Origin of the sequence: Caballeronia sp. INML2, from assembly GCF_023631365.1 — a bacterium.
Lineage (GTDB): Bacteria > Pseudomonadota > Gammaproteobacteria > Burkholderiales > Burkholderiaceae > Caballeronia > Caballeronia turbans.
On sequence record NZ_JALQDH010000046.1, the window covers coordinates 1 to 229,066 of the forward strand.

Annotated in this window: 202 protein-coding genes, 1 tRNA gene, 8 pseudogenes and 1 CRISPR repeat array (1 of these 212 cut by a window edge); of the genes and pseudogenes, 111 read left to right on the forward strand and 100 right to left on the reverse strand. The window is 64.0% G+C overall.

Annotation, left to right across the window (positions count from 1 at the left end; all coding sequences use genetic code 11):
• Nucleotides 1-97: 97 nt before the first annotated feature.
• From NCT32_RS14720 to NCT32_RS14765, 10 genes are all read right to left on the reverse strand, one after another.
• Nucleotides 98-1,453 (reverse strand): hypothetical protein, encoded by a 1,356-nt coding sequence (locus NCT32_RS14720; protein WP_250490425.1) that lies wholly within the window; start codon nt 1,451-1,453, stop codon nt 98-100.
• Between the two features lie 892 nt (nt 1,454-2,345).
• On the reverse strand, nt 2,346-5,288 hold the full coding sequence (treY, locus tag NCT32_RS14725) for a malto-oligosyltrehalose synthase (RefSeq protein WP_061118340.1): 2,943 nt from the start codon (nt 5,286-5,288) through the stop codon (nt 2,346-2,348).
• On the reverse strand, nt 5,285-7,501 hold the full coding sequence (gene malQ / locus NCT32_RS14730) for a 4-alpha-glucanotransferase (RefSeq protein ID WP_250490426.1): 2,217 nt from the start codon (nt 7,499-7,501) through the stop codon (nt 5,285-5,287). Before malQ ends, treY begins: the two co-directional genes overlap by 4 nt.
• On the reverse strand, nt 7,498-9,396 hold the full coding sequence (gene treZ / locus NCT32_RS14735) for a malto-oligosyltrehalose trehalohydrolase (protein ID WP_250477280.1): 1,899 nt from the start codon (nt 9,394-9,396) through the stop codon (nt 7,498-7,500). The genes malQ and treZ overlap by 4 nt, the downstream gene beginning before the upstream one ends.
• A gap of 65 nt (nt 9,397-9,461) precedes the next feature.
• Nucleotides 9,462-11,687 (reverse strand): glycogen debranching protein GlgX, encoded by a 2,226-nt coding sequence (gene glgX, locus NCT32_RS14740; RefSeq protein ID WP_061118337.1) that lies wholly within the window; start codon nt 11,685-11,687, stop codon nt 9,462-9,464.
• Between the two features lie 252 nt (nt 11,688-11,939).
• Nucleotides 11,940-14,165, reverse strand: a complete 2,226-nt coding sequence (gene glgB / locus NCT32_RS14745; RefSeq protein WP_061118336.1) for a 1,4-alpha-glucan branching protein GlgB — start codon at nt 14,163-14,165, stop codon at nt 11,940-11,942.
• Entirely contained in the window at nt 14,152-17,550 is a 3,399-nt protein-coding gene (treS, locus tag NCT32_RS14750; protein ID WP_409219287.1) for a maltose alpha-D-glucosyltransferase, read from the reverse strand. The genes glgB and treS overlap by 14 nt, the downstream gene beginning before the upstream one ends.
• Before the next feature lie 82 nt (nt 17,551-17,632).
• Nucleotides 17,633-21,037 carry a maltotransferase domain-containing protein gene (locus tag NCT32_RS14755; protein ID WP_086961058.1) on the reverse strand — a complete coding sequence of 1,135 codons (3,405 nt, stop codon included), beginning with the start codon at nt 21,035-21,037 and terminating at the stop codon, nt 17,633-17,635.
• A 347-nt stretch (nt 21,038-21,384) separates the two neighbouring features.
• A complete protein-coding gene (gene glgA / locus NCT32_RS14760; RefSeq protein WP_250490427.1) occupies nt 21,385-23,040 on the reverse strand; it encodes a glycogen synthase GlgA in 1,656 nt (551 codons plus the stop codon).
• Nucleotides 23,041-23,334: 294 nt separating this feature from the next.
• Nucleotides 23,335-23,991, reverse strand: a complete 657-nt coding sequence (locus NCT32_RS14765; RefSeq protein WP_061118334.1) for a DUF1345 domain-containing protein — start codon at nt 23,989-23,991, stop codon at nt 23,335-23,337.
• Between the two features lie 85 nt (nt 23,992-24,076).
• Here NCT32_RS14765 and NCT32_RS14770 point away from each other — a divergent pair, with 85 nt between their 5' ends.
• From NCT32_RS14770 to NCT32_RS14790, 5 genes are all read left to right on the forward strand, one after another.
• Nucleotides 24,077-24,577 (forward strand): sugar dehydrogenase complex small subunit, encoded by a 501-nt coding sequence (locus NCT32_RS14770; RefSeq protein ID WP_061118333.1) that lies wholly within the window; start codon nt 24,077-24,079, stop codon nt 24,575-24,577.
• Nucleotides 24,578-24,621: 44 nt separating this feature from the next.
• Complete coding sequence (locus NCT32_RS14775) at nt 24,622-26,217, forward strand: GMC family oxidoreductase (protein WP_061118332.1); 1,596 nt, start codon at nt 24,622-24,624, stop codon at nt 26,215-26,217.
• Entirely contained in the window at nt 26,214-27,443 is a 1,230-nt protein-coding gene (locus NCT32_RS14780) for a cytochrome c (RefSeq protein ID WP_061118331.1), read from the forward strand. Before NCT32_RS14775 ends, NCT32_RS14780 begins: the two co-directional genes overlap by 4 nt.
• A 153-nt stretch (nt 27,444-27,596) precedes the next feature.
• Nucleotides 27,597-28,334, forward strand: coding sequence for a metallophosphoesterase (locus tag NCT32_RS14785; protein ID WP_061118330.1), 738 nt, complete (start codon nt 27,597-27,599; stop codon nt 28,332-28,334).
• Nucleotides 28,335-28,417: 83 nt separating this feature from the next.
• Nucleotides 28,418-29,737 (forward strand): DNA topoisomerase IB, encoded by a 1,320-nt coding sequence (locus tag NCT32_RS14790; RefSeq protein WP_061118381.1) that lies wholly within the window; start codon nt 28,418-28,420, stop codon nt 29,735-29,737.
• A gap of 22 nt (nt 29,738-29,759) precedes the next feature.
• On the opposite strand, the gene NCT32_RS14795 is transcribed toward NCT32_RS14790, so the two are convergent.
• The 3 genes from NCT32_RS14795 to NCT32_RS14805 all read right to left on the reverse strand — a co-directional run bounded on the left by NCT32_RS14795 (nt 29,760) and on the right by NCT32_RS14805 (nt 31,294).
• A complete protein-coding gene (locus NCT32_RS14795) occupies nt 29,760-30,491 on the reverse strand; it encodes an RES family NAD+ phosphorylase (protein WP_061118329.1) in 732 nt (243 codons plus the stop codon).
• Nucleotides 30,491-30,928, reverse strand: a complete 438-nt coding sequence (locus tag NCT32_RS14800; RefSeq protein ID WP_061118328.1) for an MbcA/ParS/Xre antitoxin family protein — start codon at nt 30,926-30,928, stop codon at nt 30,491-30,493. The genes NCT32_RS14795 and NCT32_RS14800 overlap by 1 nt, the downstream gene beginning before the upstream one ends.
• Before the next feature lie 93 nt (nt 30,929-31,021).
• Complete coding sequence (locus NCT32_RS14805) at nt 31,022-31,294, reverse strand: DUF2866 domain-containing protein (protein ID WP_086961056.1); 273 nt, start codon at nt 31,292-31,294, stop codon at nt 31,022-31,024.
• Nucleotides 31,295-31,561: 267 nt separating this feature from the next.
• Here NCT32_RS14805 and NCT32_RS14810 point away from each other — a divergent pair, with 267 nt between their 5' ends.
• Together NCT32_RS14810 and NCT32_RS14815 are read left to right on the forward strand one after the other, a co-directional pair.
• Entirely contained in the window at nt 31,562-31,786 is a 225-nt protein-coding gene (locus NCT32_RS14810; protein WP_061118327.1) for a hypothetical protein, read from the forward strand.
• 17 nt (nt 31,787-31,803) lie between these two features.
• Nucleotides 31,804-32,112, forward strand: a complete 309-nt coding sequence (locus NCT32_RS14815) for a hypothetical protein (protein WP_061118326.1) — start codon at nt 31,804-31,806, stop codon at nt 32,110-32,112.
• An 83-nt stretch (nt 32,113-32,195) separates the two neighbouring features.
• Here the strand turns inward: NCT32_RS14815 and NCT32_RS14820 are convergent, their stop codons facing one another.
• A complete protein-coding gene (locus tag NCT32_RS14820; protein WP_040050372.1) occupies nt 32,196-32,354 on the reverse strand; it encodes a DUF3309 family protein in 159 nt (52 codons plus the stop codon).
• Between the two features lie 325 nt (nt 32,355-32,679).
• The gene (locus tag NCT32_RS14825; RefSeq protein ID WP_061118325.1) at nt 32,680-34,266 is read right to left on the reverse strand and encodes an inorganic phosphate transporter; all 1,587 of its coding nucleotides are present in this window, start codon (nt 34,264-34,266) and stop codon (nt 32,680-32,682) included.
• Nucleotides 34,267-34,439: 173 nt separating this feature from the next.
• Here NCT32_RS14825 and NCT32_RS14830 point away from each other — a divergent pair, with 173 nt between their 5' ends.
• Together NCT32_RS14830 and NCT32_RS14835 are read left to right on the forward strand one after the other, a co-directional pair.
• Nucleotides 34,440-35,945, forward strand: a complete 1,506-nt coding sequence (locus NCT32_RS14830) for a CHAD domain-containing protein (protein WP_061118324.1) — start codon at nt 34,440-34,442, stop codon at nt 35,943-35,945.
• 44 nt (nt 35,946-35,989) lie between these two features.
• On the forward strand, nt 35,990-36,814 hold the full coding sequence (locus tag NCT32_RS14835) for a TOBE domain-containing protein (protein ID WP_061118323.1): 825 nt from the start codon (nt 35,990-35,992) through the stop codon (nt 36,812-36,814).
• Between the two features lie 30 nt (nt 36,815-36,844).
• Here the strand turns inward: NCT32_RS14835 and NCT32_RS14840 are convergent, their stop codons facing one another.
• Nucleotides 36,845-37,531: a phosphatase PAP2 family protein gene (locus tag NCT32_RS14840; RefSeq protein WP_061118322.1), complete on the reverse strand. Its 687-nt coding sequence runs from the start codon at nt 37,529-37,531 to the stop codon at nt 36,845-36,847.
• A gap of 332 nt (nt 37,532-37,863) precedes the next feature.
• Between NCT32_RS14840 and NCT32_RS14845 the strand changes: the two genes are divergently transcribed.
• Nucleotides 37,864-39,024 carry a PHB depolymerase family esterase gene (locus tag NCT32_RS14845; RefSeq protein ID WP_061118321.1) on the forward strand — a complete coding sequence of 387 codons (1,161 nt, stop codon included), beginning with the start codon at nt 37,864-37,866 and terminating at the stop codon, nt 39,022-39,024.
• Nucleotides 39,025-39,163: 139 nt separating this feature from the next.
• On the forward strand, nt 39,164-39,337 hold the full coding sequence (locus NCT32_RS14850) for a DUF3563 family protein (protein ID WP_086961054.1): 174 nt from the start codon (nt 39,164-39,166) through the stop codon (nt 39,335-39,337).
• Between the two features lie 101 nt (nt 39,338-39,438).
• Here NCT32_RS14850 and NCT32_RS14855 read toward each other — a convergent pair whose 3' ends face one another.
• The 5 genes from NCT32_RS14855 to NCT32_RS14875 all read right to left on the reverse strand — a co-directional run bounded on the left by NCT32_RS14855 (nt 39,439) and on the right by NCT32_RS14875 (nt 42,884).
• Nucleotides 39,439-39,858, reverse strand: coding sequence for an organic hydroperoxide resistance protein (locus NCT32_RS14855; RefSeq protein WP_061118320.1), 420 nt, complete (start codon nt 39,856-39,858; stop codon nt 39,439-39,441).
• 132 nt (nt 39,859-39,990) lie between these two features.
• Nucleotides 39,991-40,452, reverse strand: a complete 462-nt coding sequence (locus NCT32_RS14860) for a MarR family winged helix-turn-helix transcriptional regulator (protein ID WP_061118319.1) — start codon at nt 40,450-40,452, stop codon at nt 39,991-39,993.
• A gap of 103 nt (nt 40,453-40,555) precedes the next feature.
• Nucleotides 40,556-41,377: a BPSS1780 family membrane protein gene (locus NCT32_RS14865; RefSeq protein WP_061118318.1), complete on the reverse strand. Its 822-nt coding sequence runs from the start codon at nt 41,375-41,377 to the stop codon at nt 40,556-40,558.
• 9 nt (nt 41,378-41,386) lie between these two features.
• Entirely contained in the window at nt 41,387-42,355 is a 969-nt protein-coding gene (locus NCT32_RS14870) for a homoserine kinase (RefSeq protein WP_061118317.1), read from the reverse strand.
• A gap of 118 nt (nt 42,356-42,473) precedes the next feature.
• Nucleotides 42,474-42,884, reverse strand: coding sequence for a hypothetical protein (locus NCT32_RS14875; RefSeq protein WP_061118316.1), 411 nt, complete (start codon nt 42,882-42,884; stop codon nt 42,474-42,476).
• A gap of 232 nt (nt 42,885-43,116) precedes the next feature.
• Between NCT32_RS14875 and NCT32_RS14880 the strand changes: the two genes are divergently transcribed.
• A complete protein-coding gene (locus NCT32_RS14880; protein WP_061118315.1) occupies nt 43,117-44,643 on the forward strand; it encodes an AMP nucleosidase in 1,527 nt (508 codons plus the stop codon).
• A gap of 48 nt (nt 44,644-44,691) precedes the next feature.
• Here NCT32_RS14880 and NCT32_RS14885 read toward each other — a convergent pair whose 3' ends face one another.
• On the reverse strand, nt 44,692-45,537 hold the full coding sequence (locus NCT32_RS14885) for a hypothetical protein (protein ID WP_143756333.1): 846 nt from the start codon (nt 45,535-45,537) through the stop codon (nt 44,692-44,694).
• 326 nt (nt 45,538-45,863) lie between these two features.
• Complete coding sequence (locus NCT32_RS14890; protein WP_061118313.1) at nt 45,864-46,613, reverse strand: TIGR00730 family Rossman fold protein; 750 nt, start codon at nt 46,611-46,613, stop codon at nt 45,864-45,866.
• Nucleotide 46,614: 1 nt separating this feature from the next.
• Between NCT32_RS14890 and polA the strand changes: the two genes are divergently transcribed.
• From polA to NCT32_RS14905, 3 genes are all read left to right on the forward strand, one after another.
• A complete protein-coding gene (gene polA, locus NCT32_RS14895; RefSeq protein ID WP_061118312.1) occupies nt 46,615-49,353 on the forward strand; it encodes a DNA polymerase I in 2,739 nt (912 codons plus the stop codon).
• A gap of 163 nt (nt 49,354-49,516) precedes the next feature.
• On the forward strand, nt 49,517-50,881 hold the full coding sequence (locus tag NCT32_RS14900) for an NAD(P)/FAD-dependent oxidoreductase (protein WP_061118311.1): 1,365 nt from the start codon (nt 49,517-49,519) through the stop codon (nt 50,879-50,881).
• Nucleotides 50,882-51,073: 192 nt separating this feature from the next.
• The gene (locus tag NCT32_RS14905; protein ID WP_061118310.1) at nt 51,074-51,949 is read left to right on the forward strand and encodes a dienelactone hydrolase family protein; all 876 of its coding nucleotides are present in this window, start codon (nt 51,074-51,076) and stop codon (nt 51,947-51,949) included.
• A gap of 6 nt (nt 51,950-51,955) precedes the next feature.
• Here NCT32_RS14905 and NCT32_RS14910 read toward each other — a convergent pair whose 3' ends face one another.
• Together NCT32_RS14910 and NCT32_RS14915 are read right to left on the reverse strand one after the other, a co-directional pair.
• Nucleotides 51,956-52,825: a sulfurtransferase gene (locus NCT32_RS14910; RefSeq protein ID WP_061118309.1), complete on the reverse strand. Its 870-nt coding sequence runs from the start codon at nt 52,823-52,825 to the stop codon at nt 51,956-51,958.
• Nucleotides 52,826-52,926: 101 nt separating this feature from the next.
• Entirely contained in the window at nt 52,927-54,033 is a 1,107-nt protein-coding gene (locus tag NCT32_RS14915; protein WP_061118308.1) for an aromatic ring-hydroxylating dioxygenase subunit alpha, read from the reverse strand.
• A 311-nt stretch (nt 54,034-54,344) separates the two neighbouring features.
• Here NCT32_RS14915 and NCT32_RS14920 point away from each other — a divergent pair, with 311 nt between their 5' ends.
• The 4 genes from NCT32_RS14920 to folE2 all read left to right on the forward strand — a co-directional run bounded on the left by NCT32_RS14920 (nt 54,345) and on the right by folE2 (nt 58,519).
• A complete protein-coding gene (locus tag NCT32_RS14920) occupies nt 54,345-54,680 on the forward strand; it encodes an exodeoxyribonuclease VII small subunit (protein WP_061118307.1) in 336 nt (111 codons plus the stop codon).
• Nucleotides 54,677-55,564 carry a polyprenyl synthetase family protein gene (locus NCT32_RS14925; protein WP_061118306.1) on the forward strand — a complete coding sequence of 296 codons (888 nt, stop codon included), beginning with the start codon at nt 54,677-54,679 and terminating at the stop codon, nt 55,562-55,564. Before NCT32_RS14920 ends, NCT32_RS14925 begins: the two co-directional genes overlap by 4 nt.
• Before the next feature lie 85 nt (nt 55,565-55,649).
• The gene (dxs, locus tag NCT32_RS14930; protein WP_061118305.1) at nt 55,650-57,566 is read left to right on the forward strand and encodes a 1-deoxy-D-xylulose-5-phosphate synthase; all 1,917 of its coding nucleotides are present in this window, start codon (nt 55,650-55,652) and stop codon (nt 57,564-57,566) included.
• A gap of 146 nt (nt 57,567-57,712) precedes the next feature.
• Complete coding sequence (gene folE2, locus NCT32_RS14935) at nt 57,713-58,519, forward strand: GTP cyclohydrolase FolE2 (protein ID WP_061118304.1); 807 nt, start codon at nt 57,713-57,715, stop codon at nt 58,517-58,519.
• 8 nt (nt 58,520-58,527) lie between these two features.
• On the opposite strand, the gene NCT32_RS14940 is transcribed toward folE2, so the two are convergent.
• On the reverse strand, nt 58,528-59,445 hold the full coding sequence (locus NCT32_RS14940) for a LysR substrate-binding domain-containing protein (RefSeq protein ID WP_061118303.1): 918 nt from the start codon (nt 59,443-59,445) through the stop codon (nt 58,528-58,530).
• Between the two features lie 102 nt (nt 59,446-59,547).
• Between NCT32_RS14940 and NCT32_RS14945 the strand changes: the two genes are divergently transcribed.
• Nucleotides 59,548-60,771 carry an MFS transporter gene (locus NCT32_RS14945; RefSeq protein ID WP_086961064.1) on the forward strand — a complete coding sequence of 408 codons (1,224 nt, stop codon included), beginning with the start codon at nt 59,548-59,550 and terminating at the stop codon, nt 60,769-60,771.
• Between the two features lie 35 nt (nt 60,772-60,806).
• The gene (locus NCT32_RS14950; RefSeq protein ID WP_061118301.1) at nt 60,807-61,430 is read left to right on the forward strand and encodes a glutathione S-transferase family protein; all 624 of its coding nucleotides are present in this window, start codon (nt 60,807-60,809) and stop codon (nt 61,428-61,430) included.
• A gap of 4 nt (nt 61,431-61,434) precedes the next feature.
• On the opposite strand, the gene tsaD is transcribed toward NCT32_RS14950, so the two are convergent.
• Complete coding sequence (gene tsaD / locus NCT32_RS14955) at nt 61,435-62,463, reverse strand: tRNA (adenosine(37)-N6)-threonylcarbamoyltransferase complex transferase subunit TsaD (RefSeq protein WP_061118300.1); 1,029 nt, start codon at nt 62,461-62,463, stop codon at nt 61,435-61,437.
• A 76-nt stretch (nt 62,464-62,539) separates the two neighbouring features.
• On the opposite strand from tsaD, the gene NCT32_RS14960 reads away from it, so the two are divergent.
• From NCT32_RS14960 to NCT32_RS14980, 5 genes are all read left to right on the forward strand, one after another.
• Nucleotides 62,540-63,766, forward strand: a complete 1,227-nt coding sequence (locus NCT32_RS14960) for an NAD(P)/FAD-dependent oxidoreductase (RefSeq protein ID WP_061118379.1) — start codon at nt 62,540-62,542, stop codon at nt 63,764-63,766.
• Between the two features lie 258 nt (nt 63,767-64,024).
• Nucleotides 64,025-64,471 carry a GatB/YqeY domain-containing protein gene (locus NCT32_RS14965; RefSeq protein ID WP_061118299.1) on the forward strand — a complete coding sequence of 149 codons (447 nt, stop codon included), beginning with the start codon at nt 64,025-64,027 and terminating at the stop codon, nt 64,469-64,471.
• 20 nt (nt 64,472-64,491) lie between these two features.
• Nucleotides 64,492-66,372, forward strand: coding sequence for a DNA primase (gene dnaG, locus NCT32_RS14970; protein ID WP_061118298.1), 1,881 nt, complete (start codon nt 64,492-64,494; stop codon nt 66,370-66,372).
• A gap of 450 nt (nt 66,373-66,822) precedes the next feature.
• Nucleotides 66,823-68,880 carry an RNA polymerase sigma factor RpoD gene (gene rpoD / locus NCT32_RS14975; protein WP_086961053.1) on the forward strand — a complete coding sequence of 686 codons (2,058 nt, stop codon included), beginning with the start codon at nt 66,823-66,825 and terminating at the stop codon, nt 68,878-68,880.
• A gap of 122 nt (nt 68,881-69,002) precedes the next feature.
• Nucleotides 69,003-69,079, forward strand: a tRNA-Ile gene (locus NCT32_RS14980).
• A 304-nt stretch (nt 69,080-69,383) separates the two neighbouring features.
• Here NCT32_RS14980 and NCT32_RS14985 read toward each other — a convergent pair.
• Together NCT32_RS14985 and NCT32_RS14990 are read right to left on the reverse strand one after the other, a co-directional pair.
• Nucleotides 69,384-69,861 (reverse strand): annotated as a pseudogene (locus NCT32_RS14985) (transposase); the annotation flags it as partial.
• 226 nt (nt 69,862-70,087) lie between these two features.
• The gene (locus tag NCT32_RS14990; RefSeq protein WP_061118297.1) at nt 70,088-70,363 is read right to left on the reverse strand and encodes a PAAR domain-containing protein; all 276 of its coding nucleotides are present in this window, start codon (nt 70,361-70,363) and stop codon (nt 70,088-70,090) included.
• 362 nt (nt 70,364-70,725) lie between these two features.
• Here NCT32_RS14990 and NCT32_RS14995 point away from each other — a divergent pair, with 362 nt between their 5' ends.
• A complete protein-coding gene (locus NCT32_RS14995; RefSeq protein WP_061118296.1) occupies nt 70,726-72,405 on the forward strand; it encodes a type VI secretion system Vgr family protein in 1,680 nt (559 codons plus the stop codon).
• Here the strand turns inward: NCT32_RS14995 and csy1 are convergent.
• The 5 genes and pseudogenes from csy1 to NCT32_RS15020 all read right to left on the reverse strand — a co-directional run.
• Nucleotides 72,349-73,551: pseudogene (gene csy1, locus NCT32_RS15000) on the reverse strand (type I-F CRISPR-associated protein Csy1); the annotation flags it as partial. The gene NCT32_RS14995 and the pseudogene csy1 sit on opposite strands and share 57 nt — an antisense overlap.
• 102 nt (nt 73,552-73,653) lie before the next feature.
• Nucleotides 73,654-74,096 (reverse strand): annotated as a pseudogene (locus tag NCT32_RS15005) (IS3 family transposase); the annotation flags it as partial.
• Nucleotides 74,095-75,204 carry a CRISPR-associated endonuclease Cas3'' gene (locus NCT32_RS15010; RefSeq protein WP_061118293.1) on the reverse strand — a complete coding sequence of 370 codons (1,110 nt, stop codon included), beginning with the start codon at nt 75,202-75,204 and terminating at the stop codon, nt 74,095-74,097. The gene NCT32_RS15010 and the pseudogene NCT32_RS15005, both read right to left, overlap by 2 nt.
• A pseudogene (gene cas1f, locus NCT32_RS15015) lies at nt 75,201-75,551 on the reverse strand (type I-F CRISPR-associated endonuclease Cas1f); the annotation flags it as partial. The gene NCT32_RS15010 and the pseudogene cas1f, both read right to left, overlap by 4 nt.
• Nucleotides 75,544-75,744: pseudogene (locus NCT32_RS15020) on the reverse strand (ShlB/FhaC/HecB family hemolysin secretion/activation protein); the annotation flags it as partial. The pseudogenes NCT32_RS15020 and cas1f, both read right to left, overlap by 8 nt.
• A gap of 30 nt (nt 75,745-75,774) precedes the next feature.
• Between NCT32_RS15020 and NCT32_RS15025 the strand changes: the two are divergent.
• The 14 genes and pseudogenes from NCT32_RS15025 (at nt 75,775) to tssF (ending at nt 89,149) form a co-directional block, all read left to right on the forward strand.
• Nucleotides 75,775-76,647, forward strand: coding sequence for a DUF2345 domain-containing protein (locus NCT32_RS15025; protein ID WP_061118292.1), 873 nt, complete (start codon nt 75,775-75,777; stop codon nt 76,645-76,647).
• On the forward strand, nt 76,644-78,065 hold the full coding sequence (locus NCT32_RS15030; RefSeq protein WP_061118291.1) for a hypothetical protein: 1,422 nt from the start codon (nt 76,644-76,646) through the stop codon (nt 78,063-78,065). Before NCT32_RS15025 ends, NCT32_RS15030 begins: the two co-directional genes overlap by 4 nt.
• Nucleotides 78,066-78,081: 16 nt before the next feature.
• On the forward strand, nt 78,082-79,074 hold the full coding sequence (locus NCT32_RS15035; protein WP_086961049.1) for a PoNi-like cognate immunity protein: 993 nt from the start codon (nt 78,082-78,084) through the stop codon (nt 79,072-79,074).
• Nucleotides 79,075-79,247: 173 nt separating this feature from the next.
• Nucleotides 79,248-79,544, forward strand: coding sequence for a hypothetical protein (locus tag NCT32_RS15040; protein ID WP_061118290.1), 297 nt, complete (start codon nt 79,248-79,250; stop codon nt 79,542-79,544).
• Between the two features lie 87 nt (nt 79,545-79,631).
• Complete coding sequence (locus NCT32_RS15045) at nt 79,632-79,832, forward strand: hypothetical protein (protein WP_061118289.1); 201 nt, start codon at nt 79,632-79,634, stop codon at nt 79,830-79,832.
• A 231-nt stretch (nt 79,833-80,063) separates the two neighbouring features.
• Nucleotides 80,064-80,357 carry a hypothetical protein gene (locus tag NCT32_RS15050; protein ID WP_143756332.1) on the forward strand — a complete coding sequence of 98 codons (294 nt, stop codon included), beginning with the start codon at nt 80,064-80,066 and terminating at the stop codon, nt 80,355-80,357.
• Complete coding sequence (gene tssJ / locus NCT32_RS15055; protein ID WP_061118288.1) at nt 80,309-81,031, forward strand: type VI secretion system lipoprotein TssJ; 723 nt, start codon at nt 80,309-80,311, stop codon at nt 81,029-81,031. The genes NCT32_RS15050 and tssJ overlap by 49 nt, the downstream gene beginning before the upstream one ends.
• A 100-nt stretch (nt 81,032-81,131) precedes the next feature.
• A pseudogene (gene yiaA, locus NCT32_RS15060) lies at nt 81,132-81,556 on the forward strand (inner membrane protein YiaA).
• A 488-nt stretch (nt 81,557-82,044) separates the two neighbouring features.
• On the forward strand, nt 82,045-82,254 hold the full coding sequence (locus tag NCT32_RS15065) for a hypothetical protein (RefSeq protein WP_143756331.1): 210 nt from the start codon (nt 82,045-82,047) through the stop codon (nt 82,252-82,254).
• 212 nt (nt 82,255-82,466) lie between these two features.
• The gene (locus tag NCT32_RS15070; RefSeq protein WP_143756330.1) at nt 82,467-82,982 is read left to right on the forward strand and encodes a hypothetical protein; all 516 of its coding nucleotides are present in this window, start codon (nt 82,467-82,469) and stop codon (nt 82,980-82,982) included.
• A gap of 768 nt (nt 82,983-83,750) precedes the next feature.
• Nucleotides 83,751-84,258: a CRISPR direct-repeat array (repeat unit 27 nt; unit sequence TTCTCAGCTGCCTACGCGGCAGCGAAC).
• A gap of 11 nt (nt 84,259-84,269) precedes the next feature.
• Nucleotides 84,270-84,698 carry a ShlB/FhaC/HecB family hemolysin secretion/activation protein gene (locus NCT32_RS15075; RefSeq protein ID WP_250490429.1) on the forward strand — a complete coding sequence of 143 codons (429 nt, stop codon included), beginning with the start codon at nt 84,270-84,272 and terminating at the stop codon, nt 84,696-84,698.
• Nucleotides 84,699-85,727: 1,029 nt separating this feature from the next.
• Entirely contained in the window at nt 85,728-86,381 is a 654-nt protein-coding gene (locus tag NCT32_RS15080; protein ID WP_250477306.1) for a M12 family metallopeptidase, read from the forward strand.
• A gap of 111 nt (nt 86,382-86,492) precedes the next feature.
• The gene (locus NCT32_RS15085) at nt 86,493-87,293 is read left to right on the forward strand and encodes a type VI secretion IcmF C-terminal domain-containing protein (protein WP_061118286.1); all 801 of its coding nucleotides are present in this window, start codon (nt 86,493-86,495) and stop codon (nt 87,291-87,293) included.
• Nucleotides 87,290-89,149 carry a type VI secretion system baseplate subunit TssF gene (gene tssF / locus NCT32_RS15090; RefSeq protein ID WP_086961047.1) on the forward strand — a complete coding sequence of 620 codons (1,860 nt, stop codon included), beginning with the start codon at nt 87,290-87,292 and terminating at the stop codon, nt 89,147-89,149. Before NCT32_RS15085 ends, tssF begins: the two co-directional genes overlap by 4 nt.
• A 76-nt stretch (nt 89,150-89,225) precedes the next feature.
• Here tssF and NCT32_RS15095 read toward each other — a convergent pair whose 3' ends face one another.
• The 14 genes from NCT32_RS15095 to napE are packed head-to-tail and all read right to left on the reverse strand — an operon-like array spanning nt 89,226 to nt 99,901.
• Entirely contained in the window at nt 89,226-90,251 is a 1,026-nt protein-coding gene (locus tag NCT32_RS15095) for a tetratricopeptide repeat protein (RefSeq protein ID WP_061118285.1), read from the reverse strand.
• Entirely contained in the window at nt 90,248-90,640 is a 393-nt protein-coding gene (locus NCT32_RS15100) for a cytochrome c-type biogenesis protein (RefSeq protein ID WP_061118284.1), read from the reverse strand. Before NCT32_RS15100 ends, NCT32_RS15095 begins: the two co-directional genes overlap by 4 nt.
• On the reverse strand, nt 90,633-91,172 hold the full coding sequence (locus NCT32_RS15105; protein ID WP_061118283.1) for a DsbE family thiol:disulfide interchange protein: 540 nt from the start codon (nt 91,170-91,172) through the stop codon (nt 90,633-90,635). Before NCT32_RS15105 ends, NCT32_RS15100 begins: the two co-directional genes overlap by 8 nt.
• Complete coding sequence (locus tag NCT32_RS15110) at nt 91,169-93,139, reverse strand: heme lyase CcmF/NrfE family subunit (RefSeq protein WP_061118282.1); 1,971 nt, start codon at nt 93,137-93,139, stop codon at nt 91,169-91,171. The genes NCT32_RS15105 and NCT32_RS15110 overlap by 4 nt, the downstream gene beginning before the upstream one ends.
• Entirely contained in the window at nt 93,136-93,591 is a 456-nt protein-coding gene (ccmE, locus tag NCT32_RS15115; RefSeq protein WP_061118281.1) for a cytochrome c maturation protein CcmE, read from the reverse strand. The genes NCT32_RS15110 and ccmE overlap by 4 nt, the downstream gene beginning before the upstream one ends.
• Entirely contained in the window at nt 93,588-93,728 is a 141-nt protein-coding gene (locus tag NCT32_RS15120; protein WP_250477308.1) for a hypothetical protein, read from the reverse strand. Before NCT32_RS15120 ends, ccmE begins: the two co-directional genes overlap by 4 nt.
• Nucleotides 93,725-94,468: a heme ABC transporter permease CcmC gene (ccmC, locus tag NCT32_RS15125; protein WP_061118280.1), complete on the reverse strand. Its 744-nt coding sequence runs from the start codon at nt 94,466-94,468 to the stop codon at nt 93,725-93,727. Before ccmC ends, NCT32_RS15120 begins: the two co-directional genes overlap by 4 nt.
• Nucleotides 94,469-94,473: 5 nt before the next feature.
• Nucleotides 94,474-95,142, reverse strand: a complete 669-nt coding sequence (ccmB, locus tag NCT32_RS15130; protein ID WP_061118279.1) for a heme exporter protein CcmB — start codon at nt 95,140-95,142, stop codon at nt 94,474-94,476.
• On the reverse strand, nt 95,139-95,762 hold the full coding sequence (gene ccmA / locus NCT32_RS15135; protein WP_061118278.1) for a cytochrome c biogenesis heme-transporting ATPase CcmA: 624 nt from the start codon (nt 95,760-95,762) through the stop codon (nt 95,139-95,141). The genes ccmB and ccmA overlap by 4 nt, the downstream gene beginning before the upstream one ends.
• A gap of 42 nt (nt 95,763-95,804) precedes the next feature.
• Nucleotides 95,805-96,410, reverse strand: a complete 606-nt coding sequence (locus NCT32_RS15140; RefSeq protein ID WP_061118277.1) for a NapC/NirT family cytochrome c — start codon at nt 96,408-96,410, stop codon at nt 95,805-95,807.
• Between the two features lie 9 nt (nt 96,411-96,419).
• Entirely contained in the window at nt 96,420-96,905 is a 486-nt protein-coding gene (locus tag NCT32_RS15145) for a nitrate reductase cytochrome c-type subunit (RefSeq protein WP_061118276.1), read from the reverse strand.
• Between the two features lie 9 nt (nt 96,906-96,914).
• Nucleotides 96,915-99,398: a periplasmic nitrate reductase subunit alpha gene (gene napA, locus NCT32_RS15150; protein WP_061118275.1), complete on the reverse strand. Its 2,484-nt coding sequence runs from the start codon at nt 99,396-99,398 to the stop codon at nt 96,915-96,917.
• The gene (locus NCT32_RS15155) at nt 99,370-99,717 is read right to left on the reverse strand and encodes a chaperone NapD (RefSeq protein WP_061118274.1); all 348 of its coding nucleotides are present in this window, start codon (nt 99,715-99,717) and stop codon (nt 99,370-99,372) included. The genes napA and NCT32_RS15155 overlap by 29 nt, the downstream gene beginning before the upstream one ends.
• A 25-nt stretch (nt 99,718-99,742) precedes the next feature.
• Complete coding sequence (napE, locus tag NCT32_RS15160) at nt 99,743-99,901, reverse strand: periplasmic nitrate reductase, NapE protein (RefSeq protein ID WP_061118273.1); 159 nt, start codon at nt 99,899-99,901, stop codon at nt 99,743-99,745.
• A 320-nt stretch (nt 99,902-100,221) separates the two neighbouring features.
• On the opposite strand from napE, the gene NCT32_RS15165 reads away from it, so the two are divergent.
• Nucleotides 100,222-100,653, forward strand: a complete 432-nt coding sequence (locus tag NCT32_RS15165) for a hypothetical protein (protein WP_061118375.1) — start codon at nt 100,222-100,224, stop codon at nt 100,651-100,653.
• A 46-nt stretch (nt 100,654-100,699) separates the two neighbouring features.
• Here NCT32_RS15165 and NCT32_RS15170 read toward each other — a convergent pair whose 3' ends face one another.
• Nucleotides 100,700-101,041 carry a zinc ribbon domain-containing protein YjdM gene (locus NCT32_RS15170; protein WP_061118272.1) on the reverse strand — a complete coding sequence of 114 codons (342 nt, stop codon included), beginning with the start codon at nt 101,039-101,041 and terminating at the stop codon, nt 100,700-100,702.
• Nucleotides 101,042-101,302: 261 nt separating this feature from the next.
• Here NCT32_RS15170 and NCT32_RS15175 point away from each other — a divergent pair, with 261 nt between their 5' ends.
• Entirely contained in the window at nt 101,303-102,754 is a 1,452-nt protein-coding gene (locus NCT32_RS15175; RefSeq protein WP_061118271.1) for an aldehyde dehydrogenase family protein, read from the forward strand.
• A 104-nt stretch (nt 102,755-102,858) separates the two neighbouring features.
• Here NCT32_RS15175 and NCT32_RS15180 read toward each other — a convergent pair whose 3' ends face one another.
• Together NCT32_RS15180 and NCT32_RS15185 are read right to left on the reverse strand one after the other, a co-directional pair.
• Nucleotides 102,859-103,197, reverse strand: coding sequence for a hypothetical protein (locus NCT32_RS15180; protein ID WP_061118270.1), 339 nt, complete (start codon nt 103,195-103,197; stop codon nt 102,859-102,861).
• A 97-nt stretch (nt 103,198-103,294) separates the two neighbouring features.
• Nucleotides 103,295-104,242, reverse strand: a complete 948-nt coding sequence (locus NCT32_RS15185; RefSeq protein ID WP_061118269.1) for a LysR family transcriptional regulator — start codon at nt 104,240-104,242, stop codon at nt 103,295-103,297.
• A 464-nt stretch (nt 104,243-104,706) separates the two neighbouring features.
• Here NCT32_RS15185 and oxlT point away from each other — a divergent pair, with 464 nt between their 5' ends.
• The 5 genes from oxlT (at nt 104,707) to NCT32_RS15210 (ending at nt 109,246) form a co-directional block, all read left to right on the forward strand.
• The gene (gene oxlT, locus NCT32_RS15190) at nt 104,707-106,053 is read left to right on the forward strand and encodes an oxalate/formate MFS antiporter (protein WP_061118268.1); all 1,347 of its coding nucleotides are present in this window, start codon (nt 104,707-104,709) and stop codon (nt 106,051-106,053) included.
• Between the two features lie 11 nt (nt 106,054-106,064).
• Complete coding sequence (locus tag NCT32_RS15195; protein WP_061118267.1) at nt 106,065-107,003, forward strand: LysR family transcriptional regulator; 939 nt, start codon at nt 106,065-106,067, stop codon at nt 107,001-107,003.
• Between the two features lie 159 nt (nt 107,004-107,162).
• A complete protein-coding gene (locus NCT32_RS15200) occupies nt 107,163-108,176 on the forward strand; it encodes a 2-dehydropantoate 2-reductase (protein ID WP_061118266.1) in 1,014 nt (337 codons plus the stop codon).
• A gap of 115 nt (nt 108,177-108,291) precedes the next feature.
• Nucleotides 108,292-108,513, forward strand: coding sequence for a hypothetical protein (locus NCT32_RS15205; RefSeq protein ID WP_061118265.1), 222 nt, complete (start codon nt 108,292-108,294; stop codon nt 108,511-108,513).
• Nucleotides 108,503-109,246: a GntR family transcriptional regulator gene (locus NCT32_RS15210; RefSeq protein WP_061118264.1), complete on the forward strand. Its 744-nt coding sequence runs from the start codon at nt 108,503-108,505 to the stop codon at nt 109,244-109,246. Before NCT32_RS15205 ends, NCT32_RS15210 begins: the two co-directional genes overlap by 11 nt.
• A 153-nt stretch (nt 109,247-109,399) precedes the next feature.
• Here the strand turns inward: NCT32_RS15210 and sucD are convergent, their stop codons facing one another.
• Entirely contained in the window at nt 109,400-110,272 is an 873-nt protein-coding gene (sucD, locus tag NCT32_RS15215; RefSeq protein ID WP_061118374.1) for a succinate--CoA ligase subunit alpha, read from the reverse strand.
• A gap of 13 nt (nt 110,273-110,285) precedes the next feature.
• Nucleotides 110,286-111,485 carry an ADP-forming succinate--CoA ligase subunit beta gene (gene sucC, locus NCT32_RS15220; protein ID WP_061118263.1) on the reverse strand — a complete coding sequence of 400 codons (1,200 nt, stop codon included), beginning with the start codon at nt 111,483-111,485 and terminating at the stop codon, nt 110,286-110,288.
• A 366-nt stretch (nt 111,486-111,851) separates the two neighbouring features.
• Here sucC and NCT32_RS15225 point away from each other — a divergent pair, with 366 nt between their 5' ends.
• The 5 genes from NCT32_RS15225 to NCT32_RS15245 all read left to right on the forward strand — a co-directional run bounded on the left by NCT32_RS15225 (nt 111,852) and on the right by NCT32_RS15245 (nt 118,779).
• Nucleotides 111,852-113,618, forward strand: a complete 1,767-nt coding sequence (locus NCT32_RS15225) for a thiamine pyrophosphate-binding protein (protein WP_250477310.1) — start codon at nt 111,852-111,854, stop codon at nt 113,616-113,618.
• A 44-nt stretch (nt 113,619-113,662) separates the two neighbouring features.
• Entirely contained in the window at nt 113,663-114,925 is a 1,263-nt protein-coding gene (gene frc, locus NCT32_RS15230) for a formyl-CoA transferase (protein WP_061118261.1), read from the forward strand.
• Between the two features lie 89 nt (nt 114,926-115,014).
• Nucleotides 115,015-117,222: an acetate--CoA ligase family protein gene (locus NCT32_RS15235; RefSeq protein ID WP_250477311.1), complete on the forward strand. Its 2,208-nt coding sequence runs from the start codon at nt 115,015-115,017 to the stop codon at nt 117,220-117,222.
• A gap of 64 nt (nt 117,223-117,286) precedes the next feature.
• Complete coding sequence (locus NCT32_RS15240; protein WP_061118260.1) at nt 117,287-118,075, forward strand: fumarylacetoacetate hydrolase family protein; 789 nt, start codon at nt 117,287-117,289, stop codon at nt 118,073-118,075.
• A gap of 11 nt (nt 118,076-118,086) precedes the next feature.
• On the forward strand, nt 118,087-118,779 hold the full coding sequence (locus NCT32_RS15245) for a hypothetical protein (RefSeq protein WP_061118259.1): 693 nt from the start codon (nt 118,087-118,089) through the stop codon (nt 118,777-118,779).
• 70 nt (nt 118,780-118,849) lie between these two features.
• On the opposite strand, the gene NCT32_RS15250 is transcribed toward NCT32_RS15245, so the two are convergent.
• The 3 genes from NCT32_RS15250 to NCT32_RS15260 all read right to left on the reverse strand — a co-directional run bounded on the left by NCT32_RS15250 (nt 118,850) and on the right by NCT32_RS15260 (nt 121,055).
• Nucleotides 118,850-119,104 carry a CsbD family protein gene (locus NCT32_RS15250; RefSeq protein WP_061118258.1) on the reverse strand — a complete coding sequence of 85 codons (255 nt, stop codon included), beginning with the start codon at nt 119,102-119,104 and terminating at the stop codon, nt 118,850-118,852.
• 86 nt (nt 119,105-119,190) lie between these two features.
• On the reverse strand, nt 119,191-119,547 hold the full coding sequence (locus NCT32_RS15255) for a response regulator (RefSeq protein WP_061118257.1): 357 nt from the start codon (nt 119,545-119,547) through the stop codon (nt 119,191-119,193).
• On the reverse strand, nt 119,544-121,055 hold the full coding sequence (locus NCT32_RS15260; protein WP_250477312.1) for an ATPase domain-containing protein: 1,512 nt from the start codon (nt 121,053-121,055) through the stop codon (nt 119,544-119,546). The genes NCT32_RS15255 and NCT32_RS15260 overlap by 4 nt, the downstream gene beginning before the upstream one ends.
• Nucleotides 121,056-121,837: 782 nt before the next feature.
• Here NCT32_RS15260 and NCT32_RS15265 point away from each other — a divergent pair.
• Entirely contained in the window at nt 121,838-122,221 is a 384-nt protein-coding gene (locus tag NCT32_RS15265) for a DUF2968 domain-containing protein (protein ID WP_086961044.1), read from the forward strand.
• Between the two features lie 16 nt (nt 122,222-122,237).
• Nucleotides 122,238-123,155, forward strand: a complete 918-nt coding sequence (locus NCT32_RS15270) for an OmpA family protein (RefSeq protein ID WP_250490430.1) — start codon at nt 122,238-122,240, stop codon at nt 123,153-123,155.
• Nucleotides 123,156-123,240: 85 nt separating this feature from the next.
• Here NCT32_RS15270 and NCT32_RS15275 read toward each other — a convergent pair whose 3' ends face one another.
• Genes NCT32_RS15275 through NCT32_RS15285 form a run of 3 tightly spaced genes read right to left on the reverse strand, consistent with a single transcriptional unit; the run spans nt 123,241 to nt 124,804 of the window.
• Entirely contained in the window at nt 123,241-123,756 is a 516-nt protein-coding gene (locus NCT32_RS15275; RefSeq protein WP_061118252.1) for a methylated-DNA--[protein]-cysteine S-methyltransferase, read from the reverse strand.
• A 36-nt stretch (nt 123,757-123,792) separates the two neighbouring features.
• Entirely contained in the window at nt 123,793-124,053 is a 261-nt protein-coding gene (locus NCT32_RS15280) for a hypothetical protein (protein WP_250477313.1), read from the reverse strand.
• Nucleotides 124,046-124,804, reverse strand: coding sequence for a DNA/RNA non-specific endonuclease (locus NCT32_RS15285; protein ID WP_061118250.1), 759 nt, complete (start codon nt 124,802-124,804; stop codon nt 124,046-124,048). The genes NCT32_RS15280 and NCT32_RS15285 overlap by 8 nt, the downstream gene beginning before the upstream one ends.
• 194 nt (nt 124,805-124,998) lie before the next feature.
• On the opposite strand from NCT32_RS15285, the gene NCT32_RS15290 reads away from it, so the two are divergent.
• Entirely contained in the window at nt 124,999-126,006 is a 1,008-nt protein-coding gene (locus NCT32_RS15290) for an alpha/beta fold hydrolase (RefSeq protein ID WP_250477326.1), read from the forward strand.
• Between the two features lies 1 nt (nt 126,007).
• On the opposite strand, the gene NCT32_RS15295 is transcribed toward NCT32_RS15290, so the two are convergent.
• Nucleotides 126,008-127,300 (reverse strand): MATE family efflux transporter, encoded by a 1,293-nt coding sequence (locus NCT32_RS15295; protein ID WP_250490435.1) that lies wholly within the window; start codon nt 127,298-127,300, stop codon nt 126,008-126,010.
• Between the two features lie 163 nt (nt 127,301-127,463).
• Here NCT32_RS15295 and NCT32_RS15300 point away from each other — a divergent pair, with 163 nt between their 5' ends.
• Nucleotides 127,464-127,784: a YnfA family protein gene (locus NCT32_RS15300; protein WP_061118370.1), complete on the forward strand. Its 321-nt coding sequence runs from the start codon at nt 127,464-127,466 to the stop codon at nt 127,782-127,784.
• A gap of 6 nt (nt 127,785-127,790) precedes the next feature.
• Here the strand turns inward: NCT32_RS15300 and NCT32_RS15305 are convergent, their stop codons facing one another.
• Entirely contained in the window at nt 127,791-128,813 is a 1,023-nt protein-coding gene (locus NCT32_RS15305) for a DUF2891 domain-containing protein (protein ID WP_061118249.1), read from the reverse strand.
• Between the two features lie 384 nt (nt 128,814-129,197).
• On the opposite strand from NCT32_RS15305, the gene NCT32_RS15310 reads away from it, so the two are divergent.
• Together NCT32_RS15310 and NCT32_RS15315 are read left to right on the forward strand one after the other, a co-directional pair.
• On the forward strand, nt 129,198-130,493 hold the full coding sequence (locus tag NCT32_RS15310; protein WP_061118248.1) for an MFS family transporter: 1,296 nt from the start codon (nt 129,198-129,200) through the stop codon (nt 130,491-130,493).
• Between the two features lie 240 nt (nt 130,494-130,733).
• Nucleotides 130,734-131,405 carry a hypothetical protein gene (locus NCT32_RS15315; RefSeq protein ID WP_061118369.1) on the forward strand — a complete coding sequence of 224 codons (672 nt, stop codon included), beginning with the start codon at nt 130,734-130,736 and terminating at the stop codon, nt 131,403-131,405.
• Here NCT32_RS15315 and NCT32_RS15320 read toward each other — a convergent pair whose 3' ends face one another.
• Both NCT32_RS15320 and NCT32_RS15325 read right to left on the reverse strand, forming a co-directional pair.
• Complete coding sequence (locus NCT32_RS15320; RefSeq protein WP_250477314.1) at nt 131,406-131,567, reverse strand: hypothetical protein; 162 nt, start codon at nt 131,565-131,567, stop codon at nt 131,406-131,408.
• 63 nt (nt 131,568-131,630) lie between these two features.
• The gene (locus NCT32_RS15325; protein WP_061118247.1) at nt 131,631-132,653 is read right to left on the reverse strand and encodes an AraC family transcriptional regulator; all 1,023 of its coding nucleotides are present in this window, start codon (nt 132,651-132,653) and stop codon (nt 131,631-131,633) included.
• Nucleotides 132,654-132,840: 187 nt separating this feature from the next.
• Between NCT32_RS15325 and NCT32_RS15330 the strand changes: the two genes are divergently transcribed.
• From NCT32_RS15330 to NCT32_RS15350, 5 genes are all read left to right on the forward strand, one after another.
• On the forward strand, nt 132,841-133,974 hold the full coding sequence (locus tag NCT32_RS15330) for an acyl-CoA dehydrogenase (protein ID WP_061118368.1): 1,134 nt from the start codon (nt 132,841-132,843) through the stop codon (nt 133,972-133,974).
• A gap of 42 nt (nt 133,975-134,016) precedes the next feature.
• Complete coding sequence (locus NCT32_RS15335) at nt 134,017-135,723, forward strand: AMP-binding protein (protein ID WP_061118246.1); 1,707 nt, start codon at nt 134,017-134,019, stop codon at nt 135,721-135,723.
• A gap of 12 nt (nt 135,724-135,735) precedes the next feature.
• Entirely contained in the window at nt 135,736-136,506 is a 771-nt protein-coding gene (locus NCT32_RS15340) for an enoyl-CoA hydratase (RefSeq protein ID WP_061118245.1), read from the forward strand.
• Nucleotides 136,503-137,621, forward strand: a complete 1,119-nt coding sequence (locus NCT32_RS15345) for an enoyl-CoA hydratase/isomerase family protein (RefSeq protein WP_061118244.1) — start codon at nt 136,503-136,505, stop codon at nt 137,619-137,621. The genes NCT32_RS15340 and NCT32_RS15345 overlap by 4 nt, the downstream gene beginning before the upstream one ends.
• A gap of 107 nt (nt 137,622-137,728) precedes the next feature.
• Nucleotides 137,729-138,439 (forward strand): hypothetical protein, encoded by a 711-nt coding sequence (locus tag NCT32_RS15350; RefSeq protein ID WP_061118243.1) that lies wholly within the window; start codon nt 137,729-137,731, stop codon nt 138,437-138,439.
• 105 nt (nt 138,440-138,544) lie between these two features.
• Here NCT32_RS15350 and NCT32_RS15355 read toward each other — a convergent pair whose 3' ends face one another.
• Nucleotides 138,545-139,087 carry a DUF6572 domain-containing protein gene (locus NCT32_RS15355; RefSeq protein WP_061118242.1) on the reverse strand — a complete coding sequence of 181 codons (543 nt, stop codon included), beginning with the start codon at nt 139,085-139,087 and terminating at the stop codon, nt 138,545-138,547.
• A gap of 190 nt (nt 139,088-139,277) precedes the next feature.
• A complete protein-coding gene (gene ydiK, locus NCT32_RS15360; RefSeq protein ID WP_250477318.1) occupies nt 139,278-140,450 on the reverse strand; it encodes an AI-2E family transporter YdiK in 1,173 nt (390 codons plus the stop codon).
• A gap of 340 nt (nt 140,451-140,790) precedes the next feature.
• On the opposite strand from ydiK, the pseudogene NCT32_RS37470 reads away from it, so the two are divergent.
• The 3 genes and pseudogenes from NCT32_RS37470 to NCT32_RS37260 form a co-directional block, all read left to right on the forward strand.
• Nucleotides 140,791-141,212: pseudogene (locus NCT32_RS37470) on the forward strand (quinonprotein alcohol dehydrogenase); the annotation flags it as partial.
• A gap of 242 nt (nt 141,213-141,454) precedes the next feature.
• Nucleotides 141,455-142,063: a cytochrome c gene (locus NCT32_RS15370; protein ID WP_061118367.1), complete on the forward strand. Its 609-nt coding sequence runs from the start codon at nt 141,455-141,457 to the stop codon at nt 142,061-142,063.
• Nucleotides 142,064-142,130: 67 nt separating this feature from the next.
• Nucleotides 142,131-142,259 (forward strand): hypothetical protein, encoded by a 129-nt coding sequence (locus tag NCT32_RS37260; protein ID WP_284502276.1) that lies wholly within the window; start codon nt 142,131-142,133, stop codon nt 142,257-142,259.
• Nucleotides 142,260-142,293: 34 nt separating this feature from the next.
• Here the strand turns inward: NCT32_RS37260 and NCT32_RS15375 are convergent, their stop codons facing one another.
• Both NCT32_RS15375 and NCT32_RS15380 read right to left on the reverse strand, forming a co-directional pair.
• Nucleotides 142,294-142,584: a hypothetical protein gene (locus NCT32_RS15375; RefSeq protein ID WP_409219288.1), complete on the reverse strand. Its 291-nt coding sequence runs from the start codon at nt 142,582-142,584 to the stop codon at nt 142,294-142,296.
• A 57-nt stretch (nt 142,585-142,641) separates the two neighbouring features.
• Nucleotides 142,642-143,556, reverse strand: a complete 915-nt coding sequence (locus NCT32_RS15380; RefSeq protein ID WP_061118366.1) for a LysR family transcriptional regulator — start codon at nt 143,554-143,556, stop codon at nt 142,642-142,644.
• A 107-nt stretch (nt 143,557-143,663) separates the two neighbouring features.
• Here NCT32_RS15380 and NCT32_RS15385 point away from each other — a divergent pair, with 107 nt between their 5' ends.
• Both NCT32_RS15385 and NCT32_RS15390 read left to right on the forward strand, forming a co-directional pair.
• Nucleotides 143,664-144,635 (forward strand): alpha/beta fold hydrolase, encoded by a 972-nt coding sequence (locus NCT32_RS15385; protein ID WP_061118239.1) that lies wholly within the window; start codon nt 143,664-143,666, stop codon nt 144,633-144,635.
• A gap of 55 nt (nt 144,636-144,690) precedes the next feature.
• A complete protein-coding gene (locus NCT32_RS15390) occupies nt 144,691-145,659 on the forward strand; it encodes a glutathione S-transferase family protein (protein ID WP_061118365.1) in 969 nt (322 codons plus the stop codon).
• Here the strand turns inward: NCT32_RS15390 and NCT32_RS15395 are convergent.
• Nucleotides 145,647-146,498 (reverse strand): 3-hydroxybutyryl-CoA dehydrogenase, encoded by an 852-nt coding sequence (locus tag NCT32_RS15395; protein WP_061118238.1) that lies wholly within the window; start codon nt 146,496-146,498, stop codon nt 145,647-145,649. The two genes, NCT32_RS15390 and NCT32_RS15395, sit on opposite strands and share 13 nt — an antisense overlap.
• A gap of 115 nt (nt 146,499-146,613) precedes the next feature.
• Entirely contained in the window at nt 146,614-147,093 is a 480-nt protein-coding gene (locus tag NCT32_RS15400) for a 2,4'-dihydroxyacetophenone dioxygenase family protein (RefSeq protein ID WP_061118237.1), read from the reverse strand.
• A 121-nt stretch (nt 147,094-147,214) separates the two neighbouring features.
• Between NCT32_RS15400 and NCT32_RS15405 the strand changes: the two genes are divergently transcribed.
• From NCT32_RS15405 to NCT32_RS15425, 5 genes are all read left to right on the forward strand, one after another.
• Nucleotides 147,215-148,141: an ABC transporter ATP-binding protein gene (locus NCT32_RS15405; protein ID WP_061118236.1), complete on the forward strand. Its 927-nt coding sequence runs from the start codon at nt 147,215-147,217 to the stop codon at nt 148,139-148,141.
• Complete coding sequence (locus NCT32_RS15410; RefSeq protein WP_061118235.1) at nt 148,138-148,899, forward strand: ABC transporter permease; 762 nt, start codon at nt 148,138-148,140, stop codon at nt 148,897-148,899. The genes NCT32_RS15405 and NCT32_RS15410 overlap by 4 nt, the downstream gene beginning before the upstream one ends.
• A gap of 43 nt (nt 148,900-148,942) precedes the next feature.
• On the forward strand, nt 148,943-149,425 hold the full coding sequence (gene msrB, locus NCT32_RS15415) for a peptide-methionine (R)-S-oxide reductase MsrB (protein ID WP_061118234.1): 483 nt from the start codon (nt 148,943-148,945) through the stop codon (nt 149,423-149,425).
• A gap of 31 nt (nt 149,426-149,456) precedes the next feature.
• Complete coding sequence (locus NCT32_RS15420) at nt 149,457-150,038, forward strand: hydrolase (protein ID WP_061118233.1); 582 nt, start codon at nt 149,457-149,459, stop codon at nt 150,036-150,038.
• 63 nt (nt 150,039-150,101) lie between these two features.
• Entirely contained in the window at nt 150,102-151,151 is a 1,050-nt protein-coding gene (locus NCT32_RS15425) for a patatin-like phospholipase family protein (protein WP_061118232.1), read from the forward strand.
• A 353-nt stretch (nt 151,152-151,504) separates the two neighbouring features.
• Here the strand turns inward: NCT32_RS15425 and NCT32_RS15430 are convergent, their stop codons facing one another.
• Nucleotides 151,505-152,668, reverse strand: coding sequence for a metallophosphoesterase (locus tag NCT32_RS15430; RefSeq protein WP_061118231.1), 1,164 nt, complete (start codon nt 152,666-152,668; stop codon nt 151,505-151,507).
• Nucleotides 152,669-152,923: 255 nt separating this feature from the next.
• Here NCT32_RS15430 and NCT32_RS15435 point away from each other — a divergent pair, with 255 nt between their 5' ends.
• On the forward strand, nt 152,924-153,523 hold the full coding sequence (locus NCT32_RS15435) for a hypothetical protein (protein ID WP_086961040.1): 600 nt from the start codon (nt 152,924-152,926) through the stop codon (nt 153,521-153,523).
• Nucleotides 153,524-153,604: 81 nt separating this feature from the next.
• Here NCT32_RS15435 and NCT32_RS15440 read toward each other — a convergent pair whose 3' ends face one another.
• Together NCT32_RS15440 and gabT are read right to left on the reverse strand one after the other, a co-directional pair.
• Nucleotides 153,605-155,065 (reverse strand): NAD-dependent succinate-semialdehyde dehydrogenase, encoded by a 1,461-nt coding sequence (locus NCT32_RS15440; RefSeq protein ID WP_061118230.1) that lies wholly within the window; start codon nt 155,063-155,065, stop codon nt 153,605-153,607.
• A 135-nt stretch (nt 155,066-155,200) separates the two neighbouring features.
• Complete coding sequence (gene gabT, locus NCT32_RS15445) at nt 155,201-156,496, reverse strand: 4-aminobutyrate--2-oxoglutarate transaminase (protein ID WP_086961038.1); 1,296 nt, start codon at nt 156,494-156,496, stop codon at nt 155,201-155,203.
• 132 nt (nt 156,497-156,628) lie between these two features.
• Between gabT and NCT32_RS15450 the strand changes: the two genes are divergently transcribed.
• Both NCT32_RS15450 and NCT32_RS15455 read left to right on the forward strand, forming a co-directional pair.
• Nucleotides 156,629-158,116 carry a PLP-dependent aminotransferase family protein gene (locus NCT32_RS15450; RefSeq protein ID WP_061118229.1) on the forward strand — a complete coding sequence of 496 codons (1,488 nt, stop codon included), beginning with the start codon at nt 156,629-156,631 and terminating at the stop codon, nt 158,114-158,116.
• Between the two features lie 163 nt (nt 158,117-158,279).
• The gene (locus NCT32_RS15455; protein ID WP_250477319.1) at nt 158,280-159,473 is read left to right on the forward strand and encodes a M20 aminoacylase family protein; all 1,194 of its coding nucleotides are present in this window, start codon (nt 158,280-158,282) and stop codon (nt 159,471-159,473) included.
• A gap of 9 nt (nt 159,474-159,482) precedes the next feature.
• Here NCT32_RS15455 and NCT32_RS15460 read toward each other — a convergent pair whose 3' ends face one another.
• From NCT32_RS15460 to NCT32_RS15480, 5 genes are all read right to left on the reverse strand, one after another.
• The gene (locus tag NCT32_RS15460; RefSeq protein WP_250490436.1) at nt 159,483-161,024 is read right to left on the reverse strand and encodes a methyl-accepting chemotaxis protein; all 1,542 of its coding nucleotides are present in this window, start codon (nt 161,022-161,024) and stop codon (nt 159,483-159,485) included.
• A gap of 127 nt (nt 161,025-161,151) precedes the next feature.
• The gene (locus NCT32_RS15465; protein ID WP_250477320.1) at nt 161,152-161,313 is read right to left on the reverse strand and encodes a hypothetical protein; all 162 of its coding nucleotides are present in this window, start codon (nt 161,311-161,313) and stop codon (nt 161,152-161,154) included.
• A gap of 26 nt (nt 161,314-161,339) precedes the next feature.
• Nucleotides 161,340-161,948 (reverse strand): glycosyltransferase family 9 protein, encoded by a 609-nt coding sequence (locus NCT32_RS15470; RefSeq protein ID WP_061118228.1) that lies wholly within the window; start codon nt 161,946-161,948, stop codon nt 161,340-161,342.
• Between the two features lie 314 nt (nt 161,949-162,262).
• Nucleotides 162,263-162,757, reverse strand: a complete 495-nt coding sequence (locus tag NCT32_RS15475) for a hypothetical protein (protein ID WP_061118227.1) — start codon at nt 162,755-162,757, stop codon at nt 162,263-162,265.
• 119 nt (nt 162,758-162,876) lie between these two features.
• A complete protein-coding gene (locus tag NCT32_RS15480) occupies nt 162,877-164,376 on the reverse strand; it encodes a UdgX family uracil-DNA binding protein (RefSeq protein WP_061118226.1) in 1,500 nt (499 codons plus the stop codon).
• Nucleotides 164,377-164,575: 199 nt separating this feature from the next.
• On the opposite strand from NCT32_RS15480, the gene NCT32_RS15485 reads away from it, so the two are divergent.
• Nucleotides 164,576-165,286, forward strand: coding sequence for a glycosyltransferase family 2 protein (locus tag NCT32_RS15485; protein WP_061118225.1), 711 nt, complete (start codon nt 164,576-164,578; stop codon nt 165,284-165,286).
• 76 nt (nt 165,287-165,362) lie between these two features.
• Here the strand turns inward: NCT32_RS15485 and NCT32_RS15490 are convergent, their stop codons facing one another.
• From NCT32_RS15490 to NCT32_RS15505, 4 genes are all read right to left on the reverse strand, one after another.
• On the reverse strand, nt 165,363-165,950 hold the full coding sequence (locus NCT32_RS15490) for an NTP transferase domain-containing protein (protein WP_061118224.1): 588 nt from the start codon (nt 165,948-165,950) through the stop codon (nt 165,363-165,365).
• 112 nt (nt 165,951-166,062) lie between these two features.
• A complete protein-coding gene (locus NCT32_RS15495) occupies nt 166,063-168,285 on the reverse strand; it encodes a xanthine dehydrogenase family protein molybdopterin-binding subunit (RefSeq protein ID WP_061118223.1) in 2,223 nt (740 codons plus the stop codon).
• Nucleotides 168,282-169,271: a xanthine dehydrogenase family protein subunit M gene (locus tag NCT32_RS15500; protein ID WP_061118222.1), complete on the reverse strand. Its 990-nt coding sequence runs from the start codon at nt 169,269-169,271 to the stop codon at nt 168,282-168,284. Before NCT32_RS15500 ends, NCT32_RS15495 begins: the two co-directional genes overlap by 4 nt.
• A gap of 11 nt (nt 169,272-169,282) precedes the next feature.
• A complete protein-coding gene (locus tag NCT32_RS15505) occupies nt 169,283-169,975 on the reverse strand; it encodes a (2Fe-2S)-binding protein (protein ID WP_061118360.1) in 693 nt (230 codons plus the stop codon).
• Nucleotides 169,976-170,400: 425 nt separating this feature from the next.
• Here NCT32_RS15505 and NCT32_RS15510 point away from each other — a divergent pair, with 425 nt between their 5' ends.
• Nucleotides 170,401-172,296 (forward strand): tetratricopeptide repeat protein, encoded by a 1,896-nt coding sequence (locus NCT32_RS15510; RefSeq protein WP_061118221.1) that lies wholly within the window; start codon nt 170,401-170,403, stop codon nt 172,294-172,296.
• Between the two features lie 15 nt (nt 172,297-172,311).
• Here NCT32_RS15510 and NCT32_RS15515 read toward each other — a convergent pair whose 3' ends face one another.
• Both NCT32_RS15515 and NCT32_RS15520 read right to left on the reverse strand, forming a co-directional pair.
• Complete coding sequence (locus NCT32_RS15515) at nt 172,312-172,827, reverse strand: isochorismatase family protein (RefSeq protein WP_061118220.1); 516 nt, start codon at nt 172,825-172,827, stop codon at nt 172,312-172,314.
• A gap of 5 nt (nt 172,828-172,832) precedes the next feature.
• Nucleotides 172,833-174,155 (reverse strand): hypothetical protein, encoded by a 1,323-nt coding sequence (locus NCT32_RS15520; RefSeq protein ID WP_061118359.1) that lies wholly within the window; start codon nt 174,153-174,155, stop codon nt 172,833-172,835.
• Nucleotides 174,156-174,217: 62 nt separating this feature from the next.
• Here NCT32_RS15520 and NCT32_RS15525 point away from each other — a divergent pair, with 62 nt between their 5' ends.
• The 9 genes from NCT32_RS15525 (at nt 174,218) to NCT32_RS15565 (ending at nt 187,932) form a co-directional block, all read left to right on the forward strand.
• Nucleotides 174,218-174,640, forward strand: a complete 423-nt coding sequence (locus NCT32_RS15525) for a GFA family protein (RefSeq protein ID WP_061118219.1) — start codon at nt 174,218-174,220, stop codon at nt 174,638-174,640.
• 8 nt (nt 174,641-174,648) lie between these two features.
• Complete coding sequence (locus tag NCT32_RS15530; protein WP_061118218.1) at nt 174,649-175,560, forward strand: DUF72 domain-containing protein; 912 nt, start codon at nt 174,649-174,651, stop codon at nt 175,558-175,560.
• Between the two features lie 187 nt (nt 175,561-175,747).
• A complete protein-coding gene (locus NCT32_RS15535) occupies nt 175,748-177,322 on the forward strand; it encodes a protease pro-enzyme activation domain-containing protein (RefSeq protein ID WP_061118217.1) in 1,575 nt (524 codons plus the stop codon).
• Nucleotides 177,323-177,387: 65 nt separating this feature from the next.
• On the forward strand, nt 177,388-179,085 hold the full coding sequence (locus NCT32_RS15540) for a S10 family peptidase (protein WP_061118216.1): 1,698 nt from the start codon (nt 177,388-177,390) through the stop codon (nt 179,083-179,085).
• A 745-nt stretch (nt 179,086-179,830) separates the two neighbouring features.
• Nucleotides 179,831-181,957, forward strand: a complete 2,127-nt coding sequence (gene katE / locus NCT32_RS15545) for a catalase HPII (RefSeq protein WP_061118215.1) — start codon at nt 179,831-179,833, stop codon at nt 181,955-181,957.
• Nucleotides 181,958-182,160: 203 nt separating this feature from the next.
• Nucleotides 182,161-185,391 carry an ATP-binding protein gene (locus NCT32_RS15550; protein WP_250477329.1) on the forward strand — a complete coding sequence of 1,077 codons (3,231 nt, stop codon included), beginning with the start codon at nt 182,161-182,163 and terminating at the stop codon, nt 185,389-185,391.
• A 122-nt stretch (nt 185,392-185,513) separates the two neighbouring features.
• Nucleotides 185,514-186,047 (forward strand): hypothetical protein, encoded by a 534-nt coding sequence (locus NCT32_RS15555; RefSeq protein ID WP_061118357.1) that lies wholly within the window; start codon nt 185,514-185,516, stop codon nt 186,045-186,047.
• Between the two features lie 227 nt (nt 186,048-186,274).
• Nucleotides 186,275-186,541, forward strand: coding sequence for a hypothetical protein (locus NCT32_RS15560; RefSeq protein WP_061118356.1), 267 nt, complete (start codon nt 186,275-186,277; stop codon nt 186,539-186,541).
• Nucleotides 186,542-186,717: 176 nt separating this feature from the next.
• Nucleotides 186,718-187,932 carry a L,D-transpeptidase gene (locus NCT32_RS15565; protein WP_061118355.1) on the forward strand — a complete coding sequence of 405 codons (1,215 nt, stop codon included), beginning with the start codon at nt 186,718-186,720 and terminating at the stop codon, nt 187,930-187,932.
• A 67-nt stretch (nt 187,933-187,999) separates the two neighbouring features.
• On the opposite strand, the gene NCT32_RS15570 is transcribed toward NCT32_RS15565, so the two are convergent.
• The gene (locus NCT32_RS15570; protein ID WP_061118214.1) at nt 188,000-188,884 is read right to left on the reverse strand and encodes a DMT family transporter; all 885 of its coding nucleotides are present in this window, start codon (nt 188,882-188,884) and stop codon (nt 188,000-188,002) included.
• Between the two features lie 90 nt (nt 188,885-188,974).
• Nucleotides 188,975-189,160, reverse strand: a complete 186-nt coding sequence (locus NCT32_RS15575) for a hypothetical protein (RefSeq protein WP_061118213.1) — start codon at nt 189,158-189,160, stop codon at nt 188,975-188,977.
• Between the two features lie 205 nt (nt 189,161-189,365).
• Between NCT32_RS15575 and phnS the strand changes: the two genes are divergently transcribed.
• The 5 genes from phnS (at nt 189,366) to NCT32_RS15600 (ending at nt 195,928) form a co-directional block, all read left to right on the forward strand.
• A complete protein-coding gene (gene phnS / locus NCT32_RS15580; protein WP_061118212.1) occupies nt 189,366-190,436 on the forward strand; it encodes a 2-aminoethylphosphonate ABC transporter substrate-binding protein in 1,071 nt (356 codons plus the stop codon).
• 1 nt (nt 190,437) lies between these two features.
• Complete coding sequence (phnT, locus tag NCT32_RS15585) at nt 190,438-191,499, forward strand: 2-aminoethylphosphonate ABC transport system ATP-binding subunit PhnT (protein WP_061118211.1); 1,062 nt, start codon at nt 190,438-190,440, stop codon at nt 191,497-191,499.
• Complete coding sequence (gene phnU, locus NCT32_RS15590) at nt 191,477-192,406, forward strand: 2-aminoethylphosphonate ABC transporter permease subunit (protein WP_061118210.1); 930 nt, start codon at nt 191,477-191,479, stop codon at nt 192,404-192,406. Before phnT ends, phnU begins: the two co-directional genes overlap by 23 nt.
• Nucleotide 192,407: 1 nt before the next feature.
• Nucleotides 192,408-193,220, forward strand: a complete 813-nt coding sequence (phnV, locus tag NCT32_RS15595; protein WP_061118354.1) for a 2-aminoethylphosphonate ABC transport system, membrane component PhnV — start codon at nt 192,408-192,410, stop codon at nt 193,218-193,220.
• Nucleotides 193,221-193,474: 254 nt separating this feature from the next.
• The gene (locus tag NCT32_RS15600) at nt 193,475-195,928 is read left to right on the forward strand and encodes a glycogen/starch/alpha-glucan phosphorylase (RefSeq protein WP_061118353.1); all 2,454 of its coding nucleotides are present in this window, start codon (nt 193,475-193,477) and stop codon (nt 195,926-195,928) included.
• Between the two features lie 8 nt (nt 195,929-195,936).
• On the opposite strand, the gene NCT32_RS15605 is transcribed toward NCT32_RS15600, so the two are convergent.
• Together NCT32_RS15605 and NCT32_RS15610 are read right to left on the reverse strand one after the other, a co-directional pair.
• On the reverse strand, nt 195,937-196,254 hold the full coding sequence (locus NCT32_RS15605; protein WP_250490431.1) for a hypothetical protein: 318 nt from the start codon (nt 196,252-196,254) through the stop codon (nt 195,937-195,939).
• A 110-nt stretch (nt 196,255-196,364) separates the two neighbouring features.
• The gene (locus NCT32_RS15610) at nt 196,365-196,769 is read right to left on the reverse strand and encodes a DUF6232 family protein (RefSeq protein WP_061118208.1); all 405 of its coding nucleotides are present in this window, start codon (nt 196,767-196,769) and stop codon (nt 196,365-196,367) included.
• 218 nt (nt 196,770-196,987) lie between these two features.
• Here NCT32_RS15610 and NCT32_RS15615 point away from each other — a divergent pair, with 218 nt between their 5' ends.
• Both NCT32_RS15615 and NCT32_RS15620 read left to right on the forward strand, forming a co-directional pair.
• On the forward strand, nt 196,988-197,281 hold the full coding sequence (locus NCT32_RS15615; protein WP_061118207.1) for a helix-turn-helix transcriptional regulator: 294 nt from the start codon (nt 196,988-196,990) through the stop codon (nt 197,279-197,281).
• Nucleotides 197,282-197,336: 55 nt separating this feature from the next.
• Entirely contained in the window at nt 197,337-198,398 is a 1,062-nt protein-coding gene (locus NCT32_RS15620) for an alkene reductase (RefSeq protein ID WP_061118206.1), read from the forward strand.
• Between the two features lie 355 nt (nt 198,399-198,753).
• On the opposite strand, the gene NCT32_RS15625 is transcribed toward NCT32_RS15620, so the two are convergent.
• The gene (locus tag NCT32_RS15625) at nt 198,754-199,950 is read right to left on the reverse strand and encodes a porin (RefSeq protein ID WP_061118352.1); all 1,197 of its coding nucleotides are present in this window, start codon (nt 199,948-199,950) and stop codon (nt 198,754-198,756) included.
• A gap of 239 nt (nt 199,951-200,189) precedes the next feature.
• Between NCT32_RS15625 and NCT32_RS15630 the strand changes: the two genes are divergently transcribed.
• Nucleotides 200,190-200,558, forward strand: a complete 369-nt coding sequence (locus NCT32_RS15630; RefSeq protein WP_061118205.1) for a nuclear transport factor 2 family protein — start codon at nt 200,190-200,192, stop codon at nt 200,556-200,558.
• 12 nt (nt 200,559-200,570) lie between these two features.
• Here the strand turns inward: NCT32_RS15630 and NCT32_RS15635 are convergent, their stop codons facing one another.
• The 3 genes and pseudogenes from NCT32_RS15635 to NCT32_RS15645 form a co-directional block, all read right to left on the reverse strand.
• On the reverse strand, nt 200,571-201,686 hold the full coding sequence (locus tag NCT32_RS15635; protein ID WP_061118351.1) for a succinylglutamate desuccinylase/aspartoacylase family protein: 1,116 nt from the start codon (nt 201,684-201,686) through the stop codon (nt 200,571-200,573).
• Between the two features lie 194 nt (nt 201,687-201,880).
• Nucleotides 201,881-202,675: an ABC transporter substrate-binding protein gene (locus tag NCT32_RS15640; RefSeq protein WP_061118204.1), complete on the reverse strand. Its 795-nt coding sequence runs from the start codon at nt 202,673-202,675 to the stop codon at nt 201,881-201,883.
• 202 nt (nt 202,676-202,877) lie between these two features.
• Nucleotides 202,878-203,371, reverse strand: a pseudogene (locus NCT32_RS15645) (EmrB/QacA family drug resistance transporter); the annotation flags it as partial.
• A gap of 217 nt (nt 203,372-203,588) precedes the next feature.
• Between NCT32_RS15645 and NCT32_RS15650 the strand changes: the two are divergent.
• The gene (locus NCT32_RS15650; protein WP_061118202.1) at nt 203,589-204,485 is read left to right on the forward strand and encodes a hypothetical protein; all 897 of its coding nucleotides are present in this window, start codon (nt 203,589-203,591) and stop codon (nt 204,483-204,485) included.
• Here the strand turns inward: NCT32_RS15650 and NCT32_RS15655 are convergent.
• Nucleotides 204,475-205,209 (reverse strand): TetR/AcrR family transcriptional regulator, encoded by a 735-nt coding sequence (locus NCT32_RS15655; protein ID WP_061118201.1) that lies wholly within the window; start codon nt 205,207-205,209, stop codon nt 204,475-204,477. The two genes, NCT32_RS15650 and NCT32_RS15655, sit on opposite strands and share 11 nt — an antisense overlap.
• 174 nt (nt 205,210-205,383) lie before the next feature.
• Between NCT32_RS15655 and NCT32_RS15660 the strand changes: the two genes are divergently transcribed.
• From NCT32_RS15660 to NCT32_RS15670, 3 genes are read left to right on the forward strand one after another with little or no spacing between them, the layout of a single operon-like run.
• A complete protein-coding gene (locus NCT32_RS15660; RefSeq protein ID WP_061118200.1) occupies nt 205,384-206,565 on the forward strand; it encodes an isovaleryl-CoA dehydrogenase in 1,182 nt (393 codons plus the stop codon).
• Between the two features lie 10 nt (nt 206,566-206,575).
• Nucleotides 206,576-208,183: a carboxyl transferase domain-containing protein gene (locus tag NCT32_RS15665; RefSeq protein WP_061118199.1), complete on the forward strand. Its 1,608-nt coding sequence runs from the start codon at nt 206,576-206,578 to the stop codon at nt 208,181-208,183.
• Nucleotides 208,184-208,200: 17 nt separating this feature from the next.
• Nucleotides 208,201-210,204 carry an acetyl/propionyl/methylcrotonyl-CoA carboxylase subunit alpha gene (locus NCT32_RS15670; protein WP_061118198.1) on the forward strand — a complete coding sequence of 668 codons (2,004 nt, stop codon included), beginning with the start codon at nt 208,201-208,203 and terminating at the stop codon, nt 210,202-210,204.
• On the opposite strand, the gene NCT32_RS15675 is transcribed toward NCT32_RS15670, so the two are convergent.
• A complete protein-coding gene (locus NCT32_RS15675) occupies nt 210,194-210,721 on the reverse strand; it encodes an OmpA family protein (RefSeq protein ID WP_061118197.1) in 528 nt (175 codons plus the stop codon). The genes NCT32_RS15670 and NCT32_RS15675 overlap by 11 nt on opposite strands.
• Before the next feature lie 178 nt (nt 210,722-210,899).
• Between NCT32_RS15675 and NCT32_RS15680 the strand changes: the two genes are divergently transcribed.
• A complete protein-coding gene (locus NCT32_RS15680) occupies nt 210,900-211,988 on the forward strand; it encodes an AI-2E family transporter (RefSeq protein WP_061118196.1) in 1,089 nt (362 codons plus the stop codon).
• A 20-nt stretch (nt 211,989-212,008) separates the two neighbouring features.
• Here the strand turns inward: NCT32_RS15680 and NCT32_RS15685 are convergent, their stop codons facing one another.
• From NCT32_RS15685 to pcaH, 3 genes are all read right to left on the reverse strand, one after another.
• On the reverse strand, nt 212,009-212,314 hold the full coding sequence (locus NCT32_RS15685) for a DUF2288 domain-containing protein (RefSeq protein ID WP_061118195.1): 306 nt from the start codon (nt 212,312-212,314) through the stop codon (nt 212,009-212,011).
• A gap of 88 nt (nt 212,315-212,402) precedes the next feature.
• Nucleotides 212,403-213,011: a protocatechuate 3,4-dioxygenase subunit alpha gene (gene pcaG, locus NCT32_RS15690; RefSeq protein ID WP_061118194.1), complete on the reverse strand. Its 609-nt coding sequence runs from the start codon at nt 213,009-213,011 to the stop codon at nt 212,403-212,405.
• Between the two features lie 6 nt (nt 213,012-213,017).
• Complete coding sequence (pcaH, locus tag NCT32_RS15695; RefSeq protein WP_061118193.1) at nt 213,018-213,719, reverse strand: protocatechuate 3,4-dioxygenase subunit beta; 702 nt, start codon at nt 213,717-213,719, stop codon at nt 213,018-213,020.
• 115 nt (nt 213,720-213,834) lie between these two features.
• Between pcaH and pcaQ the strand changes: the two genes are divergently transcribed.
• Entirely contained in the window at nt 213,835-214,773 is a 939-nt protein-coding gene (gene pcaQ / locus NCT32_RS15700) for a pca operon transcription factor PcaQ (RefSeq protein ID WP_061118192.1), read from the forward strand.
• Between the two features lie 201 nt (nt 214,774-214,974).
• Nucleotides 214,975-215,343 (forward strand): response regulator, encoded by a 369-nt coding sequence (locus NCT32_RS15705; RefSeq protein ID WP_250477331.1) that lies wholly within the window; start codon nt 214,975-214,977, stop codon nt 215,341-215,343.
• 7 nt (nt 215,344-215,350) lie between these two features.
• Here the strand turns inward: NCT32_RS15705 and NCT32_RS15710 are convergent, their stop codons facing one another.
• On the reverse strand, nt 215,351-216,064 hold the full coding sequence (locus NCT32_RS15710) for a 1-acyl-sn-glycerol-3-phosphate acyltransferase (RefSeq protein ID WP_061118190.1): 714 nt from the start codon (nt 216,062-216,064) through the stop codon (nt 215,351-215,353).
• A 157-nt stretch (nt 216,065-216,221) separates the two neighbouring features.
• Here NCT32_RS15710 and pip point away from each other — a divergent pair, with 157 nt between their 5' ends.
• Nucleotides 216,222-217,211, forward strand: a complete 990-nt coding sequence (gene pip, locus NCT32_RS15715; RefSeq protein ID WP_061118189.1) for a prolyl aminopeptidase — start codon at nt 216,222-216,224, stop codon at nt 217,209-217,211.
• Between the two features lie 3 nt (nt 217,212-217,214).
• On the opposite strand, the gene NCT32_RS15720 is transcribed toward pip, so the two are convergent.
• Nucleotides 217,215-218,516 carry an EAL domain-containing protein gene (locus tag NCT32_RS15720; RefSeq protein WP_086961036.1) on the reverse strand — a complete coding sequence of 434 codons (1,302 nt, stop codon included), beginning with the start codon at nt 218,514-218,516 and terminating at the stop codon, nt 217,215-217,217.
• Between the two features lie 227 nt (nt 218,517-218,743).
• On the opposite strand from NCT32_RS15720, the gene NCT32_RS15725 reads away from it, so the two are divergent.
• The 3 genes from NCT32_RS15725 to NCT32_RS15735 all read left to right on the forward strand — a co-directional run bounded on the left by NCT32_RS15725 (nt 218,744) and on the right by NCT32_RS15735 (nt 223,617).
• Nucleotides 218,744-219,166: a hypothetical protein gene (locus NCT32_RS15725; protein WP_014251177.1), complete on the forward strand. Its 423-nt coding sequence runs from the start codon at nt 218,744-218,746 to the stop codon at nt 219,164-219,166.
• Nucleotides 219,167-219,714: 548 nt separating this feature from the next.
• Complete coding sequence (locus tag NCT32_RS15730) at nt 219,715-220,491, forward strand: hypothetical protein (RefSeq protein WP_061118188.1); 777 nt, start codon at nt 219,715-219,717, stop codon at nt 220,489-220,491.
• 156 nt (nt 220,492-220,647) lie between these two features.
• The gene (locus NCT32_RS15735; protein WP_061118187.1) at nt 220,648-223,617 is read left to right on the forward strand and encodes a bifunctional diguanylate cyclase/phosphodiesterase; all 2,970 of its coding nucleotides are present in this window, start codon (nt 220,648-220,650) and stop codon (nt 223,615-223,617) included.
• Nucleotides 223,618-223,629: 12 nt separating this feature from the next.
• Here NCT32_RS15735 and NCT32_RS15740 read toward each other — a convergent pair whose 3' ends face one another.
• Nucleotides 223,630-223,839 carry a hypothetical protein gene (locus tag NCT32_RS15740; RefSeq protein WP_061118349.1) on the reverse strand — a complete coding sequence of 70 codons (210 nt, stop codon included), beginning with the start codon at nt 223,837-223,839 and terminating at the stop codon, nt 223,630-223,632.
• A 225-nt stretch (nt 223,840-224,064) separates the two neighbouring features.
• Here NCT32_RS15740 and NCT32_RS15745 point away from each other — a divergent pair, with 225 nt between their 5' ends.
• Complete coding sequence (locus NCT32_RS15745; protein ID WP_061118348.1) at nt 224,065-225,288, forward strand: ROK family transcriptional regulator; 1,224 nt, start codon at nt 224,065-224,067, stop codon at nt 225,286-225,288.
• A gap of 2 nt (nt 225,289-225,290) precedes the next feature.
• Here NCT32_RS15745 and NCT32_RS15750 read toward each other — a convergent pair whose 3' ends face one another.
• Nucleotides 225,291-225,917: a LysE family translocator gene (locus NCT32_RS15750; protein ID WP_061118186.1), complete on the reverse strand. Its 627-nt coding sequence runs from the start codon at nt 225,915-225,917 to the stop codon at nt 225,291-225,293.
• Between the two features lie 129 nt (nt 225,918-226,046).
• On the opposite strand from NCT32_RS15750, the gene NCT32_RS15755 reads away from it, so the two are divergent.
• The 3 genes from NCT32_RS15755 to hutI form a co-directional block, all read left to right on the forward strand.
• A complete protein-coding gene (locus NCT32_RS15755; protein WP_061118185.1) occupies nt 226,047-226,511 on the forward strand; it encodes an Lrp/AsnC family transcriptional regulator in 465 nt (154 codons plus the stop codon).
• A gap of 144 nt (nt 226,512-226,655) precedes the next feature.
• A complete protein-coding gene (gene hutU / locus NCT32_RS15760) occupies nt 226,656-228,329 on the forward strand; it encodes a urocanate hydratase (protein WP_061118184.1) in 1,674 nt (557 codons plus the stop codon).
• On the forward strand, nt 228,326-229,066 hold the 5' portion of the coding sequence (gene hutI, locus NCT32_RS15765) for an imidazolonepropionase (RefSeq protein ID WP_061118183.1). The gene runs 480 nt beyond the window's last position; 741 of the gene's 1,221 nt are visible here — the first part of the coding sequence; its start codon is at nt 228,326-228,328; its stop codon lies beyond the right edge, outside the window. Before hutU ends, hutI begins: the two co-directional genes overlap by 4 nt.

Consider the following 229,066-nt stretch of genomic DNA (forward strand, 5'->3'; position numbering starts at 1 on the left):
GGATGCGGCAGCGGTAGCGTGGGGCCTGCGAATGTCTGGATCAGATGAACGTCCACGCCGATGACCGGCGTCAGGTGGGTAACTGCAAGCAGCGCCATTACGCGTGGCCTCCCGTTTCGGGAGCCATTTGCTCGGCGAACTGTTGCGTGACTTCCTCTGCGGGCAGCGGTTGTATCGTTTCAGGCCAGTCCTCGCCATAGAGCACGGCAAGGCGCGAAGTCAATTCGCTTCGCCGCTCGTGGAACCTGCCGACACGCTTGAGCAGGCTTTGCGCGACCATCTGCAGGTTGCTGTTAGCGCGCAGTGGTACGGGAATCAAGCCGCCTGCATCGAGCGCGCGAAGGCCCGCATCGATGCTAGGCTCATCCCGGTTCATCTGCGCGAAGCACTCGCTGCACATGCGCCAGCCTTCGACCGAGAGAAAGCCGTCGCCTTCGGCTTGGGCCAGCTCGGCGGCTTGCGTGTAACGTTCGGCGGCGCGGCGGTAGTCGGCCTGCATCCAGTAGACAGAGGCTTCGCCGAACAGACCGTTGATGGTCAGCTTGTTGCCTGCTGCGTGACCCGCTTGCGCGGCTTGCCGCCCGGCCTGCGTCGCCTCTTGATAGGCCGATAGCGCGAGTTCCGGCGAATTCCATTTCAGATAGGCCGCACCCGCAAGCAGATGCACGACGACGCTCTGGTCGGGCCACGTCTGCGCCTTCGTGATCGCCAGCGCTTGCGAGCGCAGTGTTTCGAGTTGCGCGGGTGTGCCGTTGGTGATCGTGTCGTTCAGTGCGACAAACAACCGTCGAAAGTCAGCGTCGGGACCGCGTTCGTCGGATTCGGCAACCAGCTCGCGTGGCAACGCCTCCATGTGGTAGCGGCCGTGCAGCACTTTCGCCTGATGTGGGCGTTGCTTCGTGAGCCATGGCAGCGGGTTGGCGTCGGTCCCGGTCAGCACGAGCCGCAGGCGCTCGGTTTGCCATGCGTTGCGTTCGAGCCCGCCAAGCAGTTCGTCTAGCCAGCGTTCGAAATCGGCGGGTTTGCGGATAGGCTCGGGTTCGAGAACCAGCACCAGTTGGGGAAACACTTCGGGGTGATGGCGCATCAGGCTGCCGGTCAGCCGCAGAAGGTACGGCGTCGCCGCTTCGTTGCGATCTCGCGAGGGTGGCGTCCAGTCCGCCGTGATGCCGTTCGCCATCGAGCCTTCCTTGCCGCTCTCGTACCAGGCGACGATCTCATCGGCCACGGCGCCAGCGTATTGGTTCGCATCCTCGAAGCTCGATTGCGGGCGCAATACGGCGCTGGACAGCTTGTCTTGCCGTTGAATGTAAGCCGCGAGCATGCGCTGGTCGGCTTCGCTGGTATGCCAATAAAGCAATTGAGCTTGCTTGTCTTTTGCAAAACTTAGCCAGTCATCGTGAACGGCCATGAAGCGGCGTTCGACCGGATTGGTGGGATGCCAATTATTCATTTCTTCGTTTTAAGAAAGACCTTCCGCCGAGGCGGTCGACGCGATGTGTCATTCAGGTAGGGAGGTGTCCTATCGTTCGAGCGCAGCGGGCAAGCCGAGTGAGGGGCTCGGAGCCCGCGCGCTGCTAGAACGGTCGAATCGTGAGGCTCCGATTCGACCGGCGAAACGTATGCGAGATTCTTTTCAGGATGGAGACGGGGAAACCTTTAGGCCAGAAACACGGACGATAAGCAGCGAAAAATTGGATATCTCGTAAAATCAATTCGCTGCTCTTTCGATTGAATAGGCGCGCGCTCACGAAGGGATATTTCGACGGCCTGCTAAAGCCCGACAAGTACACAATCTCTCTCTTGATCTTGGAAGATTAGAACTCGTGTACAAGGGCACGATATCTTCGATCGTTCCATTCGCGAATGGGGGCGGCGTATCAGCGAATCCGGTTCGCATCGTTATTCGACCGACTCTGCCCGATCGGCAGATGGGGGCTGCCGCATATGCTTGGATGAGAGACCATGCGACCGGTGCGAGCGAATCTTGTTTGTAATGCACTCGTGCGAGGCGTACGCGAACGCGGCTTGTTTTTGCGAATGTTTGTCCGACACCGCTGGGCAGGTTTGAGGCGCGTTGCGCCCGCGCCGTTTTCCCGATGGCCTGGTCGATACGCTACGCAGCGTAAGCAGTCGCGCACGCGCGAATGAACGTCCGCGTGCTGCGGGAAGCGCAAAGCGTTGTCGTGGACGGCGAGGCGGTTCCCGGTGGGGAAGAGTGTTCGATTAGCGCGACGCTACAGGTTTTCTTTTCAGCAGCAAAAAAGTGACTGCCGCCCGCACCGGGGCAGCGCTGATAAACCGACGCGAATACAGGATTCCGGAAGGGGAAGGAACGCTCCTCCTTAAGGCGTCGGTACACCTTCCTCAACCAGCAAAGCCACCGGCATAACCCCAAGCGCATCGCGCAAAAACAACCTCTCGCCTTCGGCCTTGGGCGCATTCGGGCTCAGCCAGTCGAACAACGCGCGAGAATGAAGCGCCTCGGGCAGCACGATGAAGGAATCGCCCCATCGCTCCGGCTCGACGAGCGGCACATCACGCCCAACGCCCAACAATGGCGCGGCAAGCCGCGTCGCAATCACGATCGCAAACGCGCTCCCTGCATGCCGCGCATAGGCGATCACGCGATCCGCATGTTCGCCTTGCACGTGAAGCGGCACATACTCGCCTTGAGCGAACAAAGACTCGCAATGCTTGCGCAAAGCCAAAGCCCGCCGCGCGAGCGCCAGTTTCACGCGCCCATCGCGCCAGTTCGCCAGTTGCTCCGAAGGCGGTCCTTTCTCTTCGACTTCAGCGAGCCACTGCCGGCGCAATTCATAGTCCACCGGCCGCCGATTGTCGGGATCCACGAGACTGAAGTCCCACAGCTCCGTGCCCTGATAAAGATCCGGCACGCCAGGCGACGTCAATCGCAACAGCGTCTGCTGAAAACTGTTGATCGCACCCAGCGGCCCGATGCGCGCGACGAACGCCGACAACTCCTGCAGGAAGCCGTTGCGCCGCTGCGGCGCAACGATATCGAACAAGAAGTCCTTGCACGCGTTCTCATACGCTTCGTCGGGCGCGAACCAGCTCGTGCGCAACTTCGCCTCGCGCAGCGCTTTCAACTGCCAGCCCGCCACACGCTCGGCGAGCGCATGAACGCCCGCTTCGTCGTCGGGCGCGAGCGTCGGCGGCCAGCAGCCGATCAGCGTCTGATACAGCATCGCCTCAGCGGCCGGTCCCGGCGCCCAGTCATGCACATCGCCGGTTTCGCCATGTCCGCCGCTCGGTCCGCGACGCAGCGGCGTGTTCAATGTGGACCACTGCCTGAGCGTCGCGGCCCATTCATCGGGGATCTCGCTCAAGGCCGCGATGCGTGCGCGCACATCCTCGCCGCGCTTGTGATCGTGCGTCGCCGTGCAAAGCATCGCGTGCGGAAAGGCGTCGAAGCGTTCGCGATTGCACGCATGAAATTGATCGACGGACAATGCAAATTCGCCCGGATCCGCGCCGACTTCATTGCGCGAAATGAGGCGTCCATAGCGATAACACGCCGTATCCTCGACGGCCTTCGCCGCCACCGGCGAAGTCAGTTGCGAGAACAGCGTCTGCGCCGCGCGCCGCTGCGCACCGCTCGACGGCGGCGGAGTCTGGCCCGCCGGCGCCTGATTGCGATCGCGTTCGCGATTGCGCTCCACGGCGCGATCACGGCCGCGCTCGGGACGCTCGGTGCGTTCATTGCGCTCGGCCTGCGGCGGCGCTTCGTCGGGCAGCTTGCCGCCGAGCCATTGCGCGACCTGATCGAGCACGACATGATCGGCGCGCGCAAGCACGGCGCGCGCGGCTTCGAGCGCCTGGGAGAAGAAGCGTTCGTCCTCGGGACTGCGCACGCCGCTCACCGGATAGACGCGATACACCGGAAACTGCACGACCAGCTCCGCGACCGCGCGCCTGATCGACGTGAAGGTGAAATCGCGCGTGGTGTGCGCATCCCGCGCGATGCGATGCAGCGCACGCGTCACGCGATCCAGTTCGGCCGACAGATTCTCCGCGAGTATCTTGCGGCGCGCGGCGAGCGCTTCGTCGGCGAAGCGCTCGCTCTTGCCGGTGATCTCGGCCCACAGCGCGGCGAGCGGCTCCGCGCCCGCGGGATCGTGCAGCAGCGCGCCCACGTCGTTCATGAAGTCATAACCGGTCGTGCCGTCGACCTGCCAGTCCCGGCGCAAGGGCTCACCGCGCGCGAGTATCTTTTCGACGACGAAATACGTGCGCCCATTACCGTGCCGCAACGCCTCGGGCCGCTCCTCCGACAACTCTTCCAGCCGCGCACGCAGACGCTGGCAGTATTCACGCGGCTCGGCGAGTCCATCGACGTGATCGACTCTCACGCCATCGATCAGACCTTCGGTAAAGAGTCTGAAGACGAGCGCATGCGACGCCTCGAACACCTCGGGCCGCTCGACGCGCACGCCGCCTAACGTGCTCACGTCGAAGAAGCGCCGCCAGTTCACTTCGTCGGCGGCGGTGCGCCACCACGCGAGCCGGTAATGCTGCCGCTCGAGCAGCCGGTGCAGCCGGTCGCGGCCCGCGGACGTATCGGGCGCGTGCGCGGCGAGGATCGCCTCGATCGCGGCCTGGCCGCCCTCGGTCTGCGCGATCGTGACGAGCGCGGTGCGCGCATCGGCGGCGCGCGGCTGATCGGCGGGCTGCGTCGTCAGGCCGGCGAAGCGTTGCGCGAGCTCCGGCGCTTCCTGAAACACGGCGGGATAATCGACCGGGCAAACCGGGAACACGTTCGAGTAATACTCGATGACGAAGCGCCCCTCGTCCGCGCGATACGCGAGCCGGATGTTGCCGCTCTGCAGTTCATCGCCATAGGCGCCGCCCAGAAACGGCGCGAGCACCTTGCCGCGCAATGCGGGATCGGGCGAATGCCAGTCGACGTCGAAGAAGCGCGCATGCGCGGCATGCCGGCCCCATTCGAGAATGTCCTGCCACCACGCGTTTTCCGATCCGCCCACGCCCATGTGATTCGGGACGATATCGACGATGAGTCCCATCTCGTGCGCGCGCAGCTTCTCGACGAAGCGCCGCAGACCCTCTTCGCCGCCCAGTTCGGGATTGACCTGCGTGTAGTCCACGACGTCATAGCCGTGCGTGGAGCCGGCGGTCGCCGTCGTGATCGGCGACACATAGGCGTGACTCACGCCAAGCCGCGCGAAGTAGTCCACTTGCGCGGCGGCATCGTCGAAAGTGAAGCCCTTGTGAAGCTGAAGCCTGAGCGTGGAACGCGGTACGGTCATGGTGTTTCGGGTTTCGATGTGTGTTCGTTCGGTTGCACGGAGCGCTTGCGCGCGGCATCGACGGCGAGCAGGCGGTCCGCAAAGGCATCGTCGAGAAACAGTTCGTCGACGGGCAGAACGAGCCGCCTTCGCCAGTTTGGATGTTCGTCGATCGAGCCCGGCAGGTTCGGCTGCTCCGCGAGCGCAAGCAGGTCTTCGAGCGGATACGTGACGAGCGGCGCGGGCGTCGCGGCGACGAAGGCGAGCGCTTCATCCACGGGCGCATTGTCGATGTCGGGCGCATCCACGTCGCCGGGCGCGATGCCCGCATCCTGGAACGCGCGCCACAATTGCTCGCGATCCGCGCCGCGCTCCTCGAGCGCCGCCTCGACGGCGTCGCGGCCATCGGCGCGCGCCGTCGTCTGGCCGATCTTCGAGCGCCACACGATATCCTCGCCGCGCCACCATCCGGTGACGGTCGGCAGATCGTGCGTCGTCGTCGTCGCGGTGACGCCGCTGTCCCATTCGCGCGGCGGCTTGAAGCCCGGCCCATTCACTTCGCGTTCGAACCACAGCACGCGAATGCCCAGCAAGCCGTGCTCCTGCAAGCGCTCGGTGAAGCCCGGCGGCACCGTGCCGAGATCCTCGCCGACCACGATCGCGCGATGCCGCCACGATTCCAGCGCGATGAGCCGCAGTAGATCCTCCAGCGGATAGCGCAAATATGCGCCGTCCTTCGCGCTTTCGCCGTCGGGCACGAGCCAGAGCCTGCGCAAGCCGAGAATGTGATCGATGCGGATGCCGCCCGCGCGCGCAAACGCGCAGCGCAGCATGTCGATGAACGCCGCGAAGCCCTGCGTGCGCATCGCGCGCGGCGAGAACGTCGTCAGGCCCCACGATTGCCCCGCCTGGTTGAAGAGATCGGGCGGCGCGCCGACGGACACGCCCGTCAGCATCTCGTCGCGATACGACCAGGCATGACTGCCCGCGCTGTCGCATCCGACGGCGAGATCCGCGACGAGTCCCACGGCCATGCCCGCATCGCGTGCGGCGTGCTGCGCGTGCATGAGTCCCTTCGCGGCGAGCCACTGGGCAAAAAGATGGAACTCGACTTCGCGCCGATTGGCGTTCGCGAACGCCGTCACCTCGGCGCTGCGCGGATCGCGCAATGCTTCGGGCCAGTTGCGCCAGTGGCCTTCGCCGTTCTCCGCGATCTGCACGGCCTGCAGCGCTTCGAAGCGCGCGTGATCTTCGAGCGGGCGGCCGCCTTTCTCGACGAACGCGGCGAAGTCCTTCGCGAAGAGCGAGTCGCGGTCTTCGGAGAACGTATCGAAGAGCGCGCGCAGAATCGCGAGACGCGCTTTCGATGCGCGCGGCCAGTCGATGAGCGCAAGGCCTTCGAGTTCGGCGAGTTCCCCGGCGAGGCCGGTCTTCTCGATCGCCGCGCGCGCCGCCGGCGCGCCGAGGACGGCGGCCGGATCGACGTGGGCGACGTTCAGAAAGAGTCGCGACGACGGCGAATAAGGGCTGAACTTGTTCGGCTCGGCGCTGAACATCGCGTGCATGGGGCTGATCGCGACGGCATGTCCGCCGCGCTTCGCGGTTTGCGTCGCAAGCGACGCCAGGGCCGTGAAATCGCCGATGCCGCCATCGCCGTTGCGCCGCAGGCCGTACACCTGCGCGGCGACACCCCAGAGCGGCGGCGCCGTGTCCGCCGCCGCCGTGTCTTCGCCGAGCGCGCGCCACGCATCGTCGATCTTGTAGCAGCGCGCCGGCGCGACCGCGAGCGTCGTGCGATGGTCGTTGATGACGAGCGTGTGATAGCCCGGCTCCGCGATCGGCGAGAGCAGCGCGATCTCGCCCTTGGGCGACGTGAAGCGCCCGTCGATCACCGCGCCGCTTTCCAGTTCGATGCGATAGCGCGCGCCCGACTTCGCCGCCGACACCGGCAGCGCGATGCCGCGATCCACTTCGGCGGTGATGAGCGGCGGCAGCTTGCGGCCGCTCATTTCGGCATCGACGGCGGCCATGCTCTGCCTGATCTGCGTGGCGTTGCCGCACGGCAGGCCGAGCTTTTCGAGCAGGATGCGCAGCGTCGTCTCCGGCACGCGCTGCGTGTTCTTGTGCGCGTCCTGCCATTCGATCTCGAAGCCCGCGCGTTCCGCGAGCGCCTCGATGCTGCTCACGGGACGCGCGGCGCGGGCGCTGTTCGTCTTGCTTGCGGCGGCGCTCACGAGCGTTTTCCTTCGGCCGATGCCGGTTCGAAGCGGCGCGCATCGTGCGCGATCGCGTATTCGTTCACCTCGCCGGTGAGCCAGGCGAGGAAGGTGCGGGCGCCGAGCTCGCCGTCACGCGCGCGATCCTGCGCGCGCGCCGGCGTCTCGAAGACGAGCTTGCCCGGTGGACATTCCTTCAGCGCGATGGCGCTCTCGCCGAGATTGAGCGCGACGCTCAGCGTCTCGCCGTCGCCGAGCTTCCAGCGCGCGACGAGCGCCTTGTCGCCGAGCACGTCCGCGCCGAGCGATTTCGCGCCCTTCAGACGCGGCGTCACGAGCTTCGCGCGCACCGTGAGCGCCGAGCGGTAGAAGTGCAGCCATTCGAGCCGGTCCTCTTCGTCCTGCTTGTCCGACAGCTTAGGCGAGGACGCCTCGAAGGTCTTCGCGTCGTTCGGATCGGGAATCTGCGCGCGGCGCTTTTCGTCGCTGAACACGGAGAATTTCGCGAATTCCTTGCGGCGGCCTTCACGCACCGCATCGGCGAGTTCGTCGTGATAGTCCGTGAAGAACAGGAACGGCTGCTTCGACCCGTATTGCTCTTCCATGAAGAGCAGCGGAATCTGCGGCGACAGCAGCAGGAGGCCGGTCGCGGCGAAGAGCGATTCGTCGTCGGTGAGTGAACGCAGGCGATCGCCCATCGCGCGGTTGCCGACCTGATCGTGGTTCTGCAGGAACATCACGAAGCGCGTCGGCGGCAGATGCGCGCTCTTTTCGCCGCGCGGCTTGCCGTCGTGTATCGGCGACGGGTCGCCCTGATACACGAAGCCTTCCTTCAGAACGCGCGCGAGCTTCTCGATCGGCTTGTCGCAATACGCGCCGTAGTAACTCTCGTCTTCGCCGGTCAGAAGCACGTGCAACGTGTTGTGCGCATCGTCGTTCCATTGCGCGTCGAAATGCGATTCGAGCAGATTCGCCGTGTTGTGCTCGTTCTCCAGCACGAGATGCACATGACGGCCCGCCTCGACCGAACTGCGCACGCGATGCGCGAGCTCGCGCAGCCATTCGTCGTCGTTGATCGCATGCACCGCGTCGAGCCGCAGGCCATCGAAACGGTATTCGTTGAGCCAATACAGGGCATTGTCGAAGAAAAAGTCGCGCACTTGCGGGCGCTCGAAGTCGATCGCCGGGCCCCAAGGCGTGTCCACGCCTTCGCGGAAAAAGGTCTTCGCGTATGCGTTCAGATAGTTGCCGTCCGGGCCGAAGTGGTTGTAGACCACGTCGAGGAAGACCATCAGGCCGAGGCCGTGCGCCGTATCGATGAGCTTCTTCAGGTCTTCGGGACGGCCATACGCCGAATCGGGCGCGTAGGGCAGCACGCCGTCGTAGCCCCAGTTGCGCGTACCGGAGAAATCGTTGAGCGGCATCAGTTCGATGGCCGTCACGCCCAGTTGCGCGAGTTCGGGCAGACGTGCGGTGACGCCCGCGAAGCCGCCCATCGCGCCGACATGCAGTTCGTAAAGCACGGTTTCTTCCCACGGCCTGCCGTGCCAGTTCGTGTGCGTCCAGCGATACGCGCGCGGATCGACGACTTCGCTCGGGCCGTGCACGTCCTGCGGCTGAAAACGCGAAGCGGGGTCGGGCACCGCGAGATCGTCGTCGAGCCGATAGCGATACAACGTGCCCGCGCCGCCATCGGCCTCGGCTTCGAACCAGCCGTCGCCGGTCGGCTGCATGTCGACACGTTCGGGCGTGCCGCCCGCACGCTGGATTTCGACTTGCACTGCATCGCGCGATGGCGCCCAGAAACGGAAACGCGTGCGCGGATTCTCGCGTGCGGCGCCCGTCAGATGAGCGCCGAAAGGAAGGCAATACGCATGTTGATGCTTGTGCGGATCGATCGGACGTTCGGACATGATTTCCTGCCTGTATGTGCTGCTGTTTCGACGATGTTCCGCGATGGGTGAACGGGTTGCGCGCGTCAGTGCGGAGAGTCGATTTCCGGCTCGCGATGCGACGGCAACGTGCCGGGATCGGGCGGCAGCGCCGTCAGAAGACGCGGCCCCTGATGCGCGCCTGCCATCCACACCGCCTGCCAGTCCGCCTCGCCGGTGGGCTCGGCCAGCATCACCACGACACTGTGCGAGGCCACCTCGATTTCGCTTCCGACGAGCGGCCGCGTGACGGAGTCGGGCTCCGCGCTATCGAGGAGCACGTTCCATTCCAAGTGCGGCGCGGGCGGCGTGAACACGAGCGATTGCGACGATGCGTTGAACATGATGAGCAGCACGTCGATTTCGCCATCGACGCCCGGCCCGGCGCGCCGCAGCGTGAGCGCGCGGCCCTCCGGGTCCTGCCATGCTTCGATCGAAAGCGCGGTGCCGCGTTCATCGAACCAGCTTACATCGTAGAGACCCGGCAGCACTTCGCGGTCGCCGTAAAGAAAGCGGGTTTCGCGCAGAACCGGGTAGTTTTTGCGCAGTGCAATAACTCTTGCGACAAACTCCGTCATCTCGACGCCTTTCGGGCTTGCCGCCGCGTCCCAGTCGAGCCAGGAAATCTCGTTGTCCTGGCAATAGGCGTTGTTGTTGCCGTGCTGCGTGCGGCCGAATTCGTCGCCGGCGAGGAGCATCGGCGTGCCGAGCGAGAGCAGTGTCGTCGCGATCATCGAGCGGGCGAGACGCGCGCGCACGCCGAGGATCGCGGGGTCGTCGGTCGGGCCTTCGACGCCCCAGTTCGCGCTGCAGTTTTCGTTGTGGCCGTCGTTGTTGCCTTCCTGATTCGCTTCGTTGTGCTTGTGCGAATAGGCGGTGACATCGGCGAGCGTGAAACCGTCATGTGACGCGACGAAGTTCACCGATGCCCACGGCTTCCTGAAGCGGCGATTGAAGAGCTCCGCGGAACCGGTGAGGCGCGCGGCGAGATCGGGGCGCATGCCTGAATCGCCGCGCCAGAAACGTCGCACGCCATCGCGATACTTGTCGTTCCATTCAGCGAAGCCGGGCGGATGATTGCCCACCTGATAGCCGTCCGGCCCGATGTCCCACGGCTCGGAAATGAGCTTGCGCGTGGAGAGGACCGGGTCCTGACGGACCGCATCGAAGAAGCCCGAGCCCGGATCGAAGCCATGCCCCTCGCGGCCGAGCGTGACGCCGAGATCGAAGCGGAAGCCGTCGATGTTGAACGCGGTGCACCAGTAGCGCAGCGAATCCATCACCATCTGCAGCACGCGCGGGTGCGACAGGTTCAGCGTATTGCCGCAGCCGGTGTCGTTGATGTAGTGGCGTTCGTCGCCGGGAATCAGGCGGTAATAGCTCGCGTTGTCGAGGCCGCGCCACGAGACCGTGGGTCCGAGTTCGTTGCCTTCGCACGTGTGGTTGTAGACGACGTCGAGAAATACTTCGATGCCCGCCGCGTGCAACCGGCGCACGGCGATGCGCATTTCGTTCAGACGATGTGTCGAGAGATAGGAAGGCTCCGGCGCAAAGAACGCGGCGGTGTTGTAACCCCAGTAGTTCCTGAGGCCGCGCTCGACGAGGAAGCGGTCGTTCAGAAACGCATGCACCGGCAGGAACTCGACGGCGGTGATGCCGAGCTTCTGCAAGTGCTCGATGAACCACGGCGACGACAGCGCCGCGAAGGTGCCGCGCTCGTGCTGGCGGATGTCGTTGCGCAACATCGATGCACCGCGCACGTGCGTCTCATACACGATGGTTTCGCCCCAGGGCGTGTCGGGGCGCACGTCGCGCGACCAGTCGAAGGCGTCGTCGGTGACGATGCACTTGGGCATCGCGGGCGCGGAATCGCGGCGATCGACTGACATGTCGAGCCGGTTCGAATGCACGCGATAGCCGAAGAGCGCGTCCGACCAGCGCCAGGGACCGACGAGTTTTTTTGCGTAGGGATCGAGCAGAAGCTTGTGCGGATTGAAGCGATGCCCCTGCTGCGGCTGATACGGGCCGTGCGCGCGGAAACCATAGACCGTGCCCGGATGCGCGCCGGGCAGATAACCGTGCCAGATTTCATCGGTGCACTCGGGCAGGTCGAAGCGCATCAGTTCCTTGCGGCCGGTGCTGTCGAAGAGACATACCTCGATGCGATGTGCATTCGATGAAAACACCGCGAAGTTCACGCCCAGACCGTCCCAGTTGGCTCCGAGCGGGTAGGGGGCGCCCGGGAGTAACTTTTCGGGGAGTGCATTTGCCATGTGGCGCGTCCTTTTTTGCCTTCTTTCGCCGGTTCGGCGGGTTGGGGTATCAGTTTATGCCTTTGTTTTGATGGGGTTTGGGGTTGTTGGGAGTTTGATTTGTGTCTGTTCGGTAGTGTTTTGCTACTGGGCCAGCTACACCGGTGGGCATGGCTTTTCAGCGTGCGCTTGCCAATTGCCCCGCAAACGGGCAACGCAATCAGACCGGACGCGCAACCCGAAGTCCGGCGCCGGCCACCCAAACGCAGCCCGTCAATCCGCCCGCAAAACGATCGTCGCCAACGGAGGCAGCGTCAGCGCCGCCGACTGCTCCCTCCCATGACTCGGATAGTCATCCGTATGAATGACCCCTCCATTCCCCGTATTCGACCCGCCATAAATCGAAGCATCGGAGTTGAAGACCTCGCTCCATCGCCCACGCCGCGGCAACCCGATTCGATAAGCCAGCCGCGGCACCGGCGTCATATTGCACACGACGACCAGATCGCGCCCCTCGGCATCCGTGCGCCGATACGCATACACGCTGTTCGCATTGTCATCGCCGACGATCCACTCGAAGCCGCGCGCATCGCTGTCCAGCTTGTGCAACGCAGGCTCGCTCGTATAAAGATGATTCAGATCACGCACGAGTTTCTGCAAGCCGCCATGCAGTGAATCGTCGAGCAGATGCCAGTGCGGCGATTCATCGTGATTGAACTCCGCGAATTGCCCGAATTCGCCGCCCATGAACAAGAGCTTCTTGCCCGGATGCGTCCACATGAAGCCGAAATACGCGCGCAGATTGGCGAATTTCTGCCAGCGGTCGCCCGGCATCTTGTTGATGAGCGATCCCTTGCCGTGCACCACTTCATCGTGCGACAAGGGCAGCACGAACCGCTCGGAATACGCATACACCATCCCGAAGGTATAGAGATGATGGTGATATTGCCGATAAACCGGATCTTCCTGCATGTAATGCAGCGTGTCGTGCATCCAGCCCATGTTCCACTTGAAATCGAAACCGAGGCCGCCGCTCTCGACACTCGCCGTCACACCCGGCCATGCGGTCGATTCCTCCGCCACCGTGATCGCGCCCGGAATCTGCCGCACTTCATGATTCAACCGCTTCAGGAACGCGATCGATTCGAGATTCTCGCGCCCGCCATAGATGTTCGGCACCCACTCGCCCGCCTTGCGCGAATAGTCGCGATAGAGCATCGACGCGACCGCATCGACGCGCAGGCCGTCGATGTGATAGCGCTTCAGCCACGCAAGCCCCGATGCGATCAGGAACGCGCTCACCTCGTTGCGGCCGAGGTTGTAGATCATCGTGTTCCAGTCCTGGTGGTAGCCCTCGCGCGGGTCCGCATGTTCGTAGAGCGGCGTACCGTCGAACTGCACGAGACCGTGCGCGTCGTTCGGAAAGTGCGCCGGCACCCAGTCGATGATCACGCCGAGCCCCGCCTCGTGCGCACGGTTCACGAACTCCGCGAACTGTTCCGGCGTGCCGAAGCGCGCGGACGGCGCGAACTGCCCGAGCGGCTGATAACCCCACGAACCGCCGAACGGATGCTCCGCGATCGGCATGAATTCGAGGTGCGTGAAGCCCATGCCCTTCGCATACGGAATCAGGCGCTCGGCAAGCTCGTGCCAGTTCATGCCGCGATTGGCTTCCTCGGGCACGCGCAGCCACGATTCGGCGTGCGCCTCGTAAATGGTGATCGGCGATTGCGGCGTCTGCTTGCCGCCGCGCGTGGCCATCCAGTCGGCATCGGTCCAGGCGTAATGATCGATCGCATCCGCATCCGCGACGACGGATGCCGTCGAAGGCGGCTTCTCGCTCTGCATCGCACAGGGATCGGCCTTCAGCGGCAACGTGTGGCCGTCGCGCGTGACGATCTCGTACTTGTAGCGCGTGCCCGCGCCGATGCCCGGAATGAACAGTTCCCACACGCCCGCGTCGTGACGCAGGCGCATGGGGTGACGTCGGCCGTCCCATGTGTTGAAGTCGCCGACCACGGACACACGCCGCGCATTCGGCGCCCACACGGCGAAGCGCACGCCCGCGACGTTGCCGTGCGTGACCGGCCGGGAGCCCAGGCACTCGAGCACCGCATATGGATCCGCGTGCGAGAGGCGCGCGAGCCATTCATCGGACAACACGGGGCCGAACGAGTACGTGTCGTGCGTTTCTTGCGGCGTGCCATGCCAGTCGACTTGCAGGCGATACGCCGTCGGCCTCTCGACGAAGCCCGCGTAAAGCCCTGCATCGTGGATGCGCGCGAGCGAGCCGATGTGCTCGCCGCTGCCCGAATCCGTCACGCTCACCGACGATGCGCCCGGCAGGAACACGCGCACGACATGCCCGCGATCGGTTTCATGCAGGCCGAGCATCGAGAACGGGTCGGGATGCCGGGCCTCGACGAGCGCGTCGATGTCGAGCGGATTCAGGCCGTGCGCGGGATTCCTGGAATCCGCCGGATCGCTACGATTGTTCATGGTGGGTTCCATCCGGATTGTCCTTGGTTGCTCCGAAGACGGGGCGCGTGCCCGGAGCGGGCGGCTCGCCCGTATCGCCCAGCAAGCGGCTCGCGAGCGACGCGAGACCCCGCAACGGAAGGCCGATCCAGGTCGGCCGGTTCGCTGCTTCGTAGCGGATTTCGTAAGCGGCCTTTTCGATCAGAAAGAGATCGAGCAACGCTTCGAAAACGTCTTCGGCCGCGATCGTTTCGGGCGACGATGCGATCGCCGCCGTGTACTCACGCAAGAAGCTCTCCTCGGCGAAGGCGCGCAGCCGTTCGAAGAGAGCGCGCTTGCGATCCGCCGTCTGGGCGGGCGCGTTCTCGGTCGTGGATTGCGCGGCCGCGCTCGCATACGACAGCGAACGCAGCAGCCCCGCGACGTCGCGCAGCGGGCTCGTCTTTCTGCGGCGCTCCTCGAGCGGGCGCGCGGGCTCGCCTTCGAAATCGATCAGATACGCATCGCCCTGCGCCATCAGCACCTGGCCCAGGTGGAAGTCGCCGTGGATGCGGATGCACAGCGCATCGGCGCCGGGCGCGACGAGTTTCTTCACGGCATCGACGAGCAGGGCGCGGCGATCGAGCAGGCTCTGCGCAAGGAAGCGGTCGTGCTCATTGAACTCGCCGACCTTTTGCGCAAGGATGTCGAGCGCCGATTCGAGCAGCTTCAGCGTGCCGTCGATCCAGCCGTTCACGTCCTCGGGCGTCGCGCGCTGCGGCGTGAAGGCTTCGTCCTCGGTCGGCGACGCGAGCGCGACATGCAATTCGCCCAGCCGCTTGCCGATGATGCCCGCGATGCTGCCGTAGCCCGAGAAGCCTTCCGCCTGCGCATCGCGCTCCGGCGTATGGTCCTCCGGTTCCACCGCGACCGCGAGTTCATCGACGGTGCGGCGCAGATAATCGAGCGCGTAGTTCCACGCATCGCCCTGATTGTCGATGAAGCCTTGCAGGATGATGAGCGTATGCGGCACGCCTTGCGGATCGACGCGCACGACTTCGCCATACAGCGGGCCGGTGTTCGCATAGCCGAGCTTCGTCAGATAGCGGCTCATTTCCGCTTCGGGATGAATGCCGCCGACGACACGCCGCACGAGCTTCAACACGACCTTGTCGCCGATCACGAGCGAGCTGTTGCTCTGCTCGGCCGCGAGCCAGCGGATCTCGGGCAGATCGGCGGGATAGTAGTTGAGCTCGTTGAGGCGCTCGGTGGGAATGAAGCGGATCTCGCTCTTTTGCACCGTCGGCACGACCGCGCGTTCCTTCAGTTTGCGCATCACGCCGTAGGTGAACTGCGGCACCGCGAACGCATCGGTCAGATGCCCGATGTTGCGGTTGCGGCGCACGCGCGCCAGCGCGAGCTGCATGTAGAGCGGCGAAGTCGTCTCGGTGCCCCACGCGATGGAAAGCGGCAGCACGTAGCGCTCGCAATGATCGCCGACATCGGCTTCGATCTCGGTGAAGGCAAAGCCCGCGCCTTCGATCGTCGTCAGCGCGGCGAGGCGCACGCCATGCAGCTTCTGATCCTTCGACGCGAACCAGCGGCGCTTGCTCAGGTAATTCGGCAGCACTTCCGATTCGAGCAGACGCACGTTCTCGGGCGTTGGTCCCGTCTGTCCCGCGCGAATCACCATCGTCACGAATTCGGGCAATTGCTCCGAGGGCGCCTGCGCCCACGCCGGCCGCATGTTGCCCGGGCACAACTGGAACCACAGAAAGCCGTACGGCGGGAAGGTCAGCAGATACGTGAGCTTGCCGATGGCCGGAAACGGCGAATCGGCGGTCATTTCCAGCGGCACCGATCCATCGAACTCCGACAGGTCGAGTTCCACCGCTTGCGGCGCGCGCGAAAGGTTCGCGACGCACAGAACCGGCGGCTCGCCTTCGAGCTCGCGCAGATACGCGAGGATCTTGCGATTCGCGGGCCGCAGGAAGCGGATCGTGCCGCGTCCGAACGCATGCTTCGAGCGACGCACAGCGAGCATCTTGCGCGTCCAGTTCAGCAGGGAATGAGGGTCGCGGCTTTGCGATTCGACGTTCACCGCGTCGTAGCCGTAGAGCGAACCCATCACCGGCGGCAACACGAGTTGCTCGGGATCGGCGCGCGAAAACCCGCCGTTTCGATCGGACGACCATTGCATCGGCGTGCGCACGCCGTCGCGGTCGCCCAAGTGGATGTTGTCGCCCATGCCGAGCTCGTCGCCGTAATAGATGACGGGCGTGCCGGGCATCGACAGCAGCAGCGAGTTGATGAGTTCGATGCGGCGGCGATCGCGCTCCATGAGCGGCGCGAGACGCCGGCGAATGCCGAGGTTCAGGCGCGCGCGGCGATCGCTCGCATACGTGTTCCACAGATAGTCCCGCTCGGAGTCAGTGACCATTTCGAGCGTGAGTTCATCGTGGTTGCGCAGGAAGATCGCCCATTGATTCGTCGTGCCGAGATCGGGCGTCTGCCGCATGATGTCGGTGATCGGAAAGCGGTCCTCGCTCGCGATGGACATGTAGATGCGCGGCATCAGCGGGAAGTGGAACGCCATATGGCATTCGTCTTCATCGCCGAAATATTCCTTCACGTCTTCCGGCCACTGGTTCGCTTCCGCGAGCAGCATGCGGTTCGGATACTCGGCGTCGATGGTCGCGCGAATCTTCTTCAGGATCGCGTGCGTCTCGGGCAGGTTCTCGTTGTTCGTACCTTCACGCTCGACGAGATAGGGCACCGCATCCAGCCGCAGCCCGTCGATGCCCATGTCGAGCCAGAAGCGCATCACGGACAGCACTTCCTTGATGACCGCGGGATTGTCGAAGTTCAGGTCGGGCTGGTGCGCATAGAAGCGATGCCAGTAGTACTGTCCCGCGACCGGATCGTGCGTCCAGTTCGACGGCTCCGTGTCGATGAAGATGATGCGCGTCTCTTCGTACTTCTTGTCCGTATCGGACCAAACGTAGTAGTTGCGATGATTCGAGCCCGGCTTCGCATGCCGCGCGCGCTGAAACCACGGATGCTGATCCGACGTGTGATTGATGACGAGCTCGGTGATCACGCGTATGCCGCGCGCATGCGCTTCCTGGATGAAGCGCTTGACGTCCGCGAGCGTGCCGTAGTCCGGATGCACGTTGCGGTAATCGGCGATGTCGTAGCCGTCGTCGCGGCGCGGCGATGGATAGAACGGTAGCAGCCAGATCGCATCGACGCCCAGTTCCGCGATGTAGTCGAGCTTCGCGAGCAGGCCGGGGAAATCGCCGATGCCGTCGTTGTTCGCATCGAAGAAAGACTTGATGTGAACCTGATAGATGATCGCGTCCTTGTACCAGAGCGGATCGTCGCTGAGAATCGAGGCTTTCTTGTTGCGCTTCACCCTTGTATCCACGGTTTCGCTCCAATGTCCTTATGGGCTGAATGCATCGCTATTCGCCCTTGTAATGGGTGTGCTCTCGTTCGCTACTGAGGATTCATCCTTCTGCATCCGGCTGCGGCTTCGGCAAGCCCCACGTCGGCGCAATGCGCCAGATCGCGAACGGCAGCGAATGCGGATTGAGACGAACGTGCTGACGCCGTCCGCGCCATTCGAATCGCTCGCCCGTCACCTGATCCTCGACCGTGAGTGCATCGCCCTCGCGCACGCCCCAGCGCTCGAGCGTCTGCCATGGCAACTCGATGTCCGCGCCCTGTTCATTGAACGGATCGAGATTGATCGCGACGAGCACGACGTTGTCCCGCGACGAATTCGCCTTCTCGAAGAACAGAATGTGATCGTTATGCGCGGGCAGGAAGTTCACGCCAAGATGCGTCTGCAGAGCGGGATTCGCGCGGCGAATGCGATTGAGCGCGGTGATCTCGGTCACGATGTTGCCGGGACGATTCCAGTCCCACGCCTTGATTTCGTACTTCTCGGAGTTGAGGTACTCCTCGCTGTTCGGCAGCGCGGCGGACTCGCAAAGCTCGAAGCCGCTGTACACGCCCCACAAGCCCGATAACGTCGCCGCCAGCGCCGCGCGAATCACGAAGCCCGGACGCCCCGAGCTTTGCAGAAAGCGCGGATTGATGTCCGGCGTATTCACGAAGAAGTTCGGGCGGAAGAATTCCTTCGCGTCGGTTTGCGTGAGATCGTGCATGTAGTCGATGAAATCGCGCTTGCTCTCGCGCCACGTGAAGTACGTGTACGACTGCGAGAAGCCGAGCTTGGCAAGACGATTCATCACGCGCGGCCGCGTGAACGCTTCGGCCAGGAAGATCACGTCGGGATGACGCGCGCGCACGTCGCCGATCACCCATTCCCAGAACGGGAACGGCTTCGTATGCGGATTATCGACGCGGAAGATGCGCACCCCCGCTGCGATCCAGTGCAGAAAGACGTCGCGCAATGCGATCCATAGCTCGGGCTTCGCGTCCTGCGCATAGAAGTCCGGATTCACGATGTCCTGATACTTCTTCGGCGGATTCTCCGCATAACGCAGCGTGCCGTCGGGACGCCATGCGAACCATGTCGGATGTTCCTTCAGCCACGGATGATCGGGCGAGCACTGCACCGCGAAATCGAGCGCGATTTCGAGACCATGTTCATGCGCGGCTTCGAGCATGCGCTTGAAGTCGTCGAGATTGCCGAGTTCCGGATGCACGGCGGTATGTCCGCCTTCCTTGCCGCCGATCGCATACGGGCTGCCCACATCGCCGGGACCTGCCGTCAGCGTGTTGTTCTTGCCCTTGCGGTTCGCGACGCCGATCGGATGAATCGGCGGGAAGTAGAGCACGTCGAAGCCCATCTGGCGGATGCGGGGCAGCTTGCCGATCACGTCGATGAACGTGCCGTGGCGGTTCACGTCGTCGCTCATCGAGCGCGGGAAGATCTCGTACCAGCTCGCGAAGCGCGCGGCGGCGCGTTCCGCATCGACGCGATACACGACCGGATCGCGCGACAGAAACGGACGATGCCGCGCGGCTGCGACGGCCTTCGCGGTCGCCGGCGCGAGCGTGAGTTCGAGCTTGCGCGCGTCGTCGGCTTTCGTGAACTCCTTGACGATCGCGTCGAGCGGGGCGCTGTTGCTGTCGGCGTCGTCGGCGGTCTTGACTTCGGCGAGGATCAGCGCGAACAGATGCTTCGCTTCCTCGACTTCCAGCTCGACGGTCTGCCCGGCCTTCAGCTTCTTCTGCATGTGATCGACGAGCGACGCGTAATCGTCGCGCCACGCCATGACGACGAATTCGTGCCGGCCCACGCGTTCGAGCGGAATGCGCGCGGACCACAGATCGAGTCCGGCGGGCTGCACGGCGCGCATCGGCGCTTCGTGCCAGACGGTTTCGTCGGCGGCGCGCCATTGCACGGCGGCGGCGATCTTGTCGTGACCTTCCGCGAAGATCGCGGCCTGAATCTCCACTGCCTCGCCGACGATGCGCTTGGCCGGAAAGCGCCCATGATCGACCGAAGGCGTCACGCTTTCGATCGAGACGCGCGGCGCGGCGATTGCCTCGGTCACCGCTTTCTTGTCCGCGGCCTTCGCGCCGCGCTTCACCTGCGGCTGCGCGAGCAGGATGAACGGCTCGGCCTCGGCGCGAAAGAGCCGCACTTCGCCCGCCCTGAGCGAAAACGGCGCGAGCCGTTCGGCCTTGCCCATGGAATCGTCGATGAGCGCAAAGCGCGTGTAGTTGCCCGGCACCGATTCGAGCAGATGCAGCGTATCGACATGCACGGGCGCGACGAGATCGGGATTGATCACGGCCAGCACGGCGTCGTTGCTATGGCGCAAATCGCCGCCATCCGCGCGGATCAACGCAGCGTACGGCGTGCCCGCGCCCGTCAGCGCCCGCAGTTCACCGACGCTCGACAGCGTGCCGACGTTGCGCTGCAAGTCGTTCGCGCGTTTGACGCGCGCCGTGAGGTCGATGCGCTTCTCGTTCTTCGCCCGCTCGTATTCGGCTGCGATGCCATATTGCGGCGACATCGGCAGGCCGACGCCATACTCGAAACCCATCGGCACCATGATGCCGGTGCCGAGCGCGGCGGCGGTGTCGAGCGCGCGTGTGTACGCGCGTTCGACGAGCGCGGTGTCGCTCGTATCGGAGAGATCGCTGATGAGCCGCGTGCCGAACGGATCTTCCGGAAACGTGATCGGCGATGCGATGCGCGACAGTGCCGCGTGCTCGTCGAAGAGCCACGCGCTCTTGAAATCCCACCAGCGCGTCGAGGCGAACACGGCATCGAATGCGGCATCGGCGAGACCGTGCAGATCATGGCGCGTGACGCCCACGGTCCATGCGAGCCAGCGTGTCTCGGGATGCTTCTCGCGCACCGCGGCGCCGAGCCTGCGCCATACGTGCGCCGGCACCGCGTGCGGCGAATCGAAGCGAAAGCCGCCCACGCCCGCATCGGCGAGCAGGTTCAGCTCGCGTGCCCACCATTCGGTCAGATGATGCGCGGCCTCGCCATCGGCGAAGTTCGCCCGCGCGACATCGCGCTGACGCGGCGGCTTGCGCGGATCGAGCCGCGCATCGGCGCTCTCGAAGGGCTGGAACCAGTGTTTGTTGTCCTGATAGAGGCCGCCTTCCGCGCTCACGCGGTCGATCACGATATCGACAAGCAGCGTGAGCTCGTGCTTCTTCGCGGCGTCGGCGAGCTGGCGCAGGCCATCGGCTGCGCTCATATCGGATTCGAAAACGGCATGCAGCCGATGATGATCCGCGACGGCCTCGCGATGCCCGTTGCTCCCGGGCATGAATGGCGAGCCGATCAGGACGTGATCGAAGCCAAGCGCGGCCGCGTGCTCGAACTGGGCGGGCCAGTTCGCGAGCGGGCCGACGAGCAGGGGATCGATGAAGTAGATACGCGGCGCGTACGCATGATGAGCTTGATGGTTTTCCATCGTTCGTCTTTTCCAGAGTCGTCCTGCGGTGGCGGGGATGCGGGCATCAATCGCGATCACGCTCGCGGGCCAAACTGCTGAAGAGCCGGTCCGCACATACGGAATCGCGCGGACGTCAGGCGGAACTCAGATTACACCCTGGCGCCGCGTGAATCGACGCCGGCCTGGCCGCTTGTCGCGATGCACCGTGCATCGTGCGCTGGTCACGCTCACGGTAGGCGCCACGATCCCAAGTGATTTCCTTCGGTTCGCACGGGGCGAGGCAGCAGTTTGCGTGCCTCGCCCGGCGAGTGCCCGGTTCAGCTTTGCATCAAGGCACTACTATGGAACAACTGCGCCGCGTATGCTCATGCGGTGCGCGCAAGCGAACGCGCGTCCTGCACTTGCGCGGGCGCGGTTGCCTGCATGAGCTCGGGAACGCGGCGCGTGCGCAACGTCGAGCGGCTCGGGCGCGCGTCGCTCAGGCCGACGTACAGTGCGACCATCGTCGTCACGGCTTCGTTCCATCCGAAATCGCAGGACATCGCGTTGCGCTGCAGCGCGCGCCACACTTGCGGACGCATGTAGGCATCGAGCGCGCGGCTCGCGGCGTCGATGACATCGTCGGCGCGTTCGCCGTCGAAGAGAAAGCCCGTAGGCGCATGTGCGGCGCGCGGTGCCGCGATCGACGCGATGGGCGTGTCGTGCGTGCCGTCGCGCAGATACGCCGAGGGACGCAGCACGTCGCGCACGTCATGTTCCGCGTTCTGCGCCGCATCGACGATGGTGTCGGCGAGGCCGCCCACGCGCGAGGCGATCGGCAGCGTGCCGTAGCGCATGGCATACATCTGCGTGAGGCCGCACGGCTCGAAGCGGCTGCCGTGCAACAGGAGATCCGCGCCCGCGTGCAAGGCATGCGCGCGCCGTTCGTCATATCCGATATACACGCCCACGCGATCCGGCCATTCCTGCGCGAGCTTCCTGAAGCCCGCCTCGATATACGCCTCGCCCTTGCCGATCACCGCGAGTTGCAGGCGCGGATGTTTCTCGAGCAGCCGGGGCAGCGCTTCGAGCGCGACATCGGCGAGCTTCTGGCCGGTCATGCGGCTGCCGATTGCCATGAGCGGCGCGAAAGGATCGACGGGCAGGCCGAACCTGCGTTGCAGCGCGCGCTTGCAGGCGTGCTTGCCGCGCATGTCGTCGAATGAATAGTTGCGTTCGATGAGCGGGTCCGTGGCGGGATTCCACGTCTGTTCGTCGATGCCATTGACGACGCCCACCAATTTGTCCGCGCAGCTTTGCAGCACGCCTTCCATCAGATGCCCGAAGCGCGGCGTGAGGATTTCGCGTGCGTAGGTTTCAGAGACGGTCGTCACGCCATCGGCGTGCACGATGCCCGCTTTCATCAGACTCAGCGCGCCATAGAACTCGATGCTCTTCGGATCGCTCAACGCATGCACGAGCCACTTTTGCGGCACGCCGAGCGACGCACCAAGCGAGAGCGCGTAGTTGCCCTGGAATGCAAGATTGTGGATCGTGAATACGCTCTTCGCGTGCACGCCCGCGTGTTTCATCAGAAGCGGCGTCAGGCCGGTATGCCAGTCGTGGGCATGAACGACGTCGGGCTTCTTCACGCCGCGCACGCCTTCGGCGATCTTGACGGCGGCCGCCGAGAGCATCGCGAAGCGGATCGCGTTGTCCGGATAGTCGCGGCCCTGCGCATCCTGATAAAGGCCGGTGCGCGCATAGAGCGCATCGGCGCGCAGCAGCAACACCGGCACGCCGGTATCGGGCATGCGGCCGCGCAACAGTGCTGCATCGCCACCGGGCAGGCCCGTAAGCGTGCCCACCTTGCTCAGACCTTCAGCCTGAGCAATCGCATTCGGGTAGGCGGGGAGCAGGATGGTGGCGTCGACGCCGGCTTCGCGCAGCGCGGCAGCATAGGCGCTGACCATGTCGCCGAGTCCGCCGGTCTTGGCGAGCGGGACGGCTTCGGAGGCGACCAGCAGAACATTCAAAGGCAAAGTGGGGCTCCTGAGCAAGAGGAACGCGCGGACGGCAAGCCGCGCATGCGAGCGCTGATCGAGGTTTCGTCTGAAATAGCTGGCGCAATTCAGCAATCGCTGTGCCACGCGCGCGCGTGCATGTGCGGTGCAGCACATTCGTGTGCGGCCATGGCATGCCGAGACCGCCGGCGCACGGCGCCGGCCAGGCACGAAGCTGCACGAACGTGCCGCGTGTAAAACTGACAGCGGCGTGCGTCGCGTTTTTACACGGCGTATCCGAAGAGCTTATGGAGCGCGCGTGACAGCGTCGTTTCAGCCGCCGACCATGCTCGCGGCGATGTTGATCGAGAGCCCGAGCACCGCGAGATTGAAGAAGAAAGACAAGACCGACTGCGCGAGCGCGGTGCGGCGCGCGGATGTCGATGCAAGCGAGACGTCGGCGGTTTGAGAGGCGACCGCGATGGTGAAGGAGAAGTAGAGGAAGTCCCAGTAATCGGGCTTCAGATGCCGGTCGGGAAACCTGAGGGCGGGATCGTTATCGGGCGACTGATAGTAATGCCGTGCGTAGTGCAGCGTGAACATCGTCGGGATCAGGAGCCAGGCGCCGAGCATCGTCGCGCCGGTCAGGACGTAATGCAGCACCGCTCCCGCGCCCAGGTTCTTCGCGGTCGATAACTCGAAGACGATCGCCACGATGCTCGCGAGTGCCGCGACGCTCACGACCATCAGGACCGTCGCGGCGTTTTCGTCCTCGCGTTCGGCAAGCGCCTGCACGTCGCTCTGGCGCGCGGTCGCCATCTTGAGCCAGATCAGCACGAGATAGAGCCACACCGCCGCGTCCCAGCCGATCAGCGCGCGCGCGGTCGGGCGCACGTGCGCCGGAACCAAAGCGGCGACGACGCAACCAATCAGGAGGCCGACCAGGGCGCGCGGCCGGTAGCGCAGAACGGGCGGGAGAATCTGCTTCATTTCGTTTCTATCCGCGTGAGAGCCAGCCTTCGCTCGATGCCTGCGATTATTGCCCGGTCACCTTTCGGCAAGCTGAGGAAAGCGCATGAAAACGTCCGAGCGCGTGTCGTTCGCGATGCGGCGGGGCCTCGTGGCGGGCGGGTGCGCGTTCGCCGCGTGGGCGTCGCTGCCTGCGCGCGCTCAACAGCAGTCGCGCGCGCCCGGGTTCGATGCGTTCGTCGCGGTATCGGCGAGGCTCACAGGCCGCACGAGCTTCGATCCGCTTCTGGCCGACCGCGTGCATGCGGCGCTCGTCCGGCACGTTCCCGAGTTCGCCGCGAAGATCGCCGCGCTCGACCAATGGATTGCGACGCACGGCGGCACACCGACCGACGTCATCACGGCCGCGCTGGAAACCACGCGCCCCGAGCTCGCGAAGACGGTGGGTGCGGTGATGCGTGCGTGGTATCTCGGCGTCGTCGGCGAGCCGCCGCATGTCGAGGTCGTTGCGTACGAACGCGCACTGATGTTCGATCCCGTCGGCGACATGCTCACGATTCCCTCATACTGCCGCGGCGAGCCCGCCGACTGGGCGCGCAAGCCCTGAGCGGCCGGCGCGCAGGCATCACGACCAAGGACAAAGGCGCGCGCATGGCGGGTTCCACTTCGGCGGATGTGGTCGTCGTCGGATCGGGCGTGGCGGGCAGTCTCGTCGCGTATCGGCTGGCGAAGGCGGGCGCGTCGGTGATCCTGCTCGAAGCGGGGCCGCGTCTCGCGCGCTGGCAGATCGTCGACAACTTTCGCCGCGTCGCCGACAAGCGCGACCTGTGCGCGCCATATCCGCTTCTGCGTCACGCGCCTCGCCCCGAGCCGATGAATCCGGGCGCATATCTCATCGATCGCGGCACGACCCCGTATCGACCGCAATATCTGCGGCTCGTCGGCGGCACCACGTGGCACTGGGCGGGCGCCGCCTGGCGTCTGTTGCCCGCCGATTTTCGCGTGAAGTCGCTGTACGGCGTCGGGCGCGACTGGCCGTTTCCCTACGAGACGCTCGAGCCCTGGTACGGTCAGGCCGAAGTCGAGCTGGGCGTTGCGGGCCCGGATCTCGATCTCGGCTCGCCGCGCTCGACGCCTTATCCGATGACCGCGCTGCCGCTCTCATGGATGGACCGGCGTGTGGCGGACGTGCTCGGCGCGCAGTCGTTGCGCGTCGTGCCCGAGCCGATGGCGCGCAATAGCCGCCCATACGACGCGCGCCCCGCGTGCTGCGGCAACAACAATTGCATGCCGATTTGCCCGATCGGCGCGCTTTACCACGCCGCCACGCATGCCGACAAAGCCGAGCGCGCGGGCGCGGCGCTGATCGCGCAGGCAGTCGCGTATCGCGTCGAGGCCAACGATCGCGGCGACATCGTCGCGATCCATTACAAGGACCCGAACGGCCAGAGCACGCGCGTGACGGGCAAGCGCTTCGTGATCGCGGCGAACGGCATCGAAACGCCCAGGCTTCTTCTGATGTCGACGTCGGCGCGCTATCCCAAGGGCATCGCCAATGGCTCGGATCAGGTCGGACGTAACCTGATGGATCATCCCGGCGCGAGCGTGAGCTTTCTCGCGAACGAGGCGCTGTGGCCGGGGCGCGGGCCGGTGGAAATGAGCTCGATCGTCGACTTTCGCGACGGGCCGTTTCGCGCGCAGCAGGCGGCGAAGAAGCTGCATCTGTCGAACGCGGCGCCCACGCTCGCCGTCACCTGGAACCTGCTCGGCAAAGGGCTGACGGGCGGCGAACTCGACCGGCAGATCCGCGAGCAGTGCGCGCGCAGGCTCACGTTCGGTAGCTTCCACGAGCAATTGCCATCGGGCGCGAATCGCGTGACGCTGTCGGCGCAAAAGGATGCGCTCGGCTTGCCGCGTCCGGAAATCGCCTATGCGATCGACGACTACGTGCGCAAGAGCGCCGCCGATACGCGCGCGCTGTTCGGTCGCATTGCCGGCATGTTCGACGGCACCGAGATCGAATACGACGATTCGCTCGGCGCGAGCAGCCACATCATGGGCACGGCGATCATGGGCCGCGATCCGGGCGATGCCGTCGTCGATGCCGAATGCCGCGCGCACGATCATGCGAATCTTTTCATCGCCGGCAGCGCGGTGATGCCCGCGGGCGGTTCGGTCAATTGCACGTTGACGATCGCGGCGCTCGCGCTGCGGCTCGCCGGCACGATCGAAACGTCGTTGCGATGAACGCGCGATTCACGGGCGTGTTCGTCCTCCTGGCTTGTCTGCTCAGCCCTGCCAACGCGCAAACCAAAGCCGCTCAAGGCGAGTATCTCGTGCGCGCGGGCGGCTGCATGAGCTGCCATACCGCCGATCCCGCGCGGCCGTTCGCGGGCGGCAGGCCGATCGCGACGCCGTTCGGCAACGTGTATGCGCCGAACATCACGAGCGACCGGGAAACGGGCATCGGCGCATGGACCGACGCGCAGTTCATCCGGGCGATGCGTGAGGGCATCGGACGCAACGGCGAGCGGCTCTATCCCGCGTTTCCGTACACCGCGTACACGCTGCTTTCGGACGCCGATCTCCTCTCGATGCGCGCCTGGCTCGCAACCGTGCCGCCCGTGCGCACCGCGAGGCCGCGCAACGCGCTCTCGTTTCCCTTCGACCAGCGCTGGCTGATGACGCTGTGGAATCTGTTCAATTTTTCGCCGGGACGCTTCGTTGCCGATCCGTCGAAGAGCGCGGAGTGGAATCGCGGGGCGTATCTCGTCGAGGGGCTCGGGCATTGCGGCGAGTGCCACACACCGCGCAACTGGCTCGGCGGACTGGACCGGAGTGAGCGGCTCGGCGGCGCGACGATCGCGGGCTGGCAGGCAGGCAACCTCACGCCCGAACGCGTGGCGGGCATCGGCGCATGGCGCGACGACGAACTGCTGCGCTTTCTGTCGACGGGCGCGGCGCCCGGCCGTGCCTACGCGCTCGGACCGATGGCGGAGGTCGTCGCCACGAGCACGCAATTTATGACGACCGCCGATCTGCGCGCGATGATCACGTATCTGCGCGCCGTGCCGCCGGTCGCGGTGAAGGCGGCGCGCGTGCGCACGAGCTTCGGTCGGCCGGCACGCACGGACATCACGGCGCTCGACAGCGACGGCGCACGGCTCTACGCGGCCGCCTGCGCGAGTTGTCACGGCGTGACGGGCGAGGGTGGCAAGTCGTTTCCCTCACTCGTGCACGACAGCGTGACCGGCGCACTTGGCATCGCGACGACGAACAATCTCGTCCTCGTGATCCTGCACGGCGTGAATCGTCAGACGCGCGACGCCCATGCCCAGATGCCGGCGTTCGGCGCGCAACTGACGGACGAAGAGATCGCGGCGCTGGCCAACTTCATCACGCGCCAGTTCGGTGATCCACGCGCAACGACCGATGCAAAAACGGTCGCGCGGCTGCGCGCGATAGCGCAATAAATACGGGTTGAATCGACGGCGCGCAGCAGCTTTTACGCGCGTATCCAGCGCGCCGGTAACGCCCGTGTAACGAGTGTCGATGCGGCTTGCAGATTGCTTGCAAAAGCGAGCCAGGCCTCACACCTTGTCATTGAGCAGCGCTATCATCGGCGCATGAATGGTCCTACCTATCCTATCGTTTGCAGGCATCCCGCCAATGATATCGGCCGCGATTTCGTGGTCGGCGATCTGCATGGCTGCATGGATGCGCTGCGCTATCTTCTGCACGAAATCGGCTTCGATGGTGCGCGGGACAGGCTGTTCTCCGTCGGCGATCTGGTCGATCGCGGCACCGACTCGCGCGCGGCCATCGATCTCATCGACAAGCCGTGGTTCTATCCCGTGCTCGGCAATCACGAGGATTCGCTGATCTCGGTCGCGACCGGCACGATGCGCCGTCAGTCGTGGTACGCGATCGGCGGCGCGTGGGCAGACGCGATTCCCGACGATCAACTCGCCGTGCTCGCGGCGCGGCTCGCGAAGTTGCCGCTCGTGCGCATCGTCGGCGAAGGTGAACGGCGCTTCAACGTGCTGCATGCGGAGTTTTTCGGCAACGACGCCGAACTCGACGCCGGCGATTTCCATGAAGACGTGCGCACGCAGATTCTGTGGGGCCGCGCCCTCGCGCTCGGTCAGGCGGACCCGCAGCAACAGCTCGGGCTGTCGCCGACCTACTGCGGCCATACGCCGACGCGCGCCGTGAAGCAGATCGGCTCGCAGATTTACATCGATACGTGCGCGTTCGCGCCGGAAGGCCGTCTCACGATCGTTCAGGCCGGCACCGAAGAGCGCTGGTCCGTGAAGGAGCGCTGGGCCGCCTCCGAGGGCGCGCGGGAGCTTGCGCTGCCCTGACGTCCGCCACGGCTTCGCGCAGGCGGCACGCGCGTTGCTCGGTGCTTCGCCATGAATCGAACGTCAATCAGGCGAGGCGCGCGGTGGCGAGAACGAGAACGAGCGACGAGACAGGCGGCGGATCCGGCGACGCACGGACGGGCGCCTTGCAGGGCTGCCCCGAGGATTTGCCGCCGGGCCTGCGCTACATGGACGATTCGCGGCGCGGCTACACGCGCGAGTGGATCGACGGGGCGTTCGCGTACTTCAACACGCAAGGCAAGCGAATCGATGACGAAGCCGAGATTCGCCGCATCAATGCGCTCGCCATTCCGCCCGCTTATACCGATGTCTGGATCTGCCCCGACTCGCGCGGACATCTCCAGGCGACGGGGCGCGATGCGCGCGGGCGCAAGCAATATCGCTATCACCCGCAGTGGCGCGAAACCCGCGACGCCAACAAGTACGAGCGCATGCTCGCGTTTTCCGTCGTGCTGCCGAAGCTGCGTGCGCGCGTTACGCGCGATCTGTCGCTCGACGGCATGCCGCGCGACAAGGTGCTCGCGACCGTCGTGCGTTTGCTCGACACGACGCTCATTCGCGTGGGCAGCGAGGAATACGCGCGCGAGAACCGCTCATACGGGCTGACGACGTTGCGCAAGCGCCACCTCAAAGTGTCGGCGGGAACGTTGAGGTTCAGGTTCCGCGGCAAAAGCGGCATCGAGCACGATGTCGCGGTGAGCGACGCGCGGGTTGCGCGCATCGTCAAGCGGTGCATGGACTTGCCGGGACAGGATCTGTTCCAGTATCTCGATGCGGACGGCACGCGCCACTCGGTCTCTTCATCCGACATCAACGATTATCTGCGCGAGATCACGGGTGCGGACTTCACCGCGAAGGACTATCGCACGTGGGCCGGCAGCGTGTTCGCGCTCGCGGCGCTCAGGCGGCTGAAATGGGAGACCGTGACGGAGGCGCGCAGGCATGTCGTCGGCACGATCAAGGAAGTCGCGCAACTGCTGCGCAATACGCCTGCCGTATGCCGCAAATGTTATGTGCATCCTGCCGTGATCGACGCATTCGAGGCCGGCGAGCTTGCCGAGACGATGCCCGCGTCGCGCCGCCGCGGACTCAGGACCGACGAGGCCGCGCTCGCCATCTTCCTCGAGAAGGAAGCGAAACGCCGCACGCGCGAGGCGGCCCGCAAGAACCGCAAGGGCGAGGCGATGAACGACACGCGCCTGACCCGGCTGCTCTCGGAATCGAGCCGCAAGGCGCGCGCCGGCGGGCTCAAGGCGAGCGGCAAGAACGCGGCATCGCAGGCGCTGGAGCATGTCGCGAAGAAGCCGGCGGGGAAGGCTGCGCGCCCGGCGTCGAAGAAGCTCGCGCGCACGCGGACCGAGACGGCGATAGCGATCCGCTGAAGCGTGTGAAACGTTTGCCCGCTCAGCCGACCTGGTTCAGCTCGAAGACATAATCGATCGCCTCGCCGTTCCAGTTGTATTCCAGATACGCCGCGTGCCGGCAATCACGCAGCATCGTCGTGCGAAAGGCGGCGAGACATTCGCCTTGCGGATCGCGCACCGATGGATACACGATTCCCGGCGCGCTCGCCGTGCGCACTGCGCGTCCGAGCGCCTTGCCCGGGCCGTAGTCGTCCGGTGCGAGAATGCGCGCATCGAGGCCGGCCCGCTCGATCGCGTCGCCGCGCAGATCGACGACTTCGCCGTGCGCCATCACCGTATAGAGCCGCATCTGCTGGCGTAGCGGAGCCTCGTTCGTCGCCGCGAGAAAGAGCCCGGCGTGATAGCGCGTTTCAGCGATCGCGGTCTGCCGTTCGCGTCCGCAATAGAACACGCCGTAGCTGCCGTCGGAGAAGCGGCTGCCGTTCGGATTCAAATGCGTGAACGCGGCCATGATCGGCCCGCAGCCCGGCCCGAAGCAGCGTTCGTCCGGCGGCACGAGATCGAGTTCGCCGATTTCGGTGCGCAGGCGGTCGTTGGTCATCGCCTCGAGCGCATAGAGCGCTTCGAAATCCTGCGGCGAGGCGACGCGGTCGAACAGGTTGACGGCGGGAAAACGCGTGGGAATCACGCGATACGCGGGCGACCAGCCGATGAGGCTGTGCGGCCACTGTTCGCGCCAGTTCGATGTGTCCTTGCGAAATGCAATTCCCATCACGCCCAGCCGCCTCGCATCGCGTCGAGGTATTGGCGCACGGCGACGAGATCGCTGATATTGCCCGCCAGGAGGCGGTCGATCGCTGGATGTCCACCGAAGGGCGGCGCGGCGTTGGGACGGCGGATCCAGGTATCGGCGGCTTTCGGGTCCGGCAAAAGGATCTGGAGCGCCTTGTAGATGCCGAGAATCAGCGAGAGGCGCTCCAGGGTGTCGCGCCCGAGCCGCGCGGATTGCGGCGCGGCCTTCCATTTGAAGAAGGTGGAACGCCCCGGGGAGCCGAGCAGCGTGATCTGCTCTTCGGCCGATAGCTCCCAGTCACGGGCGATGTTGAAGAACGCGCGTAAGCCGGCGGCGGAAAGATCGCTCGAATCGAGCGCCGGACGCGGCGCCGGGGCGCGAGCCGGCGAGTGTTCGGCGCGTGCGGCGTTGGACATGTCGTTAAGTCTCCAAAGGAACTTGTTGTAGATGTTAGTCCACATTTGGATTAATACAAGCATGCCATGAATGTTTTTACGCGCGGCGCCGGATCAGGCGTCGTCATCGGTCGGACCGTAGCGGCGGCCGGGCACGTGGGATTTGAGCGCGTCGGCGATCTGCGAGGGCGTGCAATCGGCGGGGAGCACACGGCGCTGCACGCGCTGATCGTTCTTCAGCACCCATTCGACCATGCGATAAGCCGGTCCCCACGGCGGTTCGACCGGCAGGGACAGGCGGCATTCGCGCAGCGTGAGCGCGTACTGTTTTCGCATCGTCGGTGCGAGATTGGCAAAGCTTCGGCGCGCGGCGGTGTTGGCTGACATGGCACATTCCTCACGGTGATGATCCGGCCGTCCGATACGGGGCGGCGGCAATTGAGCCGGATCGCGAGACGAGTGTGTCGGGCAAGAATTAAGGGCGACTTAATCGCGAGCGGCGCCGCATCGAGGCGCGGCGAAATGTCGCCCGACGTCCTGCGGGCGCAGGTCAAGAGGGGCTTCGGCATTTTCACCACGTCGCATATCGCCTGTTTGCCGGGGCGGCGGCTTACTGTATATTCGTACAGCTTGTCTGCAACAGGGAGCTTGCCGATGATTCCACGCAACGATCCGCTCGAAGCGGCTGCGCTCGAACGTTTCATGCGCGCGACGCGCGCGGTCAACGCGGCGTTCGACGCCACACGAGGCGAGTCCGATTTCATCCAGGACGGGCAGTCCGTCGCTCGCTCGCTCGAGCGTCTCGACGCCGCGTTGCACGAACTGGAAACATCCGAGCAGTCGCTCGACGCCATTCTCTCGCGCAGAGCGGGCCACTAACCGTTGGAGCGAATCACTTGAAGCGCGTATTCCTGATCGTCGTTCTTCTGGTCGGCTCGTCGTCGCTTTTCGCGGCTGAGCGCTACACGGAAGTCTGGAATCCTCCCGAAGCACAGTCCGTCAAAGGCAAGAGCAAGACGCACGCGGCCGCGCAGACCGCGGCGAGGAAAAAGCACAAGAGCGCGACCTCAGTGAAGCAGGTCGCGGACAAGGCCGCCATCGAGCAGCCGTCCGTGGCGCCGCGTCCGAAGACAGCGTCGCGAAAGCCGGCCGAGCCGGTCATTCCGCGCAAGATCGAGCCGAACGGCCAGGTGATGCGGGTCTGAACGCGTGAACAGGCACGGATGATAAAAAGGGGCGCCCTGACGGAGCGCCCCTTTTTTTGCGCGGCTGAACACGCCGCGCTGCGTTATATCCGGCCCATCAACAACAGAACGATCACCACGATCAGCACGACGCCCAGAATCCCGCTCGGCCCGTAGCCCCAACTGCGGCTGTGCGGCCAGGAAGGAATGGCGCCGATCAAAAGCAGGATCAGGATGATCAGCAGTATGGTTCCGATCGTCATTCGACTTCTCCTTATTCAAATGACCGCGGGACGGATCGGCATCCGGCGCAGCCTCCCAACCGTCATCGACAGTCATGCGCCAGGGGAGCGGCGGCTCGCGGCCACCGGCACGATCAGTTTTGCGATCGACGACAGCACTAGAGCAATGGCCGTGCCAGTGGGCTCGAAAGACCGTGATACAAGGCGGCCGGCGTGTCGAAGGATCGTCAGCGTGAGCAGACGATTGTCGAAAAGGAGACGCGAAACGAAGCGGGATCGGCAAAACTTGCACAGCGCTGGAAAGCCCTTCGACGGGCGTTCGGGCGCGAGGTCATCGCCGGAAAGATCAAAAGATGCCGCGGAACGCCCAGAACAGCAGGCCAGCGAGCGCGATCGACACCGGCAACGTCAGAATCCACGCGAGCGCGAGGCTGCGCACGGTCCGCCATTGCAAACCGGAACCGTTCGCGGCCATCGTGCCCGCAACCCCCGATGACAGCACGTGCGTCGTGCTGACCGGCAGGCCGTAGACATCGGCGGCGCCGATGGTCAGCATTGCGACGAGTTCCGCCGACGCGCCTTGCCCGTACGTCAGATGTGTCTTGCCGATGCGCTCGCCGACCGTCACGACGATGCGCTTCCAGCCGACCATCGTGCCCAGACCGAGCGCGACCGCGACAGCGACCTTCACCCACGTCGGAATGAACTTGGTCGCGTGGTCGAGCTGCTTCTTGTAGTTGCCGAGCACGGCGTCATCGTCCCTGGAGAATGCGGGCGCCTTCTGCTTTTCCATGATGCGCAGCGCTTCGGACGCGATGTACATCTCATTGCGCACATTGCGGACGTTGCCCTGCGGAACGTCGGCGATCGTCTGGCTCGGCCGGACCTGCGTTTCGATCGAACCGACCACCGCCTTCAGCGACGCGACCGTGTCCGGCGCGAGTGTCTTCGTCTGCACGTACTTCTCCACCTGGCCGCGTGCGTCGGCCGCGGGCGAAACACCGTTGCTGTAGCGCTGCAGCACATCGGACGCGCTGTGGCTCACCGCGACGAAGGTCTGCGTTTCGCCCGCCGTCATGGCCTTGTTGAGCGCGTAGGCGGTCGGCACGGTGCCGATCAGGATCAGCATGATGAGGCCCATGCCCTTCTGGCCGTCGTTGGAACCGTGCGCGAACGACACGCCCGTGCAGGTGAGAATCAGCAGACAGCGGATCCAGAACGGCGGCGGGGTGTTCTTCTCCGGCTCCTTGTAGAGCGCCGGCACGCGGACGACGAGCTTCAGCACGTAGAGCAGGAAGCCCGCGAGAATGAAGCCGACGATCGGCGAAAACAGCAGCGACTTGCCGACCGACATCGCCTGGGTCCAGTCGACGCCCGACGTGCCGTTCGTGCCGTGCAGCATCTGGTTCATGAGGCCGACGCCGATCACCGAACCGATCAACGTATGCGAGCTCGACGAAGGAAGGCCGAGCGCCCACGTGCCGAGGTTCCAGATGATCGCCGCGATCAGGAGCGCGAAGACCATCGCGAAGCCCTGCGAGCTGCCCACGCCGATGATCAGCTCGACCGGCAGCAGTTGCAGGATGCCGAACGCGACGGCGCCGCTCGAAATCAGCACGCCGATGAAATTCCATGCGCCCGACCAGACAACCGCTAAGTTTGGCGTCAAAGAGTGCGTGTAAATTACGGTGGCAACCGCATTCGCGGTGTCGTGAAAGCCGTTGACGAATTCGAAGCCGAGCGCGATCAGCAGCGCGATGCCGAGCAGGATGTACGGAAACACCGACGATTCCCGCACCGGCGCGAGATCTTCGAGCAGATGCAGGACGCAGTACACGGCGCCCGCGCCGATGGCGATCAGAAAAAGCAGCAGCGCGAGCCGCTGCCCGAGCGTGCGTCCTTCTCGTGCTTGGGGAAAGGCGATCTGGTTCATGTCGCGTCCTTGGGTGACTTGCACGGGGGTATCGGAAGGTGGAGAGCAGATGAGAAGCGTTTCAGACGCTCAAAAGGCCATGTTTCCCGCAGCGTGTGTCGATTTCATGAATCGGGAAACATGAGCCTTTCGTATGAATTGACGGGCGGCGCGAAGCCGCTCCGGGAGACTTCATGACGATGTGGGTCGAGGTAACGCTGCAAGCGATTCGATCGGACGACGGGTCCATCGGCGTGCTCGCAGAGGCGTTGCAGCGTGTCGCCGCGTTCGCGGGCGCGACGCCCCGCTCGACGCGCCTCACCGCGCGCGAGATCGCGCTGAAAGCGCCGGGCTGGCGGCTGTCGGTGGAGACGCTGGAGGGCGCGCGCACGCTGTGCGCCGTGCAGACCGAAGGCGCGCCGATGCCCGGCTTCGTGCGTTACCGGACTTTCGCGCGGCCTGCGGGCGAGGATCTGACAGCGTCGCTGATCGAATTCGCGCAAGCCGATGAAGCGTTGCACGGACCGCTCGCCAGGGCGTATCGCCATGTGGACGCGGGAACAGCCGCGACGCCCGACGGCGAGGCGCCTGACGTTCCGGCCCCCGAAGTCGAAGTGGAGCGCATCGAATGGCGCATCGATGCGAGCGGCGCGGACATCCTCGCGACGCTCGAAACGTCCGTACAGGCGCTGCCGGCATTGCGGCTCGCGGCGCCGTCGGTGAACGGTGCGCTCGATGCAGTTTTCCGCGTCGCGGGCGAGGTGCTCGACGCCGCGCCCTTTTGCATCGCGCCGGATGACGAGCACGCGTCGCAAGCGCAGCCGGTGCATGCGGCGAAGCTCGATCTTCCGCGCACCGCGACGCGCCGCCAAGCGTTCGTCGCCATCGCGGCATCGGTGGCCGGGCAGTGGTTCGGCAACGCGGACGCATCGCGCGCAGGTCTAGGCGACGAGCACGTGCATCAGTTGCGTGTCGCCCAGCGGCGGCTGAAGACACTGCTGAAACTTTTTCGCGGCTATGTCGACGATGCCTGGAACACGCGCGTTGCGCCGGATCTCACATGGTTCGGCGACCTGCTCGCCGATGCGCGCGACTGGGACGTGTTCACCGACAAGACGCTGCCCGCCTACGCGGAATCGGACGACAGCGCCGAGCGCTGGCAGGCGCTGATCGCCGCCGCCGACGCGAAGCGCCGCGTCGCGCGGGACAAGGTGCGCGATGCGCTCGCGTCGAAGCGGTACGCGCGTCTCACGCTCGCGTTCGTCGAATGGCTCGCTCGCTTCGCCTCCCAAGAGGACGCGTCGCCGACGCGCTTCGTCAGCTATGCCGAAAAGCGCATCCGCAAGGACTACCGGCGCATCGCGCATGTGCCCGATCTCGCGTCGCTCGAAGCGCATGAGCGGCATCGTGTGCGCATTCATGCCAAGCGGCTGCGCTATGCGCTCGAATTTTTCCGCTCGGTCACGTCGCGGCGCACGCGCACGCACACCGCGAAGCTGCTCGGCGAGCTGCAGACGGTACTTGGCGAAGCGAACGATGCGGCTGTCGCAGCCGACCGGCTCGCGTCCATTCCGGAGGCCAGCGATTATCAGCGCGGGTTCGCGCGGGCGTGGGGCGCGGCGTCGGCAAGGAAGGACGCGCAGGAGGGCGAGCGGCTGCTTCGGTCGATGCGTCGTCCGCGTGTGAAGGCGTCGATATAAGCCGCCACCCGTTCATTGACCCGCATGGCCACAGAGGGCGACAGATGAATAAAACAGCACGGCCGAACGTGCGCGACCCGCTGGCACTCGGCGGCTCCGTATGGCTGCGTAGCGGCACTCAGACGCTCGGCGGCGCGGCGCGCATCGGGCTGCTCGCCGCGATTCGGGACTCGGGATCGATCACCGCCGCGGCGAAGGCCGTCGGCATGAGTTACAAGGCCGCGTGGGACGCCGTCGACACCATGAACAACCTGGCCGGCGAGCCGCTCGTGACGAGCGCAACCGGCGGCAGGGGCGGCGGGGGCACGGTGCTCACGCCCGCCGCGCTGCGGCTCATCGAGACGTACCGCGCCATCGAACGCGAGCATCGAAAATTTTTGGAACGGGCGGGCGCGGCGATCGAAGGCTTCGCCCATGACTGGCAGCTGATCGGGAGACTTGGGATGAAAACGAGCGCGCGCAACCAACTGGCCGGCAAGGTAACGAAAATCACGCGTGGTGCCGTCAACGATGAAATCGAGCTCGGCTTGGCAGGCGGCCAGACGATCGTCGCGGTCGTCACGCACGAAAGCACGCAAGCGCTGGGGCTCAAGGAAGGCAGCGACGCGTTCGCGCTCATCAAGGCGTCGTGGGTCATGCTGATGGAAGACACGAATGCGAAGCTGTCGGCGCGCAATCAGTTGCGCGGCACGGTCGCCAGCGTGACGAAGGGCGCGGTGAACGCGGAAGTGTCGCTGGCGCTCGACGGCGGCACCACCATCACCGCGATCATCACGAATCAGAGCGCCGATACGCTCCGGCTCGCGCAAGGTCAGGCGGCCGTGGCGGTGATCAAGGCGTCGAGCGTGATCATCGGCGTGAACGATTAAGCAGCACGCACTGCGACGCCGGCGGCCGTGTCACGCGGCCGCGCGTTGATCCGGCGGCAATTCGGTGCGGCGATCCGGCGCGCGGTAAATCTTCGCCTTCCAGCTCGCCCGCACGTAGGGACGCTCGTGGCCCGACAGCCCGAGCGCGATTTCCGTGATCCAGTGCTGCGTCGGCACGGGCACGCCATGCAAGGCCGCGACGACCGCCGCGAGACTTGCGGCGACGGGCGCCGGCGCGAGCTTGCCGGACTCGGCGCGCCACGCGGCCCACACGAACGCGAGCGCGACCACCGCGCCGAGGGCGCAGCCCGCCACCACTTCGGAGACGGAATGCGCGTCGAGCACGACTCGCGACACGCCGACCCACACGCCCAGCGCCAGCCCCAGCGCGACGCCGATAGCGCGCATCGCGCCACGCGCGGGCAGCAGCGCGACGAAGATCGCGACCGGCAGAACCGCCGTCGACATCAGCGCGTGTCCGCTGATGCCGGTGAAATCGAGATGACGCACACCGATTCCCCAGCCGATGAACGCGATCTTGCTCAACGCGACGAGGCCGCTCGCGGCGCCGAGCAACGCGAGCCAGGCGCCTGCGTATTTCCAGCGATAGCCGAGCGCGAGCCACGCGGCGACGATGAGCGCCACCGGGCCCATGACGCCGACACTGCCGAGCGCAGTGACGAAAATCCAGGCGGAAGAAGGAAAGTCCACGTTCATAGATGTTTTTGGGAATGAGGGTTGCTGCAGTGCGGCAGACACGACGAAAACGGCAGGCCCCGCTCAAAGCGCTTCTGACACGACGCCGCAAATCCTCCTCAGTATAACGCTTGGGAAGATGCTGAATTATGCGACATTCCGCAAAGAAAGCTGCTTGTTACAGCGGGTAACTTCCGTTTAAGTTCGTCTTTTTTGTTGAAATTACGTTAATTTATCCCGACATGTAAGTCGAGGATGCGCGCCATCTAGCCGGTTTGATGTTATTGTGCATCGCACAACGGGCGCGATTTCGCCGCGCCATCCGATTGCATGTTTGTGGAGGACCCAGCCCAATGTCAAAAAGCCTTACCAAGCTCTGGCTGCGCGGCTTGAGACGTCTGGTCACCAGCCAGGTGGACGCAATTCGCACACCGAAGCCCCGCGCCGCGGCCAAGCCCGCACGCGCCAAGACCGTAAAGTCGAAACTGAAGCCCGGCACGGCCGCGAAAGCGGCTGGGGCGCCTCGCGCCAGCGCGCGCCCGGCTGCGCGCGAATCCCGAGTGCGGCCGCGCGCGTCGGCTTGGGCGCGCGGGAAATGGGCGCGCTCGTATCACTCGGCGCCGCCTACGGCCGGCCGTTTCGTGAATCACATGGCTTACGCGCTCTACATGCCGCCGAAAGCCGGGACAGAACCGATGCCGCTCGTCGTGATGCTGCATGGCTGCAAGCAGAATGCCGACGAATTCGCGCAGGGCACACGTATAAATCTGCTTGCCGACAGATATGGTTTCGCCGTGCTGTACCCCGAGCAGTCGAAGCACGATCACGCGCATCGCTGTTGGCGCTGGTATGACGATTCTGGGAACGGAGGCGGCGGTGAGGCGGCGTCGGTCGTGTCGCTGGTGAATGCGGTCGTCGAACAGCACGATCTGGATCCGGAGCGCGTGTATGTCGCGGGGATGTCTGCCGGTGCAGGACTCGCGGCGTTGCTCGCCGTGCGTTATCCGCATGTGTTCGCTGCTGTCGGTCTGCATTCGGGCGTGGTTTTCGGCGAGGCGCGCTCGGCCATCGGTGCAATGGATGTGATGCGTCGCGGCGCGCGAAGCGATCCCGTCGCACTGATCGACGCCGCCGTCGACGTGCGCGAATATCCCGGCATGCCGGCGATCATCGTGCACGGTGAGCTGGATTCAGTGGTGACGGCCGCGAACGCCGCACAACTGGCGAAGCAGTTTCTGCGGCTGAACGGTTTCATCGATGCCGCGGGCAATCGCCGTGCGGGCGAAGCGCGCGAGGAAACGCATCCGGACGGCGTCGTGACGGACTACTTCAAGAACAGCCGACGCGTGGTGAAGACATCGATCGTGCGGGGCCTCGGGCACTCATGGGCCGGTGGCGACGATACCGTCGCTTTCCATTCGTCGAAGGGACCGGATTCCGCCGCGGTCATGTGGGAGTTCTTCAAACACCAGCGACGTCCGAGCGAGGCTACCCGCGATGCGTTCGTCGCCTGAACGCCGCCGGCCGGCGTTTCGAATGTTGCAAATTAGTCTTTAGTTTCAGTGTTCTAGCAGATAGGGCTGGTGTTGGATCAGGGATTACCCTATAATCGGCTTCATAGGTAGTTACCCCAGTATCCAAGCGAGGTTCACCATGTTCCTGATCAGCCGCATTTTCCTGTTTCTCACCAAGACCGCTGACGAGCGCGATCGTGCGCGCGACGACGCCTATCTCGCCGAAGCAACAGACATCTACGATCTCGAATATCGTATGAAGAAGTTGGACCAGCGGGCGACCGCGCGTCACCCGTCGTGGATGTCGAACTAAGTCATCAGTTTCAGGCGCCGAATTGTTCGGCGTTGTTGTGCGAATCGGATGTGAAAATGCCGGCCCTGTGGGCCGGCATTTTCGTTCGTACGCGCGCTGGATCAGATTACTTTGACGCGCACGTCCACATTGTTTCGCGTTGCGTTCGAGTACGGACAGACCTTGTGTGCGGCGTTGACCAACGCCTGGGCCTCCGTCGCATCGAGACCCGGCAGCGCGATGCGCAGTTCGATGTCGAGTTTGAAGCCGCCCGCATCGTTCGGACCGACGCCGACATCGGCCGTCACCGTCGTTTCGACCGGAACCGCGCGCTTTTGCTGGCCTGCGACGAATTTCATCGCCGAAAGGAAGCAAGCTGAGTAGCCTGCGGCGAAGAGTTGCTCCGGGTTCGTTCCCGGCGCGCCCGAGCCGCCGAGTTCTTTCGGCGCGCTCAGTTTCACGTTCAATTGCTCGTCCGAGGAAATCGCGCGTCCATCGCGTCCGCCGGTGCTCGTCGCCGTTGCCTTGTACAGAATGCTCATCGTTTCGCTCCGTGGGTTTCAGTTGTCAGATTGATATTGCGTCCACCACGGTGTAAATATATCGCGCTAATTATTAGCGTGAAAATTAAAATATCGCAATTGACCGCTTAGCGAATCGCTATCGCTGCATATTTAGCGCCCCAGATATTCGTTAATTGAGGCCCGCAGCCGCACGAGATCGCCGCGTAAGCGCAGCATCGCGTCGATGTCGGAGCCTGACGCGCAGTAGATTTCGGTTGGAATCGCCTGGGCAGACTGGCGCAGAGCCCGGCCGACATCGGTCAGGCGGATATAGACCTGGCGCTCGTCCTCCACCCCACGCACGCGCTCGACATAGCCTTGCGCTTCGAGGCGTTTGAGCAGCGGCGTCATCGTCGCGGAATCGAGCGAGAGGCGCGCGGCGATTTCCTTCACGGTGAGATCGTCGGCTTCCCAAAGCACGAGCATCGCCAGATATTGCGGATATGTCAGTCCGAGCTTTTCCAGCAGCGGCTTGTACGCTTTCGTCATCGCGAGCGATGTCGAATAGAGCGCGAAGCACAGTTGCTCATCGAGTTCGAGCGGAATCACGGGCAAGGCGTCGGGCGAAGTCATGGCGAAGGCGCGGCGGGAAGGCCGGGGCGGCCGATGCGGTTAGTGTACGTGCAATGCTTCACGCGCGAAGAATCGCCGTGCCCGTTCGATCCGCCGCAATCGCTCAGGCGTTGGGCGTGCCGGGCGCGTCTGGAATGTCCGGCGAGTCGGCAGACTTCACACCGAAGCAGCCGCGATAGGTCGCGTAGAACGAGCAATACAGCGCAGTCGTGACGATGATCGACGCGGGCATCAGCACCGCGAGCGCCATTTCCTGACCCGCGCCGAGCGCCTGCATCAGCGCGGTCAGGCCGAACGACACCGCGAGCGCGATTGCGATCCACAGCACGCCGTAGTAAATGAACGCGCCACGGTTGCGCCAGCACGACACCAGGCTGAAGAACAGCGCCTTCGCGGGCGGCACGTCGTGCCACGCGACGAGGATCGGCGCGAACCAGAACAGCATCGCGACCGGGATATAGCACGCCATCGCGACGAGCACCGCGAGGGGGCTGAAGCTCGCGGCGACCGTTTCCGGATCGCCGCTCGGGCCATCGCCCATCATGATGCTGAGCAGCGTGCCGCCGTCCACGAGTGCCGATGACGCGAAGATCACCGCCATCGCGACGATATACAGCGCGCCCAGCGCCAGCAGCCGCCGTGCGACGACGCTGCCGTACGAACGGAATCCGTCGACGAGAATGGTGGGCCAGACGGGCTTGCCCGCGATCGTGTTGCGGCACGCCGCCATGAAGCCGACCGCGATGCCCGGGATGAAGAGCAATGGCAGGAGCGGGCCGACGAGCGGCACGCGCGAGATCAGCGTCATCACGAACAGGTAGGCGAAGAACACCGTGAGAAACGCAAACGGGTTGCGGCGGAACAGCCAGATGCCCTGACGGAACCACACGTAGCCGGTCTTGGCGGGAACTTCGATCAGTCGCATGTCGCTAGGTTATCGGTTGACTTGAGAAGCGGCTTTGACGCGTTCGCGCAGAATGCGTTCGAAGTGGCCGGGATCGTGCGCGTTCAGCAACTGTGCCTCGCGCGGGCGATAGAAATCGAAAAGGCGCGAGACCCAGAAGCGCATCGCGCCGGCGCGCAGCATGTCGTTCCAGTGACGCTCCTCGGCGGGCGTGAACGGTCGAACGGTCTGATATGCGCGCAGCAACGCGTCGACGCGCGCGGGATCGAGCACGCCCGTCGCGAGGTCGATGCACCAGTCGTTCACGGTCACGGCGACGTCGAAGAGCCACTTGTCGACGCCCGCGAAGTAGAAATCGAAGAAACCGCCCAGCCGCGCATGCTCGCGTCCGGGAGCGAACAGCACGTTGTCGCGGAACAGATCGCAATGACACGGGCCGTCGGGCAGCGACGCGTAATCCGCCGAGCCGAAGAACGCCGCCTGATGCGCAAGCTCGCTTTCAAACAGGTCGCGCTGCTCGCCGCTCAGGAAATCGACGATCGACGGCGCCTTCTCCTGCCACCACGAAAGGCTGCGCAAATTCGGCTGATGCTGCGAAAAATCGCGTCCCGCGAGATGCAGCCGCGCGAGCATCTGCCCGACTTCGATGCAGTGCGCGGGCGCTGGCTGAAGCTCGGGTGCGCCTTCGAGCTTCGTCACGACGCTCGCCGGCTTGCCGTGCAGCATGCCGAAGAGCGAGCCGTCGCGGCGCGGCATCGGGTCGGGCACGGGCACACGATGCGACGCCAGATGCTGCATCAGATCGAGATAGAACGGCAACTGCGTCGCCGTGAGATTCTCGAAGATGGTGAGCACGTAGTCGCCGTGCGTCGTCGTGAGAAAGAAGTTGCTGTTCTCGATGCCCGACTGGATGCCACGAAATTCGACGACATCGCCGAGATCGTAGTCTTGCAGCCAGTCGCCGAGATCGGCGTTGGTGACGGGAGTGAAGACGGCCATGCAGGAAAACGTCGGTCAGGTTGGACGGCCAGGAAGTGGCCTGTGAACGGTGGCGCCGCGCGAGGAGCCACGGTGCCGCGACCCGCCCGGCTGGAGCGGGTCCGGGAGCGATACGGGATCAGTAACGCAGGTTGATCGAGGGCAGGCGCGTGCTCGCCTTGCCGTTGTCACGCACTTGCGGCGAAGTGTCGGCCGGGGCGCTCATCTGGTAGCGCGTGCCGAAATTCGAATGCACATCGATTTCGACGGGTTTGCCCTTGTCACGAAATTCGGTGATTTCGGTGCCGTTGGTGCTCAGTTCGTGATAACTCGGCGTGCGCGGCGGCGAAATCTCGACTTTCGAGCTGACATTCGCGGGCGGACGATTGATGGATTTGAGATCGGGAAGGCCCGCGGCTTCTTCCGGCGACATTTTCTGGGTCGCCGGTTGAGGTGCCGCGTTTGCGGCTTGCTGCGCCGGCTGCGCGAATGCGCAGAAGCTTGCTGCGGCGAGGACTGCCGCGGCGGCGGCGCAAAGGTGCGGCTTCATGATGGTTCTCCAGGCGATGGCCGGATTCTAACAAAACGGTTGCCGACTCAGTGATCCACGCTGGGCCAACGCCTTATTTTGCGCTGGTTTCGCGAAATTTGACTCCACGAACCAAAAAGGTGTTGCGAGGTGTGATCGCACGCACTCACATGCAGACGGACTTCATGGTTCGCGCATTCTTCCGTGTTAATGTCGATTCACTACGAGGGCATTTGAAGAAAGACACAAGATCATGACAAACGACCGGACCCAGAGCACGCAAGGCACACCCGCCAACGATTTTCCGACCGAATCCTTCGAGGATCCCGCCGCGGCCGTCACGCGCCTTTCCGCGATCTATGAAGCGAATACCGCGTTCCTGCGCGACGCCTTCGCGCGCTATCGCCGCAACGAGCACTTCACGCATCGCGTCCGCGCGTGCTATCCGTTCGTGCGCGTGCGTACTGAACTGAATACGCAGATAGATTCGCGGCGCTCGTACGGCTTCGTGGCGGGTCCTGGCATCTATGAAACGACGCTCACGCGTCCCGATCTCTTCGGCGATTACTATCGCGAGCAATTGCGTCTGCTCACGAAGAATCATCACGTGGGCCTCGAAGTGGGCGTGTCCGCGCATCCCATTCCCATTCATTTCGCGTTCGCCGAAGGCATTCATCTCGAAGGCGATCTCGATCGGGACCGGCTGCTCGCGATGCGCAATATCTTCGATACACCCGACCTCGCGCTGCTCGACGATCGGATCGTCAACGGCACGTACGAGCCGGGCCCGGGCGAGCCGCATCCGCTCGCGCTCTTCACGGCGGCGCGTGTCGATTTCTCGCTGCATCGGCTGAGACACTACACGGCGACTTCGCCCACGCACTTCCAGAATTACGTGCTGTACACGAACTACCAGTTTTATATCGACGAGTTCGTGAAGCTCGGCCGGACGATGATGTCGCGCGCCGACGACGAGGAAACGCGCGCGTATCGCAGCGAGTATTCGTCGTTCGTCGAACCGGGCGATGTCGTCACGTACAACGCGAATCTCGGTGAACAGCCCGAGGAAGGCACGCCGTCCGCGCGCCTGCCGCAGATGCCCGCGTATCACCTGAAGCGCGCGGACGGCAGCGGCATCACGATGGTGAACATCGGCGTGGGGCCGTCGAACGCGAAGACGATTACGGATCACATCGCCGTGCTGCGGCCGCACGCGTGGATCATGCTCGGGCACTGCGCGGGTTTGCGTAACACGCAGCGTCTGGGCGATTACGTGCTTGCTCACGGTTATGTGCGCGAAGACCACGTCCTCGATGACGATCTGCCGCTGTGGGTTCCGGTGCCGGCGCTCGCGGAAGTGCAGGTTGCGCTGGAGCGCGCGGTCGCGCAGGTGACGAAACTCGAAGGCGTCGAGCTGAAGCGCGTGATGCGCACGGGCACGGTCGCGAGCGTCGATAACCGTAACTGGGAATTGCGTGATCACCGCGAACCGGTGCGTCGGCTGTCGCAGAGCCGGGCGGTGGCGCTCGACATGGAAAGCGCGACTATCGCGGCGAACGGGTTCCGTTTTCGCGTGCCGTACGGGACGTTGCTATGCGTGTCGGACAAGCCGCTGCATGGCGAACTGAAGTTGCCCGGGATGGCCGATCAGTTCTATCGAGCGCAAGTGGATCAGCACTTGCAGATCGGCGTTAAAGCGATGGAATTGCTGCGCGAGAACGGGTTGTCGAAGCTGCATTCCCGCAAGTTGCGAAGTTTCGCGGAGGTGGCGTTTCAGTAACGCCGCTTAATGACAGGAGGGCGGCGCAAGATGCCGCCCGCCAAGCGTTTATTGCTGCGCGCGCGGGGCCGCCAGCAGCCGGCTGTAGTTCATCCAGCCAGTGACAGGCGCTTCGGTGCCGTGAGACGGTGTACAGCCGGTCTGTTGGTCCAGTTCGGCCGGCGTGCAGTATGCCCCCTCGTAAGTGACGCGTACCCAAGGCGTATTCGCACCCGACGACTCGGTGACGTTGCGAATCGTTGACGTGTCGGCGTTCACTTTCGAATCTTTCGGCACGACGATGACGGCCGCGCACGTCGAGCCGGGGCACGAGCGCAGATTCATGTCGATGCCGCCCAGCCACATATCGATGACGCCGCGATCGCTCGGAACGGTGGAAGCGGGCGATGTTTCGACGGGCTGCGAAGGCTGCGGCACAGGCGTCTTTGCCACAGTGAGCCTGCTGATCCTGTTCATATCGTCATTGCTGACTCGACGCACGAAGCCAAGTGTCTCCTGGTAACCATCGCTGCCGGTCATCGACAGGTTGTAGGCGGTGTGGTCGGTGTTCCACTGTTTGCGGATGGTGAGAATCTCTTCCTTGCCGCGCGCCACTGTGTTGACGTTGACCGTTCCCTCGCCGGGGTCCACGTCGCCCAAGGTGACGGCCAGCGGCGTGTCGCCCTGAAGGATTTGCAAGCGATTATCCGCGTAGTAGATCGTGGTCAGGCCGGGAGTCGCGGTCGGAGTCCATACGCCGGAGATGTCCTTGAGCAGCGCGATCCTGCCGTCCTGGGGGGCGGAGGCTGGTACGGAATTCGAAGGGCTTTTCGATTGGTCGCAGGCGGCGAGCAGTGAGATGACCATGGCTGCGGCGGCGGCTAGCCGCAATGGTCGATTCGACAAATGTTTCATGTTGGGTCCGGGCTTGCCATTTCTGGCAAAGGCAACGGCGTTCCGATTGGCGCTATCTCGAAAAGCCAGATTTAATTAGTGAAAGCTATCGACAAACGCAAAAATCGACCGGTGCCAGTTGTCGTATGCGGGTGTCGATGGCGAGCGCCAAGACGCAGGGCTAACTGCCCGCGCGGGGCGCTAGGATACATTTCGGATAACTATATTTTGTGGAAATGTGTGATGCCGCGGCATTGCGGTGCCGGGATATGAGAAGCGCGCTACAACAATTTCAAGCTCAAAGGCCGTGTGCGCACACGGCCTTTCGCACGGTTGGTGCTACCGCGTCAAAGATAAAACATCCGATCCTCATCCGACTTGCTTTCCGCCGGCTGCTCGACCGAGTCTTCGCGGTCTTCATAGAACCGCAACACGGCATCCAGCACCTGATCCGGATCATCGATCACCTGCATCAGATCGAGATCTTTCGGGCTGATCACGCCGTTGGTAAGCAACGTGTTCTTGAACCAGTCGAGCAGCCCGGCCCAGAACTCCGCGCCGACGAGCACGATCGGCACGTGACGCGACTTCTTGGTCTGAATCAGCGTCAACACTTCGGCAAGTTCATCCAGCGTACCGAAGCCGCCCGGCATCACCACGACCGCATCCGAATTCTTCACGAACGTCACCTTGCGCGTGAAGAAGTGCCGGAAGCGCAGCGAGATATCCTGCCACTGATTGCCCGATTGCTCGTGCGGCAGTTCGATATTCAGACCCACCGAAGGCGACTTGCCCGCATGCGCGCCTTTATTGGCCGCTTCCATGATGCCCGGCCCGCCGCCCGATATGACGGCGAAGCCCGCGTCGGAGAATTTCTGCGCGATTTCGATCGTGAGCTGATAGTACGGCGACTCCGGTTTCAGACGCGCCGAACCATAGATGCTGATGGCAGGGCGAATCTCCGAGAGGTACTCGGTCGCCTCGATAAACTCTGCCATAATCGTGAACATCTGCCACGATGCGCGAGCCTTCTTGGCCGTCGCGCGCTCTTGATCTGCGAGTGATCGCAGACTCGGAATCACTTTTCTCTTGTTCATAATGCCTGAAGAACTAAGTCTTGAAGGTAAGACCCTGCTATTGGTCGACGGTTCTAGCTACTTGTACCGGGCCTACCATGCGATGCCGGACTTGCGAGGCCCCGACGGCGGGCCCACCGGCGCTCTGTATGGGATGATCAACATGCTGCGGCGCTTGCGGCGCGAAATCAATGCAGAGTATAGCGCGTGCGTATTTGATGCCAAAGGCAAGACTTTCCGCGACGACTGGTACGCCGAATACAAAGCCAACCGGCCCTCCATGCCGGAAGACCTCTCCAGACAGATCGAGCCTATTCACGTCGCCGTGCGCGCGCTCGGCTGGCCGCTCGTCATGATCGAAGGCGTCGAGGCCGACGACGTCATCGGCACGCTCGCAGTCGTTGCCGAGAAGCGCGGCATGAAGGTGATCGTGTCGACGGGCGACAAGGATCTGGCTCAGCTCGTGACGGATCATGTCACCCTCATCAATACGATGACCAACGAAACGCTCGACCGCGCCGGCGTGCTCGCGAAGTTCGGCGTGCCGCCGGAGCGAATCGTCGACTATCTGTCGCTCATCGGCGATACCGTCGATAACGTGCCGGGCGTCGAGAAGTGTGGCCCCAAGACAGCGCTCAAATGGCTCACGCAATACGAAACCCTTGATGGCATCGTAGAACATGCCGGCGAGATCAAGGGTGCGGTAGGAGACAATCTGCGCAAGGCTCTGGACTTCCTGCCGATGGCGAGAAAGCTCGTCACCGTGCACACGGAATGCGACCTCACTTCGCAGATCGAGTCGATCGACGGCACGCTCGTCACGCGTCCCGAGTCGCGCGACGAACTGCGCGACGTGTTCATGCGTCATGGCTTCAAGACGTGGCTGCGCGAAATCGACATCGCCGATGCGGTCGAAGGCCCCACCGATACGCCGCCTGCGGAAGTCACCGAAATCGTGCATCACTACGAGACGGTACAGACGTGGGAGCAGTTCGACGCCTGGTTCAAGCGCATCAACGAAGCGGAGATCACGTCCTTCGACAGCGAGACCACATCGCTCGATCCGATGACCGCGCAGATCGTCGGCATGTCGGTGTCGACCGAGCCCGGCCATGCGGCCTACATACCGGTCGCGCATCGCGGTCCGGATGCGCCCGAGCAGTTGCCGCGCGATGAAGTGCTCGCGAAGCTCAAGCCCTGGCTCGAAGACGCATCGAAGAAAAAGGTCGGTCAGCACCTGAAGTACGACGAGCAGGTGCTCGCCAACTACGGCATCGAAATGCGCGGCGTCGAGCACGACACGCTGCTGCAATCGTATGTGCTCGAGTCGCACCGGCCGCACGACATGGACAACCTCGCGTTGCGTCATCTCGGCGTGAAGACGATCAAGTACGAAGACGTCGCGGGCAAGGGCGCGTCGCAGATCGGTTTTGACGAAGTGCCGCTCGACAAGGCCTCGGCCTATGCAGCCGAAGACGCGGATATCACGTTGCGCCTGCATCACGCGCTCTACCCGCAAGTGGCGCAGGAGGAAGGCCTGTTGCACGTGTATCGCGACATCGAAATGCCGACGTCGCGCGTGCTGCGCAAGATGGAACGTAACGGTGTACTGATCGATCGCGAACGGCTCGATAAACAGAGCAACGAAATCGCCAAGCGTCTAATCGATTTGCAGGCGCAAGCCTATGAACTCGCGGGCGGCGAATTCAATCTCGGCTCGCCCAAGCAGATCGGCCAGATCTTCTTCGAGAAGCTGCAATTGCCGGTCGTGAAAAAGACGCCGAGCGGCGCGCCTTCCACCGATGAAGAAGTGCTGCAAAAGCTGGCGGAAGACTATCCGTTGCCGAAGGTGCTGCTCGAGCATCGCGGGCTGTCGAAACTCAAGTCCACCTATACGGACAAGCTGCCGCGCATGGTGAATGCATCGACGGGACGCGTGCACACGAACTATGCGCAGGCCGTCGCGGTGACAGGGCGCCTGTCGTCGAACGAGCCGAACTTGCAGAACATCCCGGTGCGCACGGGCGAAGGGCGGCGCATTCGTGAAGCGTTCATCGCGCCGCCGGGCCGCAAGATCGTGTCGGCGGATTACTCGCAAATCGAACTGCGCATCATGGCGCATATTTCCGGCGATGAATCGCTGATGCGCGCGTTCAAGGAAGGCGAGGACGTGCATCGCGCGACAGCATCTGAAGTGTTCAGCGTCACGCCGCTCGAAGTCGATAACGATCAGCGTCGCATCGCGAAAGTCATCAACTTCGGTTTGATCTACGGCATGAGCTCGTTCGGGCTCGCGTCGAATCTCGGCATCACGCGCGATGCGGCCAAGCTTTATATCGACCGCTATTTCGCGCGTTATCCGGGCGTGGCGGCGTATATGGAGAACACACGCATCAGCGCGAAGGCGAATGGCTTCGTCGAGACGGTATTCGGCCGGCGTCTGTGGCTGCCCGAGATCAACGGCGGCAGCGGGCCGCGCCGTCAGGCGGCGGAACGCGCCGCGATCAACGCGCCGATGCAGGGCACGGCCGCCGATCTCATCAAGTTGTCGATGATCGCGGTGCAGGACTGGCTCGAAAGTTCGGGCATCGGCGCGAAGATGATCATGCAGGTGCACGATGAACTCGTGCTCGAAGTGCCCGAGGAAGCGCTGCCCGAGGTCAGGAAGCGCTTACCTGATTTGATGTGCGGCGTCGCGAAGCTGAAGGTGCCGCTGGTGGCGGAAGTCGGTGTCGGCAACAACTGGGAAGAAGCGCATTGAGCGCGCGCTGAAATTCTTTGCGCAAGGCATATGCGGCGGATGTCGCATATGCCCGACATGCTGGTGACGCGCTTGTGACTGTCATTGAAGCTCACGCACAATGAGCCGATCGAGGAAGATACGCACGAAGGCCGATCCAATATAAAAGCACAGGGAGAGTTCCATGCATCGCTTCATTATCGTCGGCGGAGGGGCTGGCGGCCTCGAACTCGCAACTCGTCTCGGCGACCGTTTCGGCTCGACGGATAGCAAGACGCCGCCAAAAGCGCAAGTCACGCTCGTCGACCGCAATCCGACGCATATCTGGAAGCCGCTCCTGCACGAAGTCGCGGCGGGGAGCATGGACCCGTTCACGCAGGAACTCGAATACGCGGCGCAAGCGCTATGGCACGGCTTCGAGTTTCAGCAGGGCGAACTCGTCGGGCTGGATCGCGCGGCGAGGCGCATCACGATCGGCGCGTTACGCGATGAAGAAGCCGGCGAGCTTCTGCCCGAGCGCGAGCTGGAGTACGACACGCTCGTCATCGCGATCGGCAGCACGACGCATTTCTTCGGCGTCGAAGGCGCGCAGCAGAACTCGATCGCGCTCGACACGGTCGGTCAGGCGGAGCTTTTTCGCAAGCGCCTCATCGCGGCCTGCATGCGCGCGGAGCACTTCGCGCCGGAACCGGTTGCGGCGGGCGTGGAGAACGGCGAGGACGAGCCGGGTGTCGATCCGGTGCCGCGCATCCAGGTGGCGATCGTCGGCGCCGGCGCGACGGGTGTCGAATTGTCGGCGGAACTGCGCAATACCGCGCAAGTGCTTTCCGCATACGGATTGCACAAGCTCGACCCGAAGCACGATATCGGCATCGTGCTGATCGAAGCCGGGCCGCGCATCCTGCCCGCGCTGCAGGAGCGCGTGTCCATCGCGACGGCGGAACTGCTCGCCAAGCTCGGCGTGAAGCTCATGACCGGCGAAACGGTCGCGCAGGTGTCGCGCGATGCGATCCGCACGGCGAGCGGCAAGACGATTCGTGCGGATCTCACGGTCTGGGCGGCGGGCATCAAAGCGCCCGCGATCCTCGCCAGTCTCGAGGGTCTGCCGACAAACCGCCTCGGCCAGCTGGTCGTGCGCCGCACGCTGCAAACCGAAACCGACGACCACGTCTTCGCGCTCGGCGATTGCGCCGCGTGTCCGTGGCCCGGCAACGAGCGCAACGTGCCACCGCGCGCGCAGGCCGCGCATCAGCAGGCGAGTTTTCTGTTCAAATCGTTCGAGCGGATGTTGCAGGGCAAGCCGCTGCCCGAGTACACATATCGCGATTTCGGCTCGTTGGTGTCGCTCGGGCATTACAGCGCCGTCGGCAATCTGATGGGCGGGCTGATCGGCGGGAACATGCTGATCGAAGGACTTTTCGCGCGCTTCATGTACATGTCGCTTTACCGGCTGCACATCGCCGCGCTGCACGGCTATGCGCGCATGATGCTCGATACGGTCGCGCACTGGCTGCGCCGCTCCACCGCGCCGCGCGTGAAGCTGCACTGACACGGAATAGAACGCCTGCGCCATTCGTTCAAAGCTGTTTAGAATGGGCGGCGCGCCCGATCCACGGCGCGCGTTCTTCGTCGTGCAGCGCCGCGCTGCGTGCAGCCTCGAGCACGTCGCGCGGTTCCAAGGATCCACGCCGTCGCACTCGATCGCGAACATGATGCGACGGCTCCGCCGCGGGAGCTTTCCATGCTAGACCCTGAAGTCGACAGCCTCGTTCCGCACGTTCCGTTCGATCGACGCACCTTCATCAAGGCGACCTTCGGCACCGGCTTCGCGGCCGCCGTGCTGCCGGTGTCCGCCCAGACCATTCATACCGATTCCGACGGGCTCGAAGCGGGCGCCATCGGCATACGCGGTGCGGACGGCACGCTCGTGCCCGCGTATCGCGCGCAACCGAAGGGCAAGACGCATCTGCCTGTCATCATCGTGATCCACGAGATTTTCGGGGTCCATGAGCATATCGCCGACGTCTGCCGGCGCTTCGCGAAGCAGGGTTATCTCGCGATCGCGCCGGAGTTTTTCACGCGTCAGGGCGATCCGAAGGCGTATTCGTCGATACAGCAGCTAAACGAGCAGGTCGTGTCGAAAGTGCCGGATTCGCAGGTGATCTCCGACATCGATCAGGCCATCAAATGGGCGGGCGAGCACGGCGGCGATACGAAGCGCACGGGCGTCATCGGGTTCTGCTGGGGCGGGCGGTACTCATGGCTGTACGCGGAGCACAACCCGAATCTCAAGGCGGCGGTCGCGTTTTACGGGCGGCTCGTCGGCAACAAGACGGAGATGACGCCGAACAATCCGCTCGATCTCGCGAGTGAACTCAAGGTGCCGGTGCTCGGCCTTTATGGGCGGCAGGATCAGAGCATTCCGCAGGACACCATCGAGCAAATGAAACAGGCGCTCGCCAACGATCCGCCGCCCGCAAAGAACTCGCAGTTCGTCGTCTACGACGACGCGGGGCATGCGTTCTTCGCGGATTATCGTCCGAGCTATCGCAAGGCCGATGCGGAAGACAGCTGGAAGCGCGCGCTCGCGTGGTTCCGCGAGCACGGCGTCAGATAACGACGTTCAGGGATTCGGCCCGGTCGCGACCGGGCGGCCCGGATCGGCGCTCCACTCGCTCCATGAGCCGGGATATAGCGCCGCGCCGTGCAGGCCCGCGATTTCCATCGCGAGCGCGTTGTGGCACGCCGTCACGCCCGATCCGCATTGCAGCACGATGCGGTCCGCCGGTGTCGTGCCGACGAGCGAGCCGAACGCTTCGCGCAGTTCGTGCGCGGTTTTGAAGCGGCCTTCCGCTGTCAGGTTGTTTTTGAAGAAGTGATTGAGCGCGCCGGGGATATGCCCGCCGACGGGATCGATCGTCTCGTTCTCGCCGCGATAGCGGTCGGCGGCGCGGGCATCGATCAGCAGATGGTCGCGCGTGCCGATGCTGCGCTCGATCGCCTGCGCGTCGATGGTCACCTGCAGCGGGGCGCCGGCCTTGAACGTGCCCTGAGACTTCGCCGGTACGGCGCTGTCGAGCGAATTGCCCGCGGCTTCCCACGCTTGCAGGCCGCCGTCGAGCAGCGCGACGGAATCGTGACCGAGCCAGCGCAGCAGCCACCACAGACGCGCGGCGTACATGCCGCCTTGCGCATCGTATGCAACCACTTGCTGCCCCTCGTTCAGGCCGAAGCTCGCGAGCTTCGTGACGAGCGCGGCGCGTTCGGGCAGCGGATGACGCCCGTTCGTGCCCGTCTTGACGCCGGACAAATCGCGGTCCAGATGGAGATAGTGGGCGCCGGGAATATGTCCTTGCGCGTAGGCCTTTTCGCCCGACTCGGGTGCGGCGAGATCGAAGCGGCAATCGAAGACGAGGATGCTGCCGGGCGCGGCGGCCAGCCGTTCGGCGAGATTCGCAGCCGAGATGAGCGTGGTGTAGTGGGTGTGCGGCATGACGGCTCCTGAAGCGGCGCTTTTTGATGCGGGGATGAGCCAATAGTCTAAAAGAAAAAACGGGCTCGAAAGCCCGTCTTTTCTCGATGACTGAACCGCGTTCAGATGCTCCCGAGTTGATGTCGCAGGAACTCGTGGAAGTGCTGCATGCCGGATTCCATCGGGCTTTGATACGGACCGACCTGGTTCTCGCCGCGCGACATCAGCGCGCGGCGGCCGGCGTCCATGCGCTCGGCGATCTCGTCGTCCTCGCGCGCGGTTTCCATATAGGCGGCACGTTCGGCCTCGATGAACTCACGCTCGAAGAGCGCGATTTCCTCGGGATAATAGAACTCGACGATGTTCGTCGTCTTCTGCGTGCCGTGCGGAATCAGCCACGACACGACCAGGACGTGCGGATACCACTCGATCATCAGACCGGGGTAATACACCATCCAGATTGCGCCGAACTCGGGTGGCGTGCCGTTGCGGAAACGCAGTACTTCGTCGTGCCACTTGCGGTATGTCGGGCTGCCCGGCTTTTCCAGATTCTTGTGGACGCCGACGGTCTGGACGCTGTACCAGTCGCCGAATTCCCACTCGAGGTTGTCGCACGACACGAAGCTGCCGAGTCCCGGATGGAACGGCGCGACGTGATAGTCCTCGAGATAGACCTCGATGAAGGTCTTCCAGTTGTAGTTGCACTCATGCACTTCGACGTGATCGAACATGAAGCCCGAAAAGTCGAAATGACGCGCCGTGCCAAGTCTCGCGAGATCCGCGGCGACGTTGCGGCCCTCCGATTCGAAAAGCAGGCCTTGCCAGTTCTGCAGCGGAGTCTTGCCGAGGTTCAGGCAGGGCTTGTCCGCGAAATGGGGCGCACCGAGCAGTTGCCCGTTGAGATCGTAGGTCCAGCGATGCAGCGGGCAGACGATGTTGTCCGCGCTGCCGCGGCCATTGAGCATGATCGCCTGGCGATGGCGGCACACGTTCGACAGCAGCTCGATATCGTTCTGCTGATTACGGACGAGCACGCGCCCTTCGCGCTCGCCGGGGAGCGCGAAATAGTTTCCCGCTTCGGGAACCATGAGTTCGTGCCCGATGTAGCGTGGACCTTGCTTGAAAAGTGTGTCGATTTCGCGCGTAAGAAGCGCTTCGTCAAAGTAAGCCGTGACTGGCAGCTGACTGTGAATGGCATTCAGCTGCAATGCATTGCTCAGATTGGACATTCCCACTCCCGATGAAAACGTGAAAGCAGTGAACAACCCAACCATCGAAGATTCGATTTAGGGAGCCCGCGATTATACCGAAATCCCCCTCCTTGGGGTACTTAAGGTCTTGATTTGGGTATAAATTGTCGCGAGAGTTCCTCGCGATCGCCAGGCAAAAGAGCGCGGACGGCGCGGTCCGCGACGATCGGCGGACAATCCCGCAACGCAGTCTTGGGCGTTCCGCGCGGACGGGATGCGGGTCGAAAATTTGTCTTTTGCCGTAGAATGTGCGACTTGGTTCCAAAAATTCAATTGCACATCCACGATTCATGGCGAAGACCGCTGTCCAGGAAACAGGCGAGCATACCGGCGCCGACGCGCAAAGCGCGGACGCCGCGCAGCTTCCGGAGAATTACGAGGCGGCGCTGGCAGAACTCGAATCGCTCGTCGCGCGCATGGAAGAGGGCGCGCTGAGTCTCGAGGAGTCGCTTGCGGCTTATCGCCGCGGCGCGGCGCTTGTGGGCTTTTGCCAACAGCAGCTCGAAAAAGTCGAGCAGCAGGTACGCGTTCTCGATGGCGAGACGCTCAAGCCGCTGCCCGCCGAGGTACAGCGCGCCACCCAGGGTGCCGGAGCGACAAACGACAACGGGGATGACGACCTATGAACTTCGAACAATGGATGCGCGCGACGCTCGATCGCGTCGAGACGGCACTCGAACACTATCTTCCGGACACGGACATCGCGCCGGCGCGCCTGCATGAGGCCATGCGCTATGCGGTATTGGGCGGCGGCAAGCGCGTGAGACCGCTCCTCGTCCACGCGGCGGGCGAACTGACCGGCGCGAGCGCGCCGGCCGTGGAAGCGGCGAGCGCGGCGCTCGAGATGATTCACGTCTATTCGCTGGTGCATGACGACATGCCCGCCATGGACGACGACGCACTGCGCCGGGGCAAGCCCACGGTACACATCCAATATGACGAAGCGACGGCACTGCTCGTCGGCGACGCGCTGCAATCGCAGGCGTTCGTGGCGTTGACGGCCGAACGCAATGGTCTGGACGATGGCCAGCAAGCCGCGCTGGTGCGCGAGCTCGCCGTCGCGAGCGGTTCGCTCGGCATGGCGGGCGGCCAGGCGATCGACCTCGAAAGCGTCGGTCGCAAGCTGTCGCGCCCCGAGCTCGAGACGATGCATCGCAAGAAAACGGGTGCGCTGTTGCGCGCATCGGTGCGCATGGGCGCGCTCGCGGGCACGGATCCGGGCGCGGACGCGCTCGCCTCACTGGACCACTATGCCGCCGCGATCGGCCTCGCATTCCAGGTCGTCGACGACATCCTGGACGTCACCGCCGATTCCGCCACGCTCGGCAAGACCGCCGGAAAAGATGCGCAGCACGACAAGCCGACTTACGTGTCGATCATCGGGCTCGATGCATCGCGCGAACTGGCCGCGCAGCTCGGCCGCGACGCGCACGCCGCCATCCAGCCGTTCGGCGCGCGTGGCCAACGCCTGGCCGAGCTTGCCGACCTGGTCGTGAACCGGGTGAATTGATGTTGAACGCGTGACGAACCCCACGGCGCGATAAGCAATAATCGCGCCGAACGATTCACGCCAGTTTTCCTAAAATGGGACGACGATGTACGACTTGCTGAAAACCATCGACGATCCGGCCGATTTACGCGCCCTCGATCGCCGCCAACTGCAACCGCTGGCCGACGAGCTGCGAGCCTACGTGCTCGACAGCGTGTCCCAGACGGGCGGCCATCTGTCGTCCAATCTGGGCACGGTCGAGCTGACGATCGCGTTGCACTATGTGTTCGATACGCCTAATGACCGCATCGTCTGGGATGTCGGTCATCAGACGTATCCGCACAAGATCCTCACGGGCCGCCGTGATCAGATGCCGGGCCTGCGCCAGCGGGGCGGCATTTCCGGCTTCCCGCGCCGCGCCGAGTCCGAATACGACACGTTCGGCACCGCGCATTCGAGCACGTCGATTTCGGCGGCGCTCGGCATGGCGATCGCCAACAAGCTGCAGGGCGACAACCGCTATTCGATCGCGGTGATCGGGGACGGCGCAATGACCGCGGGGATGGCCTTCGAGGCGATGAACAATGCGGGCGTCGCCGACGACGTGCCGCTGCTTGTCATCCTCAACGACAACGACATGTCGATCTCGCCGCCGGTCGGCGCGCTGAATCGCCATCTCGCGCGTCTGATGTCGGGCCGTTTCTACGCTGCGGCGCGCGCGGGTGTCGAACGCGTGCTGCGTCATGCGCCGCCGGTGCTCGATCTCGCCCGCAAGCTCGAAGAGCACGCGAAGGGCATGATCGTGCCGGCCACGCTGTTCGAAGAATTCGGCTTCAACTACATCGGGCCGATCGACGGTCACGATCTCGATTCGCTGATTCCGACGCTTCAGAACATCAAGGAACTGCGCGGCCCGCAGTTCCTGCACGTCGTCACGAAGAAAGGCCAGGGCTACAAGCTCGCCGAAGCCGATCCGGTGCTGTACCACGGCCCGGGCAAGTTCAATCCGGCCGAAGGCATCAAGCCGTCGACGGCGCCTTCGAAGAAGACTTACACGCAGGTGTTCGGCGAGTGGCTGTGCGACGCCGCGGCGCAGGATTCGCGCGTGGTCGGCATCACGCCGGCAATGCGCGAAGGCTCCGGCATGGTCGAATTCGAGAAGCGCTTCCCGGACCGTTATTTCGATGTCGGTATCGCCGAGCAGCACGCGGTCACGTTCGCGGGCGGTCTCGCGGCGGACGGCATGAAGCCCGTCGTCGCCATCTATTCGACCTTCCTGCAACGCGCATACGATCAGTTGATTCACGATGTCGCGCTGCAGAATCTGCCAGTGGTCTTCGCGATCGATCGCGCGGGCCTCGTCGGCGCGGACGGCGCGACGCACGCGGGCAACTACGATCTCGCGTTCCTGCGCTGCATCCCGAATATGACGGTGATGGCGGCATCGGACGAAAACGAATGCCGCCAGATGCTCTACACGGCGCTGCAGCAGCCGAACCCGACAGCCGTGCGTTATCCGCGCGGCGCGGGCACCGGCGTCGCAACCGTCAAGCAAATGACCGCGATTCCCGTCGGCCGTGGCGAGATTCGCCGCGAGTCGTCGCAGAAGCTCGGCTCGGGCAAGCGCATCGCGATTTGCGCGTTCGGCACGATGGTCGCGCCGTCGCTCGCCGCGGCTGAAGAGCTGGATCTGACGGTTGCCAACATGCGTTTCGTAAAGCCGGTCGACGCCGATCTGTTGCGCGAACTCGCCGCGACGCACGATGCCATCGTGACGATCGAAGAAGGCGCGATCATGGGCGGCGCGGGTTCCGCGTGCGTCGAAGCGCTGCTCGCCAGCTCGATCGTGAAGCCCGTTCTGCAGCTCGGTCTGCCCGACATCTTCATCGATCACGGCGATCCGGCCAAGCTGCTCGCGAGCGTCGGCCTTGACTCCGCTGGCATCGTCAAGTCGATTCGCGAGCGCTTCATCGACGCCGTCGAAAGCGCGCACGCAGAGAAGCTGACCAAGCGCGTCGCCTGACGACGCACCGCTCGAACGGCGCGCTCGGGGTGCGCCGTGCATCAACGCTTTGGCACACGGCGCGGGCATCGTCCCGCGCCGTGTGCGCTTGAACGTTTCGAACCGCTCGCGTCATTCGGGACGCGCGGCGCATAAGGACAAAACAAATGAATCAGATGAATCCCGCCTTCGTGATGCCCGATGTCCAGAGCACGCCCGACACGCGTCAGATCGCGATTCAGCGCGTCGGTGTAAAGGGCGTGCGGCATCCGTTGTCGGTGCGCACGGCGAACGGCGTGCAGCCGAGCGTCGGTGTCTGGAATCTCGACGTGCATTTGCCCGCCGACCAGAAGGGCACGCATATGTCGCGCTTCGTCGCGCTGCTCGAAGAGCATCGCGAGCCGCTCGATCAGGCCGCCCTGCGCACGCTCCTCGCCTCGATGCTGGCGAAGCTCGAAGCGCATTCGGGGCGTATCGAAGTGACCTTGCCGTACTTCGTGATGAAGACTGCGCCGGTCTCCGGCGTGCAAAGCCTGCTGGACTACGAAGCGACGTTCATCGCCGAGAAGCGCGATGGCCAAACGCATATGTCGATGAAAGTGCTCGTGCCCGTGACGAGCCTGTGCCCGTGCTCGAAGAAGATCTCGCAATACGGCGCGCACAATCAGCGCTCGCACGTGACGATCCTCGCGCAGCTCGCGGGGGAAGTCGCGGTCGAGGAGCTCATTCGTATCGCGGAGGAAGAGGCGTCGTGCGAACTTTGGGGACTGTTGAAGCGCCCCGACGAGAAGTTCGTGACCGAGCGCGCGTATGAAAACCCGAAGTTCGTCGAGGATCTCGTGCGCGATGTCGCCACGCGTCTGAACGCCGACGAGCGCATCGTCGCGTATGTGCTCGAAGCGGAGAACTTCGAGTCGATCCACAATCACAGCGCGTATGCGGTGATCGAGCGGGACAAGCGCCGCGACGCCTGAGCCCGCCTTCAGGCGAGCGCCGTTTCCTCAGGAACGTGCGCTGCCCGCACTGAAGCCATCACCAGCGCCGCCAGCCGCTCGACCGGCGGCGACGCGCTCCCCGATGCGCGATGCAGCGCGAGCGGGATCGAAGGCAGCGCCGGCAATTCACCTTCGCCGGCATCGAGCGCCCGAACCGTCGATGGCAATCCATAGCTCGTTCGCACGGTGACGCCCAGACCTGCGGCCGCCGCTGCCCACAATCCCGACAAGCTCGGGCTCGTGAACGCCACGCGCCATTTGATGCCCGCGCGATCCAGCGCCGCGGCCGCCGCGCTGTGAAAGAGACACGGACGATCGAACGCGATGAGCGGTAGAGCCTCGTCGGCGCTGAACTGCCACGGAACCGTCGACGACGCGATCCAGCGCATCGGCGGCGCGGCGATCGGCTCGGCGATCATCGCGGCGTTGCGGTCGTCGGTCACGCCTGCCGCGCCCCACACGAGCGCAAGATCGAGCTGTCCGGTATCGATGCGCTCCAGCAACTCGGTGTTACGCGCCACACGCGCTTCGATCCGCACCTTCGGATGCGCCCGCGCGAACCGGCCGAGCACGTCCGGAAGCACGACTTCGCCGAAATCCTCCTGCAGCCCGAGCCGGATCCAGCCTTCCAGATCGACGCCGCGAATCGCGACGGCGGCTTCGTCGTTCAGTTCGACGAGGCGCCGCGCATAGCCAAGCATCACTTCGCCCGCGTCGGTGAGCGCGAGTCCGCGCCCCGACTTGCGAAAGAGCGGCGCGCCCGCCTGTTCCTCCAGTTTGCGTAGCTGCGCGCTTACCGCCGACGTCGAGCGCCCGACACGGTCCGCCGCCTTCGCGAAGCTGCCCAGATCCATTCCCGCGACAAAGCTGCGCAGCACCGCGAGATCGAATGTCGTCTGGCTCATGGCAATCGTCCTGATTTTCTGAATGGTCGATGAAAAACTTTGTGATTTTCAGGACGATCCTAAGCCTTCAAACTGGCCGCAGTCAAATTCGATATGGACTGCATGATGGCCACTTCTCTTGTTGAAGGCGCTTACGCATTCGGTGACGCACATCGCTGGAAAGTGCTGGGCGTCGGCGTGGCGGCAAACGCGAGCTTCTCGGCTGCCGCGGCGGGCATTCCGACCACGGCCGTATGGATGCGCAGCGGCTATCACCTCAGCAACAGCGAACTGGGACTCGTGCTCGGCGCGCTGGGTTTGGGCGTCGCGGCGTCCGAACTGCCGTGGGGCGTGCTGACCGATCGCTGGGGCGACCGTCCGGTCTTGCTGACGGGTTTGCTCTCCACGGCTGCCATGCTCGTCGCGATGAGTGTTTTCGCGGCGCCGTCGTCGGCCACGCTCGGCTGGCTCGTTTTCTCGATGTGCGTGCTCGGTCTCCTGGGCGGCAGCGTCAACGGATCGAGCGGCCGCGCGGTGATGGCGTGGTTCGCGGACGGCGAGCGCGGCCTCGCGATGAGCATCCGGCAAACCGCCGTGCCGCTCGGCGGCGGCATCGGCGCGGGATTGTTGCCGTGGCTCGCGTCGTCGCATGGCTTTGCGGCGGTCTACGGCGCGCTCGCGGCGATGTGTGCGGTCTCCGGCGCGTTCGCCTGGCGCTGGCTGCACGAATCGCCGAACGCGGCGCATCGTGCCGTGACGGCCAAAGGCGCCCCGCCGCTGAAGAACACGCTGGTCTGGCGCGTCGTGCTCGGCATCGGCATTCTGTGCGTGCCGCAATTCGCGGTGCTGACTTTCGCGACCGTGTTCCTGCACGATGCCGGCCATTTCGGCGTGACCGCGATCAGCGCGACGATGGGCGCGATCCAGCTCGGCGCGATGGTCATGCGCGTCTGGAGCGGCCGTCACACGGATCGTCACGGCAACCGGCGTGCGTACTTGCGGGGATCGGTGATCGTAGCGTCGGCGTCCTTCGTCGTGCTGGCGGCGGCGATCGCGGGCGGCGCGGCGCACGCACCCGTGTTGCTCTCGGCGATGCTCATCATCGCGGGGATTTGCGTGTCGGCCTGGCACGGCGTCGCGTACACCGAACTGGCGACGCTCGCCGGCACCGAACGCGCCGGCACCGCGCTCGGCATGGCGAATACGGCCGTGTACGCCGGGTTCTTCGTCACGCCGCTCGTCATTCCGCATGTGCTCGCGGCGAGTTCGTGGCCGATCGTATGGCTGGCGGCGGGCGTCTGCGCGTCGCTGGCGTTGCTGTTGTTTCCGAGGCCCGCGCGACCTTAAACTGGCCGTCCGAGAAATCGACCACGGAGCGCATCTTGATCCTCATCGGCCAATACGATTCCCCGTTCGTCCGGCGCGTCGCCATCGCGCTGAATCTATACGGCATGGCTTACGAGCACCGCCCATGGTCCGTATTCGGCGATGCCGACAAGGTCGCGCCCTTCAATCCGCTGATCCGCGTGCCGACGCTCGTGCTCGATTCCGGCGATGTGCTCCTCGAGAGCGCGCTGATCCTCGACTATCTCGACGAGCAGGCGGGCGAGCGCGCGCTGATTGCATCGAGCGGCCCGCAGCGCCGTGAAGCGCTGAAGGTCTGCGCGCTAGGGACGGGCCTCGCCGATAAAGCCGTCGCGCTCGTCTACGAGCGCGTGCTGCACAAGGAGAAATCGCAGGCCTGGCTCGATCGCTGCACGGGGCAAGTCGAACGCGTGCTGAACGCGCTGGAAGCGGACCGCGCCGCGCGCGCGACGCAATACTGGTTCGGCGAGTCGATCGGTCACGCGGACATCGCCGTGGCCTGCGCGCTGCGCTTCGCGCGGGAGGCGCATCCGGAGATCGTCAGCTCGACGCGCTGGCCGACGCTCATCGGTCATAGTGATCGCTGCGAGACGCTGCCCGTGTTCCAGTCGATCGTGCAGCCTTTCAATCCGCCGCGATGAACGCTCAGGCGCGCGAAAGCGACGTGAGATCCCAGCGCGGCTTCACGGTGAACGCGTAGTCGCGCACGGCCTGCTCGGGCCAGCGCGACAGGCGCAACGCGCCGGCGAGCGCGATCATCGCGCCGTTGTCGGTGCACAGCGAGAGATCGGGGTAGTGCACGTCGAAGCGGCGTTTTTTCGCGGCCGCCGACAACGCCTCGCGCAACTGCCTGTTCGCGCCGACGCCGCCCGCCACGACGAGACGCTTCAGGCCCGTTTTCTTCAGCGCGGCGAGCGACTTGGCGACGAGCACATCCACGGCCGCATCGACAAAACCGCGCGCGAGATCGGCTTTCGCCTGCTCGCAGACGTTGTTGCCGAGCTTGCGACTATGCGTGAGCACGGCGGTTTTCAGGCCGCTGAAGCTGAAATCGAGATCGCCGGAATGCAGCATCGGACGCGGCAGCGTAACCGCGCCGGGCGTGCCGAATTCCGCGAGCCGCGACACTTCCGGCCCGCCCGGATAGCCGAGGCCGAGCAGCTTCGCGGTCTTGTCGAAGGCTTCGCCGGCGGCGTCGTCGAGGGTTTCGCCGAGCGTCTCGTAGACGCCGACATCGGTCACGCGCATGAGCTGCGTATGTCCGCCCGACACGAGCAGGGCGACGAACGGAAACGGCGGCGGCGCATCGACGAGCAGCGGCGACAGCAGATGCCCTTCCAGGTGATGAATGCCGACGGTCGGCTTGTCCCACGCCATCGCCAGTGAATTCGCGATGCTCGCGCCGACGAGCAGTGCGCCCGCGAGGCCCGGCCCCTGCGTGAACGCGATGGCGTCGATGTCGCCGCGATTCGCGCCGGATCGCTCGAGCACTTCCTCCAGCAACGGCAGCGCGCGACGGATGTGATCGCGCGAAGCCAGTTCCGGCACGACCCCGCCGTAATCGCGATGCATCGCGATTTGCGAGTGAAGGGCGTGTGAAAGCAGCCCGCGCTCGGTGTCGTAGAGGGCGAGGCCGGTTTCGTCGCAGGAGCTTTCGATGCCGAGAACGAGCATGGATTCAATGCGTTAGAGGGAACAGAAAAGTATAGCAGCGCCCGTCAACGAGCGTGCCGAAGGTAGAATGCGCGCCATGGAATCCTTCGATATTGCCGTCATCGGCGCGGGCGCGGCCGGCATGATGTGCGCGGCCGTGGCCGCTCAATCCGGGCGCCGCGTCGTGCTCATCGACCACGCCGAGCGCCTGGCCGAGAAAATCCGCATCTCCGGCGGCGGACGTTGCAACTTCACCAACATCAATGCGCAGCCGGCCAATTTTCTGTCGGCGAATCCGCATTTCTGCCGCTCCGCGCTCGCACGCTATACGCCGCGCGATTTTCTCGCGCTCCTCAAGCAATACCGCGTCAAGTGGCATGAAAAGCACAAGGGCCAGCTCTTTTGCGACGACTCCAGCGAAACCATCATCGACGTGCTGAAAAGCGAGTGCGACGCGGGCGGCGTCGCGTGGCGGCGTCCGGTCGTCGTGCATGAGATCCGGCACGGCGGCGCGCGCTTCACGCTCGATACGACCGCGGGCGCGATCGGCGCGACGGCGCTCGTGATCGCGACGGGCGGCCTGTCGATTCCCAAGATCGGCGCGACGGAGTTCGGCTATCGCGTCGCGAAACAGTTCGGCCACAAGCTCGTCGATACGCGTCCGGCGCTGGTGCCGCTCACGTTCACGTCGGCGGACTGGGCGCCGTTCGCCGCGCTCTCGGGGCTTTCGTTGCCTGTGCGCATCAGCACGGGCCGCGGCAAGACGCGCGGCGAGTTCGACGAAGACCTGCTGCTGACGCATCGCGGCGTGTCGGGGCCGGGCGTGCTGCAGATTTCGAGCTACTGGAATACGTCGGAGCCGATTCACGTCGACCTGCTTCCCGATGCCGATGCCACTGACATGCTGCTCGAAGCCAAAGCGGGCTCGAAGAAGCAGATCGGCAACTTTCTGGCCGAGCACGTGCCGGCGCGTCTCGCGCACGCGTGGCTCGAAGCGCAGCACGTTTGCGTCGATGCGCGCCTCGCCGATTTGCCCGACCGCACGCTGAAGGCGATCGGCGCGTCGCTGTCCAGCTGGACCCTCACGCCGAGTGGCACCGAAGGCTACCGGAAGGCGGAGGTCACGCGCGGCGGCGTCGACACCCGCGAGCTTTCGTCCACGACGATGATGAGCGAACGCGTCGCCGGGCTCTATTTCATCGGCGAGGCCGTCGATGTCACTGGCTGGCTCGGCGGTTATAACTTTCAGTGGGCGTGGGCGTCGGGCGTCGCGGCGGGCAAGGCCGCCGGCGAGTTCGCACGACACGCGGCGACGGCCGCCTGAGCGCGCCCGGCCGGGGGTTTTGGCGAGTCTCGAAACGCGGACCCGTTTGCTATACTCGGACGGTCATCGGAGGATTCTCTCCGCTCTGGCAGGCGCTAGAACGGTTAGCGTGGCACGGGGCGCTGCATCCCTTTGCCGCGTCTCAAAACGGCCCGCTAAAAGTCCCGCTTGAGGAGGCGTTCCCAAGCGGGTTTTTGCTTTCGCGGGGTAACCGCGCGCCGGCCTGAATCCATATTTCGCAATTGCACCGGGTGAACGATGAGCCTCAAAGACCAGATCAGCGACGACATGAAGACTGCGATGCGCGCAAAGGAAACCGAGCGCCTCGGCACGATTCGACTGCTGCTCGCGGCAATCAAGCAGCGTGAAGTCGACGATCGCGTCACGCTCGACGACGCGGGCATCACCGCCGTCATCGACAAGATGATCAAGCAGCGCAAGGATTCGATCAGCCAGTTCGAAGCCGCAGGCCGCACGGATCTCGCCGACAAGGAAAAAGCGGAGCTGGCGGTGTTGGCGGCATACATGCCCGAACAGCTTTCCGCCGATGCGATCGCCGCCGAAGTGCAGGCCGCCGTCGCCGCGACGGGCGCCGCCGGCCCGCAGGACATGGGCAAGGTCATGGGCGTGCTGAAGCCGAAGCTCGCGGGCAAAGCCGACATGACCGCGGTCTCCGCGCAGGTGAAAGCCGCACTCGCCAAGTAATTTCCGCCGCTCCTGATTCGGTGATTCCGCACGCTTTCCTGCAGGATTTGCTCAACCGCGTCGATATCGTCGACGTGGTGGGCCGCTACGTCCAGTTGAAAAAGGGCGGGGCGAACTTCATGGGTCTGTGCCCTTTTCACAATGAAAAGAGCCCGTCGTTCACGGTGAGTCCGACCAAGCAGTTCTATCACTGCTTCGGCTGCGGCGCGCACGGCACCGCGATCGGCTTTCTGATGGAACACACCGGCCTTACGTTTCCCGAGGCCGTGAAGGAGCTTGCGCAAGGCGCGGGCCTCACGGTTCCGCAGGAGCCATCGAACGCCTTCCGGGGCGGCAGCGGTGGCGAAAGCGCGCCGAGCAAGGCGGTCAGCGTCGCACTGACGGAAGTCATGCAGACCGCGTGCGATTTTTATCGGAAGCAACTGCGCGGCGCGCCCAACGCCATCGCGTATCTGAAGAATCGCGGCCTCACCGGCGAAGTCGCCGCGCGCTTCGGACTCGGATACGCACCGGATGGCTGGCAGAACCTCGAGTCGGCATTTCCCGATTATCGGGATGACAACCTCGTCGAATCGGGGCTCGTGATCGTCAGCGAGAAAACGGATTCGCAGGGACAGGCGCGGCGCTACGATCGCTTCCGCGAGCGCGTGATGTTCCCGATCCGCAATGTGAAGGGCAACGTGATCGGCTTCGGCGGGCGCGTACTCGATAGCGGCGAGCCGAAGTATCTGAACTCGCCGGAGACGCCGCTGTTCAGCAAGGGAAGCGAGCTTTACGGACTGTTCGAAGCGCGTCTGGCGATTCGTGAACTGGGCTACGTGCTCGTCGTCGAAGGGTATATGGATGTAGTCGCCCTCGCGCAACTCGGCTTTGCGAACGCCGTGGCGACGCTCGGCACGGCCTGCACGCCGATCCACGTGCAGAAGCTTTTTCGTCAGACCGACACCGTGGTATTCAGCTTCGATGGCGATTCGGCGGGCCGCCGCGCCGCGCGCCGGGCGCTTGAAGCGGCGCTGCCGCATGCGGCGGACAACCGGACGATCAAGTTCCTTTTTCTGCCGAAGGAGCACGACCCGGACAGCTACGTGCGCGAGTTCGGCACGGACGGATTTGGCGAGCAGGTCGACCGGGCGATGCCGCTGTCGCAGTTTCTCCTGAATGAGGTGCTGAACGACAAGGAACTGGAGCAGCCCGAGGGCCGCGCGAAGGCGCTCTTCGACGCCAAGCCGCTGCTTCAGGCGTTGCCGGCGAATGCGTTGCGGGTGCAGATCCTGCATATGCTCGCAGACCGGCTCGACACGCCGTTTACCGAGATCGCGGCGCTGTGCGACATCGATTCACGCGCGGCGGCCGTCGCCCGCGCGAACGTGCCGAAGAGCGAGCGCCGGCGTGTGACGGGGCAGGAACAGCGCGCGCTGCGCAATCTGGTGATGTACCCGGGCATCGCGGCATCGCTCGATCAGGACAGCGAGCGCACCCTCGTGACGATGACCGAGCACGGCGAGTTGTTCAGCGAGGTGGTGTCGCACGCGCGCGAACTCGGCGATGCGGCGGAGTTCCAGTTGCTATCGGAGATCTTGAGAAATGCAGCAAACGCGCCAACGTACGACGATATCTTCCAGGAAATTCTCGCCTATGATGAAAACGTTCGCGATTTGCTGATGCGCGACCCGGCCGACGAGGACGCGGCGCAGCGAGTCGAGGAACAGAAGCGCCTGCTCGCCGAAGAGCTGCAGGCGACGGTCTTGAAGTTGCGGCACGACAGTTATCGGGCGCGGCTCGATCAACTGGCGCGGCAGTCCAGCTTGTCGGCGGAAGAGGTCGCGGAGTTCTCGGATCTGTCGGCGAGGGTCGCACAGATCAAGGCTGGGCGGGGTGCGAGCCCGGATGGCGGAAAGTGAAATGCTATAATAAAAAGTTCAAAATGAATTGTTTTTTGTCAACGGTTCGAACGTTTTGGTTGCTCTGACGAGGCGGCTGGGGCGGCGAAACGCGAGCAATCGACGAAAGCATTTGGATAGTTTTAGCGGTAGTGCCGGCGTGGTCGTCCGGTACGGGAAGAGGAAAGAAGCAGGAAGCTGTTGGCGGTATCGGATCTCGGGAATGCGGCGTGGTGGTACGTGGTGCACGCCGCATAAATCTTACAAAAGAGGCCGTTAAGCACGCCGACGAACAGACGGGCATAAGGGAAGCGGCTGCTATTGAGGGTAGGGCGAGGAGACGATTCACACTCGTTCGAACCTCGATGGCGCCCCGGGCAGGGCACGCAGGACGAAGCAGCGTGCGCGTATTGGGTATTCACGGTTCCATCGGCTGTTGTCCAGCAGCCGCGAGTCGAGACTAGAGCCGGTATGGCGAACTCCATGACGAAAAAGCTGAACGATGTATCCGTCGAAGACGACGCAGTGCAAAACGCAGAGTCCGGCGCCGCGCCTGCGGCGAAGGTCGAAAAGGCCAAGGCTCGCGATCGCCGCGCGAAGGAAAAAGCGCTCCTGAAGGACGCGTTCTCGTCGAGCGCGCCCGGTACCGTGGAGGAACTCGAAGAGCGGCGCTCGAAACTGCGCGCGCTCATCAAGCTCGGCAAGGAGCGCGGTTTCCTCACTTACGGTGAAATCAACGATCACCTCCCGGACAACTTCACGGAAACCGAGGCGATCGAAGGCATCATCAGCACGTTCAATGACATGGGCGTGGCGGTGTACGAACAAGCGCCGGATGCCGAGACCCTGCTTCTGAACGACAACGCGCCGAATGCCTCGTCCGACGATGAGGTCGAGGAAGAAGCGGAAGTCGCGCTATCCACTGTCGATTCCGAATTCGGCCGCACCACTGATCCGGTGCGCATGTACATGCGCGAGATGGGCACGGTCGAGTTGCTGACGCGCGAAGGCGAAATCGAGATCGCGAAGCGTATCGAGGATGGCCTGAAGCACATGGTCATGGCGATCTCAGCGTGCCCGACGACCATCGCCGATATCCTCGCGATGGCCGAGCGTGTGCAGAACGAAGAAGTGCGCGTCGATGAACTCGTGGACGGCCTGATCGACCCGAACGCCCAGGACACCGATGGTTTCTCCGAACAGGAAGCCGAGGCGATCGAGTCCGAAGACGAGGAATCCGAGGAAGAGGGCGACGAGGAAGAGGAAGAAGAGGACGACGGCAGCGCGCAGGCGAGCGCGAACGCCGCGCAACTCGAAGCCCTCAAGACCCAGTCGCTCGAGAAGTTCGGGCTCATCAGCGAATGGTTCGACAAGATGCGCCGCGCCTACGAGAAGGAAGGCTACAAGTCGAAGGCCTATCTGAAGGCGCAGGAAGCCATCCAGACGGAGCTCATGAACATCCGCTTCACGGCGCGCACCGTCGAGCGTCTGTGCGATACGTTGCGCGCGCAGGTCGATGAGGTGCGCCAGGTCGAGCGACAGATACTGCACACAGTCGTCGACAAGTGCGGCATGCCGCGCGCGGAGTTCATCACGCGCTTCCCCGGCAACGAGACGGATCTCGAATGGTCCGACAAGGTCGTCGCGGAAGGGCATGAGTACAGCGCGGTGCTGGAGCGCAATATTCCGGCTATCCGCGAGCAGCAGCAGCGTCTGCTGGATCTTCAGGCGCGGGTCGTGTTGCCGCTGAAGGACCTGAAGGAAACCAACCGTCAGATGGCGGCGGGCGAATTGAAGGCCCGTCAGGCGAAGCGCGAAATGACCGAGGCGAACTTGCGTCTCGTAATTTCCATTGCGAAGAAGTACACGAACCGCGGGCTGCAGTTCCTCGATCTGATCCAGGAAGGCAACATCGGTCTGATGAAGGCGGTGGACAAGTTCGAATATCGTCGTGGCTACAAGTTCTCGACCTACGCGACGTGGTGGATCCGCCAGGCCATCACGCGCTCGATCGCGGACCAGGCGCGCACGATCCGCATTCCGGTTCACATGATCGAGACGATCAACAAGATGAACCGGATCTCGCGACAGATTCTGCAGGAAACCGGCCTCGAACCGGATCCGGCGACGCTTGCCGAGAAGATGGAGATGCCGGAGGACAAGATCCGCAAGATCATGAAGATCGCGAAGGAGCCGATCTCCATGGAGACGCCTATCGGCGATGACGACGATTCGCATCTCGGAGACTTCATCGAGGATACGAACACGGTGGCGCCCTCCGATGCCGCGCTGCATGCGTCGATGCGCGATGTCGTGAAGGACGTGCTCGATTCGTTGACGCCGCGCGAGGCGAAGGTGCTGCGGATGCGGTTTGGCATCGAGATGAGCACGGATCACACGCTCGAAGAGGTCGGCAAGCAATTCGACGTGACGCGCGAGCGGATACGCCAGATCGAGGCGAAGGCGCTGCGCAAGCTGCGGCATCCGAGCCGGTCGGACAAGCTGAAGTCGTTTTTGGAAGGCAACTGACGGGACTTGTTTTGAGAGGCGTTGTGAGGCAAACTCGCAACCCTTCGCAGTCGCCTCGCGCAATGTTCGGAAGTAACAGAAAGCGCCGACATCGGCGCTTTCTTTTTGCCCTCCGCGTTAAAGGGCCGGAAGCTTAACTGGTATAAGCTGTCGACTCATAATCGACCGATAGTGGGTTCGAGTCCCACCCGGCCCACCATTCATTTCTTCGTTATATCAAACGGTTAGCGGTTTTGTGTCCCTGACGAGGGCTTTCAGGGACAGTCCGGGGACAATTCAGGGACGCGGGCGGGTCACAGCACCCACACGGGCCAACAATCTCTGCCTTGTCCAGCCTACGTTTCGCAGCGTCATACTCTGTTCGTTCTCGGTCGTCCGACGCCTTCTGGGTGAACACCTTGATTTCCCAAAAGCAAAACAGCCGACAATGGGAGTATGACCCTGCGAGCATGGCACCTTCCGCCAAGCGCGTGGTGTCGGTAGCGGCGCGCGACGCTCGATCCCGGCAATGATTTTAGCGGATCGGCAGGGTTCACTAATCGATCGCTGAAGACCTTCATCCAGAACTTCGCGCCCTCGGTCTGCTCGATCCACAAGCCCAGATTATCGCGCGTGCCGTCGGGCAAGATGGCCAGGGCGAGGTAGATCGCCTTGTTGCGCACGACGCCTTCATCGCGAATCTTCACGCGCAGCGCATCGAAGAATACGACCGGGTACATGGGCTCGAGCGGCCGGGAACTGCCAGGCGGTGATTTCCTGCGTCACCGCATCGGTGACCGAGCTGATGAATTCGGGCGACACCTGCGTGCCGTAGTGCTCGGCCAGAAACGCCTGGATCTCGCGCATCGTCATGCCGCGCGCGTGCATCGCGATGATCTTGTCATCGAAGTCGGTGAAGCGGCGTTCGTGCTTGGGGATGAGGTTTGGCGTGAAACTACCGTCGCGATCGCGCGGGATGTCCACGCGCAATGGACCGTCATCGCAACACTAACCGGAGACGGAGCAATGAAACTAAAGTTCGAAAAACCAGGGCGGTACCAGTGTGCGCCTGATTATCGACCGGGACACCGTGAACGACTCAACGCTCGAACCAGGCGAGACGGAAGTCTACGAATCAGAACGCGAGGGCGTGATTGAGACGCGCGAACTGGGCGAAGGAAAGCAGGAACCGTGATGCCTCGTACCGACTGCACAGCTTATGCGGGACTCACTCGTCGAAGATTGTCGAGCGTGCAATCACTCGATTAGCACCGCGAGGGCACTCGCACATGACGATGTCGCCATCCACGACGCCTCGGGTGCCTCCGAATCCCCAGTTCGTTGCGCTCCCCAAAATCGTCCCATTCTTGCCGCACCGGGGACAGGACGCGAGCCCCAAGTGGCGCGCAACGGCCGTTCCGCCATCGAGCATCGAGTCGTTCCCATCGAGCACGCGGCCGCCGGTAGTGGTCAAGTTACCTTTCAGCGCCATCAACTTTGCCATATCTTCTCCCTCATTTCCTGGATCCAACCTTGTACCGGCTCGAAGTCCGATTCAGAATCTGCGGCCATGTCCTGGGATCCCACGCGAGGTCCGCTCGCCATATCGGGCCAGCGCAGCCTGGCGAGACTATGCGGAGGCTTCACTCGAGCGAACGTATCACACGAAGCTCGTCTCAAATTTGCCGCGCGATGAAAAATCGTGGCGAACCGCAAGGATTTGTGCCCTTTAAGATGGTTTGATCTGTTGCGCGTGCATCGGAACGGATAAGCTCCGGCCGTTGAACGCGCGCATGCGCGAGAGGCTGATCACCGCTTGCCTTGGGGCAAGCTTCGATAGCAGTGCAGAAGAAGGAGCGTATAACCATGTCCAGCGTATTGGACCAAACGGAGCATGCCGCGAGTCGGGCGTTCGCTGTCAGCGGGCGTCAGGCCAGCTATCTTGATGTGCCGGGAACCGAAAGCGCGGGGCTTCTGTCGGTCGCGTCGTATGACATCACGGAGCGCATGGGCGATCCAGTCACGATTTCTATTCGGATTTCGCATCCCCGCGCTATCTCGCGCCGCGATTACCTGAATCGCGAAGCGAGCTTCTCATTCACGTCGGATGACGGAGTGAAGCGGAAGTTTTCCGGCTTCATCGCCGCGTTTTCCAAGCTGAAGACGACTCACGATTTTGTCAGCTATGAAGTCGTGATCAAATCCCGGCTGGCGCGGCTCCAGGGGGTGCGTGATACAAAAATTTACCAGCACAAGACGATTCCGCAAATTCTGGAAGCGATGCTGTTGCGTCATGGGTTCAAGTCCCATCAGTATATTTTTCGGCTACGTGGTCAATATCCGCAGACGCTTTTCCGTTTTCAATACGCTCAGGATGACTTAGCGTACGTGCAGATGTTGATGGCGAAGGCTGGCGTCTATCTGTACATCGAAGAGACCGAATACGGGGACCGGATCGTCTTTGCGGATGACATAGATCACTACATTTATGATCCCGCGCGCGTGGTCCACTATCGCGAAAATGCAGGGCTCGAAGCGGCAGTCGAGTCGGTGTCCGAGCTCGAATATCACACGCAGGTCGTGCCGCGATCAATCGTAGTCGCCGACTATAACCCCGAGAAAGCCTACGAACGTTTCAGGGCTGAGGAGAGCGTCGCACCGCAAGATCCGACGACGTACGGCACCCCTTATGTCTATGGAACCGCGCATGTGGACCAGGGGGAAGCCCAGCGCAAGGCGCAACTCTATCATGAGGAAGCGATCTGCTGGCAGGTGCTGTTCGAAGGTCAAAGCAACGTGCAAGAGCTTCGGTGCGGGCGTGTGTTCCGCACAGATACCGAGTTGCCGGATGCGGAAAGCGGGCTGGTCGCCATCGAGGTCACGCACCGCGGCGCGCGAGACAAGGCGTACAGCAACACGTTCAAGGCGATTCCTGCGGATCGACGTTTCCGCCTAAAGATTGACGAATCGAAGTGGCCGAAAATCGCGGGCACACTCAGTGGTCGCGTGACAAGTCCTGACAAATATAAATACGCGTATTTGACGGCCGCCGGCTATTACACAATTCGTTTCGATGTGGACTTTGATGAGTGGCCTCAGGGCGGCGAGAGTGTACCGCTGCGCCTGGCCAAGCCGTTCGCGGGTGCGTTGCAAACGGGTTTTCACTTTCCCGGCCTGGACGGCTCGGAGGCGGTCATCGGATTCCGGGATGGAGATCCGGATAAGCCTGAAATTTTGGGCTTCCATCATAACAGCCAGGCGGTTGATCACATCACGAACGATCGTCGATGGTTGTCAAGAAATGTCGTCCGCACGCAGAGCAACAATAAGCTCAGGATGGAAGACTGGGCCGGTGAGGAGGGCATCAAGCTCAGCACCGAGCACTCGGGCAAGTCGCAGCTCAATCTTGGGCACCTCGTCGATTCCAATTTGGAAAAGAGAGGTGAAGGTTTTGAGCTGAGGTCATCGGGTTACGGTGCGATCCGATCAGGTAAGGGACTGTTCGTCGCGGCGTATGAGCGACCACGGCTTTGCTCGCTTGAGTGACAGCACGACATCGCTTTCGCCCGGCACGTCGGTCGGTTCGATCTTCATATCGACGTCCTGACTCGCGACGCGCTTCATCTGCTCAACACCTTGTTCGAGATTGCGCAGGTCGAGTTCCTCGGCGTAGCTGTTCAGTTCGTTGATGAGTCTGTCCACCAACTCGTCGCGGCGATCGCGGGTATCCATGTTCTTCGGCCGTTCGCTGAGCAAAAGGCGTTGCAATACGCGTATCGCCGCACGCACTGCAGGACGCGCGCCAAAGGTTCTGTCGAAGATCGACTTCGCGTTGACCGGAAGGACGCTACGCCGGATTTGCCATACGGGTGGCAGCGAAGACAAGAGGTATTTGATCCCGCCGCGGTCACTATTCAATTGGGATACATTTTGCGGTTTAGTACCGCCTAGTTTTTGCACAGCAAGATCACGGTATTCGCGATAAACGCCGTCGTGTGGCAAGCCTTCTCGCCGCGCGTGGCGTGCCAATCTATTGGCTTCACCGAAGCGGGCCTCTTGCATCTCCTCGTGCACGACATGAGCGAGCGACGTAGCGTAAAGCGGCGCGATGAGATGGTACTGAGCATCGTCCTCGGCGTCGTCGCCTACGAGCCAATACAGCTGTTTGGCGCGGGTATGCGATGCGATTCCGCCCTCTCGTTCCGATGTGAGGCTGATCAGCGCTTCGCGCAACGATTGGGCTTGCGCAGGATCGTCGTCCAGCGCCTGCAAGGCTTCGTCGTCGTTGGCAGTGAGCGCCTGCAGGAGAGTGCGTCCGCCGACCTCAAGTCGAAGCAACTTATACACGTCAAGTGCCGCTGCGTTACCCACTACGTCCATGACGAAGTGGCTACCCAGCGCGTGAGTCCCAACCAGATCGTGCTCATGCAGATCCGAGGGGCTCACGTATAGGTTCGTACCGCGTGCGTCGGGGTGGATAGCTTTGAGCGAATGTGTGACGGCTTGAATTTGCATCACGCGCCGTGCTGCGCTCTTTAGCCACGTATCACGCCGATGTTCAGCGATGAGCTCTGGTCGCTTGGGATCTTCGACATCGAGTTTGTCGAGCTTCGTCTGCAGGCGGTCCCTCAGGAATGCATCGATTGCCGCACGGAAGCTTGAATGTTGTTCTTTTATATTCGATTTCTCCATTCCATTTCCTCACTATAAAATTGACTTTGCACGGTACACACCGCTCGGAAACGCAAGGACAGGAATCGGTCAGTGCATTCGACTCGTCCTTTATTCAGCGCATGAAAAATCTCTCTGCCACGGCATTGGAGTGGCAGCATCAGGCGTGAAGGTCCGGTTCATAGATTGGCAACAGCACCGAGCAGACCACCGTGATATCCCGGCTTGCCACCGTAGCCAACCTCCGCGCACAGGCCTTCGCTTCGTAATAGTTGGAATACGCGGTGGCGGCCGCCCGTCTCGCCCGATTTCCCGCAAATCTATCGTGACTTTGCGGTAACCGTAGACGCCTCCCCTGGCCAGTCTGTGATGCTTGATCAGACCCAGCAGCCGCTCATTCTCGCGCTTGCGCGCATTGCCCAACTGACGCTGCAAGGCGCGTAATGGCCGCTGCGATGAGCGCCGAGTATCCGGCACATCGTGCGCAGACAATGGTCTTTGACATGGGCTTGCATGAACGCGTACCTTGCCGTAGTCCGTTCGCAAAGTACTCGGCGGCCTTTTCTAGAATGTCGCACGACGCGCCTCATCTTCAATGCTGGAGTAGTGATGATCGGCCAGCATCAGACATAGCCGCGATACGTGCATCACGAACGGATCGTCCAATGCGGCTGGGGTTGTCGTCGCGCCAGGTATCTCCAGTAGCTTGCGTGCATACCGCGCGGCTTGCTTGCGCCAGGAAACGGTAGCGACTGGCAAGCCGCACGGAAAGCGCCAATGCCGCGCCACCGTGGCACGGTCCGCTGCTTCGCGCGGCTCGTTCCAGTCCGCGGTGATCTGCGCAAGCAAGTCGCGCAGGTGATGTCGATTGACACTGTTGATATGGGCGCCGAAACGGCGCCAACGATCTCGCGGGTGTTCGATATCGTCGTCCGAGCTTCCGAGCGCCTGCGGCACGGGCATGCAAGGCATCCGATGATGCGTCAAGATGAGCCAGGCCACGGTCTGCGCCAGCGGCGGCAACGTCGCGAACGGTAAGCCATCTTGGGCTTCTGTTCTGTCCAGGCCGTCCCGCACGAGGCGGCCTTCTCGATGATCGAGCCACTGCGCCTCGAACGCCTTCGCGTCGATCTGCGGATCCGTGCAGGATGCGAGGCGGTTCAACCAGTCCGCGTCGTCGTGAGTATCGCCAACGAATGCCTGAAACAAGCGCACCGACACCCATTCGTGGCGATAATGGTTACGCTCCTGTGCGCGAGGCTCGCGCAGCCGTTCCTGAAATGCTTGCGTCGCCTTGCCCAGATCATGCAACAGCGCGGCCAGCGCGCTCAGTGACGACACTTCCGGTAGCCGGTGCCACGTGCTTTCATCTTCGACGCGCAGCACGTCATTCACCGTCGTATTCGTCGGTACGGCGCCCTCTTCATTGAACTGCCGCGCATCCCCGACGATCCACATCAACTCGCTGTGATCGCGCCCGCGTATCCAGTGGCAGGCGACAGCAGTGTTCTTTCTCGCGCTCTGCCGCAATAGCTTGCGTACCGTATCCAGCCCGGCATGGGTGATAGGCGTCTGCCAGGTGCGCTCGCCGCGCCGCTCGGCGAACTGGTCGAGAATACGCCGCGTTTCGCTCAGCGCGCGTTTGGTGCATTGGGAGACGAACAGGACGTTCACGACCGTGCATTCGATGCTTGCGCAAGGCGCGCGGTCTCGACGGCGATGACCTTGAGCGTGTCGATGATGAAGTCCAGCGACTCGTCGCGCGTCATCGCCTCGATACAGTGCCGTCGAAATTGTTGTTCGTCGTCGCCGCGCATGGCCGACAGGAAGGCTTGCGGAAGGATAACCGCGTCCTTGATCAGATCGGCCGCGTCGAATACCAGGCCGCCGCGTCGCGTTTTGCCGTGCAGTACGGCCAGCCCATGAGGCAAGCCCAAGACCCAGGTGGCCGTCGCACCCAGGCCATAGGCAAGATAGTTTCCGTGGTCGAGAAAACGGTTGGCAGCATCGGTTCGCCGTCCAGAAACCCCATGGCACGGAATACGAGCCGTTGAAGCCATGCGAGCCGAGTCCCTTGTCACCAAACTCAAGGTCCTGATTTGCGCCGACGGTAAAGATGTCGTTCAAGCCGAGCGGATTGTCGATGCCTAGACTCAAATTGCCTTGCAGTTTGCCCGTTGCGCGACTGCCCGAGTTGTCGACCGAGGCGATGACCAGCCCGCTGCATCGGGCAAGCAACTCGATATGCAGCAGACGATCGCGGAGCTTGAAAGCGCATTGACACTGGCCAAGTCGCTGGCCGACTCGTCCCGCGCGGCCAAGGCGGTTCCTGCGGACACCGACGCGCAGCAACAGGTCAAGGACGAACTCGACGGTCTGAAGCAGCGGGGGCTTCTCGCGAGCGCGCCGGGCTCGATCGGCGTCGTATCGGGTCGAGGCGTTCACGTGAGCGCGCAGGAGAACATCTCCGCGGTGGTGGGCAAGAACGCGGACTTCAGCGTGGTGAAGCGCTTTACCGTGGCTGCGGGCGAACTGGTGTCGATCTTTGCGCAGAAGATGGGATTGAAACTCTTCGCCGCCAAGGGGCCGGTGGAGGTTCAGGCGCAGACCGATGCGATGACGCTGGCGTCCGATAAGGACATGACGATCACCAGCGTCAACGGCAAAGTGACGGTTGCGGCAGCCAAGGAACTGATTCTCGAATGCGACGGCGCGTTCGTTCAACTGAAGGACGGCAACATCACACTGGGCGGCCCTGCCGATCTGTTCTTCAAGGTCATCACGATCCAGAAGCAGGGTCAGGCCTCGCAAAACACGCCGATGCCTGCTCTGCCCTATCCGGCGCCCGGCGCCACCGATCTCGAGTTTCGGCGCATCTATGCGGACGGTTCTCCCGTCGCGGGATGTCAGTACATCGCCACACTCGATGACGGTACTACACGCAGCGGCACACTCAATGCCGAAGGCTACGTCCGCCTAACGGGCCTGCCCACGGGCATGGGAGCACGCATCCGCTATCTGGATGACCCCAATCCACACAAAGCGAGCATCACGGCCGAGCACGATTCGGACATGAACGACGTCATGCCTCAAAACAATGAAGGAGAACAGGCATGAGCGGGCTTGGAAAGGTATGGGACGAGGCCATTGGCGCGTATGAATGGCTGAAGTCGTTGACGCTGGGCGAGTTTGCCGAGGACCGTCCAACGAGTGTGATCGTCACCGACATGCTGGTGGCCATGACCGTGCCCGGCGCGGTGATCGTCACCAGTGCGCGCGATCTCGCAGCGGTGTGTTTGCGACTCGGACATCGCTACGCCGGGACGAGCACAGCCCAGCAGAATGCCGCGCACCCCGAATGGGAGGAGTGGGTCATCCTGATTGCGTCGGCGCTGGGTGTGTTCGGTCCAGTGATCTGTGCGGCAACTGGCGCTTTGGTCGGTGCACTCGTTGGCGACGAAGCGGCGGCTATTCTGCGCGCGCTGTGTCTGATGCTGGTCAAGAAAGGCGGCGCGATTCTGGTCGATGTGGTGGGGTTTCTGGAGAGTTTCACCAAGGGCAACGTCGTCAAGCTACTGAAGATGGTGCGCTTTGCCGACTACGCTGAGCTGCTGGTGAGCAAGCTCAAGGGCTTCATTGAGAGCACGCTGAGCCTCATCACGAAGGCGAAGGCGCAGCTCAGTCGCCTCGAATACTTCGAGCGTGCCCGAGGGATGATTGTCCAACTCGAGCGCATGGAGAAGAGCTTCTATGCGTTGCAGACGCGTTTGGCGCAAGAAGTACCCAAGGCGCTCAGCCAGTTGGACCAGGCGCTTCAGGACATGCTCAAGCAGGTGATGCCGCCGGTTCGCCAACCTGCTTATGCAGCCGTGTCCGCGGCCAAGCCGGAGATGGCTGCCGCGGACAGGATCCGGGTGAGTTCAGGGATTGGCGTGCCGCCGAGGGTGCTGCCCGTGTTCCGTGATGGGGCGGAGGCCGCCGGTGGTGCGGCAAGGGGTGGTGGATCCTTGCCGCAGCCGGTCGAGAAGGCGCCGACGAGCGCGAATGTCCATGAGGGCGAGCCGGTCGATGTGAAGAAGTTGACCACGGCGAAGAAGGGCATCTATGGCGAGATCGTCAGCGATCAGTACATGGGGGGCAAGGGCTATGAGAATGTTATGCTCAAGGACCGCCAGCCGCCGCGCTCGCTTGAAGATGTGCCGATCGGTCGGGGTATCGATGGCGTGTACAAGAAGCCGCCGGGCGAACTGCCTCCTCCGTATGTTGTCACCGAGACGAAGTATCGGACTGGTGGGAAATTTACCGATAAAGACTTGAAGCCTACGAAGGGGTCAAAAAATTACCCAAGCGCCAAGCAGATGAGCGACAAGTGGGTTGAGTATAGGCTTCCTGATGCCGTCGGTGATGAGCGCGCCGTCGACATCCTTGACGAGCGTTTCGAGAAATGGCTGATGGTCGTCGACGAATCCGGCGAAGTGATAAGCATAACCAAGCTAGACGCGAACGCAAATTCGATTGGTGCGATAACGCTGTAGTGTAAGGAAACCAAAGATGACCGAAATATTTGACGAACGTAAGCGTGAATCGCTTTTGCCAGAGAGTCATTATCAGGAGAAGATCGAGTTCTTCGAATCGAGATTGGTGAGTGACAAGGTTGCACAAATGCTGAACGACCCAGAGAAAGACGAGGACCACAAGAAGCGTCTTTATTGGGAGAAGGTAGGAATTGCGTTGCATCTTTTGATTGCTCGCTACTCTGCCGGAGATGATATAGCTTCGCTTCGTCCACATGCTATGCGAACCTTCGATACATTCAGAACGTATCGTGAGCGGTTTGTAGCAGACGATAAACTGTTACTCTGGGAGCCAGACGCCTATCAGTATGTGATGTGGCTTTTGTCGTTGGCGGTCATGCTGGACCTGAAAGAATACGTCCCGCAGATCGCTAGCTGGATCAGCACGAAGGAAGATGACGGCCAAGACGTGTTAGTGCGCCGCCTATTCGAACGCTTCGGCATCTCGATGCCGGGTGAATCGTTAGTTCACGAAAGGCCCTACGCTGCTTTGCTCCAGGCGACGGAGACGACCAGCGCAGATCAGCAGAAGGCTATGACGAAATACCTGAAGACATGGTATTCGGGCATGAAGAATTGCTACTGGCACGATCGCCACAAGCGATTGCACGCCTTCTTCTTCGGCTATTGGGCGTTCGAAGCGGGGCTGGTGACGCTGCTGTGGAACATCGACGACAGTGTCTATCGTGACATGCCGTTCTATCCGAAGGACATGGTGGAATTCGCACGGCAGCAGCGAGCGAAGCCGCAAACCGAGCAGGAAAAAGCGCACATTTCGGCCTGCACGGGTGAAGCCTGTCCTCACGCTGGGCGCTGGGGTGTGCAGGAATCGCCCGATACGATGCTGCAAGAGCGGATGTTCAAAGCGGGCGATACGCTGCCGTCTGGAATTGGTCGCGATGGCAAGGAGGGTCCAGTCACATGGATCGTCCTGAGCCGTGAAGACGGTGGTCCGACCCGCGTGGACTAAGCTTCTTCATAAGAGGATGGCCCGCATTAGCGCGGGCCGTCCTGACTCAGCCGTTTCGCGTTGTCGTTAGCACTGCCTTGCGGCACGAATCCTCATTGTGCCCGTCGACGTTGCGCGCTGGTGCGGACGTATCCGCCCGCGAAGCGCGTATTCCGTTTTCCTGACATTTCTCCATGCTGTGGCCCATCCCGACGATGCTCAAGACGGAGCACCCCAAGTCCATTTCGTGGCGCGCTTGGCTGCCGACGCTGGTCGCTATTGCATCGAGCGCGGTCGGCGCCGTTTTGCTGCTATGGCCTCACAATAAATCAATAAACACCGCGACATTTTGGGTTTTGCTGATCGGCGCGCCACTGGTCGCGTGTTGTCTCGTTTTTGGCGTAGCCCTCGATTGTTGGGAAAGCGCGAAAGTCCAGGCAGAAGAGCAAGAGAATGAACAGGATCGCCTGGTTGCTTTGTGGCGATCGTAGTGTCAACGGCATCTGCGCGTCGCGGCTGCGGTTGCGATCACCCCGGTACCTACGGTTAGCTTTGGTGATGCAGTCGGCGACCTACCTGTGAACAAAGACCACGCGAAAGGATTGGAGCGGAAGGCTGTTAAAGCAGGAAAAGAACAATACGGCAACGTTCTGTCCGAGCTTGCCGACAGCCTAAAGCCGGCGATAGAAAATAGACGCGAGATTGCGGTCACGCTGCTTCATGGCGAAATACCAGCCAAGATAGCTGGGTTCGAGAGTGAATTGAAGGGCGCGCTGTAGAAAGCCGCGCCGGGCGTGCGATTTACCGTGACGTGCGAGCCGGTCAGGGAATGCGCCGTGGATCGTCAACCAGGTGGGCGAGCGCGACGGTGCCGTCAAACTGATCGTTGCCGCCCAGATCTGGCCCGAAGACGACTTGCCTCACGAATTCTCCGAGGGCGTGGCAGCGATTCTGTTGGAGCCGAGGGAAACGGTTAAGGCCGGCACGTTTGCCAAAAGATCCACGGCCCCTTGGACGACGCGCAAACGAGCCGCATCTTGCGTCCGATGCCGTCGACAACGGACAAGCTCGAAGCGGAAATCGCCCAGATGGCGGAGATGCAAACCGCTTCAAGACATCCCACGCATTTGCGGCATACAGGCTGCGACACCGAATTGAGCGCTGCGCTGCTATCTGCGATCAAAGGTGATCCCCAACAACGCTTGATCGAGCGCTCGTTTGACCACGCCGTTGGCCTTGCAAGTCCGACGACCGGTTGGATCATGCTGGCGACGGCGTTGGAGGGCGTTCAGGGTGGTGCTTAAGCGCACTTGGCGTGGCCGGATGCGGCGCGTGGCAGGCCACCAAAGACAGCACGGTGGACGCCGCAGAGTGGCTCTTCACGACGCAAGTCAAGACGATGAACGTCGAACTCAACGGGCGCGCCGCGTTGAACGGCAACGCCACCGGCCAGTCGCTCTCGACGGTGGTGAGGTTCTATCAGCTCAAGGATTCGAAAACCTTCGCGCAACTCGAATACGCGCAGTTGCAGAACAACGATCTCGAGTTGCTCAAGGCGGACCTCGTCGCGACGAAAGATGTCGTGCTGCGCCCGGGTGCTGCCGCCAGCATCAGCGAGCCGATGAATAAGGACGCGGAATATGTCGGCGTAGTGGCGTTCTTCCGCGCGCCCAGCAGCGACGGCGTGTGGAAGCTGCTGATTGCGAAGAAGCAGTGGAAGGATACGGATCCGGTCAATATCAGTGTGCAAGGCAACCTGCTTGCGATGGCGGGGGCGAACCCGAAACCTGTCAAGCACGATGCACCTCAACAGTCCGCAACGGCCGTGGCTGCATCGGCAGCGTCGAGCGTGTCGACTGCCTCAGCCGCTAGCAAGGCGGCAGCGCAAAACATCAGCTCGGCCGCCGATGCGCTCACGAGCGCGAAGGCGAGCGCGGCTGGGCTTTCAAAGAGTGCAGCCGGGCTGCTTTCGCATTGACGCAACAGATTGATTTCATTCGATGCCGCGGCCTCCAGAGATGGCGGGGCTCGCGTCGCCGATCCCTACCTTTATATTCAATCAACAGGAAGTCAGAATCATGAGTCGATCCCTTCAACAACCGTCGTTGGCCTTCGTCGTCGCTTCGTGGGCGCATTGATCGCGGGTCTTTGCGCGTACCTTGCCGGACTCTGGAACGCGGGTATGCAACTCAATGAAAAGGGCTATTACTTCACGGTGCTCGTCTTCGGGCTTTACGCGGCTATTTCCTTGCAAAAGAGCGTGCGCGACCGCGTTGAAGGCATTCCGGTTACGACGATCTACTACGGTCTGAGCTGGACTTCGCTCACGCTCGCCGTCGTGCTGCTGGTGGTGGGTCTCATCAACGCGACGCTGGCGTTGAGCGAGAAGGGCTTTTATGCGATGTCGTTTGTTCTTGCGCTGTTCGGCGCCATCGCAGTGCAGAAGAATACGCGCGACATTCAGGCCGCGCCGCGCTCATCGCCCGGAATGGAGTCCAACTGAAAGACATCGCCAAGGCGTGCTCATGCGGGCGCAGCGTGAAGGGGCGAGCGAGCGATAGTGGCTGTCGAATAATCGCTTGACGCGATCATGAGCACGCAGGCAAACCGGTATTAAAGATACAGCGCGAACAGACGCACGAAATCTATGCAAACCAATCCCATCTCGCCAAACTGCACGCACGAGCGGCCGAGCCTGGTTGGCGTTGCCGCTCGCAGGAACGGCTGGGTGATCGCATTCGCGACGACTTCGAGTGCGCAAAGGGGCACCGTTTGGAACGACACGGGAATTTTTCCTCCACAACAAGCGTAATGCCCCTCGATGTGAACAATACCGGGCTGACGATATCAAGGCGCGTTGGCCGGCATGCGTCGCTCAACGCGGGGGTGTGCTGCTTGACACCTTCACGGGGCGAAACGAACGTTATCGCTTGCGTTGCACGCAAAGCCATGAGTGGGAGACGCTCGGAAGCGTGATCGGCCAAGGAGCAAATGCAGGAGATCGCAGCATCGCCAGGCGGACAGTGCTTGTCACAAGCGATCCTGATCCGCACCGCCAAGCTCAGATGGAAGTGCCACCTCGGACATGTCTGGCAGGCGCTTCCGCACAACATCAAGAAGGGACGATGGTGCCCGGATTGCGCGCGGCTTGAGCGCACGAAGAATCGGAACAAGCGTAAGCGTTACGGCTTCGAGGGATGAGTGCGCGTGACGTTCCATGGGTAATCGTTTCAACGAGGAAATCCGTTTGGGAATCTGATTCTGCGGGGCTTCTCAGATCAATATGAGCGCCATGCCAACCAACCCTTATCTGGACAACGTGCGCGGTAGACAGTAGGCGTTTGCGCCTGGCGGACATTCAGCGTGCGGTTGAGAAAAAAGGTGGGCGGTGCCTGTCGACGGAGTACGTAAACGTGGATACGCCGCTGTTGTTCGAATGCGCGGCGGGCCATCGCTGGCATACCGCGTATAAATATATACAGGGCGGAAGCTGGTGCTGGCAGTGCTATTGCGAGCGCTCTCGCGATGGAATCGATAAGATGCGAGCGCTCGCGGAAAGCCATGGGGGCAAGTGTCTGTCCGAGACCTACGAGAACCAGATGCAGCCATTGCGCTGGCGCTGCAAACAGGGGCACGAATGGGAGTCGCCGGCGATTGTCGCCAAGCAGCACTGGTGCATGCGCTGTTACCGGGAGCGGCGTCGGCTGGGTATCGAGAAGATGCACGAGCTCGCAGCCAGCCGAGGCGGGCGTTGCCTGTCGGAGGTGTATGTTTCGACGTTCCATCCGCTGCAATGGGAGTGCCACTTGGGGCATCGCTGGACAGCGCAGCCGCAGGGCCTGCTCAGAGGAAGCTGGTGTCCGCTATGCGCGAACCTGGCGCGTTCGAAGAAGCATGTCAAACGACGGAAATATGATTTTGAAGGGTGAGGGCAACGCGCGGGCTGATGACATGGTCGCGTGCGTTGATCGACTAGCAATGATTTACGACTGAAATGACGATGAAGCCATACCAATTTCGTGACGGTGACACGGTGACGGAAGCCGCTCGCGTCAAGGTGTGTTGCTGTATGCCCACGCCCAATCCTGCCGTAGACGCGTTCGTGCATCGGGGTTCGAGCGCGTGAAGAAGCCATCGCTTTTTTATCGGATGGCCGACGTTCATGGGGTGGATGTTCAATAGCAATACCGGAGAGGCAATCGCCCTGTCCAATGCCGAACCGTACTGGAATCCGGTCGAAGCGGCGATTACTTCGGGCGCCGTGGATTCGCGGACCGGCAAGGAACAACAACCTGGAGCGTGGTCTGGCGATTCACTTACGGGGTGGATGGCGTGAGGTATGCAGGGTGCAGCGACAGCATTCGTTATAGGACCGGTCAGATCTTTTCGTTGCCAAGGCTGCAGAAAAGGATCGGGACTCACGCCCGGTTGGCGCAACGGTTACGGCGTGATGTGACCCAAGCGATCCTTTTGGGGCGGTGCTTGATCGCAGACCGAGTCGAGATAGTGATCAGCAGATGCTTTGGCTTACATGCGGTGGACTAGACTGAATCTGACAGTGGTTGGTTTCTCATGCTGGCGCGCAGTGGCGCGGAGGGCGTAGCCGGTAGCGCAATGCGCGCCGCGAACAGCAAGGAGTCCGCCATGACTCAGGAACAGAAGGTCATCCGTGCGTACATGCACAACCGGCATGCATCTTCTCAGCTGCCTACGCGGCAGCGAACACAGCTTCATCCACTCCAGTGCGACGGGGCGACTTTCTCAGCTGCCTACGCGGCAGCGAACCCGAGATCGCCGCGCTGCGCGAAGCTCTGAAACTTCTCAGCTGCCTACGCGGCAGCGAACCTTTGCTCGCCATGCTCGACGCGGGTGCTTCGCTTCTCAGCTGCCTACGCGGCAGCGAACATTGCGATTAAGGCGTAAGACCTTCCCATATGCTTCTCAGCTGCCTACGCGGCAGCGAACACGCTTGACCGCCTCGAGCTCGTTCGGGAATCCTTCTCAGCTGCCTACGAGGCAGCGAACCATGATGAATGTCTGGCACTTTCGATTCAGACCTTCTCAGCTGCCTACGCGGCAGCGAACAACGCCTCCAGCGTGAGCGCGGAGCGGATCATCTTCTCAGCTGCCTACGCGGCAGCGAACACGGTGCAAGCCGCCGCCTACAAGCTCGTGCTCTTCTCAGCTGCCTACGCGGCAGCGAACTGAACCTGTCGGTGCCGTTCGCGATTGCGTCGCAGCCGCTGCGGTATGTGACCACGTTTCATGGTCAATACACCAACGACACGCTGTTCTACATCGACGATCTGACTATCGGCAGCCGATATACCGTGCGCGGCTTCGACGGTGAGCAGATGCTGGCGGGCGAGAAGGGCTTCTTCTGGCGCAACGAATTGCAGGCGCCGATTGGCAAGACCGGACAGACGCTTTACGCGGGCATCGACTACGGGCGCGTGTTCGGACCAAATACGGCCTTCCTTGCAGGGACGCAACTCGTCGGTGCGGTGATCGGCATTCGCGGCGGTGTGCCCTCGAAGTACGCGGGTTTCAGTTACGACCTGTTCGCCGGCACGCCGATCTACAAACCTTCCGCACTTGAAACTTCGCGCGTGACGCTTGGTTTTCAGATGACCGCGCAGTTCTGAGAAAATTCAAGACATCGGTCACCCCTACTGTCGTCGCCATCACGGAAGAAACAAACGGTGCGCGACCGCGCCGCCCCAGTAGAGGAGGCCGCTAGCGTCACGCTCGAACGTCACGAGGCGCCAGCGCGGGACTGGCAAGTGCGTCAGGCACGTACGGTCGCGGCAGCCACTGTCATCGTGACGTGCAAGCGCCGCCGAATGGTGCCAAATCGGCCAGTCGGCGTGATCCGAAAGTCGTCGGGAACACTCCGGGGACAGTCGAGGGGCATCCAGGCGCACGAATAGATTTGACCCCTCTGTTTATGAAAGACTTGGTGCCCCTGTATTCCCTCCATGCCCCGTTCACAGGGTTCGAGTCCCACCCGGCCCACCAGTATTTACATAAAAAAGTAACAGTTCCTGACGAGGGCTTTCAGGGACACTCCGGGGACAGTTCAGGGCCGCGGGTGGGTCACGTCACCACTCGGGCCTTCGGACTCTTGCCTTGCCCCGCCCGCGTATGCGCGCTTCTACTCCGCATCCCTTGCGGTTCGCCCACGCCTTGTGGGCAGCACGCCGATAATCCAAAAATAATTGCGGCCGACGGGAGTACGCGCGAGCACCGCGCTTATCACAAGGGAACAGCGGTTTGCCGCGTCTGCCGCCTTCATGACGATGGTCATCTTCACAAGCCAGGCGGGGCCGGACCTGCTTGTGGAAATTCAGGCGATGTGCCGCGCTCCACCTTTGCGGCCACCGCGAACAGCTAATCGATCACGGATTCTTGCAATCCGGATCGGAACGACAATGGGCAGTTGAGTGCGACGAATATGTCATGGCGTGCCGTTTTTTTGGCCCGCCGGAAGGTGGCTTTCATCGCGCGGGACTTGCCGCCATTCGATTGCTTGAAAGCAGTAGATTTCAATTTTATTCATAAACGCGAAGCGTTTGGAAATATTCTGTAATGAACGAGACAGTTTGATCGCGCGCTAAAAATATACTTCTTATGCCATGCGTGAGGACGCGTGGATTGTCATAACGGATAAAAAGATGAAGGGGCTAAGGGATTTGGCGCTGGCGATATTATCAGGAATGCTAATCAGTGGGTGCGGCGGAAGCGATGGAGGCAGCGAAGCTCTGACTTCCGCGAGCAGGAGTTCTGCCGCGCAGTGGACGGCGCAGGAGAAGGCGACGGTGAAGGGATACGCGTTGTCGACTGTTATTTGGGATCATGTTCCTATCGGCGTGTGCTGGGACATGAACAATGCCGATTTCGCGCTATATTCCGCAGAGCGTAGCTGGACTCGCTCCGCGATCGAAGAAACGTGGGAGAAATATTCCGGCGTACAGTTTATGGGCTGGCAGCAGTGCGTCAGTAATCCGAACTACTACGGTATTCGGATTACGGTCGAGGACAGCGGCCCGCACACGCGGGGGTTGGGTGCGATGCTGAACAATGCTCAAGGCGGAATGGCGCTGAATTTCACTTTCAAGAACTGGACCCCGAGTTGTCAGGGGCGCGAGGAATATTGCATTCGTCGGGTCGCCGCGCACGAATTCGGCCATGCGCTGGGCTTCGCGCATGAGCAAAATCGGCCGGATACGCCATCGTCGTGTAACGAGCCTGCACAGGGCACCAATGGCGACACGATGGTCGGCCCGTGGGATCTCGCGTCGGTCATGAATTACTGCAACCCGAAATAGGGCAAGCTCTCCGAACTCACACAGGCGCGCGACGACGCGGCCCTCACCGCCGCGAGCCTCGGCTCGCAATGGTCGGGCTTCGGCAATGCGCTGTTCGCCCACCCGCTCGATGTGGCGTGGCAGACCATCCTGCAACCCGCGGCAGCGAGCTTGAACGAGGCGTGGCGCTTATCGGTCGCCGCCCCCTTCACCAGTACTTTCGATGGCCATTATCCCTTCTCGGACACAACCGCTGACGCGTCTTTCGTCGAGTTGGGCCGCTACATCAAACCCGATTCCGGGCTGATCGCGCGTTTCGTGACGACGCAACTCGCGGGCATGCTCCAGCCTCAAGGCAACGCCTGGGCGCCGAACGAACTCGCGCCACAAGCGTTGCAATTCGATCCTGCGTTTCTCGCGGCGCTGCGCCAGTTGTCGACGCTCGGCGCGCAGATGTATGCGCAGGGCGATGCCAGCTACCGATTCCAGATCATGCCGCATCCGACGCCCGAGGTGACGCGCAGCATTCTGAGCATCGACGGCACGAAGATCGAGTACTTCAATCAACTGGAGGCGTACACATCGATCGTATGGCCTGGCAACGGCCAGAACGGCCGTGTCCAACTGACGTGGGAATCGCTCGATGCGGGCATGCGCATGGCGTTCGCCGCGAATGGCGATTGGGCGCTATTGCGTTTGCTCGGCACGGCTCAGGTCAAACCGCTCGACAGCACGACCTATGCGCTGACCTTCAATCAGGGCAACGGCGTTCCTCTGCACTACGACCTCAAGACGCAGGTCGGCGCGGGACCGCTCGATTTGCTGAAGCTGCGCGGCTTCAAGTTGCCGCAGCGCATCTTCATGGTTGGCAAGGGCGGCGCGCTTGCTGGAGTCGCGTCCCTGCCGCCGTTGCCACCGGAGATGCAACCATGACCGCCCCATGGAAGCACGTCGCGCTGGAACACGAGAACCCGTTCCTCAAATATTTCGACTCCGAAATGCGCTATCTGCGTGCGGCGTCGGCCGAGTTTGCCAAAGCCCAGCCGGACGCTGCGCGCCGCATGGGAATGCGGTACGGCGAGCAGGGCGACAGCGTGCGCGCGACCTTTGAAGGCTTTGCGCTGCTCATGGCGCGCCTGCGCATGAAGCTCGATGATGGCAACCCGGAGTTCACCGAGGCGCTCATCGACAACTTGTACGAGCATGCTGCGCGGGCGATCCCGTCGCTGTCGATCATCGAATGCACGCCGCTCGGACGCGGGGCCGCGAGCGCAGCGCAAATTCCGGCAGGTGCCGTGGTGCGCTCGGCGCCTGTCGGTCCCGATCGGGTGCAGTGTCTTTATCGGACGACGCAGGCAGTGCAACTGCTGCCGCTCTCGGTCGAGGATGCCGACGTTGCGGTGCGCGATGGCGGACGTACCGCCATTCGCCTCACGTTCCGGCTGTGGCTGGGCGAGCAGCGCGAGGCGACGGATCTGTCGCGCATTCGTCTGTATCTGCACGGCGCGCGGCCCGCTGCAGCCGCGCTTTATGCGGCGCTGACGCGCCAGGTCGCCTCGATCGGTCTGCGCCTGCCTTCGGTGCGCAACGGCGAGTTGCAGCCGCTCGATGGCGTGCGCTTCGAAGCGGCGGGCTTCGGTCCGTCCACGCGGCTTTGGCCGGTCACGGAGCCGGAACGCGACCGCATGCTCGACCGCGAACAGACGCTGCTGGAATATTTCGTGTTCCCTCAAAAATTCCACTTCGTCGATCTGTGCGGCTTCGACGCCTCGGTGCTGCCGGCGGGCGAGTCGCACATGACCTTCGAGATCGAACTGGACGGGCGTGTGCCGGGTGATTATTCGGTAAGCCGCGAGAGCTTCCGTCTTTTCTGCACGCCTGTGATCAACCTGTTCGAAGTGGATGCGCTGCCGCTGCGTCCCACAGACTGGCATGATCGCGAACATCGCGTTCTCGTGCAGCCGGGCGTGGACGATCACATCGAGCCGTATGACGTGCTTGCGGTGACTGCAGCCGACCCGGAAGACAGCGCGCGCCATGCCTATCAGGCGTTCACGAGTTTCCGGCATCGCGGCTGGACGCTGCGCTATGAGAAGCCGGAACGGTATTTCCATAGCTCGAAGCGCTTCGGCGTGACGGGGCGCGAGCTCTGGCTGACGCTCGCGGGCCAGCTATGGGAAGGCTTTCGACGCGAGGCGCGGCACGATAAGAATCGTCCGCCACCGGACCGGCACCTGACCGTGCGCGCGCTCGCGAACAACGGCCGCCTGCCGCGCATGGCGCTCGCCGAGGCGACGATCACCCAGACAGTGTCGGGCTTCACCGGGATCGCGTCGGTGCGCAATCTGACCGCGCCGACCCTGCCGCTGTATCCGCCACGCCATCACCCTGAATACGACTGGCGCGTGCTGGGGCATTTTGCGGCGGGCGCCGCGAACGAATTGAACATGATCGGGATGGCTGGCGCGTCGGCGTTTCGCGCTGCCCTGGAACTCTACGATTGGTTACCCGGCGATGGCATCGAGCGACGCATTGATGCCATCGACGATGTCCGCTTGACCGAGCATCAGACGGTAGGGAAAGGGCATATGCGGTTCGAGATTCGTGTTCATGTGGGGCTCGACACGACCGCCTTCGACGGGCATGGCGACGCGATGCTCTTCGGCGATGTGCTTGGCCGGTTCGTGGGGCGCTATGCGAGCTTCCACCACGCGGTGCGGCTGGTGCTGAGCATCGACGGGAGCCAGACCGTTTATCCGCTCATGGAATTCGAGGACGCGCCTTTTTGACGGCGGAATGGAGCTTGCGAAAAAGTGCCTGGCGCGAATAAACAAAGGTGGCTTGTCCCGCTAAGCACAAACGCACTCAACGCACGACATCACCGATCCTCAACTCGATAACACCTGCCCCGTTCGAAGACACAACTCCGCTCGACCCCGTCATGTCGCCCGGCGCCGGCCGCGCCTGTCCCGATGCCGACACGCGCGCATCGACGCTGACGCGCGAGAAATCCGAGAGACGGCGGCCCGGCGTCATCGACATCGAATCGTCGAGACGCACGGTAGCGGGCAACTGACCCGCCTTCAGGCGCTGTACCGCGAGCGGCATGCGCGAGCCATCGTCGGCGAGCGCGTAGACGAACACCGTGTCGGTCGGACGAACGCGCTTCTCGAACCCCGGGCTCAAACTCACGCGCACTTGCACGGCCGCCCCTTTCACCGTGGCGAGCGCGCGCGTTTCGTCGATATTCCTTTGCGCCTGCTGCGCAATCTCCGGCGCCACGTCCGGCACGTTCTTCAATCGCTGCCAGAACTGAATCGCGTTCGCGTAATCGCGCCGGTCGAACGCGGCCGACGCGGCCAGCGCCAGCGCTTTCGGCTGATTCGCGTCCATGGCGAGGGCGGACTCGACGACCTTCAACGCCGCGTCGTTCAGATTGCCGTCGTTTGCGCTCGCCAAGGCGTCGGCGTAATCCGCGCGCAGTTCCGCGTCGCGCGGGTTCAGCGCGACCGCGCGAAGGTACGCCGCGGTCGCGTCGTCCGGGCGGTCGAGCACCATGTAGGAACGCGCGAGCATCGACCAGCCCTGCGCGTCGTTCGGATCGCGCTGCAGACGCGCGGCCAACAGACTGACCGCCGCTTCCATCGACGCAGGCGTGTCCGCATGTCCCTGCGTCGTTGCGCGGGGCGCAGTCTCTATCGCGAGCGCCGTCGGATCGCCGATGCGCATGTACAGCGTGAGCGCCGACGCCGGCACGAGCGCGATCAGCAAGCCTGCGAGCGCCGCGTGCGCCGTGCCGCGTCCGGCTGTGTGCGCGTAAAGCAGTGGCAGCACGACGCACGCGAGCGCGCCCGTCATCATCGCGGCAACGATCAGCCAGAACGCCATCATGGAGACGGGCTCCTCTGGCGCCGGGCGTTTCGCGCGCGCCGGATATGCCGTGCCATCGCGACCGCGCCGGCCGCGAGCACCGCGAACGGTCCGAACCACAGCGCCCATGTGACGGGCTTCACAGGCGGCCGGTACAGGATGAAGTCGCCATAGCGGCGCACCATGTAGGACCGGATCTCGTCATCGCTCGCGCCGTGTTCCACCTGTTCGCGAATACGCGCGCGAAGATCGGCGGCGAGACTCGCGTTCGAATCGGCAAGGCTCTGGTTCTGGCACACGACGCAGCGAAAATGCTCGGCGAGTCGGCGCGCGCGCTCGTCGTCGGGCGATTCCTGCGCGTGAGCGCACGACACGAGCATGAGGAGAATCGACGCGATGCGTCTAATCACGGCCGTTCTCCTGCCGCAGGACGCCGACGAGCGGCAGAATCACGCGCTCCAGCGACGCGCGGGTAATCGGTCCGGCCTGCCGGTATCGCACGACGCCCGCCCGATCGATCACGAACGTTTCGGGCACGCCATACACGCCATAGTCGATGCCCGTGCGCCCGTCGCGATCCACCAGCGAAGCCACATACGGATTGCCGGCCGTGTCGAGCCACTGCAGCGCGGGCTCGCGCTCGTCCTTGTAGTTCAGGCCGTACACCGGCACGGCCCCGCTGGCCGCGACGTTCATCAGGACCGGATGCTCGTCGCGGCACGCCTCGCACCACGACGCCCACACGTTCAGTATCCACACCTGACCGCGCAGCGCGTCCGACGACACCCGCTCGCCGGACGCATCGAGGCGCGGCAGATCGAACGCGGGCGCGGGCTTGCCGATCAGGGCCGAAGGCAGGCGGCGCGGATCGTGTCTCAGGCCGGCCGCCAGCACCGCGGTCAACAGCGCCAGCACCGCGAGCGGGATCAGGAAGCGCTTCATCGTCCGGTTTCGCCGAGGGGCGGCGGTGTTTCAGCAGCCGGCGCCGGCGCGCGCCGGGACTGCGGCGCACGCTGTCTCATGTAACGCCGGTCCGCCGCGGCGAGCAGGCCGCCGAGCGCCATCAGAATGCAGCCGCCCCAGATCCAGCGCACGAACGGCTTGATCTGGATGCGCACGGTCCACGCGTTGCCGCCGGCCGGCTGATCGAGCGCGACGTAGAGGTCGCGCAGCACCCCATGATCGATGGCCGCTTCGGTCGTCTGCGTGTTCGAGACGAGGAACTCGCGCTTCTCCGGATCGAGCGTGGCGATAGCGCGGCCGTCGCGCGTCACGCTGATCGTCGCGCGCATCGCACGATAGTTCGGGCCGTTGTTTTCGCGTACATCGTCGAGACGGAAGCGATAGCCGCCGACATCGATATGTTCGCCGGGCGCGAGCCGCGCATCGTGTTCGACGGGAAAGCCCTTCACCATTGTCACGCCGACGACGAACACGCCGACGCCCGCATGCGCGAGCCACATGCCGACTGTCGCGAGCCGCACCCGCTGTCTCGCGCTGACGATGCGCTGGTACACGCTCGTCGCGATCGTGGCGAACGTCCACGCCGCGAGGAGAAAGCCCAGGCTCACGAGCGGGCGCGACACGCCGGGCACGAACGCCGACGCGACGCTCACGAGCGCCGCCCAGCGCAGGCGTACGGCGATCTCTGGCAGGCGGGCGGCCTTCCAGCGTGCGAGCGGCGCGACGCCCATCAGAAAGACGGCCGGCGCCATCAGCGGGACGAATACGCTGTCGAAATACGGCGCGCCGACGGAAATCTTGTCGAGGCCGAGTGCGTCGAGGATCATCGGATAGAGCGTGCCGAGCATCACCGAAGCGGCGGCGACCAGCATCAGCAGATTGTTCGACAGCAACAGCGCTTCGCGGGACACCGGCTCGAAGCCCACCGCCGACGATGCCGCGCGCGGCGCCCGCCAGGCGAAGAGCGCGAGGCCGCAGCCCGAAAAGAGGGCGAGCAGCGCGAGGATGAAGACGCCGCGCGCCGGATCGGACGCGAATCCGTGCACCGACGTCACGACGCCGGAGCGCACGAGGAAAGTGCCGAGCAGCGAAAGCGAGAACGCGCAGATCGCGAGCAGCGCGCTCCACGCGCGAAATGCGCCGCGCTTCGCGGTGGCGGCGAGTGAATGAACCAGCGCGGTGCCGACGAGCCACGGCATGAACGACGCGTTCTCGACCGGGTCCCAGAACCACCATCCGCCCCAGCCGAGCTCGTAATACGCCCAGCCGCTGCCAAGCATGATGCCGAGCGTCAGGAACATCCATGCGGCGAGGGTCCAGGCACGCGATGCGCGCGCCCACGCGGCATCGAGCTTGCCGTCGAGCAGGGCCGCGATTGCAAACGCAAACGCGACCGAGAATCCGACGTAGCCCATGTACAGCAAGGGCGGATGGATCACCATGCCCGGGTCTTGCAGGAGCGGATTCAGATCGCGGCCGTTCATCGCGGGCGGCATGATGCGCGTGAACGGATTCGACGTCAGCAGCATGAACAGCAGAAAGCCCGCATCGAGCCAGCTCATCACGCCGAGCACGCGCGCGGCGAACGGCTGGGCAAGCCGGCGGCCGAACGCGGCGACGGCCGTCATCCAGAGCGTCAACAGAAGCGTCCAGAGCAGCAGCGAGCCTTCGTGGCCGCCCCAGACGGCGGTGAATCGATAGATCGCCGGAAGCGCCGAATTGGAATTCTCGACGACGTAGATCACCGAGAAATCATCGCCGAGAAAGGACGCCGCGAGACAGCCGAACGCGATCGCGATGAAGCCGAATTGCCCGCACGCGGCGGGCGCGGCGACGCGCATCCATTGCGGGATCCCGAAGCGCGCGCCGAGCATCGGCACGATGCCCGCGATGAGCGCGAGCAGCATCGCCAGAATCAGCGCGAAGTGGCCGAGCTCGGGAATCATCGGCGCGTGGCCGGGTTCGCGTCCGCCGCAGCGCGCACTTCGCGCAGCGCGCGTTCGACTTGCGGCGGCATGTACTTCTCGTCGTGCTTCGCGAGGACTTCGTCGGCGTGAAAGCGGCCATCGGCGCCGAGCGTGCCTTGTGCAACGACGCCGCTGCCTTCGCGCAAGAGATCGGGCAGCGCGCCCGCGTACGTGACCGTCACCGATGCGCGTTCGTCCGTGACGACGAAGCGGACGGCGCGGCCACCGTCATCGCGCACGAGCGAGCCGCGCTCGACGAGCCCGCCGAGCCGGAAGCGCTGCGTGCGCGACGCGTCGTGCGAGGCGATCTGGCTCGGGCTCACGAAGAACATGACGTTGGCGCGAAACGCATTGAGCACGAGCGCGCACGCGAGCCCGGCGCTCGCAACGCCGAACGCGATGAACGCGAACCGGCGATGCCGCGCCCTCATCGGCGCGACTCCGGTTCGCGCAGCGCGCGGAGCACGAGCCACGCTTGCGCGCCCATCAGCGAAAAGGTGATCGCGAACGCGGCCGAGAGGATCGGGTTCGCGGCGAGCATCGCGATGACGGACTCGACCATGTTCATGCTGCATGCTCCCGGATTCGCGCGGGAGCTTCGTCGCCCGCCGGCATGCGATCTGCCGCGCGCATGATGACGCGCACGCGCGCGAGCGATACCGCGATCGCATACGACCAGAATCCGGCGCTCATCACGACGATGCCCCATGCCATCGATGCGGTCATCGACACGCCGCTGCCGAAGCCGAGCGATGGCCCCTGGTGCAGCGTGTACCACCACTGCACGGAAAAATAGATGATCGGAATGTTGACGACGCCGATCAGCGCGAGCACCGAGCACGCGCGGTCCGCGCGGCGCGTGCCGTCGATCGCGGCATGCAGCGCAAGAAAGCCGACGTACAGGAAGAAGAGGATCAGTTCTGACGTGAGCCGCGCGTCCCAGACCCACCACGTGCCCCAGGTCGGCTTGCCCCACAGCGCGCCGGTAATCAGCGCGATCGCGGTGAAGAGGGCGCCGGTCGGGGCGAGCGCGCGCGCCATCATCGCTGAGAGGCGCGCGTTCATCGCGAGATGCAGCGCGCTGTATGCGGCCATCACGAGATAGATGAACATCGACATCCACGCGGCGGGAACATGCACGAACATGATGCGGTAGATGTCGCGCTGCAGCGCATCGGCGGGCGCGATAACGAGGCCGATCACGAGCCCCGCCGCGATCAACGCGATGCACGCGATGCCGAACCACGGCGTCGCGCGTGCGGCGAAGCGTTCGAAGTTGCGCGGGGACGCATAGCGAAAGCAGTTCATGGGCGCTATTCCATCGAGATGCGCAGGGCCGCGGCGCTCGCCCACGGACATAGCCAGAGCGCAAGACAGAGGGCCGCCGCGAGCAGCGAGACGTTCGCGTTCGACCACGCGCTGCTCGCGGCCGGATCGGCCACGCCGACGCCGAACACGAGCACCGGCACGTAAAGCGGCAGGATCAGAAGTGCGAGCACGACGCTGCCGCCGCGCACGCCGAGCGTGAGCGCCGCGCCCATCGAGCCGATCAGCGAGAGCAGCGGCGTGCCGATCAGAAGCGAAACCATCAGCATGAGAATCGTGCGTGCGTCCAGCCCGTATTCGAGCGCGACGACCGGCGCGAGCACGACGAGCGCGAGACCCGTCGTGAGCCAGTGCGCGGCGATTTTGCCGAGCACGATGCCCGCGAGCGGCTGCGGCGAAAGCAGCATCTGCTCGAGTGCACCGCTCGCGAAATCGTTGCTGAAGAGCTGGCCCGCCGACAGCAAGGCCGCGAACAATGCCGTGACCCACAGCACGCCCGGCGCAATCGCCTGCAATAGCTTCGGATCGGAACCGATGCCGAGCGGAAACAGGCTCGACGCCAGGATGAAGAACAGCAGCACGGAAAGCGTCACGGTGCGGGAGCGCCAGTTCAGGCGCAGTTCGCGGCGAATGACCTGAAGCGTCAGCCCGATCATGCCGCGCCTCGCTCCAGATGCAGGTGCCGCGTGCGCGCGGCATCGACGGGCAACGGGCGATGCGTCGTCGCGACGAGCGTGCCGCCTTCATGCAGATGCGCGTCGACGCATTCGGCAAACCAGCGCGCGCCGCTTTCGTCGATGGCGTCGGTGGGTTCGTCGAGCAGCCAGAGCCGCCTGGCCGAAAGCACGAGGCGCGCGAGCGCGACGCGCCGTCTTTGCCCCTGCGACAGACGGTTGAGGCGCGTGTGCAGGAGCGGCCGCACGCCCGCGCGCTCGAGCACATCGCACTCGCTCCGGTATGCCATGCTCGCGCCGAGCAGCGCGGCGAAACGAAGATTCTCGTCGACGGTCAGTTCTCCGTTGAAACCGTCGGCATGGCCGAGCCAGGCAAGGTCATGGCGAAAGCGCGCAGGATGCTCGCGCACGTCCACGCCGCGCCACGACACGCTTCCCGCCGCGGGCGGCAGCAAGCCCGCGAGGGTGGCGATCAGCGAGCTCTTGCCGCTGCCGTTCGCGCCGTGGATGAGCAGCGCCGCGCCGGCATCGACGTGAAAATCCGCGCCGGCCACGATGGTGCGGCCGCCGCGCATCACGTCGAGTTGCCGGGCGCTGAGCATCGATGTTTCCTCTCTCGTTGTGACCAGACCCTTGAGCCGCGCTCACTGCTTCTTTCGGTTCTCGATCTCCTGCGCCTTCGTCATGTTCGGCAATTCATGCGCGATGCCCTTGTGGCAATCGATGCACGTCTTCTCGCCCGTCTCGAGGAAACGCTGATGCGCCTCCTGCGCGCGCGGGCTCTGGCGCGTGAAGTCCATGTACTGGAACGAGTGGCAGTTGCGGCATTCGAGCGAATCGTTGGCCTTGAAGCGCGCCCATTCGTGCTCGGCGAGTTCGAGCCGCTTGTCGAGGAATTTCTCGCGCGTGTTCACGGTGCCGAATACCTTGGCCCACACTTCCTTCGACGCCTGCATTTTGCGCGCGATCTTGTCCGTCCAGTTGTGCGGCACGTGGCAGTCGGAGCACTTGGCATGCACGCCCGAGCGGTTGCTGAAGTGGATCGTGTTCTTGAGTTCGGCAAAGGTGTTGTCGCGCATTTCGTGACAGCCGGTGCAGAACACTTCGGTGTTGGTCAGTTCCATCGCCGTATTGAAGGCGCCCCAGAAGATCACGCCCGCGACGAAGCCGCCCAATGTCAGAAAGCCGAGGCTGTAGTACAGGCTCGGCCGTCGAATGGTGACCCAGTAGCGCTTGATCAGTGCCCACATGTCGATCGCTCATCGTTTCTGGTTCTTGGATGCCGGCTGCCGCCTGATGTCTTCGATCGCGACGAACGTATTCCCGACGAGCGGCTTCGCGTCCGCCTGCGGAACGTGGCACTGCGTGCAGAAATAGCGGCGCGGCGACAGATGCCCGGACACCACGCCCTCGCGGTCCATGTAATGCGAAACCGCGACGGGCACGGCGCCGCTCTCTTCGACACGGCTGCGCGCATGACACGCGAGACAGCGGTTCGCGTTCTTGTCGAGCTGATAGTTGTCGATCTTGTGCGGGATCGTCGGCGGCTGCTGCGCGTAGTTGAGGCCGCGTATCACGTCCTTGTTTTCGGTGGGCGCCATGAGCGGGGCCCGGGTCTCTTCGCCGATCGGCGTCAGGCCGCGCAGCGAGTCGTGGAACGGCAGATTCGGGACCGTGGGCTGCGCGATCGCGATGACGGCAAGAGCGAGCAGCGATGCGATGACGAGAGCGATCAGCGTGCGCATGTCGTGCTCCTAGACCCGCACGATCCTGACCGCGCACTTCTTGTAGTCGGTCTGGAAGGAGATCGGATCGGTCGCGTCGAGCGTCACCTTGTTGATGAGCTGGCTCGCATCGAACCACGGCACGAACACGAGCCCGCGCGGCGGCTTGTCGCGGCCGCGCGTCTCCACGCGCGTGCGCATCTCGCCGCGCCGGGATATCACGCGCACTTCCACGCCGCGCCGGATGCCGAGTGCCTTCGCGTCATCGGGATGCATGAAGCACACGGCGTTCGGAAACGCGCGATAGAGCTCGGGCACGCGGCGCGTCATCGAACCGGAATGCCAGTGTTCGAGCACACGGCCGGTCGCGAGCCAGAACGGATATTCCTTGTCCGGCGATTCGGCGGGCGGCTCGTAGGGCAGCGCGTAGATCACCGCGCGGCCGTCCGGATTGCCGTAGAACTGCCAGTCGGCGCCGGCCTTCACATAGGGATCGGATCCTTCCTTGTAGCGCCAGCGCGTTTCCTTGCCGTCGACGACCGGCCAGCGGATGCCGCGCGCCTGGTGATACATGTCGAACGGCGCGAGATCATGACCATGTCCGCGCCCGAAACTCGCGTACTCCTCGAAGAGCCCCTTCTGGATGTAGAAGCCGAACGCCGCGGCTTCGTTGTTGCGATACTTCGCGTCCACTTGCGATGCGGGAAACTTGTCGACCTGGCCGTTTCGATAAAGGATGTCGTAGAGCGTCTTGCCCTTGTACTCCGGCTTCTTCGCGATCAGTTCGGCGGGCCAGACTTCCTCGACCTTGAAGCGCTTGGAGAATTCGACGAGTTGCCAGAGATCCGAATGCGCGCCCCCGGGCGCCTGCACCAGCTGATGCCAGAACTGCGTGCGCCGCTCCGCGTTGCCATATGCGCCTTCTTTCTCGACCCACATCGCCGACGGCAGGATCAGATCGGCGGCGACGGCCGTGACCGTCGGATAAACCTCCGACACGACGACAAAATTCGAATCCTTGCGATACCCCGGCAGCGCCTCGTTGTTGATGTTCGCGGCGGCCTGCATGTTGTTGTTGACCATCACCCAATAGGCGTTGATCTTGCCGTCGTGCAGCATGCGGTTCTGCTGGACGGCGTGAAAGCCCGGCTTGTCGGGAATGGTTCCGCTCGGCAGCTTCCAGATGTGCTCGGCTTCCTCGCGATGCTTCGGGTTGGTCACGACCATGTCGGCGGGCAGCCGATGCGAGAACGTGCCGACTTCACGCGCCGTGCCGCACGCCGAAGGCTGTCCCGTGAGCGAGAACGGGCTGTTGCCCGGCGTCGAAATCTTGCCCGTCAGCAGGTGCAGGTTGTAGACCATGTTGTTGGCCCATGTGCCGCGCGTGTGCTGGTTGAAGCCCATCGTCCAGAAAGACACGACTTTGGTCTTCGGATCGGCGTATAGCTGCGCCAACTGGTCGAGCTTGTTCTTCGGCACGCCCGAGAGCTTCGTCACATAGGCTGCGTCATAGCGCGAGACGAACCGCGCGAATTCTTCGAAGCCGATGGGCTGCGAGCCGTTCGGGTCGCCGGCGTTCTTCGCCGCCTTTTGCAGCGGATCGTCCGGCCGCAAGCCATAGCCGATATCCGTATTGCCCTTCCTGAAATTCGTGTGCTTGTCGACGAACGCCCGGTTCACCTTGCCATTCCTGATGATGTAGTTCGCGATGTAATTCATGATCGCGAGATCGGATTGCGGCGTGAAGACGATGGTCTCGTCGGCGAGATCGAACGAACGATGCTCGAATGTCGAGAGGGCGACGACGCGCACGTTCTGGTTCGACAGCCGCCGCGCCGTCACGCGCGTCCATAGCACCGGATGCATCTCGGCCATGTTGGAGCCCCAGAGCACGAAGGCATCGGTTGCCTCGATATCGTCGTAGCAGCCCATCGGCTCGTCCATGCCGAAGGTGCGCATGAAGCCCGTCACGGCCGAGGCCATGCAGTGCCGCGCGTTGGGGTCGATGTTGTTGCTTCGAAAGCCCGCTTTCATGAGCTTGACGGCCGCATAGCCTTCCCACACGGTCCATTGCCCCGAGCCGAACATGCCGATGGCAGTCGGCCCTTTTTCCTTCAGCACGCGCTTGAACTGCTCGGCCATCACATTGAACGCGACGTCCCAGGAGACGGGCAGGAACTCGCCGTTCTTGTCGAACTTGCCGTCCTTCATGCGCATGAGCGGTGTCGTCAGGCGATCCTGGCCGTACATGATCTTCGAGAGGAAGTAGCCCTTCACGCAGTTGAGCCCGCGATTGACCTCGGCTTGCGGGTCCGCCTGTGTCGCGACCACCTGATTGCCCTTCACGCCGACGAGCACGCCGCATCCCGTGCCGCAGAACCGGCACGGCGCCTTGGACCACGCGATGTCGTCGCTCTCGGCGACGGCCTCCATGCCGGGCAGCGTGATGCCCGCGGACGCGGCGGCCGTGGCGGCGGCCGTCTGCTTAATGAACGCGCGACGAGTCAGTTTCATCGGCGATATCCTCGTTCAGCGAATCGGCGTGTTCGTGATGCTGGTAGACGAGCGCGATGCTTACCACATCGGGTATCGATTGCGCCGCGTGCAACTGGTCGGCGACACAGGACGAACGGTCCGCTTCGAGCGTGAGCACGATCCTGCCGTCGGTGCTCGATCCGTGAACCTGTGCACCGGGTAATGCGGTGAGCGCCTGCGTGACGCTCGGCAATGCTTCTATTCGTGCGTATACAACGACGCCGGCGATGTGATATTCGCAAGACTCATCCGTCTTATCGGCGAAACGATCATTGCTATCGACGGGCTCGAGATCCATTTGATTGAAATAGTCGCGACGCTCGTTAATGATGCGGAGGGCCGCCGATCAGCATCTGGTAGAACCAGACCATGAAGCCATAGGCGGCAATGATCATGACCGTGAGCACGGGAACCATGACGACGGTCAGAAACAGAAAGCTGCGCAACTCTTCGGACTTGCGTATTTCGTTGTTCTCATCCATGGGCACGACGGATCTCGGTTGGCATCGTGGAAAGGCCAGCGCGAAAGACGCATCCATTATTGATACAGGAAATACATCTTTTCAAGCCGGAAATGGTGGTGGTCGAGATGCGGCTCGTGTAACGGTTAGATTAAATCCGATCGGGCGGTGCATATCGAAATATGGCTCAATGGAAAGTCATCGTTTCGGGATGTTGAATATTCGGCGTTTGGTCCGCAACGATGCATTGCGCGCTTTCGCAGTGACTTTCGGCGTCGTCCGAAAAGCGCATGCCGGTCGGCTTTATAGAATTCGGGTACATCAAAACCTGCCGCCGCATCATGCCGACCAAGCTCGAATTCGCAACACCCGAAGGGCGCCTCTCGCTTTCCATCCTCGACGCTCAATTCATGGCCTATGACGCGGGCGAGCTCGCTTATCGATCGACGCGGGATTTCGTCGCGCGAATGCAATCGATGGGTCTCGGCGAACTGGCGCAAACCTATGCGCGTCTTCTCGCGCAGAACAAGGTTTCGGTGATGGAACTGCACGAAGCACGCGAGGATGCACAAGCGTGTCTCGAACAAAAGGACGAGGGCGGCGTGATCGCGGAGCGCATCTTGCCCCGGCTTGAAGAGATTCGCGAGACTATCGCGCGCACGCAGCTCGACATGCGCGCGAACGTCGAGCGGCTTGCCGCGCTTTCGGCGGCGTGCGACCGCGCGTTGCGTCAGATTCCGGGATATCGGCCGCCCGCGCGCGTCTCGCGTTGAATCTCGATCTATACGGGATGCAAACGAACAGTGAAGGAAGCGTGCGTCAAGCCTTTTTGACGAATTCCGTCTTGAGGCTCATGGCGCCGAAGCCGTCGATCTTGCAGTCGATGTCGTGATCGGCATCGACGAGGCGAATGTTTTTGACTTTCGTGCCCATCTTGACGACGCCGCCACCGCCTTTGAGCTTCAGATCCTTGATGACAGTGACGGTGTCGCCATCGTGAAGGACGTTTCCAGCGCAATCCCGATAAATCTTCGCGGCGGGCTCCAATGCGGTGTCCGTCTGCGCAGACCACTCGTGCGCGCATTCGGGGCAGATATACATGCCCGCATCTTCATAAGTGAATGCGGAATGGCACTTGGGGCAGGGAGGTAGTGCGTTCATATGTATTGCTTGAAGACTCGAGAAAAACGAAAGGCTGGCAAGTATAGCGCCGCCCGATGTCCGAAGCCATGCGACGAGTCGCTCGTATCGCTTCGCCTGTCGAAGGAGGCGAGGAGATGACTCGTTGCGCCGGGATCGAACCGGCCGCCGCTATATCCGTCCATACATTCCGGCCTATATAAACAATAAAAATGTTTTGCTTTCATGGATGGTTTTTCTGCTTCAACATAAAGTGATTCGGAAAAACACACGGAGCGAGACATGGACAGCACCACGGAACTGAAGCGCTACGAATTGCTGATCAACGGCGAATTCGTTCCACCGAGCGGAGGCGAGTACTCGACGAACCTCGATCCGGCCACCGAGAACCCGATTTCCCGCGTGGCACAGGGTACGTCCGCCGATGTCGACCGCGCCGTGCAGGCCGCGCGCGCCGCCCTCAAACCGTGGAACGCGATCCGTGCCGCCGAGCGCGGCCGGATCCTGATGAAGCTCGCCGAATTGCTGCGCGAGAATCAGGAAGAACTCGCGGCGCTCGAAAGTCTCGACGCAGGCAAGCCGATCGCGGGCGTGCAGCGCCAGGACGTGCCCGCCGCCATCGATACGCTCGCGTATTACGCCGGCTGGTGCGACAAGATCAACGGCCAGGTCGTGCCTGCGCGCCCCGACGCGCTGACTTACACCGTGCGCGAACCCGTCGGCGTCGTCGCGGCGATCGTGCCGTGGAATTTCCCGCTCATGATCGGCATGTGGAAAATCGCGCCCGCGCTCGCGTGCGGCTGCACGCTGATCGTCAAGCCCGCCGAAATCACGCCGCTTTCCGCGCTGATGGTAGGGCGGCTCGCGCTGGAAGCCGGCTTGCCGCCGGGCGTGCTCAATATCGTGACCGGTAAAGGCTCGGTCGTCGGCGACGCGCTCGTCGCGCATCCGGGCGTCGACAAAGTGACGTTCACCGGATCGCCATCGGTCGGGCGCGGCATTTTGCAGGGCGCGGCAGGCAACTTCAAGCGTGTCACGCTCGAACTCGGCGGCAAGTCCGCCAACGTGATTTTCGCGGACGCGAATCTCGATGGCGCCGTGCGCGCGGCGGCCTCCGGCATCTTCTTCAACGCCGGACAAGTCTGCTCCGCCGGCTCGCGGATTCTCGCCCAGCGCGCGGTCTACGACGAAGTCGTCGAGCGGCTCGCGGAGCGCGCGCGGACGATCAAACTCGGCGATCCGTCGAAGCGGGAAACCAATATGGGCCCGCTCATCTCCGCCAAGCAGATGAAGAGCGTGCTGGACTATGTGGACATCGGCAAAGGGGAGGGCGCATCGCTCGTGACGGGCGGCAGGCGCTCAGGCGAGCGCGGCTATTTCGTCGAGCCGACGGTGTTCGCGAAGGTCGAGCACGAAATGCGTATCTCGCAGGAAGAAATCTTCGGTCCGGTCGCGAGCGTCATCCCCTTCGACGACGAAGCCGACGCGCTGCGCATCGCCAACGGCACCGCATACAGCCTCGCCGCGGGCGTGTGGAGCGCGGATATCGGCCGCGTGCATCGCCTGGCTGCCGAACTCAAGGCGGGCACGGTCTGGGTGAATACCTACGGCTTCACGGACGTGCGCCTGCCTTGGGGCGGCGGCGGCGATTCCGGCTTCGGCCGCGAGCATGGCGACGTCGCCATCGAGAACTTCACCGAGCCGAAGGCGGTCTGGGTTGCGCTGACGCCGTAAGATCGAGGCCGCCGCGGGCAACCGCGGCGAGGCGTAAAAATGCACAAAGCGCAAAAAGGCGGTCCGGGATTTCCCGGGCCGCCTTTATTGATATTGAAGCGCCTTCAGACGCGCGCCGTTGCCTCGTCGCGCGCTCTCCAAAGCCGCGCCCGTTGCGTGCTGTCTTCATACTGAACCGTGTTTTGCCGGCACGCCTCAATGGTCGAATTTTTCCGCTCGACGATCGCCTGGCAGAGAAACTCCGCGCTATACGCCTTCAAGAGATGCGGAGAGTGGGTCTCGATGTATTGCGCAATTTTCCCGTAGTCGCTGTCGGCCGATGCGAGCGAGAGATAAGTCTGCGCATCCCAACGGAACATCAGGTCGAGTTCTTCGAAAGCGGTATTGAATGCGCAGACCTGCGCCTGAATTTCGCGGTCATCGCTGTACGTTGCATGGCTCATGATCGTCTCCTGTATGGCCGTGGGGCATGAATGCAGGATAGAAAACATGATCCATATACGACAGTTAAACTTTTTTCGCTTATCTATTCATTGAACGTTATGAGTTGGGCTTGCCGGTTTTCGCGACGATCTGGGTGATGGCTTCGATCTGCGCAGCGCCTTCCTCGATAAGAAACTGTTTGAACGCGAGCGCCACCGGCGGCAGACGCTTATTGTTCCGATGCACGACGAACCAGTTGAGCATCACGGGAAAACCCTCGATATCGAGCACCGCCAGCTTCCCGACCTGCAGTTCCATGCTGATCGTATGCGCGGATAGAAAGCTCAGACCCATGCCGGCGATCACAGCCTGCTTGATCGTCTCCGTGCTCGTGATTTCCATCGCGACGTTCAGGTTCGAAAGCCTGCCGGCGAAACCTTCCTCCATCGAATTCCATGTATCCGAACCGCGCTCACGGACGATGAACGGCTCGTCGGCCAGCGCTTCGAGCGGCATGTTCCTCCGTCCGACGAGCGGATGATCGGGCGGCGCAACGATCACATACGGATGCGGCGCGAATGACACATTGGCCGTATCCATATCGCGCGGTGGACGCACCATCACGGCGAGGTCGGTGAGGTTGTCAGAAAGCTGATGCAGCAGTTCTTCGCGATTGTGCACCGCAAGATTGAGCCTGACATCGGTATTACGCTGCGTGAACGCTGCAAGCAGCCGCGGGAAGAAGTAATCGCCCGCGCTGATCACCGCGACGTTGAGCGTTCCACCCGAAATGCCCTTGAGCCGCGCCATGGCGTCGTCGGCTTCGCGGAATTGTTCGAGGATCGCCCGGCTGTAATGGAGCATTTCATTCCCGGCCGGCGTGAGGTAGATTCTCTTGCCGAGTTGCTCGAAGAGCGGCAGACCGGCGTGCTCCTCCAGTTGTTTCACCTGCGTCGAGACCGCGGGCTGGGTGAGATACAGTTCCTCGGCGGCGCGGGAAAAGCTCAGTCGACGTGCAACGGTCTCGAAGATCTTCAATTGACGCAGGGTGGCGTTGCGAAGCACGACAATCCTTCATCCATTAACGATATCTAATTTATACAATAATTTTTTCTAACTTTCCTTAATCGTTTTTCTCCCCCACGATGCTTTCACGTCCCCATAGTTGTAAGGCGGACAGTCGCGGTGAGCACGGACGGCCATGCTAAACCCCGAGCATCGGCAAGCGCCGCGCGGCAACACGAGAAGAACTGATCAGCACGCAAAGCCTGCAAAGGCTGTATCAACCATCCGGACCTTATTGGGAATCGCTCGAAATGTATCTTCGATCGCCTGACGCGGATGTTTGCCAGATGTGCGAATCGATCGCCCATTTCAATACGCGCGACTTGCGCGACAAGCGGCTTCACGCCCACGCCGCCCGGACCGAGCACGTTCCCTGACCGACCGCCCGCCGCCGACGCACTGCGCCGGTTTCTCGCAGCACATCAAGCGCCGCACGAGCGCTATGACACATAACGGAGACAGACATGGCAAGCGCAGACACGGTTGTGTCCGGGCAATCGCACGGGCGTCACCACAACAGATGGTTCCAGCTAGTGATCGGCATCATATGCATGGGGCTGGTCGCCAACCTGCAATACGCATGGACCCTATTCGTCGTTCCGATGGATGCGAAACACCATTGGGGACAAGCGGCGATTCAGACAGCCTTCACTATCTTCATCGTCACCGAAACATGGCTCGTGCCCGTCGAGGGCTGGCTCGTCGACAAGTTCGGGCCGCGGCCGGTCGTCATCGGCGGCTCGATCTGCGCGGCGCTCGGCTGGATCATCGACGCGCACGCGACGAGTCTCATCCATCTCTACATCGGGGCGGTGGTCGCGGGCATCGGCGCGGGCTGCGTGTACGGCACGTGCGTCGGCACGGCGCTCAAGTGGTTCCCGGACAAGCGCGGTCTCGCGGCGGGCATGACGGCGGCCGGTTTCGGCGCGGGCGCGGCCGTCACCGTGATTCCGATCTCCAACATGATCCAGAGCTCGGGCTACGAGCACGCGTTCATGTTCTTCGGCATTCTGCAGGGCGTGTGTATCTTCGTGCTCGCGCTGATGCTCGTGCGGCCGAATCCGCCGAAGGGCATCGTGCCGGCCAAGCGCATCGTGTCGACGAAGATCGACTACACGACAGGACAGATGGTGCGCTCGCCGCTCTTCTGGGTGCTGTATCTGATGTTCGTGTTCGTCGCGGCGGGCGGCGTGATCGCGACCGCGCAGTTCGGGCCGATCGCGAAGGAGTACGGCTTCGCCAAGATGCCGGTGAATCTTCTCGGCGTGACGCTGCCGCTGCTCGCGATGACCCTGTCCATCGATAACCTGTGCAACGGCTTCACGCGCCCGCTGTGCGGTTTCATCTCGGACAAGATCGGCCGCGAGAACACGATGTTCATCATCTTCCTGGGCGAAGGCGTCGCGCTGCTCGGGCTGATGGAGTTCGGACACAATCCGTATCTCTTCATGCTGTTCGCGGCGATGACGTTCCTCTGCTGGGGCGAGATCTTCTCGATCTTTCCTGCGACCTGCGCCGATACCTTCGGCAGCAAATACGCCGCCGCCAACGCGGGCACGCTGTACACCGCGAAGGGCACGGCGTCGATGCTGGTGCCGCTTGCGTCGGTGCTCGCGTCGATCGGCTCCTGGAACGCGGTGTTCATCACGGCGGCCGTGACGTCGATCGCGGCGGGACTGTGCGCGAAGTTCGTCCTTGCGCCGATGCGCAAGCGCTGGATCGAAAACACGCTCGCGGAAACGTCGGCGGAATCGTCGATCAACGCGTCGTTCCAGACGGGCTGGGACGCCTCGCGCAATACGGTTCAGTAAGGCGTCGAGGCATGACGCGCGAACAATCTCCGCCGCTCAGCGTATCGCTGCATCAGCTGAGATTGTTCGTCACGCTCGCGCGGCATCGCAGTTTCACGCGCGCGGGCGACGAATTCGGCATCACGCAATCGGCAGTCAGCCGCAGCATCAGAGAACTCGAAGACGAAATCGCACTGCGGCTCTTCGATCGCACCACGCGCCAGGTCGCGCTCACCGACACCGGACGCAGGCTGCTCGCGCGCATCGCGCCGCTCGTCGAAGAACTGGAAGCGACGCTACGGCCGCGCGCGCAGGAGGGCGGCGAGCCGCGTGTCGTGAATCTCGCGAGCAGTTGCGGTCTCACGGCGAGCGTCGTGCCCGCCATGCTCGCGTCCTGTCACGAGCGCTTGCCGGATATCACGATCGTGATGATGGATCGGCCGCAGAACGCCGTGCTGCAACTCGTGCGCTCGGGCGAGGCGGAACTGGGCCTCGTCGCCGCGCCGGAGAATCTCGACGAGCTCGCCGCCGAACCGCTTTTCGCCGACGGCCTCGCGGCGGTCGTCGGTGTATCGCATCGGTTGAGCGGCGCGGCGCGCATCGACTGGCAGCAACTGCGCGGCACCCCGCTGCTTCTTCTCGATGACGATACCGGCAGCCTTCGCGCCATCGAAGCCGCGCTCGCGCTGCACGGCGTGACCGGCGCGGTGCGTCAGAAACTCACGCAGCCGGCGGCGGTCGCGCGCATGGCCGAAGCGGGGCTTGGCGTCGGCATTCTGCCGATGCACGCGCGCGCCGCATGCGACAGCGCGCAGACGCGCTTCATCCCGCTCGTGCCAAACGCGTCGCGCACGATCATGCTCGTGCGGCGCAAGAGCCGCGCATTGCGCGCGAGCGCGGCCAGTGTGTGGTCACACATCGTCGCGTCCTCGTCGCATACTCTCATCTCGGGTCAGGCTGTCGGCGCCTGACCGGCGCTTTCCCTTCTTCATCCGCACCCGCGGCGCCTCTTGCGCATGCGGGTTTCCGCTCGTTTGCGAGCGCACGATTCGCCTTGTTCTTGCTCAATACGGAATGTAGTATCTTGTATATCAGAAGGCTATAAGGCTACAACCCTCAGGAGACGAACCATGAAAATCTGCGTGTACGGCGCCGGCGCGATCGGCGGCTATATGGGTGCGCAACTGGCGCGCGCCGGTGCGGACGTCAGTTTCGTCGCCCGCGGACCGCATCTCGCGGCGATGCAGGCGAACGGCGTCAAGCTGCGGATCGATGGCGAGGAGCATGTCGTCAAGGTGCGCTGCACGAACAATCCCGCCGAACTCGGTCCGCAGGATTACGTGATCATCGCGCTCAAGGCGCATTCGATTCCTGGGGTCGTCGACCTGATTCCGCCGCTGCTCGGCCCGGAGACCGCGATCGTCACGGCCGTCAACGGACTGCCTTACTGGTACTTCTACAAGCACGGCGGCGAGCTGGAAGGCACGAAGTTGCAGAGCGTCGACCCCGGCGGGCGGCAATGGGACGTGTTCGGACCGGAACGCGCGATCGGCTGCGTGCTGCTGCCGGCGGCGGAGATCGCGGAGCCGGGCGTCATCGAGCATCACTACGGGAAGAAGTTTCCGATCGGCGAGCCGAGCGGTGAAATCACGCCGCGTCTTCAGGCGCTGCACGACATGATGGCCAAGGCGGACATGGAGGCGCCGATGCGCGACAACATCCGCGACGAAATCTGGCTGAAACTTTGGGGCAACCTGTGTTTCAACCCGATCAGCGCGCTGACCGGCGCGACGCTCGACGTATTGACGAGCGATCCCGGCACCCGCGCGCTCTCGAAGGCGATGATGCTGGAGGCGAAGGCCATCGGCGACAAGATCGGCGTGAACTTCCGCGTCGATGTGGAGCGGCGCATCAACGGCGCGGGCGCGGTCGGCGCGCACAAGACGTCGATGCTGATGGATTGCGAGGCCGGACGCCCGATGGAGATCGACCCGCTGATGACGGTCGTGCAGGAAATCGGCCGGCTGGTTCACGTAGGCACGCCGATGCTTGATGCGGTCCTCGCATTGATCAAACTGCGTGAGGGCGTGAACCAGGGCACGGCGAAGCCGCTGCCGCTCCCGCAATCGCAAAAAGCCGCCTAAACTGCAGACAAAGGCACCAACGTTGTTTCTGATATACAAGATGCAAAATATGTTGCATCGCTGTTGCGATGCAGCATATACTGAGGGCTCTTGAGTGATTTAACCGGAGCCTGAGATGAGCATCGCCCTGTTGGTTGTTGTCGGATTCGCGCTGGTTGCCGTGGGTATGGGTGTTACGTTTATGATTGCGTCGGCGGTGCCGCAGAACATGCTGCAGCGCGCACAGGATCACGGTCGATTCGCCGGTCTTGCGGCGGAGGACCAGAACGGCGGTTCGGGCAAGCGTGTCGACGCTGGCCGTCCGCACTTGGGAAATCAAGCCATCAATGCCATCTGATACTCAATCCGTAGACAGGCCGGAAGTTCGCCCCGACGTTCGTCCGTCAGGGCTCACACTTTCGCTGGAGCCGATCAATGCCACGGTTTCGCTGCGCGACCAGGCGTACGCGAAGCTGCGGCAGGCGATCGCCGAGGCGGACATCTACCGCTCGCGGGAAGAAATCCGTCTCGACGAGAAAGAGCTGACCGAGGCGCTCGGCGTCTCGCGCACCCCGATCCGCGAGGCCATGACGCTGCTCGAGCAGGAAGGGTTCCTGCGAACGGTGCCGCGCCGCGGCGTCTACATCTTGCGCAAGACCAAGCGCGAGATCGTCGAGATGATCCATATGTGGGCGGCGCTGGAAAGCATGGCGGCGCGGCTCGCGACGCAGCGCGCAACGGACGAGGAAATCGCCCACTTGCGCCACATGTTCGACAATTTCCGTGACTCGACGCCCGCCGAGCACATCGACGAGTATTCGGAAGCGAATATCGCTTTCCATTCTGCGATCGTGCGGCTGTCGAAGTCGGAAATCATCTTCGATACGATCAAGAACATCTTCGTGCATGTGCGCGCCATCCGTAAGATGACGATCTCGCAGAGCGACCGGGCGTCGCGCTCGATCGTCGATCACATGCGCATCATCGAGGCGCTGGAAAAGCGCGATACCGAGCTGGTCGAGCGGCTCGTGAAGCAGCACTCGCTGGATCTGGCGGCGTTCGTCGAGGCGAATTGCGACTTTCTGGATTGATGGCGGTTTGAGGTTCAATAATGAAAAAGGCTGCGCGGCGTTTGCCGCGCAGCCTTTTTTGCTTTCCGAATGACAGAACCGATAGTGCCAACGCTTGCCCGGGCGTCGTCGCAAGCAACGACGCGTCGACTGAACGATGAAACGGACGAACCACTAACGTATCGCGTGGACCATCGTTTCGCCGAGGGCGGCCGGCGAATCCGCGACGTGGATGCCCGCCGATTTCATCGCGTCGATCTTCGCGCTCGCCGTGCCCGATCCGCCCGAGATGATCGCGCCCGCGTGGCCCATGCGGCGTCCCGGCGGCGCCGTCGTCCCGGCGATGAAGCCGACCACCGGTTTTTTCGTCTTCGCCTCCTTCAGGAATTGCGCGGCTTCCTCTTCCGCCGATCCGCCGATCTCCCCGATCATGATGATGCCCTCGGTGGCGTCGTCTTCGAGAAAGAGCGCGAGGCAGTCGATGAAGTTCGTCCCGTTCACCGGATCGCCGCCGATGCCGATGCAGGTCGTCTGCCCGAGCCCCGCGGCGGTCGTCTGCGCGACGGCCTCATAAGTAAGCGTGCCCGAACGCGACACGACGCCGATCTTTCCCGGCCGATGAATATGCCCCGGCATGATGCCGATCTTGCATTGCCCCGGCGTGATGACGCCCGGGCAGTTCGGCCCGACGAGCCGGCTGTTCGAGCCGGCGAGCGCGCGCTTGACGCGCAGCATGTCGAGCACCGGAATGCCTTCTGTGATGCAGACGATGAACGGCACCTGCGCGTCGATGGCTTCGAGGATCGCGTCGGCGGCGAAGGGCGGCGGCACGTAGATGACGGATGCGTCGGCGCCGGTTTTCGCGACCGCATCGGCGACGGTGTCGAACACGGGCAGGTCCAGATGCGTCGTGCCGCCTTTGCCGGGCGTCACGCCGCCGACCATGCGCGTGCCGTACGCGATCGCCTGTTCCGAGTGAAACGTGCCTTGCGCGCCGGTGAAGCCCTGGCAGATGACTCTGGTGTTGCTGTCGATCAGAACGCTCATGTCGGCTTCCTCGTTAGTGTTGGGCAGCGGCGACGGCGCTGACGATCTTGTCGGCGGCATCGGCGAGGTTTTCGGCGGGGATGATCGTGAGACCGGACGTGCGCAGGATTTCGCGGCCGGCATCGACATTCGTTCCGGCGAGGCGCACGACGAGCGGCACGCGCAGGTCGACTTCGCGCGCCGCCGCGACCACGCCTTGCGCGATCACGTCGCAACGCATGATGCCGCCGAAGATGTTGACGAGGATTCCCTGCACCTTCGGGTCGCGCAGGATCAGCTTGAACGCGCTGGACACGCGTTCTTGCGTCGCGCCGCCGCCGACGTCGAGAAAGTTTGCCGGCTCGCCGCCATAGAGCTTGATGATGTCCATCGTGGCCATCGCGAGGCCGGCACCGTTCACCATGCAGCCGATGTTGCCGTCGAGCTTCACGTAGTTCAGCCCGTGTTTCGCCGCTTCGATTTCGGCGGGATCTTCCTCGTCTTCGTCGCGCAGCTTTTCGATGTCGGGATGGCGATAGAGCGCGTTGTCGTCGAAATTGATTTTGGCGTCGAGCGCCATCACGTCGCCGGAACCGGTCACGACGAGCGGATTCACTTCGACGATGGACGCGTCGAGATCGACGAACGCCTGATACAGCGCCGTGATGAACTTCGATGCCGCGCTGACCTGCTTGCCGCTCAGGCCGAGTCCGAATGCGATCTGGCGCGTGTGAAAGGGTTGAAGCCCGGTCGCCGGATCGATCGCGACCTTGAGGATCTTCTCGGGCGTGCGGTGCGCCACTTCCTCGATCTCCATGCCGCCTTCGGTCGACGCCATGATCGTGATGCGCGACGTGGCGCGATCGACCAGCATGCCGAGATACAGCTCGCGCGCGATATCGCAGCCTTCCTCGATATAGAGACGCTTCACTTCCTTGCCCGCCGGCCCGGTCTGCTTCGTCACGAGCACCGATGCGAGCATCTTCTGCGCGTTCTCGCGTACCTCGTCCACCGATTTCACGACGCGCACGCCGCCTTTGCCGTCCGGATCATTCGAAAAGCGTCCCGCGCCGCGGCCGCCCGCGTGAATCTGCGATTTCACGACCCAGACCGGCCCGCCGAGCGCGCTCGCCGCGTCGGCGGCTTCCTGCGCGGAAAAGGCGACGCGGCCCGCTGGAACCGCGACGCCGTACTTCCGCAGCAGCGTCTTCGCCTGATATTCGTGGATGTTCATTGCGTCTCCTGATGTCCTCTGATGGGAATGCGCGCGGCCACAAACGCGTATCCAAGGGCGCGCTGAAATACTGTATATCAGATTTCACGGCGGTCAAAACACTTTTATCGAGGCATGCGGTCCGGTGTTCAGCAACTTCTTAACGCGCATGGAAGGCATACAGCGATTGATGCACTGCAGCGTTGAGCACGTCGAAAAGCACGCCAAACCGGCCGCCACGACGATCTTGCAGTGCATCACAGGGTTTTCGCCGATCGGACTATAGTTGACTAATACTGTGTGTGGAATATTGTATATCACAGGAACCGGACGGCAGGACGACGTCACGGGAGCCCCGCACACCACCCCATCGAGGAGGAGACAACAATGTCCGAAGTCGTCAGCAGCCGCCCTGAAGTCGCTCCAGCCACCACCACCGCCGATGACACGCTGAAGCAGAAGACCCGCGGCGCAGGCGTCATTTCGGGCGGCCATCTGGTCGCCCGTGCTTTGAAGAACGAAGGCGTCGACACGATCTTCACGCTGTGCGGCGGCCACATCATCGATATCTATGACGGTTGCGTCGATGAAGGCATCCGCATCATCGACGTGCGCCACGAGCAGGTCGCCGCCCACGCCGCCGACGGCTACGCCCGTCAGACCGGCAAGCTCGGCTGCGTCGTGACGACCGCCGGACCGGGCTGCACCAACGCGGTGACGGGCGTCGCCACGGCGTTCCGCTCGGAAAGCCCGATCCTTCATATCGGCGGGCAGGGCGCCCTGACCCAGCACAAGATGGGTTCGCTGCAGGATCTGCCGCACGTCGACATGATGGCGCCGATCACCAAGTTCGCCGCCACCGTGCCGAGCACCGAGCGCGTCGCCGACATGGTGTCGATGGCCGCGCGCGAAGCCTTCAACGGCGCGCCCGGCCCGGCGTATCTCGAGATTCCGCGCGATGTGCTCGACCGTGAAATCGACGTGTCGAAGGCCGTGATTCCGCAGCCCGGCCGCTATCGCGCGTCGACGAAATCGGTCGGCGATCCGCAGTCGATCGAGCAGCTCGCGGATCTGCTCGTCAACTCCGAACGTCCCGCGATTCTCTTCGGCCAGCAAGTGTGGACGGCGCGCGGCCACGAAGAAGCGATCGCCTTGCTGCGCGGCCTCGACGTTCCAGGCTACTTCAACGGCGCGAGCCGGGGCCTGCTGCCGCCGGGCGACCCGCATCACTTCGACCGCACGCGCTCGCAGGCTTTCGCGAAGGCGGATCTGATCGTGATCGTCGGCACGCCGTTCGACTTCCGCATGGGCTACGGCAAGCGCATCAGCCGCGACCTGAAGCTCGTGCAGATCGACATGGATTACCGCACGGTCGGCAAGAACCGCGATATCGATCTCGGTCTCGTCGGCGATCCGGGCGCGATTCTCGGCGCAGTCCTGCAAGCGTCGACGGGACGCCTGAAGAACGACAAGCGTCAGGCGCGCCAGGCGTGGATGCGCGAGCTCGCCGCGCTTGAGGAAACCGCGACCGCCAAGCTGATGCCGCTCTTCACCTCCGATGCGAGCCCGATCCATCCGTACCGCGTCGCGCACGAAATCAACCAGTTCCTCTCCGACGACACGATCTATATCGGCGACGGCGGCGATGTCGTGACGATCTCCGCGCAGGCCGTTCGCCCGCGCCGCCCCGGCCAGTGGATGGACCCGGGCGCGCTCGGCTCGCTCGGCGTCGGCACGGGTTTCGCGATTGCGGCGGGCCTCGCCAACCCCGAGAAAGAAGTACTCTGTTACTACGGCGATGGCGCGTTCTCCATGACGTCCTTCGACATGGAAACCGCGAACCGCTTCGGTGTGCCGTATATCGCGGTGATCGGCAACAACTCCGCGATGAACCAGATCCGCTACGGCCAGCTCGCGAAATACGGCGAAGAGCGCGGCAATGTCGGCAATCTGCTTTCGGATGTGCCGTACGGCCGCTTCGCCGAAATGCTCGGCGGCTACGGCGAGGAAGTGCGCGAAGCCTCGAAGATCGCAGGCGCGCTGCAGCGGGCGCGCGAATCGGTGGCGAAGACGGGCAAAAGCGCGGTCATCAACATCTGGGTCGATCCGACTGTCTACGCGCCGGGCACGATGGCGCAGACGATGTACAAATAAATGTGAACCTATAAACGTCGAACGAAAGAGTTGGGAGACAAGCCATGACGGTGAACACATCTGGCAAGGCGCTGGACGGCGTGCGAATCCTGGATTTCACGCACGTTCAATCGGGGCCGACCTGCACGCAGCTGCTCGCGTGGTTCGGCGCGGACGTCATCAAGGTGGAACGCGCGGGCGCGGGCGACATCACGCGGGAGCAACTGCGCGACATCCCCGACGCCGACAGCCTCTACTTCACGATGCTCAATCACAACAAGCGCTCGATCACCATCGACACCAAGAATCCCGAAGGGAAGAAGGTGCTCGAGACGCTCGTGAAGAAATGCGACGTGCTCGTCGAGAACTTCGCGCCGGGCGCGCTCGATCGCATGGGCTTCACGTGGGAGCGCATCCAGGAACTGAATCCGCGGATGATCGTCGCGTCGGTGAAAGGCTTCGGACCCGGACCGTACGAGGACTGCAAGGTCTACGAAAACGTCGCGCAATGCGCAGGCGGCGCGGCCTCGACGACCGGTTTCGACGACGGCCCGCCGACGGTGACCGGCGCGCAGATCGGCGATTCCGGCACCGGTCTGCATCTCGCGCTCGGCATCGTCACGGCGCTCTATCAGCGCAACTCGACCGGACGCGGCCAGAAAGTGCTCGCCGCCATGCAGGACGGCGTGCTCAACCTCTGCCGCGTGAAGCTGCGCGACCAGCAACGGCTGGAACGCACCGGCGTAATGAAGGAGTATCCGCAATACCCGAACGGCACGTTCGGCGAAGCGGTGCCGCGCGCGGGCAACGCATCGGGCGGCGGCCAGCCCGGCTGGATCCTGAAGTGCAAGGGCTGGGAAACCGATCCGAACGCGTACATCTACTTCATCACGCAGGCGCCGGTATGGGGTGAAATCTGCAAGGTGATCGGCAAGGAGGAATGGATCGACCATCCGGACTACAAGACGCCGAACGCGCGGCTGCCGCATCTGAAGGACATCTTCGCGGAGATCGAGCGCTGGACGATGTCGAAGACCAAGTTCCAGGCGATGGAAATCCTCAACAAGCACGACATCCCGTGCGGCCCCATTCTCTCGATGAAGGAGATCGCCGAAGAACCGTCGCTGCGCAAGACCGGGACCGTGGTCGAAGTGGATCATCCGGTGCGCGGCAAATACCTCACGGTCGGCAATCCGATCAAATTGTCCGACAGCCCGACGGACGTCGTGCGCTCGCCGCTGCTCGGCGAGCACACGGACGAAGTCATGGCCGAGCTCGGCTACACGCCTGACCAGGTCGCCACGCTGAGAAGCCTCGGCGCGATCTGAGCGCATCCACGCAGTTGCTTTGCCTCCCGCCGCCTTCGAGAGAAGGCGGCGCGGACCCGGCACGCCCATATAAATCGGAGATACGCGACATGAACAGCACGGTTGTCCAGGAACGCAGCGAAGCAGCCAACTCATCCACGCACGCGGCGCCGGTCGTGCCGCTGCACGCACCCGACGCGAAGCGCCGCGTCGCCGAAGTATTCGATCGCGTGAAGGCCGAAGGCCGCACCTCGCTCACGGCGCCCGAAGGCAAGCTCGTCTGCGATGCATACGGCATCGCGGTGCCGCAGGAAGGCGTCGCGAAGTCTGCGGACGATGCCGCGAAGCTCGCGTCGTTCATCGGCTTTCCGGTGGTGCTGAAGATCGTATCGCCCGAAATCCTGCACAAGACCGAAGCGGGCGGCGTGCTGGTCGGCGTGAAGAACGAAGCCGACGTGCGGGCCGGCTTCGACACGATCATTTCGAATGCGAAGAAATACGACCCGAACGCGACGCTCGTCGGCGTCCAGGTCCAGCAGATGGTCGGCGCCGGGCAGGAAGTGATCATCGGCGCGGTGACCGATCCGTCGTTCGGCAAGCTGATCGCGTTCGGTCTCGGCGGCGTGCTCGTCGAAGTGCTGAAAGACGTGACCTTCCGCCTCGCGCCCGTGACGCGCGACGAAGCCGCATCGATGCTCGACGGCATCCAGGCCGCCGAAGTGCTGCGCGGCGTGCGCGGCTCGGAGCCGGTGAATCGCGAGGCGCTCATCACGCTGATCGAGCGCGTGTCGCGTCTCGTCGATGACTTCCCGCAAATTTCGGAGATGGACCTGAACCCGGTCTTCGCGAGCCCGAACGGAGCGGTGGCGGCGGACGTGCGCATCGTGATGGACTTCGAGCCGGCGGCGCCGCGCTACCGGCCGACGCAGGAGCAGATCGTCAAGCAGATGAACCGCATCATGAAGCCCGATGCGGTCGCGGTGATCGGCGCGTCGAACGAGGACGGGAAGATCGGCAATTCGGTGATGAAGAACCTCATCAACGGCGGCTATCAGGGCACGATCTATCCGATCCATCCGAAAGCCGACGAGATCATGGGCCGCAAGGCCTACAAGAGCGTGAAGGACGTGCCCGGCGTGATCGATGTGGCCGTTTTTGCGATTCCGGCGAAGTTCGTCGCGCAGGCGCTCGTCGAAGTGGGCGAGAAGCAGATTCCGGGCGCCGTGCTGATTCCTTCCGGCTTTGCCGAGACCGGCAATCACGAAGGCCAGGAGGAGATCGTCAGGATCGCGCGCCAGTACGACATCCGCATGATGGGCCCGAACATTTACGGCTTCTACTACACGCCGAAGAACCTGTGCGCGACGTTCTGCACGCCATATGACGTGAAAGGCAAGGCCGCGCTGTCGTCGCAATCGGGCGGCATCGGCATGGCGATCATCGGCTTTTCGCGCTCGGCGAAAATGGGCGTGTCGGCGATCGTGGGCCTCGGCAACAAGAGCGATGTCGATGAAGACGATCTGCTCACGTTCTTCGAACAGGACGACAACACCGAGATCATCGCGCAGCATTGCGAGGACCTGAAGGATGGACGTGCGTTCGCCGAGGCCGCGAAGCGCGTGTCGAAGAAGAAGCCGGTCGTGGTTCTGAAGGCGGGCCGCACGAGCCTCGGCGCGCGCGCGGCGAGCTCGCACACCGGCGCGCTCGCGGGCAACGACAAGATCTACGAAGACGTGTTCCAGCAATGCGGCGTGATCCGCGCGCGCTCCCTGCGCGATCTGCTTGAATTCGCGCGCGGCATTCCGAAGCTGCCGACGCCCAAGGGCGAGAACGTCGTCATCATCACGGGGGCGGGCGGCTCGGGCGTGCTCCTCTCGGATGCGTGCGTCGACAACAACCTGTCGCTGATGACGATGCCCGACGATCTCGACGCCGCGTTCCGCAAGTTCATCCCGCCGTTCGGCGCGGCCGGCAATCCCGTCGACATCACCGGAGGCGAGCCGCCGACGACGTACAAGAACACGATCCGCCTCGGGCTGGAAGACGATCGCATCCATTCGATCATCCTCGGCTACTGGCACACGATCATCACGCCGCCGATGGTCTTCGCGAAGCTCGTGATTGAAGTGAAGGAGGAGATGAAAGCGCTCGGCATCGAGAAGCCGATCGTCGCGTCGCTGGCGGGCGACGTGCAGGTCGAGGAAGCGGCGGAGTATCTTTACGAGCATGGCGTGCCTGCTTACGCCTACTCGACGGAACTGCCCGTCGCGGTGCTCGGCGCGAAATACAAGTGGGCGCGCGGCGCGGGTTTGATCTGATGTAAGGAGGAGGGGACGAGAGCGCGGGCCATGTACGCCCGCGCTCCTCACAAGGGAGGCAAACTTGACACACTGGATTCGTTTTCGCGATGCGGGCGGCAGCATCGGTTTCGGCACGCTCGATCAGCACTCGGGCCGCGTCGTGCAGCACGAAGGCGCGATGTTCGACCGCCCGCGCCCGACCGACATCTCCTTTGCCGCCGCCGACCTCGCGCTGCTCGCGCCGTGCCAGCCAAGCAAGGTCATCGCGCTGTGGAACAACTACTACGCGCTGTCGCAGAAGCTCGACAAGGCGCCGCCGCAGCATCCGCTCTTTCTCATCAAGCCGCCGATGTCGGTGATCGGGCCAAACGAGTCGATCCGCCGGCCGAAGAGCTATCACGGCAAGATCGCGTATGAGGGCGAACTGGGCATCGTGATCGGCAAGACGGTGAGCGGGGCGTCGGTCGAGGAGGCGCAGGCGGCGATCTTCGGCTTCACGTGCGTGAACGACGTCACCGCGATCGAGCTGTTGCAGGAAGATCCCAACTTCGCGCAGTGGTGCCGCTCGAAAGGCTTCGACACGTTCACCTGTCTCGGGCCCGCGATCGTCACGCCGGGCAACGGCTTCGACTGGCGCGCATCGAGCGTCGTCACGACGGTCGAAGGCGTCGAGCGCCAGAATTATCCTCTCGACGACATGATCTTCTCGCCCGCCGAGCAAGTGAGCATGTTGTCGCAAGACATGACGCTCGTGCCCGGCGATGTGATCGCGTGCGGCACGTCGATCGGCGTCGGCTCGATCAAGGACGGCGCGCGCGTGGATGTGTCGATCGCGGGCATCGGCACGCTGTCGAACGTGCTGGCCGCCTGAAGGAGCGACGCATGTCCGATGCTCTCGCCGGGGCGCTTTGCGTGCTCGCGGCGCTGTCGGCGGGTTCGTCGATGCGCATGGGCGCGGCGCGTTTGCGCGCGTGGGCGGTGGCCGGCGCGGTGATCGTCGCCGCTGCTTGCGCGAGCGGCGGGCCGGCTGCCATCGCGCCGCTGGCCGCGGCGCTCCTGCTTGCGGCTTTCGCGGGCTTGGCCGGATATCGATTCGACGGGGGCGCGTCCAGTGCATCGACGCACGCGTTGCTCGCCACGATCGCTTTCGTCGCATGGGTGCTGCCGGGCCTGAATGGCACGTGTGGGGTGTTGGCGGGCGGCGCGATTGCGGCGCTGGGTCATCTGATCTTTGCGCGGACGAAGCGCGAGAACCTGATCCTCCAGCCGCTGCATCTCGCCTGTGCCGGCGCGTGCGCGGCGCTCGCCTATGGGCTCGGCGCGCAACCGGGCGCGCTCGCCGTGGTGTCGGTCATTGCGATGGTCGCGCTCATCGGCGCGCATTTGTCGCTCGCGATGGGCGGCGCGGCGGGCGCACCTGCGGCGAGCCTGATGAGCGCAGCGGCCGCGGGCGGCCTCGCCCTTGCGGCGGCGATCGACGGCACGCATGGCGCGCTCGCCGTGGCGGCTGTCGGGATCGCGATCGGCTGCGCGCGGTCGGCGGCGCTCGTCGGCATCGTGCGCGAGGCACCATGAACGACAAGGCCGGCGCAGTGTCCCGCGCCGGCCCTGGTCTCGATGTGTCACGCGCACGGCAATCCGCGCATCAACGATCGCGGTTCCACAACGCGCCCAGCATGAAGCCCACCGCCGCGGCGATCAGCACGCCCTGAATCGGCTGATTCGCCACCGCGAGGCGCACGTTGTCGACAGTCTGCCCGTAGCTCTGCTGCAAGTTGCCGTACGCCTGCCGCACTTTGCCCTCGGCTTGCGTCGCTTCGTCGCCCGTCAGTGCGCCGACCGTGTCCTGCACCTTGCCGACGACTTTTTGCGCCACGCCTTCCACTTGATCCTGCACCATGGTGCCTCCCTTTGGTTGAGCGGTTTCTTCCTGAGTCCGGATTTGCCGGAACGCACCAGTGCAGCACGCCGCGTGCCTACGTCCGCTCACGCCGGCCCGATCAGGCTTTGGACGGTGTCGATCAGATCGTCGATCGAAAACGGCTTGCGGCGAAACTGCGCGTGCGGATGCTCGAGCGCCGGCGCATTGGCGGCCGCGCTCATCAGAATCACGGGCACGCGCGCGAGCCCGTCGCTTGCCGCCAGTTGCCTGACCAGCTCGACGCCGTCCATGTGCGGCATCATCCAGTCGGTAATGACGAGCGCGGGCGGATTCGAGCGCGCCGCGTCGAGCGCGATGCGCCCGTTGGACGCGGTCGAGACCTCGTAGCCCTCCATTTCGAGCACGAGCCGCCACGTGGTCAGAATGTCGAATTCATCGTCGACGACGAGGATCTTTTTCATGCGCGCGCGCCGGGGTCCGACACGGAGAGCGCGGGCGCGATCGACGGGTGTCCGGACAGCAGACCCGTCGGGCCGATGAAGCCTTCGCTCATATGCAGGCCGCGCGAGTCGATCGTGAGACGGCGAATCGCCGAATCGTGCGAGCCTTCGCGCTGCTTGACGATCGACACCATGCGATACAGCGCGGAATTCGCCTCCACATAGCGCATGAGCACGATGTTCTCCGTCATCGCGGACGCGCGCAGCGTCGTGGGCAGCCTCACCTCGCCGTAGAGCGGCATCTCCTCGGTGAGGATGGTGGTCACGCCCGCGTTGCGCAGGCGGTGCATGAGCGCGTTGAGAAAGAGCCCGAAGCGCTCGGTGCGGTTCGCGGACTGGAAAAATCCGTCGATACCGTCGACGACGAGCCGCGACGCATTCGCGTTTCTGACCGCGTTCATCAACTCGACGGCGAGCTCGTCGATCGCCAGTTCGACGGCCGGATGCCAGTGAATCACGAGGCGTCCGTCCTGGACGGCCGGCACGAGATCGATGCCGACCTCCTGCGCTTTCGCCAGCAGCCGTTCGGGCGACTCGTAGAGGCCGAAATAGACGCAGCGCTCGCCGCGCTCCACGCCGGCCTGCAGGAACTTGAGCGACACGAGCGTCTTGCCGACGCCCGACGGCCCGACGAGCGTGGTCGTCGAGCCGCGCACGACGCCGCCGCCGAGCATCTGGTCGAAATCGGGAAACGCGAAGCCGAGCCTGCTCTTGAAATCGGGCGGCCCTTGATCGTTCGCGGGCGACGCCTCGATGCGCGGAAACGTCTCGAGGCCGTGCTCGGTGATCTTGAAGAAGTGCTTGCCGAGCAGGTGATCGCGGGCGCGCAGCTTGTGGACCTCGATCTCGCGGGCGCGCCGCATGCCGGTGTTGTAGCGGTTCAGCTCGATGAGCCCGTCGACGAGCGTGTGCTCCGGATGCGGCTCGTTGCCCGACAGCGGCGCGAGGATCAGCGTCGTGCAGCGCGCGGCGCTCACGAATGCCGACAGTTCGTGGATGAACTGCGAAAGTTCGAGTTCCGTCGAGCTGAATTCGCGTGCACTGCGGAATCCGTCGATGACCATGAAGCGCGGCCGGCTCGTCTTGATGGTCGAGGCGATCAGCGCGAGAAAACCGGACAGGCCGTCGCGCATCAGTTCGTGATAGCCGGAGACGAAGAGCATCCGGTCGGAGATGGCGTCGGCGTTGTAGAACGAGAGTCCCTTCAGATGGGACAGAAGCTTGGTATGCGATTCGGCGATCAGGGTGATGTACAGCACCATGTCACCCTGCGCGACGCGATGAAAGCCGATTTGCGACGAGAGGATCGTCTTGCCCGCGCCCGCCATCCCTTCGATCAGATACAGGCCGCCTTCGACGAGGCCGCCGCCCAGAATCTCGTCCAGGCCCACGACGCCGGTCGTGACGTTGCCGTCGATGGGGCCGGACTGTCTGGTTCGATCGGTCGAGTGCTTGTCGTCTTGATTCATGGCATTTTCGTTTTTACTTGGCGATCCGGCATTTTTGCGATGGCGCATTATGGCCGAGTCTTGGCAAGCTGTGGCCGCCTGCCGTGCTGATGATCGCCGCCGCCCTGCCTTCCGTGGGCGGTGCCTTGTGTTTCCAGGGCGCTTTTTGCGCTTCCGCTATGGTCCTCGAACCATGCGCCGGCCGCGCGTGCGCGCACACATGAACGCCTGCGGCACGCATTTTTCACACCCGATCCCCGTGGCGGATGAGAAAGGCTGCCGCCGGGCAAGAAGTCTTTGAGAACTCTCTCATGGGCAGAAGGCGCGGCGACTGTTGAAATAACGAACCATGCAGTACACGGACGCCGTGTTTCCTCCGGCTGCTCCATTCCGGCGCTCGCGCGCCCTCATTGCCTTTTCCTTGCCATGCACCGTTCGCACCCGATCCCGGGCGCTCTCGCGCTCATTGCCAGCTTTTTCGCGCTTTTTGCCGCGGCCGCCGGGCCGGTTCACGCGGTCCAGCCTTTGCCCGACGCGGGCATTCTGTCGGCCGCGCCGTTCGACTTCCGCGCAGACCATGACATTTTCTCGCGCATGCCAGGCCTACCGGGCGATTCTCGCATTCTCAAACCGGTCGAAACCTTGCGCAGCGCGAGCGAGCCGCGATTGCAGCAAGACGGTTCCCGGCGCCAGCCGTCGATTTAAATCCGCGCGTTTCAAAGCGATTCAGGCGTCTGGAATCGGCGGCTTCACAGCGCCAATTCTTTTCGAGTGATGTGCTTTGCCGTTACGGAAGAATCGCAATGCAGCGCTGGGCTTATTACGTTGCGCTTCAGAAAAGAAAAATATGGCGCGTGACCAAAACACAAAATGACGGGCGCGCCGAACCCGTTTATTCCGATTTCGCTAAAACATCGATCACTCGCCGATGCGGGAATCAAGCGTATCAAGCTGCCGACAGGCAAATCTGCGCGCAGTGTGAGCGCGCCGAGCGGCTAGAAGCCGATCTCGATATTGCTCGCGCGCCGCAAAGCCAGGCGACGGCTTGTCAGCCGGAGCAGCAGAACGCGATCCGCGAATTGCGCACCGGACGGGCCGCCGCGCAGGCGCAGCTTCAACCGCGGCAGACCCGCGTGCAGGAACTGCAAACGCAGTCCGATGGCGATCTCCCCGCGCCGGTCAAATAGGCGCTTTGAAATACGCATGAGAGGCGTCTTCAATTTGGGAGTTGTCCGCTTAAGCCGCGCAAATCGTCGGGCTACAATCCCGCAGCTTTTGGAGTGCTCATCGAAAGTCGAGCGCATCCGAATGACCCATGAATCCGCCTGCCGCCTCTGGCATGAGCCCAGGCCTGGAAATGAGGCGCGCTTTCGGCGGCTTCGCGCTTTCAAATTGACTCGCATGTACACCAAATTGCTCACGAAAACCCTTGCCGTTAGTCTTATCGCCGCTGCTGCACTTGCGGGTTGCTCGTCCACCACGGGACCGGCGTTCAATATCAGCCAAATTCAGACGTCGGATGGTCAAAAGGCTTACCGCGCCGAATGCTACGGTGTTTTCGAGAACGGCAGCGCCTGTATGGCCGCCGCTCAGAAGATGTGCGGCAATCAACCGTTGAATGTGCTCCAGACGCTCGCCGGTACTCAGACGCCGAACGATCCCCGCAACGTGATCTTCAATTGCGCGACGCCGGTGCAGGCGGCGCCGGTTGCGCCCGTGACCAGCACGCCGGCGCCCGAGCCGCAGCCGGCTCCCGTCAAGGCAGCGGCCCCCGCGCCGCGCAAGATCTTGCTGGACGAGAAGACGAACTTCGCCTTCGATAGCGCCGTGCTAACGCCGAAGGCCAAGGGCATTCTGAATCAGCTCGTCGCCGAGTCACAGGGTGCGAACTTCGCCTCCGTGACGGTCGAGGGCTATACGGATTCGACCGGGCCGAATGCCTATAACGTCAGTCTGTCCCAGCGTCGCGCGCAGGCCGTGCTCACGTATCTGAAAGAACGCGGCCTGCATGCCGACAATTACTCGGTGAAGGGATTCGGTAAGGCGAACCCGATCGCGTCGAACGCTACGAGCGTCGGTCGTGCGGAGAATCGTCGCGTGGAAGTCACGCTCACGCCGTAAAACGGCGAAGTACGTCGCTCACGAAAAAGCCCGCGAACCATTTCGGTTCGCGGGCTTTCTTATCTTTGCGCCGAGGACGGCCGGTTCAGAAGAGCGCGAGTTGCTCGCGACCCGGGCCGCCCTCCAGCGTGAGCAAGTGACGCTTGCGTTCCACGCCGCCGGCGTAGCCGGTCAATTCTCCGTCGCCGCCGATCACGCGGTGACACGGCACGATGATCGCAATCGGATTGCGGCCGTTCGCGCCGCCGACCGCCCGCGATGCGCCCGCGGGCAAGCCCAGTCGGCGCGCGAGATCGCCGTAGGTCCATGCTTCGCCGAAAGGGATCTGCCGCAGTGCATCCCAGACCTGCCGCTGAAACGCTGTGCCGTTGAGCGTCAACGGGATCGAAAACGCCTTGCGCACGCCAGAGAAGTATTCGCCGATCTGCTCGCGCGCCTCGCCGATTACGCGCGATGCGGGCGGCGTCTCGGACAGCGTCGGCTCCGGCAACCCGGCGGGAAAGTGCTTCTGCCCGAGAAAGAAGAGCCCGGTCAAGCAGTCGTCTTCGGCGCGATACAGGATGTGCCCAAGCGGACTCGGGCCGACATGGCATTCGATCACTTCGATTTCTCCGCGCGGCTGTCTCCGATCGCCGCTTCAGATAAACGGGTTGTCAGCGGTGCCTGACGGCGCGGCCGGTTCGTCGGGCAACTTCGCGGGCAGCGAGGCCTCGCTCTGCAATGCTTCGATGATCGCACCGAGCGCCTTCTGAAGCGCGAGCGCGTTGGCAAGTCCCGCCTTGTCGCGGGCAATCGTCAGATCGCCGCTGATCGTCAGTCGCTTCACGCCGTTTTCGATGTTGATCGCGTCGCCCGCGATGTTCATCACGTCCGTATCGTTCGCAAATGGTTTAAACACCTCGCAACCCTCCAATTCGTTTGTCCTTCAGTCCGTCCGGTATGCCGGGAAACGCGAGACCGCTCATCGCTTCCAGCTCGCGCACGGTTTTCATCGTGTACGTGTCCGTCGGCGTATTTTCAACCACCACCGCGAACGCAATCTGCCGCTGTGGCAAATAGACCACCTTGTACAGTTGCGTCGGCACGAACACGCGCGATTCGCCGATCGTCTGCAACTGACGGCCGGAAAAGAGCGGGCCGGTGACGACGAACGCTTCGCCCGATTCCTCCGTCAGCCTGCGCACCGCTTCCTCGATGCGCGACCAGATGCGCCGGTTGTTCGAGGGATCCTGCGGCACGATGTTCGCAAGCGAAAACGATTCGGCCATGCCTTGCTTGCTCGCGCGATCGCCCGCGGGGCTCATATGGCCGCGGTCGTAACCGCTCTTCTTGTAATCGGAAAGCTGCGCGCTCTCACCGGGCGGCAAGCGCTTTTCGACGAAGAAGCGATTGGTGCGCGTGTTGTTCTTTGCCTGATCGACACTGTTGGCGGTCAGATGTTCCGCCGACCAGAGCGGTCCTTTGGTGATGCCGGAGTGAAGCAGCGCGAAGTCGGTGTAGCAGACTTCCTGCGTCTCCGCGCGCATCTTAGAATTGACGACGACCGGCGCGCGGCCGTTGGGACTGAACTGCGGGCAGTCGCTCGCGGATGCGCCGATACTGACGAATGCGAAGAGCGCGGCGGCGAATGCCTTGATACGGAATGACATGCTTGTAAAGATCCAGACGACGATCGGGGCCGCAAGTATAAGCGCTGCAGACAGGGCGCGGGGCGGGCAGCGCGTGGGCGCGTGAACTTTCAAGCGCGCTAGAATGCGTCGGCCGACGTCATCTCGAAATGGAAAAAATGAATCCAGTGCGTAGCAAGCCGTCCGTCCTTCGTTCTGTCGTGTTGTCGCTCGCGATGTCCTGCGCTTTTCACGCCCATGCCGAGGACACCGCGCCAGCAGCCGGCAATGACGGCCCCGCCTACGGCCCCGAGCTGCAAGGCTTCGACTATCCGTATCCGGTTGCGCAATTCGCGCTCACGTCGCAGCGCCAGGTCGTGCGCATGGCCTATATGGACGTGCATCCGCTGCATCCGAACGGTCGCACCGCGGTGCTTCTGCACGGGAAGAATTTCTGTTCGGCGACCTGGAAGCAGACTATCGAAACCTTGACCGATGCGGGTTATCGCGTCATCGCGCCGGATCAGATCGGCTTTTGCAAGTCGACCAAGCCCGCGCGTTATCAGTACAGCTTTCAGCAACTCGCGCGCAACACGCATGCGCTGCTGACGGCGCTCGGCGTATCGAAGGCGACGCTCATCGCGCATTCGACGGGCGGCATGCTCGCAGTGCGCTATGCGCTCATGTATCCGCGCGAGACGCAGCAGCTCGTGCTCGTCAATCCGATCGGACTCGAAGACTGGAAGGCGAAAGGCGTGCCGTCGATATCGATCGACGACTGGTACGCGCGCGAGCTCAAAACGAGCGCCGATGGCATCCGCCGTTACGAGACGAACACGTACTATTCAGGGCAATGGCGCGCCGATTACGAACCGTGGGTGCAGATGCTCGCGGGCATGTATCGCGGGCCGGGCAAGGACATCGTCGCGTGGAACTCGGCGCTGCTCTACGACATGATCTACACGCAGCCGGTCGTCTACGAATTCGATCAGTTGAAGACGCCGACGCTGTTGCTCATCGGCGACAAGGACAACACGGCGATCGGCAAGGATCTCGCGCCGCCGGAAATCCGCCCGACGCTCGGCCGCTATCCGGATCTTGCGAAGCTGGCGAAGGAGCGCATCGAGGGCGCGAAACTCGTCGAGTTTCCCGAGCTGGGCCACGCGCCGCAGATGCAGGATCCGGCGACGTTCCACAAGGCGCTGCTGGATGGCCTCGCCGCACTTAAGCCGAATTCGCAGTAGTTCAGCTTCGATCGGGCGCGCACGACACGCGCTCGATCGCAGGCACCTGCACCGCCAGCGTGATGCCGCGCGCCACCATGAAAAGGGTGAGCGCAAGCCACAACCCGTGATTGCCGAGCGATCCCGCGAGCGCCCAGGCGGCGAGCAGAAACACCGTGAGCGAGACTGCCATCGCTTTCATGAGTTCGTGCGTGCGCGTTGCGCCGATGAACACGCCGTCGAGCTGAAAGCCCGCTACGGATGCGAGCGGCAGAACCGACGCCCACGGCAGATAGCGCGCCGCCGCCGCGTGCACGACGGCCTGATCGGTCAGCTTGCCGATGATCCATTCGCCGCTTATCCAGTAGACGATGGAAAAGCCCGCCGCGCCGATCGCGGACCAGAGCATCGTGATCTTCACCGCCTGCCGGAACGCGTGACGGTCGCGCGCGCCGGCCGCCGCGCCGACGAGCGCCTCGGCCGCGTGCGCGAAACCGTCGAGTCCGAAGGACATGAAGGTCTGGAAGTTCAGCAGGACGGCGTTGGCGGCGAGGATCGCATCGCCCTCGCGCGCGCCGAGATGCGCGAACCAGGCATACGAGCCGAGCAGACAGATCGTGCGGATGAAGATGTCGCAGTTGAGCGCAACCAGCCGCCTGAGCGCGTGCCCGTCGAAGAGTGAACGGGGCGCGAGCGGCGCGAGATCGCGCGGACGCAAATGCCAGAGAATCGCGACGCCGAGCGAGAAGCCGCAGAAATCCGCGAAGGCGGTCGCCGCGCCGATGCCCGCGATGCCCCAGTCGAAGCGATACACGAACAGCAGCACCGCGACGATGTTCACCAGATTGATGAAGATCTGCGTGACGAGCGCGAGCCGCACGCGCTGGCAGCCGAGCAAATACCCGAGCACGACATAGTTGCCGAGCGCGAACGGCGCGGCCCAGATGCGCGCATGACAATACGCGCGCGCGGTGTCCTGGACGGCCGCGCTGCCGCCCAGCGCGACGAGTCCGTAGCGGATGATCGGCATCTGTAGCGCGAGCACCGCCACGCCGATCGCGAGCGCGAGCAGCAGGGCGCGCAGCACGCTCGCGCGCAAGGCGTCGTCGTCGTGTGCACCGAACGCCTGCGCGACGAGCCCCGTCGTGCCCATGCGCAGAAAGCCGAAGCCCCAGAACACGAAGCTGAACACGAGCCCGCCGAGCGCGACGCCGCCGAGATACTGCGGTCCGTCGAAATGCCCGGCGACGGCCGTATCGACCGCGCCGAGAATCGGTTGCGTCAAATTGGCGAGGACGATCGGAAACGCGAGCATCAACACGCGCTTGTGCCAGTGCACGGGCAGCGCGGTGGTTCCGGGCGAATCGTTTTGCGGAGTCGTCTGCAAGGTGTTCGGGCTGGCGGTTCGTAACAAGGGCGTCATTGTCCGGAGCGGACGCGGACCACGCAACTTCACGCCAGCGCCGATAATGCGCGTCATGAGAACATTCGCGCTCTATGTCGTCACGGCCATTGCCGAGATCGCCGGTTGTTATTTTCCGTATCGATGGCTCAGGGAGGGCGGCTCGCCGTGGCTCGCCGTGCCCGGCGCGCTGTCGCTCGCGCTGTTCGCGTGGCTGCTCACGCTGCACGACACCGCGGCGGGGCGCATCTATGCGGCCTACGGCGGCGTGTATATCGGCGTGGCGATCGCGTGGCTATGGGCCGTCGAGCGCATCCGGCCGACGGCGTGGGATGTCGCGGGCGGGGCGATCGCACTCATCGGCATGGGCGTGATCGCGTTCCAGCCGCGCGTCTGACGCGGATCAGGCCTCCAGCGCCAGCAGCGCGAATGTCGCGAGCCAGTGCTCGCCCATGTAATCGCCCGCCACATGCGCAATGCCCGCCGCCAGATGTTCGCTCGCGGCCGCATCGAGCACCGCGATGCGCGCGTCGCCCGCAGGCAATGCCCGCGCGATCGTGCGCTGGCACCACGCGCGGGAAAGGTTCAGCCCGTCGAGGTGCGCGAGCTTGCCGTCGCTGCGATCGGTGACGGTGGCGGGCGCGAAGAGCGTCGCCGGTTCGCGTGCGGCAATGCGCGGCAGAAACCGGTCGAACCAGCCGACGAAACGCTCGTCCGGCAGCACATGGCGCATCAGCACGGCTTCCATCAGCGAAGGCGACAGGAATTCGTCGCCCGCCGGCTCCCACGCCTGACAGCTTTCGTCCTTCTCGAACCAGCGCAAGGCCGTCTCGCTGAGCAGGCGTTCGAAGCCCGCGTCGTGCGTGGCGCGCGCGTAGCCGATCGAGAGCGTCAGCGCGAACGCCATGTTGAAGTGCGTGCCGACCCGAAGCGGATACGTCGACTTCGGCAGAAAGTCTTCGAAGCGGGCGACGAACGCATCGGCGAGCGGGGCAAGCGTGCGGGCCCAGCGCGCGCCGTCCTCGGACTGCATCGAGCGGAGCTGCGCTGCGAGCGCGAGCAGCCACGCCCAGCCGTAGGGCCGCTCGAAGCCGCGCGCTGCGGGACGCTGCAGATACGCGACTTCGGCGGCGACGTTGGCATCGGTGAAATGCGCGTCGATCACCGCACGGATGCGCGGCGCCTCCGGCAACGCGGGAAAGCGGTCGTACAGCCGCGCGATCAGCCAGTAGCCGTGAACGCACGAATGCCAATCGAAGCTGCCGTAGAAGATCGGATGCAGCGCGCGCGGGCTTTGAACATCGGCGTCGCCCGCCATGACATGGTCGAGCTTGTTCGGATACTCGCGCGTCAGATGGCCGAGCGCGACCTGGGCGAACTTCGACGCAAGCGCGGCGTCGAGGGTAATCGGTTGATGCGGGTTCATGCGGTCCTCGTCGATGCGAATCGTGATCCCGAGACTTTATCGATAATTAGTTGGCGAAATCTTCGATCAGGGTAATCACCTAGGATGAATGGCCGAGGCATCGGCGGAACGCATCCAAAGCGCCGCATAAACCCGCCGCAAGGGCGGCGAATGCTTTTACGGCAAGCCTGAGCGAGCGACGGACGCCATTGCGCGGCGCGGCGCGACCGCGCGACTGCGCGAATTTTCTGACGCCATCCGGCCGTCTTTCGCGCGCCACGAACGCGCGCTTTCGTCCGAACCGTCGTATAAACTTGCGCCCGAACGCCGCCAAGAGCGTCCGGACCGGGGGACACGAGCCCCGGCACACGCCATCCAGACAGTGACCAAGAGATCAGAAAGAACATGACCGACCTTCCCGCTTATACCGCAGAGGACACCCGGCGCCGCGTTTTCGCAATCGTCGGCGCCTCGTCGGGCAACCTCGTCGAGTGGTTCGACTTTTACATCTACTCGTTCCTCGCGCTGTACTTCTCGGCGGCGTTCTTCCCGGGCGGCAACCCGACGGTCCAGTTGCTGAACACCGCGGGCGTGTTCGCGGCGGGCTTCCTGATGCGTCCGATCGGCGGCTGGCTTTTCGGCCGCATCGCCGACAAGCACGGTCGCCGCAACGCGATGATGATCTCCGTGCTGATGATGTGCGGCGGCTCGCTCGTCATCACCTTTCTGCCGACTTACGCGTCGATCGGCGCGTGGGCGCCGTTCCTGCTCCTGATCGCGCGCCTGTTCCAGGGTTTGTCCGTGGGCGGCGAATACGGCACGAGCGCGACCTACATGAGTGAAGTGGCGCTGCGCGGCCGGCGCGGTTTCTTCGCGTCGTTCCAGTACGTGACGCTGATCGGCGGGCAGCTTGCCGCGCTCCTCGTGCTGGTGGTGCTGCAACAGTTCCTGTCGACGGAAGAGCTGAAGGCGTGGGGCTGGCGCATTCCGTTCTTCATCGGCGCGTGCGCGGCGCTGGTTTCGCTCTACCTGCGACGCTCGCTCGACGAAACCTCGACCGCCGAAACGCGTCATCGCAAGGAGGCCGGCACGCTCGCGGGTCTCATGCAGCACAAGGCCGCTTTCATGACCGTCGTGGGCTTCACGGCGGGCGGCTCGCTCATTTTCTACACGTTCACGACCTACATGCAGAAGTACCTGGTCAACACGGCGGGCATGCACGCGAAAACCGCCAGCAACGTGATGACCGCCGCGCTGTTCGTCTATATGCTGCTGCAGCCCGCGTTCGGCGCGCTGTCGGATCGCATCGGCCGTCGCGCATCGATGCTCTGGTTCGGCGCGCTCGCGACCATCGGCACGGTGCCGTTGCTGCACGCGCTCTCGACGGTGGCGAGCCCGGTCATGGCGTTCGTGCTGGTCGTGATCGCGCTTGCGATCGTCAGCTTCTATACGTCGATCAGCGGTCTCATCAAGGCGGAAATGTTTCCGCCGGAAGTGCGCGCGCTGGGCGTCGGGCTGTCCTATGCGGTTGCCAACGCGGTGTTCGGCGGCTCGGCGGAATATGTCGCGCTGTGGCTCAAGTCGGCGGGCAGCGAATCGACGTTCTTCTGGTACGTCACGGTGATGTGCGCGATTTCGCTCATCGTCTCCTGGCGCATGCTCGATCCGAGCAAGGAAGGATATCTGCGCAACGAACCGTAAGCTTTCGGGCGGCGCGCGCGGCGGCAATGCAGCGTCGTGTCGCATGCGTGGCATCGAGCGGCGCGCGGTTATCCGCCACGCTTGCCGACGACGGTAGTATGGTGTTTTATGCGGTATGTGGACGGCGCACCGGTCGCGGTGCGCAGCGATATTCGGGAACCGGATATGCATGCGCGCGGATCTGGTGCGCGCAACGCCGATGCGCCCAATCGGACGCGTCGGTCTGCCTGGAGCCTGTTCATGGAAGATTTCGACGAAACGCTGTTCCTTGTCTGGCGAGCCAATATGAACGTGCTGGTCGGCTCGCCGGGAGGCGCTGCGCGCCTCGCGCGCATGATGAGCTTCTCGCCGACGTTCATGAAGCTGATCGTCGCCGGTCAGCGCGATTTCAACGAGGAGTTCGTGCGCGGTATCGAGCTCGTGACTGGCCTGCCGCCGCACTGGATGGACGAGCGCCGCACGCTGGAAGACGTGCCGCCGGACGTCCTGCGCGCGATCGACGAGGAAACGCCGATGGCCGTGTTTCGCGGCACGGCCCATCCCGCGCCGAAGCGCTCCGTGCTGCGCGGCCCGGAACCGCTGCTTTCCCAGACCGAGGCGACGCGCCGCGTCGCCGATCTCGCCCAGCAACAGGCCGAGATGAACCGTCGCGATCTGCTTTTTCGCAAGAATCGCGAACTGCTTTCACAGGATTTGCGCCGCCTGGAGCGCCAGCTCGGCCTGCTTCAGGTCGAAGGGATGCAGCCGAAGGTCGACGAACTCATCGCGTCGGATCGCATGAGCGAGGCGGCGAAGGCCGACCTGACCGGACGTCTCGAACAGATCGACAAGCACGTGAAGCTCTTACATCAGCATGTCGAGAAGCTCGTTGTGCTTCTTTCGAGCCCGGACGAGCCCGAGGGGGGCGAATAACTATTTCTTCCTGCCGTCCCTCGGGGTGTCCGGCTCGGGGTGCACGGCGATCGGGTCGCTCGCGGGAAAGGTTTCTTCCAGCGCTTCGTCGAGCAAGTCCTCTTCGTTATCCGGCTTCGGCTGGTCCTGTTTCGAACGTTCATCCCGGCTGACTTTCTTCATGGTGCGCTCCGTGATGCGAAGTGATCGTCGATCCAATATAGCAGCCCCGATGCGCCCTCGCAGTCAGCCTTCGCGGCGGTAATCCGCGGGGCGCACGCCCGTCCACTTCCTGAACGCGCGCCGGAACGCGCTCGGTTCCGCGAAACCGAGCGCATCGGCGATTTGCGGAATCGTCTCCTGCGTGTGCGCGAGGCGCGCGATCGCGAGGTCGCGTCTCAATGCGTCCTTGATCGCCTGATAGGTGAGGCCTTCCTGCTTCAGGCGGCGCCGCAGCGTCGCTTCGGCCATGTGGAGCGCCGCCGCGATGCTCTCGGCTTCGGGCCAGTCCGTCGGCGCGGTTTGCTTCAGGCGCGTCCTGACGCGCGCCGCGAGCGAATCCGGATTGCGATATTTCACGATGAAATTCGCCGGCGCGTCGCGCAGGAAGCGCTTGAGCGTGGCGGGCGTCTGCACGACCGGCAGCGCCGCGCATTCGGCCGACAGATCGACGAACGAGCGCGTCTCGCCGAAACGCAGATCGTTGCAGAGCATCAGCCGGTATTCGTCGCTGTCGGCGGGTTCGGCGCAGCGCATCTGCGCCGCCAGCACCGGAATGCGCCGCCCGACCAGCCAGCACAGCAGCCCGTACACGAGGATGAAACCCGTCGCGTAGGCGAACATCGTCTTGGGCGCGCCGGTGTCCTCGAGCCAGATGCGCACCCGCCTTTCGTCGATGTCGACCTCGAACCTCAGCTCATCCAGCACGATGCGCATGAAGTTCGAGATGCGTGCGAGCGCGTGCGCGCCGTCGCGCGAGGACAGCGCCGCGTGGCACAGCAGCACGAAGCTGCCGCGCCGCATCGGATGCGCATCCTGGCCGAAGAACTCGTCGTCGAGCGCGTCGGCGGTGGCGTTCCACAGCTTGCCGTACTGTACCGGCGACACGCGCGCGCGCGGTGATTCGAGCGTCGCCGGCGCGATGCCCGCGGCGGCCAGCAATTGCTCGCGCGCGACGCCGCGCGCCTCGGCGCATCGCAACGCCGCTTCGACGAGACTCGGCGAAATCGAATCGCGCTCGATCTTCTTTTTGGGACTTGGGGTTCTCACTAGGTGGCCAAAGCGCTCAGTTAGCGTGATCGTTTTGGGCATCGGCTAAGGTCCGGCGATTGCCTAGACTCGTGCTCAGACGGCCCATCCGCCCTTCATCGACCGACCCGGCGGCGGCCAGAAAGTGTATCCGATCGATCCAGCCCGCCGCGCCGGCCCAGCCCCATTCACCGAAAGACGAAACATGATCGACGCATTTCTCACCGAAGAGCAGCGCATGATCCGCGACGCCGCTCGCCAGTTCGCAACCGAAGTGCTCGCGCCGAATGCGGGGCAGTGGGACAAGGACGGCGCCATTCCCGATGCCGTCGTGCGGCAACTGGGCGAGCTCGGCCTGCTCGGCATGATCGTGCCCGCGGAGCTCGGCGGCACCTTCAGCGACTACACCGCCTACGCACTCGCGATGGAAGAGGTCGCCGCCGGCTGCGCATCCTGCGCCACGATGATGAGCGTGCACAACTCCGTCGGCTGCGGTCCGATTCTCGCCTACGGCACCGACGCACAAAAGGCCGAATGGCTGCCGAAGCTGGCGAGCGGCGAGATCATCGGGGCGTTTTGCCTGACGGAGCCGCAGGCCGGCTCGGAGGCGAACAATCTGCGCGTGCGCGCCCTCGAGAAAGACGGCAAGTGGGTCATCTCCGGAAGCAAGCAGTTCGTGACGAACGGCAAGCGCGCGGGCGTGGCGATCGTCTTCGCCGTCACCGATCCCGATCAGGGCAAGCGCGGCATCTCGGCGTTCATCGTGCCCACGAACACGCCAGGCTTCAACGTCGGCGCGCCGGAGCACAAGCTCGGCATCCGCGCGTCCGATACCTGTCCGATCACCTTCGACGATTGCGCGATTCCCGCGGCCAACCTGCTCGGCAAGCGCGGCGAGGGCCTGAAGATCGCGTTGTCGAATCTGGAGGGCGGACGCATCGGCATCGCGGCGCAGGCGCTTGGCATCGCGCGCGCGGCTTTCGATGCGTCGCGCGCCTACGCGAAAGAGCGCGTGCAGTTCGGCAAGCCGATCCACGAGCATCAGTCGGTCGCGAACATGCTCGCCGACATGCAGACGCAGATCAACGCCGCGCGCCTCCTGATCCATCACGCGGCGCGCATGCGCACGGAAGGCGTTCCGTGCCTGTCGGAGGCATCGCAGGCGAAGCTGTATGCGTCGGAGATGGCCGAGCGCGTGTGTTCCGATGCGATTCAGATCCACGGCGGATACGGCTATCTGCAGGATTATCCGGTGGAGCGTCATTATCGCGATGCGCGCATCACGCAGATCTACGAAGGCACGAGCGAAGTGCAGCGGATGGTGATCGCACGCAACGTTTGACTCGCGCTTAAAAAAACAGCCTTGCATCGGACCGGAGACGCAATGAACGACGCCCACGCTTTCATCGAAGCACGAGACTTTCTGTTTGCTCATCGCACCGATTACGACACCGCGTATCGCGACTTCAGATGGCCGTCGCTCGATCGCTTCAACTGGGCGCTCGACTATTTCGACCCGATGGCGCGCGGCAACGATGCGCCCGCGCTGCATATCGTCGACGAAAGCGGCGGCGAGACGCGTCTTTCGTTCGCGCAGATGAGCGAGCGTTCGGCGCGCGTCGCGAATCATTTGCGCGGCCTGAACGTGAAGCGCGGCGAACGCATCCTGCTGATGCTGCCGAACCGCGTCGAGCTATGGGACACGATGCTCGCCGCGATGAAGCTCGGCGCTATCGTCCTGCCGGCGACCACGCAGCTCGCGCCGGCCGATTTGCGCGACCGCATCGCGCTCGGCGGCGTGCAGCACGTGATCGTCGATGCGGCGGAAACACCGAAGTTCCATGACATCGGCGTGCCCGGATTGCGCATCGCCGTGGGCGGCGCGAAAGAGGGCTGGCTTGCGTTTGAGACCGCTTACGATGCATCGCCGGAATTTGTTTCGGATGCCGTAACGAACGCGAACGATCCCTATCTGCTGTATTTCACGTCGGGCACGACGTCGAAGCCGAAGCTCGTCGCGCATACGCATCAGAGCTATCCGGTCGGCCATCTGTCGACGATGTACTGGATCGGCCTGCAGCCCGGCGACGTGCACTGGAACATCAGCTCGCCCGGCTGGGCGAAGCATGCGTGGAGTTGCTTCTTCGCGCCCTGGAATGCGCAGGCGTGCGTGTTCATCTACAACTTCAGCCGTTTCGATGCCGCCCGCGCGCTCGATGTGCTCGTCCGATACGAAGTGACGACGCTCTGCGCCCCGCCGACCGTGTGGCGCATGCTCGTGCAGGAACCGCTTGCATCGTACGAAGTGAAGCTGCGCGAGATCGTCGGCGCGGGCGAGCCGCTCAATCCCGAAGTCGTCGAGCGCGTGCAGGCGGCCTGGGGCGTGCCGATCCGCGACGGCTACGGCCAGACCGAAACCACCGCGCAGATCGCGAACACGCCGGGCCAGCGGCTCGTGCCGGGCTCGATGGGCCGTCCGCTGCCGGGGTATCGCGTGGCGCTGCTCGACCCGGACGGCCATCCGGCGGAGGAAGGCGAGATCGCGCTCGTGCTCGATCCGCCGCCGCTCGGCCTGATGACCGGTTACGCGGACAATCCGAAAGCCACCGGGAACGCGATGCGCGGCGGCTTCTATCGAACGTCGGATGTCGCGGCGCGCGGCGCGGATGGCTACTTCGTCTATGTCGGCCGCGCGGACGACGTGTTCAAGTCGTCGGATTACCGGTTGAGCCCGTTCGAACTGGAAAGCGTGCTGATCGAGCACGAGGCGATCGCGGAAGCGGCCGTCGTGCCGAGTCCCGATCCGCTGCGGCTGTCGGTGCCGAAGGCGTTCGTCACGCTGCGGCACGGCTATTCCATCGGGCCGGAGCTGGCCAAGAGCGTGTTCGCGTTCTCGCGCGAGCGGCTCGCACCCTACAAGCGCATCCGGCGTCTGGAATTCGCGGAATTGCCGAAGACGATTTCCGGCAAGATCCGCCGCGTCGATCTGCGCAGGCAGGAGATCGCGCGCACGCAGGATGGCGCGCGCGGCGAGTTCGAGTTCTGGGAAGAGGACTTTCCGGAACTGCGTCAGACCAGCAAAGCCGACTAAAGGAATCCCACGATGATCGAAGTCACGCGCGACGGTCCGACCGTCACGATTCGTCTCGCCCGCCCGCCGGCCAACGCATTCACGGCCGATGGTCTCGCGACGCTGCAGGAAACCGTCGACGGCCTCAACCGCGATGCCCACGTGCGCGCGATCGTCGTGACCGGCACGGGCCCGAAGTTCTTCAGCGCGGGCGCTGACCTCAATCAGTTCGCCGATGGCGACAAGGCTCACGCGCGCGTCGCCGCGCAGCGCTTCGGCGCGGCATTCGAGGCGTTGCAGAACGCGCGCGCGGTGACCATCGCCGCGATCAACGGCTACGCGATGGGCGGCGGGCTCGAATGCGCGCTTGCCTGCGATCTCCGCATCGCCGAGGAACATGCGCAGATGGCGCTGCCCGAAGCGTCGGTCGGACTGCTGCCGTGCGGAAGCGGCACGCAGACGCTGCCGTGGCTCGTCGGCGAAGGCTGGGCGAAGCGCATCATCCTGACGGGCGAGCGTGTGGATGCGCAGACCGCACTGCGCATCGGTCTCGTCGAGGACGTGGTCGCGAGCGGCGGCGCATACGAAGCCGCGCTGAAGATCGCGGCCCGCGTCGCGTCGATGAGCCCGGACGCCGTCGCGTACTCGAAGCCGCTGATTCACGCCGCGCGCGAAGGCATACCGCGCCGCGCTGCATTGGCGCTGGAACGCGAGCGCTTCGTCGATCTTTTCGACGGCGCGAATCAGCGCGAAGGGGTGGCCGCGTTTCTCGAAAAGCGCAAGCCGCAGTGGGGCGCGTCATGAGCACGCAGGGACTGTTGCATGACGCGCCGGAAGTCGGCTTCGAGATCGTCAATCGCGTGGCGATCGTCACGCTTGACCGGCCGCACGCGTTGAACGCGCTGTCGCACGACATGATCGCGCGCCTCACCGAACGCTTCGCGCAGTGCGCGGGGGACGCGTCGATCGCAGCGGTCGTGCTGCGCGGCGCGGGCGACAAGGCGTTCTGCGCGGGCGGCGACGTGCGCAAGCTCTATCACGCGGCGCGCAGCGATCCGCATCACGACACGCCGTGGCTGAAATTCTTCATCGACGAATATCGGCTCGATTTCACGGTGCATCGTTTTGCGAAGCCCGTGATCGCGCTGATGGACGGCATCGTGATGGGCGGCGGCATGGGGCTCGCGCAAGGCGCGGCGCTGCGCATCGCGACCGAGCGCACGCGCATGGCGATGCCCGAGACGCGCATCGGCCTGTTGCCCGATGTCGGCGCGACGCACTTTCTGCGCGTGCTGCCGCGCGATCTCGCGCTCTACGTCGGCCTGACGGGCGCGCGTCTATCGGGCGCCGATGCGAAGCGCGTCGGGCTCGCCGACGAATGCGTGCCATCGACATGGCTGCGCGGCTTCGTCGAGCGCCTCGACAACATGCGCTGGGACGATACGCAGGACGCAATGACGCAATTGAAGCGCGTGTTCGTGCCGGCCGCGAACATCGAACGTCACGCGCCGCTCGACGATATCCGCGTGCACATCAGGCGCCATTTCACCGCGTGCGCGACGGGCGGCGTGGAGCGCATCGTCGCGTCGCTGGCGATGGATGAATCGGACTGGGCGCGCACGACGCTCGCCACGCTCGAAAGCCATTCGCCGACGATGCTCGAGGTGACGTATCACGCGCTCATGCGCGGCCGTCAGATGACGCTTGCGGATTGCTTTCGCATGGAGTTGGGGGTCGTGTACCGCGCAATCGACGACGGCGATTTCATCGAAGGCGTGCGCGCGCTCATCATCGACAAGGACGAGCGGCCGCGTTTCGCGCCGACGACACTCGCGCAGGTGCGAGCGGAGCGTGTGCAGCACTTTCTCTCATCGCCGTGGCGCAGGGACATGCATCCGCTCGCGGACCTGGGCGCGTGATCGTCTGAGGGAAATCGCAAGCAAATGTATCTGCGGCGAACCGGCGAAATGACCGGTGGTCGAACGGGGCTTATCGACCATCGGACAATTCAAGAGGGGAACCGACCATGTCGAACCGTACGTCACGGATCGCAGTCTTGTCGGCCGGCATCGCATTCGCGTTGATCGCGCCGGCCGCATCGTATGCACAACTCAATCTCCAGCAGTTCGGCTTCGGCAGCGGCAAGGCCGATGTGGCGGCAGGCGCGAACGGCGCGACGCAGCCCTCCGCGTTGAACTCGCTCGTGCAGGGCTATCTCGGCGCGAACCAGCAAGTGCTCTCGGGACAATCGACTCTCGCATCGGCGATGGGCATGTCGAGCGTCGCGAGTCAGGCGCAATCGGCGGCGGGCTTGTTATCGGGGGCATCGGGCGGAAGCGGCGTGCCGAGCACGAGCGTGCTGTCGCAACTCGGCGGCACGCAGCAGAGCGTGTCGCAATCGCTGATGCAGGCGTTCACGAGCGGCTCCACGCCGCCGCCGACGGCTGCGAGCAAGCAAAGCTTCAGCGACGGTCTCGCCTCGCTCGGGCAGGGCGTGAAGCAGTACGCCGGCCTGCAATCGGATCTCGGCTCGGTGACGAATTCGATGAACATGTCGTCGCTGTTGCAGGCCGGCTCGAATCCGGCGACCGCGCAGGCTGCGAGCTATATCGCGCAATCCGCGCCCGGACAGTTGCAGTCGCTGGTGCAGACGCTCTCGCAAGCGGTGCAGTACGCGAAGACCAACGGCATTTCGGTACCGTCCGTCGCTTCAGCGGCATTGAGCGGCGTGAAGTGATGCGTGCGTGACGTGTGCGGCGCGGTAATCATCCGCGATCCGCGCCAAAGGGAAGCGGCGGGCTCAGGGACGGGCCACGCCGCTTTTTATTGATCCCGCACGATCTCAGTGACTGGCCGCCTGGCGCATCACGAGACGCCTGAGCATGGGCAGCGCTTGCGGCCGGCGCGCTTTGCGCATCAGCGGCGGGAGATACGAGATATCGGCGATATCGGCGAGTTCTTGCGCGTGCGGGTCCGCGTCGAGCACTTCCAGCGCGGGCGGCTCGACCGGCTCGGCATTGACGTGCTCCGGCTTGTCGACCGCGATGCCGAGCGAATGACGTACATCCACGCCACGGATATGCGCCTTATAGCCGGCGTCGGCGAGCAGGCGTTCGCGTGATTTCCAGAACTCGATCCCGGACGGCGTCATGGGATGCATCGACACGTATTCGACCACGATTTCATAGCCGCGGACTTTCGGATAGTTCAGCAGCAATTTGCCTGAACGAATGTAACGGATGTAGCGGTCGATCTTTTTCGTGAGCAAATCCAGGTGCTCCTTTTCGTCGCGCCAGTCGAGATCATCAAAGAGTCCGACATACACGCGCCCGTAAAGAACATTCACTCCGATGTAATCGATGGCGTCCACGTCACGCAAAGACATGGTCAATCCCCTGCGCCCTCAAAGGGCAAATCACGATGGATTGCATTGTAGCGGATTCAACTTGCCAATTAATCGAGAAACACGGCATTAACTGGGAGAAGGTCTCATTTTCGTAAGAGTCCGAATTCTCGATTTAAGTGGAATCTTATTGTCGCGAACAAAATCAACAAAGCGCCAATATATTTATCATTCAGGTCTGTCTTCTCGATGCATCCGCAAGATCCCGTGTGGACGGGGCTTTCGCGATTTCTTCATTGCTCATCGCCTCGACTTGCGCAAGCGGCGGCTGTTCATTGATCCACGCATCCAGAATCGTCGACGTCACCGCGAGAATGACTGGGCCGATAAATAATCCGACTATTCCGAACGCAAACATGCCGCCGAGCACGCCGGAAAGAATCAGCATCATCGAAAGATTCACGCCGCGTTTGATGAGAATGGGCCGCAGGAAGTTATCGAGCATCGCAATCATGATCGACCACACGAGCAGCAGCGACGCGGCGATATTCGAGCCGTGCCAGAAAAGAAACGCGACGCCGCCGAGCAACGGCAGCAGCGGGCCGATCTGCGCCAGACACAGCATCAGCATGATGGCCGTGATGATGCCCGCCGCCGGCACGCCCGCGACCGCGAGCCCGATGCCGCCTAGCGCCGACTGCGTGACCGCCGTCACGACGATGCCGAGCGCCACCGCGCGGATGGCGAGACCGGCGAGCTTGACGGCTTCCGCGCCGCGCTGTGCCGCGATGCGCGTCGCGAAGCGCGTGACGAATCGTCCCGCCGCCTCGCCGTTCATGTACAGGATGCCGGAGATGATGACGGTGATGACCATGTGCATCACGAACACGCCGACGACCGCGGCATGCGACAGCATCCAGCGGGCGGCGATCGTCACGTAGGGCTCGAGTTTCGCGAGCAGGCCGCCCGGGCCCGCATCGGACAGCGACTGCCATTCGCTCGCGATGCGCGCGCCCGCGAGCGGAATGTCGTGCACCCAGCCCGGCGGCGGCGGCAGCGCGTAGGAAGGCAGGCTCTTGATGGCCGCCATGATCTCGCCGCCGTGCAACGCGAGTGTCGAGATCGCTTCATAGAGCGGCAGCACGATGACGATCAGAAGGATCAGCAGCATCACGGTCGTCGCAATCCAGCGGCGGTTGCCGCAGCGGCGCTGCACGGCGAGCATGAGCGGCCAGGTCGCGACGACGATCGTCGTGGCCCAGATGAGGCCCGGCAGAAACGGGCGCAAGATGTACAGGCTGCCGACCGTGAGCGCGGTCAGGATCGTGATGACGAGCAGGATCCGCGCGATATCCACCGGCTGGCGGGGATTCGGATTCGGTTGCCCGTTGGATAGGATTGGCATGGTGCGTCCGGATAAAAGTGATGGTCGATGCGGCGCCCGGCTACGGGCATGGCGCGCAACGCGTGATGAACAAGCGACATGCGAAAGCCGGCGTCCGGCAAGCCGCTACCGCGTAACGGGCGCAATCATAACGGCACTCCAATCCATACTACTAAAAATCGGGGTGCGCCTGCCCCTGAAATACCTTTCGTCGATGCGTGACGCGTCGAACGAAGTCTTTGCACGAAATCTGGAAATGCCTTTTTGAATTGCCTATTCTTTGGTGCGGGCGCAGAAGAGGGCAGGCTATGTTCCGCCGCGCACCGCGAGGAACAACACAAGAACGATCTGGGAGACTGACATGGCCGGTTTTTCCCGCACCTCGCTCGTTGCGCTGACTGTTGCCTGCGGTGCTGTCGGTATCGTGACATCCCATGGCCGGTGCCGAGTCCGCTGCGATCCGCCTCGCAGCAGCAGCTCGACGGCGCAGCGGGCGACAGCGCCTCGTGGCGGCATTCGAACGGATCGTATGCCGAAGCGCGCTATGCGCCTGCGACGCAGATCAATACCTGGAATGTGGCGAAGCACAAGCCCGCGTTCATCTTCCAGACGGCCGTGATGGAGTCGATGGAAACCGCGCCGATCGTCTCGAACGGCGTGATGTTCCTCACCCCGTCGTACAACCACGTCTATGCGATCGACGCGGTGACGGGCAACGAGTTCAGGCATTACAAGCACAAGATGGGACCGGTCACGACCTTCTGCGGCGGCCCGAACAATCGCATTTCCGACGCGATGATTCCGCCGGAAGGCGTGTGGACCCTGCCGACACCGACCGGCGCGCGCATGCTGCCCGGCGCCGCCACCGGACGCAAGCTCTGGGCGTTCCAGTGCGGCGCTGGCGTCAATGCGCCGGCCGTGCCCTATATGCTGAACGGCAAGCAATACATCGCGGTCGCGGCGGGCGGCAATACGCTGCTCGGCTTCAAGCGCGGCAATAGCCTGCTCGTGTTTGCGCTGCCGTGATGCCGACGCGCACGAAACGTCTGCGGGTCTGGCTCGTCTACGTGTTGTGGATCGTTGCGTGCCTGCTGCTGTCGCTGCCTTCGCGGTCCCGCGCGGATGCGCGGGCGGCTGCCACGAAGGCTGCCGTCTGCACGTCGTGTCACGGGCTCGGAGGCAACTCGACGACGGGCGACTATCCCTCGCTCGCGGGACAGACGTCGCGCTATCTCTATCTGCAATTGCGCGACTTCAAGGCGGGGCGCCGCAGCGATCCGCGCATGTCGCCGATGGCCGCGAATCTCACACCCGGCGACATGCACGACCTCGCCGATTACTTCGCCGCGCAAAAGCCGATCGCCACCGACTTCAAGGCGGACCCGGTGAAGGTCGAGGCGGGCAGGAAGAAGTCCGAAGAGATTCGCTGCACGATGTGCCATCTCGGCGGCTTTTCAGGGCAGAACGAAATTCCGCGCGTCGCGGGGCAGCAGTATCCGTACATCGTGAAGCAGTTGCAGGACTTCCGCGACAGGAAGCGCACCAACGACGCGGGCAACATGACGAGCGTGTCGAAGAATCTCACGGACGCGGACATCGAGAACCTGGCGAATTACATCGCGAATCTGCAATGACGCTTTCGAAGGCGCACATAACGATGACAAGAACCCTTCGCTTGCCGGCGCTCTCGCTGTCGATGATGTGGCGGGCACGATCGCTTACGCGCAGCAGGACGCCTACACGCTCAACGAACGCCTGCTGTCCGCCACCCGCGACGGCGATCAGGCAGCCGTCACGCGTCTGGTTCGGATGACCCTGGTTCGATCGTGATGCCGCGTGCGCTCATGCCCAATGCCCTTCGGCCCTACGCCAGGTCGGCCCGCGCTGCACCCATGGACGCGGCATCCAGCGATAGCCCCCGTGGACCGGCCGCCAGTGGCCCGTCGCCCAGACAGAGGCCGCGATGCCAGCGCCCCGGGTCACATGCGTAGCCCGCGCGCGGAGGCGGTTCGACGCGCGGCGGCGCGGCGGGCGCGATGACGATGGCCTGCGCGTCGGCAGGGCTGATGTGCAGGGCGGCGAGCGGAATCGCGACGACCGGCGCGAGCACGGCGGCCGAAAGCGCCGCGCCCAGCGGCGAGTGTGTTTTTCTCATGACGTGTCCCGTCGATTCAGGTTGCGACGAGACATCGAACGCAGTTATAACCGGGTCTTACGCGAACGCGTCGATCCCTTCGACGAGACGCTCAGCGAGGCGCGGCTGCCGCAATTGCTGCGTCCACCATTGCAGCGCGCGCCCTTCGTGATCGCCGCGCCATGCGACGTACAGGACGTTCGGCTCGCGCGGATCGGCGGTTTCCTTCTCGACGAGTTCGCCGCGCGCAAGCAGCGTTTTCACGCGATGCCGTGGCACCCAGCCCGTGCCGAGCCCTTGCCGCTGCGCGAGAATTTTCGCGCGCATCGTCGGCACGGCGAACGCGGCCTGGCCGCCGAGCACCCCGTATGCGCGCCCCGCCGAGCGCGACGAATCCGCGACGACGACCGCCCGATGCGCCGCGATCTGATCGCGCTTGAGCGGCCCGCGCACCGTCGCAAGCGGATGGCGCGGCGACACTGCGAACGCCCATTGCATCACGCCGAGCTCGAACCAGCGCAGGCCGGGGATCGCCGGCGGCTCGTTGGTCGCGCCGATGATCAGATCCGCGCGGCCGTCGCGCAAGGCTTCCCAAGTGCCGCCCAGCACTTCATGGGTGATGCGCAGCGCGACGCCGGAATCGAGCGCATCGAACGCCTGCACGACCGGCAGCAGCGTTTCGAATTCGAGAATCTCGTCGCAGACGATCCACAGCCGGTCTTCCCAGCCGCTCGCGATCTGCTTCACGCGCTGCGCGAGGCGCGATACGTCGAGCATGAGACGCGATGCTTCATCGGCGAGAAGATGGCCGGCGGGCGTCAGTTCCAGACGATAGCGGCGCCGGTCGAAGAGCAGCGCGTCGAAGCGCGTTTCCAGTTGCCGCGCGGCATGCGACACCGTGGACGGCGCCTTGCCGAGACGCGCCGCCGCGCGCGAAAGGCTGCCGGTTTCGCGGATCGCGTCGAGCAGCGAGAGTTCTTCCTCTGACAACATGTTCGACTCCATCGAACGAGTTCATCGTCCGGATCGTACGGCAAAAGCGGTGCGGCGGATCAACATGAGCGTCATCGGGATAACCCAACTTTCGATGGAGCTGAACGATGAACGCCTTCCTGCACACTATGCGCCGCGCCGCCGGCGTGCTTCTCGCCGCCGCCGCCCTGCAGCCGGTCGCGCATGCCGCAAACGCGCCGCGTGCGCCTCAGGCGGCCGCCGCCGCGAGCGCGATCCAGTCCCGCACGATCGATGCGAACGGCGTCGGGATTCACTATCTGCAAGCCGGCCACGGCGACGCGACGCCCGTCGTGCTGCTGCACGGCTACACGGAGACGAGCCGCATGTGGCAGCCGCTCGTGACGCGTCTCGCGGGCGAGCGCGTCGTGATTGCGCCCGATCTCCCGGGCGCGGGGGGCTCGGCGATGCCGGCTTCCGGCTACGACAAGAAAACGCTCGCGCAAGACATTCACGCGATGGTCCAGGCGCTCGGGTTTCGCAAGGTCAAGCTCGTCGGGCACGACATCGGGCTGATGGTCGCGTATGCGTACGCGGCGCAATATCCCGACGAAGTGGACAGCATCGTGCTGATGGACGCGTTCCTGCCCGGCGTCGGCGACTGGCAGAAAGTCTGGCTCTTGCGCGACAAATGGCACTTCAACTTCTACGGCGACACGCCGGAAAAGCTCGTGCGCGGCCGCGAGCGCATCTTCTTCGAGCACTTCTGGAACGACTTCGCCGCCGATCCCGCGCGTTCGGTGAGCGAGGCGGATCGCCGTTACTATTCGGCCCAGTACGCGCGCAATGGCCGCATGCGCGCGGGCTTCGAGTATTTTCACGCGTTCCCGCAGGACGCGAACGATTTCGCCGCCTTTGCCCGAACGCCCCTGCAGATGCCGATGCTCGTGCTCACGGGCGAACGCGCGTCGGGCACGTTCCTGATCGATCAGGCGAAGCTCGTCGCGACCAACGTGCAGGGCGTGGTCGTACCGGGCGCGGGCCACTGGCTGATGGAAGAAGCGCCGGACGCGACGATCGCGCAACTCGTGCGCTTCATCGACGCGCCTTCATCGAACTGAGATGCAGCGATGCCGCGGCGCGCGTCTTGCGCAGCGGCGCTCAAGGAGAACGGAAATGGGACTTCTCGTCGACGGAAAATGGCAGGACAAATGGTACGAAACGGCGTCGACGGGCGGGCGCTTCGTGCGCAAGGACGCTGCCTTTCGCAACTGGGTGACGGCCGATGGCGCGCCGGGGCCGAGCGGCGAGGGCGGTTTCGAGGCTGAAGCCGGTCGCTATCACCTGTATGTCAGCCTCGCGTGCCCGTGGGCGCATCGCACGCTCATCGTGCGCGCCCTGAAGGGGCTGGAAGCCATGATCGACGTATCGGTCGTGAACTGGCTGATGCTGGAACACGGCTGGACCTTCGACGACGGTCCGGGCGTCGTGCCGGACACGATCAACGGCGCGCGCTATCTGCATCAGGTCTACACGGCGGCCGATCCGCATTACAGCGGCCGCGTGACCGTGCCGATCCTGTGGGACAAGGCGCGCGGGACGATCGTCAGCAACGAATCGTCGGAGATCATCCGGATGCTGAATTCGGCGTTCGACGGCATCGGCGCGAAACCCGGCGACTACTATCCGCGCAAGCTTCAGGACGACATCGACGCGCTCAACGCCCGCATCTACGACACGGTGAACAACGGCGTCTACAAGGCGGGCTTCGCGACGACGCAAGCCGCGTACGAGGAAGCGGTGATGCCGCTTTTCGAGACGCTCGATTTTCTCGAAGAACGCCTGAGCACGCGTCGCTACCTTACGGGCGAGCGTTTCACCGAAGCAGATATCCGCCTTTTCACGACGCTCGTGCGCTTCGACGCGGTGTACGTCGGCCACTTCAAGTGCAATCTGCGGCGCATCGCGGATTATCCGAATCTCTCGCGGTTCGCGCGCGAGATCTACCGGATGCCGGGCGTCGCGGCCACGGTGAACTTCGAGCACATCAAGCGGCATTACTACGAGAGTCATCGGACGATCAATCCGACGGGCATCGTGCCCGCCGGACCGGCGCTCGATTTCGACGCAGCTCAATCGTACTGATACACGCCGCGCTTCGTCTTGCGGCCGAGACGCCCCGCCGAGACGAGTTCGCGCAGCAGCGGGCACGCGCGGTACTTCGAATCGCCGAAGTCCTTGAGGAACACGTCCATCACCGAGAGGCATACGTCGAGGCCGATCAGATCCGCGAGCGCAAGCGGGCCGATCGGATGATTCGCGCCGAGCTTCATGCCCGCGTCGATTTCCTCCGCGCTCGCGACGCCTTCGTAGAGCACGAAGAACGCTTCGTTGATCATCGGCACGAGAATGCGGTTGACGACGAAGCCCGGAGAGTTGCGCACGCCGATCGGCGATTTGTCGAGTTTTTCGGTGAGTTCGCGCACGGCGGCAGCGGTTTCATCGCTCGTCTGCACGCCGCGAATCACTTCGACGAGTTGCAGCAGCGGCACCGGATTGAAGAAGTGCATGCCGATGAAGCGCTCGGGCGCGGCGAGCGTCGCGGCGAGCGCGGTGATCGAAATCGACGACGTGTTCGACGCGATGATCGCATCGGCGCGTGCAGCCCCTTCGATCTGCTTCAGGATGCGATTCTTGAGCTCGGCGTTCTCCGTCGCGGCTTCGATCACGATGTCGGCGTTGGCGAGGCGCGCGTAATCGGTCGATGTCTCGATGCGCTTTAACGCTGCATCGCGCGCGGATGCTTCCAGCTTGTCCTTCGACACGAGCCGCTCGAGGCTGCCCGTGAGCGCGGCGACGCCCTTGGCGAGTGCGGCGTCGGTGACGTCGATCAGCACGACCTCGAAGCCCGCGACGGCCGCGACCTGCGCGATGCCGTTGCCCATGGTTCCCGCGCCGACGATACCGACGGTCTGAATCTTCATGCTTTTGCTTCTCCTTGATCTGCGCCGGCCGGAAGCGGCCGGCAAACCGGAAAGGGTCGAAAGCGCGCGATGCGCATCCAGGCGTCGATTCTAACCAGTGGAAAAGGCTGCGGCGTTACCCGAAAGCCGTCAGATCTTTAGGGGCGATGCCGTTTGCATGACAGAAGGCGGCGTAACGTTCCCAGCCGCTCTTCCAGTTTTCAGCGGCGAGGACGTGGCCGCTGTCGTTCACGAAGAGCAGTTCGCCCTGGATGATGTTGAGCGTGACGATGTCCGCGCTGCCCGAATCCCCCGCAAGCGCTTCCGGCGTATGACTCGACCCCGCTGTCTCGTACACGATGCTCCCCGGCCCCGCGATCCAGTCGTGCTCGCGGTACTTCCAGCGCCCCTCGACCGTATAGACGATCACGGTTCCCGTATGCCGATGCCGGGGCATCTGGCCTTTCGCCGGCGCCTTCATGAGCGCGATGACCTCGCCGCGGATCGGATCCAGCTTGAAATACTTGACGAGCACGCGCTCGCTATACGGTGTGAACGGCACCCACGGCAGGTCCGCGTCGTTGAGGCAGGTGGTCTGGATCTGTTCGAACAGCATGATGTCGGCTCCCGGTATTCAGCAGTGCATTGTAGGCAGTGCCGGGCCCGGCGAACATCGGCCGAACGGACGACCCCTTTCGTCCAAGCCGGATCGCGCGGTATCTGATATCGTCCACGCCATGCCAACCATCATCACTGTTTCCAACTTGTCCAAGACCTACGGGTCGGGCTTCCGCGCGCTCCGGGACGTGAATCTGGAGATCCGCCGCGGCGAAATTTTTGCACTGCTCGGCCCGAACGGGGCGGGCAAGACGACGCTCATCAGCACCGTCTGCGGCATCGTCAATCCGAGCGAGGGAAAGGTCACCGTCGCGGGCCACGATATCGTCACGGACTATCGCGCCGCCCGCGCGATGATCGGCCTCGTACCGCAGGAACTCACGACCGACGCGTTCGAGACCGTCTGGGCGACCGTGTCGTTCAGCCGTGGCCTCTTCGGCCGGCCGAAAAATCCTGCGTATGTCGAGAAGGTGCTGAAGTCTCTCTCGCTATGGGCGAAGAAAGACAACAAGATCATGACGCTCTCGGGCGGCATGAAGCGGCGCGTGCTGATCGCGAAGGCGCTTGCGCACGAACCCGAGATTCTCTTTCTCGATGAGCCCACGGCCGGCGTCGATGTCGAGCTGCGGCGCGACATGTGGGACCTCGTGCGCGAACTGCAGCGCAACGGCGTGACCATCATCCTCACGACGCATTACATCGAGGAAGCGGAGGAGATGGCGGACCGCATCGGCGTCATCAATCGCGGCGAGATCGTGCTCGTCGAGGAGAAGCGCGAGCTCATGCGCAAGCTCGGGCAGAAGAAGCTCACGCTGCAGCTCGAGCAGCCGCTCGCGCATATTCCCGCGCCGCTCGAGCCTTACGGTCTCACGCGCTCGGCGGACGGCAGCGAGCTCACTTACACGTACGACGCGCATGACGAGCCGGGGCGCATCATCGCGCTGTTGCGCCACGTCGACGAAGCCGGCGTGCGTTTCAAGGATCTGCAAACGACGCAAAGCTCGCTCGAAGACATCTTCGTGAGTCTCGTCAGGGAAGCCAAATGAATCTATACGCCGTTCGCGCGATCTACCGTTTCGAAATGGCGCGCGCCGGGCGTACGCTGATGCAGAGCATCGTGTCGCCCGTCATTTCGACATCGCTTTATTTCGTCGTATTCGGAGCGGCCATCGGCTCGCGCATTCCGGAAGTGGACGGCATCAGCTACGGCGCGTTCATCGTGCCCGGGCTCGTGATGCTGTCGCTGCTCACGCAAAGCATCGCCAATGCGTCCTTCGGCATCTATTTCCCGAAGTTCACGGGCACGATCTACGAATTGCTGTCCGCGCCGGTGTCGCACTTCGAGCTCGTCCTCAGCTACGTGGGCGCGGCCGCGACCAAATCCGTCATCCTCGGCCTGATCATTCTTCTTACCGCACGATTATTCGTGCCGCTCAGGATCGATCATCCTGTCTGGATGATCGTGTTCCTGCTGCTCACATCCGTGACGTTCAGCCTGCTTGGGTTCATCATCGGCATCTGGGCGGACGGCTTCGAGAAATTGCAGATCATTCCGCTTCTGATCGTCACGCCGCTCACGTTTCTCGGCGGCAGCTTCTATTCGATCAACATCCTGCCGCCGTTCTGGAAGGCCGTTGCGCTGTTCAATCCGGTCGTCTATCTGATCAGCGGCTTTCGCTGGAGCTTTTACGGGCTCGCCGATGTCCAGGTCGGCGTGAGTCTCGGCATGACGCTGGTGTTTCTTGCGGTATTTATCGCGATCGTTGCGTGGATCTTCAGGACGGGATACCGGCTCAAATCGTAGCGCGGCGCCGGCCGGCGAATGCAGGCATGAGGGCGGTCATCGGATGAAAATCATGGGACGCACGAAGCGCAATCTTCTCGGCGTGATGGCCGCTGCATTCTCCGGCGGCGCGGGCACTTCGGCGCCCGCCCGATCGTACGATATCGACTACAGCAGCGCGGAGTGGCGCCGCCGTCTATCGTCGGAGCAATTCCGCGTGCTCAGGCGCGGCGGCACCGAGCCACCGTTCGCGAGCCCGCTGCTCAAGGAGCGTCGTGACGGCACGTATGCGTGCGCGGGATGCGGGCTCGCACTGTTTTCGTCGGCGACGAAGTTCGACAGCGGCACCGGCTGGCCGAGCTTCTGGAAACCTGTCGATGGCGCCGTCGCGATGCACGCGGACGCGACCGGTCACATGCGCAACGAGGTGCATTGCCGGCGCTGCGGCGGACATCTCGGCCATGTCTTCGACGACGGACCGAAGCCCACGGGCCTGCGCTACTGCATCAACGGCGCGGCGCTCGAATTCCGGAACGACGAAGCCTGAGGCCACGCATTCATCCACCTTCCTCGCGACCATGAACGCTCCTGAACTCAAGCTCGACCCCTCGAAGACCGCGCTCGTGCTGATCGATCTGCAGGCGGGCATCGCCGCCTTGCCCGTGCAGCCTCACGACGCCGCGAGCGTACTTGCCAATGCGCGCGCGCTCGCCGATCGCTTTCGCACGCTCGGCGCGCCGGTCGTGCTGGTCAAGGTGGCGTTTCCGAACGGGCCGGGCGGCCTGCGTCCGATCACCGATGCGGGACAGGCGCAGGAAGCGCCGGAGCCGGCGGGCTGGAGCGAGCTCAGCGCGGAACTGGGCGTGCAGGCGTCCGATATCGTCGTCACCAAGCGGCAATGGGGCGCGTTCTACAACACGGATCTCGACTCGCATTTGCGCCGCCGCGGGATCGACACGATCGTGCTGGGCGGCATCGCGACGGCCATCGGCGTGGATTCGACTGCACGCGGCGCGCACGAGCGCGGCTATCAGCAGGTATTCGTCGAAGACGCGATGAGCGACCTGCACGCCGATACGCACGAATCGACCTGCCGCTATATCTTCCCGCGCATCGGTCGCATTCGTTCGACGCAGCAGGTGCTCGCGGCGCTGGCATAGCGGCGCGCGTCGCCTATCCTGTAGCGTACGTCCGATGTCGACGGACGCAAGCGAGGTGCGGTGATGGCGGCCATTCCGAAAGTAGCGATCGCATGTCAGGGCGGCGGCAGCCATGCGGCGTTCGCCGCGGGCATCCTTGACCGGCTGCTGAGCGGCGAGTTCCTCAACCGCTTCGAACTCGTGGCGCTGTCGGGAACGTCGGGCGGCGCGATGTGCGGCGCGCTCGCGTGGGCGGGCCTGCTGCTCGGCGGCCCTCCCGATGCCAGGCGGCGCCTCGCCGGCTTCTGGAAGGATCTGGAGGCGCGCGAGGGGCCGGACATCGTCGCCAATGCGGTCGGCACCTGGTATGCGCGCCTGCCCGTCAACGCGGAAATCAGCCCGTATCTCTATCCACCGGTCGCCGAGGAGCGTCTGCGCGAACTGCTCGACAAGCATCTTCCGTTCGCGTCGCTGCCGACGGAGCCGAAGCAACGCGCGCAGCCGACGCTTCTTGTCGGCGCGACCGATGTGCGTACGGGCGATCGCGTCATCTTTCCCGGCGACAGGCTCGATCAGGATCAGCTGGTCGCATCGGCCGCGGTGCCGCCGCTGTATCGCGCCGTCGCAGCCGACGGGCGCATGTGCTGGGACGGCCTCTTCAGCAGCAATCCGCCAGTGCGCGAATTCACCGATCTCGGGCTCGACACGCGGCCCGACGAAATCTGGGTCGTGCAGATCAATCCGCAATATCGTCGCGAGTTGCCCGAATCGACGAACGAGATCATCGACCGGCGCAACGAACTTTCCGGCAATCTCGCGCTCGGGCAGGAGCTTTACTTCACGACGCGCGTAAACGAACTGCTGAAAGCCGACAAATCATTGGAGAAGCGCTACAAGCCGATCAAAGTTCGCGTCGTGCAGATGCAGCTCGACGCAAGGGATTATCCCGGGCCGCTCGACTATGCATCGAAGCTCGATCGCAATCCGGCGCTGATTCATGCGTTGATCCGCAAAGGACGCGAGCGGGCGGAGTGGTTTTTCGATGCGCGCTCCGACTGGCCGAGGGAAGGCACGGCTCCGCACAAATGCGTCTATGCGTCGACGCCAGCGGCGATGTCGGCTAAGGCAAGATGAATATTCGTACCGGTGATATCGATGCGATGCTCCGGCGTTTAGGAAAGGTCTTGTGGCCTTGGCCTTTGTGTTCCCTTACTTTGTAGTCACTCGCCGGCGGGGCCCCGCCTGCCGGTTCGAGCGCGTCCGTTCATCCCCCTGTTCGGGCGCGGCGCTTTCCCCAAGCGCTGGACGCGCGGCGCGGTAGCGTCGCGCGTCTTTTTTTTTGTTCTTCGTGGGTTTTCGGAGAGCGGTTGTGGGTAGGCTTTAGTCGGCGTGAAGAGACCCTGACGATGCGACGTGTAGCGTGGCTGAGTTGGGGCGCCAGGCGCCGTTCCCCGGCATTGCGCGAAGAACCGTTTTATCCAATCCCATCACCCACCCGCCGAAGCCACAAGCCGAACAAGCGTGATCTCCGACGGCGCTCCCAGCCGCTTCGGCGGTCCCCAATACCCGGTACCCCGACTCGTATAAACCCAAAGCCCGTTGAACTTCACAAGCCCCGCAACAAAGGGTTGCTGCAGTCGCACGAAGAAATTCCACGGCAGGAACTGGCCGCCATGCGTGTGTCCCGATAGCTGCAGCGTGAAGCCCGCTTCGGCCGCCGCCACGGCGCTGCGCGGCTGGTGCGCGAGCAGCACGCGCACGGCGGCATCGGCGGGGGCGCCGCTGATCGCCTTCGCGGGGTCGCTGCGATGCGCGGGATCGAAACTGCCTGCGCTGAAATCCGTGACGCCCGCGAGCACGGCCTGCGCGCCGTCGTGATTCAGCACGACATGCTGATTGAGCAGCACGGTCAGACCCAGGCGCCGGAATTCGGCGATCCACTTGTCAGCGCCCGAGTAATACTCGTGATTCCCGGTCACGAGAAACGTGCCATGCCGCGCGCTGAGGCCCGCGAGCGGGCGCGTGTGTTCGGCGAGATTCGGCACGGTGCCATCGACGACATCGCCCGTGACGGCGATCAGATCCGGTTTGAGCCCGTTGACGGCCGCCACGATGCGTTCGACATAGTGACGCTTGATCGTCGGCCCGACGTGAATGTCGCTGATCTGCGCGATCGTGAAGCCGTCGAGCGCGGCCGGCAGATCGTCGATGGGCACGTCCACACTCACGACCGGCGCGCGCCGCCGCGCGTTGTAGAAGCCGATCGCCGAGAAGAGCACGGCCAGGAGCGGCACGGCGAGCGCGCTATAGGCGACCAACGCCGGCGAGCCGACGGGCGCGCCGCGCATCCAGTCGACGAGATGCACGAAGAACAGAATCACGTCGCGCGCGAAGGTCAATAAAAGCAGCGACGAGAAAAACCCCAGTGCGGTCAGCCCAAGCCAGGCCAGGCGATCCGCGAGCGACTGCGGCTCGATCTGCCGGGCCGCCATGCCGAGAGGAATGACGATGACTGATGCCGCGAGCAGGACCGCCGCCAGCACCTTGAGCGGCAGGCCAACGGGCGCGTCCGGGATGAGCCGCATGCCGACATAGACATGAAACAGAACACCGATGCCGATGAAGCGGAGAAAGAATGCCGAGCGTCGCATAACACCCCTGGAGGGATCGAAGAAGCGGCAGGCGGACGGGCGTGCGCCCGTGCGGGATAGGGACCGATTTTACCGGTTCGACGCCATGCTTGCCTTTGACAGTTCCAGTCAGGCGCAGGTCGACTCGTAACATATCGTGTGATGAGTTGGATTCGCACTGTGTCGCGCGGTATATATAACGCGGCCCCGTCGCTAAGGCAGTGGTCAATAAAGTTGAATAATCTGCACTACAAATCTAAAAGAGGGATGCATGCTATGAACGTGAAACTGTTTGCGATATCGATTCTCTGCGCGTCGGCAATCATCACGTCGACGGGCGCTGCCATGGCTCAGAACGAGCCGCTCGCAACGTCCGCCCAGAAGGTCGTCAGCGTGGCCGAGCCGATACGCGTCGAGGCGACGATCATCGGTATCGACGCCGCCAACCGCACGCTGATGGTCCGCGGTCCGCGCGGGGACGCAACCGTGCTGGTGACCAAGGAAGTCACGAACTTCGACAAGCTGCACGTCGGCGACAAGGTCGATGTGCTCTACAAGAACGCGTTGCTCGTGAGCGCCGAAAAGGTGAAGGGTAAGGGCGAGCGCGCGCGTGTCGATACGACGGCGTACCAGCCGACGTCGGGCGAGAACGGTGTGACGGGCTTCGACGCGGCACGTCAGGTCGAAGTCCTCGCGACGGTCGAGAACGTCGACAGCAAGAAGCGCAGGATCACGTTGCGCGGCCCGTGGCGCACGGAGACATTCGATCTCACGCCGGACTTCGCGGCGCAGAAACTCAAGAAGGGCGACATGATCCACGCCGTGTTCGTCTCGGCGACGGCGGTGCAGGTCACGCCTGTCGCCTCGGCGAAGTAACTCGCCGGGAATCGGCGCAAACAAAAAGCCTCGGCACGCATGTGTCGAGGCTTTTTGTATCACACGAGGCGAAACGCGCGATCAGACTGCCATGCAGAGATACTTGATGACGACGTAATCGTCGATGCCGTAATGCGAGCCTTCGCGTCCGAGTCCGGACTGCTTGACGCCCCCGAACGGCGCCACTTCGTTCGAAATCAGCCCGGTGTTGATGCCCACCATGCCATATTCGAGCGCTTCGGCCACGCGCCAGATGCGGCCGATGTCGCGGCTATAGAAGTACGCCGCGAGACCGAACTCGGTGTCGTTGGCGAGGCGCACGACTTCATCGTCGGACGAGAATTTGAAGATCGGTGCAAGCGGACCGAACGTTTCCTCTTTCGCGACTTTCATGTCGGGCGTGACGCCGGTCAGCACGGTCGGCTCGAAAAATCCGTGACCGAGCGCGTGACGCTTGCCGCCCGACGCGATCGACGCGCCTTTCGCCACTGCATCTTCAATGTGCGATTCGACCTTTTTCACCGCCGCTTCGTTGATGAGCGGACCGAGCGCCACGCCGCTTTCGGTTCCGAGCCCGACCTTGAGTTTGCCGACAGCCGCCGCCAGCTTTTGCGCGAACGCATCGTAGACGCGCTCGTGCACGTAGAAGCGGTTCGTGCACACGCAGGTCTGGCCGCTGTTGCGATACTTCGATGCAACCGCGCCTTCCACGGCGGCGTCGAGATCGGCGTCGTCGAACACGATGAACGGTGCGTTGCCGCCGAGTTCCAGCGTCACCTTCTTGACTGTCGGCGCGCTTTGCGCCATCAGCAGACGCCCCACGGCGGTCGAGCCGGTGAACGACAGCTTGCGCACGATCGGGTTGCTCGTCATTTCGCCGCCGATCGCCTTCGGGTCGCCGGTGAGGATGTTGAGCACGCCCTTCGGCAAGCCAGCGCGCTCGGCGAGCACGGCCATCGCGAAAGCGGAGAAAGGTGTCGCTTCGGCGGGCTTCACGACGATCGGACAGCCGGCCGCGATCGCCGGGCCAACCTTGCGCGTGATCATCGCGGCGGGGAAATTCCACGGCGTGATCGCGGCGCACACGCCGATCGGCTCCTTCGTCACGACAATGCGTTTGTCGGCGGCGGGCGTCGCGAGGGTATCGCCGGCAACGCGCTTGCCTTCTTCCGCGAACCATTCGATGAACGACGCCGCATAGCCGATCTCGCCCTTTGCCTCGGCGAGCGGCTTGCCTTGCTCGGTCGTGAGGATCAGCGCGAGATCATCGGCGTTGGCGGTCATCAGGTCGAACCAGCGGCGCAGGATGATTGCGCGTTCTTTTGCGGTTTTCTTGCGCCATGCGGGCCATGCGGCGTTGGCAGCATCGATGGCGCGGCGCGTTTCGTTCGCGCCCATCTTCGGTACGGCGCCGAGCGATTCACCATTCGCCGGGTTGATGACGTCGAAGGTCTCGCCGTCGTCGGCTTGCTGCCATTCACCGTCGATGTAGGCAGCGTGACGCAGCAGCGTCGGATCCTTCAGTTGGTCTTTCAAGTTCATGTCTTTGTGAGTCCCTGGTTTGGCTCTTGGGGCTTTTTTTGTTGTTGTTGCCGGATTCCACGAAATCCCAAGCAAACAAACGAAAACATTACGCGAGGCACCAAGAGCCGCGCCTCGCGCATCAAGAATCAGAAATCAAACGGCAACACCAACCGTCTCGACGAGCACCTCTTCAAGAATCCCGATAGCTTCATCGAAGACCTGTTCCTGAATGGTGAGCGGAAACAGGAACCGAACAACGTTCGAATAGACGCCACACACGAGCAGCAGCAAACCGCGCTCCAGTGCACGCGTTTGCACGAGCTTGGCGAAGGCCGCATCCGCGTCATGCGAACCAGGCTTGCAAAACTCGACGGCGATCATCGCGCCGGGCCCGCGCACATCGGCGATTTGCGGCACATCGCCCTTGAGCGCTTCGAGCTTTGCCTTGAGCTTGTCGCCCAGCACCGTCGCGCGCTCGCAGAGCTTTTCATCGTCGATGATGTCGAGCACCGCGTGCGCCGCCGCCACCGCCAGCGGATTGCCCGCATACGTGCCGCCGAGACCGCCGGGCGCGGCCGCATCCATGATCTCGGCGCGCCCGACGACGCCCGACAGCGGCATGCCGCCCGCGAGCGACTTCGCGATCGTCATCAGATCCGGCACGACGCCGTGGTGCTCCATCGCGAAAAGCTTGCCGGTGCGCGCGAAGCCGGTCTGCACTTCATCGGCGATCAGCAGGATGCCGTGCTCGTCGCAGATCTTGCGCAGGCCGCGCACGAAGTCCGAGGGCGCCTCATTGAAACCGCCTTCACCCTGCACCGGCTCGAAGATGATCGCGGCGACGCGCGTCGGCTCGATATCCGCCTTGAACAGATGCTCGATCGCGCGCAGCGAATCCGCGACGGACACGCCGTGCAGCGCATTCGGGAACGGCGCGTGATAGACGTCCGACGGGAACGGCCCGAAGCCGATCTTGTACGGCGCGACCTTGCCGGTGAGCGCCATGCCCATCAGCGTGCGGCCGTGGAAGCCGCCCGTAAAGGCGATGACGCCGGGACGGCCCGTCGCCGCCCGCGCGATCTTCACCGCGTTCTCGACGGCTTCCGCGCCGGTCGTGAAAAACGCCGTCTTCTTCGCGTGCGAGCCCGGCGCCCGGGCGCTGATTTTCTCGGCGAGCGACACATACGACTCGTACGGCACGATCTGATACGCGGTGTGCGTGAAGCAGTCGAGTTGCGCGCGGATCGCCTCGACGATCTTCGGATGGCGATGCCCCGTGTTGCATACCGCGATGCCCGCCGCAAAGTCGATGAAACGGCGGCCCTCGACGTCCCACAATTCCGCGTTCTCGGCGCGCGCCGCGTAGAAGTCGCACATCACGCCCACGCCGCGCGGAGTCGCGGCATTCTTGCGGGCGTGCAGGTCGGCGTTCTTGAGGTTGGTGCTCACAGGGAAATCTCCTTCGCGCGAGAGCGCATGTCGATGGTTGGCCGCATCGGCCGACTGAACTTAACGACGACTATAGTAAGATTTGGCCCTCAAGTTCAGAGCCATTTCAATAAATCTATAGGAGCCAATTCGATGTCCCTCCGCGCGAGCGTGCTCTCCGACTGGCTGGCGCAGCGCATCGACCGCACGAGTGGCCAGCCCATCTACCGGCAATTGCATCGGCTCCTGCAGCAGGCGATCCTGACGCGCGAGCTCGCGGCGGGCGCGAAAGTGCCGTCGTCGAGGCTGCTCGCGGCGGAGTTGGGCGTCGGGCGCAATACCGTGACGCAGGTCTACGAGCAACTCGCGCTCGAAGGCTACGTCTCGTCGGCGACGGGGCGCGGCACGTTCGTCGCGGACAGCGCGCCCGACGAGATCCTTTTCGACGATGCGCCGCCCGCGGCCGCCGCTTCGGCCGATACCCGATCGACGCTTTCCACGCGCGGCGCACGGCTGATTTCGGGCGCGGGCGTGTCGAAGCGCCAGGGCGGGGCGTTCATGCCGGGCGTGCCGGACGTGTCGCGCTTTCCGTCACGCGTGTGGAACCGGCTGCACGCGAAATACTGGCGCAAGCCGCTGCCCGATCTGCTCACTTATGCGCCCGGCGGCGGCCACGCGGGGCTGCGCCACGCGCTCGCTCACTATCTGCGCACCTCGCGCTCGGTGCGCTGCACGCCCGAGCAGATCGTCGTGACGACGGGCATCCATCAGTCGATCGACCTCGCCGCGCGCCTGCTCGCGGATTCGGGCGACACGATCTGGACCGAGGATCCGTGCTACTGGGGCGTGCGCAGCGTGTTGCAGGTGTCCGGCCTCGATCTGAAGGCGATTCCCGTCGATGCCGAAGGCATCGCGCCGACGCCCGCCGATATCGCGTCGCCGCCGAAGCTGATGCTCGTCACGCCGTCGCATCAATATCCGCTCGGCATGGTGATGAGCCTCGCGCGCCGCCGCATGCTGCTCGAATACGCGCGCCAGCACCGCTGCTGGATCATCGAGGACGATTACGACAGCGAGTTCCGGTACGGCAGCCGGCCGCTCGCGTCGCTGCAGGGCATGGATCCGGCGGGGCAGGTGATCTACGTCGGCAGCTTCGGCAAGACGCTGTTTCCGGGGCTTCGCATCGGCTATGTCGTGGTGCCGGAAGCGCTCGCGGACAGCTTCGCGACCGCGAGCGCCGAGCTGTATCGCGAGGGGCAGCTGTTGCAGCAGGCGGTGCTCGCGGAGTTCATCGAGCAGGGACATTTCACCTCGCATATCCGGCGGATGCGCGCGCTCTATGGCCAGCGCCGCGACGCGATGCTCGCGACGATCGCCGGGCGCTACGGCAACACGCTCGCCATCGCCGGCGGCGATGCCGGGCTGCATCTCGTATTGAAGCTGCCGAAGGAGATCGATGATCGCGCGCTCGCCGCCGCGGCGCTCGCCGAGGACATCGTCGTGCGGCCGTTGTCGGGGTACTACGCGCGTCGGCGCGACGCGGAATCCGGTTTGCTGATCGGTTATGCGTGTGTGCCGGACGATGAAATCGCGCCGGCTTTCGGGAAGCTTGCCGGGGTGATCGACCGCTTTGTGCAGTGAAGCCGGGCGAAACTTCACGGTTCGCTTTCGTTCAACCAAAAAAAATCCCCGAAGAACTGGAAACCGCGCCGCATGTGGAGGATCATGTGCGCCGTTTTCCATGTATCCGCATCACGCGGCCGGCACGCCGCGCCGCACGACTCATCTCAGCAAGGGCTTCTCCATGACGACTTCGTCCGACCAACACTTCACCGTCATCGCCGATCTCTCCGACGACGCGCCTTCGCTGCGCGAGATTCGCCATGACATCCACCGTCATCCGGAGCTGTCCTACGAGGAGACGCGCACCGCGGCGCTCGTCGCGGACCGGCTCGAAGCGTGGGGCTGGCAGGTGACGCGCGGTGTCGGCGGCACGGGCGTCGTCGGCACGTTGAAAGCGGGCGACGGCACGAAGAGCATCGGCCTGCGCGCCGACATGGACGCGCTGCCGATCATCGAGCAGACGGGCAAGCCCTACGCGAGCGAGACGCACGGCAAGATGCACGCCTGCGGCCACGACGGCCATACGACGATGCTGCTCGGCGCCGCTCGCCATCTCGCGCGTACGCGCCGCTTCAGCGGCACGGTGCATCTGTATTTTCAGCCGGCGGAAGAGCACGGCGTGCCGAGCGGCGCGCAGAAAATGATCGAAGAAGGGCTCTTCGAACGCTTTCATTGCGACGCCGTGTTCGGCGTGCACAACCATCCCGGCGCGCAGCCCGGCACGTTCCTGTTCCGCAAGGGGCCGTTCATGGCGGCGGGCGATCAGGTGTCGATCGTGATCGACGGCGTCGGCGGGCACGCGGCGCGCCCGCATCTGAGCGTCGATCCGGTCGTCGTGGCGTCCGGCATCGTGATGGCGCTGCAGACGATCGTCGCGCGCAACGTCGATCCGGCGCAGCCTGCCGTCGTCACTGTCGGCTCGATGCACGCCGGAACGGTGAACAACGTCATCCCCAGTCGCGCGACGCTCGAACTCTCGGTGCGCTCGTTCGATCCGCACGTGCGCGAACTGCTCAAGCGCCGCATCAAGGAACTGGTGGAATCGCAGGCCGCGAGCTACGGCGCGACCGCGACGGTGAAGTATCTGGAAGGCTATCCGGTCGTCGTCAATTCGGACGCGGAGACGGAGTTCGCGATTCAGGTGGCGCGCGAACTGGTCGGCGAGCAAAACGTCGTCGCGCACGCGGATTTGCTGATGGGCAGCGAGGATTTCGCGTTCATGTTGCAGCAGCGGCCCGGCTCGTTCCTGCGCCTCGGCAACGGTGCGGGCGAGGACGGCTGCATGGTCCACAACCCGCACTACGACTTCAACGACAAGAACCTGCCGGTCGGCGCGGCGTATTGGGCGCGGCTCGTCGAACGATTTCTCGCGTGACCGAAAGCCTTACGCCGGCAACCTGAAACTTCCGATCGCCTCGCGCAGCACATCCACCTGATCTTTCAGAGAATGCGCGGCGGCGGCGGCCTCTTCGACGAGCGCGGCGTTCTGCTGCGTCACCTGATCCATCTCGACGACCGCACGGTTCACCTGCTCGATGCCCGCGCTCTGCTCGTGCGACGCGTGGCTGATCTCGTCGAGAATCTCGTTCACGCGGCGCACCGATTGCACGATCTCGGTCATCGTCGCGCCCGCGTTCGTCACGAGCGACGCGCCTTGCTGCACCGTCTGCGTCGATGTCTCGATGAGCGCCTTGATCTCCTTGGCCGCCGTCGCCGAGCGCTGCGCGAGACTGCGCACTTCGGCCGCCACGACCGCGAAGCCGCGTCCCTGTTCGCCCGCGCGCGCCGCTTCGACGGCCGCATTGAGCGCGAGGATGTTCGTCTGGAACGCGATGCCGTCGATCACGCCGATGATGTCGCCGATCTGCTGCGAACTCGCGGTAATGCGCGTCATCGTGTCGATCACGTCGTCGACGACGCCGCTGCCGCGCGTCGCCACATCCGCCGCCTGCTCCGCGAGCCGCGCCGCCTGCGCCGCGCTTTCGGCGTTGTTCTTCACGTTGGCGGTCATCTGGTCCATGCTCGACGCGGTCTGCACGAGCGACGCGGCCTGCTCCTCGGTGCGCTGCGACAGATCGGTATTGCCCGCCGCGATCTCCGATGCGCCCACGTTGATGTTCTCCGTGCCGTTGCGCACGCGCGAGACGGTCTCGACGAGACCGCGCTGCATGGTGTCGAGCGCGTGCAGGAGACTCGTCGTGTCGTTCGGATGAACATCGACCGTGCTCGTCAGATCGCCGCGCGCAATGCGATGCGCGGCGTCGACCGCGAGCTCCAGCTCGCCGCCCAGATTGCGTTTGATGCTGCGCAGGACGATCAGCATCGCGACCGTCGCGATGCCGCCGAGCAACGCCGTGATCCCGAGCCAGCGCAGCGCGCTCGCCCAGAACGCGCTCTGCACGTCGTCCATGTACATGCCGGTGACGAGATACCAGTCCCACGCAGCGAAGCGCTGCGAGTAGGAGAGCCTGCCGACCGGCTTGTCGCTGCCGGGCTTGGGCCACAGATAGCTGACGAAGCCGCCGCCCGGCTGATCGCCTGCCTTCACGATATCGACGAACAGGCGATTGCCCGCCGGATCGGCATAGGACGAAAGATCCTTGCCGTTCATGGCGGGCTTGATCGGGTGCATCACCATCGTCGGATGCGAATCGTTGATGGACAGATAGCCGTCCGTGCCGTAGCGGATCGCGCCGACCACTTCGAGCGCGCGCTTCTTCGCTTCCTCTTCGGTGAGCGTCTTGTTCGCGGCGAGCGCGGCGAAGTGCGCCGTCACGGCGTGCGCCTCGTTGACGAGGGTCTTTAGCTGCTCCTTGCGGTCGTCGATCATCGACGTCCGGTTCTGCCACGCCCCGATGATCCCAATCGCGATCAGGCCGATCCACAGCACGGCGATCAGCGAGCCGAGCTTCTTGTTCAACGTCATTCTGTTCATGTTGCGCCGTCGCCTCTTTGCGTTGTCTGGTGCGACGGCGCGCGCCGCCGCATGCCCGCTTTACGGCAGGCAAGGGCGGCGGTTGTAGGGCGGGAATTCCCGTAGGGAAAGCGTCGGCTCAGAGACGGCGGATCGGGTCCTTGTCGGGCGGCGCGTCGGGATGCTGCGGCTCTTCCGGACGATGACCCGGCGAAGGCGGCGTAAGCGGATCGGCTTCCGGATCGCGGTTCGGGTCCGCGATGGGATCCGGAACGGGACTGGTCTGCATGTCGAATTTCATGATGTTCCCCGCAAGGTGGACCGGCGCTACACGGACTCGTGCGCCGCCGGCATGTGCAGCGTGAACGGCGCTCCCGGATGCGCGTCGCCGGTGTTCGACAGCGCGGCGCGTGCGCGGGCGACGATCGCGTCGCTGTTCGTGTCGCGCGGATGCTCGTCGAGGACGATATGCGCCGTGCCCAGCGCGCGGGCCGCGGCGACGGGCGAGGACGCGGCGGCGTCGTCGGACACGAGCAGGCGCGCATTGGCGATCAGACGCGGCAGCGCGGCCGGCGCGACCGCGCCCGCGAGAAAGAGCGCGGCCGTCTGCATCGCGCCGAGCACGCCGGCGGTGCGCTCGGGATCGGGCGCGTCGCCGACGATCGCGATCTGCCAGCCATCGGCGGCGAGCTGGTCGGCGACATCGGCATAACGCTGCGCGGGCCACGCGGGCGCGGCGTGGTGGCTGCCCGGATGAATCAGCACGAGGCGCTCGCGCTCGATGCCGTGGAACGCGGCGAGTTCGTCGTAGGCGCCGGGGTCGTCGTGATCGGCTGCGGGCGGCACTGCGTCCGCGCATGGGATCACGCTCGGCGCGTCGGGAACGAGCGCGCTCGCGAGGTCGTCGCGCAACGTGTAAAGGGGATTGGCTCGCATCCTGGCTCCTGCAAGTGGCGTGGCCTCGTTCGATGTCCGCAAAATCGCGGCGGCCGCGCATTTGGCAAGCACCCGTCATGCCCGGGGCGCCTGTCGCGCGGATAGCCTGCAAGCGCCACGCGATGGACACAGCTTGCGTCCTGAAGCGTGACAGTTTGACCGTCGGTTGCGGCATCTGTCACGTATTGAAGGAGGCGCGGCGGCACTCGTCAAGGCGAGCGACGTTCAGCGTCGATGTAAAAAAACCGCCGCCTCGGGATGGCGAGGCGGCGGCTTTCGTGCTGCTTTCGTTGACTTGGCGCGGCGCGGGGTGCTCAGGTTTCCGCGTTGCCGTCGTCGGCGGGCAGCGTCTTCGGCGTGAACGCTTCGGCGCGGCGGCGGATGCGCTCGACTTCGCCGGTCACGAACGTGCGCTTGTCGGCGGCGAGCGCGTCCTGATAGGACATGCCTTCCGGTACGCGATGCAGCAGCGCGCGCAATTCGCCTTGCGTCGTCTGCTCGACGGGTTCGTAGTCGTACAGGCCGAGTTCCAGTTCGGCGCGCTCGTGCAGGATGAACAGACACGACGCGAACACCGCGACGCCGAGCACTTCCTGCGCGCCGAAGCGAAATTCGTGCGGCACCGGCGAGAACGGCAGCCATGCGATGAGCGCCACGCCCGCGAGCGCCACGGCGATGGTCACGTTCAGCAGGATTTGCAGGCGCGCGATGATGCGCTCGCGTTCGGTCTGCAGTTGCCCGGCCGATTTCGGCACGAGGGCGACGTTAGATTCTTGACGGCGGAGTTCTTCGAGCGGGAGAGCGGCCATGGAGGTTGTCGTCGGGACCATCGGTGAGCGCCAAAGCGGCGCGACACCGGTATAACGCGCGGCTTACAGGAACGTTGACGGCGCTTTCGTCTTGTTGCGCCTGTTTCGTCCTGTTGCATCTAGCGCGTCCGGTCCCCGACCGGCGTGCGGATGGTTGCGGTGCCGTCCGCGATCTGCTGCGCGAAGACGAGCGCTTCGACGATCGTCCCGAAAACTTCCGCGCGCACTTTGTCGTCGGTCAGGCGCATCAGATACGAGGGGTGATAGGTCGGCACGATGATGTGACCCTTGTGCTCGATGGTCTTGCCAAGATACTCGGACAACGCCGTGCGATGCCCCGTGAGCGCCTTTAACGCCGTCGCCCCGAGCGCGACGACGACTTTCGGCGCGATGCGCTTCAGTTCTTCCTCGAGCCAGTAGCGGCAGGCTTCGCGTTCACGCTGCGCGGGCGCGAGATGCGCGCGTTCCTCGCCGTGCGCTTCCCATTTGAAGTGCTTCACCGCGTTCGTCAGATAGAGCGACGCGCGGGGAAGCGCGGCCTCGGCGAGGACTTCGTCGAGCAGCGCGCCCGCCGCACCGACGAACGGCTTGCCTTCGCGATCTTCCTGATCGCCCGGCTGTTCGCCGACCAGCATCACGCGCGCATCGGCGGGACCGACGCCCGGCACGGCCTGCGTCGCGTTGCGCCAGAGCGCGCAGCGCTTGCACGCGTCGAGCGACGGCGGCTCCGTCAGCAGCGTGCCCTTGATCGGCTCCAGATCCGTGTTGATGGTCACTTCCATCTCGGGCGGCACGTTGCGCGGATGGCGGTCGCGCCGCGAATAAGGATCGGCGCGGGAGATCAGCGCGGGATCGGTGCGCGCGTTCGGCGGGCTTTTCCAATAGCGCACCGGCATATGCGACGCCATTTCGGCGGCGTTCGCCTGCGCAGGCGCGAACGTGCTTTCGTAGTACGCGAGCCAGAGCGCCTCGATGGCGTCGCCGCTCACCGCCTCGCCGCTCATGGCGGTGTCGCCGAAGTCCATCGGCTTTTCCTCCGGCTCGCTCGTGCGGTCCACGCGCAACAGCGCGCCGTCCCAGAAAGCGGCGCCGTGCGGCGTGGCGATCATCCACGTGGCGCTGCCCATGCGGGTGGCGAAGTGCATCGCGGCGTGCTCAAGCAGGTCGTGCACCGGTTCGAACCAGCTGATGAACTCGGGCGGCCCGAGCGAGGAATCGCGATGACGGAAGCGCAGCTTGCTGCGCATCTCACGCTCCTCGGCCTCGACCGATTCGATCATCCGGCGCAACCGATGCCCGTCCCCGTCATCCGACGATGCGATCGCGCGATCACCCTGCGTCCAGCGCCACAACGCCTTGTAGAGAAACGGCCAGCGGTCCGGCGCGCGGTAGCACGCCGCCGTTTCGAGCATGGCGAGGAATTCGCGCGCGACCTTCACGGGCTTCTTCGCGTTCGGATCGACCGAGCCGGGCGCGGGCGGATCGATGGAGCCGAACACCGTGGCCGAGGCATCGGTTTCGCGCCACTGCACGTCCGCGGGATGCGCGCCCTCCATGAGGAGCGCGCGCGCCTCGGAACGCCAGGCAGCAAACGACGGGTCGATGGTGACGCATTTCATCGGCGAGCGGAATCAGAAAAGTACTGTATATCCATACAGTGATTCTAGCGATGTGCGGCGCTTTCCGGCAACTATTTCGCGACGATCGTGCCCTTTGACCGCCGATGTGGCGGGCGCTGAAACATGGGAACGCTCATTGCTGAAATTCATCCATCGCGGCGTTCGATTGCCTGCGGACACACTTACACACGGAGCCGAAATGCTTGCCATCGTCATTCCCGCTCACAACGAAGCCGCGCATATCGGCGCGTGCGTAGCGGCCGCGCGGCGCGCTGCGGATCATCATCAGTTGCTCGGCGAGGCGGCGTGCGTGATCGTCGTCGCCGACAGTTGCGCCGACGAAACCGCCGACATCGCGCGGGCGCTGGGTGCGCACGTGTGGTGCATCGAGGCGCGCAACGTCGGCGTGGCGCGCGCGCATGGCGCCGAGCGGGCGCTCGCGCTGGGCGCGCGCTGGCTCGCCTTCACCGACGCCGATACGACCGTTGCCGAAGACTGGCTCGTGCGCCAGCTCGACTGCTGCGCGGATGCGGTGTGCGGCGTGATCGGCGTGCACGACTGGTCGCCGCATATCGGCGCGGTGCGCGAGCACTTCGGACGCACGTACACCGACGCGGACGGGCATCGGCATATTCATGGCGCGAACCTGGGCGTGTCGGCGAAGGCGTACATGCAGGCGGGCGGGTTTGCGCCGCTCGAGTCGAGCGAGGATGTGGCGCTCGTCGAGGCGCTGGTGGCGATCGGCGCGAAGATCGAATGGAGCGCGTCGCCGCGCGTGGTGACGAGTGCGCGGACGGATTTTCGGGCGAAGAAAGGATTCGGTGCGACGCTGCTGGAAGTCGGCAGGCGTTATTTGCCGATCGGGACGGACGGCGCCGATTCGGCGGATTCGGTGGCGATTGCGGCGTGAGCGCGGCCGGCCACGCTCGCCGCTCCGCGCACATTTATTTAATGATCCGAATCAACCTGGCGCGGACGAACCGCCTTTAGACCTGGCCGAGATCGCTCGGCACATCCACATCGCGCAGCACATTCGGATCATCAATCTCGACGATGAACGGCGCGTGAGTCGAAAGGATGCCGCGCGCGCCCGCATCGCCGTCGAGCGCGGCGAGCGCCTCGCGATGCGCCATGCCGAATCCCACCGGATGCCCCCGCGTGCCCTGATAAAACGGCGCGACGAGTCCGGCGCCGGCGTCGAGCGCCCGCGCGACCGCTTCATACGTCGCGGCTTCTATCCACGGCATGTCGCCCAGCGCGACGAGCCAGCCATCGGATTCCGATGTCGCGCGCACGGCCGCGGCGAGCGCCGCGCCCATGCCGCGCTCGGCATCGATGCTGAAAATGACATTGCAACCCGCTTCGTTCAAAACATCGGCGAGCTTTTCCGCGCCGGGCCGCACTACCGCGATCACTTCGGCGGCGACCGCGAGCAGCCTGCGCGCCGATTGAAACACGACGGGCGTGCCGTCGGGCAGGGTGGCGAGCAGCTTGTTGTGGCGGCCGGACGGGTCGAAGCGGGTGCCGAAACCCGCTGCCAGCAGGATGCCGGTCGCGTTCGACGAATAGGTCATCGCGGCTGCTCGTGTGGGGATCGAAGAGGAATTGTGCGGCGCATCGAAGATCGTCGCAAGCATAAAAAAAGCACGCGGCGGTCGTGATGACCGCCGCGTGCATCGTTTCACGTCAGGCCGTCGTCGGCGGCAATATCTTGTCGAGTGTGATCGGCAGGTCGCGCACGCGCACGCCCGTCGCGTGATACACCGCGTTGCCGAGCGCGCCCGCCACGCCCGTTATCCCGATTTCGCCGATGCCCCGCGCGCCGTGCGGATTGATATGCGGATCGGGCTGGCCGACGAACGAAATATCCAGCGTGCCGATATCCGCGTTCACCGGCACGTGGTACTCCGCGAGATTCGCGTTGGTGTAGCGCCCGTAGCGCGCATCCAGCTCGCTTTTCTCGAGAAGCGCCGAGCCGACGCCCCACACGATGCCGCCCATCAACTGACTGTGCGCGGTCTTCTCGTTGAAGAGCGTGCCGACGTCGTACACCCCGACGATGCGCGGCACGCGAACGATCCCGAGATCGGCATCGACATGCACTTCGGCGAACACCGCGCCGAACGAGTGGAACGAGTACTGTTTTTTCTCATCGCCTGGGCGCGTCGTCGCGACGGCTTCGATCGCGCGGCCGCCGTTGCGCGCGATCACGGCCGCCGCCGGATCGCGCTTGTCCGGATTCGAGAGGCTCACGACCCAGCCGTTGGACACCGTCACGTCCTCGCGCGCGAGACCGGCGACGGGCGATCCGCGATCCGCCAACGCCATCGAGATGAGCTGATCGCGCGCCTCTATGGACGCCGCGCGCACCGCCGGCGACACGCTCGCCGCCGATTGCGAGCCGCCCGACACTGGCGCCTTCGGCAGCGACGAATCGCCGAGCGCGAAGCGCACGTAATCGAGCGGAAAGCCGAGCGCGTCGGCGGCGACCTGCGTCATGATCGTGTAAGTGCCGGTGCCGAGATCCTGTGTGCCGGAGGCGACCATCGCGGTGCCGTCGGGCAGGATGCGCGCAACCGCCGATGCCTCGCTGCGGTTCGCCGGATATGTCGCTGTCGCCACACCCCAGCCGATGAGCGTGTTGCCTTCGCGCATCGAGCGCGGCGCCGCGCTGCGCCGCGCCCAGCCGAACTTCTCAGCGCCGCGCGTGTAGCACTCCATCAGCGCCTTGCTCGACCAGGGTTTCTTCTCCTGCGGCTCCATGTTCGCGTAGTTCTTCAGGCGCAACGCGAGCGGGTCCATCTTCAACTGATACGCCATCTCGTCCATCGCCGTTTCGAGCGCGAACGAGCCGCTCGTCTCGCCGGGCGCGCGCATGAAGGTCGGCGTGCCGATGTCGAGCTTCACGAGCTTGTGCGACGTCGACTGGTTCGGCACCGCGTAGAGCATGCGCGTGACGATGGCCGAGCTCTCGGTCCAGTCCTCGAATGTCGATGTGGTCGAAATGACGTCGTGACGCATGCCGGTCATGGTGCCGTCGTCGCGCGCGCTGATCTGGATGCGCTGCTCCGTGTACGGACGGTTGCCGACTATGCCGAACATCTGCGGACGCTCGAGCACGAGCTTGACGGGCCGGCCCGTCTGCTTGGACGCCATCGCGGCCAGCACGACGTGCGACCACACCGAACCCTTGCAGCCGAAGCCGCCGCCGACGAACGGACAGATCACGCGCACGTCGTCCTCGGAGATACCGAAGAACTTCGCCACCGCGCTTTTCGCGCCGGACACGCCTTGCGTCGCGTCGTAGAGCGTGAGTTTCGGGCCGTCCCAGCGTGCGACCGTCGCGTGCGGCTCCATCGGGTTGTGATGCTCGTAAGGCGTCGTGTAGACGGCGTCGAGGCGCGTCGGGCCTTGCCGCAAGCCGGCGTCGACGTCGCCGCGCTTCGTCGTGATCGCTCGGCCCATCATCTTTTCCGGCTGATACGCGGAGGCCTTCGCGCGTGCGAAATCGGCATTGGGCATCGCGGCCTCGTAGCGCACGTCCACGTAACGCGCGGCGCCTTGCGCGTGCTCCAGCGAATCGGCGACGACGACCGCCACCGGCTCGTTGCTGTAACGCACCTGGTTGGTTTGCAGGAGCGTCAACTTGCGCACGGCGGGCGGCTGCGCGTCGGGAACGCCGCCGTTGGGCAGACGCATCGCGTTCTGATACGTCATCACGAGCAGCACGCCGGGCATCGATTGCGCGCGGCTCGTGTCGATCGAAGCGATGCGGCCGCTCGCGACGGTGCTCGTCACGAGCACCGCATGCGCGAGCTTCGCGTCGCTGTTGTCGGCCGAATAACGCGCCTGGCCGGTGACCTTGAGCACGCCGTCGGTGCGATCGAGCGGTTGTCCGATGAACGTCATGCGACACCTCCTGCCTGTTGAAGCGCGCGCACGATCGCACGCTGCGCGAGCGCGATCTTGAACGCGTTGTCGCGCTGCGGCGCCGCGCCTTGCACGGCGAGTGCGGCGGCGGTTTGCAGCGTCGATTTGTCGAGCGATTTGCCCGCGAGCGCCTGTTCGGTCGCGTTCGCGCGCCACGGCTTGTGCGCGACGCCGCCGAGCGCGATGCGCGCGCTTTTCACGGTGTTGCCGTCCATCTGCAACGCCGCCGCGACGGACACGAGCGCGAACGCATAGCTCGCGCGGTCGCGCACCTTCAGATATTTCGAGTGATCCGCGAAGAGCGGCGGCGGCAGATCGACGGACGTGATCAGCTCGCCCGCCTGCAAGGTGGTGTCGAGATCGGGCCTGTCGCCCGGCAGGCGATGAAATTCCGCGAACGGAATCGTCCGCTCGCCGTTCGGGCCGGTGACGCGCACGACGGCATCGAGCGCGGCGAGCGCGACGCTCATGTCGGACGGATTCGTCGCGATGCATTGACGGCTCGCCCCGAGAATCGCGTGCATGCGATTCATGCCATCGATGGCCGCGCACCCGCTGCCGGGCGCGCGCTTGTTGCACTGGGGAAAGCCCGGATCGTAGAAGTACGAGCAGCGCGTGCGCTGCATCAGATTGCCGCCGACGGTCGCCATGTTGCGCAATTGCGCCGACGCCCCCGAGAGCAGCGCCTGCGACAAGAGCGGGTAGCGCTCGCGCACCCAGGCGTGGTTTGCGGCGTCGCTGTTGCGCACGAGCGCGCCGAGCCGCAGGCCGCCGTCGGGCAGCGCGGTGATGCCGTCGAGCGCGTCGATGTGCGTGATATCGACGAGTCTCACCGGCCGCATCACGCCGCCTTTCATGAGATCGAGCAGATTCGTGCCGCCGCCGATGAACATGGTGCCCGGCTGGCCCGCCGCCGAGAGCGCGGAACCGATGTCCGCGGCGCGCTGATAGGAGATCGCGTCCATGTGCGTCTCCCTTAGGCGTTGCCCGACGCGACGGCTTTCACCGCCGCGACGATGTTCGGATACGCGCCGCAGCGGCAGATGTTGCCGCTCATGCGCTCGCGGATTTCATCGTCGGAGAGTTGCGCCGGGCGAAAGCGCACGTCGGCGGTGACGGCGCTCGCGTCGCCTTTGCGGTATTCGTCGATGAGCGCCGTCGCCGAGCATAGTTGCCCCGGCGTGCAGTAGCCGCACTGAAAGGCGTCCTTCTCGATGAACGCCTGCTGAATGGGCGCGAGCGTGTCGCCATCGGGCGCGAGGCCTTCGATGGTCGTGACGGATTCGCCGTCGTGCATCACCGCGAGCGTAAGGCACGAGTTGATGCGCCGGCCCGCTACGATCACCGTGCACGCGCCGCACTGTCCGCGGTCGCAGCCTTTTTTCGTGCCCGTGAGGTTCGCGTATTCGCGCAGCGCGTCGAGCAGCGTCGTGCGCGCTTCCACTTGCAATTCATACGGATGGCCGTTGATGGTGAGCTTCACGGGCATCATCGGCAGGGCGGCGGGCGGCGGTGCGGCGGCTGGCGTCGCCGCGGCTTGCTGTTGCGCATGCGCGAGCGGCGCGGCGCTCACGGCCGCCGCCGCCGCGGCCGACTGAAGGAAACGCCGGCGCGACGGCTTCTGCGCCGTGTCGCTGGCGTCGTGGGGATGGGTATCGGCTGGGGACATGGGGATCGGTTCTCCTCGCTCGTTCGGAAGGACGCCGCGCCGGCTCGAATCTTTATAGGCTTGTTGGCTCGCGACCGATTGCGACGGATCGGGCGGAGCGCCGATGTTCGAGTTCACGGGAGGCGTATGAGGCGCGGGGTCGCGATCGCTCGTCGACTGTAAGGGAACCGAACGTTCGTCGTCCCGCAACCGGTGAGGTGCAGCAAGTCCGATGCCATGCGGCGGCGTCTCGGATCGGATTCCGGCGCTCATGCGCGCCCATGCTCGAAAACGGGACGATCGTTTCGCTAAACGATCCGGCGTAAGCAACGCTTTGTGACGTCTGCACGCGCGCGCGCGGTTCAAAATTGCATGATTTTCGTCGCCGCGATCGCCGACATGCGATATCGCGGCGCGCAAGCACCTTTCAATCCCTGAGGTCCGTCATGCTCGATCCTTATCATCGCGCGATGCAGCACTATTCGGCGAATCAGTACGGCGAGGCACTGGCCGTTTTGTCGCCGCTGCTCGATCGCCCTCACGCCGATGTCGAGGCGCTCAATCTCGCGGCCGGATGCGCTTATGCGATGAATCGCGTGGATCTGGCCGAGGCGTACTGGCAGCGCGCGGTCGCCGACCATCCGCAGCACCCGGGCGTCCACAACAATCTCGGCAACCTCTACGAGCAACTGAAACGGTTTCCTGAAGCGGAAGCGATGTTCCGGCGCTCGCTCGATCTGAAGCCTGATTTCGCCGAAGCGCATTACAACCTCGGCAATGTGCTGGCGCTGCAGGAGCGGATCGCGGACGCGGAGCAGTCGCTGCGACGGGCGCTCGAATTGCGGCCGGACTTCGCGTCGGCGCATTACAGCCTGGGCAAGCTACTGATGAAGCAGGCGCGCCCCGAAGAAGCGAGGGAATGTTTTGGACTTGCGATCTACAACCGCCCGAACTGGGCCGACGCGCATTTTGGCTTGGGTAGCGCACTCGCCGCCTTGCAGCGCCGCGAGGAAGCCGAGCGCACGTATCGCGCGGCCATCGAATTGAATCCGCGTCTGGCGAGTGCATATCAGGGACTGGCGGAAATACTTGAAACGGATGGACGAGACGCGGGTCTGGAGGACGTCTATCGCCGTCTGGCCGATCAATTGCCCGAGTTGAGCGGCGCTCATTACAACCTGGGCCAGGTGATTTATCGAACCACGGCCCTTGCCGGGTTTGAGCGTATCGACGAGGCTGAAGCGGCATACCGTCGCGCGATCGAGGTCCAGCCGGATTACCTGCCGGCGTACATCGCGCTCGGCAACCTGCTCAAGGAGGACCCCGCGCGCGCGGACGAAATGCTGGCGACGTTTCGGCGCGCCGTGGAACTCGATCCGGATTCGGGGGAAGCCCGGCTCAATCTGGGCGGAGCGCTGCTGCGCGTTGGAGCGTATGCGGAAGGCTGGCCGTTGATGGAATCCCGCTACGACACTAGTGAGCGGCAGCGGCCCATGTTCCCGCCGAGCTTCCCTTTTCCGCGGTGGCAAGGCGAGCCGCTGGCCGGCAAGTCGATACTCGTGCTCCATGAACAGGGATTCGGCGACACTTTCCAGTTTTGCCGCTATCTGCCGATGCTGAAGTCGCAAGGGCTAACGACGCTCTCGTTCGCATCGCCGTTAGCGCCCGCGCTGCTCAGCTCGATCGATGGCGTCGACATCTGCATCGGCGGCGACGCCATCGACAGCCTCGCGCACCATGACTACTGGTGTTTGCTGATGAGCCTGCCGGCGCTGCTCGGAACCACGTACGACACCGTTCCCAACGTCACCCCCTATATCGCCGCGGACGAAGAGCGCATCGCACACTGGCGCAGCCGGCTGCCCGCGCAGGTGCCGAAGATAGGCTTCGCGGCGATGGCCGAGCCGCGGCCGTCCGTGTTCGACGCCCGCCGCTGGATCAGTGCGCAAGCATGCGTTCCATTGCTCGGCGTGTCCGGCGTGCGCTTCGTCAATCTGCAGAAGGCGCCGGTCGCGCGCGCGCAACTCGACACCCTGCCGCCGCATTTTCGGCCGCTCGACCTGATGGACGATGTCCAGGACTTCGCCGATACGGCCGCGATCATCGCCTCGCTCGATCTCGTCATCGCCGTGGATACGTCGGTCGCGCATCTCGCGGGCGCGCTGGGCAAGCCGGTGTGGATGCTACTGCCTTCGAACCCGTGCTGGCGCTGGCTGATCGACGGCGAAGAATCGGTCTGGTACCCGAAAGCGCGTCTGTTCAGGCAGACCAAACCCGGCCAATGGGACGATGTGATCGCGCGCGTCGCGGATGCGCTGGGCCGGTGGCGCGATGGCAATTAAGCACCGATCCGCGCATCATTTGATGAGCGCGAGCGCGTCCCTGAAGCGCGGATGCCTGAAACTGCCGAGCCAGCCGAAGATCGCCGTTTCGACGGTCGTGAGCCGCGCGCCGTCCTGCCTCGCCCGTTCGAGCGCGACGGCGCGATCTTCCGCGCGGCGGGACGCGACCGCATCCGCCACGTATTCCACGCGATAGCCGAGGCGCAGCAGCCCGAGCACCGTGAGCAGCACGCACACATGCGCCTCCGCGCCGGCGACCCACATTGTCGCGGGCGCGGGCGGCAGTGCATCGACGAAGGCGGGCGCGAGCGTCGCATCGAAGGTGTGCTTTTCGATCACCTTTGCCAGCCCAATATCTGCGAGCAGCGCGTCCACCGTCCCGCCGAGCCCGTGCGGATTCTGTTCCGTGACGACCACCGGCACGTCCAGCAGATTCGCCGCGCGCAGCAGCGTGCCGACGCGCGCCGTCACCCGCCCGGCGCCATCCAGATGCGGCAGCAGCCGCGCCTGCATGTCGACGATAACGAGCATGCCGCTTAAGCCTCGCTCTCCATGATCTTGTCGATGAGCCGCGCGTTCTCGCCCGCCGAGCCGATGCCCGCGTGCTTGGCCATCGGCACGAAGAAATGTGTGGCGATCGGCAGCTTCGAGCGTTCGAGCCAACTGTTCAGATGCGCAACGAGCCGTTTCGCCGGCGTCTTCAGCTCCTCGCGCAGGACGCCGGGGAGTTTTTCGAAGTGGCGCATCTCGGTCTGATACGGCTCGGGCGCGACGCACAGCGCGTTGGGCCGGCCATCGACATCGAGGGGAAGCCGCTCCAGCGCCTGATGCAGCAGTGCGACGCCTAGTCCCTCGCCGCGCCACGGCTTGCGCACTTCCCACAGGCTGATGTAAATCACGCGATGCGCATTGAACACCTCGCACAGCTTCTCGGGGCCGAGCGCCTCGGTGGCGGCGAGCGCGAGCGAGAGCATCTCGCCCGAGTACGTGTCGAGCGTATAGACGAGATCGGCGCTGCTCGTGAGCGGCGGCACCTTGACGAGCTGCAGGCGCACCGCCGCCGCGACGATGTCGCTGCCCGCTTCGTGAAACACGGCGAACGCGGTGCCGAGCCGCTCGTCATCGACCTGGGGATACTCGTGGCGATAGGTCATCGTGAAGAGAAACGGCCCGATCTTCTCCCGGTACGCGAGAGGCCGGTCGACATCGTAATCATCGACACCGTCGAGGCCGTAGGGATCGTAGTCGCGTTTCTCGCGCCGCTCGCCGTTTTGCACCGCGGCTGCAAGCGCCGCGAGCGGGCGGCGCGACTCGGGCACGAGATCTTCCGGCAACCCTTCCCACGTGAGGCGCAGGAATTCCCGCCCGCCGCGATAGTGCGTCTCGAAGAGCGAGAGCACCTGCCCGCCCGCGACCGGATCGAGGATGCGCTGCGCGCAATCGTAGGCGCGCTCGAGGAGTTGATCGGCTTCGGCGGGATCGGGCGCGAGGTGCGGCTCGCTGCCCTGCGGCGTGGCGGGCAAGCCTTTTGCGAGACGTTCCCTGTGCGCGAGTTCGAGCCATTCGTCAGCGGCGCGTTCGGCGATGAAACCCGCTGCGATCCGGTAGCCCGTCAGCACGATCGACTGGCCGGTGCGCCCGAGCGGAAACACGTACTCGTCGTTCATGGCGTCGTCGACGGTGACGCCGCGGAAGGTTTCGCGCGGCGCGCTCACGTTCGCGGCCGCATCGAAACGGTCATGCGACAGCACGTGGGCGACGAGGTCTGACGCGGCGGGACCGAATTCCGCTCCGGCGCCGGGAAGCAGCTTCAGCAGGGACAAGGTACTCGTGGTGCCGGTCGTGCTCGATGTGCTCATGAATGCCATCTCCGATCGTGGAGGGTTATCGTAACAAACCGTCGGATTTACGGGAGATATCGATGAACGTTCAAAAGGATGATGAGCGGGCGGCTACGGTTCATGAAGGCGGGTGCGCATGCGGCGCGTTCCGCTTTCGCGCGGCGGGCGGGCCGAAGCGCGTCGGGATGTGCCATTGCATGACGTGCCGGCAGGTGCACGGCTCCGCCTTTGGAGCTTATGCGATTTATGCGCGCGGCGACGTGATGATGAGCGGCAGCCTCTCGACGTGGCGCAGTTCCGAGGACGGCCGCCGGCATTTTTGCCCGGTGTGCGGCTCGGTCGCTTACATGGAATACACGACGCGCGATGAAGTGGACCTGCCTCTCGGCGCGTTCGACGAAACCGGGCTCTTCGAACCGGACTACGAGCTGTGGTGCAAGCATCGCGAGCCGTGGCTGCCCCAGGGCGTCCGTCCGGAGTACGACGAAGAGCGCGCGCACTAGGAGGCGAAATGCCGGGACGCATCCGTATCGGCATTTCGGGCTGGCGCTATGCGGGCTGGCGCGGCGTCTTCTATCCGAAGAAGCTCGCGCAGGCGCGCGAGCTCGAGTTCGCGTCGCGCGCGGTACAGACAGTCGAGATCAACGGATCGCATTATTCGCTGCAAAGCGTGGCGAGCTATCGCGCCTGGCATGACGCGACGCCCGCCGGCTTCGTCTTCAGCGTAAAGGGGCCGCGCTACCTCACGCACATGCTGCGTTTCCGCGACGAAACCGCCATCCCGGCGATCTCGAACTTCTTCGCCTCCGGCGTGCTCGCGCTCGGCGACAAGCTCGGGCCATTTCTCTGGCAGTTTCCGCCGAACTTCGCATTCCGCCCGGACGCCTTCGCGCGATTTCTCGAACTGCTGCCGACAGACACCGTCGCCGCCGCGCGTCTCGCTCAAGGCCATGACACGCGTGTGAAGAATCCTTGGTTCGAGCCAGGGAAAAAGCGCGCATTGCGGCACGCGATCGAGATTCGTCATCCGAGCTTCTGCACCGATGAGTTCGTGCGGCTCCTGCGCAAACATCGCATGGCGCTCGTCGTCTCGGATTCCGTCGCCGGCTGGCCGTATGCGGAAGACCTGACGGCTGATTTCATGTATCTGCGGCTGCACGGCAGCGAAACGCTTTACGGCGGCAGTTATAAAGACGAGGCACTCGATGAATGGGCGCGCCGCATCGCATCTTGGGCGGCGGGCGGACAGATCGACGACGCGCGTGTGATTTCCTCGGCGAAACCGCGCCCGCGCGCCGCACGCGACGTCTTCTGCTACTTCGACAACGACCAGAAAGTACGCGCGCCGTTCGATGCGCGCCGTCTCATGGAACGCCTCGGACTTGGCCCTTGCGCCAGTAATCCAATAGAGACACACCGTTGAAGACCGGGACAGCTTTTGTCCCGCCGGAACTGCATGCTCTCGTCAACGGTCCGAGCAATTGCATTCGCGCCCGGAAAATAAGACGATAGGCGGCGTGCGCTGTGCACGCTGTCGAAAGCGCCGGAAGCGCGGCAGCGGCAGGATCGAGAACCTTTGAACTTCATGGCCAGCGAGGAGCATCGATACCATGATGAAGCAACCGGTCAGCGGCAGCGACAAGATTCATCCCGAAGGCGCGACATGCATCGGCGACTGCGATCCTTCCCAGCAGATCGAAGTGATCGTGATGCTGCGACGCAAGGACGAAGCCGGATTCAAGCAGATGATGTCGCGCATCGATGCCGGCGAGGCGCCAGCGCAAGCCGTCTCGCGCGAGGAATTCGACAAACGTTTCACGGCATCCGACCAGGACGTCGAGAAGGTCAAGGCCTTCGCCAGGCAATACGGCCTGACAGTCGTGCGCGCCGAAACCGAGACGCGCAGCGTGGTGCTGAAGGGCAGCATCGAGCAGTTTCAGAATGCTTTCGACGTCAAGCTCGAACGCTTTCAACATCACAACATCGGCGAATATCGCGGCCGCTCGGGGCCAGTCAAGGTGCCCGAGGACATGCACGATGTCGTCACCGCCGTCCTCGGCCTCGACAGCAAGCCGCAGGCGCGTCCGCATTTCCGTTTCCGTCCGCCGTTCAAGCCCGCGCGCGGCGCGGCGCCCGCGTCTTTCACGCCGGTCGATCTGGCGCGCCTCTACGATTTCCCCGATGGCGACGGCGCCGGCCAGTGCATCGCGATCATCGAGCTGGGCGGCGGTTATCGCGACGCCGATCTCTCCGCGTATTTCTCGAAGCTCGGCGTGAAGGCGCCGAAAGTCGTCGCGGTCGGCGTCGACAACGCGAAGAACGCGCCCACGGGCAACCCCAACGGACCCGATGGCGAAGTGACGCTCGATATCGAGATCGCGGGCGCCATCGCGCCGGGCGCGCGCATCGCCGTGTACTTCGCGCCGAACAGCGACGCGGGTTTCGTCGATGCCGTCAATCGCGCGCTGCACGACTCGACCAACAAGCCGTCCGTGATATCGATCAGTTGGGGCGGCCCGGAGTCGAACTGGTCCTCGCAGTCGATCGGCGCGTTCAATGACGTGCTGCAGAGCGCGGCGGCGCTCGGCGTGACGGTCTGCGCCGCCTCGGGCGACGGCGGCTCGTCCGATGGCGCCGGCGACGGCACGGATCACGTCGACTTCCCCGCGTCGAGCCCGTATGTGCTCGGCTGCGGCGGCACGAGCCTCGCGGCATCCGGTTCGGGCATCGCGAAGGAAGTCGTGTGGAACGACGGCGACCAGGGCGGCGCGGGCGGCGGCGGCGTCTCGGGCGTTTTCGCATTGCCGGCGTGGCAGGCGGGCTTGTCGGTCACGCGCAACGGCAAGGCGACGACGCTCGCGAAGCGCGGCGTGCCGGACGTGGCGGGCGATGCGTCGCCGCAAACCGGCTACGAGGTGCTGATCGACGGCGAGGATACGGTCGTCGGCGGCACGAGCGCGGTCGCGCCGCTGTGGGCTGCGTTGATCGCGCGGATCAACGCGATCAACGCGTCGCCTTCGGGCTTCGTCAATCCGAAGCTCTACAAGGCGAAGGCAGCGTTCCGCGATATCACGCAAGGCAACAATGGCAGCTTCTCGGCGGCGGCCGGCTGGGACGCGTGCACCGGCATGGGCAGCCCCGACGGCGCGAAGATCGCGGCCGCGCTCGAGCCCGCAAAGAGTTGAAACGAGATGCAGCAAGGCGTAAGACAGTGAACAACAACCACGACGACGATTCTGGAGCGACGACGATGAACTCCGATCCACTGGCAGCGAGCGACAAACCTTCCAGCGCGGAAGAACCGGCCACGGCGGCCGCCGCGAAGAAAGCGCCGAAGAAGACCACGACGGCGAAGAAGGACCAGCCGTACTTCGACCCTGTTGCATACGGCAACGGCCCCGACGACGCGATCGCCGCGACCGAAGCCGACGAGAATGCGGCGATCACCCATCACAGCGTGACGATCGGCGGCGCGAAGATCGCCTATACCGCGACGGTCGGCCATCTCGTGACGGTCGATCCGAGCAGCTCGAAGCCGACCGCGAAGATGTTCTATGTCGCGTTCACGAAGGACGGCGCGAAGGAGGAAGCGCGTCCGCTCACGTTCTTCTATAACGGCGGGCCGGGCTCGTCGGCGGTATTCGTGCTGCTCGGCTCGTTCGCGCCGCGCCGCATCAAGACGGCGATGCCGGGCTTCACGCCGCCCGCGCCGTATCAGATGGAGGACAACCCGGACAGCCTGCTCGATCGAAGCGACCTGATCTTCATCAATCCTGTCGGCACGGGCTATTCCGCCGCGATCGCGCCGAACAAGAACCGCGATTTCTGGGGCGTCGACGAGGATGCGGCGTCGATCGCGCAGTTCATCAAGCGCTATCTGACGAAGAACAACCGCTGGAATTCGCCGAAGTTTCTATTTGGCGAGTCGTACGGCACGGCGCGCAGTTGCGTGCTCGCGTACAAGCTGCATGAGGACGGCATCGATCTGAACGGCGTCACGCTGCAGTCGTCGATTCTCGATTACCGGCAGGCGGGCAATCCGGTGGGCGCACTGCCGACCGCGGCGGCGGACGCGTGGTATCACAAGAAACTCGGCGTGCATCCGACGCCGACCAATCTTCTGAATTTTGCGGAAGAGGTGGCGGAGTTTTCGCGCACGGATTATCTGAACGCGCTGCGCAAGTTCCCGCAAACCGACGACGAAGTGGTCGAGAAGCTGTCCGAATACACGGGCATCGACAAGGCGACGCTGCTCGCGTGGAGTCTCGATATCGCGGCGTACGACAGCCGCGGCAACTCGCTGTTTTTGACGACGCTGCTAAAGGCGAAGGGCGAATCGCTCGGTGCCTACGACGGGCGCGTGACGGCGATTTCGACGGGCATCGCGGGCAAGATCGACCCGAATTCCGGCGGCAACGACCCGACGATGACGGCGGTAAGCGGCGTCTATACGACGATGTGGAACAGCTATCTGAACGAGCATTTGAAGTTCACGTCGACGTCGTCGTTCACCGATCTGAACGATCAGGCTTTCCTCAACTGGAACTTCAAGCACACGGACCCGACGGGCGCGCAGAAGGGCGTGGATTCGAAGGGCAACATCATTCTCTATACGGCGGGCGATCTCGCCGCGGTGATGGCGTTGAATGTCGATTTGAAGGTGCTTGCCGCGAATGGGATGTATGACTTCGTGACGCCGTTCTATCAGACGATCATCGATTTGCAGCAGATGCCGCTGATCGACAAGACCGTGCGGCAGAATCTATCGGCGACGTTTTATCCGTCGGGGCATATGGTTTATCTCGACGGCGGATCGAGGACGCAGCTCAAGGCGGATCTTGCCAGGATGTATGACGACGCGACCGCCAATCATGCGGCGATGGGGCGGATCATTGCGTTGCAGAAAGTTACTGCGGATAAGCTGGGGGCATTATCGCCGGTGGGTTGAAAGGTTTGTTTTTTGCCGCGGGCGGCGGGGGTTTTTTTTGCTTTCGCCGGATCCCGTTTTGTTATTGGTCTATTAGCGTTGCCCCTATGCGGGGCGGCAGTCACTTTCTTTGCTGCTGCAAAGAAAGTAACCAAAGAAAGCAGCTTGTTAGGCCCGCGGTCACACGCAGTTTGGCCATGCTTGCCAGGCGATCGTGGGCTGCCTAAGTGTCGCCCTCACAAGGCTAATCGGCTTGGCTCGCGCACGGTCTGACAAGCTAGTACCCTGAGCGTGCTGGTTCAGCACCAAATAGCTTCGGCACAGCGCTGCGCGCTGCCGCTGGGTCTACAAGGGAAACCAACCTATCGCACATGCAATGAGATGGAAGCGTTAGCGACGAAGCACGCGCAAACCCGATGAACCCATCGGCCGCGAAGCGGGCCGGAGCCATTTGGCGCTGAGCCAGTGAGTCAAGCGGTGCGAGGCGACAGACCGTGCGCGAGCCAAGCCCGGTCAGACCTTTGAGGGCGACACTTAGGCAGCCCACGATCACATGGCAAGCGTGGCCAAACTGCGTGTGACCGCGGGCGTCTCGAGCTGCTTTCTTTGGTTACTTTCTTTGCAGCAGCAAAGAAAGTGACTGCCGCCCCGCATAGGGGCAACGCTAATAGACCAATAACAAACCGGGACCCACCACCTAAAAGCAGGAACACCAATTGCGACCGGTTGAGCGCAAAACCTCACCCGCAAACCCGGAGTCCCCCAAATGGCAACAAACAAACAGCCGCCCCCGAGCGGCGTCGCCCGCACCCCGTCGCAAAGCAACACCAACAAAAAAGTCGAAGCCCTCGAAACCTTCCGCACCGACGCCACGAACCAGGCCCTGACGACGAACCAGGGCGTCAAGGTCGCCGATAACCAGAACACGCTGCGCGCCGGCGAGCGCGGCCCCTCGCTGCTCGAAGACTTCATCATGCGTGAAAAAATCACGCACTTCGATCACGAGCGCATTCCAGAACGCATCGTCCATGCCCGTGGATCCGCCGCGCATGGCGTATTCAAAGTGTATGAATCGCAGGCCGAACTCACCAAGGCCGCGTTCCTGCAAGACCCATTGAAGGAAACGCCTGTCTATGTGCGTTTCTCAACCGTGCAAGGCTCGCGCGGCTCGGCCGATACCGTGCGCGACGTGCGCGGCTTCGCCGTCAAGTTCTATACGGAAGAGGGCAACTTCGATCTCGTCGGCAACAACATGCCAGTGTTCTTCATCCAGGACGCGATCAAGTTCCCCGACTTCGTCCACGCCGTCAAACCCGAGCCGCATAACGAAATGCCGCAAGGCGCATCCGCGCACGACACCTTCTGGGATTTCGTTTCACTCGTCCCCGAGTCCGCGCACATGGTGCTCTGGACGATGTCCGACCGCGCGATTCCCCGCAGTCTGCGCACGATGGAAGGCTTCGGCATCCACACCTTCCGGTTCATCAACGCGCAAGGAAAAGGACGGTTCGTGAAGTTCCACTGGCGCCCGACGATCGGCTCGGCGTCGCTGCTGTGGGACGAAGCACAGAAGCTCGCGGGCAAGGACTCGGACTTCCATCGGCGGGATCTATGGGAAGCGATCGACAACGGCGACTATCCCGAGTGGGAACTCGGCGTGCAGATCGTCGAGGAAGAGGACGAGCACAAGTTCGACTTCGATCTGCTCGATCCCACCAAGATCATCCCCGAGGAACTCGTGCCGCTGAAGATGATCGGCAAGCTCACGTTGAATCGCAATCCGGACAACTTCTTCGCCGAGACGGAGCAGGTCGCCTTCTGCCCGGGGCATATCGTGCCGGGCATCGACTTCACGAACGATCCGCTGCTGCAAGGGCGTCTCTTCTCGTACACCGACACGCAGATCAGCAGACTCGGCGGTCCCAATTTCCACGAGATTCCGATCAACCGCCCGCTCGCGCCGCTGCATAACGGTCAGCGCGACGCGATGCATCGCCAGACGATCGACAAGGGGCAGGCCTCCTACGAGCCGAATTCGATCGACGGCGGATGGCCGAAGGAAACCGCGCCGGCCGCGGCGGGCGGCGGCTTCGAGACTTATACGGAACGCGTCGAAGGGTCGAAGATCCGCGTGCGCAGCCCGTCGTTCCGGGATCACTACTCGCAGGCGACGCTCTTCTGGAACAGCATGACCGATCCCGAAAAGGATCACATCGTCGGCGCTTATTCTTTCGAGCTTTCGAAGGTCGAGCGCAAGCCCATTCGCGAGCGCCAGCTCGGCATCCTCGCGAATATCGACGAGACGCTCGCCGCGCGCGTTGCCGCCAATCTCGGGCTACCCGCGCCGAAGAAGAGCGCCGACGCCGACGAGCTCGGCAAGTCGTCGGTGAAGGAGTCGCCGGCCTTGTCGATCATCGCGAAGGCGAAGCCTTCGGTCAAGACGCGCAAGGTCGCGATTCTCGCCGCACGGGGCGCCGACGCCGCGAGCATCAAGGCCGTGCAGGACGCGCTCAAGGCCGAAGGCGCGCACGCGAAAGTCATCTCGCCGACGCTCGGCTCGCCGGCGCCAGGCATCGAGGCCGACGCGACCATTCTCGGCATGCCGTCGATCATGTTCGACGGCGTGATCGTCGCGGGCGGCAAGGAGAGCGCGAAGACGCTGTCCGAATCCGGCGACGCGCGTCATTTCGTGCTCGAAGCGTTCAAGCATCTCAAAGCGATCGGCGCGCTCGGCGACGGAGAGGATCTGCTCGCAGCCGCTCATCTGCCAAACGGCGAGGAAGGCGTCGTCGTCGGCAGCGATGTGAAACAGGTACTGAAGCGGTTCATCGAAGCGATGAGCATGCATCGCGTGTGGTCGCGCGCGCAAAAGGCTGAATCGGTCCCGGCCTGACGCAAGGTTCGCAAAACAAGCCCGCGCGTCGCGTTTCGCCGGTTGCAACGGTACGGGCGACCATGCCACTGGCCGGTGATATACGCACCGCGGCCTTTTTGAGAAACTAACCGCACCGATTATTGCGGAGGTGCGGCTTGTTCGATCATGCAGGGCCAGGTAGCGACGTTGCGCGGGCCGCACGCGCGCGACGGCGCTCGTGCGTGGCGATCCTCTTTGTCATCCTGATGACAGGCGTGCTATGCGCGGCGTCCGCGACGGCGGCCGCGAAAGAGCGCATCGTCGTCGGCGTGGCACCAGGCGTCGTGCCGCCGCTCGACATGGCGTATCCGCGTGCGGGCGATCCGCGCGGCATCTCGGTCGACTACGTGAACGCCGTCGCGGGCGCGCTAAAGGCCGATACGCAATGGCGTCTCTATTCGAGCCGCGCCGCAATGATTGCAGCGCTCAAGCGCGGCGAGATCGACATGGCGACCGGCGCGACGGGCGAGGACAGCGGCGCGGCGCTCGCCTACAGCCGCCCGTATCTGCCGCGCAAGCAGCTCTTCATCGAACCGATCGAGACGCGCCCGCCGACGCATCGGATCGCGTACGTCGACACGCAAACCTCGCCGGCGCGCTTGCGGGCCGCGTATCCGTCGATGACGCCCGCCGCTTATCCCGACCTGATCGGCGCGCTGCTGGCCGTATCGTTCGGCGATGCCGACGCGTTCGTCGGCGACATGACCGCCGCCGCCTACGTCCTCAGGCATTTCAAGTTGCCAAACGTGGCCGTCACCCACTTCGCCGCTGCCGACGAAGACGGTTACCGTTTCGCATTCGCGGCGGACCGGCCCGGAGCCGTTTCATTGCGGCACCGGATCGATGACGCGCTCGCAGCGCTGCCGCCGGCATTTCTGCTGCTCGAGTATGCACGGTGGAATCCGAGCGCGGACTTGATCGCGCAGCGCAGACCCATCGAGCTGTCCGAAGAGGAAGCCGCGTGGGTGAAGGCGCATCCCGTCGTTCACTTCTCGATGCTCGCGCAAGGCGCGCCCCTCTCGTTTCGCGACTCGCAAGGCCAGCCAGCGGGCGTCGCGGTCGATCTGCTCAATGCGATCGGACGCGTCACGGGGCTGCGCTTCGAAGCCCGCATGCGCGATTCGATCGATCAGTTGACGGCCGACATGAAAAGCGGCACATCCGCCATCGTGCCTTACGGCATAGGCGATGCGCCCATGGCCGGGACGGTATCCTCGGCGCCGACCGGCGAGGGCATCTTCGCGATCGTGACGGCGGCGGGTCAGCCGCGGCGGCGTGACGCAGCCGCGCTCGCGGGCAAGCGGGTCGCGCTCGCGGCCTATGCGCCGCTGCAAACACTCGTGCGGCAGCAGGCTCCGGACGCGCGTTTCATCTACACGGCGCGGCTTGAAGAGCAGCTTCACGCCGTCGCGCGAGGGGAAGCCGACGCAACTGTCACCGATCTGACCTTCGCAAACTATCGGGTGGGCAATCCGTACCGCGGTTCGCTCGTCGTGAGCGGTGTGCTGTCGACGCAGCCGGTCCCGTACAGGCTGAGCGTTGCGGCCAACGAGCCGATCCTGCTCGGCATCATCAATCGTGCGCTCGCCAGCTTGCCGCTTCCGCAACTGGAGTCGATCCGCGCACGCTGGGCCCTCTCCGAACATCCCGAGCTGCTGTGGGAACGCCGCCGCCCGCAAGTCGCGCTCGGCGCGCTGCTGGGCGCCGCGCTCGTGCTGGTGCTCGCTGGCTGGGCGCTGACGCTGCGCGTGCAGGTCGGCCGCCGGATTGCCGCCGAGAATGCAATGCGCGCCGCGAAGGAAGAAGCCGAGACGGCGAACCGCGCGAAGTCCACCTTCCTCGCGGCGATGAGCCACGAAATCCGCACGCCGATGAACGCCGTGCTCGGGCTGCTCGAAATGGAGCTGCGCGCACCCGGTGAGCGCGCCGCGACCGAGCGCGCGCTGTCGATCGCGCACCGGGCCGCACACGATCTGCTCGGCCTGATCGACGATTTGCTGGACGTGGCGAAGATGGAGGCCGCACGCCTCGTGCTCGCGCCTGCGCCGCTCGAGATCGAGGCGTGGGTCGCGGGCGTCGCGGCGATCTATGAGCCCGTCGCGCGCGCGAAGGGCGTCGGGCTCGCCGTGAAGTGCCTGTCCGATGGCGGCCCCGCCTGGGTCCTCGCCGATGGCCAGCGTCTGCGGCAGATCGTCGGCAACCTGCTCTCGAACGCGATCAAGTTCACCGATGCCGGCGCGGTCACGCTCGAATACGGCGTCGCCCCGCCCCGCGACGACAGGCGCGCGGTGACGCTCGCGGTATCCGACACGGGCATCGGCATCGCGCCCGAGAAACAGGCGATGCTGTTCACGCCGTTCGTGCAGGCGCACGATGGCCACGCGCGCAGCGTCGGCGGCACCGGGCTCGGACTCACCATCAGCAAGCGGCTCGTCACGATGATGGGCGGCACGATCGAATTCTCGAGCGCACCCGGACGCGGCACGCGCTTCACGGTGCGGCTCGATTTGCCGCAGGCGCAAGCCGTTGCATCCGTTGTCCCATCCGTCGTCGAGACGGGACCGGTACAGGCGCATGCCATGGAGGCATCGCTCGCGGGCCTGCGCGTGCTCGTCGTCGACGATCATCCGGCCAACCGCATCGTGCTCGACCGGCAGATCAGGCTGCTTGGCGGTGTCGCGCAACTGGCAGTCGACGGCCAGGGCGCGCTCGCACGCTGGCGCGCCGAGCCACGCGCGCTCGACGTGATCGTCACCGATTGCTCGATGCCCCGAATGAGCGGCGAGGAACTCACGCGAACGATCCGGGACGACGAAGCCAAAGACCCGTCGAGGCCGCGCGCCGTGCCGATCGTCGGCCTGACCGCGAATGCGCAGCCCGACGCGGCCATGCGCGCGATCGCATCGGGCATGAACGCCTGCCTCGTGAAGCCGCTCGCCCTCGACGATCTGCGCGAGGCGTTACTTGCGGTGACGCGCCGCGGCCGAGAATCGACGGCGTCGCCGAAAGTGCCAACGGCCGCGCCCGATCCGGACACGCCGGTGTTCGACCACGCCGCGCTGGCAGGCTTCGGCGATCAGGCCGGCACGCTCATCGACACGCTGAGAGCCGCCAACGCACAGGACCTCGCCGATGCGCACGCCGCATTCGACGCCTGCGACCACGCCCGCCTGCGCGATATCGCGCATCGCATGAAGGGTGCAGCCGCGGTGATCAAGGCGGCGCCGTTCATTCGCGCGTGCGTCGCGTTGCAGCGCGATTGCGAACGCGCGGTCGCCGAAGATCGCAACGGCGACGACGATGCGCCTGTCGCCGCATCGTTCGCGGCATTCGTCACGGCGGCCGGGGCGCTCGATGCGGCGCTCGCCGATCCGCTCGCCTGTGCGTCGTCCGCATCCGGCTCATCGACATGACGCGCTTCGAGGCTCGTGACGAACGCTTCGCGTGCAGCGTGCGTTTCGTGTGTTTTAATTGAACCTCAATCATCTCAAAAAACGCGCGGCTATCCGTGGCCGCGATGGATGCGCAAAGAGGCATGAGTCGAAGGGATACGCGGTTCACCGAGAAAACGAAGCCGGGCGCGGGCCGCAGGAGCCGGCGCGCGCGTGCGGCGCTGGCGTTTTGCTGCGCGATGTTCGCGTTGATGCCGGGCACGCCGCGCGCCCAGCGCGCCGAATGGCTCGATGCGCGCGTCACGCAGGCGACCATCGTCGATACGATCTGCGTGCCGGGCTATGTGGACCGCGTGCTGCCGTCGTTCGAGATTCAGATGCACCAGAAGGAGCGGCTTTTGAAGCAGCGGAGCATCGATGCGTCGTTCGCGTCGGAATATGCGCTCGATCACCGCATGCCGGTGCTGCTCGGCGGCTCGCCCAATTCTCCCGCGAATCTCGATCTGCGCCGCTGGGAAGGGCGTGCGGGCCAGCGGCGCAAGGAACGGCTCGCCGTCTATCTGAAGCGCTGCGTCTGCACCGGCGACATCACGCTAAAGAGTGCGCAGAGCGCGATGGCGGGCGACTGGCCCAATCGCTATCCGAATCTTTCGAGCATGACGTGCAACGGCTTCTGACGATTGATCCGGGGCATCCGTCCGATTTAGAACATTTATTGAAAAAGGACGCGATGTCGCAGCACGCGAATGGTCTACGGGATTAGTATGGAGCTATCTCGAAATTCGTCTGGAGCTTGCCATGATCGTTACGTAGTGTCCTTTCTGGTCATCGGCACGCTTGCGGCGCACATGATCGTGAAGCAGCGCCGGCAGCCCGTGCGCGTGCGCGCAAGGAGGTGAAGGCGATGAACCTGATCGTCTGGAATCTTCCGCAACGCTGCGCCGCGCGCGACGTGCGACGCTTTCTGGAGCATGAGCTCGGCGGCTATGCGAGCGATATCGAAGTCCACGGCGCAGGCACCGCTCACGCCTACGCGACCGCCAGGCTCGCGATCGATGTGCCTTACATCGGCGAGGCGATCGCGCAGAAGCTGTGTCATCAGCGCTTGCTCGACGAGCCCTTGCGCGCGCGCGCATCGCCATCGGGTGATGCGTCCATCCGCCTGCATTGAGCGCCTGCGCTGCGCCGTACGGCGCGCGGCGCCCGGAATGAACTTTGCTGAATTTCCCCTGACGAACGTTATGTAGCGGCGAAGCCGGTGCCTCGTGCGCACCGGCTTTTTTGTCTGCGCGAGATTTGACGCAGGCGCCGCTCGTCGGCAGAACGCAAAGCGGATCATTCATATCGATGCATCAGGCAGGAAAGAACAAGACGCCGCTCGGCGCAAGGATCTTCATGAGCGCGGCGGCGGGCGCGCTCCTTTCGATGGCGACAGCGGTTCATGCGCAGCCTCAGGCTGCGTCGGGCGCATCGGGGACGGTCGGGCAGGGCCGTGTGACGGCGCGGCCCGTCGCGCCCGCGGTGCCCGTGCCGCCGATGCCGCAAAGCGCGAGCATCCCGCATGGCGCGAGCGCGCCTGAACGCGGGCTGCCGGCCATGCCCGTGCCGATGCCGGCGCAACCGGCCCCCACAGCTTCCGCGGCTTCCGAGGCTGCCGCCGCATCAGCCGCGAGCGCGGCGTCGGCGGCATCGGCGGCAAGCGCCGCGAGCGCGGCATCCGAAGCACAGGCGCCCGAAGTGCCGCTGCCCCCGGAGCCGCCCGAACCCAATCTTGCGCAGCGTACCGGGATACCGCCGGCGGGCGCATACGCGATGCGGCAGAACTTCGCGAAGGAAGTCGACCGGCGTCTCACTGTGCCCGTCGCGGATCAGCAGGCGTATGGCCGTTTGCTCCAACATGCGCTCGACGATGACGGCCACGGCGATCTCGCCAACGAGTTCGTCGTGCTGGTCGATCGCAGTGCGAACGTGCAGGCGATCTTCATCTACTTCCGCGCGAAGGCGGGCGATGCGTGGTCGATGATCGGCGCGTCGCCGGTATCGACGGGCCGTCCCGGCACGTACGATCACTTCGTCACGCCGCTCGGCGTCTTCCAGCACGTGCCAGGCAACATGGACTTCCGGGCCGAGGGCACGCTGAACGAGTTCAAGATCCGCGGCTACGGCGCGCGCGACATGCGCATCTACGATTTCGGCTGGGCCGAGGGCGAGCGCGGCTGGGGCAAGGGCGGCAAGTCGCCGATGCGCTTCCAGATGCACGCCACCGATCCGGAGAAACTGGAGCCGCTGCTCGGCATGCGGCATTCGAAGGGGTGTGTGCGCATTCCGTCGACGCTCAACACGTTCATCGATCATTACGGCATTCTCGACGCGCAATACGAGGCACGCGCATCCGAAGGCGAGTCCATGTGGGTCCTGAAGGCCACGCGCAAGACGACGCCTTGGGCGGGCCACTATCTCGTTGTCGTCGATACGGGAAGGAAAACGCGGCCGGCGTGGTCGCCGGGCCCGGGGAAGGCGGTGCGCGAGCACATTCCGGCGGGCGCGAACACGGTCGATTGAGCCGCGCGCCTGTTTCGAGCGCGCGAGCAAGCGCGGATAGAACCGCGCGAGAAAGACCCCGAGGCGGCTATCTCGCGCGCGCGAGCAGCACGCCCGCAAGCGCGACGCCAAAGCCCGCGAGTTGCACGGCGTCGAGCGTCTCGCCGAACGCGAGAAAGCTTTCGAGTGCGGCGAGTGGCGGCGCGAGAAAGAGCAGGGCGGTCGCGCGCGATGCGTCGCCGCGCCGGACCATCCATACGAGCAGCGTCGTCGCGACGCCCGAGAGCATCGCGATGCCCCATGCGAGCGAGAGCCACGTCGTCATCGACGGAATGAAGCGATGCTCCCCGAGCGCCATGACCAGCACCAGCGCGACGATCGCCGCGCCGGCGTTCTGCAGCGCGCTGGCGCTGCGGATATCGGCGCGTGCGAGGGAGGTCTTCTGGTACAGCGTGCCCGCGGTGATGGCGACGACGGAGAGCAGCGCGATCGACACGATGATCCACTGCGAGGCATGCCCGCTTGCTGCATGTTGGACGTGCGCGCCGCTCGCCGCGATCTTCGGCGCGAGTACGAGCGCGACGCCCGCGAGGCCCAGCGCGAGGCCGCCCCATGCGCGTGGCGAGAGCCGTTCACCGAAGAGCCGCGCGGCGACGGCGGCCGTCAGGAGCGGTTGCAGCGCGCCGAGCAGCGCCATGACGCCCGCGCCCAGCCCCTCTGCGACGGCCCAGTAGCCCGCGCCGAGATAGACCCCTTGCAGGAGCGCGCCAGCGACGAGGTGCCGGCCGATGTCGCGGCCCTTCGGCCAGGGCGCCCGCGTGATGACGGCGATCACGAGAAACAACAGCGTCGTGCCGGCGAAGCGCGCGAGCAGATACAGATTCGGATCGACGTAAGGCGTGATCGCCCGTGCGACGATGAAGCCGGTCGACCAGAGAAACACGAAGACGGGAGCGGCGAGGATCGAAACCATGTGAGGCATGCGGCAAGATGAGATGCCGCAGTATCGGTGCGGATGCCCGCAGTCGTCTTGTTCAACCGTGCACTCGCCGGTGCGGGCGCGTCATTCGATTGCGAAGGTGTCGAGCGGCTGATTCGCGCGTGCATCGCCCTCGAAGCGGCGCGATAGTTGCGCATGCAACCGCTTTGCTTCGTCGAGGGTGAGATCGATCCAGTACGGATCGCCCGCAGCGTCGTTCAAGCGATCGGGAGGGAACTGGATTTCGATCACTACGCCTTTTTTGTACATCTTCGTGCCTTGTCCGGAGCTTCGTGCGAAGCCAGATAGTCTAGCGGACAGGTACTCGTGGATTGCTTACCCTGCGGAAAGAATGCATTGCTTTGGGCGGGCAAAACAACCAAACCCGGTTCACATCGATGTCACAGACCTCTGCAATGCTTGGCGGTTGAAGGTCGCCACCGCCCATCCACCACCCCGACAAGAGACACCATAAATGACCCGCGATTTCCGCTTCGCGCGCCACGTGCTGCCGGCGTTCGCCGCCATCACCCTGTTTGCCGCGATGCCCGCCCACGCCACCGACGCCGTCGTCCTGTACACCGCCGATGGTCTCGAGAATCTCTACAAGGACGTGCTTCCCGCATTCGAAAAGAAGGAAGGCGTGAAGGTCAACATCGTCACGGCGGGCAGCGGCGAAGTGGTCAATCGCGCGACCGTCGAGAAGGATTCGCCCAAGGCCGACGTGCTCGTCACGCTGCCGCCGTTCATCCAGCAGGCGCAGCAAGGCGGCCTGCTGCAGCCCTATCAGAGCGTGAACTACAAGAACGTGCCCGCCATCGCCAAGGCGCAGGACGGCGCATGGGCCACGTTCGTCAACAACTACTTTTCGTTCGCGATCAATCCGGAAGTCACGAAGGCCGCACCGAAGACCTTCGCCGATCTGCTGCATCCGAGCTACTCGGGCAAGATCGCATATTCCAATCCGGCGACGGCAGGCGACGGCATGGCCGTCATCATCCTGACCTCCGCGCTGATGGGCGAGGACAAGGCGTTCGACTACCTCAAATCGCTCGAGCAGAGCGCGAAGTTCCATACGAAAGGCACGGGCTATCTCGACGTGCTGCTCTCGCGTAACGAGATCGCGTTCGCCAACGGCGATCTGCAGATGGACCTCGACGACGCCGCGAACGGCGGCCTCTCGATCAAGCCGCTCTTCCTGTCGCACAAGGCCGGCGAAGCGCCGACCACCTTCCAGTTGCCGTATGCGATCGGCCTCATCAAGAGCGGTCCGAATCAGGCGGCGGGCAAGAAGCTGATCGACTATCTGATGTCGTCGGACGTCCAGTCGAGAGTGCCCGATATTTACGGCATTCCGGGCCGCACCGACGTGCCGCTCGCCGGCAAGAACGGCGAGGCCGTCAGGCAGGCGATCTCGGGCGTGAAGCTGATTTCCGTCGACTGGAACGAAGTCATGCGGAAGAAGGCCGGCTGGACCGAGCGCTGGAAGACCGAGGTCATCGGCAATACGGGCAAGCAGACCGAAGTCGTCAAGCCGAAGTCGTAAAGTGAGCGCTCTGCCCAAAGAAGTGTCCGGCGTTCACGCGACGCCGGGTGTGCACATCGATCGTCTGACGGTGCGCTTCGGTACCCGCACCGTGCTCGACGATCTCTCGCTGCGCATCGGTCGCGGCGAATTCCTCACCGTGCTCGGCCGAAGCGGCTGCGGCAAGACCACGCTGCTGCGCTTCATCGCGGGCTTCGTCAAGGCCGATGCACTGGCGGGCACGCTCGCCATCGCGGGTCGCGATCTCACGCACGCGCCGCCGCATCAGCGCAATCTCGGGCTGCTGTTCCAGAGCTATGCGCTCTTTCCACATCTGTCCGTGTTCGACAACGTCGCGTTCGGGCTGCGCGCACGCAAGCTGAAGACGGGCGAGGTCGCAAGGCGCGTCGCCGATGCACTCAAGCTCGTGCAGCTTTCCGATGCCGGCCACATCATGCCCGCGCAGCTTTCCGGCGGCATGCAGCAGCGCGTTGCGCTGGCGCGCGCGCTCGTCATCGAACCGGATGTGCTGCTGCTCGACGAACCGCTTTCCGCGCTCGATGCAAACTTACGCGCCTCGGTGCGCAGCGAACTGAAGGCCTTGCATGAGCGCTTGCCGAATCTGACGATCGTCTGCGTGACGCACGATCAGGACGATGCCCTCGTGCTCTCCGATCGCACGCTCCTGATGCGCGATGGCCGCATCGCGCAACTCGGCGCGCCGCGCGAACTATACGACGCGCCCAACGATGCGTTCGTCGCGCGCTATCTCGGCGCGGCGAATCTGCTGCCGCCGCGCGTGGTGTATCCCGTCGGCGATGCGCGGCACGACGAGCGCGAGCGCCTCGCGTGCATTCGTCCCGAGCGCTTCACGATCGTCACGCTGGGCGAAGGTCCGTTGCATGGCACCATCGCGTCCGTCGAATGGTATGGCGCGGCGCTTTCCATTACGGTCGCGCTCGATGCGTCGCCGGGCGAACCCGTGCTCGTGACGACGCAACGCGGCCATGCACGCATGCCCGAGAAAGGCACGCGCGTGTCCCTTCGCTTCGAGGCTGACGATGTCGTCCTTGTTCGTTCCTGACAGCGCCGTGCGCGACGAAGGCGGCATCACGGACGCAGATCTCTGCGCGCAATTCGCCGCGCATGCCGCGCACGCGAAACGCCGCGAGCGCAAAGGGCAATGGCATCTGCTCTTCATACTCGTGTTCGTGCTCGGGCCGCTCGTCGTCTATCCGCTCGCGCGACTCGTGATGCTCAGCGTGACCGGCACGCATGGTTTCACGCTGCACGCGTACACCGCGTTCTTCGGCAATACGGAAACGCGCGGCATGATCGGCACGACGCTCGGCATTCTCTTCGCGAGCGCGAGCATCGCTTCTTTGCTCGGCGTCGCGATCGCGTCGATGTTGTTCTTCAGACCGTTCGCGGGCGCGCGTTTGCTTACGCGCTTTCTCGAGTTGTTCGTCGCGTTTCCGTCGTTTCTGGTCGCGTTCACGCTGATCTTTCTTTACGGTTCGCAAGGGTCCGTCAGCATCGGCTTGCAGCGGCTCTTTTCGCTCGATGCGACGCCGCTCGATTTCCTCTTCGGCATCGGCGGCGTGATTCTCGCGGAAGTCGTGTTCTATGCGCCGTTCGTCGTGCGCCCGACGCTTGCATCGTATGCGACGCTCGACATGCGGCTCGTCGAGGCGGCGAGGAGCCTCGGCGCCGGTGGCTGGATGGTCGCGACGAAGGTCGTGTTGCCGCTCGCGTGGCCGGGCATCGCCGCCGGCACGATTCTCTGCTTCCTTCTCACGCTGAACGAATTCGGCATTCTGCTCGTGCTCGGCAGCGCGCATCTGATCACCTTGCCGATCGCGATCTACAGCGCGGCAACCGTCGATCTCGATCTTCCCACCGCGGCCGCGGGCTCGGTCGTGATGCTGCTGATGTCGCTATCGCTCTATGCGCTATACAGGCGCGTCAACCGGCGCGCAGGAGTCCGCTGACATGCAGCTTTCGGGTTCATCGCGATTCACGCCCGGCGCGTGCCTGCGCCTCGCGATCACGGGCTTCGTCGCGCTGCTGTGCTTCTGGCTGTTCGTGTTGCCGGTGGTCGTCGTTGCCTTGTCGAGCGTCGCGTCGCACTGGTCGGGAACGATCTTGCCGGATGGCGTCAGCACACGCTGGTTCGCGCGGCTTTCATCGAGCGATCTCGATGCGTTGAGCACGAGTCTCGGAGTCGGCGTGGGCGTCGCGTTCATCGGCACGGCGCTCGGTTTGTGGCTCGCGCTCGCGCTGGAAGGGCGCGACCGGCGCGGCCTCGGCGCGCTCGTCGATGCCGTCGCGATGATGGGCAGCGGCGTGCCGAGCGTCGTGCTCGGGCTCGCGGTGTTGATCGCGTATCACAAGCGTCCGCTCGATTTGTCCGGATCGGCCGCCATCGTCGTACTGGTGCAGCTCGCGCTCGTGCTGCCGTTCTGCTATCGCTGCGCGGCCGCCGCGCTGCGTCCCGAGCTCACGATCTTGCGCGAGGCCGCCGCAAGTCTCGGCGCACCGCCGCGAATGGTGCTCGTGCGCGTGGTATTGCCGCAACTCGTGCCCGCGATCCGCGCGAGCCTCGCGCTCGGCTTCGCGCTCTCGCTCGGTGAGCTGGGCGCGACGCTCACCGTCTATCCGCCGGGATTCGCGACCGTGCCGATCGTCGTCGTGGGTCAGGTCAATCGCGGTTACTATCTGCCTGCGTCGGCGCTCTCGCTGATTCTGCTGGCCGTATCGCTCGCGGCGCTTCTGCTGATCGCCGCTCGCGCACCGCGCCGCTGATCGCTCAAAAAAAACATCTGGAATCCGAAATAAATCGCCTTGTCATGTCAGGTTCGCCGTTGTTGCAAGCAATTCGCGGGCCTCGCCTCCGTTTCCGCCTCGTCATACCAAAAAAAACAAAACTGGCGTAACCTGCACATTCAGGCACGTCCGCACCCGCTCGACCGGATCAGCGCGCCAATATGGGGCACTCGGCGTGAACTCTCGTCATGCTTTCGCGGTCGTTGCATATGTCGCAAATACCGGAGGTTCCGATGACATCCGTCGACCTGGAATTCGACCAGCTCAACAGCACTGTCGATGCGCTCAGGCGCTCCATCTCGAACCGCCTGATGTACGGCGTAGGCAAAGATGCGGTCACCGCGCAGCCGCGCGACTGGCTCCATGCCGCCGAACTGGCGGTGCGCGATCGTCTCGTCGCACGCTGGATGCGCACCACGCGGCTGCAGTACGAACAGGACGTGAAACGCGTCTACTACCTGTCGATGGAGTTTCTCATCGGCAGAACTTTCAGCAATGCGCTGCTCGCGCTCGGCATCTACGACGAGGTGCGCGATGCGCTGGCCGGGCTCGGCGTCGATCTCGCGGCGCTCGAGGACCTGGAGCCGGACGCCGCGCTCGGCAACGGCGGCCTCGGCCGTCTCGCGGCCTGCTTTCTCGATTCGATGGCGACCGTCGGCGTGCCGGGCTTCGGCTACGGCATCCGTTACGAATACGGCATGTTCCGCCAGACGATCGTCGACGGCAATCAGGTCGAGATGCCCGATTACTGGCTGCGCGCGGGCAATCCGTGGGAGTTTCCGCGGCCCGAAGTCGTGTACACCGTGCATTTCGGCGGCCGCACGGTGCAGCACGACGATCGCACCGACTGGATCGACACCGAGCACGTGAATGCGATGGCCTACGATACGGTCATCCCGGGCTTCGCGACCACCGCAACGAATACGCTGCGCCTGTGGTCCGCCCGCGCGACCGATGAGTTCGACCTGTCGGCGTTCAATCAGGGCGACTATCGCCGCGCGGTGGAGGCGAAGAACACGTCGGAGCACGTCTCGCGGCTGCTGTATCCGGATGACTCGACGCAGGCTGGCCGCGAGCTGCGCCTGCGTCAGGAGTACTTCTTCGTCTCCGCGACGATGCAGGATCTGATTCGCCGCTATCAGCGCACGCACACGCACTTCGGGCGGCTCGCGGAAAAGGTCGCGGTGCATCTGAACGACACGCACCCGGTCCTCGCGATTCCCGAACTGATGCGTCTTCTCGTGGACAGGCATCATCTGCCGTGGGACAAGGCGTGGAAGCTCATTCAGCAAATGTTCTCTTACACGAACCACACGCTGATGCCCGAGGCGCTCGAAACGTGGGACGTCGAGATGCTCGCGCGTTTGCTGCCGCGGCATCTGGAGATCATCTTCGAGATCAACGCGCAGTTCCTGAAGCAGGTCACCGAGAAGTTCGGACGCGATGTCGATCTGATTCGGCGCATCTCGCTCGTCGACGAGTATGGTCAGCGGCGCGTGCGCATGGCGCATCTCGCGATCGTCGCGAGCCACAAGGTGAATGGGGTGTCGAAGCTGCACTCGCAACTGATGGTGCAGAACATCTTCTCCGACTTTGCGCGCATGTATCCCGAGCGCTTTACCAACGTAACGAACGGCGTCACGCCGCGACGCTGGCTTGCGCAGGCGAGTCCGTCGCTGTCTTCGCTGATCGACAAGCGGCTGGGGCCGCGCTGGCGCACCGATCTCTTCGAGCTCGGCCGTCTGCGCGAATGGCGTGACGATCCGGAGTTCTGCAAGGCCTTCCACGACGCGAAGTTCGCCAGCAAGCTCCGCCTGGTGGAACGCGCGAAGCGCGACGCCAACGCGATCATCAATCCGGAAGCGTTGTTCGACTTGCAGGTGAAGCGCATTCACGAGTACAAGCGGCAACTGCTCAACATCCTGTACGTGATCGTGCGCTACAACCGCATCCGCGAGAATCCGGAGAAGGACTGGACGCCGCGCGTCGTGATGTTCGCGGGCAAGGCGGCATCCGCATACAAGATGGCGAAGAACATCATCAAGCTCATCAACGATGTCTCGAAGCGAATCAACGCGGACCCCCTCGTGGGCGACCGGCTCAAGGTCGGCTTCATTCCGAACTACGGGGTGAGCGTGGCCGAGCTCATCATTCCGGCGGCCGATCTGTCCGAACAGATTTCGATGGCGGGCACCGAGGCATCGGGTACCGGTAACATGAAGCTCGCGTTGAACGGCGCGCTGACCATCGGCACGCTCGATGGCGCGAACATCGAAATCTGCGACGCGGTCGGGCGCGAGAACATCTTCATCTTCGGCAACACGACCGATGAGATCGAATCGCTGCGCGCAGCGGGGTATCGGCCGCGGCAGATCTACGAGGAGAACCCGGAACTGAAGCTCGCGCTCGACCAGATCCGCCTCGGGCATTTTTCGCCGGAAGAGCCGCATCGTTTCTACGACATCTTCCACACGCTCGTGGATTGGGGCGATCACTACATGGTGCTCGCCGATTTCGACAGCTTCGACAAGACGCAAACCGAAGTCGATCTGAAGTTCCGCGACAAGGAAGCCTGGACGAAAAGCGCGATCGAGAATGTGGCGGGCATGGGCATCTTCTCGTCGGATCGCACGATCGCGGAATATGCGCGCGACATCTGGCACGTCGAGCCGCTGCAGGTGACCTGACGATGCGCTCAGTGCCGCGTGTCGCCCGACACGCGGCCGAGCGTTGCGTGAGGGAAATGTGCGGTGAGCGTGCCGATGACGTCGTTGATGTCTTCGCTGTCGGTCTCGACATGGAGCGTCGTGCAGTCGTGAAGACGGCTCGTCTCGACGACATACGCCTGCGCACGCGCGCCGAATGCATACGCGAGGACTTCACGCGCGGCTGACGAGTCGAGTCCCGGAACGGTCAGATCGAAGGCGACGCAACGACGCGTTTCGCGGCGGCGTGGCGAGCCGCCGCTGAGCGTATGGGGAAGGCCGGCTGAATCGGATGTGCGGAGGTCCATCGATGTAAGCCGTCCGATGACGGCTCGTAGTGGCAACGCTTGCACTGTAGCGTCGCGCGCCTAAAGGCCGGGCTAAAGTGGTGCGCCGCCGTATAAACGCCGTATCAAGATCACGCTTGCGGCTTGGCCGCCGCGCTTGCCGCGTGTTTCGCGACTGCCTCGCCGACGAGCGCCGCCACCTTGTCCGCGAATTCCTGATCCTTCGTGATGAGCACTTCGCGCTCGCCGTCGGGCGTCGCGACTATCAACTGATAGATCACGTCCTGCGTGATCCACGTGAGATAACCCACCACGGTGGTCATCACGCCCAGCACGAGCGCCGCACCCGAGCCGGTGATGATTCCCGCCCCGAGCGCGACGAGGCCGAGCAGCGCAATGATGACGGGCAGCGGCTTCTGGCGCGGAATCATCACGACGCGCGCGGCGCGCAAATCGCGCAGCGGAATCATCTGACCCGACGCCGACAGGCCGGCGCGCGAGAGCGTGACGCCACGTTCGTTGAAAGGAGTATCCATAAGGTTTCGTAGTTTCTTACGGCCGGTGAAACCCGGGAGCGTACCAGACCGTGCCGGGCGGCGGCAGTTACTGACAACGCGCGGAGCGACTTCTGACAATATTCTGCACGACGCTCGTCATGTCACGATTTGCATATCGTGAATTTACGATATATACTTCGCCGCAAGACGATTCGAACAACCTGTGCGTTCCAATCGTCAGACGCACGAGCAACGAAATGGACATCGACGCAATTCACAAGGCCCTCGCCAACCCCCTTCGCCGCGAGATTCTCGAATGGCTGAAGGAGCCCCAGCAGCATTTCCCTGATCAGGAACTGCCGTTGTCGCATGGCGTCTGCGCGGGCCAGATCGATGGGCGCTGCGGCATGTCGCAGTCCACTGTTTCCGCGCATCTCGCGACCTTGCAAAAAGCCGGACTCGTTACCACGAAGCGCGTTGGACAGTGGGTGTTCTTCAAGCGCGACGAAGCGGTCATCCAGGCGTTCCGCGATTCCATTCGGAATCTCTGAGTTTTGCTTACCGCACGGTGAAAGTCTTCTTTCAACTTCATTAGGACACCAATTCATGTCGACACTCTTCGATCCGCTCAAGCTCGGCGCACTCACGCTCAAGAACCGCATCATCATGGCGCCGCTCACGCGTCAGCGCGCGGGCGTCGAGCGCGTGCCCAACGCGCTGATGGCGCAGTACTACGCGGACCGCGCAGCGGCGGGTCTCATTCTCAGCGAGGCGACCTCCGTCACGCCGCAAGGCGTCGGCTATGCGGACACGCCGGGCATCTGGTCCGACGAACAAGTCGAAGGCTGGAAGCTCGTGACGAAGGCCGTACATGACGCGGGCGGCAAGATCTTCCTGCAGTTGTGGCACGTAGGCCGTATCTCGGATCCGGTCTTCCTGAATGGCGAGCTGCCGGTGGCGCCCAGCGCGATCGCGGCCGGCGGGCATGTGAGTCTCGTGCGTCCGCAGCGTCCGTACGTGACGCCGCGCGCGCTCGAACTCGATGAAATCGCCGGTGTCGTCGCGGCATTCCGCAAGGGTGCGGAGAACGCGAAGCGCGCGGGCTTCGACGGCGTCGAAGTGCATGGCGCGAACGGCTATCTGCTCGACCAGTTCCTGCAGGACAGCACCAACAAGCGTGCCGACGCTTACGGCGGTTCGATCGAGAATCGCGCTCGTCTGCTTCTCGAGGTCGTCGATCAATGTATCGATGTGTGGGGTGCGGATCGTGTCGGCGTGCATCTCGCGCCGCGTGCGGATTCCCACACGATGGGCGACAGCGATCGCGCCGCGACGTTCGGTCATGTCGCGCGTGAGCTCGGCCGCCGCAAGATCGCGTTCATCGCGGCGCGCGAGCATGAAGCAGCGGACAGCCTCGGGCCGCAATTGAAGAAGGCGTTCGGCGGCGTCTATATCGCCAACGAAGGCTTCTCGAAGGCAAGCGCCGAAGCGATCATCGCTCGCGGCGATGCGGACGCGGTCGCGTGGGGCAAGCCCTTCATCGCGAATGCGGATCTCGTGCGCCGCTTCGAACTCGACGCAGCGCTCAACGACTGGGATACGTCGACGTTCTATGCGGCCGGTGCCGAGGGCTATACGGATTATCCGTTGCTCGAAACGGCGGAATAAGACGCCTGGCAGTCTGCGTCCCGATGTGAGAACAGCGGCTTCGGCCGCTGTTTGCTTTTTGGGATCGTGAAAGCATGGATCGATAAAAATTCCGCGTAGTCAAGATTGCGAATTAAGGTAAGTGCGCGTCGTTCGTCGCAGCGTACCGGACGATCTTCGACCCAGGAAGGGCCCCGAACGAACCACGGGGGAGAAGAGCTTTCGCGGCTTCAGCCTCGGCGCGGTGACGGCGACCTTGCTCGCGGCCATCGCCATGGACGATCACAAGGCCAGGCAAGAAAGGCAAGTAATCGCGCGAAGCAAAAAAACGGGCCGCTCGACGCGGCCCGATTCATGTCGGCCGAGCGGCCGAGGCTTAGAACTTGTGGCGGATGCCGACGCGGAACGCGAGCTGGTTGTTTTCGCCCAGTCCCGACGTGCCGAAGTAGCTCGACGACGACGAACCGATCGACGCCTGATTCTCGACGCCGTTGTTCGACCCCGACGCCTTTTGATAGACCGCGAGCGCGTACACGTCGGTACGCTTGCTCAACGCGTAATCGAAGCTCGCGTCGATCTGGTGCCAGTGGCCCTTGAAATTGTCGTACAGGTCCATGTAGGTATAGCCGAGACCGGCCGTCATCGCGGACGTGAATGCGTACTTGCCGCCGATGTCGAACGCGTTCAGGCGCGAGCTCGAACCGACGATCGGCTCGAAGCGCGTGTTCGTCCACAGGCCGAAAACCGTCGCCGCGCCGAACGCGTAGTTAGCGCCGATGCCGAACGTGCGCAGATCCTTCGCGTTGTTGGTCGTCCCGGTCGTGTTGATGTTGGCGATCGTGGAGCTGAATGCCGGCGTCGCAGCCGTCGGATAACGAATGTCCGTGTACGCCGCACCGATGCCGAGCGGGCCGGCCTTGTAGTTCAGGCCGAAGCTGTAAGCGCGCGACGAGCCCTGGGTCGTCGTGGTCCCGACCGTCGTGTTGGGCGTGCCCGCGAAGGCGCCGGCCGTGTTCGAGAAGCCGTACATCGCGCCGAACGTGAAGCCGTAGAAGTTCGCGCTCGAGAACTTGACCGCATTGTTGATGCGGCTCGACGTCAGCTGGTCGAAGTCGTTCATGTGGTACGCGTAGTTACCCGCGACGGTCTGGCCGCCGATCGCATAGTTCGAGCCGAGGTAGTCGGTGCTGAAGCTGTACTGACGACCGAAGGTCAGCGAGCCCACGTTGTTCTGCGCGAGACCGACGTAGGCCTGACGGCCGAATTCCGCGCCGCCCTGACCGAGCGTGCCCGTGCCGCTGTTGAAGCCATTCTCCAGCGTGAAGATGGCCTTCAGGCCGCCGCCGAGATCCTCGGCGCCTCGCAGGCCCCAACGGCTGCCTTGCGCGACGCCGTCGTCGTACTTGACGAGGGAATCGCCGGCGCGCGTCGGGCTCGCGGAGCTGTTGTTCACATAGCTGATGCCGGCGTCGATGATGCCGTAGAGGGTCACGCTGCTTTGCGCGTGGGCGGAGGTGGCGGCGAGGGCGGCAAATGCGGCGAGCGCGGCGGTCGCCAGGAGGTTCTTCTTCAAAACAAGCTCCGTGAGTTGGTTCGCGGTGTGGTTGTTGACGGTGTCTGCGGTGCGTCGCGCTCTGACGGCGCGTGGCGGCGACGGGCGCAAATGTAGCGATCGCTGAAGAAAGAAATGTGACACTGCTTGCAACCCGCTTGCGGTGTGTCGTGTGTGCAACACGGCTGGTGAAACATCGCCGCTTGTGCATCCGGCAGGTCCGATGCGATGCTCACGGTTCCGTCACCGCGAGCGAAATCATGGACGAGCAAGGAATCCGCGAACTGGAGGAGCGCCTGAAGAAGGCGATGGTGGCGTCGGACGTGGACGCGCTCGATGCGCTATTGGCCGACGACCTGAGTTTCGTCGATGCGACCGGCAAGGTGTGGACCAAGGCCGACGACCTGAATGGGCATCGCTACGGCATGCAGCGTATCGAGAAGCTGGATGTCGAAGAACAGAGCGTGCGCGTGTACGGTGCCTTTGCCGTCACGGTGACGCGTGTGGCGCTTTCAGGGACCTTCGCGGGCGCCCCGTTCGCGGGCAGCTTGCGCTACACGCGAACGTGGGGAGACATCGGCGGCGGGTGGAAGATCGTGGCCGCGCAATGCTGTCTTGCGCCGTTCTGACGCAAGCAGCGCTTACGCCGACAACAGCGAGCCCGTCCGATAAGCCTTCGCGCCCGCGATGCGCGCCACTTCGAGCCCCGCGGTCGCGAAACGCGTGATGTGCCGCGCGTACATCACGCCCGAGGTCGTGCATTTGAGCGTGGTGACGGTGTCGGTGAGCGGATCGACGATATCGGCGATCGGCGCGCCCGCTTCGATGAACGCGCCCACTTCCGCACGGAACACGAGTACGCCGGACGCCGGCGCGACGATCGGCTCGGCGCCTGCGAGCGGCGTCGCCGGATGCACGAGCGGCGGCTGCTCCGGCACGGGCGCATCGATCACGCCGCGATGGATCAGATAGTTGACGATCGCCCGCGCGTCCTTTTCGGCGAGCTCGTAGGAGACATCGTGCTGGCTGCGCAGCTCGACCGTCACCGAGATGCCGCCGTTCTCGATCGGGAAACGCTCGCCGTAACGCTGGCGCAGATCCGACCAGCAGAAGCTGTGGATTTCATCGAACGGATTGCCGACCGAATTCAGCGCGAGCAGCGAAGCCTTCGCATCGAGATAGCGGGCGAGCGGCTCGACTTCGTTCCAGATGTCCGGGTTCGTGTAGAGATGCAGCGCGGCGTCGAGATCGCAGTGCAGATCGAGCACGACATCGGCGTCGAAGGAGAGCTTCTGCAGCGCAAGGCGTTGCGATTCGAGCTCGGTGTGCGGCGTCTGTTCGTCGAGCGCTTCCTTCATCGCGGCGCGCACCGCGAGCTTGTTGGCGCCGGCGTCCTTCCCGAGGCGCGCTTCGATCCGCGGCGCGATCAGCGCGGCGAGATCGTAGAAATTCCGATTGAAGTTGTGACCGCTGTTGGTCTCGAAGCGGCCCATCAGCGTGCCGTGCAGATGCTGCGAGAGGCCGATCGGATTCGGCACCGGCACGATGACCACTTCGCCGCGCAGCTTCCCCGCTGCCTCGAATTCGGCGAGCAGGCGCCGCAGACGCCACGCGACGAGCATGCCGGGCAGTTCGTCCGCGTGCAGCGAGGACTGGATATAGATCTTCTGGCCGCCACCGGGGCCGTAGTGAAAACTCGTGATGGTGCGGGAAGTGCCGAGCGTCGGCGAAATCAGGGGATGAGTTCTGGTTTGCATGTTGGTCGCGCGCACGCGAATGCGCGGGTCTTGCCTCTGGGAATTGCCGGGCGCCGCGGTGTCTCCGTCCGTCGGCGTCCTACCGGACGTTCGATCTTAGCCGAAATCGGCGCGGCGGGCCTCCAAAAGGAAAACGGGCTCCGCGCCCTTGAGCGCGGAGCCCGTTTCTCAGCCGGTCGGCGTGAGCGTGAGGCTTAGCCGCCGTACACGTCGAAGTCGAAGTACTTCTTCTCGAGCTTCTTGTAGGTGCCGTCCTTGATGATGTCGGCGATCGCCTTGTCGATCTTCGCCTTCAGGTCGGTGTCTTCCTTGCGCAGACCGATGCCCGCGCCGTTGCCGAGCGTCTTCGGATCGTCGATGTTCTTGCCGGCGAAGTCATAGCCTGCGCCGCGCGGCGTCTTCAGGAAGCCGATTTCGGCCTGCACGGCGTCCTGCAGCGCGGCGTCGAGACGGCCCGAAATCAGGTCGGCGTAGACCTGGTCCTGGTTCTGATACGGCGTGACCGTCACGCCCTTCGGCGCCCAGTAGGTCTTGGCGTAGGTTTCCTGGATCGTGCCTTGTTCGACGCCCACGTTCTTGCCCTTCAGGCTTTCAGCCGTCGGCAGAATGTTGCTGCCCTTTTTCGCGACGAGGCGCGTCGGCGTGTTGAAGAGCTTGCTCGAGAAGGCGATCTGTTCGGCGCGTTGCGGCGTCATCGACATCGACGAGAGCACGCCGTCGAACTTCTTCGCCTTGAGCGCGGGGATCATGCCGTCGAAATCGTTCTCGACCCACACGCACTTCGCTTTCAGGCGCGCGCAAATCTCGTTGCCGAGATCGATGTCGAAACCGACCAGCTTGCCGTCGGCACCCTTCGATTCGAACGGAGGGTAGCTTGCGTCGACGCCGAAACGAATCGTCGAATAGTCCTTCGCAAGCGCCGGCGTGACGGCGGTGAGCGACGTGGCGGCGAGAAGGGACATCGTCAGTGCCGCGAGCAGTTTCTTCACTGTTTTAACTCCAGAAGGTGGTCAGTTCAGCCCGGAAGGTCTCGTATCCGGGCGTCCGGCGCGTCGATGAGCGCCGGAGCATGGCATTCCGCGGATCGTGTCCGCTCAGAATCGGCAGAAGGTTACCAAGCCAAAATAGTTCGGGAGCTAGTAAAAGCCCGGATAGCAGGGCTTTAGAGCTTTTCTTCGCGTTCCTTTTCCATCAGCGCTTCCTGAGCGGATGGTCCTTCAGGAACCACGATAGCGCGAAAGCGATGAGCGCAATGCACGCGGCGACGAGATAGACCGTGTGCATCGAGCCCGCGAACGCGTGCAGGTAATCGTCATGCAACGCGGCCGGCAGATGCGCGACCGCCTGCGGTCCGAGCGATTGCGGCAGCTCGGTGCCCGGCGGAATCAGCGTTTCGAGGCGAGACCGCAAGCTGTTTGAAAAGATCGCGCCGAATGCCGCCACGCCGACCGAGCCGCCGATCGAGCGGAACAGTGTCGCGCTGGAGGTCGCCACGCCCGTCAGCCGGAACTCGACGACGTTCTGCACCGCGAGCACGAGCACCTGCATCACCATGCCGAGCCCGAGGCCGAGCAGCGCCATGTAGATGTTCATGACGGCGAGCGGCGTGTCGAGGTCGAGCGTCGAGAGCAGCAGCATCGCAGCGAGACGAGCGCCGTGCCCATGATCGGGAAGAAGCGGTATCGAACGGGCGGGAAAGATCAGGGACGACCGGAGTCTTCGTGTTCATTGCGCCGGCGATGCTGATCGTGATGGCGGCGATTGGCTTCATGGGGCCGCCAACGCGCGATCTCGCGCTGGAGAAAATCTCGCGCTAGGCGCAAAAAGCGCGCGATGCTGTGAGTCAGCCTCCCGTATGCCAAAATCCGCAGAACGTACCCAATCGGCGGCCAATATTCGAATATGTCCGATACGCTCAACACACTCGAAGCAGATCATGCGATGCGCAACTGGACGTACCGGTCGATGGGGACCATTCCGATCGGTTCGGACCTGCACAAGCGCATGTTCTGCGAGATGCTGCTGACGACACACAATCCGTACAAGCCCGCTGTCATCGACTGGCCGAAGCTCGATCCCGCCGCGCTGAAGCGTGTGACTTCGCTGCCGATCTGGGATATCGCCGTTCAGACCGAGGGGCGCGCGTCGATTCGCGTCGCGACCTACGCGGGCACCGTCGCGGACCCCCAACTGCGGGAAGCCTTGCGCATGAACGGCGGCGAAGAAGCGCGGCACAAGCTCGTGCTCTCGAAGCTGGTCGAGGCGTACGGCATCGCCCTTGCGCCGGAGCCGCCGTATCCCGCGCCCGCCGATGCGCTGCGTGCATGGATGCTCACGGGCTACAGCGAGTGCATCGACAGTTTCTTCGCGTTCGGGCTTTTCGAGGCGGCGCGGCAATCGGGATATTTCCCCGAAGCGCTCGTCGAAACTTTCGAGCCGGTCATTCAGGAAGAAGCGCGGCACATTCTGTTCTTCGCGAACTGGGTCGCGTGGTATCGGCGCAGCCTGCCCTGGTATCGCAAGCCGTGGTTCCTGGCGAAGACCGCGAGCGTCTGGTTCTCGCTGATCCGCGACCGCATCTCGCTCGCGCGCGGCTTCGACAAGAGCGGTGCGGCGCAGGACGTGAACTTTCCTGCGAATGTCGGCGATTCGGTGGCGGGTGACGTATCGGTTCGCTCGTTGATCGAACTGTGTCTCGCTGAAAACGATCGCCGGATGGGGGGCTACGACGCGCGGCTTTTGCGCCCGACCACCGTGCCGAAGCTCGCGCGCTTCGCGTTACGCTTCATCAGGAAGTAGGCTTCTCTCGCGCGGCGCTCGTTTCAAAGCGCCGCGACGCTTCCTCCACGTCTTGCCGGAACTGCGCGAGCGCCGCCAGTTGCGCATTCGGCGGCTGTAGCGCCGTCCACAATACTTCCACCAGTTCGTTCGCCGTCGTCTCGATCTGAGTCTGACTCAGACGGCGCTTGGCAAGCGTCGCATCCCACAGCACGTGCTCCATCGGGCCGAATACGAGCGAGCGCAAAAGGCGCAACGGCAGGTCGCTGCGTACATGGCCGAGCGCCTGGCCGCGTGCGAGCACGTCCATCAGCGGCGCGGTATAGCGGCGCTGCAATTCCGTCAGCGTGTCCGACAGATCGTGCTGCTTGCTGCGGCCTTCGGACAGCACGAGCGCGCACAGCCCTGTTCCGTTCATGAGCATCAAGCGCATGTGCGTCCTGACGATGAACGCAAACTGCTGGCGCACCGAGCCGTCGCGCGGCAGGCCGGTCTCGAAAGCGTTGATGATTTCGTCGTACCAATCGGCGATCACGCGCGCGCATAGTTCGCGCTTGCCGCTGAAGTAGCTGAACACGGTCGCTTCCGAGATGCCCGCGCGTTGCGCGATCTCGGCGCTCGTCGCGGCGTCGTAGCCTTTCTCGGCGAACACGTCGCGACCCGCCTGGAGGATGTCCTTCACGCGCTGCTGCGATTTGACGCCGGCGGGCGCGCGGCGGCCGGTGGCGGTAGTTTGCGTCGACATTGGCGTGGGCCCGGAAAAATGAGCGTGCGAAATAAATGTGAGCGTAGCTCAAAAACCTATTGACGGCTAGCCGATTTGAGCGTGAAATTGCCTCATTCCGTGGTTTGCTGCCCTGTGTGAGTGAAACTCAAATTCAGGGCGCGCCGAAAACATCGCATCTGGAGGAGACGACTCATGAGCAACGTACCCGGACTGAATTTCGCGTTGGGCGAAGACATCGACATGCTGCGCGACTCGCTCGCCAATTTCGCGGCGAAGGAAATCGCGCCGCGCGCGGGCGAAATCGACCATAGCGACCAGTTTCCTATGGATCTCTGGAAAAAGTTCGGGGACCTCGGCGTGCTCGGCATGACCGTCTCCGAGGAATACGGCGGCGCGAACATGGGCTACACCGCGCATATGGTCGCGATGGAGGAGATTTCGCGGGCGTCGGCGTCGGTCGGATTGTCGTACGGCGCGCATTCGAATCTGTGCGTGAACCAGATTCATCGCAACGGCACGGAAGCGCAAAAGCAGAAGTATCTGCCGAAGCTGGTGTCGGGCGAGCATATCGGCGCGCTTGCGATGAGCGAGCCGAACGCGGGCTCGGACGTCGTCAGCATGAAGCTGCGCGCCGACGAAAAAGGCGATCACTACGTGCTCAACGGCACGAAGATGTGGATCACCAATGGCCCGGACTGCGACACGCTCGTCGTGTACGCGAAGACGGACATCGAAGCCGGTCCGCGCGGCATCACGGCGTTCATCGTCGAGAAGGGCATGAAGGGTTTTTCCGTCGCGCAGAAGCTCGACAAGCTCGGCATGCGTGGCTCGCATACCGGCGAGCTCGTGTTCGAGAACGTCGAAGTGCCGAAAGAAAACATCCTCGGTCAACTGAATGGCGGCACGAAGGTGCTGATGAGCGGCCTCGACTACGAGCGCGCCGTGCTCGCGGGCGGTCCGACCGGCATCATGCTCGCGTGCATGGACGCGGTCGTACCGTATATCCACGATCGCAAGCAGTTCGGCCAGGCGATCGGCGAATTCCAGCTCATTCAGGGCAAGGTCGCGGACATGTACTCCACGCTGCAGGCCTGCCGCGCGTATCTCTACGCTGTCGGCCGCCAGCTCGATACGCTCGGCTCGGACCACGTCCGCCAGGTGCGCAAGGACTGCGCGGGCGTCATCCTCTACACCGCCGAAAAGGCCACGTGGATGGCCGGCGAAGCCATTCAGGTTCTCGGCGGCAATGGCTACATTAACGAGTACCCGGTCGGTCGGCTGTGGCGCGATGCGAAGCTCTATGAAATCGGCGCGGGTACGAGCGAGATCCGCCGCATGCTGATCGGCCGCGAACTGTTCGCCGAGACGGCCTGAGGCGCGCGACATGACGATCATCGAATCGAAACTGAATCCGCGCGGCGAGGAGTTCCGCACGAATGCGGCGGCGCTCGAGGCGCTCGTCGCAGACCTCAAGGAGAAGGTCGCGAAGATCGCGGAAGGCGGCGGACAGGCCGCGCGCGATCGGCACGTGTCGCGCAACAAGCTGCTGCCGCGCGATCGCATCGCGCAACTGCTCGATCCGGGCACGCCGTTTCTCGAACTGTCGCAACTCGCGGCATACGGCATGTACAACGACGACGCCCCGGGCGCGGGCATCATCACGGGCATCGGGCGCATTGCGGGGCAGGAGTGCGTCGTCGTGTGCAACGACGCGACCGTGAAGGGCGGCACGTACTATCCCGTGACCGTCAAGAAGCATTTGCGCGCGCAGGAAATCGCGGAGCAGAACCGTTTGCCGTGCGTGTATCTCGTCGATTCGGGCGGCGCGAACCTGCCGAATCAGGACGACGTCTTCCCCGACCGCGATCACTTCGGCCGCATCTTCTACAACCAGGCGAACATGTCGGCGCAAGGCATCGCGCAGATCGCCGTGGTGATGGGCTCGTGCACCGCGGGCGGCGCGTATGTGCCCGCGATGAGCGATGAATCGATCATCGTCAAGAATCAAGGCACGATCTTTCTGGGCGGCCCGCCGCTCGTCAAAGCCGCAACGGGCGAAGAAGTCAGCGCCGAAGATCTGGGCGGCGGCGACGTGCATACGCGTCTCTCGGGCGTCGCCGATCATCTTGCGCAGAACGACGCGCATGCGCTCGGCATCGCGCGCAGCATCGTCGGCAATCTGAATCGCGTGAAGACGCCGACGCTCGCGTTGAAAGAACCGCTGCCGCCGCGCTATGACCCGCAAAGCGTCTATGGCGTGATCCCCGTCGATACGCGCAAGCCCTTCGACGTGCGCGAAGTGATCGCGCGCATCGTCGACGATTCCGCGTTCGACGAGTTCAAGGCGCGCTACGGCACCACGCTCGTTTGCGGCTTCGCGCATATCTGGGGCCATCCGGTCGGCATCGTCGCGAACAACGGCATTCTCTTCAGCGAATCCGCCCTGAAGGGCGCGCATTTCATCGAGCTGTGCGCGCAACGCAAGATTCCGCTCGTGTTCCTGCAGAACATCACGGGCTTCATGGTCGGCCGTAAGTACGAGAACGAAGGCATCGCGCGCAACGGCGCGAAGATGGTGACGGCCGTGGCCACGGCGAAGGTGCCGAAGTTCACGGTGATCATCGGCGGCTCGTTCGGCGCGGGCAACTACGGCATGTGCGGCCGCGCATATTCGCCACGCTTCCTGTGGATGTGGCCGAACGCGCGCATCTCGGTGATGGGCGGCGAGCAGGCCGCCTCCGTGCTGGCGACCGTGCGGCGCGACGGCATCGAGAAGAAGGGCGGCACGTGGTCGAAGGAGGAAGAAGAAGCGTTCAAGGCGCCGATCCGCGATCAGTACGAGGCGCAGGGGCATCCGTACTACGCGAGCGCGCGTCTGTGGGACGACGGCGTGATCGATCCCGCGCAAACGCGCGACGTGCTGGGCCTCGGCCTGGCGGCGACGATGAACGCACCCATCGAAGACACGCGCTTCGGCGTGTTCCGCATGTGACCCACGGATGTAATGCCATGTTCAACAAAATACTGATTGCGAACCGCGGCGAGATCGCGTGCCGTGTCGCGGCGACGGCAAAGCGCCTGAACGTGGGCAGCGTCGCCGTCTATTCCGACGCGGACGCGAAAGCCAAGCACGTCGATGTCTGCGATGAAGCGGTGCATGTCGGCGGATCGGCCGCGGCGGAGAGTTATCTGCGCATCGAGCGCATCGTCGAAGCAGCGAAGAAGACCGGCGCGCAGGCGATTCATCCGGGCTACGGCTTTCTGTCGGAGAACGAGGACTTCGCCAATGCGTGCGAGAAGGCGGGTCTCGTCTTTATCGGACCGCCCGTCGAAGCGATCCGCGCGATGGGTTCCAAGGCGGCCGCGAAAACGCTGATGCAGTCCGCTTCCGTGCCGCTCGTGCCCGGCTATCACGGTGACGATCAGGATCCTTCGCTGCTTCAGCGCGAAGCGGATCGCATCGGCTATCCGGTGCTTCTGAAAGCGAGCGCGGGCGGCGGCGGCAAGGGCATGCGTGTCGTCGAGAAGAGCGAGGACTTCGCGGCGGCGCTCGCATCGTGCAAGCGCGAGGCGGCGTCGAGCTTCGGCAACGATCGCGTGCTGATCGAGAAGTATCTGTTGCGCCCGCGTCACGTCGAAGTCCAGGTGTTCGCCGACAAGCACGGCAACGCGGTTTATCTCTTCGATCGCGACTGTTCCGTGCAGCGTCGCCATCAAAAGGTGCTCGAAGAAGCGCCCGCCCCGGGCCTTCACGACGAAACCCGCCGCGCGATGGGCGAAGCCGCGGTCGCGGCGGCGCGCGCGGTGAATTACGTCGGCGCGGGCACGGTCGAATTCATCCTGACGCAGGACGGCCAGTTCTACTTCATGGAGATGAACACGCGCTTGCAGGTCGAGCATCCGGTGACGGAGATGGTGACCGGGCTCGATCTCGTCGAATGGCAACTGCGCGTGGCGGCGGGCGAGCCCTTGCCGCTGAAGCAGGACGAGCTGAAGGTGCACGGCCACGCGATCGAGGCGCGCATCTACGCGGAAAATCCGTCGCGCGGGTTCCTGCCGTCGACGGGCACGCTCAAGCACGTGCGCATGCCGCACGCGGTCGAGTTCTCGATCGACGGCGACGTGCGCGTGGACAGCGGCGTGCGTCAGGGCGACGCGATCACGCCGTTCTACGATCCGATGATCGCGAAGCTGATCGTGCATGGCCGCGACCGCCGCGATGCGCTCGCGCGCATGGCGCGCGCGCTGGCGGAGTGCGAGATCGTCGGGCTCTCGACGAACGTGGAGTTCCTGCAACGCATCGTGAAGAGCGAGCCGTTCAGCGCGGGCGATCTCGACACGGGCCTGATCGAGCGTCATCACGACGCGCTGTTCGAGCCTACTCACGTCTCGCGCAAGAAAGGGCTTGCGCTCGCGTGCGCGGCGCTGCTCACGCGCGAGGGCGGCGAGGCGCATGGCCAGTCGCCGTGGGATGCGCTGTCGCACTGGCGCATGGCGGGCGGCTACAGCCAGGATTTGAACTGGCGTGCGCTCGATACGGACGAAACGCTCAAGGTCGTGTTCACGAAGAACGGCGACAAGCATTTGCGGTTCGATGACGAAAGCGCGCGCTTCGACTGGTCGCACAGCGGCGCGACGTCATTCGCGGTCCGGCTCGACGATGCGCTGATCAAGGGCCACGTCTTCACCGACGGCGACGTCTTCCACGTCTTCCACGAAGGCGCGGCGTTCCAGTTCGAGTGGCAGAACCTGATGGCCCATGCGGGCGATGCCGAGCACGAAGGCCGTCTCACGGCGCCGATGCCCGGCAAGGTGATCGCGGTGCTCGTGGAGGCGGGCGCGACGGTGACGAAGGGCGCGCCGCTGATGGTAATGGAAGCGATGAAGATGGAGCATACGATCGTCGCTCCGGCCACGGGCAAGATCGGCGAGATTCTGTTCGAAGTCGGCGATCAGGTCGCCGACGGCTCGCAGTTGCTCGTGCTGGAGGTGGAGCAGGCGGCTAGCGCTTGACCTTCGCGGGCGTGCCGAGCAGCGTCTCTTCGCTCTCGGCGCGCACCAGAATCTCCACACGGCGGTTCAGCGCGCGGCCTTGCGCCGTGTCGTTGCTGGCGATCGGCCGCTGCCACGCCATGCCTTTCGTCGCGATGCGCTCGGCCGGTACGCCGCGCGCGATCAACGCTTGTGCGACCGCCTGGGCGCGCGCATCGGAAAGCGCACGGTTATAGGCCAGCGTGCCCTGGTTGTCGGTATGGCCCTCGATCAAGATGGGGCGCATGCTGCGCTTCAATACTTGAGCCGCGCGATCGAGCAGCGGCGAATAGCCCGCGCGGATCGTCGATTCGTCGCTATCGAAGAGCGGTGCCTCGGGCAACCGCATCTCCACGCCCCCTTTGACCGGCAACATGATGATGCCGTTTTGCGCGTTCAACTGATCTTCCTTCGACCGGTTGAGGCCGCTGGAACATCCGGCGAGCAGTGCGAGCGACAAGCATGCGCCAGCCGTTGCGCGTGAGGCTATGTCCTTCATTTGCAAGATTCCTGCGTCGATGGCGAGTTTTGATTATAGGGAGCGCGAAACATGCCTTTTGTAAATAAAGTGCATCACTGCGCGCATCGAGTGGAATGATTCGTGCGTGATTACAATGCTGGCGGGCGATTCATGTTCTGCCGACAATCGACACATCACGAAGAGGAACCACTCACTCATGGCGATCCAACCGCGCAACGATCCGACATCGGGCGCATCGGAACACACGCGCAAGATGCAGCGCGCCGCGTCGGCGGTGTTCTATGCGGTGCTCGTGCTGGTCGCGCTCTATACGGCGCGCACCTTCATTCCGGCGGTCGTGTGGGCGAGCGTGATCGCGATTGCACTATGGCCCGCGTTCGGCTGGCTCGAGCGCCGGCCGATGTTCAGGCGGCATCACAACCTGCTCGCCGTCGTGCTGACGGCGGCAATCGGCCTGTTGTTCGTCGTGCCGTTCTTCATCGTCGCGGCGCAGACCGCGAACGAAGCGCACGACATGCTCCACTGGTTTCACGAGGTATTGCGCACCGGCATTCCGATGCCCGCTTTCATCGAACATCTGCCGATGGGTTCGCAGCAGATCGGGCGCTGGTGGCAGGAGAATCTCTCCACCCCGCTCGAAACTTCGCCCGCCGTGAAGAACCTGCACGGCGCGAACGTCGTCGCGATGACGCGGCACTTCGGCGGTCGCGTGGTCCACGCCGTCGTCATCTTCGGCTTCATGCTGATGACACTTTTCTTCGTGTTTCTCGCGGGCTCGAAGCTCGGCGAGCAACTGCTCGCGGGCTCGCGCCGCGCGTTCGGCCCGGATGGCGCCGCGATCGTGCGGCGCATGGGCGAGTCGGTGCGCAGCACGGTGGTGGGTCTCGTCGTCGTCGGGCTGGGCGAGGGCGCGCTGCTCGGCATCGCCTATGCGGTGACGGGCGTGCCGCACGCCACGTTGCTCGGCATGCTGACGGCCGTCGCGGCGATGCTGCCGTTTTGCGCGCCGATCGTGTTTCTCGGTTCGGCGCTGTGGCTGCTTGCGCAGGGCTCGATGATCGCGGCGGCATGCGTCGCCGTGTTCGGGATGATCGTGGTGTTTGTCGCCGAGCACTTCGTGCGGCCCGTGCTGATCGGCGGTTCGGCGCGGTTGCCGTTTCTGCTCGTGCTGTTCGGCATTCTCGGCGGCGCGGAGACCTTCGGGCTGATCGGGCTGTTCATCGGCCCGGCGCTGATGACGATTCTCGTCGTGCTCTGGACGGATTACGTCGTCGACCGGAGCTAGCGCGTTTCGAGGCCGTGAAATCAGCCGCGTTCCTGCACGCAGACCCACGGCGAGAGGACGACGGCCCACAATTGCGGATCGCGCGCGGCGAGATCCGCAGCCGTCTCAGCCTGCATGCGCTCGATCAGCCCGGCGGCGAGCCATTGCGCGACCTGTTGCGTGTCGTCGGCGGCGAGGGATTCTGCGACGCTCACGAGATCGAGATCGCCCTTCACCCAGATGAGCTTGCCTTGCGCGAAGAAGCGCTCCAGTTCGGACCATCCGATCTGGGCGGTTTCACCGAGGAGCTTGACGTAGAGCGGGCTGGGCGTGGGAGCGTCGGACATGGAAGAAAGCGGATAAAAGACAAAAGGCGTCCGACACTATAGCGCAGTGCCGGACGCCTTTCGTTTCAAACAACTGCTGCGAGAAACTTTACAGATCGAAGAATACGGTCTCGTTCGGGCCGCGCAGATGGATGTCGAAACGATAGATCGTGCCCGACGAACCCGGCTTGCCCGACGCGCCCGCCTCGCGCTTCGCGATCAGCGTATGACGGCGCTCGGCCGGCACGCTCTGCAGCACGGCGTCCTTCGCATTGGCTTCGGTTTCGTCCTCGAAGTAGATGCGCGTGTACGCATGCAGCAGCATGCCGCGCATCAGCACGATGACGTCGAGATGCGGTGCGGAGTCATCGGCGGTCGCGCCCGGCTTCACCGTATCGACGATGAAGCGCAGCTTCGGATCCGTGCCCGTGCCCACGCGGGCAAAGCCGCGGAAGCCCGATTCGCGCGCTTCCTGCACGTTCTGCACATAGCGGCCGTTCGCATCGGCCTGGGCGACTTCGATCAGCGCGTCGTTGACGGGCTTGCCTTCGGCGTCGAAGACATTGCCGACGACGGCGATATGCTCGCCCGGCACTTCACGATCCGCCGCCGATGCGGTGAAGAGGCTCTTCAGATCGAAGTTGTATTGCTCGGGAACCAGGCCGTAAGCGAAGTACGGTCCGACGGTCTGCGAAGGGGTCTGTTTCAGCGTGGTCATGTTCGGTTACTCCGTCGGCGTTTGATCCGGGCCGCGCAGCACGATGTTGAATTCGTAGCCGAGCGCGTAGTTTTCCTGCGTCGTGTCGATCGAGAAGGAAGAGACGAGACGCTCGCGTGCATGCTCGGGAATGCCCTGGTAGATCGGATCGAGGTCGAGCAGCGGATCGCCGGGAAAGTACATCTGCGTGACGAGGCGCGAGCCGAAGTATTCGCCGAAGAGCGAGAAGTGGATGTGTTGCGGACGCCACGCGTTCGGGTGATTGCCCCACGGATACGCACCCGGCTTGATCGTCATGAAGCGATAGCGGCCTTCGTCGTCGGTCAGGCAGCGGCCCGCGCCGAGGAAGTTCGGGTCGAGCGGCGCGTCGTGCTGGTCGGCCTTGTGGACATAGCGGCCCGCGGCGTTCGCCTGCCACACTTCCACGAGCGTGTTGCGCACCGGACGGCCGCCCTCGTCGAGCACCCGCCCCGTCACGATGATGCGCTCGCCGAGCGGTTCGCCGTTCTTGGCGGCGTTGCGGGTGAGATCGTTGTCGAGCACGCCCAGATCGTCAGCACCGTAGACCGGCACACGTCGGTTGCGCAGATTTTCCTTCAGCGCAATGAGCGGCAAGCCCGGGCTGCGCAGGATCGACGACTTGTAGCCCGGCGACAGATACGCGGGATGGGATTCCCAATCGCGCGGTGTGAGGATGGGGGAGGTCATGTCGACTGTCTCCTGTATTTGTGGAAGTTGAATAGGATGTTTCTGACGGCTACTTTATAGAACGACGCAAGTTATGGAAAATGATGTTTCGTGCCATCTTGCATAACGGATCGTCATGGATACCGACTTCACCAACACCCGCGTCAAGTTCCGGCATCTGCAGTGTTTTCTTGCCGTCACGCAGCTCGGCAGCGTGCAGCGCGCCGCCGACAGCTTGTCGATCACGCAGCCCGCAGTCTCCAAGACAATCGGAGAACTCGAATCCATTCTAGGCGTACGGCTCTTCGAGCGCGGGCGGCGCGGCGCGGTGCCCACGCGCGAGGGGCGGCTCTTCGCGCCGCACGCGAGCGCGTGTGTCGCGTCCTTGCGGGAGGGCGTCGACATGCTCTTGCGCGAACGCGGCGACATGCCCGGGTCCATTGCAATCGGCATCTTGCCGACGGTCGCGCCCGTGCTGCTCTCGCCCGCGCTGATGTCGTTCCGGCAACAGTGGCCGGCGGTGTCGCTGTCCGTCTGGACGGATTCCAACGCGCTCCTCCTGGAGAAGCTCAAGGCGGGCGACGTCGATCTCGTCGTCGGGCGGCTGTCGGAGCCGGAGGCGATGCACGGGCTGTCCTTCGAGCAGATCTATCGCGAGCCGCTCGCCGTGGTCGTGCGCCGCGAGCATCCGCTGACGCTCGAGACGCCGCTCACGCCCGCCTTGCTCGCGCGCTTCGTGATCGTCGTGCCGCCGTTCGGCACGTTGATTCGTCAATCGGCTGAAAGCGTGCTGACGGCGTTCGGCGCGCATGCGCTGACGGCGCTCGTCGAAACCTTGTCGGTGTCGCTCGGGCGCTCGCTCGCGATGAACAACGACGCGGTGTGGTTCGTGCCCGCCGGCGCGGTGGAGCAGGACATCGCACTCGGGCTGCTCGCCGCGTTGCCGATGCCCTTCGCCGGCACCGACGAGCCCATCGGCCTGATTCGCCGCAACGACGCCGCGCGCACGCCGGTGGAAGAAACGCTCGTCGATGCGTTGCGCGAAGCCGGCCGATCGCGCGCCGGGAGCAAATGACCGGCGACGCCGGGCGGCGCGCAAGTTGCTGAGGCAGCATTTACCGCGCAGATTTCGCGCGGAAGAAATACTATGACGAAAGCGGCAGTACGAAGTGACTGCAACAAACGCCGATGGCGGCGGTCACATCCGAGGTTGTTCGCCGCCTCCGCCGTGGACACCCCATCGCACACACACGCCGCACTCGAACATGTTCGCAAGATGAAGACCGTACTGCTCGTCGACGACGACCCCGCCACCATCGAAGCCTGGACCCTCTGCATGCAAGGCGAGGACTGCACCGTCTTATGCGCGTTCGACGGCAACGGCGCGTTGACGATACTCGGGGAAGAGCGGGTGGACATCGTCGTGTCCGACTGGATGATGCCCGGCCTCGGCGGCGCGCTGCTCTGCCAGACAATGAAGAACGACGCGGCGCTCGCGCACATTCCCTTTCTGATGATTTCGGGGCATCCGAATCCGCCGGCTTTCGTCAGCTACGACGGCTATCTGCGCAAGCCCGTCGACATGGAGACGCTGATTTCCGCTGTCAATCGCCTGTGCGCCGCGAAGAAGCGGCCTCTGTATTGAGCGTCGTTCAACGCAATTCCGCCAGCGCCTCATCCATCTGGGACTGCGCGAGGCGGTTCAACTCCTGTGGAATCTCGCAATCGAGCGGCAGACAAGGCGTGACGATGACGCGGATATGCCCGCCGCGATCCGGCCAGCCCTTCGCCGGCCAGACCTTGCCCGCGTCATGCACGACGGGCACGACCGGCACCTTCGTCGCGCAGGCGAGGCGCACGCCGCCCGATGCGAGCTTGAGCGGCGCATCGTGCGCGACGCGCGTGCCTTCCGGAAAGATCACCACCGAATCGCCTTTCTTCAGCCGCGCGGCGCACTCGCGCGTCACGGCGGCGTGCGCCTGGCGGATCGATCCGCGGTCGAGGCTCACCATGTCGAGGCCGCGCAGCACCCAGCCGAAGAACGGAATATTCATGAGTTCGTGCTTGAACACGAAACTGATGCGCCGGGGAAAGAGCGCCATGAACGAGAGCGTCTCCCAGGTCGATTCGTGTCGCGACAGGATGATGCACGGCCCGTCGGGCAGATGCTCCAGTCCTTCGATCGAGCACGTGACGCCGGTGATGACGCGCATCATCCCGACCATCGCGCGGCACCAGAGCTTCGCGAGCCAGTAACGCCCGTTGCGGCCGACGAACGGAAACAATGGCAGGATCAGAATCGACCAGACGATGCCGCTGCCGAGCAAATAGGTTGCAAAGAGCCACTTGACGAAGGTGCGTCGCATCGGGATTCGTGAGATGACGGGAATGACGAACGGCGGGAATCCGCAAGCATAGCGTATCGGGCGAAATGCGCCGGACGGGCATCGCGCGTCATCCGGTGTCATCGAACCGATGCAACAATGGACCCCGACGAAACACATTCAGCAAGGATAAAGCGCAATGGACAATCAATCGCCGGTGCAGTTCGACGAAGGCATGCTCGACGTGGGCGACGGTCATTCGATCTACTGGCGCGCGCAGGGCCCGCGCGAGGCGCCCGTGATGCTTGTCGTGCACGGCGGCCCCGGCGGCGCGATGAACGTGAAGTGGGCCGAGGTGCTCGAAGCGGACAAGTGGCGCGTCGTGTTCTTCGATCAGCGCGGCTGCGGCAAGTCCACGCCGTTCGGCAGGCTCGAGGCGAACGGCATCGACGCGCTCGTCGGCGACATGGAAAAGCTGCGCGTCGCGTTGAAGATCGAGCAATGGGCGATTTTCGGCGGCTCGTGGGGCACGACGCTCGGGCTCGCATACGGCGTTGCGCATCCGCAGCGTTGCACGGGCTTCCTGCTGCGCGGCGTTTTTCTCGCGCGGCGCGAGGACATCGACTGGTTCCTGTGGGACGTGCGGCGCGTCTTTCCCGAGGCGCATCGCGCGTTTCTCGATGCGATCGAGGCCGCGTGCGGCAAGCGTCCCGCGAACGCGCACGAGATCCTGCAGATGACCGAAGCGCCGCTCGCGCGCTTCGACGAGGCCGGCACACGGCTCGCGCGCGCGTGGACGCAATACGAGACGACGCTGTCCGTCGTCAACAAGCCGGAGAAGGAACCCGCCGAGGAAGAGAAGCGCCCGAGCGCGGAAGCCAACGCCGCCGCCATTTCAATGGCGCTCCTCGAGCGTCACTACATGGCGAACGAGCTGCCGCCGGCGCCGCTGTTGCCGCTCGTCGTGCGCATCGCGCATCTGCCTTGCCGGATCGTGCATGGACGCTTCGACATGGTGTGCCCGGCCGATCAGGCCGTGGACCTTGCCGCGCGCTGGCCCGGCGCGGAGCTGGCCGTCGTGAATGCGGCGGGGCACTGGACGTTCGAGCCGGGCAATCTCGCGGCATTGCGCGCAGGCGCGGCGGCGCTTGCCAGTTCGATCGCGCAAGTGAAAAGCGCCGCCGCCTGAGGCTCAGAAGACCGAGGGCGCCGCCTGGCTCAGCCTGCGCCAGTCCAGGTCCGCGCCGATCACGACCGGCTTGCCGGCGCGCTGCATCGCGACCGTAAGCGTTACGCACAGCGACGTCCCCGTCACGGAGAGATAAGGCGCGCTCGTCACCACCTGCTGCGGTTTCGCGTGCGCATCGACGAAGTACGGGCGATTGTCCCAGCGTCCGGTCGACGGATCGGCGATCGGCGCGAAGCGCTCGCTCGGTGCAATCGCGGCCGCGCCCGCTAGCCCGGGCAGGAACTCGCGTCCGTTCTGATCGAGGAAGAAGCAACTGAGCGTGCAGGGCAGCGCGAGCAGATCGGCGCAGGCGGATTCGGTCGTCGCGCCGGAGGCGAAGCGCCGTGCGGCCTGCGTGAGTCCCGCGCGATAGGGCAACAGAAGCAGATCGCCCGCGAGGCGCTCGGTGCGGCGCATCTGCGCGAGCGCATCGAACACGTCTTCGAAAAGCGGCGTGGCCGCGCCCCGTTCGGCGAGTTGCGCCGACGGCATGCCGAACAGATAGCCCTGCACGAAATCCACGTTCGAGCGCGCGGCGAGCATCAGATCCTCGCCCGTCTCGATGCCTTCGGCGACCACGAACATCCCCGACTCGTGCAGAAGGTCGACGAGCTTCGGCATCAGCGCGTCGCGCATGTGTGCGCTTCTGGCCCGCACGAGACTGCGATCGAGCTTCACGATGTCCGGCCGCAGCGTGATCAGCCGGTCGATGTTGGAGTGCCCCGCGCCGAAATCGTCCACCGCGACAAGAAAGCCCTGCGCGCGAAACGCGCGCGTCGCGCGCGAGATGTCCTCGACGTCCGTGCCGCCCGACTCCAGCACTTCGATCACGAGCCGCTCGGGCGCGAGACCCGCTTCGCGCGTGGCCGAAGCGAGCCGCGCGGCATAGCCCGGTTTCGTGAAGGTCGCCGGGTTGATGTTGATGAAGAGCCACTGCGCGGCGGGCAGCATGGCCGCCGCATTGCGCAGATGCGCGAGATGGCTCATGCGGTCGAGTTCGGTCAGCTTGCCCGCCACGATCGCGCGCCCGAAGAGATCGAACGGTCCGACGAGCGCGCCGCCGCCCGTCTCGCCGCGCAACAGCGCCTCGTAGCCCACCTCCCGTTGATGCGGCAGGCTGTAGATCGGTTGCAGATGCGTGCGCAGCGCGATGCCGTCGACGACCTCCGTCTGTCGGGTCAGCACGTTCAGGCGGACGTGGAGGCCGGGCGCCGCGCGGCGCCCGGCGAGGGCGTACGGGAAGCGCGCGCCGGCAGACGAACGCACGAGGGAGCAGTCAGGTCGATGAACGGCACGGCAGTCACGCGTTTCGGTGGGGATGAGCGCAATATCGGCCGGTCGTGCGCAAACTTGAGCATCGAATCGGTCCATGCGTCGGCGGTTTGCCGCCGGGGCCCGCGCGTCCTATCTTTGTTGGTGCGGTGCTACGATCCGCCTGCAACTTAAGCCGGGCCGCACTCGTCGAAAGTTGCAACGAACCCCTAGAGAGAGATATGGCGCAACAGAAAACCAATCCCAAACTCGAGCAGGCGCTGACACGCGGCGATCTCGCGATCCGCCAGGCCAACTCGGGCCGCGCCACCGCCGTGCTGCGCGCGCTCGGCAAGATGATCGTGGAAGCATCGGCGACCATCGGCGTCGAGGCGCACGTCGTCATTCACGATGGCGACAAGATTTACGATCCCGCCGACGGCGTGTGGCCTCAGCAATTGCTGGTGTCGCTCGATGGACCGGTCGAAGAAAACGATCCGGACGAGATCCGCACGATCACGCTGCTTGCCGATACCCCCGCGACGATCTTTCGCTGCGAGTGGCAACGCGCCGACGGCAATATCGGGCGACAGGAAGGCCGTCCGCTCGCGATGGTGGCTTTCATAACCGATGTCGACATCCCGTGGCTCGACGAAGACGACTGAATTTTTAATCCGCTTCAGCGGAATTCACGCAGTCGACATGATTATGTCGTGATAGGGCGGGCGTTCTTCCAAAAGAACGCCCGCTTTTCGTTTCACATTTCGGGCTTCCGAATCCCAATCTCTGCGCTTTCCCGATTTCGCACATTGTGCGAAGAAAAATGTAAGCAAACGTTACCGAACCCCTTTTTATAAGTGTTTTCCAGCGTTTACGCGATGCTCCGCGGCGGTTCGGCGAAGGCTATTCTCCTGATTGCCTCTCGCGTCGATTGGTGGCTGCTCGCCCTCGTTCTTTCACCCTCATCGGGCTCGCATATTCGCTCACGGCATATGCGTATATGGTTTGCGGCGGCTACCGGCGATGGGCTTTTTCGTCGATTAGAAGCTTTCTTCCACAGCTTTAGCCTGAAAGTTGCTGAGAAACAGTAGCAAGCGCGCACCCCGTTTTTCGACTTCGTGAGAGGCTCGTTTTGCCCGTGTAGGGAACCCTCCAATAAACGTCCTCAACACGCGGCATCTTTCCAATCGCCAAGAAAAAATGGGGTTTACAAATGGAACGTCTGAACCTTGCCAAGAACGCCGCCGCTAACCAATCCGAACCGGCGGTTCGCCCAGCTCTCACGGTCGTGCCCGCACTTCAGAAAAGCGAGCGTATGCCGTTTACTATCCGTATCGTCCGTGACGATGCCGGATTGCAAAAAGCCGTGAGCATCAGACGTTCGGCCTATGGGCGGCATCTGCCCGAATTCGCCGAAAAGATGACGATCGAGTCCTCGGATCACGATCGCGGGACGGCCGTGCTTCTGGCTGAATCCAAGCTGGACGGCGCACCGCTCGGCACCATGCGCATTCAGACCAATGCCTATGGTCCGCTCGCCGTCGAGCAGTCGGTGCGTCTGCCCGAGCATCTGGCGACGAGCCGCCTCGCCGAAGCGACGCGTCTCGGCGTCGCGGGCGGGATGGTGGGCCGGGTGGTCAAGGTGGCATTGTGCAAGGCGCTCTGGATGTTCTGCGAATTGCACGAGATCGATTACATGGTGATTACGGCGCGTACGCCGCTGGATCGGGAGTATGAGGCGATGCTCTTCAAGGATGTTTTCGGCGCGGGCGAATTTCTGCCGATGTCCCATGTCGGCGGCCTGCCGCATCGGGTGCTGGCGAAAGACGTCGCCGCTGCGCGCCAGCGCTGGGAAGAAGCCCGTCATCCGCTCTTCAATTACATGGTGCACACGCATCATCCCGACATCGATTTGCATTCTGTAGATTTATCTTTTGACTGGGAACCGGTACGATGCCCTGAAGCTCCGCTGATGGCTTACGGCAGGTGAGAAAGGCACGATCGTATCCAGGAAGGTAAAAGCGAATAACCGGATCAAGGAGCGGTCCGGTAGGCCAAAAGCGGTGGTGCGCGGGGATCCTTCGCGCTCCGCCGCTGTCTGCGCCGGCGCATTTCTCGCTGCGCGCAAACGGGGGTTTTTCCAGGTATGGCGTCGGTTATTCCAGCTTCCTTATCGAGATTCAGACGCACGGGCTCGTGGATCGACGACGCGCTGTACGCGGTCGCCGTTTATGCCGTGCCGATCCTGATTTTGCTCGGTACGATCGCGACGCTTTACTTCCTGCCGCGTCAATATGAAACACGCGGCGCGGTCCCTCTCGCGCTGCGTGTCGTCGCCGATAACGGCGGCATCACCACACCCGCCGAGGCGCTCGACGCGCTGCAAGGCGCTGCGCCCGTTTCGCGCTACAGCACGCGTCTGTCCGAAAAGCCAATCTGGTTCAGCTTCACAACGCCTAGCATGAGCGCGGAATCATCGACGGTCGTCGAATTGCCATCGCGCCATGCGCAAACGCTTGCCTGCTGGAACGCGAGCACGCTCGCGCCGCTCGGCCAGGCGGACCGCGACAGCGTGAGCGGCGAGATTCGCACGGTGAAGGCGGGCTTCTTCATACAGGTCGGCCGTATCAGACAGGCGGAGAACGTTCTGTGCCGGGGCACCTTTTCCGGTCCTGCGCAGATCAATGCGTACGCGTGGGAATGGCAGGGCCTGCGCAGTTCGGCGCTCGATTTCCAGGAGAGTTCGGGGCTGATCGCCGGTGGTTTGCTGACGCTCGCGGTGTTCGTCTTCGTCACGGCGCTCATCAATCAGGAATGGACGTATGTGATTTTCGCCGTGTGGCTCGTCGGCAATCTGCGGCTCTGCGCGAACGCGATGGGCTGGGACATGCAATGGCTCGGCCGCGTGCTGCCGTCGGAATTCATGCAGCCGTTGCGACAGTTTACCTTCGCCGCCTATTACTTGCTGACGGCCGCGCTCTTCCAGCAGCTTTTCCGGCGCGAGTTGCGCGTAGTCGGCTATCGCTGGCTGCTGCGCGTGATCCAGTATGTCGGCATTGTCTTGCTGGCGGCCGCGTTCGCACTGCCGTATGCGCTTTTCATTCCGACGCTCTGGATCATCGCGGGGTTCGGCATCTGCGTGCTGCTGTTTTTCCTCGCGCGGCTCGTGTGGATGGCGCGCTCGCGCACCGTGCTCTGGTATGTCGCGTCGCTCGGCGTCGTGCTGTTCTCGACGTTCTCCGAAGTGCTCGGCGCGGCCTTCGGCCTGAAGGTGCTCGTCGGCGGCGTCAATACGGTGATGGCCGCGCTGTCGTCGAGCATGATGGCGGCCTTCGCGATCGCCGAGCAGATGCGCGCCGAACGCGATTTCCGCCGTCAGGCGCAGATGGAATTGCGCAACACCTACGAAGTCACGCCGATCGGCCTCTTCACGCTCGATGCCGACGGTCACTTCGTGCGCGCCAATCCCGCGTTGCGCGCGATGCTCGATCTGCAAAAGAGCGACTACAAGGCGCGCCATTGGAACGACTATTTCGAGGCGGGCGCGTGGGGCGCGTTGCAGGCGCTGGCCTCGAAGGGCAGCGACGGCGAACTCGAAATGGGCGGTTCGCCCGAGCGCGGCACCGGCGAACGACGCTACTTGCTGAAAGCCATCCGCTCGAACGGATGGATCGAAGGCTCGCTGCAGGACACGACGGAACGTTCGAAGGCCGTCGAGCGGCTGCGTTTTCTCGCGGAGCACGATTCGCTGACGGGCTCGCTGAATCGCCGCGGCGTAGAGAAGGCGATTTCCGCGCAGAGCGAAGAGACGCTCCCGTGGGCGCTCGCGTATGTCGACCTCGACCGCTTCAAGCTCGTCAACGATCTCTTCGGCCATCGCAGCGGCGACGAAGTGCTGCGCCAGGTCGCGGCGCGCACACGGGCGCACTTCTCGCGCAGCTATCCGGTCGGGCGTATCGGCGGCGACGAGTTCGTCTGCGTGATGCACGACACGTCGATCGAAGACGCCATCGCGCAATGCCGCGAGCTCATTTCGATTCTCTCCGACGCGCCGTACCAGGTCGGCAATCGCGCGTTCCAGGTGAAGGCGTCGATCGGTCTCGTCGAATGCTCGCAGGGCGTGCGCGTGCAGGACGCGCTTTCACACGCGGATCGCGCGTGCCGTGAAGCGAAGAAGGTCGCGCACACGCATCTCGTCACCTATCGCAAGGGCGCGGCGGCATTCGAGGAGCGCGCGGAGGAACTGAGGCTCGTCGAGACGCTCGGGCGCAATCGCCTTCCGCCGGGGCTTTTCCTCGTGATGCAGCCGATCATGTCGCTGTCCGCGCCGACCGAATCGCTCAACTTCGAAGTCCTGTTGCGCATGCGCGCGCCCGACGGCGCGACACTGCCCGCGGGCAAGGTGATCGTCGCGGCGGAGGAATCGGGCAATATCGCCGCGATCGACCGCTGGGTCATTTCGACGCTGCTCGACTGGATCGAGGCGCATCAGCACCGGCTCGGCAACACGCAGTTCATTTGCGTGAACCTGTCGGGCGGCTCGCTGAACGACGAGCAGTTCATGGAGGACATCTTCGCGCTCTTCGCGCGTCATCAGTCGATCGTGCATTACCTGTGTCTCGAGATCACGGAGAGCGTCGCGCTGCACGATCTGGAGAACACGCAGCGCTTCATCGCGCGCGTGCACGACATGGGCGGCAAGATCGCGCTCGACGACTTCGGCGCGGGATACACGTCGTTCAAATATCTGAAGGCGCTATCCGCCGATGCGCTGAAGATCGACGGCGAGTTCGTGCGCTCGATGTGCGCGCATCCGGCGGACATTGCGATCGTCGAGGCGATCGTCGCACTCGCGCGCAATCTCGGCATGCGCAGCGTCGCGGAGTGGGTCGAGGACGTCGATACCTTGCGCGCGTTGCAGGAGATCGGCGTGGATTACGTGCAGGGCTTCCTGATCGCGCGGCCGCAGGAGAGCTCGGCGATTCTCGCGGCGAGCTCGGCCGCGAGTTTCGTGAAGGATCCGGAAGTGATCAGTTTCGTCGAAGGCCTGTCGGAGCCGGCACAGGCGAACGTGTTCGACTACGAATGGCACGCGCGTGCCTCAGGGACGCACTGAGCCCGGCACGGCTCAGGCCGTCTTCATCTCGTTCAATACCTTTGCCGCCGCAATCGGAATGCGCGTGTCGTCCCATTGCGCGAGCCATTGAATCTCCTTGCGCGTGAAATAGCCCGCGTGATTGCGCAGCGCGAACTGCAGCGAATCGACGATGTGATCGCGAATAATCTGCGGCGCGTTCTCGTCCTTGACGATCGCGTGTAGGGCTTCGAGTGTGCTCATGTTTTTGCCGGGCGTGTGTGTGTCGGGGATGACCATCTCGCCGACCATAACCGACCAAAAATTCGTGAAAAAAATCGGCCTGCATCGCGCGGCCGGTCTATGAACGGGCGCTTGATAAAATCGGCCCGGATGTCTTTACTAAATAAAAAGACTGGATTTAATCGAACGGGGACGAACACATGAACGATGTCCGGCGCTCGCGGCTGCCCGGAGAGGCGCGAGCCGATGTCTGAGCGGCCCGCGCGCAAAGCCTCGGCGCATTCCGTCGGCTCGAATCAGCTCGGCATGCGCCAGTTCAACGAGCGCATCGTCCTGCAGGCGATCCGGCTCCACGGCGCGCTGCCCAAGGCCGACATCGCGCGCATGACGCGCCTGTCGATGCAGACGGTCTCGCTGATCGTCGATCATCTGATCGAGGACGGCCTGCTCGCCAAAGAGCCGCGCGCGCGCGTGCGCGGCCGCATCGGTCAGCCGTCGGTGCCGATCTCCCTGCGTGCGGACGGCGCGTTTTCCATCGGCGTGAAAGTGGGGCGGCGCAGTCTCGACGTGCTGTCGATGGACTTCGCCGGCAACGTGCGCGCGCGCGAAACGCTGGCCTATCCGTATCCCGATCCGCATACGCTCTTTCCCGCGCTGGAAGAGCGGCTCGCGCGCACGATCGGCGCGCTCGGCGACGGCGCACGGAAGATCGCGGGCATCGGCGTCGCGGCGCCGTTGTGGCTGGGCGGCTGGCGCGACTTCTTCGACACGCCGCCCGATGTGCTCGCGGCGTGGGACGACATCGACATCCGCGAACGGATCGAAGCGATGACGGCGCTGCCGGTCGAGTTCGCCAAGGACACGACGGCCGCGTGCGCCGCCGAACTGGTGATGGGCCAGGGACGCGGGCTGCGCAACTTCCTCTATGTTTTCATCGGCACATTCATCGGCGGCGGACTCGTGATCGACGGCCGATTGCACGCGGGCCCAAGCGGCAACGCGGGCGCCATCGGCTCGTTGCCGCTGATGAGCCACGGCAACGGACGACGCGCGGGGCAACTGCTCGACAAGGCGTCGGTGTATGTGCTCGAAAAGGCGTTCGTCGCGGCGGGCGCGCCGGCCGCCGCCGCGCACGACGAGCGCGCATGTTCGCCGCCGTTGCGCGCGCTATCGGACGCGTGGATGCGCGGGACGTGTCCCGCGATCGCGACGGGCATCGCAGCGTCGGCGGCGCTGCTCGATCTCGAAGCCGTGGTGATCGACGGTGAAATCGACCGGATCTTGCTGCGCGAGGTCATCGGGCGCACCGACGACGCGCTCGCCGCGTTCGACTGGCAAGGCATGACGCGCCCGCGCCTCGTCGAAGGGCAGATCGGCCCCGACGCCCGCGCAATGGGCGGCGCGATCCTGCCGCTCTATGCGCATTTCGCGCCGAAGCACGAGCTTTTTCTGAAGCCGCTCGACGCCTGAGGTCAGTCCAGTGAGAGCCGCGCGGCGAACGCGAGCAGCGCGGCGGAGAACGTCCAGCGCTGCACGGTCTGCGCTTTCGGATGGCGGCGCAGCCAGCCGGAAATTCGCACCGCGCCCGCCGCCAGCGTGAGGTCGAACAGGACGCCGACCGCAACCAGCACGACCCCCAGTTCCAGCACTTGCGACCAGACCGGACCGCTCTGCGGCCGCACGAATTGCGGCAGCAGCACGGAGCAGAACAGCAGCGCCTTCGGATTGAGAATGCTGCTCAGAATGCCCTTCGCGTAGGCCGAACGCAGCGTGGATGCGGCCGCCTGACCGGGCGTCGCGTCGAGCCCGAACGCGGGCGATCGGAAAATCTGAATCGCCACGTAAGAGAGATACAAACCACCCGCGATGCGCACGCCGTCGTAAAGCCACGGCGCGCTGCGCAAGAGCGCGGCGACGCCGAGCGCCGATAGCGTCACATGCGTCGCCCGCGCCGTGGCGAGTCCGCCGGCCACGGCGAGACCGTGGCTCAAACCGCGCGTGCCGCTCGTCTGAAGCACGAGCGCCATGTCCGGTCCGGGCAGCGCATACACCACCGCGAGCGCGCCGATGAAAACCCATAGCAAGTGTGCCGAGACCATGATGCGCTCCTGTTTCGATGGCGATATCGTGCCACTTCGGAGGGAGCGTTTTCTGGCTTTTTTACTCCCGATATGGTCATCAAGCGAGACTTTCCCCTAGAATCGGATCAATAAGAAGGGGAAAGCTCCATGATCGAAATCGATCGTATCGACCGCGCCATGCTGGCCGCGCTTCAGCAGGACGGCCGCATGCCTGTCGCGAAACTCGCCGAGCGCGTCGGCCTGAGCGAGACGCCGTGCGCGCGCCGGCTCAAGCGTCTGGAAAGCGAGGGCTACATCGACGGCTATCGCGCGGTGCTGTCACGCAAGGCGCTCCAGTTGGGCGTCGTCGCGTTCGCGCAGGTGCGCTTCAGCGTGCACGATCGCGCGCTGTCGGATCGCTTCGAGCGCGAAATTCAGGGGATTCCGCGCATCGTGTCGTGTCACAACATCTCGGGGACGGCGGATTATCTGCTCCAGATCATCGCGCGCGATCTCGACGAATACGGCGTCTTCATGCGCGACATCCTGCGAACCTTGCCGGGCGTGACAGCCGTCGAATCGATGCTCTCGCTGCGCGAGGTGAAGCGCGACAGCGGCGTGCCCGTGCCCTGATAATTGTCTATACAAGGCTGAGGCGAACACGGCGAGAATAGCTCCGGGATTCCCCTAATACAACCTAAGTTGTATATACAAGAACATGAGACTCATTCGATGGCGTCCCATCGACACTCTCTTTCTTGATGCGCAGGAGCATTCGTGACTTCATCCTCCCGTTTTCGCGACACCGAGATCCGCGCGCCGCGCGGCACCCGACTCAACGCCAGGAGCTGGCTGACCGAAGCGCCGCTGCGCATGCTGATGAACAATCTCGACCCCGAAGTGGCCGAGAATCCGAAGGAACTGGTGGTGTACGGCGGCATCGGGCGGGCGGCGCGCGACTGGGCGTGCTACGACAAGATCGTCGAGACGTTGAAACGCCTCGAAGCGGACGAGACGCTGCTCGTCCAGTCGGGCAAGCCGGTCGGCGTGTTCAAGACGCATGAGAATGCGCCGCGTGTTCTCATCGCGAATTCCAACCTGGTGCCGCATTGGGCGAATTGGGAGCACTTCAACGAGCTCGACGCGAAGGGCCTCGCGATGTACGGACAGATGACCGCCGGCAGCTGGATCTACATCGGCAGCCAGGGCATCGTGCAGGGCACCTATGAGACCTTCGTCGAAGCCGGACGCCAGCATTACGGCGGCGAGCTCAAAGGCCGCTGGGTGCTGACCGCCGGTCTCGGCGGCATGGGCGGCGCGCAGCCGCTTGCAGCGACGCTCGCGGGCGCGTGTTCGCTGAACATCGAATGTCAGCAAAGCCGCATCGATTTCCGTCTGAAGACGCGTTACGTCGATGAACAGGCGACCGATCTCGACGACGCCCTCGCGCGCATCCAGCGCTACACGTCCGAAGGCCGCGCGATTTCCATCGCGCTGTGCGCGAACGCGGCGGACATACTGCCCGAGCTCGTGCGCCGCGGCGTGCGTCCGGACATGGTTACCGATCAGACGAGCGCGCACGATCCGCTCAACGGCTATCTGCCGAAAGGCTGGACCTGGGCGCAATACCGTGACCGCGCGCAAAGCGATCCGGCGGGCACGGTGAAGGCCGCGAAGCAATCGATGGCCGAGCACGTCCGCGCGATGCTCGCGTTCCGCGAACAGGGCGTACCGACGTTCGATTACGGCAACAATATCCGCCAGATGGCCAAGGAAGAGGGCGTCGACAACGCGTTCGATTTTCCGGGCTTCGTGCCGGCCTACATCCGTCCGCTTTTTTGCCGCGGCGTCGGGCCCTTCCGCTGGGCCGCGCTCTCGGGCGATGCGGAAGATATCTACAAGACGGACGCGAAAGTGAAGGAACTCATCGCCGATGACGCGCATCTGCATCGGTGGCTCGACATGGCGCGCGAGCGCATCAGCTTTCAGGGCCTGCCGGCGCGCATCTGCTGGGTCGGGCTCGGCCAGCGCGCGAAGCTCGGCCTCGCGTTCAACGAGATGGTGCGCAACGGCGAGTTGTCGGCGCCGGTCGTGATCGGCCGCGATCATCTCGATTCTGGCTCGGTCGCGAGTCCGAACCGCGAAACCGAAGCGATGCAGGATGGCTCGGACGCCGTGTCCGACTGGCCGCTTCTGAACGCGCTCCTGAATACGGCGAGCGGTGCGACGTGGGTCTCGATTCATCACGGTGGCGGCGTCGGCATGGGCTTCTCGCAGCATGCGGGCGTCGTGATCGTGTGCGACGGCAGCCGCGAAGCCGATGCACGCATCGCGCGCGTGCTGCACAACGATCCCGCGACGGGCGTCATGCGCCACGCCGACGCGGGCTACGACATCGCCATTGAATGCGCGCGCGAGCAGGGCCTCGATCTGCCGATGATCACGCGATGAAAACCCTCTGGCACCACTGCCACGCCGCGACGATGGCCGGTGGCAAGTATTCGATCATCGAAGACGCGGCGATCCTGACCGACGGCGCGCGCATCGAATGGATCGGGCCGTCCGCTTCGGCGCCGGAAATCGGCGACTGCGGGCGTGTCGATCTCGAAGGCGCGTGGGTGACGCCGGGGTTGATCGACTGCCACACGCATCTCGTTTTCGGCGGCGATCGGAGCGGCGAGTTCGAAGAGCGGCTCGAAGGCGTGAGTTATGCGCAAATCGCGGCGCGTGGCGGCGGCATCGCGAGCACCGTGCGCGCGACGCGCGAAGCCAGTGAAGACGCGTTGTTCGAAGTCGCGAAGAAGCGCGCAGTCGGTCTGATGCGCGAAGGCGTGACCGCGCTCGAAGTGAAATCCGGCTACGGGCTCGATCTCGCCAGCGAACGCAAGATGCTCGCCGTGGCGCGACGTCTCGGCGACACGCTGCCGCTCACCGTGCGCGCGACCTGCCTCGCCGCGCATGCGTTGCCGCCCGAATACGCGAACCGCGCGGATGACTACATCGCCTATGTCTGCGACGAGATGTTGCCGGCGCTCGTCGAAGAAGGTCTCGTCGATGCCGTCGATGCATTTTGCGAGCACATCGCGTTTTCGACGCAGCAAGTCGAGCGTGTGTTTCGATGCGCGCACGAACTCGGCGTGCCCGTGAAGTTGCATGCCGAGCAGTTGTCGTCCTTGCATGGATCGTCG

Bases quoted from the DNA above. Each gene is read 5' to 3' on its own strand.
- NCT32_RS14720 (WP_250490425.1), bottom strand. From the start codon at position 1,453: ATGAATAATTGGCATCCCACCAATCCGGTCGAACGCCGCTTCATGGCC.
- treY (WP_061118340.1), bottom strand. From the start codon at position 5,288: ATGACCGTACCGCGTTCCACGCTCAGGCTTCAGCTTCACAAGGGCTTC.
- treZ (WP_250477280.1), bottom strand. From the start codon at position 9,396: ATGTCCGAACGTCCGATCGATCCGCACAAGCATCAACATGCGTATTGC.
- glgX (WP_061118337.1), bottom strand. From the start codon at position 11,687: ATGGCAAATGCACTCCCCGAAAAGTTACTCCCGGGCGCCCCCTACCCG.
- glgB (WP_061118336.1), bottom strand. From the start codon at position 14,165: ATGAACAATCGTAGCGATCCGGCGGATTCCAGGAATCCCGCGCACGGC.
- NCT32_RS14755 (WP_086961058.1), bottom strand. From the start codon at position 21,037: ATGGAAAACCATCAAGCTCATCATGCGTACGCGCCGCGTATCTACTTC.
- NCT32_RS14765 (WP_061118334.1), bottom strand. From the start codon at position 23,991: ATGAAGCAGATTCTCCCGCCCGTTCTGCGCTACCGGCCGCGCGCCCTG.
- NCT32_RS14770 (WP_061118333.1), top strand. From the start codon at position 24,077: ATGAAAACGTCCGAGCGCGTGTCGTTCGCGATGCGGCGGGGCCTCGTG.
- NCT32_RS14775 (WP_061118332.1), top strand. From the start codon at position 24,622: ATGGCGGGTTCCACTTCGGCGGATGTGGTCGTCGTCGGATCGGGCGTG.
- NCT32_RS14780 (WP_061118331.1), top strand. From the start codon at position 26,214: ATGAACGCGCGATTCACGGGCGTGTTCGTCCTCCTGGCTTGTCTGCTC.
- NCT32_RS14785 (WP_061118330.1), top strand. From the start codon at position 27,597: ATGAATGGTCCTACCTATCCTATCGTTTGCAGGCATCCCGCCAATGAT.
- NCT32_RS14795 (WP_061118329.1), bottom strand. From the start codon at position 30,491: ATGGGAATTGCATTTCGCAAGGACACATCGAACTGGCGCGAACAGTGG.
- NCT32_RS14800 (WP_061118328.1), bottom strand. From the start codon at position 30,928: ATGTCCAACGCCGCACGCGCCGAACACTCGCCGGCTCGCGCCCCGGCG.
- NCT32_RS14805 (WP_086961056.1), bottom strand. From the start codon at position 31,294: ATGTCAGCCAACACCGCCGCGCGCCGAAGCTTTGCCAATCTCGCACCG.
- NCT32_RS14810 (WP_061118327.1), top strand. From the start codon at position 31,562: ATGATTCCACGCAACGATCCGCTCGAAGCGGCTGCGCTCGAACGTTTC.
- NCT32_RS14820 (WP_040050372.1), bottom strand. From the start codon at position 32,354: ATGACGATCGGAACCATACTGCTGATCATCCTGATCCTGCTTTTGATC.
- NCT32_RS14825 (WP_061118325.1), bottom strand. From the start codon at position 34,266: ATGAACCAGATCGCCTTTCCCCAAGCACGAGAAGGACGCACGCTCGGG.
- NCT32_RS14830 (WP_061118324.1), top strand. From the start codon at position 34,440: ATGACGATGTGGGTCGAGGTAACGCTGCAAGCGATTCGATCGGACGAC.
- NCT32_RS14835 (WP_061118323.1), top strand. From the start codon at position 35,990: ATGAATAAAACAGCACGGCCGAACGTGCGCGACCCGCTGGCACTCGGC.
- NCT32_RS14840 (WP_061118322.1), bottom strand. From the start codon at position 37,531: ATGAACGTGGACTTTCCTTCTTCCGCCTGGATTTTCGTCACTGCGCTC.
- NCT32_RS14845 (WP_061118321.1), top strand. From the start codon at position 37,864: ATGTCAAAAAGCCTTACCAAGCTCTGGCTGCGCGGCTTGAGACGTCTG.
- NCT32_RS14850 (WP_086961054.1), top strand. From the start codon at position 39,164: ATGTTCCTGATCAGCCGCATTTTCCTGTTTCTCACCAAGACCGCTGAC.
- NCT32_RS14855 (WP_061118320.1), bottom strand. From the start codon at position 39,858: ATGAGCATTCTGTACAAGGCAACGGCGACGAGCACCGGCGGACGCGAT.
- NCT32_RS14860 (WP_061118319.1), bottom strand. From the start codon at position 40,452: ATGACTTCGCCCGACGCCTTGCCCGTGATTCCGCTCGAACTCGATGAG.
- NCT32_RS14865 (WP_061118318.1), bottom strand. From the start codon at position 41,377: ATGCGACTGATCGAAGTTCCCGCCAAGACCGGCTACGTGTGGTTCCGT.
- NCT32_RS14870 (WP_061118317.1), bottom strand. From the start codon at position 42,355: ATGGCCGTCTTCACTCCCGTCACCAACGCCGATCTCGGCGACTGGCTG.
- NCT32_RS14875 (WP_061118316.1), bottom strand. From the start codon at position 42,884: ATGAAGCCGCACCTTTGCGCCGCCGCCGCGGCAGTCCTCGCCGCAGCA.
- NCT32_RS14880 (WP_061118315.1), top strand. From the start codon at position 43,117: ATGACAAACGACCGGACCCAGAGCACGCAAGGCACACCCGCCAACGAT.
- NCT32_RS14885 (WP_143756333.1), bottom strand. From the start codon at position 45,537: ATGAAACATTTGTCGAATCGACCATTGCGGCTAGCCGCCGCCGCAGCC.
- NCT32_RS14890 (WP_061118313.1), bottom strand. From the start codon at position 46,613: ATGAACAAGAGAAAAGTGATTCCGAGTCTGCGATCACTCGCAGATCAA.
- polA (WP_061118312.1), top strand. From the start codon at position 46,615: ATGCCTGAAGAACTAAGTCTTGAAGGTAAGACCCTGCTATTGGTCGAC.
- NCT32_RS14900 (WP_061118311.1), top strand. From the start codon at position 49,517: ATGCATCGCTTCATTATCGTCGGCGGAGGGGCTGGCGGCCTCGAACTC.
- NCT32_RS14905 (WP_061118310.1), top strand. From the start codon at position 51,074: ATGCTAGACCCTGAAGTCGACAGCCTCGTTCCGCACGTTCCGTTCGAT.
- NCT32_RS14910 (WP_061118309.1), bottom strand. From the start codon at position 52,825: ATGCCGCACACCCACTACACCACGCTCATCTCGGCTGCGAATCTCGCC.
- NCT32_RS14915 (WP_061118308.1), bottom strand. From the start codon at position 54,033: ATGTCCAATCTGAGCAATGCATTGCAGCTGAATGCCATTCACAGTCAG.
- NCT32_RS14920 (WP_061118307.1), top strand. From the start codon at position 54,345: ATGGCGAAGACCGCTGTCCAGGAAACAGGCGAGCATACCGGCGCCGAC.
- NCT32_RS14925 (WP_061118306.1), top strand. From the start codon at position 54,677: ATGAACTTCGAACAATGGATGCGCGCGACGCTCGATCGCGTCGAGACG.
- dxs (WP_061118305.1), top strand. From the start codon at position 55,650: ATGTACGACTTGCTGAAAACCATCGACGATCCGGCCGATTTACGCGCC.
- folE2 (WP_061118304.1), top strand. From the start codon at position 57,713: ATGAATCAGATGAATCCCGCCTTCGTGATGCCCGATGTCCAGAGCACG.
- NCT32_RS14940 (WP_061118303.1), bottom strand. From the start codon at position 59,445: ATGAGCCAGACGACATTCGATCTCGCGGTGCTGCGCAGCTTTGTCGCG.
- NCT32_RS14945 (WP_086961064.1), top strand. From the start codon at position 59,548: ATGATGGCCACTTCTCTTGTTGAAGGCGCTTACGCATTCGGTGACGCA.
- tsaD (WP_061118300.1), bottom strand. From the start codon at position 62,463: ATGCTCGTTCTCGGCATCGAAAGCTCCTGCGACGAAACCGGCCTCGCC.
- NCT32_RS14960 (WP_061118379.1), top strand. From the start codon at position 62,540: ATGGAATCCTTCGATATTGCCGTCATCGGCGCGGGCGCGGCCGGCATG.
- NCT32_RS14965 (WP_061118299.1), top strand. From the start codon at position 64,025: ATGAGCCTCAAAGACCAGATCAGCGACGACATGAAGACTGCGATGCGC.
- rpoD (WP_086961053.1), top strand. From the start codon at position 66,823: ATGGCGAACTCCATGACGAAAAAGCTGAACGATGTATCCGTCGAAGAC.
- NCT32_RS14990 (WP_061118297.1), bottom strand. From the start codon at position 70,363: ATGGCAAAGTTGATGGCGCTGAAAGGTAACTTGACCACTACCGGCGGC.
- NCT32_RS14995 (WP_061118296.1), top strand. From the start codon at position 70,726: ATGTCCAGCGTATTGGACCAAACGGAGCATGCCGCGAGTCGGGCGTTC.
- NCT32_RS15025 (WP_061118292.1), top strand. From the start codon at position 75,775: ATGCAGCAGACGATCGCGGAGCTTGAAAGCGCATTGACACTGGCCAAG.
- NCT32_RS15030 (WP_061118291.1), top strand. From the start codon at position 76,644: ATGAGCGGGCTTGGAAAGGTATGGGACGAGGCCATTGGCGCGTATGAA.
- NCT32_RS15035 (WP_086961049.1), top strand. From the start codon at position 78,082: ATGACCGAAATATTTGACGAACGTAAGCGTGAATCGCTTTTGCCAGAG.
- NCT32_RS15040 (WP_061118290.1), top strand. From the start codon at position 79,248: ATGCTGTGGCCCATCCCGACGATGCTCAAGACGGAGCACCCCAAGTCC.
- NCT32_RS15065 (WP_143756331.1), top strand. From the start codon at position 82,045: ATGCAGGAGATCGCAGCATCGCCAGGCGGACAGTGCTTGTCACAAGCG.
- NCT32_RS15080 (WP_250477306.1), top strand. From the start codon at position 85,728: ATGAAGGGGCTAAGGGATTTGGCGCTGGCGATATTATCAGGAATGCTA.
- tssF (WP_086961047.1), top strand. From the start codon at position 87,290: ATGACCGCCCCATGGAAGCACGTCGCGCTGGAACACGAGAACCCGTTC.
- NCT32_RS15095 (WP_061118285.1), bottom strand. From the start codon at position 90,251: ATGATGGCGTTCTGGCTGATCGTTGCCGCGATGATGACGGGCGCGCTC.
- NCT32_RS15105 (WP_061118283.1), bottom strand. From the start codon at position 91,172: ATGAAGCGCTTCCTGATCCCGCTCGCGGTGCTGGCGCTGTTGACCGCG.
- NCT32_RS15110 (WP_061118282.1), bottom strand. From the start codon at position 93,139: ATGATTCCCGAGCTCGGCCACTTCGCGCTGATTCTGGCGATGCTGCTC.
- ccmE (WP_061118281.1), bottom strand. From the start codon at position 93,591: ATGAGGGCGCGGCATCGCCGGTTCGCGTTCATCGCGTTCGGCGTTGCG.
- NCT32_RS15120 (WP_250477308.1), bottom strand. From the start codon at position 93,728: ATGAACATGGTCGAGTCCGTCATCGCGATGCTCGCCGCGAACCCGATC.
- ccmC (WP_061118280.1), bottom strand. From the start codon at position 94,468: ATGAACTGCTTTCGCTATGCGTCCCCGCGCAACTTCGAACGCTTCGCC.
- ccmB (WP_061118279.1), bottom strand. From the start codon at position 95,142: ATGATCGGGCTGACGCTTCAGGTCATTCGCCGCGAACTGCGCCTGAAC.
- ccmA (WP_061118278.1), bottom strand. From the start codon at position 95,762: ATGCTCAGCGCCCGGCAACTCGACGTGATGCGCGGCGGCCGCACCATC.
- NCT32_RS15140 (WP_061118277.1), bottom strand. From the start codon at position 96,410: ATGTGGGCACTGATCAAGCGCTACTGGGTCACCATTCGACGGCCGAGC.
- NCT32_RS15145 (WP_061118276.1), bottom strand. From the start codon at position 96,905: ATGCGCACGCTGATCGCTCTCGTCATCGCATCGCTGCTCGCTCTTGCC.
- napA (WP_061118275.1), bottom strand. From the start codon at position 99,398: ATGAAACTGACTCGTCGCGCGTTCATTAAGCAGACGGCCGCCGCCACG.
- NCT32_RS15155 (WP_061118274.1), bottom strand. From the start codon at position 99,717: ATGGATCTCGAGCCCGTCGATAGCAATGATCGTTTCGCCGATAAGACG.
- napE (WP_061118273.1), bottom strand. From the start codon at position 99,901: ATGGATGAGAACAACGAAATACGCAAGTCCGAAGAGTTGCGCAGCTTT.
- NCT32_RS15165 (WP_061118375.1), top strand. From the start codon at position 100,222: ATGCCGACCAAGCTCGAATTCGCAACACCCGAAGGGCGCCTCTCGCTT.
- NCT32_RS15170 (WP_061118272.1), bottom strand. From the start codon at position 101,041: ATGAACGCACTACCTCCCTGCCCCAAGTGCCATTCCGCATTCACTTAT.
- NCT32_RS15175 (WP_061118271.1), top strand. From the start codon at position 101,303: ATGGACAGCACCACGGAACTGAAGCGCTACGAATTGCTGATCAACGGC.
- NCT32_RS15180 (WP_061118270.1), bottom strand. From the start codon at position 103,197: ATGAGCCATGCAACGTACAGCGATGACCGCGAAATTCAGGCGCAGGTC.
- oxlT (WP_061118268.1), top strand. From the start codon at position 104,707: ATGGCAAGCGCAGACACGGTTGTGTCCGGGCAATCGCACGGGCGTCAC.
- NCT32_RS15195 (WP_061118267.1), top strand. From the start codon at position 106,065: ATGACGCGCGAACAATCTCCGCCGCTCAGCGTATCGCTGCATCAGCTG.
- NCT32_RS15200 (WP_061118266.1), top strand. From the start codon at position 107,163: ATGAAAATCTGCGTGTACGGCGCCGGCGCGATCGGCGGCTATATGGGT.
- NCT32_RS15205 (WP_061118265.1), top strand. From the start codon at position 108,292: ATGAGCATCGCCCTGTTGGTTGTTGTCGGATTCGCGCTGGTTGCCGTG.
- NCT32_RS15210 (WP_061118264.1), top strand. From the start codon at position 108,503: ATGCCATCTGATACTCAATCCGTAGACAGGCCGGAAGTTCGCCCCGAC.
- sucD (WP_061118374.1), bottom strand. From the start codon at position 110,272: ATGAGCGTTCTGATCGACAGCAACACCAGAGTCATCTGCCAGGGCTTC.
- sucC (WP_061118263.1), bottom strand. From the start codon at position 111,485: ATGAACATCCACGAATATCAGGCGAAGACGCTGCTGCGGAAGTACGGC.
- NCT32_RS15225 (WP_250477310.1), top strand. From the start codon at position 111,852: ATGTCCGAAGTCGTCAGCAGCCGCCCTGAAGTCGCTCCAGCCACCACC.
- frc (WP_061118261.1), top strand. From the start codon at position 113,663: ATGACGGTGAACACATCTGGCAAGGCGCTGGACGGCGTGCGAATCCTG.
- NCT32_RS15235 (WP_250477311.1), top strand. From the start codon at position 115,015: ATGAACAGCACGGTTGTCCAGGAACGCAGCGAAGCAGCCAACTCATCC.
- NCT32_RS15245 (WP_061118259.1), top strand. From the start codon at position 118,087: ATGTCCGATGCTCTCGCCGGGGCGCTTTGCGTGCTCGCGGCGCTGTCG.
- NCT32_RS15250 (WP_061118258.1), bottom strand. From the start codon at position 119,104: ATGGTGCAGGATCAAGTGGAAGGCGTGGCGCAAAAAGTCGTCGGCAAG.
- NCT32_RS15255 (WP_061118257.1), bottom strand. From the start codon at position 119,547: ATGAAAAAGATCCTCGTCGTCGACGATGAATTCGACATTCTGACCACG.
- NCT32_RS15260 (WP_250477312.1), bottom strand. From the start codon at position 121,055: ATGAATCAAGACGACAAGCACTCGACCGATCGAACCAGACAGTCCGGC.
- NCT32_RS15265 (WP_086961044.1), top strand. From the start codon at position 121,838: ATGCAGCGCTGGGCTTATTACGTTGCGCTTCAGAAAAGAAAAATATGG.
- NCT32_RS15270 (WP_250490430.1), top strand. From the start codon at position 122,238: ATGAGAGGCGTCTTCAATTTGGGAGTTGTCCGCTTAAGCCGCGCAAAT.
- NCT32_RS15285 (WP_061118250.1), bottom strand. From the start codon at position 124,804: ATGTCATTCCGTATCAAGGCATTCGCCGCCGCGCTCTTCGCATTCGTC.
- NCT32_RS15290 (WP_250477326.1), top strand. From the start codon at position 124,999: ATGTCCTGCGCTTTTCACGCCCATGCCGAGGACACCGCGCCAGCAGCC.
- NCT32_RS15295 (WP_250490435.1), bottom strand. From the start codon at position 127,300: ATGCTCGCGTTTCCGATCGTCCTCGCCAATTTGACGCAACCGATTCTC.
- NCT32_RS15300 (WP_061118370.1), top strand. From the start codon at position 127,464: ATGAGAACATTCGCGCTCTATGTCGTCACGGCCATTGCCGAGATCGCC.
- NCT32_RS15305 (WP_061118249.1), bottom strand. From the start codon at position 128,813: ATGAACCCGCATCAACCGATTACCCTCGACGCCGCGCTTGCGTCGAAG.
- NCT32_RS15310 (WP_061118248.1), top strand. From the start codon at position 129,198: ATGACCGACCTTCCCGCTTATACCGCAGAGGACACCCGGCGCCGCGTT.
- NCT32_RS15315 (WP_061118369.1), top strand. From the start codon at position 130,734: ATGGAAGATTTCGACGAAACGCTGTTCCTTGTCTGGCGAGCCAATATG.
- NCT32_RS15320 (WP_250477314.1), bottom strand. From the start codon at position 131,567: ATGAAGAAAGTCAGCCGGGATGAACGTTCGAAACAGGACCAGCCGAAG.
- NCT32_RS15335 (WP_061118246.1), top strand. From the start codon at position 134,017: ATGAACGACGCCCACGCTTTCATCGAAGCACGAGACTTTCTGTTTGCT.
- NCT32_RS15340 (WP_061118245.1), top strand. From the start codon at position 135,736: ATGATCGAAGTCACGCGCGACGGTCCGACCGTCACGATTCGTCTCGCC.
- NCT32_RS15345 (WP_061118244.1), top strand. From the start codon at position 136,503: ATGAGCACGCAGGGACTGTTGCATGACGCGCCGGAAGTCGGCTTCGAG.
- NCT32_RS15350 (WP_061118243.1), top strand. From the start codon at position 137,729: ATGTCGAACCGTACGTCACGGATCGCAGTCTTGTCGGCCGGCATCGCA.
- NCT32_RS15355 (WP_061118242.1), bottom strand. From the start codon at position 139,087: ATGTCTTTGCGTGACGTGGACGCCATCGATTACATCGGAGTGAATGTT.
- ydiK (WP_250477318.1), bottom strand. From the start codon at position 140,450: ATGCCAATCCTATCCAACGGGCAACCGAATCCGAATCCCCGCCAGCCG.
- NCT32_RS15370 (WP_061118367.1), top strand. From the start codon at position 141,455: ATGCCGACGCGCACGAAACGTCTGCGGGTCTGGCTCGTCTACGTGTTG.
- NCT32_RS15375 (WP_409219288.1), bottom strand. From the start codon at position 142,584: ATGAGAAAAACACACTCGCCGCTGGGCGCGGCGCTTTCGGCCGCCGTG.
- NCT32_RS15380 (WP_061118366.1), bottom strand. From the start codon at position 143,556: ATGTTGTCAGAGGAAGAACTCTCGCTGCTCGACGCGATCCGCGAAACC.
- NCT32_RS15385 (WP_061118239.1), top strand. From the start codon at position 143,664: ATGAACGCCTTCCTGCACACTATGCGCCGCGCCGCCGGCGTGCTTCTC.
- NCT32_RS15390 (WP_061118365.1), top strand. From the start codon at position 144,691: ATGGGACTTCTCGTCGACGGAAAATGGCAGGACAAATGGTACGAAACG.
- NCT32_RS15395 (WP_061118238.1), bottom strand. From the start codon at position 146,498: ATGAAGATTCAGACCGTCGGTATCGTCGGCGCGGGAACCATGGGCAAC.
- NCT32_RS15400 (WP_061118237.1), bottom strand. From the start codon at position 147,093: ATGCTGTTCGAACAGATCCAGACCACCTGCCTCAACGACGCGGACCTG.
- NCT32_RS15405 (WP_061118236.1), top strand. From the start codon at position 147,215: ATGCCAACCATCATCACTGTTTCCAACTTGTCCAAGACCTACGGGTCG.
- NCT32_RS15410 (WP_061118235.1), top strand. From the start codon at position 148,138: ATGAATCTATACGCCGTTCGCGCGATCTACCGTTTCGAAATGGCGCGC.
- msrB (WP_061118234.1), top strand. From the start codon at position 148,943: ATGAAAATCATGGGACGCACGAAGCGCAATCTTCTCGGCGTGATGGCC.
- NCT32_RS15420 (WP_061118233.1), top strand. From the start codon at position 149,457: ATGAACGCTCCTGAACTCAAGCTCGACCCCTCGAAGACCGCGCTCGTG.
- NCT32_RS15425 (WP_061118232.1), top strand. From the start codon at position 150,102: ATGGCGGCCATTCCGAAAGTAGCGATCGCATGTCAGGGCGGCGGCAGC.
- NCT32_RS15430 (WP_061118231.1), bottom strand. From the start codon at position 152,668: ATGCGACGCTCGGCATTCTTTCTCCGCTTCATCGGCATCGGTGTTCTG.
- NCT32_RS15435 (WP_086961040.1), top strand. From the start codon at position 152,924: ATGAACGTGAAACTGTTTGCGATATCGATTCTCTGCGCGTCGGCAATC.
- NCT32_RS15440 (WP_061118230.1), bottom strand. From the start codon at position 155,065: ATGAACTTGAAAGACCAACTGAAGGATCCGACGCTGCTGCGTCACGCT.
- NCT32_RS15450 (WP_061118229.1), top strand. From the start codon at position 156,629: ATGTCCCTCCGCGCGAGCGTGCTCTCCGACTGGCTGGCGCAGCGCATC.
- NCT32_RS15455 (WP_250477319.1), top strand. From the start codon at position 158,280: ATGACGACTTCGTCCGACCAACACTTCACCGTCATCGCCGATCTCTCC.
- NCT32_RS15460 (WP_250490436.1), bottom strand. From the start codon at position 161,024: ATGACGTTGAACAAGAAGCTCGGCTCGCTGATCGCCGTGCTGTGGATC.
- NCT32_RS15465 (WP_250477320.1), bottom strand. From the start codon at position 161,313: ATGAAATTCGACATGCAGACCAGTCCCGTTCCGGATCCCATCGCGGAC.
- NCT32_RS15470 (WP_061118228.1), bottom strand. From the start codon at position 161,948: ATGCGAGCCAATCCCCTTTACACGTTGCGCGACGACCTCGCGAGCGCG.
- NCT32_RS15475 (WP_061118227.1), bottom strand. From the start codon at position 162,757: ATGGCCGCTCTCCCGCTCGAAGAACTCCGCCGTCAAGAATCTAACGTC.
- NCT32_RS15480 (WP_061118226.1), bottom strand. From the start codon at position 164,376: ATGAAATGCGTCACCATCGACCCGTCGTTTGCTGCCTGGCGTTCCGAG.
- NCT32_RS15485 (WP_061118225.1), top strand. From the start codon at position 164,576: ATGCTTGCCATCGTCATTCCCGCTCACAACGAAGCCGCGCATATCGGC.
- NCT32_RS15490 (WP_061118224.1), bottom strand. From the start codon at position 165,950: ATGACCTATTCGTCGAACGCGACCGGCATCCTGCTGGCAGCGGGTTTC.
- NCT32_RS15495 (WP_061118223.1), bottom strand. From the start codon at position 168,285: ATGACGTTCATCGGACAACCGCTCGATCGCACCGACGGCGTGCTCAAG.
- NCT32_RS15500 (WP_061118222.1), bottom strand. From the start codon at position 169,271: ATGGACGCGATCTCCTATCAGCGCGCCGCGGACATCGGTTCCGCGCTC.
- NCT32_RS15505 (WP_061118360.1), bottom strand. From the start codon at position 169,975: ATGTCCCCAGCCGATACCCATCCCCACGACGCCAGCGACACGGCGCAG.
- NCT32_RS15510 (WP_061118221.1), top strand. From the start codon at position 170,401: ATGCTCGATCCTTATCATCGCGCGATGCAGCACTATTCGGCGAATCAG.
- NCT32_RS15515 (WP_061118220.1), bottom strand. From the start codon at position 172,827: ATGCTCGTTATCGTCGACATGCAGGCGCGGCTGCTGCCGCATCTGGAT.
- NCT32_RS15520 (WP_061118359.1), bottom strand. From the start codon at position 174,155: ATGAGCACATCGAGCACGACCGGCACCACGAGTACCTTGTCCCTGCTG.
- NCT32_RS15525 (WP_061118219.1), top strand. From the start codon at position 174,218: ATGAACGTTCAAAAGGATGATGAGCGGGCGGCTACGGTTCATGAAGGC.
- NCT32_RS15530 (WP_061118218.1), top strand. From the start codon at position 174,649: ATGCCGGGACGCATCCGTATCGGCATTTCGGGCTGGCGCTATGCGGGC.
- NCT32_RS15535 (WP_061118217.1), top strand. From the start codon at position 175,748: ATGATGAAGCAACCGGTCAGCGGCAGCGACAAGATTCATCCCGAAGGC.
- NCT32_RS15540 (WP_061118216.1), top strand. From the start codon at position 177,388: ATGAACTCCGATCCACTGGCAGCGAGCGACAAACCTTCCAGCGCGGAA.
- katE (WP_061118215.1), top strand. From the start codon at position 179,831: ATGGCAACAAACAAACAGCCGCCCCCGAGCGGCGTCGCCCGCACCCCG.
- NCT32_RS15555 (WP_061118357.1), top strand. From the start codon at position 185,514: ATGAGTCGAAGGGATACGCGGTTCACCGAGAAAACGAAGCCGGGCGCG.
- NCT32_RS15560 (WP_061118356.1), top strand. From the start codon at position 186,275: ATGAACCTGATCGTCTGGAATCTTCCGCAACGCTGCGCCGCGCGCGAC.
- NCT32_RS15565 (WP_061118355.1), top strand. From the start codon at position 186,718: ATGCATCAGGCAGGAAAGAACAAGACGCCGCTCGGCGCAAGGATCTTC.
- NCT32_RS15570 (WP_061118214.1), bottom strand. From the start codon at position 188,884: ATGGTTTCGATCCTCGCCGCTCCCGTCTTCGTGTTTCTCTGGTCGACC.
- NCT32_RS15575 (WP_061118213.1), bottom strand. From the start codon at position 189,160: ATGTACAAAAAAGGCGTAGTGATCGAAATCCAGTTCCCTCCCGATCGC.
- phnS (WP_061118212.1), top strand. From the start codon at position 189,366: ATGACCCGCGATTTCCGCTTCGCGCGCCACGTGCTGCCGGCGTTCGCC.
- phnU (WP_061118210.1), top strand. From the start codon at position 191,477: ATGTCGTCCTTGTTCGTTCCTGACAGCGCCGTGCGCGACGAAGGCGGC.
- phnV (WP_061118354.1), top strand. From the start codon at position 192,408: ATGCAGCTTTCGGGTTCATCGCGATTCACGCCCGGCGCGTGCCTGCGC.
- NCT32_RS15600 (WP_061118353.1), top strand. From the start codon at position 193,475: ATGACATCCGTCGACCTGGAATTCGACCAGCTCAACAGCACTGTCGAT.
- NCT32_RS15605 (WP_250490431.1), bottom strand. From the start codon at position 196,254: ATGGACCTCCGCACATCCGATTCAGCCGGCCTTCCCCATACGCTCAGC.
- NCT32_RS15610 (WP_061118208.1), bottom strand. From the start codon at position 196,769: ATGGATACTCCTTTCAACGAACGTGGCGTCACGCTCTCGCGCGCCGGC.
- NCT32_RS15615 (WP_061118207.1), top strand. From the start codon at position 196,988: ATGGACATCGACGCAATTCACAAGGCCCTCGCCAACCCCCTTCGCCGC.
- NCT32_RS15620 (WP_061118206.1), top strand. From the start codon at position 197,337: ATGTCGACACTCTTCGATCCGCTCAAGCTCGGCGCACTCACGCTCAAG.
- NCT32_RS15630 (WP_061118205.1), top strand. From the start codon at position 200,190: ATGGACGAGCAAGGAATCCGCGAACTGGAGGAGCGCCTGAAGAAGGCG.
- NCT32_RS15635 (WP_061118351.1), bottom strand. From the start codon at position 201,686: ATGCAAACCAGAACTCATCCCCTGATTTCGCCGACGCTCGGCACTTCC.
- NCT32_RS15650 (WP_061118202.1), top strand. From the start codon at position 203,589: ATGTCCGATACGCTCAACACACTCGAAGCAGATCATGCGATGCGCAAC.
- NCT32_RS15655 (WP_061118201.1), bottom strand. From the start codon at position 205,209: ATGTCGACGCAAACTACCGCCACCGGCCGCCGCGCGCCCGCCGGCGTC.
- NCT32_RS15660 (WP_061118200.1), top strand. From the start codon at position 205,384: ATGAGCAACGTACCCGGACTGAATTTCGCGTTGGGCGAAGACATCGAC.
- NCT32_RS15665 (WP_061118199.1), top strand. From the start codon at position 206,576: ATGACGATCATCGAATCGAAACTGAATCCGCGCGGCGAGGAGTTCCGC.
- NCT32_RS15670 (WP_061118198.1), top strand. From the start codon at position 208,201: ATGTTCAACAAAATACTGATTGCGAACCGCGGCGAGATCGCGTGCCGT.
- NCT32_RS15675 (WP_061118197.1), bottom strand. From the start codon at position 210,721: ATGAAGGACATAGCCTCACGCGCAACGGCTGGCGCATGCTTGTCGCTC.
- NCT32_RS15680 (WP_061118196.1), top strand. From the start codon at position 210,900: ATGGCGATCCAACCGCGCAACGATCCGACATCGGGCGCATCGGAACAC.
- NCT32_RS15685 (WP_061118195.1), bottom strand. From the start codon at position 212,314: ATGTCCGACGCTCCCACGCCCAGCCCGCTCTACGTCAAGCTCCTCGGT.
- pcaG (WP_061118194.1), bottom strand. From the start codon at position 213,011: ATGACCACGCTGAAACAGACCCCTTCGCAGACCGTCGGACCGTACTTC.
- pcaH (WP_061118193.1), bottom strand. From the start codon at position 213,719: ATGACCTCCCCCATCCTCACACCGCGCGATTGGGAATCCCATCCCGCG.
- pcaQ (WP_061118192.1), top strand. From the start codon at position 213,835: ATGGATACCGACTTCACCAACACCCGCGTCAAGTTCCGGCATCTGCAG.
- NCT32_RS15705 (WP_250477331.1), top strand. From the start codon at position 214,975: ATGAAGACCGTACTGCTCGTCGACGACGACCCCGCCACCATCGAAGCC.
- NCT32_RS15710 (WP_061118190.1), bottom strand. From the start codon at position 216,064: ATGCGACGCACCTTCGTCAAGTGGCTCTTTGCAACCTATTTGCTCGGC.
- pip (WP_061118189.1), top strand. From the start codon at position 216,222: ATGGACAATCAATCGCCGGTGCAGTTCGACGAAGGCATGCTCGACGTG.
- NCT32_RS15725 (WP_014251177.1), top strand. From the start codon at position 218,744: ATGGCGCAACAGAAAACCAATCCCAAACTCGAGCAGGCGCTGACACGC.
- NCT32_RS15730 (WP_061118188.1), top strand. From the start codon at position 219,715: ATGGAACGTCTGAACCTTGCCAAGAACGCCGCCGCTAACCAATCCGAA.
- NCT32_RS15735 (WP_061118187.1), top strand. From the start codon at position 220,648: ATGGCGTCGGTTATTCCAGCTTCCTTATCGAGATTCAGACGCACGGGC.
- NCT32_RS15740 (WP_061118349.1), bottom strand. From the start codon at position 223,839: ATGAGCACACTCGAAGCCCTACACGCGATCGTCAAGGACGAGAACGCG.
- NCT32_RS15745 (WP_061118348.1), top strand. From the start codon at position 224,065: ATGTCTGAGCGGCCCGCGCGCAAAGCCTCGGCGCATTCCGTCGGCTCG.
- NCT32_RS15750 (WP_061118186.1), bottom strand. From the start codon at position 225,917: ATGGTCTCGGCACACTTGCTATGGGTTTTCATCGGCGCGCTCGCGGTG.
- NCT32_RS15755 (WP_061118185.1), top strand. From the start codon at position 226,047: ATGATCGAAATCGATCGTATCGACCGCGCCATGCTGGCCGCGCTTCAG.